The 230,686-nt window shown below is 46.5% G+C and carries 192 protein-coding genes, 4 tRNA genes, 3 rRNA genes, 3 riboswitches and 1 other annotated feature (2 of these 203 only partly in view); of the genes, 76 read left to right on the top strand and 123 right to left on the bottom strand.

Features of this window, described 5'->3' with window-relative positions:
• Together INR79_RS04160 and INR79_RS04155 are read right to left on the bottom strand one after the other, a co-directional pair.
• Nucleotides 1-7, bottom strand: partial view of a sigma-70 family RNA polymerase sigma factor gene (locus tag INR79_RS04160; protein ID WP_045961902.1) — the 5' end (the start) only. It extends 527 nt beyond the left edge of the window; the window shows 7 of its 534 coding nt (coding positions 1-7); the start codon lies at nt 5-7; its stop codon lies beyond the left edge, outside the window.
• 167 nt (nt 8-174) lie between these two features.
• The gene (locus INR79_RS04155) at nt 175-750 is read right to left on the bottom strand and encodes an LON peptidase substrate-binding domain-containing protein (RefSeq protein ID WP_022612838.1); all 576 of its coding nucleotides are present in this window, start codon (nt 748-750) and stop codon (nt 175-177) included.
• 378 nt (nt 751-1,128) lie between these two features.
• On the opposite strand from INR79_RS04155, the gene INR79_RS04150 reads away from it, so the two are divergent.
• The 3 genes from INR79_RS04150 to INR79_RS04140 all read left to right on the top strand — a co-directional run bounded on the left by INR79_RS04150 (nt 1,129) and on the right by INR79_RS04140 (nt 3,538).
• Nucleotides 1,129-1,902 (top strand): outer membrane protein OmpK, encoded by a 774-nt coding sequence (locus tag INR79_RS04150; RefSeq protein ID WP_004403006.1) that lies wholly within the window; start codon nt 1,129-1,131, stop codon nt 1,900-1,902.
• 149 nt (nt 1,903-2,051) lie between these two features.
• On the top strand, nt 2,052-2,945 hold the full coding sequence (gene panE / locus INR79_RS04145) for a 2-dehydropantoate 2-reductase (protein WP_223096125.1): 894 nt from the start codon (nt 2,052-2,054) through the stop codon (nt 2,943-2,945).
• Nucleotides 2,942-3,538 (top strand): DJ-1 family glyoxalase III, encoded by a 597-nt coding sequence (locus INR79_RS04140; protein WP_223096123.1) that lies wholly within the window; start codon nt 2,942-2,944, stop codon nt 3,536-3,538. The genes panE and INR79_RS04140 overlap by 4 nt, the downstream gene beginning before the upstream one ends.
• A 33-nt stretch (nt 3,539-3,571) precedes the next feature.
• Here INR79_RS04140 and csdE read toward each other — a convergent pair whose 3' ends face one another.
• The 4 genes from csdE to INR79_RS04120 form a co-directional block, all read right to left on the bottom strand.
• On the bottom strand, nt 3,572-4,000 hold the full coding sequence (gene csdE, locus INR79_RS04135; protein ID WP_004403000.1) for a cysteine desulfurase sulfur acceptor subunit CsdE: 429 nt from the start codon (nt 3,998-4,000) through the stop codon (nt 3,572-3,574).
• Between the two features lie 123 nt (nt 4,001-4,123).
• A complete protein-coding gene (gene tcdA, locus INR79_RS04130; protein WP_004402999.1) occupies nt 4,124-4,939 on the bottom strand; it encodes a tRNA cyclic N6-threonylcarbamoyladenosine(37) synthase TcdA in 816 nt (271 codons plus the stop codon).
• Between the two features lie 83 nt (nt 4,940-5,022).
• Nucleotides 5,023-6,126 (bottom strand): murein transglycosylase A, encoded by a 1,104-nt coding sequence (mltA, locus tag INR79_RS04125; RefSeq protein ID WP_045961763.1) that lies wholly within the window; start codon nt 6,124-6,126, stop codon nt 5,023-5,025.
• 70 nt (nt 6,127-6,196) lie between these two features.
• Nucleotides 6,197-6,631, bottom strand: coding sequence for a DUF2850 domain-containing protein (locus INR79_RS04120; RefSeq protein WP_004402997.1), 435 nt, complete (start codon nt 6,629-6,631; stop codon nt 6,197-6,199).
• Nucleotides 6,632-6,870: 239 nt separating this feature from the next.
• Between INR79_RS04120 and argA the strand changes: the two genes are divergently transcribed.
• Nucleotides 6,871-8,208 carry an amino-acid N-acetyltransferase gene (gene argA, locus INR79_RS04115; protein WP_022549847.1) on the top strand — a complete coding sequence of 446 codons (1,338 nt, stop codon included), beginning with the start codon at nt 6,871-6,873 and terminating at the stop codon, nt 8,206-8,208.
• A 326-nt stretch (nt 8,209-8,534) separates the two neighbouring features.
• Nucleotides 8,535-8,735: an exonuclease V subunit gamma gene (locus INR79_RS04110; protein WP_153286226.1), complete on the top strand. Its 201-nt coding sequence runs from the start codon at nt 8,535-8,537 to the stop codon at nt 8,733-8,735.
• Between the two features lie 56 nt (nt 8,736-8,791).
• Here INR79_RS04110 and recD read toward each other — a convergent pair whose 3' ends face one another.
• From recD to recC, 3 genes are all read right to left on the bottom strand, one after another.
• The gene (gene recD, locus INR79_RS04105) at nt 8,792-10,861 is read right to left on the bottom strand and encodes an exodeoxyribonuclease V subunit alpha (protein WP_223096121.1); all 2,070 of its coding nucleotides are present in this window, start codon (nt 10,859-10,861) and stop codon (nt 8,792-8,794) included.
• A complete protein-coding gene (gene recB, locus INR79_RS04100) occupies nt 10,848-14,477 on the bottom strand; it encodes an exodeoxyribonuclease V subunit beta (RefSeq protein ID WP_223096119.1) in 3,630 nt (1,209 codons plus the stop codon). Before recB ends, recD begins: the two co-directional genes overlap by 14 nt.
• Before the next feature lie 235 nt (nt 14,478-14,712).
• Nucleotides 14,713-18,174 (bottom strand): exodeoxyribonuclease V subunit gamma, encoded by a 3,462-nt coding sequence (gene recC, locus INR79_RS04095; RefSeq protein ID WP_223096117.1) that lies wholly within the window; start codon nt 18,172-18,174, stop codon nt 14,713-14,715.
• Nucleotides 18,175-18,654: 480 nt separating this feature from the next.
• On the opposite strand from recC, the gene INR79_RS04090 reads away from it, so the two are divergent.
• The gene (locus INR79_RS04090; RefSeq protein ID WP_223096115.1) at nt 18,655-19,533 is read left to right on the top strand and encodes an O-methyltransferase; all 879 of its coding nucleotides are present in this window, start codon (nt 18,655-18,657) and stop codon (nt 19,531-19,533) included.
• A 15-nt stretch (nt 19,534-19,548) separates the two neighbouring features.
• Here the strand turns inward: INR79_RS04090 and INR79_RS04085 are convergent, their stop codons facing one another.
• Nucleotides 19,549-20,523 carry a TDT family transporter gene (locus tag INR79_RS04085; RefSeq protein WP_223096112.1) on the bottom strand — a complete coding sequence of 325 codons (975 nt, stop codon included), beginning with the start codon at nt 20,521-20,523 and terminating at the stop codon, nt 19,549-19,551.
• Nucleotides 20,524-20,624: 101 nt separating this feature from the next.
• Between INR79_RS04085 and INR79_RS04080 the strand changes: the two genes are divergently transcribed.
• The 3 genes from INR79_RS04080 to dapD all read left to right on the top strand — a co-directional run bounded on the left by INR79_RS04080 (nt 20,625) and on the right by dapD (nt 23,182).
• On the top strand, nt 20,625-21,509 hold the full coding sequence (locus INR79_RS04080) for a LysR substrate-binding domain-containing protein (RefSeq protein WP_022549841.1): 885 nt from the start codon (nt 20,625-20,627) through the stop codon (nt 21,507-21,509).
• 102 nt (nt 21,510-21,611) lie between these two features.
• Nucleotides 21,612-21,923: a YebG family protein gene (locus tag INR79_RS04075; RefSeq protein WP_004408654.1), complete on the top strand. Its 312-nt coding sequence runs from the start codon at nt 21,612-21,614 to the stop codon at nt 21,921-21,923.
• A 227-nt stretch (nt 21,924-22,150) separates the two neighbouring features.
• The gene (gene dapD / locus INR79_RS04070) at nt 22,151-23,182 is read left to right on the top strand and encodes a 2,3,4,5-tetrahydropyridine-2,6-dicarboxylate N-succinyltransferase (RefSeq protein WP_223096110.1); all 1,032 of its coding nucleotides are present in this window, start codon (nt 22,151-22,153) and stop codon (nt 23,180-23,182) included.
• A gap of 62 nt (nt 23,183-23,244) precedes the next feature.
• Here dapD and INR79_RS04065 read toward each other — a convergent pair whose 3' ends face one another.
• The gene (locus INR79_RS04065) at nt 23,245-24,408 is read right to left on the bottom strand and encodes a MalY/PatB family protein (RefSeq protein WP_223096108.1); all 1,164 of its coding nucleotides are present in this window, start codon (nt 24,406-24,408) and stop codon (nt 23,245-23,247) included.
• Between the two features lie 115 nt (nt 24,409-24,523).
• Here INR79_RS04065 and INR79_RS04060 point away from each other — a divergent pair, with 115 nt between their 5' ends.
• On the top strand, nt 24,524-24,715 hold the full coding sequence (locus INR79_RS04060) for a YqaE/Pmp3 family membrane protein (RefSeq protein WP_004408661.1): 192 nt from the start codon (nt 24,524-24,526) through the stop codon (nt 24,713-24,715).
• On the opposite strand, the gene INR79_RS04055 is transcribed toward INR79_RS04060, so the two are convergent.
• Complete coding sequence (locus INR79_RS04055) at nt 24,712-25,392, bottom strand: DsbA family oxidoreductase (RefSeq protein ID WP_262415380.1); 681 nt, start codon at nt 25,390-25,392, stop codon at nt 24,712-24,714. The genes INR79_RS04060 and INR79_RS04055 overlap by 4 nt on opposite strands.
• 205 nt (nt 25,393-25,597) lie before the next feature.
• Here INR79_RS04055 and INR79_RS28105 point away from each other — a divergent pair, with 205 nt between their 5' ends.
• Together INR79_RS28105 and INR79_RS04045 are read left to right on the top strand one after the other, a co-directional pair.
• Complete coding sequence (locus INR79_RS28105; protein ID WP_262415379.1) at nt 25,598-26,455, top strand: hypothetical protein; 858 nt, start codon at nt 25,598-25,600, stop codon at nt 26,453-26,455.
• Nucleotides 26,448-27,164 (top strand): hypothetical protein, encoded by a 717-nt coding sequence (locus INR79_RS04045; RefSeq protein ID WP_223096107.1) that lies wholly within the window; start codon nt 26,448-26,450, stop codon nt 27,162-27,164. Before INR79_RS28105 ends, INR79_RS04045 begins: the two co-directional genes overlap by 8 nt.
• A gap of 54 nt (nt 27,165-27,218) precedes the next feature.
• Here INR79_RS04045 and INR79_RS04040 read toward each other — a convergent pair whose 3' ends face one another.
• The 5 genes from INR79_RS04040 to INR79_RS04020 all read right to left on the bottom strand — a co-directional run bounded on the left by INR79_RS04040 (nt 27,219) and on the right by INR79_RS04020 (nt 32,119).
• Nucleotides 27,219-27,908: an MOSC domain-containing protein gene (locus tag INR79_RS04040; RefSeq protein WP_223096105.1), complete on the bottom strand. Its 690-nt coding sequence runs from the start codon at nt 27,906-27,908 to the stop codon at nt 27,219-27,221.
• Nucleotides 27,909-27,996: 88 nt separating this feature from the next.
• The gene (locus INR79_RS04035; protein ID WP_223096103.1) at nt 27,997-30,474 is read right to left on the bottom strand and encodes a carboxypeptidase-like regulatory domain-containing protein; all 2,478 of its coding nucleotides are present in this window, start codon (nt 30,472-30,474) and stop codon (nt 27,997-27,999) included.
• Between the two features lie 15 nt (nt 30,475-30,489).
• Nucleotides 30,490-31,194: a molecular chaperone gene (locus tag INR79_RS04030; RefSeq protein WP_004408665.1), complete on the bottom strand. Its 705-nt coding sequence runs from the start codon at nt 31,192-31,194 to the stop codon at nt 30,490-30,492.
• A complete protein-coding gene (locus tag INR79_RS04025; RefSeq protein WP_004408666.1) occupies nt 31,191-31,622 on the bottom strand; it encodes a DUF4402 domain-containing protein in 432 nt (143 codons plus the stop codon). Before INR79_RS04025 ends, INR79_RS04030 begins: the two co-directional genes overlap by 4 nt.
• A 50-nt stretch (nt 31,623-31,672) precedes the next feature.
• Nucleotides 31,673-32,119 carry a DUF4402 domain-containing protein gene (locus INR79_RS04020; RefSeq protein ID WP_022591716.1) on the bottom strand — a complete coding sequence of 149 codons (447 nt, stop codon included), beginning with the start codon at nt 32,117-32,119 and terminating at the stop codon, nt 31,673-31,675.
• 1,052 nt (nt 32,120-33,171) lie between these two features.
• On the opposite strand from INR79_RS04020, the gene INR79_RS04015 reads away from it, so the two are divergent.
• The 9 genes from INR79_RS04015 (at nt 33,172) to INR79_RS03975 (ending at nt 43,135) form a co-directional block, all read left to right on the top strand.
• Complete coding sequence (locus tag INR79_RS04015) at nt 33,172-33,726, top strand: gamma-glutamylcyclotransferase family protein (protein ID WP_022591721.1); 555 nt, start codon at nt 33,172-33,174, stop codon at nt 33,724-33,726.
• A gap of 9 nt (nt 33,727-33,735) precedes the next feature.
• On the top strand, nt 33,736-34,872 hold the full coding sequence (locus INR79_RS04010) for a sugar diacid recognition domain-containing protein (protein ID WP_223096101.1): 1,137 nt from the start codon (nt 33,736-33,738) through the stop codon (nt 34,870-34,872).
• Nucleotides 34,873-35,092: 220 nt separating this feature from the next.
• Nucleotides 35,093-36,448 carry a GntP family permease gene (locus INR79_RS04005; protein ID WP_022591723.1) on the top strand — a complete coding sequence of 452 codons (1,356 nt, stop codon included), beginning with the start codon at nt 35,093-35,095 and terminating at the stop codon, nt 36,446-36,448.
• A gap of 24 nt (nt 36,449-36,472) precedes the next feature.
• Nucleotides 36,473-37,612 (top strand): glycerate kinase, encoded by a 1,140-nt coding sequence (locus INR79_RS04000; protein WP_223096099.1) that lies wholly within the window; start codon nt 36,473-36,475, stop codon nt 37,610-37,612.
• Between the two features lie 96 nt (nt 37,613-37,708).
• Nucleotides 37,709-38,101 carry a ribosome recycling factor family protein gene (locus tag INR79_RS03995; protein ID WP_223096097.1) on the top strand — a complete coding sequence of 131 codons (393 nt, stop codon included), beginning with the start codon at nt 37,709-37,711 and terminating at the stop codon, nt 38,099-38,101.
• Nucleotides 38,102-38,252: 151 nt separating this feature from the next.
• On the top strand, nt 38,253-39,740 hold the full coding sequence (locus INR79_RS03990) for a hypothetical protein (RefSeq protein WP_223096095.1): 1,488 nt from the start codon (nt 38,253-38,255) through the stop codon (nt 39,738-39,740).
• Nucleotides 39,741-39,825: 85 nt separating this feature from the next.
• Nucleotides 39,826-41,490 (top strand): asparagine synthase-related protein, encoded by a 1,665-nt coding sequence (locus INR79_RS03985; RefSeq protein WP_223096093.1) that lies wholly within the window; start codon nt 39,826-39,828, stop codon nt 41,488-41,490.
• Between the two features lie 115 nt (nt 41,491-41,605).
• Nucleotides 41,606-42,100 (top strand): magnesium transporter, encoded by a 495-nt coding sequence (locus INR79_RS03980; RefSeq protein WP_223096092.1) that lies wholly within the window; start codon nt 41,606-41,608, stop codon nt 42,098-42,100.
• A gap of 3 nt (nt 42,101-42,103) precedes the next feature.
• A complete protein-coding gene (locus tag INR79_RS03975) occupies nt 42,104-43,135 on the top strand; it encodes an HlyD family secretion protein (RefSeq protein ID WP_223096091.1) in 1,032 nt (343 codons plus the stop codon).
• 33 nt (nt 43,136-43,168) lie between these two features.
• Here INR79_RS03975 and INR79_RS03970 read toward each other — a convergent pair whose 3' ends face one another.
• Together INR79_RS03970 and INR79_RS03965 are read right to left on the bottom strand one after the other, a co-directional pair.
• Nucleotides 43,169-43,987, bottom strand: a complete 819-nt coding sequence (locus tag INR79_RS03970) for a LysR family transcriptional regulator (protein ID WP_262415399.1) — start codon at nt 43,985-43,987, stop codon at nt 43,169-43,171.
• A gap of 10 nt (nt 43,988-43,997) precedes the next feature.
• Nucleotides 43,998-44,924, bottom strand: a complete 927-nt coding sequence (locus INR79_RS03965; protein WP_223096090.1) for a LysR family transcriptional regulator — start codon at nt 44,922-44,924, stop codon at nt 43,998-44,000.
• A 123-nt stretch (nt 44,925-45,047) separates the two neighbouring features.
• Between INR79_RS03965 and chrA the strand changes: the two genes are divergently transcribed.
• Complete coding sequence (gene chrA / locus INR79_RS03960) at nt 45,048-46,196, top strand: chromate efflux transporter (RefSeq protein WP_223096089.1); 1,149 nt, start codon at nt 45,048-45,050, stop codon at nt 46,194-46,196.
• Between the two features lie 207 nt (nt 46,197-46,403).
• A complete protein-coding gene (locus tag INR79_RS03955) occupies nt 46,404-47,558 on the top strand; it encodes an HD domain-containing phosphohydrolase (RefSeq protein WP_004407032.1) in 1,155 nt (384 codons plus the stop codon).
• Here the strand turns inward: INR79_RS03955 and INR79_RS03950 are convergent.
• Both INR79_RS03950 and INR79_RS03945 read right to left on the bottom strand, forming a co-directional pair.
• Nucleotides 47,545-48,126 carry a hypothetical protein gene (locus INR79_RS03950; protein WP_223096088.1) on the bottom strand — a complete coding sequence of 194 codons (582 nt, stop codon included), beginning with the start codon at nt 48,124-48,126 and terminating at the stop codon, nt 47,545-47,547. The two genes, INR79_RS03955 and INR79_RS03950, sit on opposite strands and share 14 nt — an antisense overlap.
• Nucleotides 48,127-48,236: 110 nt before the next feature.
• Entirely contained in the window at nt 48,237-48,443 is a 207-nt protein-coding gene (locus INR79_RS03945) for a Flp family type IVb pilin (RefSeq protein WP_004407037.1), read from the bottom strand.
• A gap of 319 nt (nt 48,444-48,762) precedes the next feature.
• On the opposite strand from INR79_RS03945, the gene INR79_RS03940 reads away from it, so the two are divergent.
• Nucleotides 48,763-50,454 carry an AMP-binding protein gene (locus INR79_RS03940; protein ID WP_223096087.1) on the top strand — a complete coding sequence of 564 codons (1,692 nt, stop codon included), beginning with the start codon at nt 48,763-48,765 and terminating at the stop codon, nt 50,452-50,454.
• Between the two features lie 101 nt (nt 50,455-50,555).
• Here the strand turns inward: INR79_RS03940 and INR79_RS03935 are convergent, their stop codons facing one another.
• On the bottom strand, nt 50,556-50,747 hold the full coding sequence (locus INR79_RS03935) for a hypothetical protein (protein WP_004407040.1): 192 nt from the start codon (nt 50,745-50,747) through the stop codon (nt 50,556-50,558).
• Nucleotides 50,748-50,858: 111 nt separating this feature from the next.
• Here INR79_RS03935 and INR79_RS03930 point away from each other — a divergent pair, with 111 nt between their 5' ends.
• Nucleotides 50,859-51,770, top strand: coding sequence for a LysR substrate-binding domain-containing protein (locus INR79_RS03930; RefSeq protein ID WP_223096086.1), 912 nt, complete (start codon nt 50,859-50,861; stop codon nt 51,768-51,770).
• 122 nt (nt 51,771-51,892) lie between these two features.
• Here the strand turns inward: INR79_RS03930 and INR79_RS03925 are convergent, their stop codons facing one another.
• Complete coding sequence (locus INR79_RS03925) at nt 51,893-52,102, bottom strand: DUF1127 domain-containing protein (RefSeq protein ID WP_375342724.1); 210 nt, start codon at nt 52,100-52,102, stop codon at nt 51,893-51,895.
• Nucleotides 52,103-52,199: 97 nt separating this feature from the next.
• Between INR79_RS03925 and INR79_RS03920 the strand changes: the two genes are divergently transcribed.
• Complete coding sequence (locus INR79_RS03920) at nt 52,200-53,156, top strand: LysR substrate-binding domain-containing protein (RefSeq protein WP_223096085.1); 957 nt, start codon at nt 52,200-52,202, stop codon at nt 53,154-53,156.
• 22 nt (nt 53,157-53,178) lie between these two features.
• On the opposite strand, the gene INR79_RS03915 is transcribed toward INR79_RS03920, so the two are convergent.
• Entirely contained in the window at nt 53,179-53,730 is a 552-nt protein-coding gene (locus INR79_RS03915; RefSeq protein ID WP_223096084.1) for a TetR/AcrR family transcriptional regulator, read from the bottom strand.
• Nucleotides 53,731-53,815: 85 nt separating this feature from the next.
• Between INR79_RS03915 and INR79_RS03910 the strand changes: the two genes are divergently transcribed.
• Nucleotides 53,816-54,349 carry a dihydrofolate reductase family protein gene (locus INR79_RS03910; RefSeq protein WP_022600185.1) on the top strand — a complete coding sequence of 178 codons (534 nt, stop codon included), beginning with the start codon at nt 53,816-53,818 and terminating at the stop codon, nt 54,347-54,349.
• 81 nt (nt 54,350-54,430) lie between these two features.
• On the opposite strand, the gene fusA is transcribed toward INR79_RS03910, so the two are convergent.
• Nucleotides 54,431-56,518, bottom strand: a complete 2,088-nt coding sequence (fusA, locus tag INR79_RS03905) for an elongation factor G (protein WP_022549811.1) — start codon at nt 56,516-56,518, stop codon at nt 54,431-54,433.
• Nucleotides 56,519-56,715: 197 nt separating this feature from the next.
• Nucleotides 56,716-57,600 (bottom strand): HAD family hydrolase, encoded by an 885-nt coding sequence (locus INR79_RS03900; RefSeq protein ID WP_223096083.1) that lies wholly within the window; start codon nt 57,598-57,600, stop codon nt 56,716-56,718.
• A gap of 403 nt (nt 57,601-58,003) precedes the next feature.
• A riboswitch (cyclic di-GMP riboswitch) is annotated at nt 58,004-58,096 on the top strand.
• Nucleotides 58,097-58,151: 55 nt separating this feature from the next.
• Here INR79_RS03900 and INR79_RS03895 point away from each other — a divergent pair.
• The 4 genes from INR79_RS03895 (at nt 58,152) to INR79_RS03880 (ending at nt 66,091) form a co-directional block, all read left to right on the top strand.
• Nucleotides 58,152-59,654 (top strand): hypothetical protein, encoded by a 1,503-nt coding sequence (locus INR79_RS03895; protein WP_223096082.1) that lies wholly within the window; start codon nt 58,152-58,154, stop codon nt 59,652-59,654.
• Between the two features lie 196 nt (nt 59,655-59,850).
• Nucleotides 59,851-59,947: riboswitch (cyclic di-GMP riboswitch) on the top strand.
• Nucleotides 59,948-59,985: 38 nt separating this feature from the next.
• The gene (locus INR79_RS03890; protein WP_004407052.1) at nt 59,986-61,500 is read left to right on the top strand and encodes a hypothetical protein; all 1,515 of its coding nucleotides are present in this window, start codon (nt 59,986-59,988) and stop codon (nt 61,498-61,500) included.
• Nucleotides 61,501-61,668: 168 nt separating this feature from the next.
• Nucleotides 61,669-61,834, top strand: a riboswitch (cyclic di-GMP riboswitch).
• Between the two features lie 32 nt (nt 61,835-61,866).
• On the top strand, nt 61,867-63,345 hold the full coding sequence (locus INR79_RS03885) for a hypothetical protein (protein ID WP_223096080.1): 1,479 nt from the start codon (nt 61,867-61,869) through the stop codon (nt 63,343-63,345).
• Between the two features lie 421 nt (nt 63,346-63,766).
• The gene (locus INR79_RS03880; RefSeq protein WP_223096079.1) at nt 63,767-66,091 is read left to right on the top strand and encodes an Ig-like domain-containing protein; all 2,325 of its coding nucleotides are present in this window, start codon (nt 63,767-63,769) and stop codon (nt 66,089-66,091) included.
• Between the two features lie 87 nt (nt 66,092-66,178).
• Here INR79_RS03880 and radA read toward each other — a convergent pair whose 3' ends face one another.
• Entirely contained in the window at nt 66,179-67,558 is a 1,380-nt protein-coding gene (radA, locus tag INR79_RS03875; protein ID WP_022549805.1) for a DNA repair protein RadA, read from the bottom strand.
• A gap of 138 nt (nt 67,559-67,696) precedes the next feature.
• Here radA and INR79_RS03870 point away from each other — a divergent pair, with 138 nt between their 5' ends.
• The gene (locus tag INR79_RS03870) at nt 67,697-70,039 is read left to right on the top strand and encodes a PilZ domain-containing protein (protein ID WP_022549804.1); all 2,343 of its coding nucleotides are present in this window, start codon (nt 67,697-67,699) and stop codon (nt 70,037-70,039) included.
• Nucleotides 70,040-70,114: 75 nt separating this feature from the next.
• Here INR79_RS03870 and serB read toward each other — a convergent pair whose 3' ends face one another.
• Entirely contained in the window at nt 70,115-71,074 is a 960-nt protein-coding gene (serB, locus tag INR79_RS03865; RefSeq protein WP_004407060.1) for a phosphoserine phosphatase, read from the bottom strand.
• Between the two features lie 107 nt (nt 71,075-71,181).
• Between serB and INR79_RS03860 the strand changes: the two genes are divergently transcribed.
• On the top strand, nt 71,182-71,799 hold the full coding sequence (locus tag INR79_RS03860) for a YtjB family periplasmic protein (protein WP_004407062.1): 618 nt from the start codon (nt 71,182-71,184) through the stop codon (nt 71,797-71,799).
• A gap of 63 nt (nt 71,800-71,862) precedes the next feature.
• Here INR79_RS03860 and deoD read toward each other — a convergent pair whose 3' ends face one another.
• The 19 genes from deoD to INR79_RS03765 form a co-directional block, all read right to left on the bottom strand.
• Complete coding sequence (deoD, locus tag INR79_RS03855; RefSeq protein WP_004407064.1) at nt 71,863-72,579, bottom strand: purine-nucleoside phosphorylase; 717 nt, start codon at nt 72,577-72,579, stop codon at nt 71,863-71,865.
• Between the two features lie 155 nt (nt 72,580-72,734).
• On the bottom strand, nt 72,735-73,955 hold the full coding sequence (locus INR79_RS03850) for a phosphopentomutase (protein WP_223096078.1): 1,221 nt from the start codon (nt 73,953-73,955) through the stop codon (nt 72,735-72,737).
• Between the two features lie 20 nt (nt 73,956-73,975).
• Nucleotides 73,976-75,304: a thymidine phosphorylase gene (deoA, locus tag INR79_RS03845; RefSeq protein WP_223096077.1), complete on the bottom strand. Its 1,329-nt coding sequence runs from the start codon at nt 75,302-75,304 to the stop codon at nt 73,976-73,978.
• A 104-nt stretch (nt 75,305-75,408) separates the two neighbouring features.
• Nucleotides 75,409-76,185 carry a deoxyribose-phosphate aldolase gene (deoC, locus tag INR79_RS03840; protein WP_223096076.1) on the bottom strand — a complete coding sequence of 259 codons (777 nt, stop codon included), beginning with the start codon at nt 76,183-76,185 and terminating at the stop codon, nt 75,409-75,411.
• Nucleotides 76,186-76,606: 421 nt separating this feature from the next.
• Nucleotides 76,607-77,869, bottom strand: coding sequence for a NupC/NupG family nucleoside CNT transporter (locus INR79_RS03835; RefSeq protein ID WP_004407072.1), 1,263 nt, complete (start codon nt 77,867-77,869; stop codon nt 76,607-76,609).
• Between the two features lie 205 nt (nt 77,870-78,074).
• A complete protein-coding gene (locus tag INR79_RS03830; protein ID WP_223096075.1) occupies nt 78,075-78,851 on the bottom strand; it encodes a TatD family hydrolase in 777 nt (258 codons plus the stop codon).
• A 60-nt stretch (nt 78,852-78,911) separates the two neighbouring features.
• Entirely contained in the window at nt 78,912-80,471 is a 1,560-nt protein-coding gene (locus INR79_RS03825; RefSeq protein ID WP_223096074.1) for an FGGY-family carbohydrate kinase, read from the bottom strand.
• 17 nt (nt 80,472-80,488) lie between these two features.
• Nucleotides 80,489-81,523, bottom strand: a complete 1,035-nt coding sequence (locus tag INR79_RS03820; RefSeq protein WP_223096073.1) for a zinc-dependent alcohol dehydrogenase — start codon at nt 81,521-81,523, stop codon at nt 80,489-80,491.
• Nucleotides 81,524-81,550: 27 nt separating this feature from the next.
• Complete coding sequence (locus INR79_RS03815) at nt 81,551-83,116, bottom strand: FGGY-family carbohydrate kinase (protein ID WP_223096072.1); 1,566 nt, start codon at nt 83,114-83,116, stop codon at nt 81,551-81,553.
• 68 nt (nt 83,117-83,184) lie between these two features.
• Nucleotides 83,185-83,961 (bottom strand): SDR family NAD(P)-dependent oxidoreductase, encoded by a 777-nt coding sequence (locus INR79_RS03810; RefSeq protein ID WP_223096071.1) that lies wholly within the window; start codon nt 83,959-83,961, stop codon nt 83,185-83,187.
• A 34-nt stretch (nt 83,962-83,995) separates the two neighbouring features.
• Nucleotides 83,996-85,003 (bottom strand): ABC transporter permease, encoded by a 1,008-nt coding sequence (locus INR79_RS03805; RefSeq protein WP_004407083.1) that lies wholly within the window; start codon nt 85,001-85,003, stop codon nt 83,996-83,998.
• A 25-nt stretch (nt 85,004-85,028) separates the two neighbouring features.
• Nucleotides 85,029-86,021, bottom strand: coding sequence for an ABC transporter permease (locus INR79_RS03800; protein WP_223096070.1), 993 nt, complete (start codon nt 86,019-86,021; stop codon nt 85,029-85,031).
• Entirely contained in the window at nt 86,018-87,532 is a 1,515-nt protein-coding gene (locus INR79_RS03795; protein WP_223096069.1) for a sugar ABC transporter ATP-binding protein, read from the bottom strand. The genes INR79_RS03800 and INR79_RS03795 overlap by 4 nt, the downstream gene beginning before the upstream one ends.
• A gap of 12 nt (nt 87,533-87,544) precedes the next feature.
• Nucleotides 87,545-88,645 (bottom strand): sugar ABC transporter substrate-binding protein, encoded by a 1,101-nt coding sequence (locus INR79_RS03790; protein ID WP_223096067.1) that lies wholly within the window; start codon nt 88,643-88,645, stop codon nt 87,545-87,547.
• A gap of 130 nt (nt 88,646-88,775) precedes the next feature.
• On the bottom strand, nt 88,776-89,468 hold the full coding sequence (locus INR79_RS03785; protein ID WP_223096065.1) for an HAD-IA family hydrolase: 693 nt from the start codon (nt 89,466-89,468) through the stop codon (nt 88,776-88,778).
• Entirely contained in the window at nt 89,456-90,328 is an 873-nt protein-coding gene (locus INR79_RS03780) for a ketose-bisphosphate aldolase (protein WP_004407096.1), read from the bottom strand. Before INR79_RS03780 ends, INR79_RS03785 begins: the two co-directional genes overlap by 13 nt.
• Nucleotides 90,329-90,391: 63 nt before the next feature.
• A complete protein-coding gene (locus INR79_RS03775) occupies nt 90,392-91,558 on the bottom strand; it encodes a dihydrolipoamide acetyltransferase family protein (RefSeq protein WP_223096063.1) in 1,167 nt (388 codons plus the stop codon).
• A gap of 53 nt (nt 91,559-91,611) precedes the next feature.
• Complete coding sequence (locus INR79_RS03770; RefSeq protein WP_038142466.1) at nt 91,612-92,622, bottom strand: alpha-ketoacid dehydrogenase subunit beta; 1,011 nt, start codon at nt 92,620-92,622, stop codon at nt 91,612-91,614.
• A gap of 46 nt (nt 92,623-92,668) precedes the next feature.
• Complete coding sequence (locus tag INR79_RS03765) at nt 92,669-93,661, bottom strand: thiamine pyrophosphate-dependent dehydrogenase E1 component subunit alpha (protein WP_223096061.1); 993 nt, start codon at nt 93,659-93,661, stop codon at nt 92,669-92,671.
• A gap of 409 nt (nt 93,662-94,070) precedes the next feature.
• Between INR79_RS03765 and INR79_RS03760 the strand changes: the two genes are divergently transcribed.
• On the top strand, nt 94,071-94,961 hold the full coding sequence (locus tag INR79_RS03760) for a MurR/RpiR family transcriptional regulator (RefSeq protein WP_223096060.1): 891 nt from the start codon (nt 94,071-94,073) through the stop codon (nt 94,959-94,961).
• A gap of 113 nt (nt 94,962-95,074) precedes the next feature.
• Here INR79_RS03760 and prfC read toward each other — a convergent pair whose 3' ends face one another.
• The 6 genes from prfC to INR79_RS03730 all read right to left on the bottom strand — a co-directional run bounded on the left by prfC (nt 95,075) and on the right by INR79_RS03730 (nt 103,105).
• Nucleotides 95,075-96,664, bottom strand: a complete 1,590-nt coding sequence (gene prfC, locus INR79_RS03755; protein ID WP_022612131.1) for a peptide chain release factor 3 — start codon at nt 96,662-96,664, stop codon at nt 95,075-95,077.
• A gap of 511 nt (nt 96,665-97,175) precedes the next feature.
• Nucleotides 97,176-98,261 (bottom strand): ABC transporter ATP-binding protein, encoded by a 1,086-nt coding sequence (locus INR79_RS03750; RefSeq protein ID WP_223096059.1) that lies wholly within the window; start codon nt 98,259-98,261, stop codon nt 97,176-97,178.
• 43 nt (nt 98,262-98,304) lie between these two features.
• The gene (locus INR79_RS03745; protein WP_223096058.1) at nt 98,305-99,120 is read right to left on the bottom strand and encodes a carbohydrate ABC transporter permease; all 816 of its coding nucleotides are present in this window, start codon (nt 99,118-99,120) and stop codon (nt 98,305-98,307) included.
• Nucleotides 99,120-100,031 carry a carbohydrate ABC transporter permease gene (locus INR79_RS03740; RefSeq protein WP_223096057.1) on the bottom strand — a complete coding sequence of 304 codons (912 nt, stop codon included), beginning with the start codon at nt 100,029-100,031 and terminating at the stop codon, nt 99,120-99,122. Before INR79_RS03740 ends, INR79_RS03745 begins: the two co-directional genes overlap by 1 nt.
• A 64-nt stretch (nt 100,032-100,095) precedes the next feature.
• Nucleotides 100,096-101,355 (bottom strand): extracellular solute-binding protein, encoded by a 1,260-nt coding sequence (locus INR79_RS03735; protein WP_262415378.1) that lies wholly within the window; start codon nt 101,353-101,355, stop codon nt 100,096-100,098.
• A 724-nt stretch (nt 101,356-102,079) separates the two neighbouring features.
• Nucleotides 102,080-103,105, bottom strand: a complete 1,026-nt coding sequence (locus tag INR79_RS03730) for a substrate-binding domain-containing protein (RefSeq protein ID WP_223096056.1) — start codon at nt 103,103-103,105, stop codon at nt 102,080-102,082.
• Nucleotides 103,106-104,006: 901 nt separating this feature from the next.
• Between INR79_RS03730 and INR79_RS03725 the strand changes: the two genes are divergently transcribed.
• From INR79_RS03725 to INR79_RS03710, 4 genes are all read left to right on the top strand, one after another.
• Nucleotides 104,007-106,250: a glycoside hydrolase family 2 protein gene (locus INR79_RS03725; protein ID WP_223096055.1), complete on the top strand. Its 2,244-nt coding sequence runs from the start codon at nt 104,007-104,009 to the stop codon at nt 106,248-106,250.
• A 550-nt stretch (nt 106,251-106,800) separates the two neighbouring features.
• On the top strand, nt 106,801-109,116 hold the full coding sequence (locus INR79_RS03720) for a S8 family serine peptidase (protein ID WP_223096054.1): 2,316 nt from the start codon (nt 106,801-106,803) through the stop codon (nt 109,114-109,116).
• 1 nt (nt 109,117) lies between these two features.
• Entirely contained in the window at nt 109,118-109,525 is a 408-nt protein-coding gene (locus INR79_RS03715) for a hypothetical protein (protein ID WP_223096053.1), read from the top strand.
• An 80-nt stretch (nt 109,526-109,605) separates the two neighbouring features.
• Complete coding sequence (locus INR79_RS03710; protein ID WP_004407140.1) at nt 109,606-110,016, top strand: helix-turn-helix transcriptional regulator; 411 nt, start codon at nt 109,606-109,608, stop codon at nt 110,014-110,016.
• Between the two features lie 126 nt (nt 110,017-110,142).
• On the opposite strand, the gene INR79_RS03705 is transcribed toward INR79_RS03710, so the two are convergent.
• The 6 genes from INR79_RS03705 to INR79_RS03680 form a co-directional block, all read right to left on the bottom strand.
• Complete coding sequence (locus INR79_RS03705) at nt 110,143-110,673, bottom strand: DUF1566 domain-containing protein (protein WP_022607838.1); 531 nt, start codon at nt 110,671-110,673, stop codon at nt 110,143-110,145.
• Entirely contained in the window at nt 110,673-112,493 is a 1,821-nt protein-coding gene (locus INR79_RS03700; RefSeq protein ID WP_223096052.1) for a DUF1566 domain-containing protein, read from the bottom strand. The genes INR79_RS03705 and INR79_RS03700 overlap by 1 nt, the downstream gene beginning before the upstream one ends.
• A 210-nt stretch (nt 112,494-112,703) precedes the next feature.
• On the bottom strand, nt 112,704-114,767 hold the full coding sequence (locus tag INR79_RS03695) for a TonB-dependent receptor (protein WP_223096051.1): 2,064 nt from the start codon (nt 114,765-114,767) through the stop codon (nt 112,704-112,706).
• Nucleotides 114,768-114,824: 57 nt separating this feature from the next.
• Nucleotides 114,825-117,641 (bottom strand): carboxypeptidase-like regulatory domain-containing protein, encoded by a 2,817-nt coding sequence (locus tag INR79_RS03690; RefSeq protein WP_223096049.1) that lies wholly within the window; start codon nt 117,639-117,641, stop codon nt 114,825-114,827.
• 180 nt (nt 117,642-117,821) lie between these two features.
• Nucleotides 117,822-117,962 (bottom strand): DUF2256 domain-containing protein, encoded by a 141-nt coding sequence (locus tag INR79_RS03685; protein ID WP_004407152.1) that lies wholly within the window; start codon nt 117,960-117,962, stop codon nt 117,822-117,824.
• Between the two features lies 1 nt (nt 117,963).
• Nucleotides 117,964-119,292, bottom strand: coding sequence for a DASH family cryptochrome (locus INR79_RS03680; RefSeq protein ID WP_223096047.1), 1,329 nt, complete (start codon nt 119,290-119,292; stop codon nt 117,964-117,966).
• A 123-nt stretch (nt 119,293-119,415) separates the two neighbouring features.
• Here INR79_RS03680 and INR79_RS03675 point away from each other — a divergent pair, with 123 nt between their 5' ends.
• The 4 genes from INR79_RS03675 to INR79_RS03660 all read left to right on the top strand — a co-directional run bounded on the left by INR79_RS03675 (nt 119,416) and on the right by INR79_RS03660 (nt 124,591).
• Nucleotides 119,416-119,685 carry a TIGR03643 family protein gene (locus tag INR79_RS03675; protein ID WP_223096045.1) on the top strand — a complete coding sequence of 90 codons (270 nt, stop codon included), beginning with the start codon at nt 119,416-119,418 and terminating at the stop codon, nt 119,683-119,685.
• Nucleotides 119,686-119,747: 62 nt separating this feature from the next.
• A complete protein-coding gene (locus INR79_RS03670; protein ID WP_223096043.1) occupies nt 119,748-121,199 on the top strand; it encodes a cryptochrome/deoxyribodipyrimidine photo-lyase family protein in 1,452 nt (483 codons plus the stop codon).
• A gap of 211 nt (nt 121,200-121,410) precedes the next feature.
• Nucleotides 121,411-122,118, top strand: coding sequence for a substrate-binding periplasmic protein (locus INR79_RS03665; RefSeq protein WP_223096041.1), 708 nt, complete (start codon nt 121,411-121,413; stop codon nt 122,116-122,118).
• 28 nt (nt 122,119-122,146) lie between these two features.
• Entirely contained in the window at nt 122,147-124,591 is a 2,445-nt protein-coding gene (locus INR79_RS03660; protein ID WP_223096039.1) for a putative bifunctional diguanylate cyclase/phosphodiesterase, read from the top strand.
• Here the strand turns inward: INR79_RS03660 and rimI are convergent.
• The 5 genes from rimI to INR79_RS03635 form a co-directional block, all read right to left on the bottom strand.
• Nucleotides 124,588-125,040: a ribosomal protein S18-alanine N-acetyltransferase gene (rimI, locus tag INR79_RS03655; protein WP_223096037.1), complete on the bottom strand. Its 453-nt coding sequence runs from the start codon at nt 125,038-125,040 to the stop codon at nt 124,588-124,590. The two genes, INR79_RS03660 and rimI, sit on opposite strands and share 4 nt — an antisense overlap.
• Before the next feature lie 12 nt (nt 125,041-125,052).
• Nucleotides 125,053-125,445, bottom strand: a complete 393-nt coding sequence (locus tag INR79_RS03650; RefSeq protein WP_200766048.1) for a DNA polymerase III subunit psi — start codon at nt 125,443-125,445, stop codon at nt 125,053-125,055.
• Between the two features lie 75 nt (nt 125,446-125,520).
• Nucleotides 125,521-126,813, bottom strand: a complete 1,293-nt coding sequence (locus INR79_RS03645; protein WP_223096035.1) for a TRAP transporter large permease — start codon at nt 126,811-126,813, stop codon at nt 125,521-125,523.
• A gap of 11 nt (nt 126,814-126,824) precedes the next feature.
• On the bottom strand, nt 126,825-127,406 hold the full coding sequence (locus tag INR79_RS03640) for a TRAP transporter small permease (protein ID WP_223096033.1): 582 nt from the start codon (nt 127,404-127,406) through the stop codon (nt 126,825-126,827).
• Nucleotides 127,403-128,386, bottom strand: coding sequence for a TRAP transporter substrate-binding protein (locus INR79_RS03635; RefSeq protein WP_004407173.1), 984 nt, complete (start codon nt 128,384-128,386; stop codon nt 127,403-127,405). Before INR79_RS03635 ends, INR79_RS03640 begins: the two co-directional genes overlap by 4 nt.
• Before the next feature lie 191 nt (nt 128,387-128,577).
• On the opposite strand from INR79_RS03635, the gene INR79_RS03630 reads away from it, so the two are divergent.
• A complete protein-coding gene (locus tag INR79_RS03630) occupies nt 128,578-129,546 on the top strand; it encodes a LysR substrate-binding domain-containing protein (protein ID WP_223096031.1) in 969 nt (322 codons plus the stop codon).
• A 35-nt stretch (nt 129,547-129,581) separates the two neighbouring features.
• Here the strand turns inward: INR79_RS03630 and INR79_RS03625 are convergent, their stop codons facing one another.
• From INR79_RS03625 to INR79_RS03605, 5 genes are all read right to left on the bottom strand, one after another.
• Nucleotides 129,582-130,487, bottom strand: a complete 906-nt coding sequence (locus INR79_RS03625) for a D-2-hydroxyacid dehydrogenase (RefSeq protein ID WP_223096950.1) — start codon at nt 130,485-130,487, stop codon at nt 129,582-129,584.
• A 47-nt stretch (nt 130,488-130,534) separates the two neighbouring features.
• On the bottom strand, nt 130,535-131,449 hold the full coding sequence (gene ltnD, locus INR79_RS03620; RefSeq protein WP_223096952.1) for an L-threonate dehydrogenase: 915 nt from the start codon (nt 131,447-131,449) through the stop codon (nt 130,535-130,537).
• Between the two features lies 1 nt (nt 131,450).
• A complete protein-coding gene (locus INR79_RS03615) occupies nt 131,451-132,476 on the bottom strand; it encodes a transketolase family protein (protein WP_223096029.1) in 1,026 nt (341 codons plus the stop codon).
• The gene (locus tag INR79_RS03610) at nt 132,476-133,315 is read right to left on the bottom strand and encodes a transketolase (RefSeq protein WP_223096027.1); all 840 of its coding nucleotides are present in this window, start codon (nt 133,313-133,315) and stop codon (nt 132,476-132,478) included. The genes INR79_RS03615 and INR79_RS03610 overlap by 1 nt, the downstream gene beginning before the upstream one ends.
• A gap of 283 nt (nt 133,316-133,598) precedes the next feature.
• Nucleotides 133,599-133,901, bottom strand: coding sequence for a hypothetical protein (locus tag INR79_RS03605; protein ID WP_004407188.1), 303 nt, complete (start codon nt 133,899-133,901; stop codon nt 133,599-133,601).
• A gap of 305 nt (nt 133,902-134,206) precedes the next feature.
• On the opposite strand from INR79_RS03605, the gene INR79_RS03600 reads away from it, so the two are divergent.
• The 3 genes from INR79_RS03600 to INR79_RS03590 all read left to right on the top strand — a co-directional run bounded on the left by INR79_RS03600 (nt 134,207) and on the right by INR79_RS03590 (nt 137,571).
• On the top strand, nt 134,207-135,181 hold the full coding sequence (locus INR79_RS03600; protein ID WP_223096026.1) for a helix-turn-helix domain-containing protein: 975 nt from the start codon (nt 134,207-134,209) through the stop codon (nt 135,179-135,181).
• Nucleotides 135,182-135,287: 106 nt separating this feature from the next.
• Nucleotides 135,288-136,457 carry an MFS transporter gene (locus tag INR79_RS03595; RefSeq protein ID WP_223096025.1) on the top strand — a complete coding sequence of 390 codons (1,170 nt, stop codon included), beginning with the start codon at nt 135,288-135,290 and terminating at the stop codon, nt 136,455-136,457.
• A complete protein-coding gene (locus INR79_RS03590; protein ID WP_223096024.1) occupies nt 136,447-137,571 on the top strand; it encodes a class II histone deacetylase in 1,125 nt (374 codons plus the stop codon). Before INR79_RS03595 ends, INR79_RS03590 begins: the two co-directional genes overlap by 11 nt.
• 61 nt (nt 137,572-137,632) lie before the next feature.
• Here the strand turns inward: INR79_RS03590 and INR79_RS03585 are convergent, their stop codons facing one another.
• Both INR79_RS03585 and INR79_RS03580 read right to left on the bottom strand, forming a co-directional pair.
• Nucleotides 137,633-138,136, bottom strand: coding sequence for a GNAT family N-acetyltransferase (locus tag INR79_RS03585; RefSeq protein WP_223096023.1), 504 nt, complete (start codon nt 138,134-138,136; stop codon nt 137,633-137,635).
• Nucleotides 138,120-138,671 (bottom strand): SCP2 domain-containing protein, encoded by a 552-nt coding sequence (locus INR79_RS03580; RefSeq protein WP_399457665.1) that lies wholly within the window; start codon nt 138,669-138,671, stop codon nt 138,120-138,122. The genes INR79_RS03585 and INR79_RS03580 overlap by 17 nt, the downstream gene beginning before the upstream one ends.
• Before the next feature lie 171 nt (nt 138,672-138,842).
• Between INR79_RS03580 and INR79_RS03575 the strand changes: the two genes are divergently transcribed.
• From INR79_RS03575 to INR79_RS03565, 3 genes are all read left to right on the top strand, one after another.
• Nucleotides 138,843-140,879 carry a putative bifunctional diguanylate cyclase/phosphodiesterase gene (locus INR79_RS03575; protein ID WP_004407200.1) on the top strand — a complete coding sequence of 679 codons (2,037 nt, stop codon included), beginning with the start codon at nt 138,843-138,845 and terminating at the stop codon, nt 140,877-140,879.
• A gap of 107 nt (nt 140,880-140,986) precedes the next feature.
• Nucleotides 140,987-142,000, top strand: a complete 1,014-nt coding sequence (locus INR79_RS03570) for a peptidase U32 family protein (protein ID WP_022549753.1) — start codon at nt 140,987-140,989, stop codon at nt 141,998-142,000.
• 16 nt (nt 142,001-142,016) lie between these two features.
• The gene (locus INR79_RS03565) at nt 142,017-142,892 is read left to right on the top strand and encodes a U32 family peptidase (protein WP_223096022.1); all 876 of its coding nucleotides are present in this window, start codon (nt 142,017-142,019) and stop codon (nt 142,890-142,892) included.
• A gap of 130 nt (nt 142,893-143,022) precedes the next feature.
• On the opposite strand, the gene secF is transcribed toward INR79_RS03565, so the two are convergent.
• The 7 genes from secF to INR79_RS03530 form a co-directional block, all read right to left on the bottom strand.
• A complete protein-coding gene (secF, locus tag INR79_RS03560) occupies nt 143,023-143,970 on the bottom strand; it encodes a protein translocase subunit SecF (RefSeq protein ID WP_004407204.1) in 948 nt (315 codons plus the stop codon).
• A 9-nt stretch (nt 143,971-143,979) separates the two neighbouring features.
• A complete protein-coding gene (gene secD, locus INR79_RS03555; RefSeq protein ID WP_004407205.1) occupies nt 143,980-145,836 on the bottom strand; it encodes a protein translocase subunit SecD in 1,857 nt (618 codons plus the stop codon).
• Nucleotides 145,837-145,857: 21 nt separating this feature from the next.
• Nucleotides 145,858-146,190 (bottom strand): preprotein translocase subunit YajC, encoded by a 333-nt coding sequence (yajC, locus tag INR79_RS03550; RefSeq protein ID WP_004407206.1) that lies wholly within the window; start codon nt 146,188-146,190, stop codon nt 145,858-145,860.
• An 87-nt stretch (nt 146,191-146,277) separates the two neighbouring features.
• Nucleotides 146,278-147,408, bottom strand: coding sequence for a tRNA guanosine(34) transglycosylase Tgt (gene tgt, locus INR79_RS03545; RefSeq protein WP_004407209.1), 1,131 nt, complete (start codon nt 147,406-147,408; stop codon nt 146,278-146,280).
• Between the two features lie 188 nt (nt 147,409-147,596).
• On the bottom strand, nt 147,597-148,649 hold the full coding sequence (gene queA / locus INR79_RS03540; RefSeq protein ID WP_045961861.1) for a tRNA preQ1(34) S-adenosylmethionine ribosyltransferase-isomerase QueA: 1,053 nt from the start codon (nt 148,647-148,649) through the stop codon (nt 147,597-147,599).
• A gap of 175 nt (nt 148,650-148,824) precedes the next feature.
• Complete coding sequence (locus INR79_RS03535; RefSeq protein WP_045961862.1) at nt 148,825-150,000, bottom strand: S1 family peptidase; 1,176 nt, start codon at nt 149,998-150,000, stop codon at nt 148,825-148,827.
• A 182-nt stretch (nt 150,001-150,182) separates the two neighbouring features.
• Nucleotides 150,183-151,703 (bottom strand): alpha/beta hydrolase, encoded by a 1,521-nt coding sequence (locus tag INR79_RS03530; RefSeq protein WP_223096021.1) that lies wholly within the window; start codon nt 151,701-151,703, stop codon nt 150,183-150,185.
• A 317-nt stretch (nt 151,704-152,020) separates the two neighbouring features.
• Here INR79_RS03530 and INR79_RS03525 point away from each other — a divergent pair, with 317 nt between their 5' ends.
• From INR79_RS03525 to INR79_RS03515, 3 genes are all read left to right on the top strand, one after another.
• On the top strand, nt 152,021-152,464 hold the full coding sequence (locus tag INR79_RS03525; protein WP_223096020.1) for a CBS domain-containing protein: 444 nt from the start codon (nt 152,021-152,023) through the stop codon (nt 152,462-152,464).
• A 185-nt stretch (nt 152,465-152,649) separates the two neighbouring features.
• Entirely contained in the window at nt 152,650-153,174 is a 525-nt protein-coding gene (locus INR79_RS03520; RefSeq protein ID WP_223096019.1) for a PadR family transcriptional regulator, read from the top strand.
• A gap of 4 nt (nt 153,175-153,178) precedes the next feature.
• Nucleotides 153,179-154,174, top strand: coding sequence for a BtrH N-terminal domain-containing protein (locus tag INR79_RS03515; RefSeq protein ID WP_223096018.1), 996 nt, complete (start codon nt 153,179-153,181; stop codon nt 154,172-154,174).
• 6 nt (nt 154,175-154,180) lie between these two features.
• On the opposite strand, the gene INR79_RS03510 is transcribed toward INR79_RS03515, so the two are convergent.
• Complete coding sequence (locus INR79_RS03510) at nt 154,181-155,086, bottom strand: hydrogen peroxide-inducible genes activator (protein ID WP_004407235.1); 906 nt, start codon at nt 155,084-155,086, stop codon at nt 154,181-154,183.
• Between the two features lie 188 nt (nt 155,087-155,274).
• Between INR79_RS03510 and INR79_RS03505 the strand changes: the two genes are divergently transcribed.
• From INR79_RS03505 to INR79_RS03490, 4 genes are all read left to right on the top strand, one after another.
• A complete protein-coding gene (locus INR79_RS03505; protein ID WP_004407238.1) occupies nt 155,275-155,883 on the top strand; it encodes a peroxiredoxin C in 609 nt (202 codons plus the stop codon).
• Between the two features lie 217 nt (nt 155,884-156,100).
• Nucleotides 156,101-156,844, top strand: coding sequence for a copper homeostasis protein CutC (locus INR79_RS03500; protein ID WP_223096017.1), 744 nt, complete (start codon nt 156,101-156,103; stop codon nt 156,842-156,844).
• Between the two features lie 64 nt (nt 156,845-156,908).
• Nucleotides 156,909-157,832, top strand: a complete 924-nt coding sequence (locus INR79_RS03495; RefSeq protein WP_223096015.1) for a LysR family transcriptional regulator — start codon at nt 156,909-156,911, stop codon at nt 157,830-157,832.
• Between the two features lie 164 nt (nt 157,833-157,996).
• A complete protein-coding gene (locus INR79_RS03490; protein ID WP_052703960.1) occupies nt 157,997-158,683 on the top strand; it encodes a YadA C-terminal domain-containing protein in 687 nt (228 codons plus the stop codon).
• Between the two features lie 176 nt (nt 158,684-158,859).
• Here INR79_RS03490 and phoU read toward each other — a convergent pair whose 3' ends face one another.
• The 4 genes from phoU to INR79_RS03470 all read right to left on the bottom strand — a co-directional run bounded on the left by phoU (nt 158,860) and on the right by INR79_RS03470 (nt 164,305).
• Entirely contained in the window at nt 158,860-159,558 is a 699-nt protein-coding gene (gene phoU, locus INR79_RS03485) for a phosphate signaling complex protein PhoU (RefSeq protein WP_004407244.1), read from the bottom strand.
• 66 nt (nt 159,559-159,624) lie between these two features.
• Nucleotides 159,625-160,446 (bottom strand): phosphate ABC transporter ATP-binding protein PstB, encoded by an 822-nt coding sequence (pstB, locus tag INR79_RS03480; RefSeq protein WP_004407245.1) that lies wholly within the window; start codon nt 160,444-160,446, stop codon nt 159,625-159,627.
• Nucleotides 160,447-160,448: 2 nt separating this feature from the next.
• The gene (pstA, locus tag INR79_RS03475; protein WP_223096013.1) at nt 160,449-162,092 is read right to left on the bottom strand and encodes a phosphate ABC transporter permease PstA; all 1,644 of its coding nucleotides are present in this window, start codon (nt 162,090-162,092) and stop codon (nt 160,449-160,451) included.
• Nucleotides 162,093-162,115: 23 nt separating this feature from the next.
• A complete protein-coding gene (locus tag INR79_RS03470; RefSeq protein ID WP_223096011.1) occupies nt 162,116-164,305 on the bottom strand; it encodes an ABC transporter permease subunit in 2,190 nt (729 codons plus the stop codon).
• A 195-nt stretch (nt 164,306-164,500) separates the two neighbouring features.
• Here INR79_RS03470 and ppk1 point away from each other — a divergent pair, with 195 nt between their 5' ends.
• Together ppk1 and ppx are read left to right on the top strand one after the other, a co-directional pair.
• Nucleotides 164,501-166,594 carry a polyphosphate kinase 1 gene (ppk1, locus tag INR79_RS03465; RefSeq protein ID WP_223096009.1) on the top strand — a complete coding sequence of 698 codons (2,094 nt, stop codon included), beginning with the start codon at nt 164,501-164,503 and terminating at the stop codon, nt 166,592-166,594.
• The gene (gene ppx, locus INR79_RS03460) at nt 166,587-168,083 is read left to right on the top strand and encodes an exopolyphosphatase (RefSeq protein ID WP_045961874.1); all 1,497 of its coding nucleotides are present in this window, start codon (nt 166,587-166,589) and stop codon (nt 168,081-168,083) included. Before ppk1 ends, ppx begins: the two co-directional genes overlap by 8 nt.
• 85 nt (nt 168,084-168,168) lie before the next feature.
• Here ppx and INR79_RS03455 read toward each other — a convergent pair whose 3' ends face one another.
• Genes INR79_RS03455 through phoB form a run of 3 tightly spaced genes read right to left on the bottom strand, consistent with a single transcriptional unit; the run spans nt 168,169 to nt 171,131 of the window.
• On the bottom strand, nt 168,169-169,113 hold the full coding sequence (locus tag INR79_RS03455; protein WP_223096008.1) for a PstS family phosphate ABC transporter substrate-binding protein: 945 nt from the start codon (nt 169,111-169,113) through the stop codon (nt 168,169-168,171).
• Nucleotides 169,110-170,417, bottom strand: coding sequence for a phosphate regulon sensor histidine kinase PhoR (gene phoR / locus INR79_RS03450; RefSeq protein WP_223096007.1), 1,308 nt, complete (start codon nt 170,415-170,417; stop codon nt 169,110-169,112). The genes INR79_RS03455 and phoR overlap by 4 nt, the downstream gene beginning before the upstream one ends.
• A gap of 24 nt (nt 170,418-170,441) precedes the next feature.
• Nucleotides 170,442-171,131, bottom strand: a complete 690-nt coding sequence (gene phoB / locus INR79_RS03445) for a phosphate regulon transcriptional regulator PhoB (protein WP_004400020.1) — start codon at nt 171,129-171,131, stop codon at nt 170,442-170,444.
• 182 nt (nt 171,132-171,313) lie between these two features.
• On the opposite strand from phoB, the gene rdgC reads away from it, so the two are divergent.
• From rdgC to INR79_RS03430, 3 genes are all read left to right on the top strand, one after another.
• Entirely contained in the window at nt 171,314-172,225 is a 912-nt protein-coding gene (gene rdgC / locus INR79_RS03440; protein WP_223096006.1) for a recombination-associated protein RdgC, read from the top strand.
• 190 nt (nt 172,226-172,415) lie between these two features.
• On the top strand, nt 172,416-173,801 hold the full coding sequence (yegQ, locus tag INR79_RS03435) for a tRNA 5-hydroxyuridine modification protein YegQ (RefSeq protein ID WP_223096005.1): 1,386 nt from the start codon (nt 172,416-172,418) through the stop codon (nt 173,799-173,801).
• Nucleotides 173,802-173,804: 3 nt separating this feature from the next.
• Nucleotides 173,805-174,059: a YfhL family 4Fe-4S dicluster ferredoxin gene (locus INR79_RS03430; RefSeq protein WP_004400024.1), complete on the top strand. Its 255-nt coding sequence runs from the start codon at nt 173,805-173,807 to the stop codon at nt 174,057-174,059.
• 84 nt (nt 174,060-174,143) lie between these two features.
• Here INR79_RS03430 and INR79_RS03425 read toward each other — a convergent pair whose 3' ends face one another.
• From INR79_RS03425 to rluD, 17 genes are all read right to left on the bottom strand, one after another.
• Nucleotides 174,144-174,476: a DUF1904 domain-containing protein gene (locus INR79_RS03425; protein ID WP_223096004.1), complete on the bottom strand. Its 333-nt coding sequence runs from the start codon at nt 174,474-174,476 to the stop codon at nt 174,144-174,146.
• A gap of 66 nt (nt 174,477-174,542) precedes the next feature.
• Nucleotides 174,543-175,748, bottom strand: coding sequence for a tetratricopeptide repeat protein (locus INR79_RS03420; protein WP_223096003.1), 1,206 nt, complete (start codon nt 175,746-175,748; stop codon nt 174,543-174,545).
• Between the two features lie 2 nt (nt 175,749-175,750).
• Complete coding sequence (locus INR79_RS03415; protein ID WP_022549731.1) at nt 175,751-176,365, bottom strand: energy transducer TonB; 615 nt, start codon at nt 176,363-176,365, stop codon at nt 175,751-175,753.
• Between the two features lie 10 nt (nt 176,366-176,375).
• The gene (locus tag INR79_RS03410; RefSeq protein ID WP_004400028.1) at nt 176,376-176,783 is read right to left on the bottom strand and encodes an ExbD/TolR family protein; all 408 of its coding nucleotides are present in this window, start codon (nt 176,781-176,783) and stop codon (nt 176,376-176,378) included.
• A complete protein-coding gene (locus INR79_RS03405) occupies nt 176,780-177,325 on the bottom strand; it encodes a MotA/TolQ/ExbB proton channel family protein (protein ID WP_022549730.1) in 546 nt (181 codons plus the stop codon). Before INR79_RS03405 ends, INR79_RS03410 begins: the two co-directional genes overlap by 4 nt.
• Nucleotides 177,326-177,327: 2 nt before the next feature.
• Entirely contained in the window at nt 177,328-178,659 is a 1,332-nt protein-coding gene (locus INR79_RS03400) for a MotA/TolQ/ExbB proton channel family protein (RefSeq protein ID WP_223096002.1), read from the bottom strand.
• Nucleotide 178,660: 1 nt separating this feature from the next.
• Nucleotides 178,661-179,446, bottom strand: a complete 786-nt coding sequence (locus INR79_RS03395; RefSeq protein ID WP_022600297.1) for a DUF3450 domain-containing protein — start codon at nt 179,444-179,446, stop codon at nt 178,661-178,663.
• Nucleotides 179,447-179,868: 422 nt separating this feature from the next.
• A tRNA-Trp gene (locus INR79_RS03390) sits at nt 179,869-179,945 on the bottom strand.
• Nucleotides 179,946-179,981: 36 nt separating this feature from the next.
• Nucleotides 179,982-180,058, bottom strand: a tRNA-Asp gene (locus INR79_RS03385).
• Between the two features lie 44 nt (nt 180,059-180,102).
• Nucleotides 180,103-180,218, bottom strand: a 5S ribosomal RNA gene (gene rrf / locus INR79_RS03380).
• A gap of 94 nt (nt 180,219-180,312) precedes the next feature.
• A 23S ribosomal RNA gene (locus tag INR79_RS03375) occupies nt 180,313-183,198 on the bottom strand.
• Nucleotides 183,199-183,504: 306 nt separating this feature from the next.
• Nucleotides 183,505-183,580 (bottom strand) — tRNA-Ala (locus INR79_RS03370).
• Between the two features lie 41 nt (nt 183,581-183,621).
• Nucleotides 183,622-183,698 (bottom strand) — tRNA-Ile (locus tag INR79_RS03365).
• Nucleotides 183,699-183,800: 102 nt separating this feature from the next.
• Nucleotides 183,801-185,358: ribosomal RNA gene (locus INR79_RS03360) — 16S ribosomal RNA — on the bottom strand.
• The 16S, 23S and 5S rRNA genes sit together here with 4 tRNA genes alongside, the layout of an rRNA operon.
• Nucleotides 185,359-185,863: 505 nt before the next feature.
• Nucleotides 185,864-188,440 (bottom strand): ATP-dependent chaperone ClpB, encoded by a 2,577-nt coding sequence (gene clpB / locus INR79_RS03355; RefSeq protein WP_223096001.1) that lies wholly within the window; start codon nt 188,438-188,440, stop codon nt 185,864-185,866.
• A gap of 126 nt (nt 188,441-188,566) precedes the next feature.
• Entirely contained in the window at nt 188,567-189,292 is a 726-nt protein-coding gene (gene pgeF, locus INR79_RS03350) for a peptidoglycan editing factor PgeF (protein ID WP_223096000.1), read from the bottom strand.
• Between the two features lie 31 nt (nt 189,293-189,323).
• On the bottom strand, nt 189,324-190,298 hold the full coding sequence (rluD, locus tag INR79_RS03345; RefSeq protein WP_223095999.1) for a 23S rRNA pseudouridine(1911/1915/1917) synthase RluD: 975 nt from the start codon (nt 190,296-190,298) through the stop codon (nt 189,324-189,326).
• A 137-nt stretch (nt 190,299-190,435) separates the two neighbouring features.
• On the opposite strand from rluD, the gene INR79_RS03340 reads away from it, so the two are divergent.
• The 5 genes from INR79_RS03340 (at nt 190,436) to yjjX (ending at nt 196,437) form a co-directional block, all read left to right on the top strand.
• Nucleotides 190,436-191,161: an outer membrane protein assembly factor BamD gene (locus INR79_RS03340; RefSeq protein WP_004397955.1), complete on the top strand. Its 726-nt coding sequence runs from the start codon at nt 190,436-190,438 to the stop codon at nt 191,159-191,161.
• Between the two features lie 365 nt (nt 191,162-191,526).
• Nucleotides 191,527-191,859 carry a ribosome hibernation-promoting factor, HPF/YfiA family gene (hpf, locus tag INR79_RS03335; RefSeq protein ID WP_004397954.1) on the top strand — a complete coding sequence of 111 codons (333 nt, stop codon included), beginning with the start codon at nt 191,527-191,529 and terminating at the stop codon, nt 191,857-191,859.
• 113 nt (nt 191,860-191,972) lie between these two features.
• Nucleotides 191,973-192,096 (top strand) — a sequence feature (Phe leader region).
• 15 nt (nt 192,097-192,111) lie between these two features.
• Nucleotides 192,112-193,281 carry a prephenate dehydratase gene (gene pheA / locus INR79_RS03330; protein ID WP_022610289.1) on the top strand — a complete coding sequence of 390 codons (1,170 nt, stop codon included), beginning with the start codon at nt 192,112-192,114 and terminating at the stop codon, nt 193,279-193,281.
• Between the two features lie 281 nt (nt 193,282-193,562).
• The gene (locus INR79_RS03325) at nt 193,563-195,890 is read left to right on the top strand and encodes a putative bifunctional diguanylate cyclase/phosphodiesterase (protein ID WP_022594800.1); all 2,328 of its coding nucleotides are present in this window, start codon (nt 193,563-193,565) and stop codon (nt 195,888-195,890) included.
• A 19-nt stretch (nt 195,891-195,909) separates the two neighbouring features.
• On the top strand, nt 195,910-196,437 hold the full coding sequence (yjjX, locus tag INR79_RS03320) for an inosine/xanthosine triphosphatase (RefSeq protein ID WP_022549722.1): 528 nt from the start codon (nt 195,910-195,912) through the stop codon (nt 196,435-196,437).
• Between the two features lie 64 nt (nt 196,438-196,501).
• Here yjjX and trpR read toward each other — a convergent pair whose 3' ends face one another.
• On the bottom strand, nt 196,502-196,804 hold the full coding sequence (gene trpR, locus INR79_RS03315; RefSeq protein ID WP_004397943.1) for a trp operon repressor: 303 nt from the start codon (nt 196,802-196,804) through the stop codon (nt 196,502-196,504).
• Between the two features lie 104 nt (nt 196,805-196,908).
• Nucleotides 196,909-198,840, bottom strand: a complete 1,932-nt coding sequence (gene sltY, locus INR79_RS03310) for a murein transglycosylase (protein ID WP_223095998.1) — start codon at nt 198,838-198,840, stop codon at nt 196,909-196,911.
• Between the two features lie 435 nt (nt 198,841-199,275).
• Here sltY and ettA point away from each other — a divergent pair, with 435 nt between their 5' ends.
• The 3 genes from ettA (at nt 199,276) to INR79_RS03295 (ending at nt 202,541) form a co-directional block, all read left to right on the top strand.
• Nucleotides 199,276-200,943, top strand: a complete 1,668-nt coding sequence (ettA, locus tag INR79_RS03305) for an energy-dependent translational throttle protein EttA (protein ID WP_022549720.1) — start codon at nt 199,276-199,278, stop codon at nt 200,941-200,943.
• A 184-nt stretch (nt 200,944-201,127) separates the two neighbouring features.
• Nucleotides 201,128-201,496 (top strand): PilZ domain-containing protein, encoded by a 369-nt coding sequence (locus INR79_RS03300; RefSeq protein WP_004397938.1) that lies wholly within the window; start codon nt 201,128-201,130, stop codon nt 201,494-201,496.
• A gap of 10 nt (nt 201,497-201,506) precedes the next feature.
• Nucleotides 201,507-202,541 (top strand): M23 family metallopeptidase, encoded by a 1,035-nt coding sequence (locus INR79_RS03295; protein ID WP_223095997.1) that lies wholly within the window; start codon nt 201,507-201,509, stop codon nt 202,539-202,541.
• A gap of 62 nt (nt 202,542-202,603) precedes the next feature.
• On the opposite strand, the gene tyrA is transcribed toward INR79_RS03295, so the two are convergent.
• Together tyrA and INR79_RS03285 are read right to left on the bottom strand one after the other, a co-directional pair.
• Nucleotides 202,604-203,731, bottom strand: coding sequence for a bifunctional chorismate mutase/prephenate dehydrogenase (gene tyrA, locus INR79_RS03290; RefSeq protein WP_223095996.1), 1,128 nt, complete (start codon nt 203,729-203,731; stop codon nt 202,604-202,606).
• Nucleotides 203,732-203,743: 12 nt separating this feature from the next.
• Nucleotides 203,744-204,820 (bottom strand): 3-deoxy-7-phosphoheptulonate synthase, encoded by a 1,077-nt coding sequence (locus INR79_RS03285; protein ID WP_004397935.1) that lies wholly within the window; start codon nt 204,818-204,820, stop codon nt 203,744-203,746.
• A gap of 215 nt (nt 204,821-205,035) precedes the next feature.
• Here INR79_RS03285 and INR79_RS03280 point away from each other — a divergent pair, with 215 nt between their 5' ends.
• The gene (locus INR79_RS03280) at nt 205,036-206,718 is read left to right on the top strand and encodes a sensor histidine kinase (protein ID WP_223095995.1); all 1,683 of its coding nucleotides are present in this window, start codon (nt 205,036-205,038) and stop codon (nt 206,716-206,718) included.
• Nucleotides 206,712-207,434 (top strand): two-component system response regulator BtsR, encoded by a 723-nt coding sequence (gene btsR / locus INR79_RS03275; protein WP_022600131.1) that lies wholly within the window; start codon nt 206,712-206,714, stop codon nt 207,432-207,434. The genes INR79_RS03280 and btsR overlap by 7 nt, the downstream gene beginning before the upstream one ends.
• 48 nt (nt 207,435-207,482) lie before the next feature.
• Here btsR and nagZ read toward each other — a convergent pair whose 3' ends face one another.
• Entirely contained in the window at nt 207,483-208,469 is a 987-nt protein-coding gene (nagZ, locus tag INR79_RS03270) for a beta-N-acetylhexosaminidase (RefSeq protein WP_223095994.1), read from the bottom strand.
• Between the two features lie 115 nt (nt 208,470-208,584).
• Here nagZ and INR79_RS03265 point away from each other — a divergent pair, with 115 nt between their 5' ends.
• Both INR79_RS03265 and murQ read left to right on the top strand, forming a co-directional pair.
• The gene (locus INR79_RS03265) at nt 208,585-209,700 is read left to right on the top strand and encodes an anhydro-N-acetylmuramic acid kinase (protein WP_223095993.1); all 1,116 of its coding nucleotides are present in this window, start codon (nt 208,585-208,587) and stop codon (nt 209,698-209,700) included.
• 18 nt (nt 209,701-209,718) lie between these two features.
• Nucleotides 209,719-210,639, top strand: a complete 921-nt coding sequence (gene murQ, locus INR79_RS03260) for an N-acetylmuramic acid 6-phosphate etherase (RefSeq protein WP_223095992.1) — start codon at nt 209,719-209,721, stop codon at nt 210,637-210,639.
• 17 nt (nt 210,640-210,656) lie between these two features.
• Here murQ and INR79_RS03255 read toward each other — a convergent pair whose 3' ends face one another.
• Together INR79_RS03255 and INR79_RS03250 are read right to left on the bottom strand one after the other, a co-directional pair.
• On the bottom strand, nt 210,657-211,007 hold the full coding sequence (locus INR79_RS03255; protein WP_004397928.1) for a DUF2799 domain-containing protein: 351 nt from the start codon (nt 211,005-211,007) through the stop codon (nt 210,657-210,659).
• Between the two features lie 62 nt (nt 211,008-211,069).
• Nucleotides 211,070-212,155: a transporter substrate-binding protein gene (locus INR79_RS03250; RefSeq protein WP_223095991.1), complete on the bottom strand. Its 1,086-nt coding sequence runs from the start codon at nt 212,153-212,155 to the stop codon at nt 211,070-211,072.
• Nucleotides 212,156-212,584: 429 nt separating this feature from the next.
• Between INR79_RS03250 and INR79_RS03245 the strand changes: the two genes are divergently transcribed.
• Nucleotides 212,585-214,069, top strand: a complete 1,485-nt coding sequence (locus INR79_RS03245; protein WP_004397926.1) for a carbon starvation protein A — start codon at nt 212,585-212,587, stop codon at nt 214,067-214,069.
• A 48-nt stretch (nt 214,070-214,117) separates the two neighbouring features.
• Here INR79_RS03245 and INR79_RS03240 read toward each other — a convergent pair whose 3' ends face one another.
• The 7 genes from INR79_RS03240 to murJ form a co-directional block, all read right to left on the bottom strand.
• Nucleotides 214,118-216,430 (bottom strand): ATP-binding protein, encoded by a 2,313-nt coding sequence (locus INR79_RS03240; protein ID WP_223095990.1) that lies wholly within the window; start codon nt 216,428-216,430, stop codon nt 214,118-214,120.
• 141 nt (nt 216,431-216,571) lie between these two features.
• Nucleotides 216,572-217,525 (bottom strand): 4-hydroxy-3-methylbut-2-enyl diphosphate reductase, encoded by a 954-nt coding sequence (ispH, locus tag INR79_RS03235; RefSeq protein WP_223095988.1) that lies wholly within the window; start codon nt 217,523-217,525, stop codon nt 216,572-216,574.
• A 91-nt stretch (nt 217,526-217,616) separates the two neighbouring features.
• Nucleotides 217,617-218,048, bottom strand: a complete 432-nt coding sequence (gene fkpB, locus INR79_RS03230; protein WP_004397923.1) for an FKBP-type peptidyl-prolyl cis-trans isomerase — start codon at nt 218,046-218,048, stop codon at nt 217,617-217,619.
• A gap of 166 nt (nt 218,049-218,214) precedes the next feature.
• Nucleotides 218,215-218,730: a signal peptidase II gene (gene lspA, locus INR79_RS03225; protein ID WP_004397922.1), complete on the bottom strand. Its 516-nt coding sequence runs from the start codon at nt 218,728-218,730 to the stop codon at nt 218,215-218,217.
• Between the two features lie 14 nt (nt 218,731-218,744).
• Nucleotides 218,745-221,606: an isoleucine--tRNA ligase gene (ileS, locus tag INR79_RS03220; protein ID WP_223095986.1), complete on the bottom strand. Its 2,862-nt coding sequence runs from the start codon at nt 221,604-221,606 to the stop codon at nt 218,745-218,747.
• Nucleotides 221,607-221,670: 64 nt separating this feature from the next.
• Nucleotides 221,671-222,606 carry a bifunctional riboflavin kinase/FAD synthetase gene (gene ribF, locus INR79_RS03215; protein ID WP_223095985.1) on the bottom strand — a complete coding sequence of 312 codons (936 nt, stop codon included), beginning with the start codon at nt 222,604-222,606 and terminating at the stop codon, nt 221,671-221,673.
• Nucleotides 222,607-222,725: 119 nt separating this feature from the next.
• Nucleotides 222,726-224,285 (bottom strand): murein biosynthesis integral membrane protein MurJ, encoded by a 1,560-nt coding sequence (gene murJ, locus INR79_RS03210; RefSeq protein ID WP_022549706.1) that lies wholly within the window; start codon nt 224,283-224,285, stop codon nt 222,726-222,728.
• 248 nt (nt 224,286-224,533) lie between these two features.
• Between murJ and rpsT the strand changes: the two genes are divergently transcribed.
• Nucleotides 224,534-224,794, top strand: coding sequence for a 30S ribosomal protein S20 (rpsT, locus tag INR79_RS03205; RefSeq protein ID WP_004397918.1), 261 nt, complete (start codon nt 224,534-224,536; stop codon nt 224,792-224,794).
• 154 nt (nt 224,795-224,948) lie between these two features.
• Here the strand turns inward: rpsT and INR79_RS03200 are convergent, their stop codons facing one another.
• Together INR79_RS03200 and nhaR are read right to left on the bottom strand one after the other, a co-directional pair.
• Complete coding sequence (locus INR79_RS03200) at nt 224,949-225,245, bottom strand: ArsR/SmtB family transcription factor (protein ID WP_004397917.1); 297 nt, start codon at nt 225,243-225,245, stop codon at nt 224,949-224,951.
• A 127-nt stretch (nt 225,246-225,372) separates the two neighbouring features.
• Complete coding sequence (gene nhaR, locus INR79_RS03195; protein ID WP_004397914.1) at nt 225,373-226,263, bottom strand: transcriptional activator NhaR; 891 nt, start codon at nt 226,261-226,263, stop codon at nt 225,373-225,375.
• A gap of 398 nt (nt 226,264-226,661) precedes the next feature.
• Here nhaR and INR79_RS03190 point away from each other — a divergent pair, with 398 nt between their 5' ends.
• On the top strand, nt 226,662-227,807 hold the full coding sequence (locus INR79_RS03190; protein WP_038124790.1) for a Na/Pi symporter: 1,146 nt from the start codon (nt 226,662-226,664) through the stop codon (nt 227,805-227,807).
• 334 nt (nt 227,808-228,141) lie between these two features.
• On the opposite strand, the gene INR79_RS03185 is transcribed toward INR79_RS03190, so the two are convergent.
• The 4 genes in view from INR79_RS03185 to ptsP are tightly spaced (at most 49 nt apart) and all read right to left on the bottom strand, a layout consistent with a single transcriptional unit that may run on beyond the window.
• Nucleotides 228,142-228,993 carry a thymidylate synthase gene (locus tag INR79_RS03185; RefSeq protein ID WP_022593723.1) on the bottom strand — a complete coding sequence of 284 codons (852 nt, stop codon included), beginning with the start codon at nt 228,991-228,993 and terminating at the stop codon, nt 228,142-228,144.
• Nucleotides 228,994-229,001: 8 nt separating this feature from the next.
• Nucleotides 229,002-229,814, bottom strand: a complete 813-nt coding sequence (lgt, locus tag INR79_RS03180) for a prolipoprotein diacylglyceryl transferase (protein WP_022593725.1) — start codon at nt 229,812-229,814, stop codon at nt 229,002-229,004.
• A 49-nt stretch (nt 229,815-229,863) separates the two neighbouring features.
• Nucleotides 229,864-230,661 carry a sulfite exporter TauE/SafE family protein gene (locus tag INR79_RS03175; RefSeq protein ID WP_022549689.1) on the bottom strand — a complete coding sequence of 266 codons (798 nt, stop codon included), beginning with the start codon at nt 230,659-230,661 and terminating at the stop codon, nt 229,864-229,866.
• 8 nt (nt 230,662-230,669) lie between these two features.
• Nucleotides 230,670-230,686, bottom strand: partial view of a phosphoenolpyruvate--protein phosphotransferase gene (gene ptsP, locus INR79_RS03170; RefSeq protein ID WP_223095984.1) — the end only. Its footprint extends 2,233 nt past the window's final position; only the last 17 of its 2,250 coding nucleotides appear in the window; the start codon falls outside the window, past its right edge; the stop codon is at nt 230,670-230,672.

Raw genomic sequence — 230,686 nt, 5'->3', positions numbered from 1 at the left:
TAGCCATACAGGTAGACCAGTGTGCCCGATCTAACCCTGACGATTTGGTTTGTGTTCCGGAGCCTGCTTCTAGCGTCTTGCTCATGATCGTTCCTTACATCGAACTGGGTATATCCCTGATTGGATATTGTCCTTATTAAAGTGAGTATACGATGCAGCGGAAAAAAAGATCACTTATTTACTGTCTATGGCATCCGATAAAAAATCTAACGTGGCAATGCATGAATCTTGCGACACCAACAGATCGAATTTGGACTGATTGATAGGTAACAACTCGAGCCAGCGTTGACTCACCCATGTGGCATCATCAAAGAAGCACTGTTCGTAGAGCTTTTTCACTTGAGGAAACTGCTGATACACTTCCTGTAGTTGCTTGGCTACGTGCTCTGAACTCTCTCCGAAACTGTGAGTCTGCCAGTTTGGAAGGTGCTCAATTTCTCCCACTCTCAGACCATCATGTTCTGACCACACTCGTTTAACCCTGATACGCTGCTTACCGTACACAGTAATGCCCAATAAACCATCGTCTAGAGTTTCGAAATCGACGATTTCTACCAGAGTACCTATCTGAGAGATGTTATGTGGAGAAGCGTCGTTGCTGTCTGAGACCAAACAAATAACAAACCCCTCTCCGTTTTGACAACATTCTTTAACCAGACGTTTATATCTGGGCTCAAAAATCCTCAAGTTCATTTTGCCTTCTGGCAAAACAACCGAACTCAAGGGAAATATTTTAGTAATGAGTGACATGCTCGCTTCCTTATCTTTATGTTTTGGGTTTACGAGAACTTCCAATATCACGATCACCACTCTTTTCCATTTACCGCACAAATGCAGGCACCACGGATGTTTCAGCTAAGAAATATCTGCATTCCCAACTCTGTTGAAAGTAAGAACGAAAACGTTTTTCCCAAATTAACAATTTTGTCATTAAGAAAACGCTGATTAATATTGCACCTAATTGACAAAGTTAACAAATAAGATCAATTACATGATCAGAGTCACGAAATCGTTTTCTATTTTCATTTCTTTGCACTTCCAAATGAGAAGTAAATATATAGAATGCGCTGCATCGGATTTACAGATCATGGATTGAGATCGTTTCAATTCAACTAAGAGAGAAGAACCATGCGCAAGTCATTTTTAGCACTTAGCCTCGCGACAGCAGCGGTTGCTGTTCCAGCTCAAGCAGAATATCTATACGGATTCGGTGGCGTTTACCTTGATCACCAAAGCTGGGATCACGGACCACAGGCAATTGAAGGTGCTGCAAACCGCAACCAGTTTGTTCTGGGTATTGAAGGTGGTGCTGGTTTTAGCTGGGGTGAACTATACGGTTTCTACGATTACGAGAGCATCGAAAAGTCTGCAGAAGATCGCAAAGCATCTCTAAAAGGTCAGGCTCATGTTTATCTAGGTGAATCTGGCGCGAGTCTTTACGCGCAAGTGTACAACCACGATAACTCTGCACAAAGTGAGCAGAACCGTGTTCTGGGTGTTGGTTACACAAAACTGACTGGCGAAGACTGGTGGTTCAAACCTTGGGTAGGTGTTCATCAGGTAAATGCTTGGTCTAACTTTGGATCTGAGTTCCGTTACAACGGTAACAACGGTTACATGGCGGGCTGGTCTGCGGGCTACAACTTTGAAGCATTCGGTCAGAACTTTGCTTTAGTCAACTGGAACGAAATCGAATTTGATCGCGCAGAAGCTTACGCTGAAGACCAAGGCAGCAAAACCGGTCTGAACGGTGCAGCTATCCTTTTCTGGCACGTAACAGACAACTTCTCTACAGCTCTGACTTACCGTTACTTCCAGAACAAGCTGGGCGTGAAGAGCGAGTTTAACGACGGTCGTGATTACGGTGATGCTCTAATCTACCGCGTACAGTACAACTTCTAAATCGAAGTCCTGTAATTTAATAAGTGGCGCTTTTTAGCGCCATTTTTGTTCGAATATATATTCGAACTCAAAGAAACCCCGCCAGATATTGCATCTTTTCCTGCTCTCGCTATCCTTGCTGCAACTTTCTCTCTGTAAGGCATTTCAGTTTGAACATTACCATTCTTGGTCCTGGGGCTGTTGGTGCGTTGTGGGCAACGTCCCTGCACGATGCTGGGCATAATGTGTCTCTTTGGAGTCGCAGTTGCACTGCTGAAACACTGCACCTTGCCAAAGACAAACAGGCTCCTATCGAGTTTCGAAGCAACGACGATAACGATCTGGCAAACGCCGATCTCATCCTGATCACTGTCAAAGCCTGGCAGGTAGAAGAAGCAATTACCCCAATTCTGCCGAAACTGAACACCGACACCATTCTGCTATTTATGCACAATGGAATGGGGGCGGTTGACGCGATATCAGAGCGTATTAAAGATTTCCCTGTCGTGCTTGGCACCACAACGCAAGCCGCTTACAAGCCATCAGCGAATCAGGTTCAGCACACAGGTCACGGAGTGACTCAACTGGGTGGTATTAATGCCAAAGGCTGTCACTGTGACTTTTTAGCAGAAGTCCTCAATCACGCAATGCCAGAAGTAAGTTGGAACCCTGATATTCAACATGCCTTGTGGGACAAGCTCGCCATCAACTGTGCCATCAATCCATTGACCGCCATAGAACGGTGTTTGAACGGAGATCTGGCTCAGGAGCAATATCAGTCAACATTAGATGCCATAGTCAAAGAAGTGGCGGTTGTTATGAAGGCTGAGCAGCAAGAAGCGAACTATTCCGACCTTCGGGGCAAAGTCGATTTAGTCATAAATGCCACAGCGAAAAATCACTCTTCAATGCAACAAGATGTGTTTTATCAACGCAAGACTGAGATAGAATTTATAACGGGATACGTAGTCAGCAAAGCCAGACTGCACGGTATTCCGACCCCAGTAAACCAATCTTTACTGGATGAAATACAAAGAATCGAACAAAGCTGGAGTTCATCATGAGTTTTAAAGTACTGGTCCCGATCGCACCGGGCACAGAAGAAATGGAAGCGGTTACCATCATCGATATCATGGTGCGCGCTGGCTACGATGTGACGATTGCCAGCGTCGACCCTGAGGGCTCACTCACCATGAAAGCATCTCGAGGTGTTATTCTGACGGCGGACTGCAAATTAGTTGAAGTAGCGGATGAGCAGTTTGATGTGATCGCTTTACCAGGAGGCGTGCCCGGCTCAGAAACTTTCCGCGACAGTGTGCTTCTGATCGAGATGCTCAAGCAGCACATGTATGAAGGACGTTGGATGGCGGCAATATGTGCAGCTCCCGCCTTAGTCCTTCAAACACACGACTTGTACCCAGAAGCCATCATGACATGTCACCCTAGTTTTGAAAAACACATTCCAGAGGCACAGTGGCGAGTTAAGCGTGTTGTAACAGACGTTATACACAAGCTCATTACCAGCCAGGGGCCTGGCAGCGCATTGGAATTTGCGATGGAAATCGTCATTCGGCTTTCTGGTAAACCGCATGCCTGGAGTGTCGCTGAACCTATGATTCCGGTTCCACAACTTCATTTCCACGAAATGGGTAAGTAACGCCTAATCCATTTCAGGATAGAAAATAAAAGCTTAACGAGTAATGGTTTGAATGTGCTTAACAATGGCTTTCAGACCATTACCTCGGGAGGGGCTCAGGTGAGTAAACAAACCTGTCACTTCGAAGTAAGCGTCGATATCAAAACTCTGAATCTGCTCTGAGGTTTTGCCTTCGTAGGCAGCGAGCACTATCGCTATCAAACCACGTACAATTCGGGCATCAGAGTCGGCACAAAAATGCCACTGCTCACCCACCTTTTCTACGACAAACCAAACCTGGCTTTCACAACCAGAAATGGTCACAGTATCGGCTTTTAGGTCTTCCGGCATATCGGGCAGTTTCTTACCCCACTGAATGACCTGTCGGTAACGGTCTTCCCAGCTTTTAAAACCTTGCATGGTTTCAGCAATCTGCTCACTAGAAATGTCAGTACCAAATGGGGAAGAAGGGAAATTGCTCATTATTTTGATTAGGTTTTGAATATTAACTGGTAGGGATTATACCCACTTTCACCACCAGTTGCCCACGGATTACTGGCATAAAAAAGCCCAACATTTGTATCGGGCGACTTCAGATGGATTATCTTAAGACTTCTTCAGCCCGCGCTGAATCAGCTTCTCAACAACTCGCGATACGGCAACAAAGCCAAAGGTGGCGGTCACTACAGTTGCAGCACCAAAACCGCTGGCGCAGTCCATGCGTTTTGGTCCTTCCGCTGTCGATTTGGTGGCACACACACTGCCATCTGCTTGCGGGTACTTCAATTGTTCGGTTGAGAATACGCATTCAATACCAAACTTTCGCTGTGGATTCTTCGGGAAATTGTGGTGACGACGCAATGTGTCTTTGATTTTCTTTGCCAGTGGATCCTGAATGGTTTTGGTTAAGTCCGCGACCTGAATTTGCGTCGGATCTACCTGACCACCAGCACCGCCTGTCGTTACTACTTTGATTTTATTGCTGCGGCAGAACGCCAGCAAGGCAGCCTTTGCTTTGACACTGTCGATGGCATCCAGTACATAGTCAAAATCTTTGCTGATGTATTCTTTCAAGTTGTCCGGTGAGATAAAGTCGTCAATCAGATTAACCTTACATTCCGGGTTAATCAGCTTTACCCTCTCTGCCATCACTTCAATCTTGCTTTGACCAACCGTACCATTCAAGGCATGGATCTGACGGTTAATATTAGTGACACATACATCATCCATATCGATCAGGGTCAGCTCGCCGATCCCCGTTCTGGCTAATGCTTCTACCGCCCAAGAACCCACACCACCAATTCCAACGACACACACATGCGACGCCCTGAGGATCTCCACTTCGGAGTTTCCATATAACCGCCTTGTACCGCCAAATCGCTGATCGTACTGCTCGGATGCTGGAGGAAGGTTGTCTTGCATGATGTCGCCTTGTGCAAAATTGGGTTCAAAAAGAAAGAGTGCGATTTATACGCACTCTTCATCAAAAAGTCTAGCCTACACGTTTAATCGCGCTTTTCAGGTGGCAGTGCCCAAGGTGATTGCGTCGCGGATGCTTCTAAACCTAATTTCCAAACCCGACCAAAATGCTTGTAATGACCAGCCTGAGTTCCGGCTCTTGGTCCCATACCATGGTATAAGTCGAGATGGTTTTGTTTCACTGCACCGCCAGTATCCAAAACAATCAAAAGACGCAACTCATGCGCTCCACTGAATGTGCCATCGGCGTTCAAAAGCGGCACTTCTGCCAGAATGGGTGTGCCCATTGGAAAGAGTCTTCTGTCACCAGCGACCGAAGCCATAGGAAGCAGTGGGATGCCTGCCGTACCCGTTACTGGTGCTGCCTGTCTTGGTTCAAAGAAAACATAAGAGGTGTTTTGCTCAAGCAGTTCACGAACAACTTCTTCTTCCTGTGCGAGAACCCATTCTTTGATCGCTTTAAGAGACATTTTTTCTCGTGGAACCTGATTTCTCTCAATCAGCACCTTACCAATGCTGACGTATGGATGCCCGTTTTTCCCGCCATAGGCAAAGTATTCCAGAGTATCGTCGTCTTCAAAATGCACGAAACCACTGCCCTGCACTTCCATAATAAACGGGTCAATCATATTTGCCGCATAGCCAAGTTCAAGCCCCATTCCTTCAAGCGCACCACTGTTAATTTCGGCTCGTGTCGGGCATTGTTCTTCACAGGTAGGCATTTTGTAGACAGGGTATTTGAACGTGTCATTCGGCTGATGGCGCAATTCAATTACTGGAGAGAAGTAGCCGGTAAACAACACGTTGCCTTTGTCGTCACCACCACCAAGCTGCGCTGCCTGAATACCGTAATTAGCCAGTTCTTTTGGATCGCCACTGTTTAGTGTCCACGCCGATAGCTGCTCGTATAAAGGCTGGAAAGTTCGTGACATCGAAGGCGACTTCACGAGAACTTGCTCTGCCTGGGCGTTAAATGCCAGATAATTTCGAGGTTTGTTGGATTCGATTTGCTCGGTTTGATTGAGCGCAGAAGAGAATTCACCGTCGAGGTATTGTTGACCTCGCTCGGTTGGGGCGGCACAACCCACTAACGTTGCTACCGCACCAAAGCAAAGAAATTTTTTAAACACAAAAACATCCAGACATAAAGGTTTGTATCAGCATGGCAAAATATATCGCCATCAGCAATACACTCTCTGTCTAATTGCTTGGATTTAACACAACCGGCTGCGGATTAGTATTGAGGAAGATAGACTCGTAATGCTCCGGTTTAATGCGGCGCATTTTTTTGAATGTCTCTGAGATGATGATGAACTCATGCTTAGAGCCGCCACTGCTGAATTTGAGCTCATTGCCATTAAAACTGAAGTCCGATGCGATTAAGCGGCCGTCTCTGTACACCCCTTCCTGTTTAATGGTGTATGAGTCTCGCATATAGGGTGCGACATTCTGTTCGACCCAGTGTCCGTAGATGTGCTTTCGCAACTCTTTTTGCTCCGCATTGTACTGGTTAAGGACGTGATATAAGCCAACCCCAACCCCGACAACTAGCGTACCTAAGAGTAATCCCGCCTTCAGATAATAAGACATATCCTGACGACCTCCCTGCCAGAGCTTGCTCATTGCACTACTCATCACTTCTACTTCCTAAACAGTGTGTACAGATACCACGGCGAGCCCAAAAACTTTCACAGAAAGACCAACCAACGACGACATATTAGTCAGTCTAAACCATACCATACATATTTTACTCAACATATGGACTTTATTTGGCACAGTTCGAAAATTTTCATTGAACAAATCTCAAATAGGAGTCAATATACAAAAATAATTACTCATAAAATTAGCATATTTAGTCACGGACAGATTTTATAGTGAAAATAAGAAGCACAGCACTGGTAAAAGGATTCAGGCAATCCGCACCTTATGTCAATGCCCACCGTGGCAAAATCATGGTGGTCATGATCGGTGGTGAGGCATTTGAAGATCAGAACTTCGGTAACATAATTAGTGACATTGCCCTACTGCATAGTCTGGGGGTAAAAATTGTACTGGTTCATGGCGCACGACCTCAGATAAACCGCTTGCTGGACAAACAAGATCACCACACGCCATACCACAAAGGCATACGGGTGACAGACGAAGATGCACTCAGTGTCGCCATGCAAGCAGCAGGTCAGCTTCAACTCGCCATTACCGCCCGACTTTCTATGAGTTTAAACAATACCCCAATGGCAGGTACGCAACTTAATGTTGTGAGCGGAAATTTCATTGTTGCTCAACCTATTGGCGTAGATGATGGTATTGATTACTGCCACAGCGGGCGAATTCGCCGAATCGATACCGAAGGCATTTATCGGACTTTGCAGCAGGGTTCCATTGTGCTTCTTGGTCCTATCGGCTGCTCGGTTACTGGCGAAAGTTTTAACTTACTTTCTGAAGAAGTCGCCACACAGGTTGCCATCAAACTCAACGCCGACAAACTTATCGGATTCAGCTCAGAGCAGGGCATTATCGACGACAACGGCGACGTTATTGCTGAGCTGTTTCCTAAAGGTGCTCAAGAGATCCTTCAACAAAGATTGTCGAAAGAAGGTGACGAAAATGGACGTCGTGGTTCCATTCGCTTCCTGAAAGCTGCAATAGCCGCTTGCCGAGCTGGCGTGCCAAGAAGCCACTTAGTCAGTTATAAACTTGATGGCGCCATTTTGCAGGAATTGTTCTCGTTGGATGGTATCGGAACGCAAATCGTAATGGCCAGTGCGGAGCAGGTTCGAAGTGCTGACATTGATGACATCGGCGGTATCTTGGATTTGATTCGTCCACTTGAGGAACAGGGGATACTGGTTCGTCGCTCTCGCGAACAGCTTGAGCAAGAGATCCACCAGTTCACTATCATAGAAAAAGACGGAATGATCATCGGTTGCGCCGCGCTTTACCCTTATATTGAAGCTAAAACGGCTGAAATGGCGTGTGTTGCTATCCACCCAGATTATCGGGATGGCAACCGCGGAGTTCATCTGCTCAAGCACATCTACAATCAGGCTAAAACCCTAGGCTTAGAGAACTTATTTGTGCTTACTACAAGAAGTATCCATTGGTTCAGAGAGCAAGGATTCACCGAAGTTGGCATTGACGCGCTCCCGGGTGAAAAACAGGATTTATATAACTACCAAAGAAGATCGAAGATTTTACAGCTCAGAGTTGTTTAATAGAACCTCATACTAAAAAACTTCATTTATAAGCAACTGATTTATAATAGGTTGCTAAATTAACGATGAAATTGGTTAAATTTTGACTTTTCATCTGCAAAACTGCTGGTACAATCACCGCCGCTGGAGAGGGTCACCTTTTCCAGCGTTCAAATTCAGATGAGTGTTTCTTTACGAGTACAACGTCAGATCATTGAGAAACATTCACTGCCACACGGAGGTTCCCTCTAATTTAGGGTCAAATGCTAGGAAGCGAGAGTCCACAACTTGCGAGCATAAACTCAATGAGAACCATAATTTGCAACTCAGCCCAAAGCTTTTGGGATATGGCTGATAACCAATTTTTAGACGGCAGAGACGTTCATTGCGTGTTTCCAGTAAACAGCAGTATGAAGCGTTACATTATGTCGTATCAAAACCGCTGTAATATTAAGAACATTTCTTTTTCTGATGTCTTTAGCACCAAAATTGAAGAAGATGTTAGCACCAAAGATTTGTTCCGCTTTCTGGCTCTTAATGAAGCCTAATCGCGTTAAGATTTAAAATGCTTACCACGGACGGTGCCTTTCTCTACTTCACATACCTAACCCAATCGACTCGCTAACCCACTCGCTCTCAACGTTTTTACTTTCACTCCACGACTCATTACCGCACGATCCCCAAACAGATCTAATTGCTTCTTAGCACGCGTAATTCCGGTATAAATCAACTCGCGGGTAAGAATTGGGCTGTAATTGGGTGGCAACACCATGATCGTATGCTCGAACTCACTTCCCTGAGATTTGTGAATCGTCATCGCATATGCGGTTTCGTGTTCGGGAACTCGGCTTGGAAGTACGCCTTTCACCGTGCCATCCGGTAACTCAAAATATACCCTTAGTCTTGGCGTTTCTTCCGACTCGTCCAACATACACACGCCAATGTCACCGTTATACAGCCCTAAGCTGTGATCATTCCGAGTCACCATAACCGGACGTCCGGGATACCAAAGCTCATCCGTGGCAGGCAATTTTCCTTTCTTTCTCAAGAGTTGCTCAATGCGTGTATTTAACCCTGTTACACCAAAATCCCCTTCACGTATCGCGCAAAGCAATCGACATTGGGAAAACAGCTTCAAAACCTCTCTGGCTTTCAACGAAGGCGTTTCATCGTGGTTCAACGGTCTTGTGACAGCTTGGAGATAATTGTCGTAACCCTTGGCGGCCATATTTAACATCGTTTGGTAGACCGCTTTATCCAAGTCATGATGCGCGATGTCTTCAAACCCTTGGTTCCACACTTTTTCAACTTGGATCGGCTGCCCCGAATTTATGGCTTTCGCCAGTTGCCCAATGCCCGAACGAGCATCGAATCGATAGCTTTTTTGCAGCATACACAAGCAATCGACAATCGCTGGGGCTTGAGTGGATACGTGTTGTGCTATCGCCGAAAAACCAGTCAGTGCCGATATCTGCTGGCTTTGAGTCGCGCTCATATGTTGATCACTGAAATCACAGATGTCGCCCAGAACGGCCCCCGCCTCTACCGATGCGAGCTGGTCTTTATCGCCTAGCAGAATCAATCTTGCCTGCGGTGGCAAAGCTTGCACCAGTTTATGCATCATGGATAAGTCGACCATCGAGGCTTCATCGACCACCAGAATATCCAAATGAAGAGGGTTATCGCTGTGATGACGAAATTCTGCGCGCCCTGGAATTGCCCCCAGCAAGCGGTGAATGGTGCTGGACTCGGTAGGAATTCGCGCTCGGATTTCTGGTTCGACCGGCAGGGCATCAACCGCTTTACCAATCGATTCAGTCAAACGAGCCGCCGCCTTTCCGGTTGGCGCAACCAGTTTTATGGTGGGCTCTTCACCAATATCTGAACCTTGCTGAACCAACGCCGCCAAAAGTTTAGTCACTGTTGTAGTTTTACCAGTACCCGGTCCACCTGAAATCACCGCAAAGCGACGGGTCAATGCCACCGCTGCTGCCACTTTCTGCCAGTTCAAGCACGCCGACTGAGGCACCAAATCATTCAGAGCTTCCAAGTCGGTAACCTTATTCGCTTGGGTAATTACCTTATCTATCGCTTCCCAATTTAAGGAATTGGAATCCACCACATCCAAATGATCGCACACCCATTGTTGCCTCTGTACCTGCGAACTTTGATCGGCTTTTGTCACGGCACTGAATAGGTAGTGGTAACTGCGCGCAAACAGATGATCTAAAGTGGTTTTCAAGCGATTGATTTGATCGTTAGAAAGCGGGATCGGGCTCATCAGTTTTTTTAATGTCTGGCTAAGCGAGGTCTCATAGTGCCAATAGCGATGCAAATACAGATTCGCGCCATCAAGGATTAACGGTTTCGCCTCACCCGATTTTCCCACCAAAGAAGAAGCAAGCAATTCAGACTGCCAGTCAATACCCGAAAACTGGTTGCGAAGGGCTTCCGCTTGCTCACCATACAGCCCCAAACAGGTCACCAAATCGACTTTGTCCATTGGAATACAGATGTGCCCTTTGCCTAACTCAGCGCTGACCAACCCAGCCAGAAAAGGGATGTTCTCACCATTGTCTGGCTGCTGGGACGCAATAAACTGAGCAAACTGATAATCCAATTGCCTTACGATGCCTTGCTCGGTCAGTTGTTGTAATAATTTAAGCATCTGCATCTATCGCTTCTCCGTCGATAAGCTTGTCGAATTGTTCTAAGAAAGTTTGAGTCGGCTTGGCAGAAAATATGCCGTGTTCGGATTGCCCGTCAACACCACGGAGGAACAGGTAATAGACCCCACCAAAATGCTGATCGTAGTCGTAGTTGGCAAGGCGGCTTTTCAAGAAGCGGTGCAGAGCCAGTGCGTAGATCTGGTACTGTAAATCGTAGCGATGATCAGCCATGGCATTATTGAGGTTTTCGCCGTGATAGTCAGCGACGGTATCCCCAAGGTGGTTCGATTTCCAGTCCAATACGTAGTATTTACCCTGATGCTCAAACACCAAATCAATGAAGCCTTTGAGCATGCCTTTTAAGGTATGAAAGCCCAATTCTCCTGCTTGTTTAGATAAAGCATCGTGTTGGTGCGCCAACTGATTAAATGAAGGAGCGATCAATACATCAATCGGCAACAGAAATTCCATTTCCACCAACAACTGGCTTGGTAGCTTGCTGGAAAGGCGAAGCGATTCCCCATCCAAAGGCGTATTCAGCACTGTATCCACCAAGTGCTCCAACACGGGCTGCCATTCGGGTTCCAGTTGCTCCAGCTCTATTAGCTTCGAAATGATTTCTCGGTTGGTGTCACTGCCTGCTGGTTCGTTGAACACCACTTCTTCAAACAAGGTGTGTAAAAACGTACCGGGTTTGGCACCACGTGGGAAATTAAAAATACTGCGCTCCTGCTCTTCTAACAGGTGTTCGTCTTCTTCCGCAAATGAGTCAATATCAAAGCCCGCCACTTCGAAACTCGCATCGTGTGAACCGTGACCAGATTGCTTCACTAACCCAGAATAACTGCTGATACGCCAGAATCGGTCAATCTGCTGTTGCAGTTCATTCGCGGTGAGCGCTTGCGTTTCCTTAGCTGCTGCTGAATAGCCAGAATCTGGAAGTTCAGGGGGCGTCACTATATCCATGCAGTCAAACCCCGTCACCACTTGTGACAGACAAGATGCCAGCTCTTCGGGTAATTTAGCCTCGCCGTTTTGCACCAAATGCCCCATCGCACTTAAATGTAAGCCCGATGGTCCTTTGGTGGCTCGCCCTTTGCGTATCGGTGTCATACCAATAAAGCAGCCATAGACGGCGCGGGTCAGGGCTACGTAGATAAGACGAAGGTCTTCTGCTAAACGCTCTTTGTCTGCCAGAGCAATGGCGTCTGAATTATTGGTGATATCAAGGACTGTTTTATCCTGCTCTGCATCGTAATACTTGCCTTCACTGGCTTCGCGATAGCTGCTCACAAATGGCAGGAAAACCAAGTCGTATTCCAGGCCCTTGGATTTATGAATGGTGACGATTTGCACCAGATTTCTTTCGGATTCGAGGCGTTGAATCTGCTCATCGCTACCACCCGCCAAACCAGATTGCACATCGCTGATGGTGTCCGATAGCCAACGCAATAATCCATGATCGCTTTCCAAAGACAAACTCGCCTGCTGCAACAACTCACCAATGTGCAGCAAATCGGTGATCACTCGTTCACCTTCGTCTTCTTCCAGTAACCTCTCGGCAATGGCTCGCTTTGCCATCACGGAGCGAATCATGGGCATGACACCGCGCTGTTGCCACAGCTTGCGGTACTCCCGAAACTCGTTCACCGTGTTTTCCCACAGCATTTCGTCGTTATTCAGCGCGTCCAACTCTCGGGCATTCATCGCAAACAACGCCGACGCCAAGCACGCTCGCAGTGCTTTGTCCTGCTCTGGGGTCAGAACAGCTTGCAGTAGCCGCTGAACATCGGCGGCGACATGGCTGTCAAACACGCTGTCACGGTTCGACAGATACACACTGGCAATCCCTTGTTTTGCCAGAGCCTCTTTAATTCTCCGACCTTCCGCGCCCGTTCTCACCAAGACGGCAATATCGCCTGCCTGCACGGGATGCGACTGTCCGCCTTTTTCAAACCACGCTTGTTGGTTATCGGATGCGGTTAACACCGTCTGAATCTGGCTGGCGGTTGCCTCCGACATGACCGACAGGTAATCCCCTTTGGTCACTGGTTTGCCGGCTTCATCTTCATGAAGCCAGAACGTGACCGCTTTTTGTTGGTTGCCATGCAAAACCCAGTGACTACTTTGCGCCTTAGGGCTGAATTTAACAGGTAGGAAAGGAATGTCGTCGTCATACAAAAACGGGGCATCACAAAACTCAAACAACCGGTTGACCGATGTCACCACATCGGCACTCGAACGCCAGTTGGTGTCCAAGGTGTAGTGGTCGGTCACTTCATTTCGGGCTTTGATGTAAGTGAAAATATCGGCACCGCGAAACCCGTAGATTGCCTGCTTCGGGTCTCCAATCATAAAGAGCCCTTTCTCTGGCTGCCCGACATAAATCCGGCTAAAGATCTTGTATTGCAGCGGATCGGTATCCTGAAACTCGTCGATCATCGCGACGGGATACAGCGAGCGAATGCGCTCAGCCAGTAGATCCTCTTCGTCTAAATCTAATGCGGCAGAAAGTTGAGTCAGTAAGTCATCGAAAGAAAGCCAATTTTTTCTTTGCTTCGCCTTGGCGAGTAATACGCGACATTCTGAAATCGCATGCGCCAGAATTGGGTCTCGCAGCGAAACCGAATTAGTCAGAAACGCCTCTACAGCGTCAAAAACGGGATGGCAGGGTGGCGTCCCTTTCGGAGTTTTCTCGTTCAACGCTGCTTGGCTAAATCGCTCCAATTTGTCTGGAAAGGCGTAATCGACCGTTGGGCTCGCTGCCCAGGCATTCACCTGCTCAAGCCAGGTGGGCAGTGACTTTTTGGTGTAGCTGCGTTTGTTGATGTCGGAATTGGCGATCAGGTCATGGAAATCTGCTTGGGATTCAACCCACTTCGCTTTGAGCTCATCAATTCTGACCAGATTCTGCTGATGGAGATCGGCAATATTGGTAGACAGAGGGGCAACAGTAAGCTCAATGTTCGCACCAGTCAGATATCGAGAGACATCGGCAAGTAGCGCAGCAGGGGATGCCCAGATTTTGCAGATTTCCGCTGCCAGTTGAATCGGTAATGGGTAGAACTGTCTTCGCCAATAATCGGCTACCACCTGCGCTTTCAGTTGGGTTTCATCGGTCACAAACTCGTTATTAAAACGGCTGCCAGATTCAAAGGCATTTTGAGTCAGCATGCGTTGGCAAAAGCCATGAATCGTATAGATGGCGGCTTCGTCCATCTGGCGCTCAGCTTGAAGCAGGATCTTGGCGGCTTCTTTGTGATCAGAAATGGCATCCAACAAAGGGGCGATCACCGGGTCACTGCTGCGATTTTCTGGTGATGCATCCGCTCGGGAAAACGCCAGACGTGCATCATGGATACGCGCACGAATACGATCTCGAAGCTCAGCAGTCGCCGCTTCGGTAAAAGTCACTACCAGAATTTGATCGACGGTTAACGGACAAGGGTGTGAAGTGGCACCATTACCATGACCAAGAAGTAAACGAAGATACAAACCTGCAATGGTGAAAGTTTTACCGGTTCCCGCAGAGGCCTCAATGAGCCTAGCTCCGTGTAATGGGAAGTCCATCGGTGATAAAACCATCGCTTGCTGCAAATGGGTATCAGATTGGTGAGTCATAATTCGTCGATTCCGCCTAATAATTTGTGATCGAACACTTGTTTTGTAGCAATAAGTTGCTTTTAAAGATCAAAATAAAACAGGGTGAGATCTTCCTCACGGATAAGCCTAGAGCGCATGGGTACTATCCCCTCCACAGAATTAGTGGTCACCTCTGACCCTGTGGTCGCACAGCGAACACCCTACAAATTACAACGATTTGCTGGCGACCACCCTACACTTTCTCTTTTCTGTTTTACCTTTCTTCCGCATCATGAGTGGCTAACACTGCAGCTTGTAATACTAAACTCGCATTTAACCGGATCGCTTTTCCTAGATCGTCATCCCATGAAGACCAGATGCGTTGTATGTATCGGTCTGAACCTTCACCTGGGAACAAATAACCATCATTAAAAGCATCAGCCATTTTCTTGAACGCAGCTTCTTCATCATCAACCCACTCGCCCGCTTTATTGATGCATGCCTGAACACCTGCCAACGCGGTTTTGGGGAAGTAAGCCAGCGGCTGATTCATACCTTGATAAAACAGCCTCACCAGTTCTTGAAGCATCATCTTGGCTTGACTGGCATTGTCTTCAATTGAACCTGCCAGTGGTGAAATAACCCAATGCACCACGCCTTCTTTTTTGTCATAGCCAATGAGATGAGTTGGACTGCTTTGCCCCATGGCTGCCAAACAAAGGTGATCAATCCAGGCAGCTAACCAGTCCTGTGCACGAATTTTTCCGCTACGATAACGAAGTAAGCCAGACTGATAGCGCTGAGTTAGCCAGCCTGTAAGTTCACAAGGTTCTCCCTCTACACTCAGTTCAAGGCGAACTTCGCTGTCTTCCAACGGCTTTCCGGTTAACGGGTAAAGCACATTGACCATGGCGTCGGTCTGTTCCCGATTGGCAGCAAATTCGAGCTCGCCAAACGCTCCCACTGGCAATAAACCTTTGGCGCGTTGCTGCTCCATATAGCGATGCAATACGGGCTCTTCTGGCTCACCGTTTAAACGGCATTGGAGCAAAGTGTCGACCAGCTCGTCGCGCATCTTGTAGCTCTGCAATCCCCCCAAGGTAAACGGTTCGTCGTTTTCCATTGTTGCCGTCGGTGGTTCAAAGAAGACTTTCAGGCGACGATTAAAAAAGTACTGTACAGGCAGGCGCCAGAAGCGTTGGAGCTCAACAAGATCCAATTGATAAGGCGCCGTCATTTCAGTGAGGTAATCGTCCAATGGTTGCTCAAATGCCCCTGATCTTGCGCCGAGGCGATTTACGCTGGGCAGCCACTCTTTGGCGTAACTTTTGTCTTCTCCGCTAAATGCGTCTGGGCTGAACGGCACCATGGGGTGAATGTGAATGAGCGAGTCCAAAAGTTTGTCGCCTGAGGTATCCACCCCAAGAGACAGATCGTCTTCAAGACAGTAATTCTGGTGACAGTATTCGAGCAACTCAGAAACCAGCACAGAAGGCACTTTTTCTGTGTTGTCCTGAATGGATCGCCCGACATAACTGATATACAAAGACTGCTGCGCAGACAGTAAGGCTTCGAGGAACAGATAACGATCATCGTCACGGCGGGAACGGTCACCCGGTCTCGCTCTGTTGTTCATCAAGTCGAACCCTTCCGGCGGCATAGAACGCGGGTAAGCCCCGTCATTCATGCCAAGCAGACACACCAACTTAAACGGAATAGAACGCATCGGCATCAGGGTACAGAAGTTCACTTGCCCAGCCAGAAAACGCTGGCTGACTCGGGTGCCCGACAGTTTGTTGTGCAGGTATTGCTGCAATACCGTATGTGACAGTGTCTCTTGGTAGCCGGCATCGCTCAGTTGTTCAAGCAACTGCGACATCGTATCCCGAATCGACTTCAGTGCCATTTCTCCTTCCAGCTCCACGCTAAAGAAGGCGTCTAACATGTCGTTAATGATGCGATGCCAGTCCTGTGCGATTTGTGTGGCATTAAGCTGACGCTGGAATTGATTCAGGGTATCAACATAATGCGCCAGCTTCCCAGCCAGCTCTGCATCCATCCCCTGAACTTCATTGTAGGCGGCGATGGTGCGCTCACCCTCGAACAGACCCGCACTCTCTGGCATGGCGTAACCCAAGAGCATTCTCTGAATCCCAAACAGCCAAGTGTTTTGATTCAGTTGAGGCAGCTCAAACTGCCCAGCGGTTTGCTCGTCCAGCCCCCAGCGAACACCAATTTCTTCAATCCAGATTTTGGCGCGCTCGAACTGGTCTTCGTTTAACCCGAAACGCGCCATAATTGCGGGTACTTCAAGCAGCTCCAACATTTCAGAGGCTTGGAATCGGCTGTCTGGCAGCAGCATCAATTGCATGAAGGCATTCAGTACAGGGCTTTCTTCTTGTGCAGTTCGGTCTGAGATCGAATAGGGAATAAAGCGTTCACCTGGTGCGTTACCAAACACTGCCTGAATGGCTGGGCTGTACGCATTGATGTCCGCCACCATAACAATGATGTCGCGAGGTTTGAGGTTAGGATCGGCATCAAACATCGCGAGCAACTGGTCGTGTAGCACTTCCACTTCGCGCATCGGGCTATGGCAGGCGTGTACAGACAGAGACTTATCCCCTAGCTGAACCACTTGCTTGTGCTCGCTGGTCTCTAACTCGTCGTCTTTCTGATGTTCTTCTAAGTTAAGAATGTCTGCCTGAAGCTGATGCAGAATGCTGTCGCGGTCTACATCGACAAAGGCTTCCACTTCATGAGCTTCTAGTTGAGACAGCAAATACATGTTGTCTCGCCCTAGTTTTCCCATCGAAGCCAGTAGACTGTTGCCCACGACGTCGGTGTGCAGTTCATCAATCACATTATCTTCCACGTCGCCTTTGAGCTGCTCGGATACACCGTGTGCTTCTGAATGGTCTTGTTTCCACTCCACGTGCTTACGATGGCGAGCCGCCAGCTTGGCTAGGTACTTTCTGTCTCGCACTTCTCCCCAGTAGTATCGGCATGGGTTAGTGAACATCAGGTGGACATCAATGTGCTCGCCAAGTGCTTTAAGTGCGTCCATATAACGCGGAGGCAGTGATGAAATACCAAATACAAACAGGCGCTTTGGCAGCTCATCCAAATTTGGTGTTGTATGTGCCAGTGCGTCGATAAAGTGCTCGTAGAGGTTTGCCCTGTGATACGGCGACTGACCCAGCGACACGGTTTTGTCGTACAGCGCTTGCCATAAAATCGGCTGCCACGGGTGCTCTTCACCAATCTCAGATACCGCTTCACCGGACTCCCATGTGGCGATCCACTCAGGTCGATACACTAGATAGCCGTCAAAAATGTCGGCGATCTTTTCCGAAAGCTGGTAAAGCTTAGCGTGGTCTTCATCCCCTTCCAGATAACGGTTCAGCGCCGAGAAATCGGGCTTATCGAGCAGAGTTGGAAGAATGTCCATCAATTTCCACGTCATGGCTTCTTTGTTAAACGCACTGCGCGAAGGCACGTCTGGCAACACATGCGTAAAGCATTCCCAAATGAAAGTCGCTGGCAGGGGAAAATCGATGTTTGCTGCTACACCAAACTCTTTAGCCAGTTCCATTTTCAGCCATTGGGACATACCCGGGCTTTGTACCAGGATTTGTTCTGCTTCAAATGGGTTTTCTAATGGGGACAGTTTTATGAGCTCAACCAGCAAGGATTTAAGCAATTCAATCTGGTTGGAATGGTAGACAGTAAACACAAAGAGTCCGTCGGCGGTGTGGATATTAGTGCCTAGATTAGCATACAGGTTTGTTGTCGTAGAACTGAAAACGTCGCTCAGGCGTATTCCTGTCTGCCGTCGCACATTTTATGATCACAAGCTGCTATGAAACTAGAGTATTGCCAAACTTATGGAATATAAAAAACAGCTCAATTTTTCGACCATTTCCACATCATCAGACGCAAAATCGATGTGCTTTTCTGATGGATGAGATTTTGCATTTTTATGACGTGGCTCAGTTTGACTTCTAATGGAAGCATGGTGAAGTTTAGAACATGGTTGGGAGGAGATCTGCCGAAAGTATGCGCTGCAATTTTAATGTAAATCCAGATTAGGTTGGAACTGGGTTTATTCCCTCTACTTGTCTTGCGCATACCTTGTATTTTTTTATGCCTACTGCACTTGCTCATTTGCTGCAAACTTTGGGTAGGCATTGTTGTAAAAAGAAAAAGGTAAGATATGCCAAATCAAGTGGCAAGAGCCGTTAAAAAATGGATGAAATACCCAGTTCATCAGGTGAAGCGCTATCGTGCAAAATCGTCGCTCCAGTACCTCACGTCCCACAAACTGACTTCTGTCCAAGCCGTTGGAAATGCTCTTCACGATGCATTACACGATGTTGCTTCAGAACAGGAGTGTGAATTGATGGGTAGAATTGAACAAAGGAGAAACACTCTGCTCAATATGCATTCAGAAATCGTAGTCGTTGATTATGGTGCGGGTCGCCCCTCAGACCGACGTAGCCTCGAAGAAATGGACAAGGGGGTGAAGTCGTCATCGACCGTCAATAAAGTCTGCCGTTCAAGTAAGCCTGAGTTCTGGTGTTCTTTCTTGTTCAAGTTGATTCAAAACCTGCACCCTATCCGATGTGTTGAACTGGGCTCCTGTGTCGGCATATCCGCCAGCTATCAAGCCACAGCCCTTAGGTTAAACAACCAAGGCATGTTAGTAACGCTTGAAGGCTCACCGGAAGTGGCTGACATAGCCCGCCAGACTTTAAACCAGATGGAACTCGATAATACTTCGGTTATCACCGGACCTTTTCACACAACGCTTGAATCCGTTCTGGGTGATGCCAAACAGGTAGACTTTCTTTTTAATGATGGGCACCACGACCACGACGCTGTGATTCGGTACTTCAATATTGCGGTCCCCTATCTTTCTGATGAAGCCATGGTGGTGTTTGATGACATCAACTGGTCACCGGGGATGCGAAACGCTTGGGATAAGATAGAGAACGATCCACGTGTTGCCGTGTCGATTGACCTCCATGAAATTGGCATCGCGCTGGTTAGTGACAGAATCTCGGGAAAGGAAAAAATAAGAATCCCGCTATAAAAAAGCGGGATTCGATTAGTTCGTCACTTTGCTGCCCATGATAATGGTGGGCAGCACATGTCTGGCGTAACACCAGCTCACATAGAACACAACCGCACTCGCCACCAGCAGTTCAAATATTGCAAGATAACGCACCTGCTCAACGTACTGTTGCGCTACGGAGATACTTTCCAACCAGTCAGCCATTTTGAACAGCGCGGTTGCCCCAATCACCATGGGAAAGGTAAAAGCGGCGTAAGCAGGGCTGAACGGCAACCTTAACAGGTGGAAAAACGCGGCATAGATAACCACTGTCATAAGAATGGCAATACCGAAAAGTAACGCAACCAGTACAGGTGATGGATCCTGGGTTACCGTTAAGTACCCTGCAAGGGAAAGGCTGGCCGGTGCAGCCATAATGGCAATGGTGGGCTTAGCAGCATCTGGCACACTTTCGCAAAATACTAAGCGATAGATCATGGTTGGCAGCAGAATGGCATAGGTCACCAGACCAAAATTCAGAATTCCATCGGCAATGTATGCCAATTCAGGCGTGCCTGAAAAAGAAACATCCGCCACAATCAGACCAACAGGAGGAACAAACCAGCTTGGCACCATGTGGCTAAGCTGAAAGTCGCTGCTTCGGTGATAGATAAAGCTGACCAGAAAAGATACGTGAATTAACACCGCCATCATCCAGATTGCATCACCAAAACCGCGGTTCCACTGTCCAAAACTGTGTGAAATCACCATTAGCGCCATAGCAAACGTTGGCAATACGCTGCCCACAACTGGATGCGCCATATCTTGTTTAAGAAGGTGACCATGAGCCATAAATTTGATGGTCAAAACGATAAGCAACACACCCGCAATCACAGCACCAGTGATTTGCCCCATACCGTCGAGCGGTGCGACATTCTCCCAACTCCAGCCTAAACTGGCGATCCCCAAAGCAAGCCCGGCCATAGGTGTCGGAGCAAGAGCACTTTTGGTGGTCACTTTTTTGATCATGGCTGCTTATCTCTATTTAACTCAATAGCAACATAATAGACTTGCCAAGCATTTAATAATATCTGAATATATTTAAACCAGGGTTAAGTAAAACTGAACACATGAATATATCATTGAAACAGCTCAGAGTTTTTGTCGCCATTACGCAGGAAAAAACCATTACTGCCGCTGCGCAACAGCTTTACCTTTCAAAAGCTGCTGTCAGCATGTCCCTTGGAGAACTGGAAAAACAAGTTGGGCATGGGCTCTTTGACAGAGTTAATAACCGTTTGATTCTTAACAGAGAAGGGAAACGTCTGCTGCCTCTCGCCGATGAGATACTGCACCGCGCAAACGACATTGATGAACTGTTTCAGAGCGACCAACCTCTTCACGGCGAACTGCATATTGGTGCCAGTGACACCATCGGCAATCAGGTTGCCCCGTTTTTGCTGAGCGGCTTTCGCTCATTGACCAATCACAACCACCAGTCTCTGTTTATCTCCAATACCGCATCCATCTGCGAAAAGCTCGCGGACTACGAACTGGATATCGGCTTAATTGAAGGTAAAACTCAGCATCCTCAGCTCATCACTCAACCGTGGTGCCTGGATGAAATGTGCATCATTGCCAGCCCGAATCATGAGCTAGCCAAAAAGGATAATTTAGGTGTTCGTGACCTGGAATATACCCAGTGGCTGCTCCGGGAGTCAGGATCAGGTAGCCGGGAATTTTTCACCCAGAGAATCGCCCCAAGACTGGAATACTGGCAGGAAGCGTTTCAGCTTAACACCACAGAAGCCATCATCAACTGTACGGTCGCCAACCTGGGGCTGGCATGTCTGTCGCGCCGATCGGCTCAGTACGCTATCGATGATGGGCGGGTTGTGACTCTGGATTTACCTATCGATTTCCAGCGTAAATTCTGGATTCTGCTCCATAAAGAAAAGTACCAGAGCCCGTTACTCAAAACCTTCTTAGAGTTTTGTTCTCGCTGGCAGGCATAAGGGTTAATTAGCTCTCACTCCGACCTTACCGACTGGACACTTGAGCAAACAATCTGTATAAACAACCAGTAGATCAAATCTAAAGTTTAAAAGAGGATAACCATGGCTGTAATCGTCAAGTACGTGGTGGAGCGCAACGGAGAAGAAAAGATGACTTTTACCTCTAAAGCTGAAGCTGACGCTTATGACAAAATGTTGGACATGGCAGATGAGCTATTCAGCCTTCTGGCCGGCAGCAACCTAATTGAAGACGAAGAGAAGCAAGAAGAACTGTCTCTTTACTTGGCGAAAAATAAGGAAGAAGTCCTTTACGCTCTGGGTGCCAAAAAGCGTAAAGCGGCAGCACCTAAAAAGCCAAAAGCGGTTGAAAGCCCAAAAGAAGATGAAGCCGACTCTGCAGAGGACGCGGCTTAACCTTCCAACACAATGAGAAATTCATCACGCAAATAGTCAGCCCATCGCTGGCTATTTTCTTTTTAGCGATATTATATCTCTCATCGGACAGCGTATATCGTTTGGCAGACTATCCGGCTTTTGCCTCTTTCATCTCATAAGCTGGGTGAGTAGGATGCCTCTTAACAAGTTTCTGTTCGGTTTTGGAAATCCGGACAGCAAGAAATTTAACCAAGGAGATTTCACTCATGGCAACTTTTTCTCTGGCATTTGGTACAGCTACCAAAAACCGTGATGGCAAAATTATTGAAGCCTTTTTCCCTAACCCTGTATTGACCCCAAGCGATGCACTTGTAGCTGCGGTAGCTGGCGTTGCAGGTTACGAGCAAGGCAACCAGGCGATTGAAATCTCGGCAGCTCAAAGTGCTGAGCTGGCAACAACATTCGAAGCAAACGGTGACGTAGCCAACGCTTCTTTCGCAGCCAAAGCGGCAGAGTCTGAGCAACCACTTGTTTTGGTGATTCTTGCCACTGACGAAAAACCAAGTTCCGTTGCAGAAGGCTTCCTGAAACTGCAACTTATCTCTAACCGTCTGGTGAAGCCACACGGTACTGTACTAGACGGCATCTTTGGTCTGCTTCACAACATCGCGTGGACTAACGAAGGACCTATCGATCTTCCTGAGCTGGCTGATCGCCAAATCGAAGCGCGCCTTGCTGGTCGTAACCTGTCTGTCGATTGCGTAGACAAGTTCCCTAAAATGGTGGACTACGTGGTGCCGGCTGGTGTTCGTATCGCGGATACATCTCGCGTTCGTCTGGGTGCACATGTGGGTGAAGGCACAACCGTTATGCACGAAGGCTTCATCAACTTCAACGCGGGTACAGATGGCGTGAGCATGGTAGAAGGTCGTATTTCTGCTGGTGTTGTTGTAGGCAACGGCTCTGACATCGGTGGCGGTGCGTCTATCATGGGTACGCTTTCGGGCGGTGGTACTGTGGTTGTCTCTATCGGCGAGAACTCACTACTTGGTGCAAACGCAGGTCTTGGTTTCCCTCTAGGCGACCGTTGTACGGTTGAATCTGGTCTTTACGTAACAGCAGGTTCAAAAGTACGCATGCTGGACTCAGAAGGTAACGAAGTTGAAATCGTAAAAGCGCGTGACCTAGCGGGTAAACCAGATCTGCTGTTCCGCCGCAATTCAGTTACAGGCCAAATTGAGTGCCTGACCAACAAAACTGCCGTTGAACTAAACAGCGAGCTTCACAGCAACAACTGATTCAGGTTGTAAACCAAGATTGAAAAGACCAGCACAGCGCTGGTCTTTTTTATTGTCTAACCTTAGCTCTGCGTTAATCTTTCACAGGCTTGTTTTACCCTGTCTCTCGGGCAACCTAAATTAAGGCGAACATACCCACTCCCCCCCTCTCCGAACTCTGTCCCGACGGAAGGCAGCACTCCGATTTCAATGAATCGATTTCTAAGTTCGTCATCGCTTAAATTCAAATTCCGACAGTCTATCCAAGCCAGATAGCCAGATTGAGGAGTCGTCATTTGAAGCTGAGGTAAATGTTCTTTTAAGAACCGATCTAAATAGTCGAAGTTACCCTGAATATAGGCTTTCAGCTCTTCTAACCAATCCAGACCTGTCGAATAGGCGCTCTGTGTGGCTGTGATCGCCATAGAATCAAACAGATCGAGAAAACGTGTGGCTTTCATCTTCTCAAATGCTGCACGAACCTGAGGGTTGGGAATCATCATATTGGCGATGCGTAGTGACGCCAAACCAAAGGTTTTGGTTGCCGCAGATGCCACAATTAACTTGGAATGGAAGTATTCTTCCAGATTCAAAGCACTCCAACAACGTTGATATGGCAGTGCAAGATCTATCCATATTTCGTCGCTGATCAGCCAGACACCATATTGATGGCATAAACTGGCAATGGAACGCACTTCCTGTTCTGTCCAGATTCGTCCGACAGGGTTATGAGGATTACAGAGGATAAACGCCTTACAGCCATTTCTGAAACTCTGCTCAAGCGCTTCCAAATCTAAGTCATATTTGCCTGCGTTGTGTTTTAAGCGTACTTCTTCAACTTCTCTGCCCGCCATCTGAATTGCGAAGTTGAACTTACCGTATCCTGGCGACTGAACAGCGATTTTGTCGCTCGCCTCGGTAATCAGCTCGATGACCAACGCTACACCGGGCATGACACCACTGATTGGGGATATCCAATCCATGTTCAGTTCGAGTTCATGCTGCGACGCATACCATTCTTTGATTGTGGCAAAATAACTTGAAGGGATTTGGGTATACCCGAACACACCATGTTCGACTCTTTGCTGCAAAGCACTGGCAACGGTAGGCGGGATAGCGAAATCATAATCAGACACCCACATCGGAATGGCGTTTTCATCGTTCACTCCGAATTTCTGAAGGTTAGCGTCCCACTTGATGGCGCCCGTTCCGATTCGCTGATGTTGCTGATCAAACAGAGAAGACATGAACATTCCTTTGTATTGAGCTAGGGTCTTAAAGAAATCTCACCCTTAAGACTTTTTAAATCGAATTGCTGACGCAATAATAATGAGATGAACTAGATAAATAACGGAAATCAATATGCGTTTACTTTTAGCTTTACTGCTGCCTTGGTTGCAGTTTTTCACCATTGGCAGACCATTTAGCGGAATCATCTGCCTAATCCTTCAAATTACTCTTGTTGGCTGGATCCCAGCAGCAATTTGGTCAGTATATGCTTTGAGCCAATACAAAACGGACCAAAAGATAAAAGACGCAATGAGCGACAGTTAAACCTGCACTTCAGAGGCAATGTCTTTCATTGCCTCTACCAAAACATCGATTGGTTGAGCACCGCTGATTAGGTGTTGTTGATTCACCACTAAAGCTGGCACGGCGTGTACTCCAAGCGATAACCAGTGCACCTCGTCATCTTCCACGACTTTATTCCAATGCTCTGAAGCCGCAACTTGCTTTGCTTCGACTGGATCTAATCCGGCATTTTTCGCTGCTTCTGCCAACACATCGTGATCTTCAATGGCTTTATTTTCTGAGAAATACGCTTGAAACAGAGCCAGTTTCATCTCGGTTTGTTTACCGGACTCCGCTGCCCAGGCAACCAGCTTATGCGCATCGCGGGTGTTGTAGACATTCATGTCGTCAGAAAAATGAAAATCAAACCCCACTTCCTTGCCGAGCTTAGTCAGGTTGTCTCGCACCTGCACACTTTGCTCTGCTGTGGTGCCGTAACGTTTCATCAGATAATCACGTAAATTCACACCACCTTGATGGAGATCGAGGTTCAACTCAAACGGATGCCAGTGCACATCAACATCGATAGTGTCCGCAACCAGTGCCATCGCAAGCTCTAATCTTTTATAGCCGACAATGCACCACGGACAGGACACATCCGAGACTAAATCAATCCTAAGTTGTTGCTTACTCATCTCTGTTTTACCCATTTCACTCATTGCGCACTCGTATCTGTTTAATGTAACCGAGATTACGTCAAAATTCCTGATTCACTTCTATTTTCCGACATCCATGTAATTGACTTTTAAACCTATTACACAAAAACCCTAACCCTATCTGAAATCTTAACTTCATTATGCTGGCAATGTTGTCATTTATTTATACCAATGATTTATATAGTGAAATTTTTATGGAGATGAAGAAATGGCAATTAAAAAGTCGGTAGGCATAGGTGGCTTTAACAATAAACAAGATATTGAATGGGTACAAACTTCCCTAAACAAACTAAATACAGTAAATCCAGAATTAAAAATTGATGGGAAACTGGGAGTAGTACTCGAAAGATCAAAAACTGTCGCAGCCATTATGAAGTTTCAGAAGCAATCTGCCAATATGATCCGCCCCGACGGAAGGATAGATGTCAATGGTAAAACACATAGAAAAATCAAAGAGAAAGTAAACCTCAAAACAACTTCCGCTCCAAAACCTTTAACAGGCAACTTAAAGCAAATTCTTAGAACCAACCTCGAAAAATATGAGGGACGAGTAGCACATATGTACCTAGATACCAGAGGTTATGTTACTGTCGGGGTCGGTCATATGATGCCAAACAAACAAAAAGCGAAAGAACTTAAATTTGTTGTCGAGGTTTCTGGTGTACTAGCTACACCAGCAGAAATTGAATCAGAGTATGATCTCCTGAAAAAACAACCTTTTGGTAATATGTATGGCGCTCGTACTTTCAAAAAACATACAAAGCTAATTCTCAGTGATACTGAAATAAACAAGATCACCGATAAGCATATCAATAGCTTTGAAAAAGAGCTTGTCAGTATTTATGGAAACAATGAGTTTTATAGTTATCCAGATAAAGTCAAACTCGCTTTGTTTGACATGATTTTTAACTTAGGTATGACGAAACTCAAGAATCTCTTCACTAATTTCAATAAGCATATTAAAGCCAGAGACTTTAAAAAGGCAGCTTTAGAATGCAATCGGAAAGGAATATCATCCGAGCGCAATACATACGTCAAAGACCTACTGAGGAATAGTAATGGTTAAAAAGAGATTTATATCGCTAGCGGTTTTGGCGTGTGTATCGTCTCCTCTAGCGCTTGGATGCGAAGTATCCCCTACTTACTCAAATGTTTTAAGTTTGCTACCTGTGGACCAAAACATTGAGTTAATGAAAAAGAAAGATATCGAACAACTTCTAGCTACTCGTTGGGACTATTCGATGCCTTTGCTGAATGAAAAGCAAGCTGAATTTGAAGTGCATAGCTGCGCAGAGTTGTTATCTCATTATCAGAATTCAACCCCCCTAAGCCAGGCGGATAAACCTTGGGTTGATGCTGTTTATTTAAATTGTAAACTGGCAGAAGCCTCTTTATCGTTGACTTCTTCCGAGCAAACATTCGTTGCTGAACTTAAGCTAGATGATAAATTTCCTTCCATTGCCCCTTCAGATTTTCTATTGAGCATCTCTGATGAATCCCAAACAAAAGTGTCAGCCTCAAACAACTGGTCAGACGTAGCTAAAATTACTCAAGTCAACGTAATAGATTCAACTACTACTGAATTTAGGGACGATACGGGAAGCATTCAGCGATTGAGTGTCATTTGGAAAGGTGACTTTAATCAAGACGGTTTTGAAGATGCTTTAGTCTATGCGTCAAATTCTGTCGAAGGCGGCTCTTATCAAAGCCAGGTGGGTTATGTCATTACGAGAAAGTCAGCTGACGACACATATTCGATAATTGAGACTTTCTAAACTCTTAGCTAATATTTGCAAGAGCCTAGCTATCTAGGCTCCGTTCTGGTTAGGTTAGCTCGTACTACCAAACAACCGAAATGCCCAGTTTTCCACTGTGCCGGTTTCGATGCGTTTTTCAATCAGTGCACGCCATGAATCTACCAGTGGTACTTCAATCAGTGACTCCAGCTCTTTCTTATCAAGAATGCCTCTGTACACTGCACCCATAATGCGCGCGAGGCTAAAGTCAGGATGCGGTCGCTCAATCAGGAGAATGTCATCCCCTGCTCCAATTTCACCTTCCTCGATAACTCGGAAATACCAGCCTGTGCGCATGGTCATTTGCAGTCGGAGCGCCATATCTGGCTCTTCACAACGATCATTGAGTTTCCAGCAAGGCATTCTTCCCTGAGACACTTCCAGCAAAGTAGAACCAATTTTTATTTTGTCCCCGATGCAAATTTGGGATTCACTGATACCAGTGGAACTGAGGTTTTCACCAAAAGCACCAACCTGTTCAAAGATGAGCTTGTTTCCAAGTTCTTCACGCCACTTTGGGTAATGTTCCGACGGATACATGTGCAGCGCTTTTTCAATGCCGCCGTGGAAGCGAGGATCCCCTTGTTCATCGTTCGTGAAACCAAGCGAGTTTGCGTACAGGCGACCGGACTGTATTTTTTTGTCAATGGCGCTGACTGCCCCTCTGGAATAAGGCTGGGTTTTACCGGATAGAACAGACTCGACAGTTCCTATCTTTTTCATTGAACGACTCCATTTGAAAAGGTGGGAGCGTTACTTTAACAGTAACTCATCAGTTCAATAAAATTTTTATAAAGTACAACATGTTAATTTAAGGTTGATACACAACCTGAAGGACAGGCTTGGCACGTTTATGAAGTTTATAGACGACAAAATTCAGCCCGCTGATCCACTCTTCACTGAGAATACGAACCCGGTTTTCAATTTCGATTTCGTTATCTTCCAGCACAATTCGGTAGTTTCCGGGAACCAGATCTTCAATAAAGTAGAACCCATCTTGTTCTACTCTGGCGGAATAGGATTTGCCGCTTTCTTCATGAAAGAAATTCAGATACCATCCAGCGAAACTATCAGGTGCCGTCACAATCCCATCGACACCAAAGCTTTTATTTACCCGCACTTCTATGTGCGTCTTGCCGCCCTTCTCCGCATGAAAATAGATGGGGTTCTCTTCAGGCTTTAAGTTGAGGTCTAAGCTCGATTCATCCAAATGCAATTGCAAGTCTTCTCCATAACCGACATGGGTAAATCTGAAATACCCTTCTGAATCTGTGGTAGCGCGTTTGTTATTGACCTTGAGCTTCACATTGGGAACAGGCTGGTCGTGGCTGTCCAGTACCCTTCCTGTTAGTTCAGCATAAATAAATTCTTCCCATGGAAGTTGGGATGTTTTTGTAGCCTCGTCATCAGCGATTACTCGTCCACCCCATTTGGTTTCGAGTGCAACCGAAATGCTTTCATCAGTAAATGCCACTTCTCCAGACCAGTTCTGGCTGAACTCCCACCTCGCATTACCGGAATATCCAAGTTTCTGATTCGTCCATGTCGCTTGAGCACTGTAGGTGCTTTGAAGTGTTTGCCACCAACCGGAGAAAAAGCAGTTAGAACACAAATAACGATAACCGACTCTGTACCTTGGGCTGGCTTCATCGGCAAAAATAGAGCTGAGATTGACTGAGCCGTAGTCGTGAGTATGGATGGCGTATTTCAGCGAAAGCTCGTCGCGAATCAGGACAGGGGTTCTGCGATTTTTGAGTTCTAGGGTTAAGAACTGTGAAGAAGCGGTTTGAGCGCGAAGCTGTGGAATAACCGTCAGTTCATACTCATCGTAATTGGCATCCAGGTTGAAGCTGATGGGGCTGCCGAGATAACGGTATCGGACATTGTGTTCTCGCTTTAACGGGTCTTCACCCAACATATCGATATGATTGATATTGGCTTCCAGCTTATGGCTTTCTCCAACTGCCATCTCAAGCGTCATAGGCGCAATAGATTGTCTGGGTAACCATTCAAACTCAATTGACAGAAAATGCACCGGCAGCCAGCGCATTCCAAAGCCACCAGAATTATCTGTTTCACCTTTATACAAGCTACCCACAGCGGTCAGGGAATCGGTTAAGCCATAACTAATTTGACCTTTTCCGGTTTTATCATCGGTCAGTGATGCACCAATTTCTAAGTTCCATTGCCCCTGATTCAGCAAGGTTTCATCAATATCAGCGACTTTTATGGATTTACGCTCCACCACACCGGAACGCACCATTTCATGCAGTTCCACCTGATCACCTGCTGACAAAGGAAAATCAGAAATGCTGTAGCGACCAGAGGCATCAGACTTTACCGTTCCGCGATACACGTCGTTCACATACACATCGACGAAAGTATTCGGTAAGGTCTGCTCTTCAATCACCAGACTACCCGACTGAGTTTTTGGTTTGAGCCTGGAGTAATAGATACCATCTTCGTAGGTGTCGCTGTTGCTTGCGAGCCCAGAATCGAGCACCACGTGCCCCATTTGAAACTGATACCCTAGCGGAAATGGGCTGATTTCGAGTTGGTAGAAATCCACTTCTTCTGGCGTCTGAGTATCGTAAGACACTTCAAAGCTAGCGTCTTGATGAACAAGATAGGCATCAGTTCGAACGCTGTATTCAGGGTTAGCATCAGAGAAGTATTCAGCCCGACCTTTTACTCTCGCTGATGCACTGGTTACGGAGCTAGGCAATATACGAGGCTGCGCTTTCTGAGCTTCAAGTTCGTCCGCTTTTTGTTTGGCTATGGCGCGTCGCTGCGCCAGTTTTTTCTCCAGTTCCTGATAGGTGCTGTAGTGAAGTTTGACCTTCAGGCTGTATCTGTCGAGATTCCAGAGAATCGTAACCGGAAAGCAATCCACAAAGGAGCTCCAGTGCAGCCAGGCTTTTTCTTCGGAGTAGACAAGGTCTATGGTCAGGTCGCCATTGTTATCTGGCAAAGTACACTGTTTTTGTTCCAAATCCAGACGATAAGGTTTGTGCTGTTCTTTGACGTCTTTAGGCTGGTAAAACAGGCATATCTGGTTACGACAACCTCCTTCAAGTTGCAGCCACTGCTTGGCGAAGGTTTCCAGTTCTAAGTAAGGTTCCTCACTAACGTTTTGCATGACACGATAGAAACTGTCGTGCTCAAACGGCATAAAAAGCTCGACATACGCTTCAAAAACTTCGTCATTTTCTTCTTGCGCAAAAACGCAATTTGCCCACACACATGTGCAGGCAAAAATGAGAAACAGGGCATGACGAAAAATCATCATCAAGCGCGAGTCAGATTAGTTGCATGAGCCTATGATTTGGTCGTCCACAACAAACTGCGCACCTTTAGAATGAGTGACTGGTTTTTCCAGAGAGGAGTCTCGAACCAGAAATACGTTCTGTACCTGATTCCCTGCAACCAGTTTGCCTTTCAGCTGATAGTTTCCTTCATTAAACACTCGAACTGCATTGGGCTTACAATCCAGACGCACGCTGTGCTCCACCGCACCTTTTTGAGCGTATACAGGAATCATGGTGTTGATGATGAAGTCCAGATTCATGGTCATACCCTGAGCGTTTCCATCATCAAGGATTTTGTCATCTTTTAGCGGGATGGGTTGAAATAGCAGGTAGGTGCGGTATTCCCCTTCTTCATACTCAGCGGGAAGCCCCTGAATTCTAACCCTGACGGTTCTTCTCTGGTTTGGTTTCAGGTTGCCAATGATCGGCGGAGAAACCTTAACAAACTTGCTCAAATCTTCCTGAACTTCGATATCTTGTTCTAATCGCGTTTTTGATTTGTCGTTCCCGGCAAGAGCCGAACGATAAACAACCGACACTTTAACGCGCATAGGATCAGATGTGGTGTTTTCTATAAATAGCTTATGGGTAGACGCCTGCTCACCTTGAGCGACGATTCGGGTAGGTGCAATTTTTAACTGCGCATAACTCAGGTGGCTAAATCCGAGCAGGCAAACAAATAACAAGGAAAGAAACTTCATAAATACTTCACTGTAATTGGGACCACAACCGAAAAATGCCCCGATTGCGAACTGGATTTCACAACCGCTCTTGCGCCAATACAAAGCACTCCGGACTGCCCTTGTCCATCAAGCCGAATTCGACCTTTCTTATTCAGCCCACATCCATATTTAAAACGCTTAACAACCACCGTTTTACCGGTTTGCCCATTCAGCATTTTAAAATCTTTTCCATCGACTCTGACCTGTATTTTTTTATTCGGATCGCCAGAAATACGGAAAAGAAACACGCCGTTAGTGGACGTTGTTGGTTGTAAATACACAACGGTTTTAGCACCACCAACTGTGGGTTCAAAAACCATTGGCTCCAACTGTGTAATTGCCAGGGATGCGATAGCAAACTTCGCCATCCCAAGATACAGAAGGATGCCCCAAATCACGCGCGGCATAAGATTGATGCGAGAAAGAAGGCGGCATAAAGCCGCCCAAGATCGGTATCTTATTGGTAAGCTACCGTGATGTTCACTGTACCGTTGTAGGTACCAGCTACCAGAGTAGTTTCACTGGCGATATCTGCCACACCACCAATTTTCACTGTCGCAGTACCACCTGTTAGCGTTGGTGTCGCGTTGTCTACCGCAATACTGTTCACTGCGATGTCGTTACCACTTCCATCAGCCATTAGCGCAGTCGCATCAACAGTCACATCAACCACACTTCCGGTTTGACCGTTAATTGTGAACGCTGCAGCGCCTGCGTCTGTCGTAGCAACAGTGACGTTTGTGGTTGCATCAGTAAAGATTGAACCAAAATCTAAGTCCGCAGTTTTAGAAATAGAAACTGGCTCCAGTACAACAATACTGGAAGTAAAAGTGTCAGATGCGGCCATTACACCAGGTGCTACTGCAGCTAAAGAAATTAGCGCAAGCTTCTTCATGGATTTCATTTTAAATACCCCAAGTCCATTTATATTAAATAACCTTATTTTTATTAATACTTTTTTGTACTACTGAAAACCAGAAAAGTATCAGGCGTATTTAAAGATCAACTAATAAATAATTTCATAATATTTTTATTTTTGTCACTAATATTTGTGAGGCAGTTCAAAAATACGTACAACTCGATCAATATAAATAGTGTTTCTACCATAAAGAACATGTTGCATATTAAAAATTACACCATAAATATCAATCAATTAGATAGAGACAAAGTACCATAAAAAGCAGAATTCACTACAAAGAGAGACAGATCTAGAATAACTATCCACATAATTACAAATGTATGAATATCAATAAAACATTTAGTAACAATTCTACTATTTGAAACGAAGTGAATTATCCAAGGAATTAAAAAAGAATGAAAAAAGTAAACTTTAGTATTAGTTTATAAGACTCTACGCATAACCATCGAACAAAAGAGATATTAGCTTTAAAAATAAAAACTCCACTTTGAACCATAGAGAAAAGAAATTACTCCTAATATATCTTATCAAATAAATATATTAATAAAGACATGGCTCGCAAAATTCAAAGAGTCTAACTCCAAGATATAAATAGAAATTGCATTTAGTCCATTAAATTTATTTTTTACCTCATCATAGAATTGTATCAATCAAATAAATACAACATTATCTTAATCAGCTCACAAGCCATTACAGAGCAGGGGTTAAAGTACATTAAAATCCTGAATACACCTCAACAAGAAGTCCCCATTTAACTCACTTGGTTTTTGGTTTCAAAAAACTAGAACTCTACACTTCAGTCACTTTTGATTGTGAAACTTCCGAATTTTTCGAAAATTAAGCATTTCTGTCACACTTAACAGGTTGAGCTTATTAGGAAATCTTTCAATATGACGTGTCGATCTGTTTAATCCTATCGTCCGCAGAGCTTCCTAACCTTCACGGAAGAGGCTTAAAGTTCGGATTCGACGAATACCGGAGTTCATGAAATACTTATGTTTTGATGAGCAGTTAAATGAAATGGAATGACCTGACCTATGTACATATTCGGATACGGCAGTTTGATTAATCCGGAATCTCGTAAGCTAACAGGGCAAACGGGCGATGCTTTTCCTGCGATTGTGAATGGATTTGATCGCCATTGGAGCAAAGTGGATGGCAGTTATCAAATTTCACCGTTAGTGGTGACCAGCGGTAAGGGATCGGTTAACGGTGTTCTGATTGAGATTGATGACCAGGAGCTACTGGAGTTCGACAAACGAGAAGCAGGCTACCATCGTATCAAGGTTGCCGTTTCCCAGATTGAATCTGATACGGCTATTGATGCCAGTGCCGACGTCTGGATGTATGTGAAAGACGAAACGGCTTCCCCCTGTGTCAATGCTCCTATCATGCAAAGCTATGTCGACACGGTTCTGGCAGGTTGCTTGTCTATCTCTTCTCAGTTTGCTGAACGTTTTGTTCAGTCGACACTTGGCTGGCATCACCCTCTTGAAAATGATCGCCACCAGCCTAAATACGGCAGAATAGCGGGTGTAAAAGCGCACCATCTTTCCCTGATTGACGATCTTATTGCGTCGGTTCGTAATTAGGTAAACGTCATGATTTTAGAGCAGCAACTGGCCCAGCAAATTGTCGACCGCACTATGGCGATCATTGGTAACAACATCAATGTGATGAACCAGGCGGGCGTCATCATTGGCAGTGGTGATCCTCATCGTATAGGTCAGACCCATGATGGTGCTTTGCTGGCTTTAAAACATGGCGACACAGTCGAAATTACTCAACAAAGCTGCCAGTCGCTCAAAGGAGCCAAGCCCGGCATTAATATGCTGATGAAAAGCCAGCATGAAGTGATTGGAGTAGTAGGCATCACTGGGGATCCTGACTCCATCCGCAATTACGCGTCTCTGGTGAAGATGACGGCAGAAATGATCGTTGATCAGGCTGCCCTGATTGAGCAGCTTCAGTGGGATCGCAGACACAAAGAAGAATTTATCTCCGCCTGGATCACCAATTCTGTGCCAATAGCCGAACTGAAAGACTGGGCAGCGCGTTTAGACATTGATCTGGATATGCCAAGAGTCGCCGTCGTCATCGAACTTCATGCCAACAGTGCGCCCCTCAGCTTGAGTCAGACACGCCAAATCGTTGAACTGCTTGAATACCCGAAACGCGACAATTTGGTAGCCGTAACTTCGATGCGTGAAATCGTCGTATTGAAGCCCAGCCATAATCGACACGGCAAATGGGACAGTCAGCAGGAGAGTGTGCGTATCGACATTCTGTTGGATAGGCTACATAAACAGGGCATTCAGGATTTGGATATTGCATTGGGTGAATACTTCCCGAGTGTCGAAGATATTCACCTTTCTTACCAGAGCGCCAGACAAGTTTTGCAGTTTGGTCAGAAACATCATCCAGAGCACAATAAGTATCTGTTTGAAGAGATGCGCTTACCTGTCTTGTTGTCTCCTCTTGGTCATTTTTGGCAAGGTGACCAATTATGTAAATCAATCGTTAAGCTAAAAGAACAGGACAAAAGCGGACAACTTCTGAAAACGCTGTACGCATTATTTGAACATCAGGGAAATCAGAAGTCGTGCGCCGAAGCCTTATACATCCATAGAAACACGCTACGTTATCGGCTAGATAAAATCGAAAAGATTACCCGAATCTCTCCCAAAAACTTCACGGGTCTGGTCGAGCTTTATGTTGCAAGTCAGATCACAAAATAACACCAATTTTGTGCATTTGCACAAATTCCTTCCTTTTAATCAGCAAAAAATTTGTTACTCCTGTCTAAAGGATTTGGCTCAGAAACTGACGATAATATCCACACTCCCTGCCTCTGGCTAAATTGGGGAGCCATTTCCGAGACGCCTACAACTCGGAAAATGATAAAACCGTTCCTACCGCGAGCAGCAGTCGGAAATGGTAAAAATAAACGGAGTTATTATGAGTCTTATACTAATCCTGCTGGCTGTGATCGCGTTTATCGTTGTCGCAACCACCAAATTTAAAGTACACCCCTTCCTCGCCCTTCTGGTTGCAGCATTTCTGGCTGCCTTTGCCTATGGGCTCCCTGCGGACAGCATAGCTAAAACCATTGCGAGTGGCTTTGGCGGCATTCTTGGTTACATCGGTCTGGTCATTGTATTAGGTACCATTATCGGTGTTATTCTGGAAAAAAGTGGCGCTGCCATTACCATGGCCGACACCGTCATCAAAGTACTTGGCGACCGCTTCCCAACCTTAACCATGACGCTAATTGGCTACATCGTTTCTGTGCCAGTTTTCTGTGATTCCGGTTTCGTTATTCTCAACTCGTTGAAAGAGTCTTTGGCAAACCGCCTGAAAACCTCCAGCGTAGCCATGAGTGTGGCACTTGCCACCGGGCTCTACGCGACACATACCTTTGTACCGCCAACACCGGGACCAATCGCAGCTGCGGGTAACTTAGGGCTGGAATCCAACCTTGGTTTGGTTATCGCGGTCGGTATCTTTGTTGCTGGCGTGGCGGCTCTGGCTGGTATGTTATGGGCGAACCGATTTAAAGATGTTCAACCAGATGGTGAAGAAGCGCAATCCCCGGCTGATAACCAAGACTGGAAAGCACTAAAAGAATCTTACGGTACTCTGCCAACTGCTGGTCAGGCATTTGCCCCTATTTTTGTGCCGATTCTGATGATCTGTCTGGGCTCTGTCGCTCGCTTCCCAAGTAAACCTCTGGGCGAAGGCTTTCTGTTTGATGCGCTGAATTTCCTTGGGCAACCTCTGACGGCACTGGTGATTGGTCTTCTGTTAGCGGTTCGTCTGCTTAAGTCCGACAACAAAGCAAAAGAATTCAGTGAACGCATTAGCCAGGGCATTACTGCCGCTGCCCCTATCCTTCTGATTACAGGTGCAGGTGGTGCATTCGGTGCAGTATTGAAAGCCACTCCGCTCGGTGAATATCTGGGCACAACTTTGTCTGCTCTGGGTATTGGTATCCTGATGCCATTTATTGTCGCCGCGGCGCTGAAATCTGCTCAGGGTTCATCAACGGTTGCTCTGGTCACCACATCTGCATTAGTCGCGCCTTTGCTTGGTCAGCTTGGTCTGGATTCCGAAATGGGTCGCGTCCTGACGGTCATGGCGATTGGTGCAGGTGCAATGACGGTTTCTCACGCTAACGACAGCTTCTTCTGGGTAGTGTCTCAGTTTAGCCGTATGAGCGTAGGGCTCGCATACCGTGCACAAACTATGGCAACCTTGGTACAAGGCATTACCGCCATTGTACTGGTTTACATTCTTAGCCTTGTTCTACTGTAACTGTCACCAATTGAGGAGAGTGATATGAAAGTGGTTATCGCCCCAGATTCGTTTAAAGAGAGCTTAACCGCCAAAGAGGTGTGTCAGGCGATAGAATCTGGATTCCGCCGCGTATGGGCAGACAGTGAATTTGTGCATGTTCCCGTCGCCGATGGGGGCGAAGGAACAGTGCAGTCGCTCGTAGACGCGACCCAAGGAAAACTGGTTCACCTTGCGGTAACAGGCCCTCTGGGTAACTCTGTCGACGCGTTTTACGGCTTACTTGGCGATAACCAAACCGCCGTGATAGAAATGGCGGCGGCCAGTGGCCTTCACCATGTCTCGCTCTCTCAGCGTGACCCAAAGCTGACCACCTCATTCGGTACAGGTCAGCTTATTAATCATGCGCTTGAACACGGTGCACGAAAGCTAATCATAGGTTTGGGTGGCAGTGCGACCAACGATGGTGGTGTCGGCATGATGGCAGCTTTGGGCGCCAAATTCCTTAACCAGAACGGGCAGCCTATCGCCCTCAATGGCGGGGGGCTGAGTGAGCTTTCTCATATTGATCTTGGTGACCTCAACACCAAGCTCGCAGAGTGTGAAATTCTGGTGGCTTGTGATGTTGATAATCCTCTTTGTGGAACAAAAGGGGCTTCTGCAACATTTGGCCCACAGAAAGGAGCAACCGAAGCCGACATTCGTCTGCTAGACAATAACCTGAACCACTATGGTCAACTGATTCGCCAGCAACTCGGGCGAGACGTACTGAGCAAAGAAGGCGCAGGTGCAGCGGGCGGTATGGGAGCAGCTTTGCTGGCATTTACCGATGCCAAACTTCAGCCCGGTATTGATATCGTGTTAGAAACGGTCAACCTGAAAGACCAACTTCATGATGCCGATCTGGTGATAACTGGCGAAGGCAGAATTGACTGGCAGACAGCTCACGGCAAGACCCCAATGGGCGTCGCTGTGCTGGCCAAACAGTTTGATTTACCTGTAATAGCCTTAGCTGGTTGTGTGGGCGAGAACTACCAGGCGGCATATCAATGCGGTATTGATGCTGTATTTGCTGCCGTGCCCCGAGCATTGGATCTGTCCACCGCTTTTCAAGAGGCAGGAACAAACCTCACCAACCTGTCTGAAAACGTCGCACGCCTTTGGTCTGTTAACTTAGCAAAATAAGTTCGAACCAAAAAAAGTTCAAAAGCGCAGGAAACCCTGCGCTTTTTTTGTTTTGATTCATTGGTGTTTTCGTCTTTGACCATGCACAATTCCCCTATGAACGAAGAGAAACTGTTAATTCCCCTGCCGTCCCTGATTCATCGAATTGGTGGTGACAATGCCAAAGTAGCGAAAAGTCTGGCGACCAAGCACCAGTGCGAAATGAAGCGAGTCCGGCGTTCACGTAACTGGCAGGTTACAGGCACTCCAGACAACCTCTCCGCTTTGCTTGCCAATATCCAATCAATGGGCTCGGACACTTACCAGTTCGTTATCAAAAAAATGAACGAGAAGCTAAGCGCTTACTATGAAGTTCATGAACCCATTGAACAGCAATTGCATTCGCTTATCCTTCAAAACCCAAATATCACGCTATCGGAGTTGATGGAACGCACCAATTGTACCTTAGCCGAAGCACGGCTGGCTCGGTTTGAAGCAGACATCGTATAGATACACTGTTCATAAACACCTAAGTCTCCATTTATGCTATTGACAGCAATAACAATAAACTCAACACTGGTTTCATCCTTTCTATAACACCAAAAATATCCAATACGGCGAATCAAGCATTATCGTCTTTAGAAAATGCGAGGGAGCCGCAATGAGCACGAGTAAATGGAGTTTAGTTATCCATGATGTGGGCACGCATCATGCGAGAATTTGGGTAGGAACCTTGTACCAGTATCTCGCCAAACCTGAACAGTTTCACGTTAAAGTCTATGACAAGCCAATCACCTCACTGAACCGAGTCCCCATCTTTGAATACACCATCAATCAGGAAGAATGGGAGCGTCCTTTTCGAGCATTAAAACAACGGTTCTATAAGGTGGTAGAAGTTACGGGGCTTAACTCAAACCAAACCTACTACGTCGATTTCGTTCGTGGCACACGCCATGTGAATGCCAAAACCATTGATGAACATGTAGTGGAAACAGGGTCACTGCGCACGCTCCCCACATCACTGTCAGAAGAAGACCCGTTTGTTGTCATGATGGGAAGTTGTTACTTCAATGACGACGATGAAAAAGGGCAAGCAGCCAAGGCATACACTCACCTCTATTTTAATGGAGAACCTCAAGAAAAACCCCACGTGAAGTTTCTAACTGGGGATCAGGTGTATCTGGATATTGGTCTGGATTCGCTTTCTCCCGTGATCGGCGAGGTTCATCAACGAATAGCGGCAGATTACGCGGACACATGGCGTTCTAACCGTAAACTCTATCGCCATGGGGGTTGCTGGTTTTTAGCCGATGACCACGAATACTGGAATAATTACCCTTATGCTCAAGGCACCAATCCGTACTTATGGGCAATCACTTTTTCAAAAAAAGTCAAAGCAGCATGGACAAAAAGCGCCAGAGACGGCATTAAAAGAATTCAGCAAGTCGAACCTTTTCGCACCTTTGATGTGGGTGATGATCTGTCCTTTTGCTTTGTTGATCTAAGAAGCGACCGAGATAAACGCACTCCACCCAAATCCATGGTGACCAAACGAGTGTTCAAACAGCTTATCGACTGGGCAAAAAATCTAAACAAAATTGGCGTTCTGGTTTTACCCCAGCCACTGATTGTTGAAGCAGGGTCAGATTCCGACTATAACCTCGCGAATTATGAAGCCCAATACAAAGCACTATGGGAGGCACTTGCGCATTCAGGGAATGATATTGTTTGCCTCTCGGGTGATGTGCATTTTGGCCGGATAGCCAATGTCAAACTGGGAAACGGAAACGCCAAGCTGCATGAAATTATCTCTTCTCCTATGTCGAATATCACTCCTATAAACGGAGGAAAATATTCCGCAGCCACACCTCAAAAAATCAAGGAACTCCCTTCGTTTATTAGTGGAGACAACAAGGTTCACTACGACGGTGTCTGGTGCACCAGATCGGAAGTAGTCAGCAAATGGTACATGCTGGAAGACTACTATCAGACCAAAGAACACTTTATGACCCTGAGTTTTACGCGTTCCGCTGAAGGCAATGTTGAACTGGATGTGCAGGCTTGGTTGGTCAGAGATTGTGACCGAACAGGCAAGCCTAAAAAGCAGTTTTCAAATCGAGACCCCATCGTATTAAGTAAAAGGAGCTAAAACTCGTTCCACCAGCAACTGTTTCAAAGTTGGTACACATATTGAAATACCCCATGTAACGGCTCTCAAATGGATAGAGGTGATCATGGGCGTATTATTTTCGGTCTACAGCGACAAAAAATTCAACGAAGACCAGGCATTACTGGTGGAACAAGCGGTAAAGCTCATAGAAAGCTACGGTAAAAAAGAAGTCCGTTGCTTTCAAAATGATAAGGTACTTATTGCACAATGGGATTTTAACGCATACAAGCAAGCCGCCTGGCTGCAAAATGACACGCAGATTGCGTCACTGGTTGGTCACCCACTGATCAGTGACAACAGAACGGACGACTTACAGTGTTTAGCAGAAAGCCACTTACTCTCAAGCAACTTAAGCGAAAGCGAAGGGGCGTTCTGCTTCGTTAAATACACACTTCACAATCACCATCTGACCATTGCCACTGACCCTCTCGGGCTGCGACCATTTTTTGTGATGGAATACAAAGGGCTGAAAATTATCTCCAGTCGAGTCAGTGTGTTCAAAGAGTTAGGACTGGATCTTACAGCCAATGCAGATGCTCTGACTGAATACGCCACTCTGGGCTACTACCTTCTTGATCATACGCCTTATCTCGAAGTGACTTGCAGCTATCCGAGTGAAATCATCAGCCTCAAACCCGATGAAGAGCAACGAAGCCACTATTTTGACTGGGTTGAGCTGGCGAAACAGAATCTCACCATGAAGCAGGCGGTGTCGAATATCGACCGGGCTTTCAAACGCTGCTGCGACAAATACCTGTCTGTCGATCAGAATGTCATTTCCACATTATCTGGCGGGCTCGATTCCCGAACCATTGCCACGGAACTGAGAAGACGCAACGCCAATGTGAAAGCGTTCAATTTCTCTCGCCAGAAAACTCAGGATCTAGCCTGTGCTATTGCTTATGCTGAGCACCAGAGCATTGACCTCGACATCATAGAAGTGTCCGACACACAAAAAGCCAGCGTGGAAGACCGATTAGGCAAACATTGGCAAAGTGAGTTAAAAAATACCCCGACTAACATCGAACGCCCGCAGTTGTCCTGGTCTGGAAACGGCGGCAGTGTAGGAATTGGTCTGATTTACTACTCGGAGCCACTTTATCAGGCTGCACTCACTGGAGATCCGGAAATTCTGGTGGATGCTTATCTGGAGCAGCAATACGCCTATCTACCAGAGAGCATTGTGGAAGATGCTCAGCAGCTTCAGGACAACCTCAGAAAAAACATTCTCAAGTCACTGGAACCGCTTTCCGATCTTCCTCTGGAAAAAGCGTACCAATTGTTTTTGTTCCTGAATGATCAGCATCATCACCTGAGCATTCCATTCGAAGAGATCACCGCGTTCAAAATGGAATTCTGTCTGCCTATGTATTCGTGGAAGGTTCTGGCTGCGCCGCTGGGACTGCCCGTTGAAGAAGTCCGCAAACATAAGTTTTATCTGCAATGGTTGCATCATTCTTATCCGCAAGCCACTGAAGTTGCCTGGCAGGCGTACCCGGGGCACATCCCCTGCCCGCACCCCATGCCAGCCATCGACCAGTGGCAAATGGCTTCGGACAAACGCACCGCTGCCAGCGAGGTGATTGCGACGTGGAAAAAGGCATACCGATTTAAGTCGCACCAGCTACTGAAAAAATCACGCATCAGCATGCTTTGCATTCTTCATCTGCTGGGTCTGAAAAATGCGAGACCTCAACTCAACGTGGTCAATAAGCTGATTCACTGGTAATGGTTATGAGCCGAGGGTTCCCTCGGCTTTTCCTCTGGATGGAATTTCGTATATTCCATTTTTACATCCTGCCCTTGTTACGGTAACAACAAATGAAAAACACAAGGTCAGCGACATGTCTCGACGCAACACCCTATCGGGGCAGGGAACGCCATTAGTCAAGCTGGCAGGGACTGCTTTCAAAAGCCTTATAAAACTCACCATTGCCGCGGCGATTCTGTATTTCGCCTCTCTTAGCTTTTCCAAGTTAGGCACCATTCATGGCACCGAACTGCCTGAATCCTATTTCTCAGATGGTTACCCAAGCATTCTGGTGCTTCTGGATTCAGAATTTTTTATGGGGCTGATATTTTTCGTCACTCTCAGCATCGTTATCTATGTGATCTACCTGTTGTGGCAGTTACATGAAGTCGCGGTACACAAAGCCAAGGAAATGTCCTCAGCGCACACTCAAATTGTCTTTGCCCTGTCTCTGTGCGGTTTGTTTATTGATAAAGCGTGGTGGGTTCTCGCCATCATCATTGCTTTTACGCGTTGGGACATAGTGTCTGATGCTTTATCCGGCATTATCCGCAAGGGTCTTCAAATTTCCCGCCAGACTAAGGAGTAACTTATGAAAGAAATCATGCTCCCGTATATTTTGATTTGCTGGATTCTAGTGAAACTCAAAGTCATCACCTGGAACCTGAAAAATGCAGTGCTTATGGTCGGTAATGGCGCGTTTATCGCCTTCATGCTGTTTACTGCTCACCGTTTTTGGTCACCGGCAGATCTGACCGACAGCACCACGGTAAAAGCCCCACATGCGGTGTTAAGTCCCTTGATAGGACAAGAAGTGGAACAAGTGATGGTGACTCATAACCAGCAGGTAAAGGAAGGAGATCTGATTTATGTTTTGAAATCTGAAGATACGGATTCTCAGGTCAGAGGTTACGAAGCGCAAAAGCTGGCTGCCGAGGCAGAGATCGTCGCTTTAAAACATCAGATCAAGAACGATGAAAAGACATTAGATCGCTTAAAGAAACTGGATGATTTCGCTCAGGATTCACAGCGAGATGAGATTCGAACCCGAATTGATTCCAACAACGCGAAAGTGGCAGCGGTGTTTGCTCAAATTAAATCGATAGAGGCTCAGATAGCGACCGCCAAATGGCAGAATGATCGCCGAGAAATTCGTGCGCCGTTTGATGGGCAGATCTCCATTGCTAATCTGGCTGAAGGCACCCGTGTCGGTAACATGCACCTCTACAACACATCGAAAAAGTTTGTTGAAATGCGCATTGCCGATCAGACTTATCGCTACATTAAACCGGGACAGTTTGCCGAGTTCTATGTGGACGCGTATCCCGGAGAAATATTTCGTGGACGTGTGCACAGCGTAACGACGGGAACAGGTGAAGCGAGAGTTTCCGTGCTCAATGGCACTCAGCAGGTTCGCCGACACGTGAACAATAACTCAGGCACACATGGTCGGACTGTGGTGATTGAGTTTGAAGAACCTGAAGGCTACAACGTGCCAATTGGTGCTACAGGTTCAGGGTGGATCTCGGCAACCAAACCTCACGAGTCACTGGGCTTTATGGACATTATTGGCGCAGCAACTGTCAGGCTGAAAGCTTATAAAGCGTATTTGTCGGCAATGTAATTTCATGAACGCAGTGATTTTGAAGTCACTGCGTTATTTTTCTGCCCAACTTTTGGCTTTCTCAGCCAATACGGTTTCTACCAAAGACATCAGCCACTGAATTTTCGGGTGATTACGTCTGGACGCTTTCACGATAATAGCAATATCCAGCTCGATTGGCGTCAAATGGTCATGTGCGGCAAACGGCGCGTAACGAATGGTATAACAGTCATCCATTAACCTGTTCATCAGCTCGTAGTTATCAATCTGAATGGTTGGTTCAATCGAGGGGTCAATGGCGTGGAAATGGTGGGTGTACTCATTGATGCCAGACACCATAAACTTTACGTACTCTCCATCAGGGTTCCCATCAATGTACCCCGCCCCTTTGTGCAGTTTCTTCTGGTAAAACAGCTGAGACTTGTCACTCAGAATATGAACACCAAGATCCACGTCCTCTTCCGCAATCAAAGGCTCGCTGAGTTTCTGCCAGGTTCGCAGCTCTATGACCGCCTGTGTTTCTTTTCTAATGGCTTTGATCAACTCAGAACCACACGTCACCAGATAAGGCTCAACAATATGCAAAGTCACCTTATCCAGCCTAGTAGGGTCGAAAACTTCCGGATGCAGTGCCTGTTGTACCTGTTCCAGTGCAGTTTTGAGTTTAGGTTCGATTTCACAGGCATAACTGGTTGGAGAAAGCCCGTCACCACCACGAACAAAAAGTGGGTCACCCAGTTCCTCCCTAAGCTGCGCCAACACTTTGGACACGTACGACTGCGAACGCCCTAACTTGAGGGCAGCCTTCTGCGTGGAATGTGTTTGCATCAACGCCAGAAAGACAGGAACAAAGTTTAAATCGCTTAGCAAAATGAAATTCCTCTTATGCCTTGTTCTTTATTGTAATTTCTTCTTTTACCAATTCACGGAGCCATATGTTTTTGTCTCGGGTGTGCTGTCGTGATGGCCAAATCAAAGAAATGGCAAAGTCGTTCACATCAATGGGTGGCTTGGTCATCACCAGTTGGTCATCAAAGCCTTCAATTTGTGCCATTCGCTTGGGCACAATGGCAAGCAGCTTTCGCCGACGAAGCAATTGTCGAATGGTCAGGAAATTCCCTGCTGCTACCCGTACCTGACGACTTTCTCCCATCTGCTCCAGATGTTTATCGATACCCGTGACCAGTTCCCCGCCCGGGCTGACTAATGCATGGTCAATAGACAGATATTGCTCCAGTTTTAGCGCTTTGACCTTGCCAAACAGAGACTCATCAAACAGACACACATGTTCTTCGTCATAAAGGTGCTCACTTTGAAACCGTGCATCCAGATCAGGGAAACTTCCCACAACCACATCCAGCTTTTGCTCTTCGGTCAACCTTACATAATTACTTCGGTTGACGTTAACAAAACAGATCTGGCTTTCAGGAGCCTGCCTGGAGATAACATCAAACAGTACAGGCGCAAAGATAAACTCGGCGTAATCCGTTAGCCCGATGCGACAAACGCCCTGATACTCTTCTGGCAAAAACGTCTTAGGAGAAAGGAGCTCACCGGTGACCTGATCCAGAATACGCTCGACGGTTGATGCCAGCGAAATCGCCCGCTCGGTGGGCAACATGGTGTGCCCGTGTCTTTCGAACAGGGGGTCATCAAGCAGAGTTCTTAGACGAGCAAGGCTATGACTCATCGCAGACTGGCTGACGTGCAGCTGAGCAGCGGCAGCACTGACGCTCTGGCTTTCGAACAGAGCGGAAAATGCCACTAAGAGATTCAAATCAATGCTTTTCCAGTTGATGTCGTGTCGCATACCTACTCTAATCTCTAACCCATTTCATTCATATTCTATATTAAACCTATCAATTTGAGTCATTTTAAAGCTCTCCGTAGACTATGCCCAATAACCTTATTCCTTTATTTTTGGATTCAGCAGATGTTCTCGATTTTCAAAACCTTCTTTCTGCTAGGCTGGGTCAGCTTTGGTGGTCCTGCAGCTCACATTGGCTACTTTCGCAATACCTTTGTAGAAAAACTGAAATGGCTGAGTGAAGCCGAATACGCCCAAATCGTTGCACTTAGTCAGTTCCTTCCGGGACCGGGATCCAGCCAGGTAGGCTTTGCCCTAGGCTATCGAAAAGGCGGAATAACGGGCGCAATTGCGGCGTTTCTTGGTTTTACTCTCCCTTCCGTTATTCTGATGCTTTTGCTTGCTGTCCTTAGCAGTCAGTTGACGGATTCCAGTGTTTTTCAAAGCATCATTCATGGTTTGAAACTGTTAGCCGTTGTAGTCGTAGCAGACGCCACGATTGGCATGTATAAAAACTTCTGCCAACAAAAAGTTACCATCGCTTTGTGCGTCGCTACGGCTATGGCGCTATTACTCTTCCCCAATTTGTACACTCAGATGATCGTCTTGGTCGTCGCAGCTTTGGTGGGTCAGGCGCTACTTCGTGGGGATCAGGCAAATACTGAAAGTCGTGAACCGACTCAAATTCGCTGGCTGCCTTTGCTTCTGTTTGCCGCGCTTCTTTTTGGCTTACCTGTGTTGGGTAGGCTGGCTACGGAAATCCAACTGTTCAGCGATTTCTATCAGGCAGGCAGTCTGGTGTTTGGTGGCGGTCATGTGGTGCTGCCACTTCTGCAAAATATCGTCGGAGATCAGCTTAGCCAGGACGCATTCTTAACCGGATACGCCGCCGCACAGGCAGTGCCGGGACCAATGTTTACGTTTGCAACCTACATAGGTTACGAGCTATTGCCAGCCAGCCCGATTCTTGGTGCTCTGCTGGCAACTCTGGCAGTTTTCTTACCGGGCTTTTTGCTCTTGCTTACAGTGCTGAACAACTGGCAGGAGTTGGCGAGCCGACCGAAACTTTCTGGGGCAGTAGCCGGAGTGAATGCTTCCGTTGTCGGTCTGTTGCTTGCGGCTCTATACCAACCCGTGTTTACCAGCGCAGTGCTGTCAGGGGCTGATATGGCTGTGGTGGTGGCTGGTTTTTATCTACTCAAACAACGAAAGCTCCCAATTGTCGCTTTAGTCGCCTTCTTTATCGGTGCTGGTATGTTGCTTGGCATGCTTTGATTGAAATAAATATTAAGGGAAAACCGAGCTCGCATAGGCTCGGTTTTTTCTTTTCCTGAGCAGCCAAACTGGTGATTAAATTTTCAGCAACATTTCACTTTCTTGTCTAAACTTGATCGTTAGATATTCACTAAAGCTTATTGCAATTTTATTGATAATAAATATGTCATGAAGCTATAGGGAACCGGCATCAAGAGGAAAGCGGTTATGTTTATTCGGCAGCGTCAGTCGTTTCATTCTTTTCCAAGCCAGATGGCATCTCTCAATCAGCATTTGGAGCATGTTCACAACCAGATAAAAGACAAAGTGCCAGAAGTGGATCGGGTATCATTCACTCTTTACGATGCTCATCTGGACTTACTCAGAACGTATGCGGAAAGCGATACCGATGGCAATTCCCTGAGCCATCACGAATACCCATTTTCAGAGTGTCGATCTTTACAGGAATGCGCCAACAAAAACGTACATCGAGTGATCAACGATATTGCCGCCACGGTCAATTCAAACCGACACCACTCTCGCTGGTTGATTGAACAGGGGTATCATTCTTCGTTTACTGTTCCGACATATCACCATCAGCAGTTCATTGGTTTTATTAACTTCAACTCACATCAGAGCCATGTATTCAGCCCGGAAGTACAACGTGAGCTAATGCCCTTTTGCGAGCAAATCAATTACACCATCAACTCCGAGTACTCGTTAGTCCATTCCATTCTGACGTCTGCCGAGCTCACCCGAGACATCTACCCTGGGGCGCAAAGCGATTCCGATGAACATATTCTCAGAGTCAGCCTGTACGCCAAATTGATCGCACTCGAAGTGTCGGAGCTTTACCAACTGGACGATGAAACCATTGAGCACATCCACCTCTTTTCCCGTCTTCACGACATTGGGAAAATAGCGCTTCCTGACACCTTACTGCTCAAGCCGACAAAGCTGGATGAGAAGGAACGAAAAGTGATGGAAAACCATGTAGAGAAAGGGCTAACCATCGTTAATAAGATTCTGCAAAATCTTGGTTCTCCAGATCACCCTTGTATTCAGGTATTGAAAGACATCATGACCTACCATCATGAATTTCTTGATGGTAGCGGATACCCGTCTGGTGCGAGCCATGCAGATATACCTGTCTCTGCGCGAATCGTCACGGTTGCCAACATTTTCGATGCCTTAACGAGTCACAGACCTTACGCACAGGCGTGGTGTGTGACTTCTGCTTTGCTGGAACTGGAGAAAATGGTCGCTGAAGGTAAGTTAGACGGAAACTGCGTGAATGTGTTGCGCGATCACCAGGGTTACATTTCTCAGGTTCTGGAGCAGCACCCTGAACACGACCCAAGAGAAGGAATTACTCACCACTAGATCTGGTAAGTTTTTCTAAATCAATGCCATGCTTTGTGAAGTGTGCTTCCAGCTTTCTGGTGCGTACAATCGCTACGCTCAAGTGATTGAACATACCATCGTGTTTTTGCTGAAGAGCCAGTGAAGAAGGATTTTGGCTGACGACTTTCGCGATAAAATTCAAAACCCAGTCAGATTCTTGTGTTAATTCATCCTGTGTAAAAGGAAAAGTGACATAAGCAAGCAAATGGGGTTCTTCTGCCACACTCACTTCGCTACGGCTGACCAGATAATCTGCACATTGCTTGCTGATCCCCAGTGTTCGAATTTCTTCTGCCAGCCAATAATCAATCGTAGAAAAGTGATGAGATGAGCTGTATTTGTGACTCTCAAGAGCAATATTTTTCCCTTGATTAGCACCGCTTCCCAACCCAATGGTTTGATGGTAGTTGATAACAGGTGCGTTACAATTTGTAATGAGAGCATTGGAATGGCGTTCAAGATGATCGGAATAGACTGAACCTGTGAGAAATAAAAATAACGCAGTGCTTCCGATGAGGCATATTTTTTGTTGTTTAAAATGTGTCATAGAAATAATAAATCACCGAACACCAAAATATAGCTCGGCTGTAAGAAATCAGAGACGAAAATTTAAAACACAAAGTGTATGGTTATATTTTCAAAAAAGCCGCAACACTCTTATTCAGAGTAAGAAACCGCGCCCCCTTCTGAAATCGATGTAATGGCTTCTTCCAGAAAAACCTGCAAGTCTTTGTCGAAAATCGCGATAACAACGGCTGACAAAGCAACACCAATAATGGCGTACTCCACGGCAGTGACACCACGTTCGTTTTTCACAAACTTTCCAGCGTATATTCTGATGAAGTGGATAATCGCAGTAATCATCACGCTCTCCTTTTCTCTGCCAGAGAAAAATCTTCATATATTAAGGCTAGTTCGGAGCGTGTAGTTATTCAAACATGGAACTGCCTTATCTATAGAATTAAATATCGGTTATAAATAACTGCATGGTAATTAAAAGAAAAACAGGGGTTAGAAAATGTAAATATTGTTACTGACAATTAAATAAGAAATACATCTAAGTTTGAGATCTCAACGTGAACTAAAATTTGAAAGGCTTGGTTGACCACGGCTATACTAACAGACTAGTTTAACATCATGATAACAATTACAATTCATTATAAAAAAGACATGGAGTCATCTGATGGTTCAGCCTCAATCGACACAGAATGTGAAATGCTCTCTCACCCCTCCTAATGAACTGATCCTGAAATGGGCAGAGGAACGTCCTAACGACGTTTATCTCAAGCAAATTATCAATCGACAGTTTGTAGAATTTACTTACGCTGACGTTGCCGACAAAGCACTAAAACTCGTCTCTGCCTTGCAGGGTCTGGGCTTGAATCCCGGCGACAAAGTCGCGCTGATTTCCAAGAACTGCGCGGAATGGTTCATCACCGACCTGGCGTTAATGCTAGGTGATTACATCAGTGTGCCTATTTTCCCGACCGCAGGCAGCGATACGATTGAACACTGTATCACTCACAGTGGCAGTAAAGCGCTCATCGCAGGTAAGCTGGATGATTCAGCGGCGACCACAGAGGTCATCAACAAACTCAGTGATCTGATCACCATATCGCTGCCTTACGATTCAGCACCTGATTGCCAGCATGCATTCACTTCGCTGATTGAAAATCAATCGCCGAGTGAACTGAGACCAGAACACTACGACGATAAACTGATGTCTATTGTGTACACATCGGGTACATCTGGTTTGCCAAAAGGGGCGATGCTTACCTATGGTGCTTTCAACTGGTCAAGTCAGAAATTGATCGAGCACTTAGGAGTAGACAGCGACGGAAACGACCGCCTAATGTCTTATCTTCCTCTGGCGCATATTACCGAACGCGTCTATATCTTCGGTACTTCGATTCGTGAAGGTGTACAAACTGCCTTCCCTGAATCGTTAGATACCTTCATTGAAGACGTGAAAATGCAGCGTCCTACCCTGTTTATTTCAGTCCCACGCCTATGGACAGTGTTCCAGCAGCGCATTCAGGAAAAGCTGCCGCAGAAAAAGCTAAACATTCTGCTAAAAATCCCGTTCATCAATTCCTTAATTAAGAAAAAGCTGGCAGACGGGCTGGGCTTGAACGAAGCGCGTATTCTTGGTTGCGGGTCTGCTCCTGTATCCCCAGCACTCTTAGAATGGTATCGCTCGGTAGGTCTTAACATCACCGAAGCTTGGGGCATGACAGAGTCGTTTGCTTACAGCACGTTGAACTATCCGTTCCGTCCAGAAAAAATAGGAACCGTCGGTAATGCGGGTCCTGGAATTGAAATCAAAATCGCTGACGACGAAGAGATTTTGGTTCGCAGTAAAGGCATGTTTGCGGGCTATTACAAGAATGATGAAGCCACTCAGGAATCATTCAATGAAGACGGATGGCTTCATACGGGTGATATTGGTTCCCTAGACAGCGAAGGTTACCTGACCATCCAGGGGCGCAAGAAAGACACCTTCAAAACTGCAAAAGGGAAGTTCGTTGCGCCAGTCCCTATCGAGAAAAAACTGTTTGAATACAGTAAAGTCGAAATGATGTGTCTGATCGGTTCTGGTCTACCAGGTCCTATTCTGTTGGCTATTCCACACGCCTACCCTAACTTTGACCGAGCTCGCTATGAAAGACGTGCAGTCAAAGTTGTTGAACGCATGAATCAAACCTTAGAATCCCACGAACAAATTAAAGGGGTTCTTATGGTGAAAGAGCCATGGAGCATTGAAAATGGCGTTCTGACCCCGACCCTCAAAATAAAGCGACATGTGCTTGAGAAGAAGTACCACGACATAGGTGCTAACTGGCCCAAAGGGCAAATGGTTGTGTGGGAAGATTAATCTCATAGTCTGTTTAAATCTCTTAGAGAGCCCTAGTGGCTCTCTTTCTTTTTTATATAAACGCTGTTTACTAAATAACACTCTGTACTAATAACCTCTACTTATAGAAAGCGTATGTAATCCCGATTGGACTCTGGTTGAGTTTCCATACCCACATCTTTTTGCATGTGTGGTGACATTTTGGTTAGTAAGGCATATCTCTGCTTGTATCGCTTAGAGCCAAAGTTCCATGATAACTTGGTCTTGGGGAGTGTAATTTCGAAATCGAACCCCCAATGTAATGCTATTCTCATGACATTCTCCCCTTATTGACGCTTGTGACTTAGCTTTATTTACGGCTATTATGGAACCACTATGATCAATATTCGAACGACAATTTCTTACATCTAATATAAGTACACGTTATGGATCCCAGATTGCGACATTTATCCGGGCTGCGCTATTTCGAAGCCGCGGCTCGATTGAGTAGCTACAGCAAAGCAGCAGAAGAACTGTTTGTCAGTCAGGCAGCGGTTAGCCAGAAGATCCGCCAGCTTGAACAGGTTCTTGGCTGCAAGCTGTTTATCCGTCAGGGGCGGGAAATGGCGCTGACCGAAAAAGGAAAAACGCTCTACAAGCAGGTATCTAAAGGCTTTGAGAGTATTCTTACCGGGCTGAATCAAATCACCAATGAACCCGTAGATGGCGTGTTGTCTGTCAGTTCTCCCCCATCATTCGCATCGCGTTGGTTACTGCCAAGGTTGTGGAAATTCTCCATACGCCATCCTTCTATCCCCATCAGGGTCATGACAACCTGCAACGACATGGATTTGCGTCATGGAGATATTGATGTCGCAATCTGGCAAGGAGAAGAAATGGAAGATTCTGAAGGGCTGTTATGTGAACGCCTTTTGGAAGAACCAATCTATCCGTACTGCTCACCCGAACTGGCTGACTCGATGAAGTTCGACGATCCAAAACAGTTGCTGGATTGCTGGTTGATACATTACGAATCTAAATGTTTCCCTTGGGAAGATTGGTTTAAAATTTTAGACATAAAAATGAAGAAGTCGTCCATTCAATGGATGGAAGTCGGCACCTTTGACCTTGCCATGAACGCTGTCGCCGCCGGGCATGGCGCCTGTCTGGCAACCGAATGTTTAGCCAGCGATTACGTTGAACGCGGCATGCTGGTTCGCCCTTTTGATATTGGTATGACACCGGGGCTGACGTTTCACCTGTTTTCTGACCCAGACTCCCCCAGAAGGGAACGTATCAAGGCTTTTTCTGACTGGTTACATTCAGAAGTCGAAGCCACGCTGAATCCTATCGAATAAACGCAAGGCTAAAAAAGAAAAAACTCAGCATGAAAAACATGCTGAGTGCGCGACATTAAGATCGTTTTGTTAGCTCCTACGCCGACAACAAAACGGGATACAGGAAGGTCGCTAACTTGGAGTTAATCCCAGAATGGTCTACGAATTTCTTTGTTTGCCTGTTCTTTCGTAATACCAACGTCATCTAACAGGTGTTCTGGTATCTCAGCCAGTTGCCTGCGAGTGCGGTAATTTTGAAACCATCGCTTAATCAAAGAGAACGCTTTCTTTACTAAGCTGGTCGGTTTCTTAACCGCAACTCGTGCTGAATAAATCGCTGATGTCGTCATCATTTCCTCCTTGATTGTTATTAAGCTCGAGATCAATAATTAATCAAAATAGGTGCGTAGACAAACGATAGAAATTGACATTGAGTTAAGGAAAACTTAAGTGAAAGAAAAAATGCCGCCACTTCAAGGGCTCTACTACTTCTATATCGCTGGAGAAACAGGCAGTTTCAAGTCTGCTGCAGACCGCTTATTTGTTACCGCTGCTGCAGTTAGCCAACAGATCCGATTGCTAGAAGACTGGCTCGGCACAGAGCTTTTTATCCGACAGCACAGAAAGGTACACTTAACTCATGAAGGTGAGATGCTATTCAGGCAAGCTCAAAAAGGATTCGCGCATTTACAGGATGGAATTCGACAGATAAACCAGGATCCTGACCCGAATCGACTCTCCATTTCAACGCTCCCTTCCTTTGCACAGCATTGGCTGGTGCCACGCATTCGGCATTTTCGCGAAAAGCACCCAGAAATCGCCTTGTTGATTGAGCCCAAAAACGAACTGGTGACCTTTCAGGATTCCAGTGTTGATCTCTGTATTCGTTATGGCACTGGCAACTACAAAAACGTAGAAAGTATCTGGCTGATGGATGAAGTCGTATACCCCGTCTGTCACCCGCTCTATCAGAAAGAGCATCAAATTACTTCGATAGAAGATTTAAGCAAAGCAGACTTAATCGAAGATATGTGGCCAGATATGGACTGGCAGTTGTGGCAGGAAACTCTGGGTATAGAAGGCGGGAAGTCTACGCTGCAATACGATGGTTCGCATTTTGTCTTAGAAGGCGCTCTGTCGGTGCAGGGGGTGGCGCTGGTTAAGCACAGCCTGGCCTACCGATACTTGCAAGAAGGCAAACTGGTCAGAATCGGGAACGTCGGTTTGAAGCCAAGATTCAACTATTTCTTGTGCGCTCCTTCAGGCTATTTCAGACGGGAAAAAATCCAGACCTTTGCCACCTGGATACAACAGCAAGTTCAGGAGTTTTGTGGCTTAGGGCGTGAAGGGTTAACTGTCATTGAAACCGACTACTCTTTGAAATGGAACGGGAAAAAGAAATTCTGAGCCACGCTTTGTTCATTCATAGCTACTTTGACAAAGACCGACAATAGAAATCCAAAATACCATCGAGGCGATCAACGTTTAATTGCTCTCGATCTGAATTGCAATTGAGGGCTAATGCAAAACCATGAAGATAATCGACAAGCAGTTCTAACGCTGCTTGTTGCTCTCCTTCATCCAAAGAAAGCGGTTGAATAATTCGTTCAAATCGGGTGATGAACACTTCAGCAGGACCCGTTGATTTCATCGTTAGCAATGTTTGCAAAAGCCCGGAATACGTATCCAGCAAGGAAACATAGCTCCTGCACAAGAATTTCAACTCTTCTGTCCAATTTTGGTTGTCCTGAGGCTCGTATATGCCATCCACCAGCGAAATAGTGATTGCCTCTAAAAGAACATTCTTGTTTTTGAAGTAATGATAGATCGCCATTGCATCGACATCTAACTCACTGGCAAGCTTGCGAATACTCGGGATGGCACCTGTCGCTTTCATCAACTGTTTCGCCGTATCCAGAATGCGCTCTTTACTGAGCTGACTGCTCTTTGGCCTGCCTCTTTTTTTCACTTCTTTTTCCATTCTATTTTTTCTGGATTATTTCTACACTGTAGAATTATAATTAAACCTTCTCTGTAATCAAGTAACAAAGACGAGGGCAACATCCATGGCAAATATTGTTTTTATCGCCACCAGCATTGATGGTTACATCGCAGACAAAGAAGGTGGTCTTGATTGGTTGCACGCTGCACCCGTGCCGAATGACCTTGATACCGGCTTTAACGCCATCATGGAGCGAGTTGATGCATTGGTGATGGGAAGAAACACTCTGGATGTTGTTTTGGGGTTTGGAGTTGAATGGCCGTACAGCAAACCTGTTTATGTTCTTAGCAATACATTAACCAAGGTGCCAGAGGGCTACGAAGACAAAGTGTTTTTGGTGAATGGAGAGTTGAAAGAGATTGTCGAACAATTGAATCAGAAAGGCTTAAACGACCTGTATATAGACGGTGGGGCAACCATTCAGGGCTTTTTACAGCAAGATTTGATTGACGAGATGATCATAACCACCATACCTGTATTACTCGGTGGCGGTGCACCTTTGTTTGGTGATTTAAATACGCAGCAGGCTTTCAAGCTGGTAAAAAGCGAAACCTTTGCGGGCGCAATCAACCAGGTTCACTACCAGCGAAACCGCTAAGCTGTTTTTATAATAAATCCCACAGATAAACAAAAGCCCCGCCAAATTGGCGGGGCTTTCAATTACTTAGCTAGAAAAGAATTATTTGTTTTCTTTCTCTTCTTTCGCTTTAGCAATTACTTCTTCTGCAACGTTTTGTGGACATGCAGAGTAGTGTGCGAACTCCATAGAGAACTGACCACGACCAGAAGTAATTGTACGTAGGTGACCGATGTAACCAAACATTTCTGATAGAGGTACTTCAGCCTTGATACGTACGCCAGTAGTACCAGCTTGTTGGTCTTTGATCATACCACGACGACGGTTAAGGTCACCGATTACGTCACCAACGTTGTCTTCTGGAGTGAACACGTCAACGTTCATGATTGGCTCTAGAAGTTGAGCGCCAGCTTTTGGCATAGACTGACGGAATGCGCCTTTCGCTGCGATTTCAAATGCGATTGCAGATGAGTCAACTGCGTGGAAGCCACCGTCGAATAGCTCAACTTCAACGTCTAGAGTTGGGTAACCAGCTAGAACACCGTTTTCCATCATAGACTCGAAGCCTTTCTCTACTGCAGGCCAGAATTCCTTAGGAACGTTACCACCTACTACTGTAGAAGAGAACTTGAAGCCAGAACCAGTTTCACCTGGCTTGATGCGGTAGTCGATCTTACCGAACTGACCAGAACCACCAGACTGCTTCTTGTGCGTGTAGCTATCTTCAATTTCTTGAGTGATAGTTTCACGGTAAGCAACCTGAGGTTGACCAACGATTAGGTCTACACCGTAAGTACGCTTAAGGATATCAACCTTGATGTCTAGGTGAAGTTCACCCATACCTTTCAGGATTGTTTCACCTGAATCTTCATCAGTCTCAACCTGGAATGATGGATCTTCTGCAACCATCTTACCGATCGCGATACCCATCTTCTCGCTGCCGCCTTTATCTTTAGGCTGAACCGCGATAGAGATTACTGGTTCTGGGAAGATCATCGCTTCAAGCGTACATTCGTGCTTAGGATCACATAGAGTGTGACCAGTCTGAACGTTCTTCATACCAACAACAGCGATGATGTCACCCGCTTGTGCTTCAGTAAGCTCGTTACGCTCGTCCGCTTGCATTTCACACATACGGCCAATACGCTCAGTCTTACCAGTCGCTGAGTTAAGGATAGTGTCACCCTTCTTCAGACGACCAGAGTAGATACGGATAAACGTTAGTGCACCAAAACGGTCGTCCATGATCTTGAACGCTAGCGCTTTTAGTGGCTCGTCTGCATCAACAGTTGCTACGTCGCCAGTTGGCTCACCAGTTTCTGGATCAGTTAGAGGCTGAGGATCAACTTCTGTTGGAGCAGGTAGGTAATCTACAACTGCGTCTAGAACTAGCTGAACTCCCTTGTTCTTAAATGCAGAACCACAGAATGTTGGGAAGAATGCTAGGTCACGAGTACCTTTACGGATACAAGATTTTAGTTGCTCCAAAGTCGGCTCTTCGCCTTCCATGTAAGCTTCCATTAGGTCGTCGTCTTGCTCTACAGCAGTTTCAACTAGCTCTTCACGGTACTGTTCTACGTCGTCAACCATGTCAGCTGGAACGTCTTGTACTTCGTAGTTTTCTGGAAGACCAGAGTCATCCCAAACGTAAGCTTTACGAGTTAGTACGTCTACAACACCAACGAAATCGTCTTCACGACCGATAGGCAGAGTCATTACTAGTGGGTTAGCACCTAGAACGTTCTTCACTTGGTCAACAACGTTGAAGAAGTCTGCACCCATACGGTCTAGTTTGTTTACGAAGATCAGACGAGATACTTCTGAATCGTTCGCGTAACGCCAGTTAGTTTCTGACTGAGGCTCAACACCACCAGAACCACAGAATACACCGATACCACCGTCAAGAACTTTAAGAGAACGGTATACTTCAACTGTAAAGTCAACGTGTCCCGGAGTATCGATCACGTTTAGGCGGTGACCTTTCCACTCACAAGTTACAGCTGCAGACTGGATTGTAATACCACGCTCAGCTTCTTGCTCCATGAAGTCAGTTGTAGACTCACCGTCGTGTACTTCACCCGTTTTGTGGATTTTACCAGTAAGCTTTAGTATACGCTCAGTGGTGGTAGTTTTACCCGCATCAACGTGCGCGAAAATACCAATGTTTCTGTACTTTGATAAATCTGCCATTGTCTTACTCTGTTAATAGGATATAAAATGCGCGCAGAGTATATCACAATCAGCCAAGACTGATACCCTTGCGTGCATTTGAAGAAAAAAAACTTTTTAACACTATTTATAGATAAAAAATAGCGCTAGAAGTGATTTATTTTTATGAAGGTGCTTTGACCTTGATATTCCCTTAAGTGGGGACTCATTTCTCGAAATCAAGAGCGCGTAAGCGGCGGTTGATTTGCAAACACAATATGCCAGTCTTCCTTCATAGAAATACGAGAGAACATGCCCAGCTCATCCAAAGACGCCTGAGTACGTGCCCCAAATGGGTATACATATTCCCTCTCTTTGTCGTCATGGTCAACCAGATAACAAAGTGCCTCTTTATTATTAGCAGAAATCCACTCCAACAGTTCCAGATCGCCGTCTGAATTTCCCACCACTATCACAGGCTCTGCAGGGCAACGTTTCTGAACGGAGCGAATTTTCTCATCGTGGATGTTTAAGTTTAGGGCACGCCCCTGTGACGTACTGTACAAAACAGAGCCCAGAACCCGATCTGCCGGAATCCCAAACACCGCTTCAACCCATGGTCTGACAAATTCTTCAGAGCTGCCTGTGCACACATAGCAGGCGAATTGGTTTTGATGCAGTGCATCAATCCACTCTTTAACGGGCAGATAAATCATGTCCAGATAAGAATGACCATGTTCTGTATGTAACGCTGTGTCTAACCATTCCCCACACATCTGCTCAATCTCTGTGCTGGTGCTATTGGGGTAAGCAAGGTTAAACGCATCCAGTAACATTTTTCCTGAACCTGCGAACTGGCGCTGCGCACGGTTAACCGCATCAATGAGAACCTGTTTATCCGGCTCATCCAATTCAGTCTCGATGGCTTCCTTTAGTTTATCTATCACGAAAAAGAGCTCTGCGAAGTAAGGCTTTTCACACCACATCGTGCCGTCAAGGTCAAACACAGCAATTCGCTTCTCGACTGGTAAATAAAGAGGGGACTTTGGATCTGTCCATTTATTTAATGCGCTTAAACACTGAGGAAATGCGGTGTTTTCTTTCCAGTAACTGGGCTGTTTCAATGATGACTCCCTGCTTCATGGCAATAACTCATTTCAAGTTACTTCAAGTTAGAATATTCAGCGAATTATTCTGCTCAATTTACGGTCTTTATATGAATCAAGAACGCGAAAACCGACCATTCCTTGGCAGCAGATCACAAAAAATGGGCACTTTTTGACCATTAAACGGAATCTTAGTTCAAGAAAAGTATGTAATGCTTGCAATGACTTCATAGTTGATACCGCCGATATTTCCCCCAATATTTATCAAGGAAATTAGATAGATATATATGACACTTTTATTACCTAGTTAATACTTCGTAGTAAAGTACCAAAAAACCATCCTATTGGACTGAGTGCGAACTCATCAATTAACACTTTTATCATGTAGGAGATCTTGTCTGGTTAGCTTATTTTTTGCTCAACGCTCAAAAGGCAAACTTGCTTAAAAGCAGGGACGCAAAATGACAGTGCCACTGATTTTTGGAGAGGATTATTGGCAGGCTGCATTACAAGAGCAGATGTTGAAGCAAATCAACACCACTAAAATAAACAGACAAGGAACGAGCGTGATGACTAGACGAGTTCTTTTTACAGCCACTACGCTGGCTTTAACTACAGTATCTGCATTTGCAGTATCCGGGGAAACGTACACTCAAAACTTTAGCGGCTTCGCTGATCAAACAGATCGTGGTTCTTGGGGTACTATCACATTTACACCAGGTGAGCCTAGCCTCACTCCTTCAGATAAAGCGGCTTACACCAATGCCAGCGACGAACTTCTGTTTGAAGTGCGTTGGACCTGGAACACCATGCGTCGAATGCTTGGTAAGCCTGCATTTAACAAATTAAGAAAAGAAATTGGCGTTCAGAAGCTTCGCAAACTTATTGATGAGCAGTGTGAAGCACGAGTAGAAGTTGGTACTCAGCGTACTTACAACTATGGCGCCCCTTCCGTTGGTGGTTACGTAGCAGAGATGGATTCTGACATTTATCACTGTAATCGCAACAATCCAAAAATTACCGTAAATGGCGTTGTTTACCCACTTTCATATCCGCAGAAATCTTCAACTGTGAATATGCGCACTTTTGTACCAACAACTCCGGGTTCCAAATACACATTGACCATCAAATACCACAAGCGTAACTACAACTACAGTCGCTTTGGTATCAACGCAAACCAAGCTTATCGCAACATGAACGTCTGGGTTCGTGGTGCGCTGGAAGAAGCTTCGTTGGAAGGTTTTGGTGATATTGCGTTTACTGGGCAACGTGTCCGCTTACCTGCTAACCCAGCAGTCAGTGATGCAAACCAAGAAGACGGATTTAATGTTGCAACCATCAGCTTTACGGCTAACCGCTTCTACACGCCTGTTGCTCTGGCAGACAGCGGTCACCCAGATTCCTACGGTCTTCTGATTAACGAAATCCAGACCGAGGTTACCGAAGAAAATCCGTTCAAAGAAACATGTGAACTTTTCTTCCCACCAAACAGTGGCGGTTTGAAAAAGTGCCTGACTTCTGGTGGCGAAGAAACGCCTAGTATCCTGAGCTGTAATCTTGAAATTGATGAAACACTTGGCAACTTCAAGGTCAACAGAGAAGGTTACCGAATCGAAAGTGAGCCATGGCGTTACGATCCAAACAACCTGTTCCACGCGAAAAACTACTACAGTGTTGGCAAGGCCGGAATCTCAACCTTGAGATTGGCGAACAATGGTCAATTTTCTGGCTGTCCTATTTACGGCAAGACACTAAAATTAGAAGAGTTCACAGGCAATAACTGGGATTACGAGCGTTACGCGGAACAAGGATGGGTTCAGGTAAGACTGGCGTGTCTCGATGAGAACAATCTACGCGTGGCACGTTGGGAAACGCTTGAGACGGATCACCCTGATAACCTGCTTATCACGGCTAAGAAAATCGATAAAGTGTTTAACGACGACAACTATCAATCTTGCTTGCTCCGTGCTATCCGCTTTGTGGACAGAACTCACACCATTCCAGAAGACCAACCTGGATATGACGCAAACAGCGACGGCTACGAAATTCGTAACGTCCGCATCGAAGATTAGAAGTCTTAGGGTCTGAGTACCTTAGGTTGAACTGCATAACTCAATCTCCTCCAACCCCGGAGTTATGCAGTTCCTTTTCCTGATGTATATACCTCTTTGTTATACATGAGCGCTCTCTTATATAAGATATGAGTAGCATATTTGAGAATGCTGACGATCGTGCATTTTTTCTGAACGAAGATCATGTATTCTACCGCAACTCTTAGGGCAAACCCATTGAGAAGTGGGGGCGCAAAATGACAGTACCTAGTTTAACTTTAGGACGTTCAATTTAGGTAGGCTGCATTGCTGAGTGTTTTTACCGAGACAAAAACACAAAGGATTTAGAGTAATGAAACTGAAATTTTTAGTTGCAGGTTTAGTCACACTAGCAACCGCACAGGCTCAGGCATTTGTTCCAGCCTCTGTTATCGACAACAATCAATTACAACCTGAAGAATACGTTCAAGACTTCAAAAGCTATTCAAATCAGGTAGGTCACTACTGGGCGACTGTCGACCTTTCTCCAAACCAAACTCTCTCGCCAAGTAACAAAGCGGCGTATACAACAAGCAGTCAAAAAATCTTGTTCGAAGTTCGTTGGACTTGGAACACATTAAGAAAGATGCTTGGTGCCAGCCAGTTTGATGAGCTACGTAACAGCATTGGTGTTGATGAGATCCGCCGCTTGGTGGACAACGTTTGTGAAGCTCGCGCAGAAGTGGGCAAGCACAAAACATACAACTTCGGCAGCCCGCTTCCATGGTGGGAGCAGAAGAAACACTACCTGACTGAGCTAGACTCAGACACTTACCATTGTAAGAAACACAACCCAGCGATTTACGTTGGTGGTAAACGTTACGGATTGTCTTACCCACAAAACAATGCGTCTACTGTTAACCTGCGTACTTTCATTCCAACAACACCTGGGTCTGAGTACGAAGTAGAAATCCGTTACACAAAACGTAACTACCACAACAACGCAAGCAATGTATACCGTGACCTGGCTGTATGGGTTCGTGGTGACATTCTTTCTGCGAAACTGGATGGTGGTTCAAACGCCAGCTTTGATGGTCATCGTGTTAGCTTGCCAGCCGCTCCGTCTGCACATCGCGACAGCCACGGTTTCTACGTTGCACGCATCAAATTCAAAGCGGATCGTTTCCACACTGCCGTTGCTCTAGCGGATAAAGGTCTGCCTGATTCTTACGGTATTCTGGTGAACAAAGTACGTACTCACGTAACAAAAGTGAACCCGAACAAAGAACAGTGTGAACTGCTGTTCCCAGCTGGCAGCCCAGAGTTGCTTAACTGTCTGAACGGTGGTGAGCCTGCGCCAGAAGAAATCAGCTGTAACCTTGAAGTGGATGAGTCACTAGGCAACGTTGTGGTTGATAATGCTGGTTTCCGTCTGACTGCTGAACCTTGGCGTTACGACCCTGCCAACATTCTTCATCATAAGAATTTCTACGGTGTTGGTCGTGAAGGTATCATCACATTCAAGCTAGCGAATAACGGTAAGTTTGCAGGTTGTCCGATCAAAGACAAGCGTCTGACTCTGGATGAGTACACAGCAAACAACTGGGATTACGAGCGTTACGCTGAGCAAGGTCTGATCAAAGTGAAACTGTCTTGTGTTGAGAATGGTATCCGCGCAAGCCGTTGGGAAGTGGTTGAAACCGAACTGGAAAACAACTACCTGATCACTAACAAGAAGATCGACAAACTGTTTAACGACTCAGCTTACGACAACTGTCTGCTGACAGAAGTACGCTTTGTTGACCGTACTCACCTGATTCCTTCATCTCAGGCGGGATACGATGCAAACAGCGACGGTTTCGACATTCGTGCAATGAAGATCAACTAATCCTGTTTTAAAAAACAACTGCCTAAAGCGCCACTGGAATTCCAGTGGCGTTTTTTATTGGGTCTTACCTAAGCGACGACATATTTCTTATTAAGGAGAACGACTCTACGACTTTAAGACACCGAGTATATTAGCGATTTTTCTGATTTTAGGTGCGCTAACCTGACTTCGCTCTAAGGGCAAACTGGCTGTAAAGTCAGGGCGCAAAATGACAGTGCCTGATGGCAGTGGTCGCTGAGTTTAAGTCATTCAGCTGTGTTGATTTTTCACAATAAGTCGCGTTAACGCTCAATGGAAACATCAACAGTCCAATCAGGCAGGCTGCATTGCTGAGTGTTTTCAGTTTGAAACACAAGGAATAGAGTCATGATAAAAAAAACATTGGTCAGCTTAGGATTGGTCTCTTCCGTCTTAGCTTTACCAGTCACCGCAGATACATTAGATAAATACACCCAGCTGTTTAATACCTACCATAACCAGCTAGAGCACGGAACCTGGGGACTGGTCGACTTCACGCCATCGGGTCCTCAGCTTACGCCCGATAACCCTGCTGCATACACATCGGGTCGGACATTGTTGTTTGAACCACGCTGGACAAAGCGCACCATGCGCCATGTGCTTGGTCAGTCGGAATACCAGTATCTGGAAAGCACCATCGGGGAAGAAGAGGTACGCAGAAGGATAAACAATCACTGTGAAGCTCAGCTAGAAGTAGGAAGATCGAAAACCTATGGTCAGCAATACAAAGGCGGCGGCTTTCTGGCAGAGCTGGATTCAGACACCAGTCACTGCCCTCAAAACCGTAGGCTCAACGTAGGTGGCACCTACTACCCTCTGGACTTCAGCAACAACCAATCTGCGGTGAACATCCGCACCTTTGTGCCAACCGTACCGGGGGCAAAATATCGTCTGGTGTTCAAATACCAACGCCGCGCTTATACGCCGACTTCTCAGGCTAACAATTATCACCGAGATCTGGTCACTCACCTTAACGCAGACATCACCAGTGCTAAAGTCAATGATCACGGTGGTGTCGGAGTAAGTGGTCACCGTTTGCAATTCCCTATTCAGCTTAACGATTCCAACCTGATAAAAGGCTTCAACAAAGCCGTGGTTCATTTCACCGCAGATCGTTTTTACACACCGCTGGTCTTTCGTGACAAAGGGTTGCCAGACTCTTATGGCATGCTGCTAAAAGACGTCAAAGTGTTCCTGACAGAGCAAAACCCAAACAAACAACAGTGTGAGCTTCTCTACCCGCCGGGCAGCGCAGCTTTGCAAGATTGTCTGAATGGAGGCTCTACAGGTGTACCTTCAGAGATCAGTTGTAACCTGAACATTGATTCTCAATTGGGCAACTTTGTGGTTAATGAAGCGGGTGAGCGCATTGCCAGCGAACCTTGGCGTTATGACCCACAGAATGTTCTCAGCACTTCGGATTTCTATTCCGTAGGGAAAGGGGGCGTATCAACATTCAATATGTCGAACAACGGTCAGCTATCGGCTTGCCCTATATACAATAAACGCGTCAGATTGGAAGAATTTACCTCGAATAACTGGGACTACGAACGTTATGCCGAGCAAGGTTACGTGCACGCGAAACTCAACTGCTTAGCAGCCAACGGGACTCGTGAAACTAGCTGGGTAACGCTGGGCACTGAGCGGACCGACAATCTTCTGATCACTCAGGGCAAAATTGACCAGACGTTCAATGATGCTAAATATCAGAGTTGTTTTCTGCTTGCCTTCCAGTTTGAAGACCGCACACACATCATTCCGACCACTCAAGCTGGATACGATGAAAACAGCGACGGCTACGACATTCGTGCACTGACGCTCAACTAATTCAATCGGGAAAAACGCAAAGCAAACGCCACTGGATAACCAGTGGCGTTTTTTATTGGGTCTTACCTAAGCGACGTGAAATTTCTTATTAAGGAGAACCATTCCACGACTTTGAGACACGATGCATATTAGCGATTTTTATAAATTCAGGTGCGCTACTCTGATTTCGCTCTAAGAGCAAATTAACTGTGTTAGTGAATGATTCCAAAACCTATCGAGTGTGTGTATTCGCTGGCTTGCTTCGCGCGAAAGAAATCAATGCTAACACGACATTTCACAATCAACCTTTTTAAAAACTTAACTTAAGCAGTCCCAAGTTACACCGTTAGAAATTTGTTTATTAGCTACCCGCATAATCATGAACTCTCCCTTTGTAAGGCTTGATTGCCAGCCATTGGGAATTCAGAACAGGACTAGGATTATGGATATTTTTTCTATTGCACTCGGTTTACAGGTGCTTCACAAAGATTATGAAGTGAATGGTGTTCATATTGCGCCCGCACATCAGGGAGTAGAGGTGCAAGAGCTTATTCACATGTCGAGCTTAGCAGGAAGCGACGTGCTTCGTATTCCTCTGGATCTGACTTGGACGACACCAACTGGCGTGCCCCAATGGGTATTGGATCGGATAGAAGTTTATCTGCAGCAAGCGCAAAGCCGGGGAATCAAGGTGATTTTACAACCTGGGCAAACTCCCGTTGACCTGATTCGTAATGGAGGAACCAACGCTGATGCCCCGAACGTAAATAACATTCCCGAACTGGCGAACCGGTATGCCATCTATGTGAACGAAGTTTACCAAAACCTGCCGCAATACCGGGACACCATCGCTGGCTGGGAAGTCGGCAATGAACCCAACATGGGCTTTCAGGCGGAGGATGGTGGGTATGTTGTGACCGATAGTAATACACACAGATACTATGCCGTTTCACTGGCAAATGCCGCCCATTACGCCAATTACTTAGCTTACACTGCCAAAGCCATTGATGCGCTGCAACTTGGCTATGAGGTGAATGTAATAGGAGGAGGCATTGCCCACAACGACGTCCCCTACCTCAATACATACCTCAGTACACTTTCACAAAAACTTACCGAATTGGGGACGAGCGTAGACGGCATTTCTATCCACCCCTATACAACCTACATTCGCACTTTTACCAGCCCGGAATCTGGTCGCCCGACCGTATGGGTTGATGTTCCCGAGGCAGGTGCTCACGTCGCAAGCTGGGATTATCACTACAGTTTTCAGGGGGCTCTTTATAATGTGCAACGCATTATGCTGGAAAACGGGTTCGATCAGACCGACCTCTGGATAACCGAATTCGGTGTGCCCTCTTATCTGGGTTACAGGAATGCCGGTCCCGATGGCGAACTTGACCAGGCACGTTGGTTTGCAGAGGCATTTGGCGTGCTCGATAGCTGGGGGAACGAGCATCTGAAGGGTGTGATTGCTCACCATGTGCTGGATAGCCACACGTTTGAATACAATGCCCAGTTCAGCGCTTACGACAGCAATAAACCGAATGGCGATGTGAATCATGCAGAGAAATCATTTGGGCTGTTCCACAAGAAAAACGGCTCCTTCACTTCCAAGCCCGCAGGGTGGCTGATGGACTATATCTCCAACAATCGGACTTTCTACTACCACAACATCATTAGTGAGCGTGATAAAAGCGTGTTAGACGCCTCTCACTGGGGATCATACAGCGGAATCTTTAGCGGTTTTGTCATGCTGACTCATGATGGAAACGACACCGTCACGGGCTCCAACCATGATGACAGTATTTTTGGAGGCAGTGGTAATGATGTGATTTCCGGATTGAACGGGAACGATCGACTTTACGGTGGCTCCGGAGATGACGACATTCGTGGCGGAGGCGGTGCGAATGACATATACGGAAATGATGGTAACGACGAAATTCGAACCAGTCAGGGGCGGGTTGATGGAGGACGAGGCTTCGATACCTTATTTTTGTCTGCTAACCCTTCGAGCTATTCGATTACAGGTGACGCCATTGAGTTCACCATCTCGGGTTCAGGTCAGTCTATACGCGGTAGAGACGTTGAAAGAATCCAGTTTGCAAACAACTCTTTTGTCAATTTATCGAACGCCGACATCGGCAGAGGGAATGGGTTCATTTCCGCTCAGAGTGCCATTGATGCTCAGGATGATCCCAACAACAATGTGACCTACGGGCAGACCATTACTATTCCTGTATTAAACAACGATACAACCACACCAGATACGCGAATCACGCAAATCAACGGAATTGATATGCAGCCGGGATGGGCTACATGGGCAAACGGTGCCGGACTGGTTTACTTCCTGCACGACCAGACACTGGCGCTGGAAGCTTACGGCGAGGATTACAGTTTCACTTACACCATATCGGATGGGACTCAAACTGACGTTGCAACGGTCAGCGGTACCATTTACCCCGCCACTGCTCCGAACGCCGTCGATGACCCAAACCACAATGTCGCCTACGGTGCCAGAATCACTATTCCGGTTCTTGATAACGACAGTGACCCAAATGGAGACACGCTACAGATTACGCAAATAAATGGGATTGATATGCAGCCCGGCTGGCAGACATGGGCTAATGGTGCTGGATTGGTTTACGTTCGACACGACCATAAGTTGGAGCTGGAAGCGTACGGTGAAAATTACAGCTTCACCTACACAGTTTCTGATGGCACGGAAACTGATGTCGCGACAGTCAGCGGAACGATAAGCTCGCAGTAAATCGACAACTACATCAGTCGATTGCCTAAGATTAGTCGTAGACCAAAACAAATACGGGATTTCGTTATTAGAAATCCCGTTCATTCCCTATAGCTCGTCGAAAGCTTCGATGGCTTCTGAGAGCTTTTGGACACCATGTATCTGCATGCCCTTTATGCCCCCTTTTGGCATGTTTGCGGCAGGGACAATCGCTTTGGTGAATCCATGCTTAAAGGCTTCCATTAATCGCTCCTGACCACTTGGCACAGGGCGAATTTCCCCTGCCAGACCGACTTCCCCAAACACCACCACATCTTTTGGCAACGGGCGATCACGGAAGCTGGACAACAGCGCCATAAGCAACGCTAAGTCCGCACTGGTCTCTGTTACTTTTACGCCGCCCACCACATTCACAAAAACATCCTGATCGGCCATTTGCAAACCGCCATGTTTGTGTAAAACCGCCAAAAGCAAAGATAAACGGTTCTGCTCCAAACCCACTGCTACGCGTCGAGGGTTGGCAAGTTGGGAATAATCCACCAGCGCCTGAATTTCGACGAGTAGTGGTCGGGTCCCTTCCCACACCACCATCACTGAGCTGCCCGAGGTTTCTTCTTCACCGCGAGAAAGGAAAATCGCTGAAGGGTTGCTGACTTCTTTCAGCCCCTGCCCTGTCATCGCAAATACCCCCAGCTCATTCACCGCGCCAAAACGGTTTTTGTGGCTGCGCAAAGTACGGAAACGACTGTCTGTACCACCGTCCAGCAGCACCGAACAGTCGATAATGTGTTCCAGAACTTTAGGTCCCGCGAGCGTGCCATCTTTAGTTACGTGACCAACAATGAACACCGCGACGTTGTTTTGTTTAGCGTAGCGGGTCAGCGCGGTTGCGGATTCACGAACCTGAGCCACGCTGCCCGGCGAAGACTGTACGTCTGCAACGTGCATAACCTGAATAGAGTCGATCACCATGATGCGGGGTTGTTCTTTTTCCGCAATCTGGCAGATTTTGTCGACGTTGGTTTCCGACAGCATGCTGAGGTTGTCTTTCGGTAATCCAAGGCGGGAAGCACGCATCGCCACCTGCTGCAATGACTCTTCACCGGTGACATACAAGGTCGGCATCTGACCAGACAGCAAACACATGGTTTGTAAAAGAAGTGTTGATTTACCTGCCCCTGGGTTACCACCAATCAGAATGGCGGCTCCGGGCACAACACCGCCCCCAAGAACGCGGTCTAACTCTTTGAAACCGCTACTGAACCTTGGTACTTCCTGCAGGTCAATTTCGGAAAGTTTCTGAACCTTTGATTCGGTTGCAGAACCTGCATACCCTGATAAACGTTCGTTTCGAGCTACGGTTGGCGATGCGGCAAGACGAATTTCCGAGATGGTGTTCCATGCCCCACATGCACTGCACTGCCCTTGCCAGCGGGGGAAATCTGCACCACAATCATTACATACATATGCACGTTTTGCTTTCGCCATAGAACTTGCCGTCTCTCAATTATTTACAATAAAAATTTAACATTGGGGTCATATCTCTGGGTAGAAGAGTATAATTATTTTAAAGATAACGATTCCGTCGTCGATAACCCAATTAGGACAAGTACTTTAACAGAAACAATGGAACAAGCTGAAATACTCTCGCTGGTTGAACGTCTCATACCTGTGTATCGCTCCGATGATTTTGACCTCGTTCTGTCTCAAATGACTGAGGGAGAACACCCGTCTGTCAAAATCTTAGTCAAAATGGAGATGAAACGGGTCATGGCGCCGTGCACCAAAACCATCGATCTGCGAGGGCGAGTACAGGGAGAATGCCGTGAATACAAGCTGGATGGTCTGACCCATTGGCTCGACGACGTTGCGATTAATGCCTACCACAAAAAAGTGAAGCGTTACGGTGCCTATACAGAAGGTGTCTGGGAAGCGCTGATCAATACGCGAAATAACTTCCGGGTGATGAGCAAAAATCGCCCAAACATGACCTACAGCATCACCGATCCAGACAGCCCTTACGAAGCGGAAGCGATACGTTTGGGTTACGACCTGCGACGTCAGGAAAACCGGCTACGTATGTCCAGTCAGGTCGATATTCATCTAAAATCCGGACAGGAAATACATGGGGTCAGCGTTGACCTTTCCAGCTCTGGTGCAAAATTCAAAGTCCCCAGTGCGTTTGATTACAAGCTGGGAGAAGTGATTGAAGCGCGCTTTGTACAGCTCGCCAAAGAGACCAACAACCCAGAGCTGGAAGAAGCCATTGAATACCGTATTCTGGGAGTTGACGACTGTTTCGAAAACAACAGTGTAAAATGGCTGAGGTTGATGAAGCTGACGGAAACCGACGCGATTGCCCATGCCATAGAGTTGATGCTGAAAAACAGCAGCAAACGCGCCAAACACGACAATCAGGATCACATCCTTCGCGCCCGAACGCGAGGCTACGAGCATAGCTATCTAAAGCACACCAGTAATCTTCCCCTGTTTTTCTCGGGTACCGAGCTTCGTTATTCCTTGCTCACTGATGCCAATCAGGCACTGTGGAAGTACTGGCACGATGAACGAAATCAGCAGACCTTCGGGACACTGTTCAACCGTGAAAGAATGGCGCCGCTGACGCAGCCGGGCATGAGAAGCAGCAGTAATTTTATTTACTCATTCACTCATGACCATCAGGGCAAGCATCTGTTCTACAGCATGATGCTGCCAGAAGCCTCACGTGAACAACGTCAGCTTTTCTGGCATGTAGGAGCAAGGCGCGACAGTTGGCGTGTGTTCCGTTTGCACATGTTCGAGTTATCCAAAGATGAGATTTCTCACTTGCTTGATGTGGCACCTGAGATGTCGGAAACCATCAAGACTCTGACTCACACGGGTATTTTGCAGGAAGTGAGTGACGCGCAAACCAGCCACGACTATCTGCTGACTGAGAAACCCAGCATTCCTAGCTCTGAGTTAAACCGCTTCCGCCACTCACGTCAGGTAATGGGCGCACCTAATGGCATCTATTTTGATTCCAGCTCTCGTCGCTCTGAACCCAGATTCATGTTCGACTCACCCGTAGAGTTAGCCATTGGCACTAAAGATCCCATCAAAGGTAACACCGTAGACTTTTCCAGCCGTGGCTTAAACGTAAAACTCAGTGCTCCTTTGCAAGCCAAAGCGGGCGATGAAATTTGCGTAAACTTTATCGAGCTGCAACGTTACGACAGCGATGTCCCTTTGAGTGATGTGCCTTATACAGTTATCAAACTCAGCCCGGACTGTAAAAATGTGCATCTGTCGATCATTGAAAATGCCCAGACGACACGCTGCCTTAACTTTCTGAAGCGCCTGATTAATCACAATCAAGGCAAACTGATTGAAGACAACGAGCCTATTCCGTCTTCTGAACTACTGAGCACCATGCATCATCTGTTGCTGGGTCGCATGGTGTCTGTGCCTTTCTACATTGAAAAGAAAGATCGGATTCTTCAGCCGCGCGCGATTGGAGTCAACTTCCCACTGGATGAACTCACCAAGATTTTTCAGTCCCTTGGGCATGGTGGCAAGCTCTCAATGGAGCCGATTTTTAAGAACAGAACCAACACCTTACTTGCCACACCAATGCGTCCAATCGAGGGAGCGGAACCGACCTTCTACGAGCTGTACATTGCTGTAGTTCAGAAAGGTAATCAGATAGAAGAGATTCATACCCGGTTGCTGTCCGACTTTGAGTCGATCAAAGAAAGAATACGATTTGTGAAAAAAGCCAAGTCGGTAGGCGCGTTTTACGTTATTCGCATCTCTGGAATGCCCGTGTTTGATTCGCTTACCAATCTGCTGAATGAGGAATTGAGCAGCTTGGCAAAAGCCACTATCCATCACGCAAGGGCATTGGAGAAAGAGTTTACCAGCTTGATTGGGTACGGAGAGTTTACGGACATTACGGAAGAAATACTGATCCGGTTAGAATTGACTTAAGGTTGGTCAATCTCGCAATGTATATTTATAAAAAAACGGGCTTAAAAGCCCGTTTTTTTTCAACTAATTAAGAGCTTACCAAGCGATCTTCTGTTGCTTGATGAGGCTGGCACTTAAGATACAAAGCACGCCACCTAATCCACTGTAACGAACCGCGGTTTGTGCCTGCTGTTCTACTTTAGGTTTCGCGTGGTACGCCACCCCTAAACCAGCGGCATCCATCATCACCAAATCGTTAGCACCATCGCCGACTGCAACGGTGTTTTCTGGCTCAATCTCATACTGTTCTGCCAACTGGCGCAGGATGTCCGCTTTGGTTTGAGCCGATACGATATCGCCCAAAACCTTGCCTGTCAGTTTGCCATTTACAATCTCAAGCGTATTCGACTGGGCATGGTCCAGGTTGAGCGTCTCTTTCAAGTAGTCTGAGAAGTAGGTAAACCCACCAGATGCAATTGCCGTTTTCCAACCCAATGCCTGAAGGCTAGCCACGAATTCCTGCAAGTCTGGCATCATTGGCAGTTCACTACGCACTGACTCCAGTATGCTCTCATCCGCATCTTTCAGCGCGCCAACACGCTGTCTCAGGCTTTGTTCAAAATCCAGCTCGCCTTGCATTGCACGCTCAGTCACCTCTGATACCTGCTCTCCTACACCAGCAAGTTTGGCAATTTCATCGATACATTCAATCTGAATGGCAGTTGAGTCCATATCCATCACGACTAATCCCGGCTTACTGAGGTCAGGGACATCGGTCAGGCTGGCGTAATCCAAAGAAAGCGCTTGCAGAATGGTCTCGTGTTCTTTGGTAAGTTCACCGGACATCAGTGCCACTTCGTACTGCCCCACTTTCCATGTGGCGACAACGGCATTGTAGTAACCAGTAAAAAAGTCGATATCTTCAAAATGACTTGGCGACAAATAATTGGAAAAAACAATCCAGTTTGCGCGTTGTAGGTCGATTTTTGAAGAAAAGCGCGTTTCAGGAAGACGTTTTAGCAGTGTGATGTGTTTCTTTATAGGCAGTGTTTTCATTGCGTCCGTGGCAGAGTTGTCCTGTAGTGACCGTAAACTTACCCTATTGCAATTTAGAAACGCAAGCTTATGATCAATTTAAATCTTAACCAGTGGCAGACCTTTCGATGAGCAGTTCACTATTTTCATTCCGGGCTTTTCTGCGCATTATCGCCATGATAGTGCTGGCTTTGCTGTTTTTCTCTATGGTGCAAAACAGCGTAGTGATCAGTAAAGGCAACGAAGCCATTCAGGCTCGCCAGCTAGAAACGCTGACCAATGTTCTGGTCTCTCAGGCAGCGTTATCTGCCAGCGATATGCTGGTCAATCAAGATCAGGAAAACCTTCTCAAGCTGACTCAACAGCTTTCTAAAGATCGCCTGGTATTTGATGCCACTATTTATGATGCAGAAGGCGTTAAGCTGGCCGCAAGCAGCAACGCCAAACCAGTGCGTGAGATGCTTGGTCTCGATACCCCACTGGGAACGGCTGCAATTGGTCGTCAGCAACTGGTGGAGCCCATTTACAATGATGGTGCCATGATCGGATACATGCGAATTACGTTTGAAAAAGGACGAGTGACTGCGATTTCCGACCACCACTACCGCAACAGTGATCGTTTAATGTATTTGATGATTTTGATGAGTTTTGCCAGTGGCGTGCTGATCACCATTCTGTTCAGACGCCAGCGACGCAGCCGTAAGAAGGGAGAAAACCTGCTGCTGAAAAACGTTGCGTCCCAATAGAATTTTATATTCAACAAAAAGCCCCGCTATTGATGAGCGGGGCTTTCTTTTTAGAGCAGTTTCTTACTTGTCGCCAAGCAGAACTGAATCGAGTGCGATTTCGATCATTTCGTTGAACGTGGTTGCGCGTTCTTCAGACGTAGTTTGCTCACCCGTCTTGATGTGGTCAGACACAGTACAGATAGTCAGCGCTTTTGCGCCGTACTCTGCACATACGCCGTAGATACCAGCCGCTTCCATTTCTACACCTACAATGCCGTACTTATCCATTACGTCGAACATTTCTGGATCTGGCGTGTAGAACAGCTCTGCTGAGAACAGGTTACCCACTTTTACATCGATACCACGAGCTTTCGCTGCTTCTTCTGCGTTTTTCACCATTTGGTAATCAGCAATTGCCGCAAAGTCGTGACCTTTAAAGCGGATACGGTTTACTTTGGAATCAGTGCTGGCACCCATTCCGATAACAACGTCGCGTACTTTGATGTCTTCACTTACCGCACCACAGCTACCAACTCGGATGATTTTCTTCACACCGAAATCTTTGATTAGCTCAGTCGCGTAAATAGAGCATGATGGGATACCCATGCCGTGGCCCATAACAGAGATCTTGCGACCTTTGTAGGTGCCAGTGAAGCCAAACATATTGCGAACATCGCAGACTTGCTCAACGTTTTCCAAAAAGTTCTCTGCGATGTATTTAGCGCGTAGCGGATCGCCCGGCATCAAAACAACATCTGCAAATGCACCCATTTCAGCATTAATATGTGGAGTAGCCATTGAAATAGTCCTTGTAAATAAAATTGAGGGCAATCGCCCCAGTTTGCAGGCAAATTATGGTGGATAGCGTGATTACTTCAACCTATTTTGCCCGCTCACTAAAATTAACCGCTCCAAGCCTAAACCTCTGGAGCGAAAGCCTGATGAACCCAGGGTTACAGGAAGCTTTTCCCGTAATCCATCGGAGACGTACCAAAGTAGCTCGCGACCGACTGACCGATATCGGCAAACGTTTCTCGGAACCCTAGAGAACCTGCTGGCACTTTGCTTCCGTAAACCAGAACAGGGATGTGTTCTCGGGTGTGCTCCGTACCTGGCCAGGTAGGGTCGCAGCCGTGATCGGCCGTTATTATCAGCACATCGTCTTCTTGCAGAAGGTTAATCACTTCATTGATGCGGCTGTCGAAGTATTCCAGCGCTGTCGCATAACCCGCGACGTCACGGCGATGACCGTACACAGAGTCAAAGTCGACAAAGTTGGTGAACACAATGGTGTTATCACCGGCTTGCTGAATCTGTTCCAGCGTAGCTTCAAACAGTGCCGGAATACCTGTCGCTTTCACTTTTTTGCTGATACCACAGTTAGCGTAGATATCGGCAATCTTACCTATCGACACCACTTCGCCCTGTCTTTCATCAACCAGCTTTTGCAATACCGTTGGTGACGGCGGCTCTACAGACAGATCTCGACGATTCCCCGTACGCTCAAACTGCCCTTTGCCTGCCCCAACAAACGGTCGTGCGATAACACGTCCGATGTTGTAGTCTTCCATCTCTTCACGGGCGATTTGGCACAGTTCCAGCAAACGCTCTAAACCAAACGTTTCTTCATGACAGGCGATCTGAAACACAGAGTCAGCAGAGGTGTAGAAGATAGGCTTGCCCGTCTTCATATGTTCTTCGCCTAAGTCGTCCAGAACCTGAGTTCCGGACGCATGGCAGTTACCTAGAAAACCGTCGATTCCCGCTCGCTCAAGAATGCGATCCGTCAGTTCTTTCGGGAAGCTGTTTTCTTTGTCAGAAAAATAGCCCCAGTCAAACATCACAGGAACGCCTGCGATTTCCCAGTGCCCAGAAGGCGTGTCTTTGCCCGACGACAATTCAGCTGCATGAGCGTATGCCCCAACAACATCACTTTCCGACTCAAGGCCCGGTGCAAATGCACCAGTGGACTCTTTGTGCGCCAGAGCTAAGCCCAACTTCGATAAGTTAGGCAGAAACAAAGGTCCGTTTCGTTCAGAGGTATCAGCTAACCCTTTGGCACACTGCTCGGCGATGTGACCCAGAGTATCTGAACCTGCATCACCAAACTTGTCAGCATCCACAGTCGCGCCAATACCGAATGAATCTAAAACTAAAATAAATGCTCTTTTCATTGCTTTCTCCACCAGCGCCTTTACACGTCTTCTGCTCGAATCTGACGGTAAACGTCTGGTGTTTTCTGATACTCACCGCCAACAGCAATGGCGCTTTGCAGTGCTTCAGCGGCTTCATTCCACTGCTCTTCACTGCGGGCGTGAATCATCGCTAACGGAGTTTCGCTGTTGGCGACTTCACCAAGGCGAATAAACTGGTCAAAACCGACAGCGTAGTCGATAGAGTCCGTAGCCACGCGACGACCACCGCCCATAGCCACGACTGCCATACCGATGGCTCTGGTATCCATTGAGGAAACAACGCCACTCTCTTTGGCATAAACCGGTTTGATGATCTCGGCTTTTTCGAGGTAGTTGTCGTAGTTTTCAACGAAGTCGACAGGACCGCCTAAGCCAGCCACCATTTTGCCAAAGCATTCGGCTGCTTTCCCGTTATCCAGTACAGCTATCAACTTTTCGCGCGCATCTTCGGTATTGTCTGCAAGCTTGCCCAGTACCAACATTTCACTACACAGCGCTAAGGTGATCTCGAGCAAACGTGGGTTACGGTACTCTCCAGTCAGAAATTGCACCGCTTCACGCACTTCCACCGCGTTACCCGCAGAAGAAGCCAGCACCTGATTCATATCGGTGAGGATGGCGGTGGTTTTAGTGCCAGCACCGTTGGCTACCGCAACGATCGATTTCGCCAGTTCTTCCGACGCTTCGTACGTTGGCATAAAGGCACCAGAACCTACTTTTACGTCCATAACCAGTGAGTCCAGACCAGCTGCCAGCTTCTTAGACAGAATAGATGCGGTGATCAGGGAAATGTTATCAACGGTCGCCGTGATATCGCGGGTAGCGTAAACACGTTTATCAGCAGGAGCGAGGTCGCCTGTCTGACCGATAATTGCAACGCCCGCTTCTTTGGTCACATCACCAAACACTTCGTTGTTTGGCGTAATGTTGTAGCCCGGAATGGATTCCAGCTTATCCAGTGTGCCGCCAGTATGTCCCAGCCCACGACCGGAAATCATAGGCACAAACCCACCGCACGCCGCCACCATAGGACCAAGCATCAAGGACGTGACATCTCCCACACCACCGGTGGAGTGTTTATCGACAATAGGACCGCCAAAGTTCATGTGATCCCAATTGATGACCATGCCAGAATCTCGCATCGCACATGTCAGTGCGATTCGCTCAGGCATGCTCATTTCATTGAAGAAAATGGCCATCGCGAATGCCGCGATTTGTCCTTCAGACACTTCGCCTTTGGCAACGCCCTGGATAAAGAATTGAATTTCTTCCGCAGACAGCACTTCGCCGTCACGTTTTTTACGGATAATTTCTTGAGGTAAATACATTAGAACCTCCCACGCACCTTAATAGATGCAGAGCTGTGGTTGTAGAGTAAAGAGGTAAGGCAACAAGCTGAGTTCAGACAGCTTGTTGCATCAGACTTTTAGAATTAGTAGGCAGTAGGGTCTGCCGTCTCGTCTGTTACTTCTAATGTATTAAGTAGGTTAGTCAGCAGGCTTGATGCACCAAAGCGGTAGTGACGAGCATCTACCCAGTTGTCACCAAGGATTTCGTCTGCCATTGCCAGGTATGCCGCTGCATCTTCTGCAGTTCGAACACCACCTGCTGGCTTAAAGCCTACCGTTTCTGCTACGCTCATGTCGCGGATCACTTCCAGCATCATGCGAGCGTATTCAGGAGTGGCATTCACAGGCACTTTACCTGTAGATGTTTTGATGAAGTCTGCGCCCGCTTCGATACAAATCTGAGACGCTTTCTTAATGAGTGCTTCTTCTTTTAGTTCACCCGTTTCGATGATGACTTTAAGAAGGATATCGCCACATGCTTCTTTACACTGTTTCACCAGTTCGAAGCCCACTTTCTCGTCACCCGCGATCAGTGCGCGGTATGGGAAAACGACGTCAACTTCGTCTGCACCGTAAGCGACTGCAGCCTTGGTTTCCGCCACTGCAATCTCGATGTCGTCGTTGCCGTGTGGGAAGTTAGTTACGGTCGCAATGCGAACGTCTGGCGTACCTTGCTCACGAAGTGTCTTCTTAGCAATAGGAATAAAGCGAGGGTAAATACAGATGGCAGCAGTATTGCCAACCGCTGATTTTGCGTCGTGACACAGCGAGATGACTTTTGCATCTGTGTCATCGTCATTCAGCGTTGTCAGGTCCATAAGTTTAAGTGCACGTAGAGCAGCTGCTTTTAAATCGCTCATTTCTATCTCCGATCAGTTTATTCAATGATTAGATGGCTTACCCCTTGGCAATCCATCACAACATGAACGGACTTGGTTCCCTGAAGACTTGAACTCGTTATAAGTTCAATTGCTATCCTTGTCACCGCACAGTACCTATTTGGTCTATGGCACGACTCTAGTTTTTTCCTTTCATCGTGGCTAACGTTTTTACAAATCTGGTCTCTTTGCTTCCTGCAAAGGTCTGACCATTTGGTAATTTATACAATACGCATTATTTGTTCAAAACAATAGCATTCCGGTTGACGCAAACGGTTTGTATCTCAAAAAACTCAGTCCATTAATTACAAAAATTTTTCTCTTTAAAACAAAAAAACCCCGCAGCAATCTCTTGCTACGGGGTTGGTTTTCGTGGCGTCTATATAATCTTTCTCTTACTAACTTAGAAAGACAGGAACAGACCAGCGATTGTCGCTGCCATCAGGTTAGATAGCGTACCAGCGATTACCGCTTTCACCCCCATGCGTGCGATGTCGTGACGACGATTTGGCGCAAGGCTACCCAGACCACCTAGTAGGATCGCGATAGAAGAAAGGTTCGCGAAACCACACAGAGCAAACGAGATGATTGCTGTTGTCTTCTCAGACATTGGCAGACCTGTTTCTGCTACCACTTTCGCACCTTCACCGATGTAAGGAGTGAAGTTCAGGTAAGCAACGAATTCGTTCACAACGATCTTCTGACCGATGAAAGAACCCGCCAGTGTCGCTTCTTCCCATGGCACACCGATAACGAATGCAAGAGGAGCGAATACCCAGCCTAGAACAAGTTCCAGAGTCAGCTCAGGCATACCGAACCAACCACCAACGCCACCAAGAACGCCGTTGACTAGAGCAATAAGACCGATGAATGCCAATAGCATTGCACCTACGTTAAGTGCTAGCTGAAGACCTACAGATGCACCACCTGCCGCTGCATCGATAACGTTCGCTGGCTTATTGTCGCCACCGTCGATGTCTGCGTCGATGTCGTCTTTAGGCGCTTCAGTTTCAGGCATGATGATCTTAGCGAATAGTAGACCACCTGGTGCTGCCATGAATGATGCTGCAACTAGGTATTCTAGAGGTACACCCATAGATGCGTAACCTGCTAGTACACCACCCGCAACCGATGCCAGACCACCACACATTACTGCGAATAGTTCAGATTGAGTCATCTTAGGTACGAACGGACGAACAACAAGAGGCGCTTCCGTCTGACCTACGAAAATGTTAGCTGCTGCTGACATGGACTCCGCACGAGAAGTACCCAGTGCCTTCTGAAGTGCACCACCAAGAATCTTGATAACCCACTGCATAACACCGATGTAGTAAAGAACAGAGATCAACGCAGAGAAGAAGATCAGTGTTGGCAGTACTTGGAATGCGAAGATGAAGCCGATGCCGTCAACAGAGAAGTTAACCAGGCTACCGAACAGGAAACCTGTTCCGTCTTTACCGTAGTCGATAACGTTCTGAACACCTGCAGAGAATGCAGCCAGAAGGTCACGACCCCAAGGGATGTATAGAACAAAAGCACCAAGTGCAAATTGGATAGCAAAAGCGCCACCTACAGTTCTAAAATTAATTGCTTTGCGGTTGCCGGATAATAGTACTGCAATTCCTAGTAGTACTACGATACCGACGAGGCTCATAAACAGGCTCATAGTTTATGACTTCCTTATTAGTTATTTATTGGCGTGTTACAAATTGGCTCGTATTTGAAGCGTGGGCATTATAATCATCCCTCAATCAATAAAGTAATGGCATGGTCACAATTTGTAGTCTTATTCACTCTTGTATCATTAAATTATGTGATAATAGTCACGTTACGCAAACGTATACTTGCGGAACTTTCACAGAAGATAGCGATTAATCACAAATTCCGAACACTAAATTGCTTTTAGACCATAGCTGTGGCGCAATCGTTTGCTTTGGTCTTTTTTTGAGCTCAGAAAGACATTCCAGAATCTCAGGCAAAAATTTGGGGTGATTGGGTAAACCTTGATATCCATTCAATGGCATATCTGGCGCATCGGTTTCGAGCACCATGGCATCTATCGGTATTTGGGCGATGGTATTGCGCGTTTTTTGAGCTCTTGGGTAAGTAATCGTCCCGCCTACTCCAATCGCAAAGCCTAAATTGAGCCAGTCTTTGGCTTGCTGATAACTTCCACTGAATCCGTGAATCACGCCCCCTTGATCGAAACGCATTTTCTTTAGTGTAGAGGTCATCAGCTGATGAGATTTTCGCTGATGAAGCACCAAAGGCAACTTGTGCTTATTCGCCAGTTCTATCTGCCCTCTGAACAATGCTTCCTGTTTTGACTGAGTGTCATTTCCAGAATATAAATCCAGCCCACACTCTCCAACGGCAACGCATTTGCCTCCACGACGACTGAGCCTGTCATCGAGTAAATCGAGATGCGTATCAAGATGCTGGTCAATAAAATAAGGATGAAGCCCGAGTGAGAAATAGATTTCATCATGGCTTGAGGCAAGTTCGCTGACTTTATCCCAGTTCGATAATCCGACTGACGGGATCAGGATACGCGCCACACCCGATTGCTTAGCGATTGCTAACGCTTCATCGGTATTGGAAAAGGCATCAAAATCAAAATGACAGTGGGTATCAAAAAGTCGGGACATAATCTGGCTGCACCAATAAGGAGTTCAGAGCTTAGTTTATACCCGTGTGGTCACGAAGTGTTAAGTCCGATTAACAAGGCTGGATGTGATTTTGGCATTGACCTTAGAAAGTGCTTTCACTGAGTCGTGCAGATGCAGGTAGACGTTTTGATAGTAATCGTTGTAAACATCCACATTCTTGGCGTTGGGCTTAAAGCCGTGTTTGATGGAAACCATGCGTCGCGCTGCAGCTTTGCAATTAGAATATTCACCGCATCCAACCGCTGCACTAATGGCAGCCCCCAGCGCGGTGGTTTCTGACGTTTCCGGGATCAACAGGGTTTTGTTAAATACATCGGCAAAAATCTGGTTCCAGACGTCGCTCCTCGCAGAACCACCGTACATTTTGATCTGCTCAATATCGGTATTGGCCCCCGCTTCCATCAATTCGCCCTGCCTTCGCGACTCGTAAGCCAGCCCTTCCATGATCCCACGCACCACTTGCGGCTGACCATGTTCGGTATGAAGCCCAAACGCCATTCCCCGTGCATTCAAATCCCAATACGGTCCGTTTGCCCCCTGAAAATACGGCAGTATCATCATGCCCATATTGCCAACCGGGCTCTGTTCAGCGCTTCGGTACACGTCACTCCAGTCTGGGCAGGCTTCGTCCTTCCCGACATTGAGGCAAAAGTGATCGCGATACCATTTCATGAGTGCAGAGCCTCCACTGGGAATGTAATTTTCCATCACATAGTTGCCAGACGGGCTGATTTCGATGACGTAATCCTGCTTTGCCCGTGAAGGTACATTGTTCACCAACATTTCATTGGTACAGGAAGTGCCGCCATTGATGCCTATTTCTCCGGGCTCGGTGACGCCCGCACCAAGAATGCCGCAAGGTTGATCCCCTGCTGTTACGACCACAGGTATCCCTTGTGGAAGACCCGTTATCTGGCTGGCTTTCGCGGTGACAAAACCGGCGGTGCTGCATCCGGGTAAAATTGTATCAATCCAGATGTCTTGCCTAACCCCCAGCGAATCAATAATACCGCTCGCCCATTGCGCGCCGTGCTCAATATCCAAAGCTCCGGTCATTGTCGCTGCGCCGCTCAAAGTCACCAACTGGCTGGTCAGTTTATAAATCAGATAATCCTGTACCAGCATCAGTTTGTAGGTTCGCGAATACACGTCTGGCTCATGCCGCTTAAGCCACAGCGCCTTATAAAGCGTCCACTGACCGGGCGCATACCCGGTTTTTTCAAATATCTGCTGGGCACCTACCTCCTGCCCCGCAAATTCCGCTTCCTCACTGCATCGGATGTCATTCCACAAGATGGCATTTCTGAGCGGTCGAATATCAGAATCGACCGGAACAAAAGTAAACCTCTGATGGGTGATACCGATACCTGCGATCTTGCTGCCATCCACATCCGGGTGGCTCATCACTTCCAGACAACCGGCAATGAACGCATTCCACCAGTCGTCAGCGTTCTGCTCTACCCACCCCGGTCTTTGCATGATGAGAGGGTAGCCATGAGCACTTTCAGCAATGATTTTCCCCGACATAGAAAACACAATCACCTTGGTTGCACTGGTACTGCTATCAACACCTATCAGCAACTTTTCACTCTTGTCCATGCTACCCCCTCAAACTCTCAGAAAACGAACAGGTTTTTAACCGCTTGCAGGTTTTCTAGCTGCTGAAAAGCACTCTCAAAATCCTGCAATGAATAGGTCCCAGACATTAAGGGGGCAACATTGACTCGCTTCGAATCGAGCAAATCAATCGCGGTTTCCCAACTGCTCCAACTGGTGCTGTAGCTGCAAGATAAGGTCACCGAATTGTGCATCGCCAGATTCCACGGCACGGGTACTGAGTCCTTTCCGGTTAACCCTATGGCACAGATTCGACCATCCCGACGCACCAAATCGAACGCTTGATGAATTGCCGCTGGTGCGCCGCTGGCTTCCACGACCAGATCGGCACCTAGCCCATGTGTCCATTCCGCAACCTTCTGTTTGATGTCCACCTGCTGAACGCTTATTGCATCGTCCATGCCCATCTCTTTGGCGATTCTTAACCGAACATCAAGGTCGTTATCTGTTCCAGTCACCAGAACCTTTCTGGCTCCACTGGCTTTGGCTGCCGCAGCGGCAAGTAGCCCTATTGCGCCACAACCTAACACCACCACAACGTCGTTAGGCTCGACTTTGCTGCGCTCTAACACCGCTTTCACCCCTACGGCGAGCGGCTCTGCTAATGCGGCTTCTTCAAAAGACAACGAATCGGGTATTCGGTGCAATGAGGCGGCGGGCATGCAGATAAACTCTGAAAAACAGCCATCAATCTTATAGCCAATGGCTTTCTTATCCGGGCAAATTTCGACCTGTCCGTTTTTGCAATAGCGGCAATGTCCACACCCACCTTTATGGGGCTGAGACACAATGCGGTCTCCTTTCTGAAAGCCGGTGACCGCCTCTCCAACGGATACAATTTCTCCTGAGAATTCATGCCCCAGAGTGACTGGAGGGAAGTTGATGAAGGTGTCTTTTTTAATGTGCAGATCGGTTCCGCAAATACCTGCGGCTCTGACTTTGACCAACACTTCATCTGGCATTGGAGTAGGTTTCTGGACGTCAGATAACCTCAGGTTCCCGACTCCCGATTGGGTTTTCACTAGCGCTTTCATTCAGACCTCACGTCGATAAAAGGAAAGTTAAGAATCTGGTCGCTCCGCCATTTCGTGCATCAAAGGCATCATGGCGTCGTAGGTTCTTTCGTATAAGTCGAAATAGAACTGATAGTTCTGATGGGATTTCGGGTTAGGTTTGATGACCTTGGTAATGGTGACCATGTTGTCGGATGCCGAGACCAGATCGTCATAAAACCCTGCGGCTTTTGCGGCGCAAATGGCACTGCCCAAAACAGTAGCTTCGGTGAATTCCGGGATATGGATTTCCACATTGCTGACATCGGCATGAAGCTGCAGGCTGAACTCACTTTTTGAAAAGCCACCACCAAAATACATTGCGTTGATGTGCACACCGTTTTTTCTAAGCCGGGTGAGCATGCTTTCAGTCGCGTAGGCAATGGATTCGCAGATCGCCCGATACACATGGGCTTTGCCGTGTTTCAGAGTCAGCCCCCAGACCGCGCCCTGCACTTTATAGTCGGTATGTGGCGTGCGGTTCCCCTGCCAGTAATCCAGAACAATCAAACCTTCAGAACCAATCGGAATGCGTTTGGCTTCCTGAGTGAGCTTTTCCAGTTTGTCGGTGTCTTTTTCTGGTAATCCGGGGTTGTCGAACATGGCTTCGTGAATAAAGTTGTCGTTGTACCATTTGATGATGGAACCACTCGACACCTGACCACCTTCGTAAACCGTTAATCCGGGAATGACACAATCCGGATGAGGACCAAACACGCCTTTGATGGGAGTTTCGCTGTCAGACATGGGAAGAAATACGTGGGAGGAACCGGTAATCAGCGCCGCCTGATTTTTTCGGACTGCATTGAGCCCGAGCATACCGACATAAGCATCGCAGCCGCCCATGGCGATAATGGTATCTGGCGACAGCCCGGTTAGTGCCGCCACCTCAGCCGAAATATTGCCGACGGATTCTCCCATCGGCAGCACTCTTTCAGGGAATTTCTCAACAATATTCTCCAGCCCGATATGCTGATAGAAATCGTGCGGCCAGCCACCCGTACGAGGATTATAAAACCAGCGATGGGTAATATGGTTGATACTCAGCGCAGGCACACCACTGAGCTTCATGGTCAGAAAATCCACTTCTTCCATAAAGTAGCGAGACTGAGCGAAACGTTCTGGATCGTGTTCTTTCAGCCACAACAGCTTGGGCAGCATCATCTCTGAACTGACTCCGGCACTTGAGCGCTCCAGAGCAGGGTGACCAGTGCGGAAAATGTTTTCTGCCTGATCGCTGGCGCGAGCGTCCATCCATAAGATCGCGGGGCCAATAGACTCACCGTGCTCATCAACACAGACTACGGTACTTGCGGTTCCATCCACTGCAACAGCGCGGATCTGCGCAGGGCTGATGTCCGTTTCTTCAAACAATGCCCGAACAGAACCGACTAACGCATTCCACCAGTCTTCCGGGCTTTGTTCCGCCCATCCGGGACGGGGGAAATGAGTAGAGTAATCCTGATTTTTTAAGTACCGACAGTCCCCATCGGCGTTGAATACACCAATTCGCAAGCCACCTGTACCTGCATCAATGCCCATGACCAAAGGTTCTGTGATTTTGTCTGCGCTCATATCCATTTATTCCTTTAAAAAGATAACGTCTAACAAACGAAAGCGTAGGCTCTCTCGACCTAAAGCGTTTAGCGTCCACCCGAAGTAGAGATAAACTGCCCGGTGATGTAAGAAGATTCATCGCTCATCAGATACGCCGCCAGAGACGCCACATCTTCTGGTGTACCCAACCGGCCAATGGGTACGCTCTTTTCATATTTAGCGCGCACGGTCGAATAGTCTTCCCCGGTGGTTTCCACCCGAGACTCCAGTATTTCTTCAGTCATTCGAGATTCGATTCGGCTAGGGCAAATGGCATTCACATTGATGTTATGAGGTGCGAGCTCCAACGCCAGTGCCTGAGTTAAACCATTCAGACCGAACTTGGACGCGCTGTAAGCCACACGTCTTGGTCTGCCGAAAATCCCAGATTGAGATGAGATGTTGACGATTTTACCGTAAGCATTCTCCAGCATAGTTGGAATCACGGCACGTGTGACCAGAAACACCCCGGTCAGGTTTACGGAAAACACCTTCTCCCATTCGGCAAGCGAGATATCAACGAAGCTGCTTTCCTGCACTATCCCTGCACAGTTGATTAAGGTATCCACCTTGTGCTCTGAGACCCATCGACCGATGGATTCAGCTACCTGTTCTTCATTACAGATATCGAATGCCTGTAGGTGACAACGACCGCTTTCAGTTCCAATGAGCGTCTGAGTTTCTTCCAACCCCTGGCGGTTGATGTCGCATATCAGAACTGTTGCGCCATCCTTTGCCAGCTTAAGTGCACACGCTCGCCCGATACCATTTCCTGCTCCGGTTATGATGACCGTCCGACCGTCGAATCGACTCGTGTTTTGCATGTTTCACCGTCCCTATGATCTGTAGACCTTCCTGTTATTTTGACGAAAGCACCGACTTATCGGCTTCGTAGGGCTGTTTTTCCTTTGCCTTTAGTGCGTGAATGCGTCCTCCGCGGATCAGCACAAACACTCCAAGCAGCAACAGCCCCCCTTTCACCATATCCCTTTCGTAGTTTGCCCATCCTGACAAACCGGCTCCGTTGGTCAGCACAGTCAGAATCAATACCCCGATCAGCGTGCCCAATACGTTGGCTTTCCCTTGTCGAAAAGCCAGACTGCCCAAGAATATGGCGGTCAACCCGTCAATGAAGTAGGAATTACCGATACCGGGCTGACCAGACGACAGGCTCGCGGCGATAAAACACCCCGATAATGCCGCCATCACACCGGCAAACAGGAAGAGATACACATTCAGTTTTTTGACCGGGATACCCGCTTCATGCACCGCTTTATAATTGGACTCCTGAGCATAAATATAGTGTCCCAGCAGCAGTTTTTCCTGACACACCCATAGGACAAAGGCGATAAACAGGGCGAGAACCATGGTTGCCGGAAAAATGCCAAATGAAGCATTCACCAAGTCCCCCATGAATCCGGTGTCGTCAATTCGAAAAGATGCGCCTGCGCCAATGGCTTTCGCGATAGAGAGAGTCAGGCCACCCGTCGCTATCGTGGTCACCAGTGACGACAAGCGCAAATACCCAACTAACACACCATTAAGGATGCCAAACACCACGCCAACCATCAGACCCGCGACAATACTGATTCCCCATCCCATGCCCTGCTGAACCGACCAAGCTGTCACTACGTTTGAGAGCGCAGCTATGTTGGTAAAACTGACGTCCACTTCTCCAATCGAAAATATCCAGGTAACCCCGGCAAACATAATGAAAGAGATGCTCGCCGCCGCAAATATGGTGGTAATGTTCTGTGGCAGAAGGATGTTAGGTCTGACAAAAGCGAACCCAAACAGAAGCAAAAACAGCCCTATCAGTACCCCATATTTCATCAGCCAGGTGGTCATTCTTTTACTATTACTCATCGTAAAAACCTCATCTCTGTGAAATTCAGGCGTGGGTAACCTGATGGAATCCGGCTTTGATCCACCCTGTCACTTTGTCTCTGGTGTCCGGGCTAAACAGAATGCTGCCCACCAGCATCAGCATACTGGTCGCGCCATCGCTCCAGTAATAAGGAATGTTGATCAGAGTGAATCCATTCAGGACCATTGAAATCAACACCGTCCCTGCCAGCGTCGCCAGTACAGATGCCCTGCCGAAAAACGCAATTCCGATGAAAACCGACGCGAAAGCTGGCATTAAAAATCCATTACCCGCGATGGGTTCAGACTTGCCAGTTTCGGCAATCACTAACAAGGCAGAAAACAGCATCAGGGTTGAGCAAAGCACATAAGCAATACAGGTGTACTTGCGTACATTCACCCCGGAGTAAAACGCCGACTTCTCGTTATACCCGACTGCATAGAGGCTGTTTCCAAACCGCGAGCGATGAAGGTAAAACCACGACAGCGCGTACATAGCAACCAGAAGATAAGTTGAGTAGTTCAGCCCAAACCAGCGTCCATCGTTGATGTCGAGTAGCCCAGAAGTGAAGAAGTTGCGAAAAATAGACGGACCGCCACTGAACAGAAATGCCGCTCCGCCCGCGATTGACCCCACCGCGATGGTCGTGACTATGTCGGGCAGTTTCAGATAACTCACGGCATAACCGTTGATCACCCCAAATGCGATGCTCACCAGTAACCCGATGAAAATGGACAAGTAGAGGTCAATGCCTGCGGCGATGCCATACCCAATCGTCATCGCCACAAAAGAGATGATACCGGGGAAGGAGAGATCAAACTTTTTCAGAACCACCACAAACGTCAGCCCTAACGCCGCCAGCCCCGTGGCAGCTAAATGGCGCAAAATAGCCGTAATGTTTGAAGACGTGACGTATCTGGGCTCGACCATGTAGAACGCTAGGGTAATCGCTGCAACAATTACCAGATAAAGCCCGACGCGAATAAAAGCCGCTCTTTTGGCATTGGTCTTGGTCATGCTTTGCTCTCCCCAGATATACCCGCGATGAGGAGTTCATCCCGGCTGATATCACTCACCGGAGCGGAAACCTGCTCGCCTTTGTAGAGAGCAAACATTCGGTCTGACACCCCATGTACTTCATCACAATCCGACGACATCACTACCACGGCAGCGGTTTGAGAGAGCTTTCTCAGCAGTCGATAAATGGTGGCTCGCGCGCCGATGTCGACACCAATGGTAGGTTCGACAAACAGGTAAATTTCAGCTTCAGCGTATAAGCCTTTGCACATGACGATTTTCTGCTGATTGCCCCCACTAAAATGACTGGCGGCTTCGTCCAGCTCGACGGGGTGAAGCTCGGTCAGGCTGACCAGTTCCAGACTGTCTTCGTGGGTTTGTTCAGAATTCAATACCCCCAATCCAGACGAAGCTCGATCAAGATTGGCGAGAGAAATGTTGAACACCACATTTTCTTCCAGCACCAGTCCTTCTTTTAACCGGTCTCCGGGGAGTAAAAACAGTTTGTGATTCAGGGCATCTTGCGTGGTTTCAAATTCCACCTTTTCGCCGTGAATACGAATATTGCCGCCCCCTTTGATGCGAGCACCAAAAATCACTTTGGAGAGGTCTTCAATGCCAGATCCCACCAGCCCAAAGATCCCCAAAATCTCGCCTTTTCTGGCTTCAAAAGAGACATTACTGAATGAGTCGAAAGAGAGGTTTTCGACCTGAAGGTATGCGTCGCCGTTGCACGCTTCCTCCAGTTTAGGTGGAAACATGTTGGAGACCGATTTCCCCAACATGAGTTCGGCTATCGCCGCTGGAGAAAGGGCTTCCTGAGCCACATCATGACACCCGACATTTTTGCCGTTTCGAAATACAGTAAAGCGATCCGCAATCTGCTTCACCTCTTCCAGACGGTGAGTAATGTAGATGATGGATACGCCACTGGATTTCAGAATCGACATCAGCTCAAACAGATACTGCTTTTCTTTTTCCGTTAGTGTGGACGTTGGCTCATCCAGAATAAGCGCGGTGATTTTGTCGTTCACCATGGAGTGCAGAATGGCGGTGGCTTCCCTTTCAACCGGATTCATCTCGGCAATGGTTCTGTCCAGATTGACCGGGATGGGCAGTTTTTCCAGCAACTCATCGGCTCGACGCTTAAGGTCGTCACTGTTGAACAGTGAGAAAAGCCCGAAGCTGCTGTTTTCCCTGCCCAGAAAGATGTTTTCATAACCGGTGAAATCATCAATCATTTCGGGGTGTTGCTGCACAGAGACAATGCCCTGTTGCAGCGACGCGCTTGGGGTACCAAGCTGAACTTCCCGCCCTTCAATTTCTATCTGCCCGCCATCCTTCTGGTAAATACCGGAAAGGATCTTAATGAGCGTGGACTTCCCTGCCCCATTCATTCCGAGCAGTGCGTGGATTTCACCCTTCCTGAGTTCAAAATCCACATTATCAAGGGCAGTGACAGAACCGAATTTCTTGTCTATCCCTGACATCGAAATAACGTTGCTGTTCATAATGTTCTCCAGTTAAACGACGCGAACCCAGCCCAGCTCTTTCGCTCGACCCGGTCTGTCGTAGTCGGCGGCTTTTTCACCCAGCCCTTGCAGCGTTTCCTCGGTAGCTTTGTAGCAAGGCGTGATAACCAGGCGAGGAATGTTTCTTCCAGCAGCGTACTCATGGGCATAGAACACATTAGAGAACGCCATCTCGTAGAAACTTTGGGCACAGCTCATCTTGAAGGCAGAGCCGCCACTGATGTAACCAAACGACTGAGGACCACCATCAATACCCGTCAGGAAGATGTTTTTACGACCCGCCGCTCGCACTGCAAGTGCACCTTCAATGGCAGCACCATCCCAGGCACACCAGATGGCATCAATGTCATCTCGCGCCGTAAGCATGTTGTCGACCGCCTGACGCGGTGTGGTACTGGCATTAAAGTTAAATGCCCATTTGGCAACCACTTCAATACCGGGGTGTTCACGCAGTGCCCATTCCATACCAAGCGTACGCTGATCCCAGCTTTCGTTTTGTGGCAGGGTCACAATCGCGACTTTACCTTTACCGCCAAGCTGCTCCGCAAGCCACTCTGCGGTAAACCAACCCATGGCGTAGTTACTCGACATAGCCGTACTGTGAACTGCCACGCCCGGCACCTGACTATCGCCAGCAAAGACAGGGATACCTGCATCTATCGCGCGTTGTACCGCCGGGGCGATTGCCGCTGCATCAGCTGGCGTAATAAACAGCGCATCGGGTTTACTGGCAATGAAAGCATCGATGTTCTCTGTCTGCTTCTTCGGGTCAAAACCTGCGTCAGTAATGGTCAGTTCGCCCCCCAGCAACTCAACTGCATCTTTATACCCCTGATGCAACGCTGCCCCGGAGTCGAAAGCTGTCCAGCCCAGTGCCGCAGCGAATTTCAGTTTCTTGCCTGATGCCGCCATAGCTGGGCTGAAGGTCATCGGTCCCATAGTTGCAACGGCAAAGGCAGTCCCCATACTCAGTTGCATCATTCTTCGACGGGACAAACCAATCGGTGATAAATCGCTGTTGGATTCGTGTGTAATCTGCTCTGTATTTTGAGTATCAGATTCGCTGACACCCTTGTTGATGCGCTCTTTCATGTTCAATTCCTTATTCCAGTACCACTACGTCCTATAGTGTTGTTTCCGATCCTGCTCATACTCGGAAAAGTCCATGTGCCCATTTGGTGTGAAAGGCTGAATGCACAAATGAGCCCCGAAAGCTTTCTTCCTACCCTACTATCTGACGGCAGACGTTTAGGTCGACCTCAGAAAGGTTGTCCACAACTCGGTTTGCTCCGGTGAAATCCTCTTCAGCGGTGTAAAAAGATTTGGTCACCAGACAGTTCATACCTGCGCTTAACGCCGCTCGCATACCAATGTTGCTGTCCTCGACCACCAGACAACGATTCGGTGTTAGCTGCATCTTTTCTGCAGCCAATCGGTATACCGCCGGGTCTGGTTTTTTGGCTGACACCACATCCCCTGCAAACACCCGAATATTTTTGGCAATCTCGTCCCCGACGCAGGTTTTCACTACTGTTTTGACCGCATTTTCATTTGAGGTAGAACACACCGCCAACGGCACACCCTGCTCATACGCTTCTGTAATCAGGGCTTTGACCCCAGGTCTGGGGGCAAGCTCGCCGGAGTTAATCAGGTTCATAAAAATTGAAGTTTTTAGCTGATGAAGATTTTTGATCAGCTCGTCCCGGCTGAGAGCGGTTTCTGGCCATCCCACGGTATTGAAGTAGTAAGACATACGCTCTTTCCCACCCGCGACACTGAGCAGTTCTTCGTATCGGCTTTTCGACCAGTAATCGAGCAGCCCTTTCTCCTGAAACGCCTGATTAAACGCGACCCGATGTCCGTCGCATTCGGTGTCCACCAGAACGCCATCGCAATCAAATATCAATGCGTCCATGACTCTGCCCTTTGCTGAGAACCAAATTTTGACATCATCAGCTCCACGCCTTCTTTCAGTGTCTGGTATTGGGCTTCGATGTAAGGAATTGGCTCTTTAATGCCCGGTTTTTGCAGAGCAAGAGTGACAAACCCTTCGATAAACTGATGCTTGTGCATGGTTGAAATATTGACCTTAGCGCAGCCAGACTGGATGCAACGTTCAAACTGAGCATCGGCTAAACCCGTTCCGCCGTGCAGAGCGATAGGAATATCGATGTTCTCTGTAATGTTTTCCAGCAGGTCATAAGCTATGACAGGCTCACCTTTGTACTGCCCGTGTGCCGTGCCGATAGCTGGTGCGAACGCGGCCAGTTCCGGCATTTCCGCGCAGAACTGCAAACATTCCTGATAATCCGCCAGCATGGCATGCTCCTGTGATACCACTTTGTCGTCTTCTACCCCGCCAATGGCACCAAGTTCGGCTTCCAGCCCAACATTGGCGTCGGTTGCCAGCTTGTAGGCTTTGAGTGACATGGTCAGATTTTCTTCAAAAGGCATGTCGGAGCCATCGAACATCACCGATGTCCAACCCGCATCAATACAACGCTGAATGACTTCCAAATCGGCGCAGTGATCCAGATGCAATGCCACGGGCACATCCACGTTTTGCGCCAGACTTTTCACCCAGGACGCAATGGCGTCGTACCCCCATAAACGGATGGTTTTCACCGAAAGCTGAACAATGACTGGCGAATTCAGATCCTGAGCGGCAGTGATCACAGAGCGTGCGCTGTTGTAATCAATAATGTTGAAGGCAGCGATACCGTAACCGTCTCGCTTTGCATCCTGCAACATTGGCTTCATTGAGATTAAAGGCATAATCGATTCTCCTCAGAGAGTGTCTATTTTTAATGCCGAGTCACTTGTGCGCTTCGGCGTAATTCATACATTCATGTTGGTGATGCTTTCCTTAAGCTTCATCATAAATTCGGCGCCATATACACCATCGACTGCTCGATGATCCGCCGACAACGTCAGTACCATAAAGTCTCGCCATCCGAGTTCGTTATTAATGCAGCAAGCGCGTTTGTTGATCGCGCCTACACCAAGAATGGCGGTTTCGGGCGGGTTGATGATAGGGAGAAGTTCTACGTCCCATTTGCCCATATTTGAGATGGTGAAAGAGCCGCGGGCTTTGGATTTGATCACGCCGTTTCGCGCACTTTCTGCCAGAGAGCGAGAAGCCTGATTGATTTCTTTCAGGGATTTGCGGTCGGCATGGTCAATCACCGGAACCAGCAAACCTTCATCCACAGACACAGCCATGCCAATATGAACGTCTTCCAGCAATGTGCAGCGGTCTTCAAAGACATGAGAATTCAGTTTGCCGTAGTGTTTTAACTGACGAGAGACCGCGAAGATAACCAGATCGTTAATCGACACCTTGTCTTGGTTTGATTGGTTGTAGGCGTTTCGCTTCACCAGTAAATCCGTTACATCGACTTCGGTACGCAGATAAAAATGAGGCTTGGTCTGCTTCGACTCACTCATTCTGTCAGCAATCACCTGTCGGACTTTTGAATAAGGCTGGTCTCCATACTCTTTATCGGAACTCGGCTCGGCATCTGCGAGATCTCTTTCCAGAACAGCCCCTCCGGGACCGCTACCGTTCACCGCGGTTAAATCAATGTTTCGGTTGGCAGCCATTCTTCTCGCCAAGGGCGAAGCTCCCAACTGACCATGATTGACGGACTCCGTTGAGCTTTGAGGCTGCGCTTTGATTTCTGCACTGCTTTGAGCATCAGAAGTGTTATTCGCGGCGGGAACCGCTTCAGCCTGTGGCTCCGCTTGCTCCGGACTTTCCACTTCGTCAGGATCCCCGATATACATAATGGGCTCTAACACTGTGGTGGTATCACCTTCTTCATAAAGCAGTTCCAACACAACGCCTTCCTGATAGGTTTCTACCTCAAACGACGCCTTTTCAGATTCAACCACCGCCACAACGTCGCCCTTTTTAACGGTATCCCCAACCGCTACCATCCACTCTGTTAGCGTGCCTTCTTCCAGATCCTGACCAACCTGTGGCATCAATACCGGAGTCGCCATAATTTCACTTCCCTGTCTGCGCGCTAAGTTGCGCGATTCGTCCAATGTTCCTGTTAACCGGCTTCGCTCTGAACCGTGCTGTGCACCACTTTCAAAATGCCTTCTCGGATCTGTTCCTTCTGCGGAATCGATGCTTTTTCCAACTCCAGATTGAATGGGATTGGGGTATTCAGCCCGGCCACGATTTCTATCGGCGCATCGAGGTAATAAAACACCTTGTCCTGAATGATGGAGCAGATGTCTGACGCCACTCCACCGCGGCGTACTGCTTCCTGCACAATCACCACCCGATTGGTTTTCTTAACGGATTCAATGATGGTGTTTTCATCCAGCGGAACCAGAGTTCTTGGGTCGATGACTTCCACAGAAATGCCCTCTTTTGCCATCTCTTCCGCGACTTCCAGTGAACGAGGAATCATGTTCGACCAGGCAACCAAAGTGACGTCCGCCCCTTCGCGTTTCACATCCGCCTGTCCAAATTCGATTTCGTACTCTTCTTCAGGCACATCTCCTTTGGTCATGTAGAGATGCTTGTGCTCAATAAACATCACAGGGTTTGGCTGTCTGAGTGCGTGTTTCAGCAACCCTTTGGCGTCACGGGGTGTGGACGGCATGACCACGCGCAAACCGGGAATGTGATAGAAAAGGGCTTCCAGACTCTGTGAGTGTTGAGCGGCCACTCCGCCACCAGCGCCCCCCTGAGTTCTAAGCACAAACGGAACGTTTCCCGAACCGCCAGTCATAAGCCGGAACTTGGCTGCCTGATTGACGATCTGATCCATGCCTAACATGGCGAAATCGACATAAAGAATTTCTACAATCGGTCTCGCACCCGATATGGCAGCGCCAACGCCCACACCAATCATGCTGGCTTCTGAAATTGGCGTATCACGAACCCGTCGTTCACCGTATTTGGCAAGCAGCCCTTCGGTGACTTTGTATGAACCGCCTCGTTCCGCTATCCCTTCACCAATAATGAATACGTCGCTGTTTCTTGCCATTTCTTCGTCGAGAGCTTCTCGAAGCGCTTCCCGGTACATCATTTCTCTGCTAGCCAAAACCATCTCTCCTTTGATGTTTCATTCCTTTGAATCGGTTTGTCCGGTTCGCTTAATAGTCTTCAATCACCTGCTTAAACTCTTCCACACTGACCTGCGTACCGGCTAAGGCAAACGACAGTGCTTCTTCCAGTTCAGACTCAATCTGCTCTTCCAGTGCCGTTACCTGTTCTTCGGTGTAACCGCCCAGAGTTTTAAGGTTGTCGCGGGCTGAAATAACCGGATCTCGGTCTTTGTAATACTGGAGTTTGTTTTCAGGCATATAGGTGCCCGGATCATTCACGTGGTGCCCGGAATGACGATACGTTTTGGCTTCGATTAAGACGGGACCTTTGCCTGCACGACATAAATCGCAAGCCTCCGACACCCGTTCGTAAACCGCCAGTGGGTCGTTTCCGTCCACCAGATAACTGGGAACACCAATGCTTTCGCCCCGTCGATACAGCTCGGTTTGTCTTGTTGATTCTTCAATCGGCGTCGATACTGCGTACTGGTTGTTCTCGATGATGAGTACCACGTTGAGATTCCAGATAGCGGCAAGGTTTAGGGCTTCCAGAAATGTTCCGTTGTTTACCCCGCCATCGGAGGTAAACACTATGGTGACGGCATCGCTGTCTTTCACCTGATTGGCCAGTGCACTTCCTACACCAATAGGTGTCCCTGCACCCACGATGCCGTTAGCTCCCAGGTTGTTGGACTGAATGTCTGCAATGTGCATTGAGCCACCGTAGCCTTTGCAATACCCTTCTTTCTTTTGCAAAAGCTCTGAAAGCATGCGTTTCACATCCGCGCCCCAGGAAATACAGTGACCGTGCCCTCTGTGTGTAGAAGCGATGAAATCAATGCTTTGATCCGCCGCAGCACACGCCCCAGCAGCAATACCTTCCTGCCCTAAGTAAGGGTGAAAATACCCCCTTACGTGACCCTGTCGATAAAGCCTGATCCCTTCAGTTTCGAACAAGCGCGTTTTGTAGCAGCTTGTGAAAATTTTTTTCAAAGTCTCGCTGGAGACCTGTGTTTCCGCTTGTATTTTCGTCGCGTCCATGTCGTTACCCAACTCTTTACTTAAACCTGTTTTCCGTGGTGTTTTCTCAATATGGAACTGACTATAGATCGTACAATTTTAAATGTAAATAATTTCACACATTCCGAAAACCATACAATTACAATCACACAAACAGTATAAAATATAAGCAATTAGAGTCGATGCAAGCCATTTTTCATTTACTAAAAAGATTGCAAAAATAAATATAATTAATTGTTTTTATTAAATTAAATAACCAAACCCGAGAAAGATCACAATTTATGAAAATTATTTTACTGATTTATTTAAAAAGGCTGTGAGCTGGAAAATTGACTTACGGAAATTTCCGTAGGATTATGGATGTTAAAAATTACTTACATTTGTATTTTGTGTTTGAATAGCCCAATGACTGAATGAGAAGATGAACAGAATGGACAAGCAAGCAGGCACCGAACTGGTGGAACGGATCCACTCAAATTATGAAAAGTTGCGCAAATCGGAAAGGTTGGTCGCAGACTTTATATTGAGCCATTTAGGAAAAAGGCTTAACTACTCAATCACAGAGTTTGCAGACAAACTGGAAATCAGTGAAGCGACGATAAGCCGATTCACGCGTTCCATAGGCTATGCAGGTTATTCCGACCTGAAATTGTCGATGGCGGCAGCCAGTAGCATCGCTGAAGAAAATACCATTCCTAACATTCCCAGCGAGCTATCAGAAAAAGACTCATTGGTTGTCTTGAGCCAGAAACTGATGAATGCTTTGATCAACGGTTTGGGCACGACTCAGAAAAATCTGGACTATGAAAACCTTGAACATGCCGTTGATGCCATTCATAACGCCAGCAAAGTTGTGTTGGTTGGTGTGGGTGGCGCTGCAGAAGTATGTGATGAGGCGGTGCACTTACTACTGAAAATCGGTATTGATGCTGCCAGCTATTGCGATGGATACACCCAAACCATCGTCGCCTCTACTCTGCCTTCTGACGCGGTAATGATTGGGATCTCACACACTGGCGAAACGGAAACCGTTGCTAAGGCTCTGATTCAGGCAAAAAATAACGGTGCAAGCACCGTTGCCATTACTAGCGCAAAAGATTCTATCGTCGCACAAAGTGCTGATCACACCTTACTGACCTGGCACAACCTCAACCCGAGACAAGTTCCCCTATATGGCGACTTCCTTGAAGGGCGAGTCTGTCAGCTATACCTGATTGATCTGATTTATCTGGCATTGATGTTCCGCCGCGGTAAAGAAGCAAAAGTATCGTTAGAGCTGACCCGGGATGCCTTGGAAAAATACTATCAGGGTCAGTCGTGACGATTCACAATAAAAAACTCACTTTTTGGGAAGTACCTCCATGTGAACTAACACCTTTAAAACAAAAACGTCGCCCTAAAAGGCGACGTTTTTCGTTGGCTTCAAAAAACTAATTAGTGTTCGCGAGTAGCGCGGAAGTTGATATCCGGGAAACGCTCCTGAGCCAGATTCAGGTTCACCATGGTTGGGGCGATGTAACTCAGGTTGTCACCGCCATCCAAGGCCAGGTTGGTCTGGTTCTTACGCTGGAACTCATCCAGTTTCTTGTCGTCGTCACACTCTACCCAACGAGCCGTTGCAACGTTTACGCTCTCGTAAATCGCTTCAACGTTGTACTCAGATTTCAGGCGAGCCACAACCACATCAAACTGAAGCACACCAACCGCACCAACGATAAGGTCGTTGTTTTGTAGTGGACGGAATACCTGCACCGCACCTTCTTCAGAGAGCTGAACCAGACCTTTCAGAAGCTGCTTCTGCTTCAATGGATCTTTAAGGCGAATACGACGGAACAGCTCTGGCGCAAAGTTCGGGATGCCCGAGAACTTCAGCGCTTCACCTTGTGTAAAGGTATCACCAATCTGAATCGTACCGTGGTTGTGCAATCCGATGATGTCGCCCGCGTATGCGTTTTCTGCACGAGAACGGTCACCCGCCATAAAGGTCACGGCGTCTGAGATGCTCACTTGTTTGCCAAGACGAACGTGGTTCATCTTCATGCCTTGCTTGTAAGTCCCCGATACGATTCGCATAAAGGCAATGCGGTCACGGTGTTTCGGATCCATGTTTGCCTGAATCTTAAAGACGAAGCCAGAGAACTTTTCTTCCTGCGCTTCAACTTCACGCTCATTCGCCTGACGAGGAAGTGGCAGCGGAGCCCACTCGGTCAAGCCATCCAGCATGTGGTCAACACCAAAGTTACCCAATGCTGTGCCGAAGAACACAGGCGTTAACTCACCGCTCAGGAACAATTCGCGATCGAATTCGTGAGAAGCACCCACGACCAGTTCCAGCTCTTCACGAAGTTGTTCTGCCAGCTCAGCACCGACGGCTTCATCTAGCTCTGCGTTGTCCAGACCTTTGATGATGCGCTCTTCCTGAATGGTGTGACCCTGACCTGTTGAGTACAGAATCGTTTCGTCGCGGTGAATGTGGTAAACGCCTTTGAACTCTTTACCACAACCAATTGGCCAGGATACAGGAGCGCAAGCGATATTCAGTTCACTTTCCACTTCATCCAGCAATTCCATTGGATCGCGAATGTCGCGGTCCAGTTTGTTCATAAAAGTGACGATTGGCGTATCACGCAGACGGGTAACTTCCATCAACTTACGAGTACGATCCTCGACACCTTTCGCTGCGTCGATCACCATCAAACAGGAGTCAACGGCAGTCAGTGTACGGTAGGTATCTTCCGAGAAATCTTCGTGTCCCGGAGTATCGAGCAGGTTAACCAGACATTCGTTGTATGGGAACTGCATCACCGACGTGGTCACCGAGATACCACGTTCTTTTTCCATTTCCATCCAGTCGGATTTAGCGTGCTGGCTAGAGCCACGACCTTTTACTGTACCCGCAGACTGAATCGCGCGTCCGAACAAAAGAACCTTTTCTGTAATGGTGGTTTTACCCGCATCCGGGTGAGAGATGATGGCGAAGGTTCTGCGCTTCGACACTTCTTGAACAAAAGGAGAATTAGACATTTCAATAATCTTCTTACTGGTTTACCGCCTTGTGTAGGCAATAACACAAAAAACTGGGTGCACAACACGCCTGATAAGCCACATAAACTGGGGCTCGGGCACATATAGCGAGGAATAATCTGTCTTGTAGACGTTCAGGTTATTACATCGGTCTTATGATCAGGCGTGAGGAAATGGCGCAATTGTATGAGATCCACGCTCAGCTTTCCAGTTGGTTATCGAAAGAGCAAAAACAAGGCGAAGAGAACGCTGCCGAAAACCGGCTTTTCGAACATGAATAAGTCACATACCCAGGTGACTGCAAGGTGCAGGATTCAGAGCCTCATATTCTGTTTCAACTCAAACCTCTCCGTTTCAAAATCAGGAACGCAGCAGGATGAGCAGTCCTTTCCAAATTCTTTGACGATGAAGTGGGGCAGAATATGGGCTCTCAAGGGGGAGCTTTTACTTTCCAAAGCTCCGAAGAAGGGTTTCGTATTCAGGTCTCCGCCTACACTACTTATGAGCGTATTTACACATTCGAGATACAAATTCCATCGTGGAACAAATGACAGTCTGAAGAGTTGAATGTAAGAGTGAGCGTTTCACCTCTACGTACTTCTTTATCCCAAGGGAGATGGATGCGGCAATCATGATAACCGCCGAACTCTCCAAATAGGTAGGTACTGTTGCCAAGGCGCTCGACGGCATCAGTTTTAAATCGAACTTCGTTTTCTAATTCTTGATCAACATAGATATGCTCAGGTCGGATACCAAACAACGCTTCACTGCCAATATCTATAGCGTTTGAGTCTGCTTTAACAGTAATCTCCGATGCATTTGGCAACTGAATCAATACAGTATCTTGATTTTTGCTAATTACCTTCGCTGGAAGCATATTCATTTTTGGCGAACCAATAAAACCGGCAACGAAATCGTTAGCCGGTGATCGATATAACTCCAATGGAGAACCTACTTGTTCTATTCTACCGTCTCTTAATACAACAATTTTGTCCGCAAGTGTCATTGCCTCAACCTGATCATGCGTTACATAGATCATTGTCGATTTAAGCTCATCATGCAGTTTGGCAATTTGTAGCCGCATATCTACCCGAAGTTCCGCATCCAAGTTTGATAATGGCTCATCAAACAGAAACACTTTGGGGTTACGAATGATTGCACGACCTATTGCCACCCGTTGCCTTTGCCCACCAGAAAGTGCTTTGGGTTTGCGATTCATAAGGTGCTCTAATTGCAAAACCGAGGCAGCTCGATCAACACGCTCCTGAATTTCTTTCTTCGGAGTACCATTCATGCGGAGGGCAAACCCCATGTTCTGTTCGACACTCAGATGAGGATATAAAGCGTATGATTGGAATACCATCGCAATACCTCTTTCAGCGGGGTCTACGTGATTAACGATAGAATCATCTATTTCTAAAGTGCCCTCTGATATTTCTTCTAACCCAGCAATTAAGCGCAATAATGTTGACTTACCACAACCTGAAGGTCCAACAAATACAACGAACTCGCCTTTATTTATCGTCAAATCAACACCATGAATAACAGTGGATGTTGGATACTTTTTTACGACATTAGATAGTTTTATGTTTGCCATAACAGCATACTTCCCTTTTGTAAATTTTTATGTCCGTTGTAAATTACTTCACAGAGCCCGTCATTCCGGCTACAAACTGCTTTTGCATGACAAAGAAAACCAGCAGCGTAGGTATGGTCGCGATAAGAGTACCAAGCATAATTACTCCAAAATCTGGAAAGTAAGCAGAACCTAGAGAAGACAACAGCAGATTGATAACTTTCTTTTCAGGTGACTGCAGCACAATCAATGGCCATAAGAAATTATTCCAAGACCCCATAAATACAATGATAAATGCTGCTGCATAAGTGTTTTTCATAACAGGCATATAAATGTACAGAAATATTTTCCAGTCTTTAACGCCATCTACACGCGCAGCATCAATCAATTCTCTTGGAAAGGCCTTGGTACACTGCCTAAAGTAAAAGATGATAAATACGGCGCTTAACCCAGGCAAAATAACGGCTAGATGCGTATCGAGCATGTTGAATTTTGCCGTCATCGTAAATAAAGGGATCATCAACGCTGCAAAAGGGATCATCATTGTGAGTAGTAATAAGCTATATGCTTTGTCTCGACTTTTATTTCGATAAACTTCAAATCCATAACCAGCCATAGAACAAATAAGTAATGTGAAACCAGCGGTAAGAATTGCAATTTTCCCTGTATTCCAAAAAACAAGTAATAAGTCACCATGTTCGTTGAGCTTGGTGAAATTAATTAAAATTTGATCGCCAAAAGTCAGCTTCCCCTTATTAATATCATTAGTTGTATTCGTTGCAGAAACAATTAACCAATAAAATGGAAAAATAGATATAAATGCCATAAAAGACAAGAAGGTATACATGATAGTTTTTGAAATTGAAAATCGTAATTTCATTACTTTTCCCTCGCAATTCGGAATTGGAGCAGTGCTAATATTACGGTAAAGAATACAATGACATAAGATACGGTTGCCGCATAACCGAAGTTAGGAGAGTAAGTGAACAGCAGATTATAGATGTAAAGAGACAATGTTAATGTTTCATTACTCGGACCGCCAGCTGTAATATTCATCACTTCATCAAATAGCTGTAACGTTCCAATTGTTGACATAACTGTCGTAAATAATATAACTGGTTTTAAAAGAGGTATAGTAATGAAAAAGAATTGCTTGATTGGTGAAACACCATCTATTCTCGCAGCCTCATAAATTGATTTATCAATATTCTGAAGGGCTGCAAGGTAAAAAATCATATTATAACCAGCCCAGCGCCAAGTAATAGTAGTGATAATTGTTACTTTTGCCCAAAATGGATCTGTTAACCACGGAATAGGTTCTGAGATAATACTCATCGAAAATAAAAAATCATTCACAATTCCATCGTAGGCAAACATACTCTTAAAAAGCATTGAGCTAGCAACAAGTGAAGTTACACAAGGTAAAAAAATCGCCAGCCTAAAAAACGACCTGAACTTAAGTGTTTTAACGTTTAGGCAAGATGAAATAACCAAGGCCAAAAAAATCATCATAGGAACTTGGATAATTAGAAAGAAAAATGTATTCGAAAGAGCTTTGATGAAAAAAGGGTCGTTAAAAAGCCTTAATATATTTCCAAACCCCACAAATTCCTGAACAACCCCACGCCCAGAATGTAGAGACATCCAGAGTGAGTTGAGAATGGGATAAATCATAAATATTGCGGCAAGAGTGACTGAGGGTAAAACAAACGCCCAACCATTTATATTATAAAATCGATGAAAACTTTTCTTTGATTTTTTTATTTGGCCAGTACTGGCAAATGTGCCCATTTTTAGCTCCTAAAGCATTGTTGTTCTGATGGCACCCGAAAATGAGGTGCCAAACTTTAGCTAGTTATTGAAGTTGGAATTCAAGCTGCTTTTCAACTTGCTTAAGTGCGTCTTCAATTGGTCGACCATTAAAAATATCGGGCATGACAGATTTCAGTGCATCAGTAATTTCATAACTGTATGAGCCATAATCAACATCAGGAACCTCAAGCTGCCAGCCTGAAAAATCTCTGTATATTTTTTGCCCACTGAAATAGCTAATGCTCTTGTTGTAACCTTCACTCTCTGATGCAGGTATGTAGGTAGAGACGGCTCCACGTTCAACTAGCATTTGTGAATAAAAATCCAAATCAGAAGCGAATATTTTTTGAAGAAAGTCAATTGCGACTTTTTTGTTTGTAGACTCGTTAAGTACGAACCAACTTGAACCACCTAAATTTGAAGCGTTAACAGCCCCATCAACAGAGAGACGAGGTGTAGGAGCAATCGCCCATTTCCCATGTTGTGACTTTTCAGAAGTGACAGCTGGAACAAACCAGACACCTTTGACTGCAGTTGCAGCTAGACCTTGGTTTATTCCACTAACTAAGCCCCCCCAACCTGAAATCGGACGAGATACGTCACGACCAGACAACTGCTTAAAGTTCTCCATTGCGGTTATAAGAGCTTTGTTTCCAGCGATATTAAGAGAGCCGTCAGCGTTAGTAAACCACACACCGGCAGACTGCATCATAATGTTCACCAAACCTAAATCTTCAGGGTCTACCGAAAGCATAGCTACACCAGTTTTGGCTTTTACTTGTCTACCGATCTCAATGTATCGCTTCCAAGTGATATTCTGTAAGTCTTTTTCGGTAAAGCCAGCCTGCTCAAGCAGATCTTTTCGGTAAAAAAGACCAGTTACTCCGCTGTCAAATGGAACACCATAAAGCTCGTCCTTTTTACTGACCAGCAATGATTTGTATGGGGAAAACTTGTTTACGTCGATTGAATTGGTTAAGGGTTCAAAAGAACCAGGATAAGCACTGAGGTATAATTGCGCGTTGTAATCTTCAACAAGTACAATTTCCGGTAAACCTCTGTCTACCCCTGCTGCTAGCATCGTATGGAGCTTCTGTTCAAGGTCTAGTTTTGAATAACTTACAACGTTAATTGTCACATTTGGGTCTATATTCTTATAACGACTTGCTGCCTCTTCCATTATTGCGATATTAAAGTTTGGATCCCAAGCCCAAACAGTTATCTCATTTGCATTTGCCGTTAAAGTCGTTGTAATCAGGCTTAAACACAAAGCAGCTTCTTTTAAAATTTTATTTTGTAACACGTTAAAATCCTCTTTCCACGTAACATCGATTACAAAAAAGTAAACGTTATCATTTATTATTAATGAATATTGTATTACGAGTTTGTGATTAGAATCACCTAGGAGTTTAGTTTACTAATATTTAGTTAACAATGTGGCAACAATCACATTTACGTTTGGTTGGACAGGTACAACCAATCTAGGACCAAAAGAAAACGAAAAGAGAAATACATAAAAATCGTAACTTGCCTATTACCAATCATTTAAAGTATCGAGCAAAATAATCGCACTAAAATCTTACAGCCCACAAACAAAAAACATTTTATGCCATTGTTTAAATTGGATTTATATTCAAATACAAATTAGCAACCTCACTCTATCTTATTAAAACAGTCTTAATTGGCTGGTAAGAACTAACCGCAATTTTTCGCCTATCTCTTCAATGAAGCGATGATGTATACCTACAAGATTTAGGAAAGGGTAAACTGAGGGACTAGGAACCTCTGGTTCCGGAAATGTTTTTATGAACAAGCTGTTTACCATCAATTTAAATCAACTAAATCCTATCGATGAGAATTCTCTTCACCGTTTAAAGTTCAAAATTAACACAAGTATTGTAAACGTTTACAATTGATTCATTAAACATTCAGATACCCCGTATGTTTTGGGAGATGAGATCATACATTCTTTGCAAGTAAATAGCTGATATACAACAAGTAACTATGAGACTGGTTATTAATTGATGTCATTCAACAGATTTAAGGCTTTCTCGTTGGATAAATCTGTATCCAACGATTACCGTTTTTTCAATCTTTCTCCCTTCCATTCTTTCAAATAATAACGATATCGCAGCTTGCCCCATTTCCTCAGGATACAACTTGAGAGTTGAGAGAGGCGGAGACTGAACCTTGGCAACATCGATATCGTTAATCCCGACAACCCCAACCTCCTCAGGAACTTGAACACCTTTTTCATGGAGGGCACGTAAAATACCAATTGCAACAATATCATTGGCTGCCAGTATCACATCCGGTTTTTTCGTGGCTTCTAGTATACGAAAAGCCGCGTCGTAGCCCTCCTGGATGCTAAGGTGATTAATTTGTTCAAAATGACTATTGATTCCATCATTGAAACCTTCGACAGATTTAACTCCGATTTGAAGTTTGTCATCGTTTAAGTCAGTAAGTGCGATGTCTTTTGCACCCGAATTTATAATATTTGTGAAAAGTTCTCGCAGTGCAGCAGCTTTGTCGAATGTGATAACGTCAATTTGACTATCATTCGTCACAGGATCAATTAAGACAATGTTTTCATTAACCTTTCTAACCTCATTTATTTCATCCAGAGGTATGGGACCAACGGCAATCACACCATCACTACCAGTCACAACATTAGCGTCTACAGAGTTGTTGCCTCTAAAGGCATTTCTCAGAGAGACGAAATGTTTCATACAGGCTTGTTCGATGCCCATACGAATAGAGGTGTAGTAAGGGTCACTGATTTCATCATCTTGTGAAAGATAGTTAATAATTGTCAGAGATTTTTGGGAGAGAGAACCCGCAATGTTTTTGTTTTCGGATAACAAACTCAACGAGTTATTGAGTTTGACATTTCTCTGCCTAGGAGTTTTGTATCCGAGTTGACGAGCAGCATTGATGATACTCAAACGCTTTTCTTCAGAAATAGAAAATGACTCATCCCCGCTCAATACTCTGGATACTGTAGCGGACGAGACTCCAACCAGACGCATTATATCTTTTATTGTCGCCATAAGATCCCTCGTACTGTTTGGGCTAAGTTTACAATCGGGGAGAAATGACATTGAAGCGCGTATTGATAAAGACAATATCGAACACCAACGAACCTCGGTTTGCACGACAATACGCAAAACTTTGGGACTGTACGTACACCTTTAAAAATAGCGCTTCCAGCAAGATATTCAAATAGGCTGTCGATGAAATATACACTTGAATCACATAGAAACATGGTTATGTATTGATGATTGCCCCCTAGGCAAGTTTAGCTATCTATTTTTCATGGCTGTTCACTATAATTGCTCAATAAGAAACAGGGACAAAATTACATAATTTTGACTTCTTTGGTATTTTTCACCATAAAGAAAAACTCCATTAAATAAAAAATAGAATAATCATTGATAATCAATCATATATCAATGGGCTTGCTAAAAATTCCATGCCGATATTAAATACAAAATATTTAATCTTCAATAAAATATCGAATAGCTTCAGAAGCAATCGAGTTCGATCAATTTACCTGGTAAATATTTACTCTTTTAATGCTAGGAACATCTAATAAAAAACAATTATCTCATTACTCATATGACATCGATCACCATTATTTATTAATGGTGATTTTCATCATTACCGTAAATGCATCATCATCAGGTAAAGACGTAGGTTTATGGCTATTAAAAAACAACTCTTAGCAAATAAAACCGTTATAAAACAATCACAAATAGATTTAAACAAATAGAAAACAGATTATCCACCATATTGAGGGTGAATTGATTCCCCTTAAGAACTTTAACAGCGCTGTCAGAAAGATAAAGAAATACTCTGACAAATTAAACAGAAATCTGTGTTGGTGTTCCAGCGTAATATATAAAAACCGCCAACCACACTTTTCAATCTTTAACTTTGGAGAAGTAAACCGTGATAAATTCGACTATTCTAAATAGTGATTGGCTCTTTTGCGAAAACCACTATTGTGATTTGGATATCTCGAAAATTCCATCCGTAAAAACCGTTCAGATTCCTCATAGTTCGGTTGAACTGCCCATGAACTATTTTTCAGAAAAGAGTCTTCACCAAGATTTCACGTATCAACAAACACTTTCAATAACAGATAGTGATCTTTCAAAAACACAGTACTTGTATTTTGAAGGAGTAATGTGTGACGCGAAAGTGTATGTAAATGGGGAGCTTGCAGGTCTACACTCAGATGGTTATACACCATTTGAGGTTCTAATCACCCCGTACCTAAACCGTGGAGATAACCGCATTACGGTGACACTTTCAGGTAAGGAAAACCCATCAATCCCACCGTTTGGTGGTCAAATTGATTACCTATGTTTCCCTGGAATCTATCGAGATGTTTACTTGCGTACTTATTCAAGCTGCAGAGTTTTCAATGTTAAAGCAGAATCGTTAAACATCCTCACTTCACCAACGTTAAAACTGGACGTCTATCTTGAGTCTTTCCTCAACGAAGGAAGTTCTGGAACTCTTGACGTTATCATAAGTGACAAAAACGGCGAGGTTATTAAGCAAGTAGTGAAAGATGTCGGCAGATTTTATGGTGAATCTTTCTCCACCTTACTCATTAACGATTTGAAAGGAATTGTGCTTTGGGACATAGATAACCCTGAACTCTATAAGATTGAAGTACGCCTTATTGATGAACATTCGCGTGACACATTCGAATTCAGACACGGATTTAGGGATATCCAGTTTACAACAGAAGGTTTTTTTCTAAATGGCAAGCGTTTGAAGCTAATTGGTGCAAACCGCCACCAAAGTTATCCCTACATTGGCTATGCCATGGGGCAGTCCGGTCAGGAGTTGGATGCTGACATATTACGTTTTGAGTTTGGATTTAATACGGTCAGAACGTCGCACTATCCGCAGTCTCCGTATTTCCTCAACAGATGTGATGAAATTGGTCTGCTTGTTTTTGAGGAAATACCGGGCTGGCAGCATATAGGAGATAAAGACTGGCAAAGCAAAGCAGTTGATAACGTCAAAGCAATGATTCAACGAGACTGGAACCACCCTAGCATTATCTTGTGGGGTGTTCGTATCAATGAATCAGATGACAACTTCGACTTTTACGAAAAAACTAATCAGCAGGCCAAAGCACTTGATTCAACAAGACAAACAGGGGGAGTACGCTGCAGTATGAAGGGCGACTTCCAAGAGGATGTTTTTACCTTCAATGATTTTGTTTTAGGCGATACGAACGAGCCTCTACGTAAACCTTTTGATTCCCACGGTAAGGACTATGACATCCCTTATCTCGTTACGGAATACAACGGACATATGTATCCTACAAAACGAGTTGACAACGAAAACTGGCAGGTTGAACACGTAACCCGCCATTTAAGAGTCCTTAACGAAGCTCACTCAAATGACAATATTTCCGGAGTAATCACCTGGTGTTTATCTGACTACAACACGCACAAGGAATTCGGTAGCGGTGATATGATCTGCCATCACGGAGTCAGTGACGTTTTCCGCAATCCTAAATTCGCCGCGTATGTGTATTCAAGCCAAATCAATCCAAGTAAGAAAGCAGTGATGGAGCCGGTTTCGTATTGGACGGTTGGTGAGCGATGTGCTGCTGGTGTGCTTCCATTGATAATCCTCACTAACTGTGACTGCGTCGAGGTCACTCTTCAGAATGGTGTAAAAAGTAAATTTTACCCTGCGAAAGAGCAGTATCCACATTTGCCGTATCCACCTGTGATTATTGAGGCAGAGTCTGGTGATGACTTGTTTGGCAAATATTCTTGGGGTGGTGGCTGGCAAGATGTAACTTTTACCGGCTACTTTCAGGGCGAAGCCGTGTCCGAACGAAAGTTCAGTGCCTCAAAAATACCTTCTGATATAAAAATTAATGTTCAAAAATCTCAACTTAATGAGAACTGTCGCGACACTGCTAGGGTTCTTATTGAAGCCATTGATACGTCAGGAAACATTCTTCCCTACTTTTCTGATTTCTTAACACTTGAAGTTTCAGATAATCTTGAAGTTATCGGACCAAAGAAAATTATTCTCGAGGCAGGAACAACAGGGTTTTGGGTTGAGGCAAAGGATGCAGGTATGGCTGTGCTCGAAATCGAATCTCATAAATTTGGCAGAAGAGAAGTTGTCTTTAACGTTGTTGAGCAGAAATAATTTGTGTGGGTGTAAAAACCATCTAAAAAGGGCGTTCTACAACAGGTAACCCATAGCGCAGTTCCTTATCGAGGGACGGCGCTATTTTCTTTCATTTTTTACTTACACATAACCTCTTACTAAGTATTCAATTAGAGCTCCTACCATTTGTATTCTACTGGAGAACCAATCTAAAGCGCTCTTCTCCTGAATGACCGGTGATTAATGTTCAGAAATATTCATGGTTTGCTCTGAAATTTCACCTCTTTTCAAATATTAATAAGTCATCACACCATTTACAAAATGGCTTTTCTGTTTACCCATTTTACTTTATTGCGAGGACCATCAAACTTTACAATAGTGTTACAAACGTCACGAACGTGTCGACAAAATACCGCATAACACCCTCAAAAACGTCAATTTGACGGTTTCACGTCGCAATTGGATAAAAATGTCTCAAATGAAAGTTCTTGTTACACAAACTGTCGCATTCTGAAATCACATCCAAATGTAAATGATAGTTATTCCCATTAACATGTGTCCGATTTATTTGTTGATGTCAGAGGAACCAATGAAAATCGAACACAGGTACAGGAAAGCGACGTTAGCGCTAATGATTGCTTCAGCACTTGCTGGCTGTAATGACAGCGATAGCACGTCCAGTACAACAAAGAATACGGCCCCCGTTGCTGCCGCTAAAAACGCGGAAAAAAATGTGGTAGCACAAGATGTGCAGCACTGGAAAGCACACGGGCTGAACCGTTACTTGTCTGAGAATTTGTCAACTTGGTCGATCGAGCAAGAAGGCAAAGTACTGACAGCAACGGAAGGTGTTATCGAAACTCAGCATGGTCACGTTATCAAACGTGGTGATCAGCTTGTCTATGTGTCGCAAAGTGCACAGGCAGAAACGTTCACACTGAAGAACGATTCAGGCACTCAAACTGAAACAGTCACCATCAAAATTGACCAGGTATTGGGTGATCCACTGGCAGATCAACAATGGCATCTGCATAACACGGGTCAGATGGCTTATGCCCAGCCAGAAGGTATCGCGGAACTTTGGCACGACTACCTAATGAACAGCAAACTGCGTTATTCACGTGAACGAGCCGATGAAAAAATCGCAGAGCTACAAGCGCGCCCTGCCAGCGTTGCTGGTGAAGACATGAATGTGCCAGCCGCCTTTGCTTTGGGCGTAACAGGTAAAGACACCATTGTAGTAGTAGTAGACAGCGGTCTTGAGATCGCTCACGAAGATCTGGTCGACAACGTATTGCCAAACCGCTCTCTGAACTTCAAGCGTGCGGCGCATTCTCCTACAGATCCAACTTACACGGGAGTTAATGGCGATCACGGTACGTCAGTTGCCGGGCTGATTGCAGCTAAAGGCTGGAACAACCTTGGTGGTCGTGGCGTTGCGCCTGACGCCAGTCTGATTGGCATGAACTTCCTGGAGACTCAGTCTGATTCCGACAATATGATCGGTCATGGTATGACGGGAAGTGGTATTTCCGTCAAAGAACCTGTTGTGGCGTTCAACCGAAGCTACGGACGCGATTTGGTCTCTTTCCAAAGCTACGACGAAATTGATGCTGAAATGACCGCTCACACGGTTAACAACCTTCGCGATGGTAAAGGTGCGCTTAACGTTAAGTCTTCGGGGAACAGTTTTGTTTCATCTGGTTCTACTGGAGATTTCTGTCAACACACTGGCGCGATTGAGTACGGTCTGACCTGTACTAACTCTGCATTAGAATCCAACCTTTCTTTTGAGCACTACATTGCTATCGGTGCGGTAAATGCGGACGGTACTAAGTCGAGTTACTCCACAGCGGGCGCGAACATCTTTGTATCGGCTCCAGCTGGCGAAAACGGCGACTGGGAACCGGCGATGATCACTCCGGACCAGAGTACCTGTCTTCGTGGCTATGCAGGTAGGAACCGACTCGATGTTCTGGATAACTACGTATTTGAATACGCAATTGCACATGACCTTTACCCATTCAATGCAGGAAAGGAAGAAGACAACCTAACGTGCCACTACACCAACACGTTCAATGGTACGTCTTCGGCGGCACCAAACACATCTGGTGTGGTTGCACTGATTGCCTCTGCAAACCCGTCACTAAGCTGGCGTGATATTAAGCACGTTCTAGCCAGCACATCAGACAGAAATAACCCAGAAGATCCAACAGTTTCTATCCCGGCTGGTAACGGAAACTTTGTGGCTCACCTGGGCTGGATTGAGAATGGTGCGGGCTACCAATTCAACAACCATTACGGTTTCGGTCGCGTTAACGCGGGTGAAGCGGTGAAACTGGCTCTGGATTACAAGCAGCCACTACCAGCGCAGATCAAAACTGACTGGACTGTAGGTATTGCTCAAAATGCTGACGGTCAACCTGTCAATCCGATCACCATCCCTGATAACAACGCCAGCGGTGCTGAACTCATTGTCGAAGTCGCGGACAACGTCACCATCGAAAGCATGCAGTTTATGCTGGATATCTACAACGAGGAATTCATTAAAGACACCTACATCAACGGTAGACGCCAGTCTACAGCAGGTATTGACTTAGCCATTGAAGTCACGTCACCAGCCGGTACTAAGAGCATTCTTCTGAGTTCTCGTCAGGCCATTCTGGAACCCGTTCAGACGGCCCATAGCCCATTCCCTCTGTATGCAGACGGATACATCCTGAAAGATTCTCTGATTGCAGCAAACGCTTTCTACGGAGAAAACGCTAAAGGTAAGTGGAAACTTCGCTTCTTGGACACGTCGGGTAGCGGCATCAATGAAGCAAGTAACTTCCACTCTTCTTACTTCAATAACACGGTTAATTCGCTGGTCAAGAAGGCGAACCTAAGAGTCGTAGGTCACTAATATGAAAAATCTATTATTGCTTTCCGCTGTATTGGGTAGCTGGGGTGTATTTGCCCAAAACCCGGTTTACCAACTGCACCCGGATTTTGTACCAGCAGGGCACACTGAAACTGCTATCAACGATAAAACTCGACTGGTTGAAGGCACCCGTATTCTGAACACCCAGACTCAGGAAACCATTACGGTTACCGGAAAACTGTTGATTCTGGTGAAGGAAGAATCCGAACTTCGCCAGATCGCTCATGACTTCGGGTTGCTGCTTTCAAGCTATACCCCCGGCTCTAAGCTAGGAGTATTCACCGCTTCCAGGCAAGTGGATCTCAATGAGCTACAGGCTCGTCTCACCCGAGACGAGCGAGTCCGAAAGGTTCGAATAGAAACCGATGAAAAGCGCTTTATCGCGCACTAATTGAAACATCTAAAGTGGCAAGTCCTAGCGGGCTTGCCCTTTTGCATAAACGTATAACAATAAAAATTTGGAGTACCGACATGGAAATGAACACGCCTGAAGCTCAACAATGGAAAGAGCGGATCGATAGCATTCTGAATGACGCTATTTCATCTGGCGAGAAGATCCATATGCCTTGGCTGGTTGAACAGCTCGCTTATCCAAATCGGAAAAAACTCGAACGCGATTTTCGTCGTTATCTGGATACGACGTATTGCGAATACCTAAATAAAATGAGACTTCATATCGCCAGCAGGATGCTGTGTCACGAGAACGTATCGGTAAAGGCTGTTGCTTTGTCTAGTGGTTACCAAAACCCCGCGACGTTTTGCAACGCATTTAAGCGCGTCTTTGGCACCGGACCTTCTCAATACAGGACGGAAATGATTGAACACTTCCACCAATACGGCTGCCCTTATGCTAACGGGATTTGCAAGAAAAAACTGAATTAACCGAATCACAAATCACGTTACACGCAAAACAGACTCTACACTTTACTGGCTTAAGTTGGCTGCCAGTATTTTGTGTTACCTATAAAAAACCCTCGCATTGCTGCGAGGGTTTCTTTTTGACTCTGATTATTGTACTGGTACTACTTCCCGAACGAACAAGACTCGGCTACCGGGCCCGTTGTTTCGATTGACCGCTCCAATATCTCCAATATTGTCAACTTGCCAAATGAGACTCTGATAATATTGAGCGGGTGTAGAGCTCCAAAGCTTCGCTTTTTCATGAATACTTGGGAATACCGTTGTATTCACCGCTGGGCGAGAACAGCCGACCTCTACAATAGAAACCAACTCTTTAATGTTAGGTAATCGCCAGTCAGAATAACCAGCATAAGTCGAGGCTTCTGCGCTCTCTAGTGCTTCAAACCACTTATGGTGAACATCACCCACTTTGACACAGTCAGAAGTCGTGTTGTCCCACTCTTTGCCCAGAGTGCAACGCGTCCACATCAAGTTGGTCATGTTATCAACGGCAGTGCCATCAGCACCCAGAGTGAATCGGTTAGCCGTTGCGGTAGCTTCCAGGTTCTCCTGGTATTCACACGCGCCTGCAGCCGCAGAAATCATTAACGCCACTGGCGCAATCCATTTCAGGTTCATTACTGTGCTCCTCCTGCATTCTGCTCTGGCTGCGCAACTAAACGGATGTAGTTACGATCATCTTTGAACTGGTTTGGCAGACCTTCATAGAAATGGAAAACTTTGACAATATTCCCAACGTACGAAGGGTATTGGTACTGGCCACGAGTTGCCTGAGAAGTCCAGTAGGTCCCATCTTTGGTATCTGGGAAGAAATCCGTATCAATCATTGCGGTATTCTTTTCAGCACCAAAATCCACAATAGAAATTAACTGATAGAAGGTGGGTAATGACCAGGTGTTAATGCCGCAGTAACCAGCGGCATTTGTTGCTTCAACGTAAGCCTTAGTATCGCAGTCAGAACCTGAACAGTAACCGCCATTCTGAAGCCCTTCGTTACCGCCATTTCGCGTTGGATCCGGGTTATACCAAGTGTAGGTATTGGTGTTGTCATGCAAACCGGTTTTGTCGCTCTTGACCTGCCAGATAAGTCCAGTGTGGTTATCTTTCACACAATCCCATTCTGTTGCGGATACCGGTAGAGCATTCCCTTCGTTGTCCAGCTTAGAGAAATCAAACCCTGCTCGACCACTGCCAACTTTTGCCAGCCTGCCTTCTTTTGCAAGCACGTCACGACCGAAGTGACCATCCTGATTTGCAGGAATGGATAAGCCTTCGTCATCTGTCAGCAAGGTGCAGTCAACACGGTTATTGTCTTTAAATTCAACAGGACCGCCGCCCGGAATAGGTGCAACAATGATGTCTGAAGCATCGTTTGCACACAGATTAGCCCCGGTATCGTTCAGTATTAAGTCACCTTCAGGCGCTGGGCGATCGGTCGGCTCTACTGTCAGGGTAAACTCCGCCGAAGCACTGCGACCGAACGCATCCGTTGCTGTTGCTCGAATGGCGATATCTGCAATCGTGTTTGAGTAAGGAACAACGGCTGTTGCTTGTGGGGTTTCGGTGTCTTTCAACCACACCGCTGGTCCCACACCGACCTGCTCCCATTTGTAAGTCAGTGTTGCAGGATCTGCATAACTGGTCACAACAAGCGGCATCGCAATCTCAACACCACCAGGGTGATTACCCAGTGCAGATGCTGCTACTTCTGGAGGTAGCGGGCGCACAGTGACAAGCTGTGTCTCTGTAGACACAAAACCTTCATTATCCGTCGCAGATAACTTGAACGTCAGTTCCACTGGCGGATTGTGCCCGATATTTGGTGTCGCAAAGGTCGCTTTACCAGTCTCACCAACGATCAGCTCAACCGTTGGTTCTTCACCGACAATCACCTGCTCCCATGCCAGAGATACGACTTCACCATCATCGGTCGCCGACCCAACCAGTTCAAAGTTGTGCCCACCATCAACTTCCCCATTCTGAGAAACCACAACCGTTGGTTTCGCACCAAATGGGTAAACAGTAACGGCCACTTCCTGCTTCACTGCCGAGTTATGTCCGTCATTGACACTGACTTCAAAAACAAGCGTTTCTTCTTGCTGCACATCCGGCGCTTCAAAGTTCAGTGTGTCATTGACTTTAGTAAGTGGCACAGCAGGACCACTTTTTTGTCCCCAGCGAATGTCCAGTTTGTCATCTTCCGCATCCTTGGCTTCAACACGGATACTGACGATCGAACCTTCGCTTTGGCGTTCGGGTGCCGAAATCGCAAGTGTTGGTGGCACGTTTACTGGTTGTTTGGTTGATGTCGGTGGCGTAACCGGGGTATCGGGTACCGCTGAAGAAGACGAGTCACCGCCCCCACATCCCACCAGTGCGGTACTGACAGCCAGAGCAATCGAGGTCGATTTGAACTGTGGCCAGTATCTGAAAGTCATGCTTCTATCCTCAAGCAACTAAAAAATCCACCTTAATTTACGTGAATCCACTTAGATGTTAATGAGAATCAATTTCATTATTGGAATTTCGATTTCATATTAAGACAGAAGAGTTATATCTTTTATATTCAGTATGTTATGCGAAATTTACATATGAACTGAGAGGACTATTATTCGCACCCAGAAGGACTGGGTGCGAGGAGAGTTATGCTAGTAAGACAAAGTCAGGTTAGCGAAATATGAACGACCTAAACCATCAAGAGCACCATAAGGTTCATGGTAAACCTTGTTGGTCAGGTTACGAACACCCGCATTCAGTTTTGCCGCTTTATAGCTGAAACCAAAGTACAGGTTGTAGAGATCAAATGCATCGAAACCATCCACTTGCTTAACCTCTGGTTTGTCTGTCACCCATCTGGCATTAAGTTTGATCCAGGGGCGAAAATCGGGATTATCAAACCGATAGGTAGCTTCGGTCATTAACTCCCAAGGCCTGGATTGGTGCCCGACAAAAGGATCTTCAGAAGACATCTCGTTGTAAGACAGGTTACCCAGAATTTCGAACTGACGAGACAGCTTGTGATGCGCTAATAACTCAGCTCCTTTGTTAGTGACATTTTTGGCGTTGTAGAACTCGATGTGTGTTTCGAAAAAGTCGCGCTCCTGATTGTTAAAGTCCCCCGTTAACGGGTCACATTTACCTAGCTGGATACACAGTTCTAAAGCTGCCTGATTCTTAATTGCTCTTTTTTCTTTTGTATTGATAAAAGATGAGAAATCATTCTGGAAGATCGCTGCAGACACAAATAAGTTGTCGCTCAGATATTTCCACGCCAGTTCATAGTTATCAGCACTTTCTGCTTCACAGTTATCGAAACACCCTCTGAAGTGATCAAACGCAACGCGTTCGTAAACACTCGGTTGGCGATGAGTTTTCGCGTAGTTAACCGTCACATTCTGATTGGGTGTGAGCGAGTAAACCGCACCCAACGAATAGGTTGGTGTTGAGTCTGTCTGCTCTGGCAAACATCCAAGTAACCCTTCTAACTGACAGCGAAGTTCTTTGTTTTCACCTTTTCGAAAAGTCTTATTGATTTTCCAGTGATTGAAACGGATACCCGGCGTAACGGTCAGGTCACCGAAGTACCAGTTTGACGACCAGAATGCCGCGTAATAATCCTGCGAGGCACTGACTTTATTGTCTGCCGTATCTTTGATCAGCTCTCCGCCAAAGATATGGTCTCCCCCCAGCCAGTTAAGCTCGGCACGAAGACCAAAAGTGTCGCTCGTTAAGGTGTTTTCCACCGTATTGGTCACCGAATTGATTTCACTTCGGTTGTACGAAACAATCAGGTTTTCAAAGCGATAAAGTTGAGGCAGCCGATAGGTCACACTGATGCTGTCGCGTTTTAGTTCATCCGTTCTTAATACACTAGCGCTAGAGCCATGAGTGAAATTAATGTCTTCACCCTGATAGTTGGCATAAGAAGCATCTACACGACCAAGCTGTCCGCCATCGTAAAATACATTCAACGCTGCGGCTTTGTCTTTGTATCCAAGATCGAGAATCTGGTTATCCCCTTCCCTCTCCTGAATCAGATTACTGTCTTCTAACGTTTTATCTAGCTTGCCTTTGTCAGCAACTTTGTAACCTTTGGCGACGTTTTTGCTACCAGACAATCGCAACCCAAAACCGTTGTATGCCGTTGAAACACCCGCATGTTGCGATGTTTTGTTGTACCCCTCGTCATAACCAAACTTAAGCTGTCCCTTAAGATGATCTTCAGTGTTGTCCTGCAAAGTATTGATGTTAACAATACCCCCGGAAGCACCCGGATCATAAATGACAGCCGGGCTACCTTTGATGACTTCAATGGACTCCACGGTGTTAATGTCGTTCAGGTTTCCTTCTCCACCCCCATTGTGCGTCATACCCTGATTCGAGATTTTCACCCCATCAACCACATAAAGGACCCGCTCTCCGGATAATCCGCGGATGCTGACCTGTTTGGAAAATGCCCCCTGATCGGTTACCCGAACATTAGACACGCTGCGCAGTGCATCCTTAATATCACCAGCGGATTTCTCATCCAACTCTTGTCTGCCGATGTACTCAGAAGAAAAACTTTGCTCAAACACTTCTGTGTTTTTGGTCCACGCATCATCGTTTGGAACTGCGGTTCCCACAACGGTTACCTTCTCGACAGGCTCGTCGCTGTTCGCCAGAACAGTAGGAGGCACAGACAATAAAAAAAGTGGAATTACATACTTCATTTATTCAATCCAAGAGAAAAGCCTCCCGAGGGAGGCTAGATAATTAGGGTTAGTGACTTAGTAGTACAGCCAGGATGCAAATGGGAGTTGGTCGATGGTGTCTACACTGCCAGGATTGTCTGCCTGCCCCGCCACCATAAACCACTGGTGTCGACCAGGATCTACTCGTAATCCGAAGGCTGTTCCCAGCCCGGCAATAGGTAAACCAGATCCGGCACCAAGTACTGACTGGACAGGCGCTCCCGGAGCATGTTCAGCAATATTGGTGTCAATGACAGTATCGGTTGTCAGGTTTTTAAGCTCACCAGTTACAGCGTCCCAAGCCAGAACTTGCCCTTCTATGCGTCCGTCGTCGTAGCGAGCAGACAAGGTAAAGTAGCTTCGGCCAACCGTTTCAGACACTTTTTTCTGAGTTTCTGTATTGAAGCCGTATAAGGTGTATTGATGGCCAACACCCCATCCGCCTGGCTGTTTCAGGATGTTGACGTAAAGTACGCCATTGATGCTGAAAGGAGGTAAACGGCGTGCAACAAAGTATTTAATATTTCGCTTACTGGCGAGAAGACCATCCATCGCTTTACTGCCATTCGATGAATCGAATACGTAGCCGTAATCTAGGTTGAAACAACCAAATCCACGATCTGGCGTACAGGAACCACCACCCGGAATACCGTCGTAACTTGCAATTTCAAGGTATACACGACCATGCTCGGCGGTAATCAGGTTGATATGTCCACCAATGGCTTCACCGTATGAGTTGTTCCCTTGATCAATACCATCACCGGTATCAAATAGTTTTACCGCCTCAGTACCAGTAAACTTCACTACCTGACCATTCTTGTGCATATTGAGCGCCATCGCATATGGCGTACCTTTGAAAATGGTGTCGATCGGTGTGTCGATGTCTAGATCGTAGTTGATCGCAGCAAACGCATTATCTCCCTGCTGAAGACGAGTTGTAATACCTGACAAAGCAGTAAAGTTATTTAGGATTACACCAGCGCCGTGACCATCTGAACTGATGAGATGGTGCTCAGAATCAAACTCAGCTGGGTAAGTTGCACCTGTAACTTCGGTAAAGGTTTCAGTGACCTTGTCTAAAGCATAGAACTTGTTGCTGCCATGCTTAGTAAAGTATACGTGTGTGTTATTGGTGGCCGTGTGGTAAAAATCACCATCAGCTATTGGACGACAGTTCTCCAAATGCGTATCGCACATTTTTAGGTAACGTCTATCGTCATGACCTGAAGGATAGGTAGATGCGGTATGCGGAGCTTCATGGCTTACCAGTACTTTGTCTGTCTTACCTTGGTCGTTAGTCAGAATGGTCAGCGGGCGACCTGTCGTTGCCTTACCATCAGACAATCTGACCGTCAGTTCGGCATGTAACTTGTCCTTAGACAACTCACCACGAAGTGGATCCGCCAAAGATTCAAATGCCGTTACCTGAACATAAGAGTTAAACTTATCATTCAGATTATCCACCACACGGAAGGACTTTCCGACCACATTTACGCGGTCTGTTATCGCAGCAGGAATCATGCTTGAGTCGAAAATGGTCCAGTCTTGAGAAGGTCTATTAACGTCATAAGACAAAAGTGCGTTATCAAACGAGAATTGGTACTCGTAATCTTTCCCCATATAGTCTTTTGCGGTGCGGGTTTCCTGATGAGTATCAGGATCAAGAACGATGCCATAAGCGCGAGAATGGAAGACTGTTTTTCCGCCTTGTCGCTCGCCGTTGAAGATAAATGCGCGGTTACCCGTTATCACATTGGTTTTCACAACACTTTGCGTATTATTGTCGGTGTTATGAACGATAAGCTGTTTGTTGTTGGTGACTGAATTAGGCACCGTGTAATACATCAGGCTCAAGTTGTTGTTTGCAGTGGTGTCTGTATCCAGAGATATAAATGGAAACTTCGTCACATCAAACGTTTCTTTACTCAAACTCGATAACGTCAAACGCTTTTCACTAGGATCTATACCGAACTTTATAGAAGCCAATATTTCTTCTGGCTGAAGTGTGACTCTGCTATTTGCTACAGCAAGAGATAAGAAGTGTTCAACAAGTGCGGTAATATTTCTTTCTACAACTTCTGGCAGTGGAGAAGCTGGGTCAATCGTGATATTTGCAATATCTAAAATCGTAGAGCGAATGTTGGCTTTAATGAAAGTCGTCACAAGTTCGCTGTTTGCGGTCTCAATGCCTTGATATACGCTTTCCAACTTGTGTTTAGTTGCTTCCCTGTCTTTTAAAATCACATCCAGATCAGACAGTGACAGACCAGAAACTTCATCCAGACCCGCCACAATTTGTGAATACGGCACTCCGGATTTCAGAAGTAATGTGATTTTGAATGCGAGTTTCTGCAGCTCGGATTTACTTGCCGGATCCAGTAGCAGTTCTGCGTTACCTAGCTTGTTTATTAGACTTTGGAGTTCACCAGCTTCGAGCGTGCTGCCAAGAAGTGTTGTTAATGGAGAAACCACCAGCTTGGAATTATCAGCAAATGCCTTGATAGGTGCTGATAATTTAATCCCTTTGAACGACAACCCGGTTTGTGTGTCTTTACCTTCTGTAGCAGAAAGGTACAGTTCATTTGGGTTAAGAGAACCATCGAATTCCAGAGCAAAACGACCAACCTGATTCGTCGTCGCTGTTGCCAGTGCAACACCCGACTGATTAAACAGGGTCACTTTTGCATTGGCAATTGCTGGGTCAGAAACCACACCGGCAACCGACTGTTTTGGTCCGGTAGTTGAATCGACGGAATTGTCGGAATTGTCGGAGCCTGAACCACATCCGGTCAGGGCAAGGGAAGAACCTAATATCGCAGAAGATATAAGCGTTCGGCTGAGGACTTTGTCCATGAAATTTTCCTTCCTGTTGTCGCGGAAGGGACTTTCTACATCAAATGATAATAAATCTCATTTTTATTGATTTTGTTTTTAGACAGCCAGTCACCGAGAAATAACGTTAGCCCTTGTACGGTCTTGTCTCACTTATTCTGAATTAAATCACCCATGCAGGACACTAACTGGTATGAACTGTTATCGATTTTTTTGTCGCCTGCACCGATGGGAACAATACTTCACTTCATCCCAGTTTTTCTCCCACTTTTTTCGCCATGTAAAGGGTCGCTGGCATGTCAGGCAGATTTTTTCTGCCAGATACGGTTTCTTATGAGTCATATCATGAATTCACAGAAGGCACGATCGGCCAGTCGACATAATCTACCGATTCTCCACTCAGCTCTGTGCCTGCCTCTCCATTCCAGCGATGAATGAATTCTCGGTTTGGATCGTACATTAAAGTCTGTTTTTCCAGATTGAATTGTCGGTTACCACGAGGGTCCGCTCCTACCCCCGCCAAGTATTGCCAGTTCCCCCAGTTTGAAGCCACATCGTAATCCACTAATTGTTGTTCAAAATAAGCAGCGCCATAGCGCCAGTCCAGTTGCAACTCATGTACCAGACAACTGGCAACCAACTGACGACCGCGGTTGGACATATAGCCAGTGTCGTTAAGTTGCTTCATGCAGGCATTCACTATCGGGTAAGGTGTTTCTCCCTGACACCATTGCTTAAATCGGCTGGGGTAAAACGTGGTCAAAGGCTTTTGACCACGAATGCCCTCAAAGCGGAAAAGATGAGCACCATGTTTGTGGGCATACCACTGGAAGTATTCTCGCCACAGAAGTTCAAACTCTATCCAGTAGGTCGAATCGTTTGCTCCGCTGGTCGATTCATATTGCTTGAGTAACCACAGCACACGATTAGGGGATAGTGATCCATTGGCAAGCCATGGGGAAAACTTTGTAGACGAAGACCAGTCGTCCAGAGCATTACGAGTCTCTTTGTAGCGGCTTGCGTTATCGGTAGAAAAATAGCTATCCAAATGACGCAGTGCCGATTTACACCCTCCGGAGAACGCTTCCGAGCCAGTATTCGTTTCCAACTGAGTTTTCCATTCCGAACTGTTGGCACACAAAGGCTCAGGCCACGAAGCTGGGGGAAGCATTGGGGCGACGAGCCGTCGCTTCTCTTTCTCGACCAGTTTTCTAAATTTGGAAAAGGTTTCCGGCAGGTCGTTCAAATCAAATGGCAAGGTTTCGGGATCAAACAGAGTGTGGCTGTGCGATGCATTTAGAACCACATCAGGGCGCTGCGAGACTCTGCTAAAAAATGCCTTTTCGTATAGCCCCGCATTCACACTGTGGTGCACCCGATGAACCGAATACTGCTGATAGAGGCGGCAAAACAGATCGTCCGGATTTTCCAGATACACATGCAGGTGTTGACCATGAACTCGGAGTGTTTCGTCCAGTTCAGCCAGAGATTGCAATAAGAAACTCAGCCGTTTCTCTCCGATGGGTTTTGTACTGTACCTACCTGGTTTTAGGGAACGGGGGTCAAGGCAATACAGACAGTGTAAGGTGTTTTCCGTCTGCAAAGCCCGAATCAGAGCGGGGTTATCTTCTATTCTCAGGTCGTTAGTAAACCAATACACAGCATTCGACATAATTCTTTTAAACCAATGTGACTGTTTATTTGATTTACGTATTTTCGCCCTCTGCGGATTGGCTCGGTGATCGAAATTTCTTTGCTGACCGTAACCAATTTGATTTTAAGCCCCGAGAAACGAATGAAACCAATCCATACTCTCAACGCATTAAACGAGGCAGACTCCTCCAGACTCATCGAGATGGCATGGGAAGACAGGACCACCTTCGACGTCATCTTTAAAACCTACGACATCAATGAGAAACAGTTGATCGCGTTTATGCGGCGAAACCTCCAAGCCTCTTCTTTCCGTTTGTGGAGAAAGCGAGTCTCCGGCAGGAAAACCAAACATCAAAAACTGCGTTCACCTGATATCACCCGTGCCTATTGCCCCACGCAATACAAACGCTAACACAATGATCTTCTTAGCTTATCGCTGCGTAGAAACAGAACGGTTTTCTGAGGGGTGAAGAAATGTCTGCCATCAATTTAGTCTGGTTCAAAAGAGATTTGCGCCTGAACGACCACGCACCGATAGCCGATGCCATTCAATCAGGGTTGCCTACCTGTTTTCTTTACGTGTTTGAACCCATTTTGCTTAACGACCCGCATTACGATGAAAGGCACTGGCGATTTGTCTGGCAGAGCATTAAAGACATTAACCAACAGCTCGCTCAATATGACGGTAAAGTCGAAGTAGCGTTCGGCAACGTACTGGATGTTTTTCGGAATATCCATAAACAGCACCCCATAGCAGGTTTGTATTCCCATGAAGAAGTCGGAATAAGTCGGACTTTTGAACGAGACAGATACGTCGCGAAATGGTGTCAGTCTCTCGCCATTCCATGGCACGAAACACCCTACGCTGGAGTAATTCGCGCAGCCTCACACAGAGATGACTGGGATAAAAACTGGCAGAAAGTGATGAGAGCGCCACTTATCGCACCCGAATATCAACGTTGGGTTCCGGTGACACTGACCGCCACAAGCGCTCACATTCCTGAAAGCTGGAAAAAGCCAGTGGATGATATGCAGGCTGGTGGACCAAGTGCGGCAAACGCAGTGATGGATTCGTTTTACGAGTCTCGGGGAAAGCAGTATCACCGACACATTTCCAAACCTGAGCTCGCACAACAGAGCTGTTCCCGCCTTTCACCCTATCTTGCATGGGGCAATCTCAGCTTACGTCAGGCTTATCAGCATTTGCTTGCCCACTGGAATACCACCGGGTGGAGACGGGCATTAAGCGCTTTGGCTTCTCGCTTTCACTGGCACTGCCACTTCATTCAGAAATTTGAAAGCGAGTCTCAGATGGAATTTCGCCCCGTTAACCGAGGGTATGAACTATTTCCCTACCGAGAAGACAGCGAAACCGAACATCACCTGCTTCGGTGGCAACAAGGAAATACGGGTTACCCAATGGTAGATGCCTGCATGCGTTGCCTGACCCAGACGGGTTATCTCAATTTTCGAATGCGTTCGATGCTGGTCAGCTTCCTCTGCCATCACCTGAATATCGACTGGAAAACAGGGGTTCATCACCTTGCCCGGTTATTTCTAGATTTTGAACCCGGGATTCATTACCCCCAGTTTCAGATGCAGGCTGGCATTACGGGCACGAACACCATAAGAATCTACAACCCGGTAAAACAATCTCAGGAACACGATCCGGAAGGCTCTTTTATTCGCCAATGGGTTCCCGAACTCGCCCCGCTCCCTAATGAACTCATTCATACCCCATGGATACTTACACCAATGGAAGAACTCATGTATGGGGTGTCACTCCCTAAAGATTATCCGTTCCCCGTGATTGATATTGAACAGACCGGCAGACAGGCAAGAGAAAGGCTTTGGGGCTTTCGTAATCACCCTGCCGTTCAGGCAGAAAAGTCCCGAATATTGCGCAGACACGTCAGGAGCAATTGAAGTTCGACGAAGAGTCTTATTTTTGAGCTTTTTAATAAATGAGAAAAGTAGTAAGAGCACTTCATACTAAGATAATAGGTTTGGCAAAGATCTTCCTGAGTACTATTTTGTAAAAGATTTAGGGTATTTGTGATATTTATCATTCACATATGTTGTAAACACTCTAAAATCTAAACTTCACGCTTCTATAACAATCAGGAAGAAAGACATCATGCTCAAGGACCAGTTGCGAGTTTTTTTCTTCGTGATGTTTTTTTCATTACCTGTTATTTCCAAAGAACTTTCTCTGGCTGCCATTCATTATCCGCCGTATACCGTTGTCAGCAAACACGGTGAAATAAACGGCACTGACGCCCAGTTGGTCAGAGAAGTGTTTGCCATGCAAAACACCCGCGCTCACATACTGAATCCCCCTTGGTCCAGGGCACTAAAGAGCGTAGAGCATGGGAAAATCGATGGCTTAGTGAGCTGTACAAAAAACAACTATAGAGCTAAGTATATGTTGTTCTCGCAACCCATCAATGAAATCAATAACGGGCTCATCGTCAAGAACGACTCTAATATTTCCCCACCTAAAAGCATTGAAGATCTACGCGGGTTAAAACTCATCGCGATCCACAAATGGAACACTCAGACCGAGCTAAATAATCATGGTATTGCCCATGCTCAGGCCAACTCCATTCCTCAGGCACTGGATATGCTTTTGATGCGAAACTTCGATGCGATTTACAGCGGTACTGAGAGCATTACGTATTTTGCCAAACAAGCTCAACTCGGCAATAAGCTGAAAGTCGTATTGTTTGAAGAAAGACCACCCATCACACTGCATATGTGTTTGGGAAAAAAGACGCGAAATGCAGAATCTATTATGACGAGATTTAATCAGGATCTCGCACAATACAATAAAAACAAAAAATAAGAACACCAATAACGTCAAGGAAGAAGATTTGCAGCATCAGTCTAGAAAGTCACTCGCCACCCGCCAGACAAAAACCGTTTTTCTGGTTGCCGTAGCTTTGGGGCTGTTGTTCAGCTTTTATCAAATCGTGCTCGACTTTCACCGCGAGCGCGAAAAGATCGTTGCCAAATACAATTTAAAGCTGGAACAAAACTACGAAAATGCCAGCCAAGCGGCCTATCACGTGAGCTCTTTGCTGGCTCGACAGGTTGCTGACAGCATTATGGATGACAAAGCCATTCGGCACGTCATCATCACCGATGACTTTAATGACATTCTGGCGGAAGAATCCCGCACCTTTCATAAACAAAGCCAATTAAATCTTGCTCTGGCTGAGTGGTTGTTCGCTCAGGAGCGAGTTTATACCATGGAGCTGCACCAACCCGGAACTCAGCAGGCTGTGGGTATTCTTAGCTTTACCGTGAACGGAATTGCCTCTGCCAGTGGTTTTCTTGAACGCGCCAAATCTCTGTTGATGTTCGACCTGCTACGTAACGTGATTCTAGCCAGCATCTTAATGGTCTTCTTCTACAAAAAACTGTCCAAACCACTGACCGACCTGACTTACTGGGTGCGTTCTTTACAGTTTCAGGGCGCTCAGCAAAAACTCCCGGGGGCGCTTCGCAACGACGAACTCGGTCAGCTCGCGCAGTCTTTCGAGATCATGTGGAATGAACGAGAGCTGGTCACTTCGCAGCTGAATGAAAATATTGAAGCACTGGAGAAGAGCGAGCACTTTGCCAGTACTATCATGGACAACTCCAGTGATGCTCTTCTGCTAATAAACCGTGAAGGAAAAATCACTCACGTTAATCTGAACGCTTGTTTTTTGCTGGGCTATGACCGGGAAGAACTGCTTAACTCACCTGCGGTAACCATCAGTGTGAGCTATTCGGTCGACTATCTGGACTTCAAGGTTAAACAGACTTCTGATACCCAACCCACGCTATTCGAAGCCATCCACAGAAAAAAAGAAGGGGAAACCTTCCCTGTAGAAGCCACCGCTATTGAGCTGACCATGAACGACGCTCAAATGTTTCTGGTTCAGGCCCGTGACATTTCTCGCCGTAAACAAGCAGAAGTGCAAATTCACAATCTGGCGTATTACGACGGATTAACTGGCTTACCCAACCGAAAGCACCTACTCGACAGGCTGGATGAATCTCTGAATAAATCGTATCGGACCAGTGAGTCCGGTGCGTTGCTGTACCTTGACCTCGACAGGTTCAAAACCATTAACGACTCTCTTGGTCACGCCATTGGGGATCAACTGCTTCAAGCTGTTTCACTGAGAATGCAGAAACTGCTCGACCCGATTCATCTGTTTGCCAGAATCGGTGGGGATGAATTTGCGATTTTGATGCCGAATGTCACCTTAACGCAGGCAGAACTGCACGCCAAAGACATACTGTCTCTCGCCAGTTCTCCGTATGTGGTGGAGTCTCACCACCTGTATTGCAGTATCAGCGTGGGGATCACCACCTTTCCAGATCCAGACACCAGCGCACTGGAATTGCTTCGTCAGGCTGACACCGCACTGTATCGCGCTAAATCCGCGGGCAGTAATACTTACAAAGTCTACGAGCCAGAAATGCGTAAGCTGGTGGACTCTTTTCTGTCGATTGAAAAAGGCCTGCACGAGGCACTCAATCAGAATCAGTTCGAACTTTTCTACCAGCCTCAGGTAAACCGTAACGGCGAGCTTGTTGGCGCGGAAGCACTCATTCGCTGGAACCATCCGGAACAGGGAATCGTGCCGCCGGATACCTTTATGTCGATAGCGGAAGAAACCGGGCAAATTATCCCTATGGGAGCCTGGATTCTGGAACAGGCTTGCCTGCAAATGGCACACTGGAAAGAGAACGATATTGTACCGGAGAGCTTCAACCGGCTTGCGATAAACATCAGCCCGTTGCAGTTTTCTCAGGCAAACTTCGTTGAAGACGTAACAGGTGCAGTTGAACGCTCGGGCATATCCCCACAGGATATCGAGCTTGAGCTGACCGAAAATATGCTTTTGAAGAACATTGATACCTGTGTAGTCAAAATGGCACAACTGAAACAGCGTGGATTTAAGATCGCCATTGATGATTTCGGCACGGGTTATTCATCTCTGAAGTACCTGAAAAGGCTGTCACTGGATGTACTGAAAATCGACCGATCTTTCGTAACGGAACTGCATCTGAATCAGAATGATACGGCAATTGTGGACTCCATCATTTTGATGTCGGAGCGTCTGGGACTGGAAGTCATAGCGGAAGGTGTGGAAGATCCAGAAGAACTAAAAGCACTGACTTCATTGGGCTGTGAGCAGTTTCAGGGGTATTTCTTTGATAAGCCGTTAGACGCACAGGGGATGGAAGAGAGGATGCGAAATCCGCAATATAAAGACCGCATCCAGAAAGAGCTTAAACCTTCTAAAAAGAACGCTTAAAACGACAAAAACAGATAGCTCATGATGATGGCGTCTTCTTTGCCTGTTGCTGTCGGGTAGTAATTGATGCGTCTGTCGACTTCATTGAAGCCTTCAGACTCGTACAAAGCGAAAGCGCCTTGATTACTTTCCCGAACTTCCAGCCAGGCGCTTTCTGCCTTCATCGCTTCGCATTGTTCTAAAAAAGCGTTCAGTAACACTCTGCCAAAGCCCTTTCCCTGATGCTCTGGGGCAACCGCGATATTCAGTAATGTCACTTCCCCAACGACGTGTTGAGCGTAAAAATACCCCACCAGAACTCCGTCAACCAGCAGAGCGTGGTGACAAGCACCACGCGAATTGAGGTCGCGAATCATGGACTCTTTCCATGGGTGGGAATGTGCAGTTTGTTCGATTGCCCACACCGAGTCTAAATGCTCGGCTTGAAGTGGCACTATGTTTTGATTCATAAGGTTGGGGTTTTATTCATAAGATTTGATTTGCTTCCAGAGTGCCCGTTTGTGTTCTGTCTCCGATTCAACCAAAGACAGCGCCGGAGAGTGCAATACCTTCACATCTTCAAGCTCAGAAGGTGGACACTGACAGAACCACACCCATTCAACGTGAGTTAACTCGACTCGATTCAGATGCTCTGGCGAAAGAAAAAACGCGTCATCAATGGTGAGACTAAAGCTGCCCAACACCTTGGTAAGAAACGCAACTTCTTCTTGATTGGGCTGAACAGGAGAAAGCAGGAGTAAACGGCACTGCTCAGGTAGCGCAACAGTGGCAACGCTCACACCTTCCAGCCTTTCAGGATGGCGAAGCTGCCATTGATCAATTTGCATTTCTTGAAGGAAAGAAGCGTTACTCATAAAACAGGCACAGGTTGATTTGATTTATGCGCTGATAGTATCAAATCCACCTGTGCTCGTCATGATGTGGAATGTTTAAAGAACCCAAGAAGTCAGCCCTGGTACAAAGCTGACCAACGCCAATACGAGTAAAGCGACGAGATAGAATGGCAACAGATGAACAACCACTTTGCCCATCGGCACCCGCTCTATGGCGACAGAGACAAACAGCGTGGTCCCGACCGGTGGCGTGTATAAACCAATCGTCAGGTTCACCACCATCATCACTCCGAGCTGTATGGGCTCCAGACCGATTTTAGCGGCTACTGTCATAAAGATAGGCGCAAGCAGCAAGACAGCGGCAGGTAAATCAAGGAACGTACCTATCAGAATCATGAGCAGGTTCATGCCTAGAATGATCGCCCAGGGCGATTGCAGAGTACTGAGCATCCAATTAGCCAGATTCTCTGGCACACTTTCGAAAGACATGATCCACTGAAGGACGCTCGACCCCATAATGACCAGCATAATTACCCCGGTCATCATACCCGTGGTTAGCACGCATCGCAGCAGCACATCCAGCGTTAGGTCTCGGTAGATTAATGTACCAACGATTAACGCATACACCACGGCAAATACACTGATTTCCGTTGGCGTGACCACGCCACCACGTGCCAGAATCACCACCAAAATTGGCATCATTAACGCCGGAATCGCTTTCACCCAGTTACTCTTATTGCGAACGACTTTGCCATCAATGGTCATGCGCTGCCCATCCTCTTCCAGAGGTGAACGAGGGAGGTTTCTTACCTGAGCGACAGCAAAACAAATCAGGAAAATCAGAACCGTCAGCATCACTCCGGGTACAATGCCCGCCAGAAACAGTTTAGGGATCGACGTTTCCGTGACTAAGCCATATAAAATCAAAGGAATGGATGGTGGAATCAGTACTGAAATCGTGGATGAAGAAGCGTTGACCGCTGCCGAGAAGCCTTGTGGGTAGCCTTGTTTCTTCTGAACAGGAATCAGCGCATTACCCATAGCCGATGCATCTGCCACTGCGCTTCCGGATACGCCGCCAAAAAACAGTGAACCAAGTACGCTCACCTGTGACAGACCGCCTTTCATGCCGCCCACCAGCATTTTAGAAAACTTGATCAGGTACTCACCAAATCGACCAGACATCATGATATCGCCCGCCAAGATGAAAAACGGGATCGCCAGCATTGGGAAACTGGACGTCGGTTGATACAAATTTAGGATGGCTTCGAACAAATAAAGAGGCTCGTCGAGCATCATAGTCAGCCCGCTTGCCAAAAGCAGCGCATGTGCGACGGGGGTCGCAAGTAACAACAGACAAACAAACGCAATGGCAGCCGTTGAAGACATAATTCACTTCCTTATGAAATATCCGTACTTTCGAAATTCAAATCACTGTCGACAAGAATGCGATAAAACGTCGTCAGTGCAGTCAGCCCTATCAATGTATAACCAACCAAAAGAGCGAGGTAACTCCAGGACTGAGCAACACCCAGCGAGGTGAATGCGACATCACCAGCGGCAAATGCCATGCCTCCTTCAAACTCACCAAAGCCTAAATAGACATACCCGACCGTAATACACCCAACCAAAATAAGCTGTTGGACGATAAGCGTCATAACCTTCGCGACTCTGGGAGAACAGACGGTCAAAATAAATGATACGCCGATGTGTCTGCCATGTTGCGCCGCCAGCACTGCGCCCGCCATGATGAACCAGGGAAACACCAGTTGAATGATTTCTACCGACCAGTTCAGGCTGGAGTCTGTGGCGTACCTCAGTACGGCGTTGAAAAATGTAGGAGCCAGCATCACCACAAAGGACACCCACAAGGTCAACGCACACAAGTATCGAATCAGAGTATCCACTTTTTGAACAACGGGGCTTAACCACCCCGAACAAGGAGGCGCTGTAAGCAGCGCCTTTACTTCAGATTGTTTCACTTACTAACCTCAGCATCCGCAGCGGCTTTCTGAATTTGCGGTACAATATCGCCAATCTTCTGCTCCCACTTGGTGTACACACCTTTGGTTGCATCTTTGAAAGCCTGAGTATCTACTTCATTTAGCTTAGCGCCTTCTGCCGTAAGTGTTTGTTCCAGTCTTGCATCATCAATCAGGAACGAACCACGGTTGTACCAGGTGGCGGCATTCATCGCGTTCTGGATCATGGCTTTGTCATCCGCGCTCAGCTTATCCCACCACTTTTTCGAAGCCAGAATCGGCGCCATTTCATATTTGTGGTTGGATTTAGCGATGTAAGGCGTCAGCTCATGAAGCTTAGAAGAGTAGATATTCGCAAGTGGGTTTTCCTGCCCTTCAAATACACCAGATTGCAGAGCCGCAGGTAATTCAGAGAACGCCAGTGGTGCTGGGTTGGCACCTAAAGCAGTAAACGCATCAATCGTTACCTGACTTTGTGGCGTACGGATTTTCATGCCTTTAATGTCGTCGGGATGCTTGATGGCTTTTTTCACGTGGGTGATTTTACGAATACCGTTATCCCACCAAGCCAGTACGATGTAGCCTTTTTTCTCAAGCTTCTCGGCAATTCGCTCACCGATAGGACCGTCCAGAACTTCCCAGGCCTGAGGCAGGCTAGAGAACAGGTAAGGCAAACCAAATGCACTCAGCTCCGGCACAATTTCAGCCACAGGACCATCCGAGTTCACCGTGATTTGCATGGTCCCCAGACGAACAGATTTCAGCATTTGGCGGTCATCTCCGAGTGTGGCGGAGTGGGCAACTTTCACGTTGTATTTGCCGCGTGACGCCTGATGCAGCAAGTCTCCAAACATTTGTGCACTGGTTACACGTGGGTTCCCCGGTTTACCGTTAGTACCGATAACGATGTCGTCTGCCTGAACATAGCCACTGATCGCTACGCTGCAAGCCATTGCAAGTCCTAAAATCTTGGATTTCATAATAATTTCCTTATTCATGAGCGCCACAGGCGGTTTCTTTATCACGAGAAAACTCTCGGTATTGCACTGTTTATTACACCCCTGCACCCATGCCTTATCAACATCAATATATTAACCATATATTAACTTATACTTAACATTTTTACCTTTTTCATCCAGAATCAGTTAAGAAATTCTTAAAAGAGATGGGTATGTCGAGACACTTAAACATGAATGCTGTGATGTATTTCGAAGCCGTCGCCCGGCATTCGCGTGTGAATCTGGCGGCTGAAGAACTGCAGGTTTCCCCTTCAGCAGTGAGCCAGCAAATAAAAACCTTGGAAGAGCAAATGGGCGTGATGCTGTTTCGCCGGGTCAAGAAACGTCTGATTCTGACGGAACAGGGAGAACGCTTTTACCACGCAGCTTCCGGGTCGATTCGAATGATCAAAGATGCTCAGATACGGCTGACTAACCAGCGGGAATACCAACGCCTGATGATCCGCGTTTCCGCCAGTTTCGGAGTTCGATGGCTCAGCAAAAGGCTGTCGCACTACGTGCAGTCGAATCCCGATATGGATTTGCACATTGATGCGACCTCTGAGCTGACGGACTTCGACAAAGAAAAAGTCGATCTAGAGATTCGCTATGGTCTTGCTCCGCCCCCAACGCTTTACAGTCAGTCGTTAATTACAGATCGCGTATTGCCGATGTGCAGCCCTGAGTTTGCGCAGAAAAATCAAGGGGAATCGCCGAGTGAGCTACTCGCGAGCAGCAGCCTGATCCACACAGTGAAGGCGGAAGTAACATGGCGAAATTGGCTGCAGGCGAAAAAAATCGCCGATGTTGATGACCTTCACGGATTGCGATTTGATCGTTCTTCCATGTCCTTACAAGCTGCCAAAGACGGGTTGGGCGTGGTACTGGAAACCGCAACTCTGGCAATGGAAGAGTTAAAGTCCGGTACTCTGGTTCCACTGTTTCCCGACCTCGGCACCCTGGACTTTGAAACCTACTGGCTGATTTGTCCGGCTCGCTACCTCAATCACACCTCAGTGAAACGCTTCGTCCAGTGGATAGAGTCCGAAGCCAACCAGCATGAATCCGAAAAACAAAGCATACTGACGACACTTGGGGTCACTGGCTCTGCTCCTTTTCAGCCTGAAGTAATATCAAGCTAAACCGGAGCAGAGAGAGTTGTGGGAGTTGAGGAAACTTAAATTTCATTCCCCGTAGAACGACCTTCGACATGTCCTTCGATGTTATCGATAACCTGTCGCCACACCTCCTGCATCGCTGCCAGAGATGCCCAGGCTGTATGCGGTGTCACTATCACATTGGGCAATGAGGCAATTTCGAAGATAGGGTGATCGTTGCGAGGCGGTTCCTGAGTCAGAACGTCCAAGCCGACAGCGGCAATCTGCTTGTCTTTGATCGCTTTCACCAACGCCGACTCATTAATCAGCCCTCCACGTGACGCATTGACCAAGATCGCCGACGGTTTCATCCATGTCAGCTCCTTTTCGCTGATCATATCCCGTGTATTTGGTGTTAACGGCGAATGCAGAGAAATCACATCACTGGTTTCAATGACTTCCCCAAATGGCAGATAGCCTTCCCTGCACATTTCCGACCCTTTGCGTTCAGCAAACACCACTTCCATGCCCATCGCACGACCGATTTTTGCCACAGCTTGTCCTATCGCACCAGAGCCAATAATGCCAAGTCTTGAGTTCGCCAAATCCTGAATATCATGGTTAAAAAAGCAAAACTGCTCGCTCTTTTGCCATTCGCCATCAATCACATCCTGACGGTATCCGACCAAGCTGCGTCTCAGAGCCAGAATCAGTGAAAAAGTGTGCTCGGGAACGGTATTCACAGCATAACCACGAACATTGGCAACCGTGATGCCTCGGGCTTTACAGGCATCAAGGTCAATCACGTCGTAGCCCGTTGCTGCCACCGCCACCATTTTTAAACCGGGAAGCTGCGCAAGAGTTTCTTCACGAATGGGCACTTTATTGGTCACAACAATATCGGCGTCGGCTAAGCGCTCAACAACCTGATCCTGACGCGATTTTCCATACTCAACCCACTGGTGCTCAAAGCTGGGTTTGGTCATTTCAACGCCGGGTCCTATGGTGTCCCGATCAAGAAATACGATGCGTTTCAAGACTTCACCTCCGAGTTTTGAGCCGAATTGAGCGAATGGTCCATCAAGGCTTCATACACTTTCACCACAGCAGAATCGTCGAGCTTGCCATGCCCCATCCCCGAAGCGGCCACCAGCATTTGATGTGCAGCAGAACTCAATGGCAGAGCCGCCTGAAGATCTTTTCCGGTTTGCAGCACCAAATCCAAGTCTTTGACAAAAATGTCCACCATGGAGCGAGGTGTGAAGTCTTCGTCCAGCATGTGAGGCACACGGTCACTGAACATCCAGCTGTTCCCCGCTGACGTCGACACAATATCAAACAAGGTTTTTACATCGCACCCCGCTTTCGCCCCTAGGGCAATCAGCTCTGCCGCAGTCACGAGATGCACGCCAGCCGCCAGTTGATGCACCACTTTGTAGGTGGAGGCCATTCCGGGATCAATACCAAGTTGATGCACTTTTTTGCTGATGGCATTTAACACACCATCTGCCTGCTGGAATGCGTGCTCACACCCTGATGCCATGACGGTTAATGTGCCTGAGTCTGCCCCCACTTTTCCGCCAGATACTGGCGCATCTAATAACACCAGATTGTAAGAGGTGAGCTGAGCCGCTATTTTGCGAGTGTCGGATGGCGAGACTGTAGAGCACAGCATCACCACCCCATTTTTTGCCATGTTTTTGGCTGCGCCCTGAGCAAACAGGACTTCTTCTGCCTGAACCGCATTCACCACCATCAGCACCAACAGATCGCAATACTCAGCAGCGTCGGACACAGAAGAACAGGGAGAGCCTCCGATAGACTGAAAGCGCGTGAGTGCGTCGGAAGACACATCATATCCACGCAATGCAATACCGCTGCCGATAATGTTGCGTGCCATGCCTTGTCCCATGGAGCCAAGCCCGATTAATGAAACCTGTGCCGTCATATCAGTCACCTAACCAGTCCTTGACCTGCGAAACAACTCGCAAAACCGACAAGCCATACTGATCATGCAGGCTTGGCAAAGCCCCCGCATCCAGAAAAGCATCTGGCAATGCGATTTGGCGGCATGGAGCGTGAATGCCATTGAGCAGTAATTCACTCATCACGGCTTCACCTAAACCACCGACCCGGCTGTGATTTTCTGCGATCACCACCAATCGCCCGGATTTACTGGCTTCGCGCTTAATGGTTTCAACATCCAACGGCTTAATGGTTGGCACATGCAATACGCCACAGGAAACGTTGTCTTGTTTCAATTGTTTGGCCGCTTCCAGAACACGCATGGTCATCAGCCCGGTCGAAATAAAGAGCACATCACTCCCATCAATAATGGTTTTGGCTTTGCCCAGCTCAAACTGGTAACCGTATTCACTGAGGACATCCGGCACCTGCCCGCGTAGCAAACGCATGTAAACCGGACCCTGATATTCGGCGATGGCATGGGTCGCCTGCTGAATTTCAGTGGCATCACAAGGATCCACAATGGTCAGATTTGGCAGACCACGGAATATCGCAATGTCTTCTGTTGCCTGATGGCTTGGACCGTATCCTGTCGTCAGCCCCGGCAGCGCACAGACGATTTTCACGTTCAGCGATTCTTCCGCAATCGCCATGCAGATAAAGTCGTAAGCTCGGCGTGAAGCAAATACGGCATAGGTCGTGGCAAAAGGTGTAAATCCTTCCCTCGCAAGCCCCGCCGCCGCGGAAATCATCACCTGCTCTGCCATGCCCATCTGGTAGAAACGGTCTGGGTTTTCTTTGGCAAAAACATGCAGATCGGTATATTTGGACAGATCCGCTGTCAGCCCGACAATTTTGTCATTATTTTTCGCCACCTCATTCAGAGCATGGCCAAATGGCGCAGCGATGGTTGGCATACCTTCCGCCGCCAGCGACGCTATCATCGCCGAGGTGCGTTGCCTTTCACCAGCAGGTGCAGGTGTTCTTGGTTCATACTTGGACTTTCTCATTATGATCTCCCTGCATCCAAAATCTCGATGGCTTTATCCCACTCATCTGCTTCCACACGCAGGAAATGATTCCTTTCTCGTTGCTCCAAAAACGGCACACCTTTGGCCATTTTGGTATTGCAGATAATCACTCTGGGCTGTGCAGCATCCAGATTGCGCGCAGTATCGAACGCTTTGATCACTTCAGAAAGATCGTTGCCATCAATACGCTGAACATGCCAGCCAAATGCGCGCCACTTGTCATCAAGAGGCTCGGAGCAAAGCATGTCCTGAGACGGACCATCAGCCTGCTGGTTGTTAAAATCGACCACCGCGATAATATTGTCGAGTTTATGATGCGATGCGGACATGGCAGCCTCCCAGGTGGAGCCTTCCCCAAGTTCCCCGTCGGACAGGAGGTTGTAGATAAACGACTCGGACTGTTTTCGTTTCAAGCCAAGCGCTGCCCCTACCGCAATGCCTAGCCCATGTCCGAGTGACCCGCCTGTTATTTCCATTCCGGGTGTGTACGCTGCCATGCCCGACATCGGCATTCGGCTGTCATCACATCCATACGTTTCCAGCTCATTTTCTGGAAGAATATCGGCTTCAATCATCGCCGCATAAAGCGCAATGGCGTAGTGACCGATAGACAGATAAAGTCGGTCTCTTCCTTCCCATTCTGGGTTATCTGCCTGATAGTTGAGCGCGTGGAAATAACACACTGCCAACACATCGGAAAAGCCCAGCGCCTGCGCAATGTAACCTTGCCCCTGTACCTGCCCCATTCGGAGCGCATTGCGCCGAATCTTGTAGGCACGATGCTCTAACGCTTGAATATCTGCTTGTTTAGATTCCATTTTTTCGTTGTCCTTACTTTGAATACAAAGCTAACGGCTGGAATACGCCCTGTGCGATTTGCCACTGAACACTCAGCGCTCGCTTCCTCACAGGCAACTTGTTAATAAACCGTTAACATTGCATTTATCTTTGCGTATCGAAGAATGGGAAAAAAGCTAAGAAAAGTGACCAGTTGTTTAGAATTTCTAAACTAAATCAGAGACAGAAAAAGGAAGCTTGCTGAAAAATGGGCATAAAAAAGGAGCACCGAAGTGCTCCAAACATAGAGAATAAATGACGTTGTTAGAGATCGCGCATCAGGATTTCGAACTCTTCTGTTGCATCATCAATGCATTCCTGAAGAACTCGTGCGTCACGGTGGCAAAGTGGTAGCCGCCACGTTTTGCCCGTTCTTGCGTTGGGAGTTTGCCCAACCAATTCCGTAACATTTCCTTTACGTTCGAATCGCAATGAATCAAATTCAGTTTTCAGGCTCTGGTGGCTTTCTTTAATTTCTACTGCCACCGTACCAATCGGGTTAACTTCAATGTGTGCCTTGGAATGAGACACATCGTTCAGAGCACAATCTAAATGTCTAGCCAGCATAGAAACCTCTCCCTATTTCCCAATCAAACCGTTCACAACCGCTAAAACAGTATAGTCAATAGACTGAGCTTGAGAGAGAAGATTGAGGAAAATTTCACTTAAAGTGAATAAGAAATTGATTACTATCAAATTAAATCTTGAAAAAAATTTGAGCTCCGAACGCACAGAAAGCCATGCTAAATAAGCGAGAAAAGGCATCCTGCATTTGAACGATAGTGTGCAATTTTCTTACGTGCTAGTGTAAACAAAATGTTAAACAAACTTTCTGACTAAACATCGAAAATTGTCTGGATAAGGAGTCAAAAATGGCGAGCAATTCTGAGTTAAAAGATTGTCATCTTACCGCCTTTAGTGAAACGCTCCTTGCGATCTACGATATCGCTCGTCACTCCAGTCTGGAGGATTTCCAGCGTAACGTTTTGGAAGAGATTGAACTGCATTTGCCGCATTCCAGCGCCTGGTGGGGAAGAGCCTCCATTCATAATGACGGACCTCACCTGCACAGTACTCATCTAAAAAACCTGACCGACGCATACCTGACAGAATGGAAAGCGATGCGTGAAAATGACATCACGGTTGAGCGAGTGTTCGACGCTCCGGGAAAAGCCATTATCATTGATTTTTCTGACGATGAAACTCCAGCAGAGCTCAAGCAGCTAGGGAGAAATCATCATATTGATCAATTACTTTGTGTTATCGCGATTGATCCCGTTACTCAGCTTTGTGATCACCTGGCTCTGTACCGACAACGTCATGAACCGGATTTCACTCAACAGGATATTGCGCTTCTTAGTAACCTGATGCCTCATCTTGTTTCTGCAATGGCAACCAATCAGCTTCGGACTTTGTACAACCTTCGTGAATCCGTCAATCCTCAGAGAGTGGCGTTCGCCATTTGCGATAACAAAGGTATTCTGCAAATGTCTGAGCCTTCCTTCACTCAGCTTATATTGCAGGAAATTCCAGACTGGAAAGGTCCGCAGTTACCTCAGGAGTGGTGTCAGTCTGAATTCTCTGGTCAACACATCTCAATCAGCCTTGATCGCATAGGCGGGCTCTTATTGCTTCAAGCCAGACTAAGAGATCAGGCAGACCATTTGTCCAGCCGGGAAATGAGTGTTGCCAGACTAATGAATGAAGGCATGACTTACAAAATGATCGCCAGAGAACTCGACATCGCACCCAACACAGTTCGGCATCATATCCGTTCTATGTATCAAAAACTCAATGTGCATAACAAAGCAGAATTAGTGCGACTGATGCAATCGTCTCTGCATTAAACGCATTCCACGCAAGAATACCTAAATCAACAAAACACAAATCATAGCAACGCCTTTGGCTTGCTAAGGGTTCGTGCACTCTGAAATCAGCAAAAACGACAACGCTATGAGAAACACAAGTTCCGCCCCAGATGAAATTCGCATGGTTACCGCTCTGGTGATCATTGCCGCTTTCATGCCAACGATATTGATGGTTGCCCCTGCAATCGCAGCTCAGTTGGCGCAAGAATATCAGTTAGGTCCTGCCCAAATCGGCAGTGTGATTTCCTCCGAACTGGCGGGAATGAGCCTCGCTACTTTGCCAGCCTGGTATTGGCTGCACAGGTTTAGCTGGTCAAATCTGGTTCGAGTCTGGATAGCTGTATTTGTCTTATGTAACGTCATCAGCGGGTGGATGAGCAGTGCTGAAAGCCTGATGGCAATGAGGTTTGCGAGTGGGCTGGCGGGCGGTTCGCTAATGATCATTTGCCTGTCGGCGGCATCTCACACCCAAAACCCAGACCGGGTTTACGGATTGTGGGTGCTCGGGCAACTTGTCGTCGGTGCCATTGGGCTGGCTTTCTTACCGGGATTGTTTGAAAGCTATGGTCTTAAGGTGGGCTACTGGATATTGGCAGCCATTGTGTTGTGCTGTTTGCCCCTGAGCCATCGATTTGTGACAAGCAGCCAGCAGAAAGAAGAAGCTTCCGGACAAAAGCTGGGGACGCTGGCGCTTGCAGGACTCGCTGCCGTGCTTCTTTTCTACGTGAGTCTGAATGGCGTGTGGACGTTTTCAGGTATGTTCGCTGAGCGGTTGTCTCTGTCTGCGGAACGAACTGGTGACATTCTGGCAATTGCCACGATTTTCGGAATTGCTGGCGCTTTGTGCGCCTCCTGGGTTGGTGACCGCTGGGGGCGCTTTCTTCCTTTGTTTGCCGGGTTTGGCATGATGATCGCTGGAACCTACCTGCTCAGGCAACAAAGTGAGCTCATATATTCTAACGCCACTTTTCTTTTCAAGTTCGCCTGGACTCTTGCCCTGCCCTTTATCTTAGCCACGCTTGCCAGAATCGATCATCAAGGACAACTGATGAACAGTACCAATTTGGTGATTGGCGGAGGGCTGGCAATAGGACCTTTGATATTTGGACACATGCTTGAAGCAGGTGTAACCATCGACCAGTTGATTATTGTTGCCTGCATTACCGCGCTCATTTCTTTCTTACTTTTGGTTTTTGTCCAAAACGCCACTCACTCTTCTTCTCAACCTATCAAAGGAGCCCAACATGAGCAGTAAAACCGGATTTCTCTATGACGAACGCTGTTTCTGGCATACCGCTGGTGAGCATGCACTGATTCTTCCTATTGGCGACTGGGTGCAACCAATGGCTGCAGGCGGTCATGCCGAGTCTCCCGAAACAAAGCGACGCTTTAAAAATCTGTTAGAAGCTTCTGGGCTATCGTCGCACTTAGCAATGAGCAGCGCCCCACCCGCATCTGAGGCACAGCTTCTTAAAGTTCATCCAGAGCACTACCTGAATGAATTTAAATCGCTCAGTGACCAGAAAGGGGGCGAGCTTGGTCTGTACGCCCCATTTGGCAAGGGGAGCTATGAGATTGCCAGCCAATCGGCAGGATTAGCGTGTTCAGCCGTAGACAGGGTAATGCGAGGTGAATGGAAAAACGCCTATTCCCTTTCGCGACCACCAGGTCACCACTGCTTAGCCGATAAAGCTATGGGCTTTTGCCTGCTTGCCAACATCGCCGTTGCAGCGGAACACGCGATATCTGAATACGGAGTAAATCGCATAGCGGTTATTGACTGGGATGTTCACCACGGGAACGGCACACAAGATATTTTCTATTCGCGTTCCGATGTGCTGACGATATCTATCCATCAGCAAGGCTGCTTTCCACCAGGTTACAGCGGTGTGGAAGATACAGGGTCAGGTAATGGGCAAGGAAAGAACATCAACGTTCCGCTGATGCCGGGTGGTGGTCACCAAAGTTATCTGGATGCCATGGAAAACATCGTGATTCCGGCGCTTCATGCGTATCAGCCTGAACTGATTTTTGTTGCATCCGGTTACGATGCTAGTGGTGTCGACCCACTAGCCAGAATGCTGGCGCACAGCGATACGTATCGTCAAATGACGAAAATGACGATGGAGGTTGCGAATCAACACTGCGAGAACAGGTTGATTGTGGTTCACGAAGGCGGCTATTCAGAAGCGTATGTGCCATTTTGCGGGCTCGCCGTCATGGAAGCAATGACCGATATAAGAACAGGCGTTGAAGACCCGTTACTGGATTTAATTTGTGCTCAGCAACCCGACCAAGACTTCGTTCAGCTCCAACGCGAGAAGATTCTAGCTATGTCGGAGCGTTTCGACTTACTAAAACACACCTAGCGTCTTGTACATCAATGAAAAAGGGAGCCAATCGGCTCCCTTCTGAATGATTCTGATGCTTTTACAATTCTGAAAACTCTTGGCTGTAAAAGATTTTTCCCGACTTCCCGTCTAATTCGCCTTCCCTCAGTTCCTGAATTTGGAAAGCGCCTTCCGGTAACTCCCACTGAGTGTCCATGCCATATTTAGCTGCACTTTCAAAACCAAAGCGACCGTAAAACTCAGGCTCACCAAGCACGACACATACTGGGTATCCCAGCTCTGCCAGAGAAGACAAGCCTTCTTTAATTAACTCCGAAGCAATTCCCTGACCGCGGTACTCTTCTTTAACCGCCAGTGGAGCCAGTCCCTGCCAGTTGAAATCTTGCTGATCCAGAGTAACCGGGCTAAACAGAATGTAACCCACAACTTCACCTTCATCACTGCATGCCACCAGCGATAGCGTTCTTTGTCCATTTTCCATCAGACGGCTAACCAGCTCTGCTTCAGCGTGAGTCGGAAACGCTTGTTTAATCAGTTGTTGGATTGGCAGAATGTCTGCCGGTGCTTCAGTTCGAATAAGCATTCATCACCTCTTTGTTGTCGGGCGGTGATTGTAGCCCTTTTTGTACAAAGTCGGCTAATTGATTTAGCAAAGTGTTAAGTGGTTTCGGCAACGCATCCAAATCCACACTGTCCATTAAGTTTTTTACTTCCAAACCGAGCTCGGTGTCACCCTCGATTTTCAATCTGCGCTGGAAAAACAGGGTATCAGGGTCTTCTTTTCTTCCGGCAATGAGAACCAAATCATTCAGGCAACCACTGAAACTTACATCTTGGCACTCAGAGTCTCGTTTTACGACCAGCGCATCATTGTTATAGCTGATAAACCATTGAAGCCCCAAATCCGTCACTTCAACTTTCAGCCATTTGTCTTGTAAAAATTCAAAATCGCCGTCTTCCAGCGCTTCTTGGAAGACTTGTTTTAAGCCTTCTAGCATCGCCTTGTTTTGTAGTGTTTCAGGTAAGAATTGGACTGGAGATCTCAAAATGGAAGCAGCGTTATGCACTAACTTGGTGCGCAATAGGTTAAACACGATAATATCTCTCTGAAATGCCATATCCATGCAATAGTAGAGCAATGTTTGTCTCGAATTTATGTTATGTATCAAAAAAAGCTCAGCTAGGCCTTGGATCGCTTTAACATCTCGTATATCAAGGTTATAGTTAACTTATCGACCCGCACCCGTAGGTGTTCGCTTTACCTCCCCCGGAGACTCGGTAACAGATTGATGCCAACAGAACAATTACAACACTGGTTTTCAAAACTCACTGATCACAGTCCGTTTTTCTTTGCCATTTTGGACAGGCAACACAATTACCGCATGGTGAATGCCCGATATTGTGAAATTGCAGGCTTAGAAAGCGATGAATTGGTTGGCATGCGAGACACGCAAGTGCTTGGCGAAGCCTTTTACCGCAATCTGAAACCGTACTACGAACGCGCATTTGAAGGGGAATCGGTGGAAGCCGAAATCACTTTGAATGACCACAGTTTGGAAACCAGTCTTCACTTCAGTCTTTCTCCGGTTATCGGTGATCACACGGTCGAATACATTGCATTTCATGCGATAGATACCTCTGAAAAACAAATACTTGTACGTTCTTTAGAAGAATCTGAAAACAAATTTTCAAAGCTGACAGAACTGCTTCCTAACGGGCTTTTGTTAGTTGAAGATGGCTGCATCATTTCCGCCAATGCTTCGGCAGCGCGTTTGCTTGGTTTTAACTCTTCTACCGAATTGTTGGGTGAAGAACTAAGCCGATTGTTTATTGATGAAAAAACCAAGCGTACCTTTGGCAATCAACTCGTCAACATGGTGGCTGAAACTCACCTGACCTGTTTAACGGGTGCCCGTTGCGGCATTGAAAGACGCGTTTCATTACAGGCAGAGCTCACCAGCTTACTAGGAAACCAATCTCATATTGTATTGGTACAGGGGCTGGATGAAGCGGCAAATGACTCCTCCATCGGTCAGAACGAAACGCATATCGATTCACTGACCAAGCTCTACAACCGCTTTGGTTTCACTAAACGTTTAGAGCAATTTATTCAAAACGAAACGCCATTAGTGATGCTGTATCTGGACATTGATAACTTCAAAAACATCAATGACTCCCTCGGTCATCACATTGGCGACAAAGTCATCAAAGAAGTTTCTTCCCGTTTACAACGTCTTCTGCCAGTGCAAGCGGTACTCGGTCATTTAGGGGGAGATGAATTTGGCATCATCCTTCCTGAACCAGACCACAACCGCACAGTAGATCAACTTGCGGAACGCATTATCTCTCTGATTAACCAGCCTTTTGACCTTCACCACTTTAGTAAGCGTTTAGCCTGCTCAATTGGTAGCGTGTGCTACCCAGGAGACGGGCATGATGCGCGTATTTTGCTGCAAAACGCCGATACCGCGATGTACGAAGCGAAGGACAGAGGTCGCAACCGCTTAATCAAATTCAACGACCAGATGAACAAAGAAGCGCGCATGCGTCTGTGGCTGGAAATTGAATTGCAAAAAGCGCTGCAACAGAACGGTTTGGAAGTCTGGTATCAACCTAAAGTAAACGCGCGTGATTTCAGCATCAATGGCGCAGAAGCACTGGTTCGCTGGAAACACCCGGTTGAGGGTTACATCAGCCCGGGCGCATTCATTCCAGTCGCTGAAAAGGCTGGCTTGATTGAACACTTGGGTCGTGTGGTGATGCGCGAAGTATTCTCAACGGTTAAGCGTTGGAAAATGCAGGGTATTTTACCCGGTCGAGTGGCGATCAACCTTTCCCCTGAACAGTTTGGTAACCCTAAGCTTATCGACTACATGGAAAAGCTGCTTAGCACTACGGAACTTGATCCAAGCTGCATTACGTTCGAGCTGACAGAAAGTGCCGTGATGAGTGACAGTGACCACACACTGCAAATGCTTAACGCCATCAAAAATCTTGGCTTTGCCCTTTCTATTGATGACTTTGGTACGGGTTACTCCTCTTTGTCTTATCTTGCCCGATTCCCATTGGACGAATTGAAAATAGACCGAGCCTTCATTACCGATTTAGACACGCTGCCAAAACAGCTTACCGTAATTGAAAATATCATTAATCTCGGCAAGTCTCTGAACCTGGTTGTGGTAGCGGAAGGTGTCGAAACCACTCAGCAGGCAACTTTGCTTTCTAATCTGAACTGTCACTCCATTCAGGGTTACCACTTCTACCGTCCATTACCAAAACAAGACATCGAAGAATTGCTGGTTCAGAACCGCCGACACAAGAATTGATATCTCCCAAGCGAATCTGAGTAAAAACTGCCTTATATCAAATCCCGTCCTGCCAAAGCTTTTAAAATGCTCGATTACTAACAATTAAAATCAAAGGTAACGAGCGTATGGAACTGCTATGCCCTGCTGGCAATTTACCCGCTCTGAAAACCGCCATCGACTGTGGTGCCGATGCGGTTTATATCGGGTTCAAAGACGACACCAACGCCCGACATTTCGCTGGTCTGAATTTCACTGGAAAAAAACTGGATAAAGCCGTGCAGTATGTGCACGACAATCACAAAAAGATTCATGTCGCGCTAAACACTTTCGCTCACCCTAATGGGTTTGAAAGGTGGACAACGGCTGTTGATACTGCCGCTCAACTCGGAGTTGATGCACTGATCGTGGCGGATATTGCAGTGCTCGACTACGCGGCTTCTAAATATCCGCACCTGGAACTTCACCTGTCCGTTCAGGCGTCGGCGACCAATGTGGCGTCCATCGATTTTTATCATAAAAACTTCAATGTGAAGCGGGTGGTCTTGCCTCGCGTTCTGTCCATTCATCAGGTCAAACAACTGGCTCGTAATATGACCAGTGATGTCGAACTGGAAGTGTTCGCTTTTGGCAGCCTTTGCATTATGGCGGAAGGTCGTTGCTATCTGTCTTCTTACATGACGGGGGAATCTCCAAATACGGTGGGAGCCTGTTCACCTGCCAAATTTGTCCGCTGGCAGGAAACCGAGAAAGGTCTGGAGTCACGCTTAAATGACATCCTGATTGACCGTTATGGTGAAGGTGAAAATGCCGGGTATCCGACATTATGCAAAGGCAGGTTTGATGCGGAAATCGATGGCGAGCACAAGCGCTACCATGCACTTGAAGAACCAACCAGCCTGAATACTCTTTCATTGATTCCAGAGCTGTTTGCCGCGAATGTATCTTCCGTCAAGATTGAAGGACGCCAGAGAAGCCCTGCGTATGTCGAGCAAGTTACCCGAACCTGGCGCGCTGCCATCGATCGCTATCAAGCCTCTCCTGATTTATACCGAGTAGAAGAATCATGGGACGCGGCGTTAGCAAACGTATCTGAAGGCACCCAAACAACTTTGGGCGCTTACCATCGAAAATGGCAGTAAGCAGGAATCAACAACAATGAAATATGCTCTAGGTCCCCTGCTGTATTTCTGGCAGAAGGATGACGTCGAAAGTTTTTATCACCAAGCCCAGTCTAGTCAGGCGGACATCGTTTATCTTGGTGAGAGTGTCTGCTCCAAGCGCAGGCTGGTAAAAATGAAAGACTGGCTGGAAATGGCCAAAGACCTTGCTGGCTCAGGAAAGCAGGTAGTGTTGTCGACCATGGCACTGTTGGAAGCGCCTAGCGAAGTCAATATCATGAAAAAATACGTCGACAATGGTGATTTTGCGATTGAAGCGAATGACGTATCTGCCATTCAGTTGGCATCGGAGAAAGGCGTTCCTTTTATTGTCGGTCCCGCTATCAACGCATACAACGCGCACACTCTGAAACTGTTTCTTAAACAAGGGATGATTCGCTGGTGTATGCCCGTGGAACTGTCTCGAGACTGGCTGAACAATGTCCTTCAGCAATCAGAGCAACTCGGTATTCGCAATCAGTTTGAAGTGGAGGTGTTTGGTCACGGGTATCTTCCCCTCGCCTATTCCGCAAGATGCTTCACGGCAAGAGCGGAAAACCGCCCCAAAGATGAATGCGAGACCTGTTGTATCCGATACCCGAACGGATTAAAAGTCAGTAGTCAGGAAGGGCAAGAAGTCTTTACATTAAATGGCATTCAGACTCAATCAGGCTACTGCTACAACCTGATAAACGATCTGGCTGGCATGCAAAATCTGGTCGACGTGGTTCGCCTTAGTCCGCTTGGTATGGAATCACTCAAGGTCATCGAACAATTCAAAAATAATGAAGATGGCACACAACCTGTGTCGCTTAATAACCGAGACTGCAACGGCTACTGGCATCAAATCGCTGGTTTGAATACTGTTAGCTAAAATCTATATCCCTCAAAACGGAAAAGGTCTGATTTCGAGAAACATCGAAATCAGACCTTTTTACAAAATCAGTAATAAACTGTTTACCGATTCTGAACCGAAATCAGCCCAGAATCGGATGGAAAGCGCTTTAAGGCAGCTCTTCCAGTTCTTCGCCTTCTTTTTCTATTTGCGGTGGCATTAAGTGCTCGCGAGTGATGCCAAGCTTGAGTGCCAGTGCCGATGCAACGTAGATAGAAGAATACGTACCAACGGTAATACCCAGTAGAAGTGCTGTTGCAAATCCGTGGATCATTGCACCACCTTGTGTGAACAGGGCGATAACCACAAACAACGTTGTACCAGAGGTGATCAAAGTACGGCTTAGTGTTTGAGTTACGGAGTTGTTCATCACTTCAGCAGGCTCACCTTTACGCATTTTGCGGAAGTTTTCACGGATACGGTCGAATACAACAATGGTGTCGTTCAACGAGTACCCGACTACGGTGAGCAAGGCGGCGACAATGGTTAGGTCTACTTCGATTTGTAAGAAGGAGAACACACCTAAGGTGATGATGACATCGTGTGCCAGTGCCAATACCGCACCAGCAGCCAGACGCCACTCGAATCGAATCGATACGTAGATCAGAATACAGATCAACGCCGTCAGAATTGCCAGACCACCCGCTTCGGTAAGCTCGTCACCAACGTTAGGACCAACAAATTCGATACGACGCATTTCCAGGTTTTCACCTGTGCCTTCTTTAATGGCATCCAGAATCTGATTGCCCAGCGTTTCACCTTTTACGTCATCACGTGGGCGAAGGCGAACCATTACGTCACGAGATGAACCAAAGTTCTGCACAGTGGCATCACCAAAGCCTTTCGCTTCAAGTGCCGCACGTACTTCTTCAAGGTTTGCAGGTTGCTCAAAGCCGACTTCGATCAGCGTACCGCCAGTGAAGTCTAAGCCCCAGTTCAACCCTTTACTTGCCAGAGTACCAATTGCACCGATGATCAAAACTACTGAAAGGAAAAATGCCCCTTTCGACCAACGCATGAAGTCGATCGTTTTTTCCGTTTTCAATATCTGAAACATGATAATTCCTTAGATCGACAACTTGTTGATTCGCTTACCACCGTAAAGCAGGTTCACGACACAACGTGTACCAATAATGGCAGTAAACATGGAGGTCAGAATACCGATAGACAGCGTAACGGCGAAACCTTTGATAGCACCTGTACCAACAGCAAATAGGATAATTGCTGTAATCAGAGTGGTGATGTTGGCATCGGCAATGGTACTGAATGCGTTCGCATAACCCTGATGAATCGCTTGCTGAGGGTTACGACCATCTCGCAATTCTTCACGGATACGCTCAAAGATCAGTACGTTAGCATCCACCGCCATACCAACCGTCAGTACGATACCTGCGATACCCGGTAGCGTCATGGTTGCGCCAGGGATCATCGACATCACACCAATGATAAGGATGATGTTGGCAATCAGAGCCAGGTTGGCAAACACACCAAACTTACGGTAGTAAACCAGACAGAACAGCATTACAGCGACTAAGCCGAAGATACATGCCTGAATACCCATATCGATGTTTTGCTGACCCATTGATGGACCAATTGTACGCTCTTCTACAATAGAGATAGGCGCAATCAGCGCACCTGCGCGAAGTAACAACGCCAAGTTGTGTGCTTCGGCAGCAGAATCGATACCGGTGATTCGGAAGCTACGACCCAGAGCAGTCTGGATAGTTGCCTGGTTGATGACTTCTTCGTGCTTATCCAGAATGACTTTGCCTTCTGGAGTACGGCGACCACTGTCTTTGTATTCAGCAAATACGGTAGCCATCAGCTTGCCCACGTTCTTCTTAGAGAAGCTGGACATCTTGCTGCCGCCTTCGCTGTCCAGGTTAATGTTAACCTGTGGACGACCATATTCATCAGCGCTGGAGCTTGCATCAGTAATGCTTGAACCACCAAGAATGATGCGTTTTTTCAGAACAACAGGTCTGCCATCACGATCAAACTTGATTTCACTGCCTGCTGGCGCACGACCACGTGCAGCGGCTGCAAGGTCAGCTTTGTCATCGACTTCACGGAATTCAAGCGTTGCGGTCGCACCCAGAATTTCTTTAGCACGTGCCGTGTCTTGAACACCCGGTAATTCAACCACGATGCGGCTTGCGCCCTGACGCTGAACCAATGGCTCAGCAACACCCAGTTCGTTTACACGGTTACGAAGAATAGTGATGTTCTGTTCAACGGCGTAGTTGCGGATTTCCTGCAAACGCTCTTCAGTAAAGGTCGCACGAAGGGAGAAGCGACTGCTTGTACTGGTATCAATGAAAATCATGTCCTGATGCGTTCGTTTAAGAAGACGCTCAGCCTGTTCTAACTGTTCTTCATCTCGCAGAACAATTTCAACAGCTTCATTGCCAGATTTTCGAATTGCACGATAACGAATACGTTCTTCACGAAGCTCACTACGGAAAGCTTCTTCTTGCTGACCGACCAGCTTTTCCATCGCTGCGTCCATATCCACTTCCATCAGGAAATGAACACCACCACGCAGGTCCAGACCCAGCTTCATTGGAGTCGCTCCAATGGCATCCAACCATTCTGGAGTCGCTGGTGCCAGGTTCAGTGCCACGATGGCATCTTTGCCTAGCTCAGAGTTGATCGCGTCACGCGCACTGATTTGAGTATCGGTATCTAAAAAGCGAACAAGAATGGAACCATCTTCAAGCGCGATGGATTTCTTAGGGAGATTTTCTTTTTCAAGAACTTCGGTAACAGCATCCAGCGTTGACATATCGACTGAGGCACCACGTGCCCCAGTAATTTGAATAGCCGGATCTTCACCATAAATGTTTGGAAGTGCATACAATGCGCTGACGAGGATGACGAGCACCACCATCAGATACTTCCACAATGGATAACGGTTTAACACAGCGAGGATCCTTTAGCTGTTTTATAGAGATTTCAGTGTACCCTTTGGCAGCACAGCGGTAACAAAGTCTTTCTTGATGGTTACTTCGTTATTGTCGTTCAGTGCAATCGAGATGTAGTCGTTGTCTTCAGAGATTTTAGAAATCTTACCAACCAGACCGCCATTCGTTAGCACTTCATCACCTTTCTGCATACCAGCCATCAGGTTCTTGTGCTCTTTTGCACGTTTGGCTTGCGGGCGGTAAATCATGAAGTAGAAAATCACCGCAAACATACCCAACATGATGATCATTTCAAAACCACCACCTTGTGGAGCACCCTCACCCGCGGCGTGTGCAACAGAAATTAAACTCATTGAGAAACATCCTCTATATTATTTTATTTAGTAGTCAATAAATTGGGACACACTGCCTGGCTTTCAAGAGCCAGGCAGCACGAACAACTATTTATTTAACGGTGGCACTTCGCGATTGCGACGTGCGTAAAATTCTTCAACAAACTGGTCGAAGCGATCTTCATCGATAGCGTTTCGAATACTCTCCATTACGCGTTGGTAGTAACGCAGGTTATGGATAGTATTCAGCCTTGCACCCAGAATCTCATTACAGCGATCTAAATGGTGCAGGTATGCCTTTGAATAATTTTTGCAAGTGTAACAGTCACACTCAGGATCCAAAGGTGTTGTATCCGTTTTATGTTTCGCATTACGGATCTTGATCACACCACCAGTGACAAACAAGTGTCCGTTACGCGCATTTCGTGTAGGCATCACACAGTCGAACATGTCGATACCACGGCGTACGCCTTCCACTAAATCCTCTGGTTTACCAACGCCCATCAGGTATCTAGGCTTATCTATCGGTAATTGAGGGCAAGTATGTTCAAGCACTCGGTGCATGTCTTCTTTTGGTTCACCTACCGCCAAACCACCAACAGCATAACCGTCGAAGCCGATGTCCGTCAGCCCTTTAACGGAGACATCACGCAGGTCTTCGTAAACGCCGCCCTGAACAATACCAAACAGTGAGTTCGGGTTTTCCAGCTTATCGAAGTGATCACGGCTGCGCTGTGCCCAGCGTAATGACATCTCCATCGACTTCTTAGCTTCGTCATGAGTCGCTGGGTATGGCGTACATTCGTCGAAAATCATCACGACATCTGAACCCAAATCTTTTTGAATCTCCATGGACTTTTCTGCATCCATGAAGATCTTGTCACCGTTTACCGGGTTACGGAAATGCACCCCTTCTTCAGTAATCTTGCGAATATCACCCAGGCTGAATACCTGAAAACCGCCTGAATCGGTAAGAATAGGACCGTGCCAGTTCATGAAATCGTGCAGGTCACCATGCATTTTCATTACTTCCTGACCAGGGCGAAGCCATAAGTGGAAAGTGTTACCAAGCAGGATTTCAGCACCGGTTCCTTTCACTTCTTCCGGTGTCATCCCTTTCACAGTACCGTAGGTACCCACTGGCATGAATGCCGGGGTTTGTACTGAGCCGCGTTCAAAGGTCAGTTGACCACGACGAGCATTGCCATTTGTTTTTTTTAGTTCGTACTTAAGTTTCACGAAGCCTCCAATACGCCAGAGAAACAATCTGACTATTTACTTACTGTGCGCCAATCAGCTTTAGCTGGTCGCGCTCCTTCATACTCTATGGACGGAGTATGACAGGATTATCCTTTCCTAATGAATTTCACTGGCTCCTTGAGTGAAACAAACGGGAGTATATCGAAATACTCCCGTTGAATGTCTGATTAGCCACGCTTTTTGGAAATAAACATCGCATCGCCGTAACTAAAGAAGCGATATTTTTCTTTCACAGCATGCTCGTAAGCTTTCATTACGTTGTCGTAGCCAGCAAAGGCACTTACCAACATGATGAGAGTGGATTCAGGTAAGTGGAAATTAGTAATAAGACAATCCACCAACTGGTATTCGTAACCCGGGTAAATGAAAATTTCCGTGTCACCAAAGAAAGGCGCGAGTTCTGTTCCTTTCTTGATGGACTCTTGAGCTGCACTTTCTAGTGAGCGAACCGATGTTGTCCCAACCGCGACAATGCGCCCACCACGTGCTTTGGTTGCAGAAATGGCATCCACCACTTCCTGCGGTACCTCTACATACTCCGCATGCATATGGTGGTCATTGATGTTCTCTACGCGAACAGGCTGGAAGGTTCCTGCGCCGACATGCAAAGTAACATACGCAAATTCGACGCCTTTTGCTTTGATTTGTTCCAGTAATTCTTCATCAAAATGCAAACCAGCAGTTGGCGCAGCAACAGCCCCCGGTTTTTCGTTGTAAACCGTCTGGTACCGCTCTTTATCTGCATCTTCATCCGGGCGGTCAATGTATGGTGGCAATGGCATGTGCCCGATATCGTTTAGGATATCCAGCACATTTTTCTCGGACTTGAACTTGATCTCGAACAGAGCGTCATGGCGAGCCACCATTTCTGCCAGATATTCGTCATTTTCACCCAAATACAATTCTGTACCTGGCTTTGGCGGTTTAGAGCAGCGAACGTGCGCAAGAATGCTGTGTTCGTCCAGTACACGCTCAACCAACGCTTCGAGTTTACCTCCCGATGCCTTGCGACCAAACATGCGTGCCGGAATCACACGGGTATTATTGAATACCAATAAGTCGCCTGGCTGTACCTGTTCAAGTACATTTTTGAAAGTGCCATCGGTGACTTGTCCGCTGTTTCCGTCGAGTTGAAGCAGTCGGCTAGCCGTACGTTCAGGCTGAGGGTAACGAGCAATAAGCTCATCTGGAAGTTCGAAGTGAAAATCGGATACTTGCATTGCTTTTGGTCTTTATAAAAATGACTGAGAATTACGCAGGACAGGTAGTATAGGCGTGATAAAGTCAATAGCAAGCTTTGCGCAGTGCTTTATTGTAAACGGGCGTATCCCGTCATTGACAGTGCGTTGATTGGTCGATGAAAAACGCCACTCCCGAGAGTGGCGTTATGAAGAGTTATTTTCGGCGAATCCAGCCAAGAAGACCGATTGCCATCAGGAACCACAACCCTGGAGCAGAAGCCCCGTCCGGCTGTTTAAAATTGCAATTTGCTGTAGAGATGCTGTTGTTGCATTTCGATTCTTTGTCTGCCTGTTCTTCCGCTTCAATCACAATGTTGGGTTTAGTAACGGCACTACCCGGCAGGCTTGTGGCATTGACGTAGCCGTAGATCCAAGAATAGTAGGTGCTGACTTTCGAGTAAAACGCAGGCTTGGTGAACGCCCCACATGTTGGCGTAACGAACGGTCCGCCACTCACTATGCCGACCTGAACATCGTCACCGTTGTTTTTCTTCGCCATCAGCGGACCACCGCTATCACCTTTACAGGTATCATTGCCGTAAACAGTACCTACATCTTCATCCAGCGTGAATTTTTGTGTTGGAAGGGTACAAATCTTGGTTTGGTTAGCGCCTGAATCAATAATAAAGGCAAGCTCTGGAATGGTGAGCAGTCTGACAAAACACTCCGCCGTTGGGTAAAACGCCAGGCGGGTTGTTAACAGCTCATCCGTACGCTTGCTGGCACTTGGATCGGTATATCCCCATCCAAATGCATCGGTATTGGATGGTCGGTTATTATTGTTTGTTGTGTTTTCGGGCGTCTGAGCATCTTCCCATTCTTTATTTAAACGAGTTTCTATTTCACTCATTTCTGCAGAAGATGCCAGTTTAACTGGTGTAACATCGGCAACAGGTAGTTGAAGACGAATCAAAGCAACATCATTGTCCAGCGCCAGGCGCTCCACTATACTGCTTCCATCCGATTTTTTGATGATTTTTGCTGCATCGCTGTATTGCGGGTGCACAACAACATGGCTCGCCATGTAAAAATCACGCGCTACAGCCCCTTTCAAAGATTTGGATCGGACCGTAACTGTAATGTCGCTGGGGTGGCTGACTTTATATTGCCCGTTATCCAGTGGAAAAACGACACAGTGGGCAGCGGTCAGAACCCAATGTTCAGCCACTAATGTACCACCACAAAACGGCATTTCTGCCATGTCACCCGAGCGAATCGAAACACGGTTTCCCGATGTCGCATCGGCTACCACTGTACCTTCAACTATGGCAGACGCACTTGTGCTTAATAAACCAGACGCTATAGCCATACTTGCTAGAATTTTTTTCATGTTTATGCCTTGAACTAACCTTTCTGGCCACAGTGTGAAAGATTCATTTTGTGCAAAGAACCATCAAAAAATACTTATGCGAGACGTGACATATAATCGCTTGTTTATAAAAAGAAAAATTTTCACAAAACCGCTTTATGAGTCGCAAAAATGCCCTCCTTTGGAGGGCATTGAAGATTGGTCTATTTCAACCATTCAATCATGTCTGTCAGAGTCTGCCTTGCTGCCGTAACACCTACCTCTCCACCAACATCACAAAGTCCGTTACCACAGGTATCAAAGTGATGACCTGCTTTCTCCAGCAAGTGCAGCTCACTGCCATTTGCACACTGAATCACTTCTCTTTGATCAACAAATTGCAAATTGGCTTTCTGCGCTGGTCCGTTCTCAATATCTCCACTTACTGCGTTACATAGTCTCAATGCCTGACTCACCGACACAATTTCATCCGCCATCCCATGTGTAATGAACATTGCTGGTGTGTTTTGAGGATCCGCTTCGACAGCTTGCAGCAGGCTGTTTTTCGTGATGATTGGCTCTGAACCCGTTAATTCATCCCAATGAGTCTTGCCCGTTAGCGTTGTAATCATCCAGCCAATGTAGTTACAGTCCAGCGTATTTTTATCTGCCGAGTCACATCGAGAAAGATACTCGTGGTTCTGAACTTCTTTCAACTGATGCGCGAAATCGGGAACCGGGAACATTGGCGCAATTTTCTCAATCACGCCAGGGAATTGCTGAGCAAGCCATACAGACATATGACCACCAGCAGACTGCCCCATGACCCGGACAGATTTATCACTCTGGGTGAATTTGTAATTGTTTGCCTGAACCCATCGAAACGCGTCTTTAATATCCTGTTTACTGTCTTCAATGGTGACACCATTACACGCAGGTCCCGCATCTCCAAGCTCGCCAGCAATTCGGTAAAACGGCATGTAAACCACAAAACCAGCTTTGGTAAAGTGAGCAATCTGAGTTTCAGCAGAACGACCTGTTTCAAGCCTTTGTAGCCATCCACCACCGTGAATCATCACAAGAGGCGTACCATTTTGCAGATCTGCATTTTTATACACGCGCATTTCCAGATGACACGCTCCACGATCACCATAAGTGGTTTTGTAGGTATTGCGTTGCAATAAAGGAAGTTCAGTAAGATCGTGATCAAGCGTTGAAATTGGGAGTGCGGCGTGATGACCTGGCATCCACGCATCCTGAACGTAGTTTAAATTCTGACTGTTACCGTAATTTTCACCCCGGTAATCAAAGTCTCTGACACAGTAATTTACCGCAGCTTCATTCTTGTACTCCAAACCGTTCTGACATTGGCTGTCAGAGTAGTACCAGTCTCGACCTGCATTTGCAGCATCAACTGTCAGACACTGACCATGTCTTTGGTACAACTTAGGCAAAAATTCAGGTCCATTTTGAGCGTACACCGCGCGAAAACAGTACGCTGCGTTCTGTTTCAGGTACTCAAGTTCGGGGTTATTTTCAGGGTTCTGAAGTAGCTCCTGCAAACGAGCATCATGGTGTTTCAGGTATCCCATACTGGCATCCCAATGCTTTCCTGGTGCTGTCGGTTGTCCAGACAGGTAAAGGTTAAGCAGTACATCAGGCAGTTGAGGTTCTTGTTCATTAGCGTAGGCAGGTAAGCTGCTGACGAGCACTGAGAGTGCCGCCAGTGAGAGTATCTTTTTCATGTCAGTCCTTCATTGTTATTGGGAAAGGTATTCCTTGAATCCATTTATTGGTATTGAATACGTGCTTTGTAGCACGTAGCCCTACCCCTTCAGAGTCTGATTTATCCCGAAGAATGCATCGAAGCACTGATACAAAAATATGCGATCAACTGCATGAAATTAATTGGGCTAATTGATAGTTTTGTTCGGTAAATTGATCCCGATTATCCCTCCCCGATTCTTTTGAAAAATTAACCTAAAATAGAGATTCACCTCCCAGTTCATATGCAGATTCCTACCTATATTGAAGGTAGGAAGACAATAAGCAGGAGGTCGAGATGATCAAAATTGAAGATATGATGACTCGCAACCCTCATACTCTTTTGCGGTCTCATTCCCTACTAAATGCCAAAAACCTAATGGCAGAACATGATATTCGACATGTTCCGATAATCGATACCGACGCCAGACTTTTAGGCGTTGTTTCCCAACGTGATGTGCTTGCCGCTCAGGAATCGGTACTGACCCAAAAAGCCACATCAGATTCCTACACACTGACAACACCGTTAGACAAAGTGATGGCGACAAATGTCATAACGGTCGCCCCTAAAGCTGGCTTAAAAGAAAGTGCCATTTACATGCAAAAACACAAAATAGGATGCTTGCCTGTTGTAGAGCAAGGCATCTTGGTCGGTATCATTACCGATACGGATTTTGTAGGCATTGCCATTAACTTGCTGGAAATTGAGGAAGAAACAGAGCCAGAAGCAGCAGACTTTTAAGTGCTCTCTTATACCTAGGAGCTGTTGACCTTAAACAACCTGCGCTGACACATCGTCAGCGCTCTTATCTACTTCACTTCTTACAAATGAAACAATAAATCTCTATTTAAATATTTCACTAGTGTTATATTTAAATAGTGTATTAGTGATAGATTACGTGTTTTATGATTTCCAATGCAGAGCTGATGCTCCTACATCTTTTAGAAAGTGAAGGTTCAATGTCCGGCTATGAGATAAACCGGCTAGTTGAACAACGTGGTTTTCGTGAGTGGGCGGATGTAGGCATGACTTCCATTTACGTCAGCTTAAACAAGCTACTGAAAAAGGAATACGTCAGCTTTCAACTGGATACCAGCAAGAAAGGTAAAGGACCGATTCCAAAGATTTATTCACTGGAAGTGCCCGGTATTCGAACCTTAACCGACGAAGTGTATTCAGCGGTAACTACAGTTTCTCAGCAAAAATCACGATTCAGGTTGGGGCTGGCAGCCATATCCCTGTTCGCCCCCGAAGCCAGAATGGAACTATTAAATTCGAGAAAATCGGCATTGGAATCGCATTTATATCGCCTTCAAAGCGAGATATACCCTCAGCAAGGAGGCGATTCTCTTCCATTAGAAGCACGTTGGCAGTTTCAATATTCATTCGACTCTCTGCAAATGGAAATCGCATTCGCAGATAAACTATTACGTGATTTGAGCGAGGCTTGATCCCATGGCTATTCTCACCCCTTTTGAATCTTTTGATGGCGTTCACTGTGAAACCAATGCGATAGGCAATTTATTGAAGCACATTGATATTGAGCTCTCTGAACCTATGCTTTTCGGGCTTGGAGAAGGGCTTGGGTACATATACTGGAATATGAAAGGCATGGATTTTCCTTTCATTGGTGGTCGTACTAAACCCGCTGAAATCACTCAACGACTTGCGAAAAACCTCGATTTGAATGTCGAGTTTAAAGAGACTGGTTCAACCCAAAAAGCGTGGAAGAATGTCCAACAAGCATTAGAGTCGGGCTCTGCGGTTGGATTACAACTGGACTGTTATCACCTCGACTACTTTGGTGCCAAAGTCCATTTTGCTGGTCATTTCGCTGCCATGTATGGCTTTGATGATGACTTCGCTTACATGATAGATACTCAGCCCAAGCACGGGAAAGTGAAGTGTACGTTAAGCAATTTAGAAAAAGCGCGAAACGAAAAGGGACCCATGTCGGCGAAAAATCGCATGTTCACAATTTCTGCCAGTGATAAGCCACTGAAGATTGACGAAGCGCTACGAGTCGCGATTACCAACAACGCCAATACGCATCTTTCACCTCCGATCAAAAACTTTGGTTATCAGGGCATATTAAAGACCAGCCATGAGTTAAAAAAATGGTTCAGGCAGAGTGACAACCTGGAATATGAATTCACAACAACCGCCATGTTGATGGAAAAAGCTGGCACTGGTGGGGCTATCTTCCGAAACCTCTATCGTGATTTTTTACTGGAAGCTTATGAAAGGACTGGTATTGCTGCTATCAAAGACGCGCACAATGCCTTTAAAAGCATCGCTGAAAACTGGACAGAAGTTGCGTATCACATTGACAACGCAGGAAGAGGGAAAGATGAGCACCACTTGCTGAAAGCTTGTTCTTTACTCGAACAGCTTTCAGACATGGAATTCCGCGTAATGAATAATTTGAAAGATGCGTTTAAGGGAGATTGACTGGTTCTAAAGCATTTCAGACACAAGATCTGCCAGAACATGGAAGCTTTCCAGACGTGAGGAACTTGGTCGCCAGACAAGCCCAATATCTCTATACGCATGCTGACCTGGCGGCTCAATCACAACAAGGTTCTGGTTCTCAAGCAAACCATGTTCAATCGCCATTTGAGGAATAAAAGTGGTACCCAAACCATTGGCAACCATTTGAACCAATGTATGCAAACTGGTCGCGGTAAACGGATTGATTTTCTCTTTCTTGGTTAACTTACACGCAGACACAGCGTGCTCAGTCAGGCAGTGTTCATTCTCAAGCAAAAACACAAACTCATCGGGCAATTCATCGTAACGAATAGGAACGCGAATGTTGGAGGCTTGATTGGCGCTGATGACCATTCTAAATGGGTCTTTTCCGACAATTTTACTTTCCATTCCGCCAATATCGACTGGCAGAGCAAGTATCAATACATCCAACTCGCCATGTCGAAGGGCAGTAAGCAGATTGGAGGTGGTATCTTCACGTAATAAAAGATGGAGTTGCGGATAGCGCTGATTCACTTCCTGAACCAGATCACTCAGTAGAAAAGGCGCGATGGTCGGAATACACCCAACTCTGAGCTGCCCTTGCATTGACTCCCCCTGACACAAGCTGCCCAGTTCAACTAAGTCTTGCCCTTTGGCTAAAAGCTCTCGCCCTTGTTGCACAACTTTGTCACCGACTGGCGTAAAAACCAGCGGGCTCTTTTTGTCTTTCTTTTCATACAGTGGGCAACCAATCAACTCTTCAAGGTTTTGAATCCCTTTACTCAGCGTTGATTGGCTTACAAAACACTTCTCTGCTGCTTCACCGAAATGTCGGGTTTCAAAGAGTGTAATCAGGTAATGCAGCTGCTTTAAACTTGGCCACTTATTCATATGATATGTTTACGTTTTTATGAGAGTTTTATGAATTGATTACGAAATGAGCTCATCGTTTTTTTCGATTAACTTAATCTATTTATTTCGCTTTTTTCTATCCTACTTTATGTACTATAGTTTGTCTCGTTGAAACATGGAGCCAATTCACAATGGTTGGCAAATAACTCTATTTTAGGAGCAAAAAAATGGTACTAGTAGGTCGTCAAGCCCCGGATTTTACTGCTGCAGCTGTTCTAGGTAATGGTGAAATCGTTGAAAACTTCAACTTTGCAGAATTCACAAAAGGTAAGAAAGCAGTAGTATTCTTCTACCCTCTAGACTTCACATTCGTTTGCCCATCTGAGCTAATCGCTTTTGATAAGCGTTTCGAAGACTTCCAAGCGAAAGGCGTTGAAGTAATTGGTGTATCTATCGATTCTCAATTCTCTCACAACGCATGGCGTAACACTGCTATTGAAGATGGCGGTATCGGTCAAGTTAAATACCCTCTAATCGCTGACGTTAAGCACGAAATCTGTAAAGCTTACGACGTTGAGCACCCAGAAGCTGGCGTTGCTTTCCGTGGTTCTTTCCTAATCGATGCTGAAGGCGTTGTTCGTCACCAAGTAGTGAACGATCTTCCTCTAGGTCGTAACATCGACGAAATGCTACGTATGGTTGACGCACTGAACTTCCACGAGAAAAACGGTGAAGTTTGCCCGGCACAGTGGGAAGAAGGTAAATCTGGTATGGACGCATCTCCAAAAGGTGTTGCAGCATACCTGTCTGAGCACACTTCAGACCTAGAAAAGTAATTGCCACTTAACCTCACCAAGCTCAACGGTGAGTGTGGCTGGAAAATATAGCAAATAGCAATCAGCCAAATATAAAGTCGTAGTTAGCCTAATTTAAGCCCAGAGTGAGAACTCTGGGCTTTATTTTTTATGGTCATGAGCCCCAACTCACATCCTCAATATTTTGATTTGGCTATGCTAAAAATTCCAATCCTTAGCTATAGGTGCCTCTTCACTTATGACCTACCAACTTGAAGTCTGTATCGACAACCTGGAATCTCTTCAAAACGCTTTAGAAGGCGGAGCCACCCGAATTGAACTTTGCTCGTCGTTATCCCTTGGAGGCTTAACACCCAGTGCAGGACTTATGAAACAAGCTTCTCGCCTGTCGAGTGTTCCTGTATATGCCATGATTCGCCCCAGACAGGGGGACTTCTTATTTAACGAAGCTGACGTTGAATGTATGTTGGATGACATCGAAATGGCAAAAGATGCAGGTATGGATGGCATAGTGATAGGAGCATTAACCGCCGATGGTCAGATCGATACGGAGACGTGTGAAAAACTCGTCTCTGCAGCAGACCGAATGGGCATCACCTTCCACCGTGCAATTGACCAGTGTCGAGACGTGGAACAAGCTATTGAACGCATTATCGAACTAGGATGCGAGCGAGTATTAACGTCCGGACAGGCTAAAGACGCATTGTCAGGTATTGATATGCTTCGAAAGATGAGAGACTTAGCCGGAGACAAGTTAAGCATCATGGTTGGTGCTGGTGTGAATGCTCAAAACGTCAGTCAAATTCTCGATGAAACTGGCTCGTCTGAGGTTCACCTTTCAGGCAAATCCAGCCGTAAAAGCCATATGGAGTTCATCTCCAGCGCAGCGCAGATGGGAAGTGAAGAGGTCGACGATTTCGCTATCCCCGTTACCAGTATCGACGCGATACGTGCCGTATCGGAAGTACTACAATCGCGTTAGCCCTTTAATTTCTTGATTCGGCTGATACTATGAAGCCCATGCAACGGTAAGGGCAGCGTTAGACATGGCAAAAGATTTATTCGCGTCTCTGGATCTCAATCTATTAAGAACTTTCCTGATATTGTCTCAGGAACTGAATATGCGCAAAGCGTCAGAGAGGCTTTTCGTTTCTCAACCCGCGATTAGTCAGGCACTTCAGAAGCTGCGTAACCATTTTGATGACGAACTGTTTGTAAAAAGTCGCAATGGCATGAAAGCAACGGCGTTTGCAGAAGAGCTGGCTGAGCGCATCACGCCACACCTAGATGGGCTGGCGAACGCAGTTAACCTTTCGCATGAGTTCAATCCTCGCGAACTTGACCACACCATAAAAATTGCGCTGTCTTCTCCTGTTTTGTTTTCAGTCGCAGGAAAGCTGTATCAAAAACTCAATGAAGAAGCCCCGAATGCCGATATCCAATTTCTAAACTGGGGTAAAAACACCTGTCAGGAAATAGAAAAAGGCGAAGTTCTTTTTGGGGTGAACTATCAAGATATAAAAACGTCCAAGACCATTTACTCACGGCATCTAGCGGACACAAAAGCAGTGCTTTTAGTTCGAAAAGAGCATCCTTTAAAAGCTTCAACAGTGACTCCGGAAGAAGCCGTCCAATATCCGCTTGCGTCATTGATCATTCCTGACGTCAGCGATAATGAAGCCGCATCATCGAGAATTCTTAAGACTCGAGGTCTAAAGCACCATATTGCCTTCAGAAGCGAGTTCCCCTTTGCAGTTATCGATGTGGTCAGAAACACCGACATGTGCTTTCCATCTATTTCTCTTTTTCCGGTCGAGGAATACCCGTACCTTCGCGCTATTGAAATCGATATCGAGGACAAACACTTATATGGCTACCCTTTAGAGGGCTACTATCACCTAAAGAACCGCAACAACCCAATTGTTAACTGGCTGCAGGAGTGCCTGAAAACATTATTGTCAGAACGATAACCCACTTATTTAATAAGCAATACTTATTATCACAATAACACCTAGTGATTAGTGATAAGATTTAGAACTCTTTAAGATTCATCCCATAGGAAAGACAACGACATACAAATGTCGCCAAGCAGGATGCTGATGACCTTTCACATGAATTTTAAGAGAGTTACATTATGAAAAAGACGATTCTGACCATCACTATTTCTGCCCTTTTCCCAGCAGTTGCCTTCGCAAGCCCTAGCCACTTGCCAGAGGTTGACTTGCCAAACAACGGAATTGAACTGCCTGTAGACAGACCTCAGCCAGCGGATCCTGATTTCGGTATTCAAGTTCCGGTACACCTACCTGGCGATGAACCTTCTTTACCAGAAGTGGACAATACACCTGAGCGACCACATCCAGACACGTCGCCGGATCGCCCAGAGCCAGCCGACCCAGATTTTGGTGTCGCAGTGCCTGAGCAGCCACCAATAGATAATTCTCCAGAACGACCTCAGCCAGATTTCGGTGACACGCCAGACTGGGGAGTGCCAGCTATCGGAGTGGGTGACTTAGAAGTTGCTTTCAACGAACTTGCTCAGGAGATGAACGAAAGATTTGATGAACAATCTGAGCAGATTCATGGTATTCGCGCTGGCTTGCACGCCGTAACCAATGCTCGTCCTTTTGTTACAACAGGTGAGTTTGCGATGGGGGCTGGTGTTGGATTCTCTGGAAGTAAAGAAGCAGTAGCGTTGGGTGGAGCTTACGGTTTGTCTGACAGAGTCAGCATTTCAGGCACCTTCCACTACGAGTCATCAGGCAAACATTCTTCATCAGAAGTAGCAGGCGGAGTCGGCGTTCAATTCAAGTTTAACTGATTTATTTTGTAGCCTGGCTCGGAGGGGAGCCAGGTTTTATTTTTCTGTCTTTTGTGCTGTGACACGTTTGAGTATTTTACCTTTGGTAGCTCTCGCCTCTGCCCTTCCAGAGGTTCTTTTTATTCTTCCCTACCCTCAGAACTCAGCTTGCCAAGATCACTTAACCCGAGATCGGATTACTTAATAATATCGTCGATATCCTGTTCACTCAGATGACGAACGTCTTTACCTTTCACAAAGTAAATAATGTATTCACAGATATTCTGGCAGCGGTCACCAATTCGCTCGATAGCCCGAGCTGACCACATCACCTGAAGCACAGCAGGAATGCAGCGAGGATCTTCCATCATGTAGGTCATCAACTGGCGAATGACCGCCTCATACTCGGCGTCCAGTTTGTCATCCAGCTTGTAAACTTCTGCCGCTGAATCCACGTCCATTCGGGCAAAGGCATCCAACACCTGATGGAGCATGCTGATTGCCTGACGGCTTAACGGCTCAAGAGAAACCTGCCAGGTTCTTTCTTTGCTCGATTCGGATTCCAGCGCGACACGGGCAATGCGGGTTGCGACATCACCAATGCGTTCAAGGTCGGTAATGGTTTTGATGATCGCCATAATCAAACGCAGGTCTTTGGCGGTGGGTTGGCGCTTGGCGATGATGCGGGTGCACGCTTCATCTATTGCCACTTCCATGGAGTTCACTTTGTGGTCATCTTTTACCACTTTTCTCGCCAGCTCCAGGTCTTGTTTGTGCAGCGCCTGCATTGCAAACGACAACTGCTGCTCGACCAAACCTCCCATGGTTAAAACGTGGGTACGGATGGACTCAAGCTCAACGTTAAACTGACCGGATATGTGGCGACCAAACTGCATAGGTGTATGAATTCCTTTCTTGAATGACGTGTTTCAATTTTACGGCGAAAAGTGGGCAACCACCAATTAGCCGTAGCGACCTGTGATGTAGTCTTCGGTTTGCTTTTTAATTGGCGATGTAAAGATAGAATCTGTATCGCCATATTCCACCAGCTTACCCTGATGAATAAACGCGGTGTGATCACTGACTCGCGCTGCTTGTTGCATGTTATGAGTAACAATCACGACGGTGTATTTGGTTTTCAACTCGTTGATCAGCTCTTCAATGGTCAGAGTCGAAATAGGGTCAAGTGCAGACGTAGGTTCATCGAGAAGGAGAACTTCAGGCTCGATAGCAATCGCGCGCGCAATTACCAGTCTTTGTTGCTGGCCACCGGACAAACCAAACGCATTTTCGTGCAGCCGGTCTTTAACTTCATCCCACAATGCAGCCGCGGTAAGGGCCTGCTCAACGGCATCATCCAGAGTCCGGCTATTGCTGATACCCTGAAGCCTCAAACCATAAACTACGTTCTCGTAAATGGATTTAGGGAACGGGTTAGGTCTTTGAAAGACCATTCCCACACGGCGGCGTAAAGTCGGGACATCCACCTGCGGATCATAGATGTTTTTGCCATGCAGCCTCACCTTGCCATTTACCGCGCAACCTTCGACAAGGTCATTCATTCGGTTAATGCAACGCAGCAAGGTCGATTTACCGCAGCCAGACGGTCCAATGAAAGCGGTGACCTGCCCCTTAGGGATGTTCATGGTGATATCAAACAGAGCCTGCTGGGTTTGCTGATAGAACAAGTTTAAAGACTCGATAGAAATGGCGGTTTGCTCCGGAGTCAGGTTGTTTACATCCAGAATATTCTCGTAACCAAATGTCGAGTTGATTGAAAGCATGTTTAATCTTGTCCTAAGGTGCGATATTTCTCGCGTAAGTTGTTACGTATACCAATAGCGGTTAAGTTTAGCCCGACAATCACCGTTACCAGCAGGAATGAAGTGGCGTAAACCAATGGTCTGGCAGCTTCAATATTTGGAGACTGAAAACCGACATCGTAAATATGAAATCCAAGATGCATGAACTTGCGATCCAGATGGATAAACGGAAACTCACCATCAATCGGTAAACTTGGCGCCAGCTTCACTACGCCCACCAGCATAAGGGGAGCAACTTCCCCGGCAGCTCTCGCTACCGCCAGAATCAGTCCAGTCATTATCGCTGGGCTTGCCATAGGTAAAACGATACGCCACAAAGTTTCAAACTGGGTAGCCCCCAACGCAAGAGACCCTTGTCTTACCGAGCCGGGAATTCGAGCCAACCCTTCTTCAGTTGCGACTATCACCACTGGCAGTGTTAACAACGCTAATGTTAATGCAGACCACAACAGACCGGGTGTACCAAATGTCGGAGAAGGGAGTTTTTCTGAATAGAACAAGCTATCTATCGAACCACCAATGCTGTAGACAAAGAAGCCAAGCCCAAATACACCATAAACAATGGATGGAACGCCCGCCAAGTTTATCACGGCAATACGAATCGTTCTGGTCAGAGCGTTGTTTTTGGCGTATTCATTCAGATAAATAGCTGCAATTACACCTAATGGCATGACGACTATCGACATGACGATCACAAGAAAAACTGTACCAAAAATAGCGGGGAAAACTCCCCCTTCTGAGTTGCCCTCTCGCGGATCTTCTGTCAGGAACTTTTTGACCTGCCCCAGCCAGTGAACAAACTTGTCAATCACTGACATATCATTTGGATACCAAACGTCTAAAATGTCTGTCAGTGGCAGTTTCACCTGAGTGCCATTCATGTCTTCGACAATCAGTGTTTCACCAACAAACTGATTTCTGAGCGTAGTCAGTTTTTCTTCAAGGTGAGTTAAGTGCGAATCGATGCTCTGCATTCTGGCAGCGAGCTCCGCCGCTTTTTCATCGTCCAGTGTGCCGTTGAGCTCGAATTTTTTCTTCTCCAGACGCAGCTTTTCCAACTGAAGGTTGTAGTACCTGAGCTGAGAGTGAGTCAGCGACGCCACTTTACTGCGCACATCCTCAACGGCTGAAATGCCTTGTTCTAAGAAAGACTCAACAGACTGATTGGTAAACAGCTTGCTTTCAAAACCGACTGGGCGCCCATAGAAGTCTCCTTCCTGACTGCGCTCTATCACTGCCCAGCCAGCAGGTTTAACTGGCTCACTCAGTTCAAAATCGAACACAGAAATGAAATCGAGTGTGTTTCGGTCTCGGTTGGCAATTTTTATGCTCAACCTTTCAACGGTATCTTGTTCATCAGCCAATAACTCTGCCTGAGCAGAGTACTGACTCAACCGCTCGACTGACATCGACTCACGCTGATACAACTGACCAATCAACTTCTGACCGTTTGGCGTACTCCACTCGTACAGAGGTGCGGGCCAGAAGTAACTTAACCCCTTCCAGCCAATCAATAACAGCACCGATAACACAGAAACCAGACTGACGCTGACTGCACCAGCCGTTAGCCATATCCATGGGGCTCCTGATTTAAACCAATTTGACACCAAAATCTCTCTTAAACGCGCCTTTAAAGTGCGCTGTATTTGTCCCTCAATCGCTGTCTTACCCATTCAGCCAGAGAGTTAACAAAGAACGTAAACATAAACAGAATCAATGCCGCTAAGAATAGCAATCGGTAGTGGGAACTGCCCACATCCGATTCCGGCATTTCTATCGCAATGGTCGCGGACAAACTGCGCAACCCTTCAAAAATATTCCAGTCCATGACAGGGGTGTTACCCGTTGCCATCAGAACAATCATGGTTTCGCCTACCGCTCGCCCAAGCCCCATCATGACCGCTGAAAATATGCCTGGGCTTGCCGTCAGTAAGACCACGTAAATCAGCGTTTGCCATTTGGTGGCTCCTAACGCCAATGAGCCATCCGACAAATGTTTGGGTACAGAAAATATCGCATCTTCCGCGATGGTGAAGATGGTCGGGATAACGGCAAATCCCATAGCCAAACCGACAACCAGTGCATTTCGCTGATCATAATCGATCCCAATATTCGCCAGATAAACACGCACATCGCCACCAAACAATGCACGTTCTAAGTCATGGCTGAATGAAATGATCACCAGTGAAAGCGCCAGTAGTGCGGGAATCAATATCAGCCCATGCCAGCCGCTCGGCACTCGGTCTAACCATTTCGCAGGCAAATTATGCCAAATCCAGCCAATCAATATTGTCGAAGCAGGGAGCAGTATTATTAAAGCAATGGTCGATGGCAAATGTGTTTCAATGACAGGAGCCAGCCAGAGCCCCGCTAAGAATCCAATGATAACCGTTGGCAACGCTTCCATTATTTCGATGGCCGGCTTTACGACTTTGCGCATCGGTGCAGACATAAAGTAAGCGGTATAAATCGCTCCAAGAACGGCAATAGGAACGGCAAATAACATGGCAAAAAACGCTGCTTTCAACGTGCCAAATGCAATGGGTACCAGACTGAACTTGGCTTCAAAATCATCGCTGCCCGAGGTGGACTGCCAGACATACTGAGGTTCTGGATAGCCTTCATACCAAACCGATTGCCACAAGGCAGACAAAGAAATTTCCGGGTATTCGTTATCAACAGTAAATACCTGTAGTGAGCGTTCACCCACCGTAAGCAGTCTGTCCTCGTTGCTGGAAACAGCCGCTATCACTGGCGCTTGCTTCAACAACAATTGTGTCAAGGTACGCTCTTCACTGGTGGTGTAAAAGCTGTCAACCTGCCCTCTATCAGAGAAAACGTAAAACCCTTTTCTGTAGTATTCCGGGACAATTAATGAAGTAGAATCAGGTAGCGAGAATTCGCGGATGTAGGAAAGGGTTCTCTGGCGTTCTTTCAACACATCAAACCATTGGGAGACCGTATCGTTCTGGTGATGAACCAATAATGATTGCGCCCCCGCTAGTAGAGTCATGCTTTTTGCTATCGCACGTTCATCGCCTTGCGTGATGTCCACCACTTCCCGAACCACAAACCCTTGATTGTGCTTCCACACCATGACGACGAGATCATTCTCAGACAACAGGAATAACTGCCTGCCATCTGGCGTCATATTCATGCCAATCAGGTCTTCAAAAGGTCCCTGAATCACCTTACTGGTGTATAAACCGTCAAACTCCTGCCACGTAACCAGCTGCTTTTGCTCATTCACAAAAGCAAATGTGGCACTTTCATTACTGATAGCAAACGCAAATTGCTGGACACTCAATGGTGCTGCTGCCAAATTCTCTGGCATCCGATATTCGCGTGACTCTACCCTTGGAGAAATACTTCTTCCCTGACCATTAAATTGCACCGCAAAACTGGGCTTAACCGACTGAATTTCGCCATCTGAATTCAAAAACGCAAACCAACCAGAACTTGCTGGCATTCTGGCGTGCGCTAAAGGAGAAGTTTGGATTGAGCGCGACTGCTCGGTAATACCACTTTTCAGGTCTACATAAGTCAGCGTGCCTGATTCAGAAAGCACGTACCCAAGCTGACCGTAGTCATCAACACCTGAAGCAAACGTCTGGCTTGGAGCATCAAAAGGAACTGAGGAGATTTGTTCAATTTTCGCGGAGGAAAAAACAGGCAGAACCATGAGTAAAAGATAGAAAAATATCAATAACAGGGCGACTAATACACTGATGCCACCAGCTTTCACTACGTATCGCATAAAACGGTTTTTTATCAACCGTTTACGATCACGTTCTTTTAATGAAAATTCGGTGTGGAGCATCTCTTTGTTCTACCTTTTTATAGTCAATGCCATAATATGTCGATTGGATGACAAAAATATTACAGAAATCCGATAAATCCTTGAAATCTGCTAAATCGCGCCTAATGCAATTGTATGCTGAAATAAAAATGTCATAAAAACATTTTACTTTCATTGAGTTCATTCTCAACACGACGTCAACGTTGGAACAGTACTATGAGTGCGGAAAAACTGTATATAGAAAAGGAACTTAGCTGGCTTTCGTTCAACGAGCGTGTCCTTCAGGAAGCCGCAGACAAAACGGTACCTTTAATAGAACGGGTACGCTTTCTTGGGATCTTCTCCAACAATTTGGATGAATTCTACAAAGTCCGTTTTGCTGACGTTAAACGCCGAATTCTCATCAACCAGGAGCGCGGCGGCAACGACAACTCGCGCCACCTGCTCAGCAAAATGCAGTCGAAAGCCCTCAAGCTTAATCAAGACTTTGATGAACTGTACAACGAACTGATTCTCGAAATGGCGCGCCGCCGGATTTTCTTAGTCAATGAAACTCAACTGAATGAACATCAGGAAAAATGGATTCGAAAGTATTTCCTCAAAGACGTTCTTCCGCACATCACTCCGCTTCTGATTACTGAAGAAATCGATGTCCTACAGTTTTTAAAAGATGAATACTCCTATTTAAGCGTCGAAATGAAGCGGGATGAATCTTCCCTTTATGCTTTGTTAGAAATCCCAACCGACATTCTTCCGCGCTTTGTGATGGTGCCTGAGCAGAAAGGAAAACGCCGCAAAACCATAATCCTGCTCGATAACATCATTCGCTTTTGTCTGGACGACATATTCCGAGGATTTTTTGAATATCAGGAACTGAACTGCTATGCGATGAAGATGACGCGAGATGCAGAGTACGACCTAAGCCACGAGCTTGAACACAGCTTGCTGGAACAAATGTCTGAAGGCTTGAGTCAGCGCCTGACCGCAATGCCAGTGCGATTTGTTTATCAGAGAGACATGCCAGAAGAGATGCTGAGCATCTTGTGTAAGAAGCTGCAAATGTCCAGCTTCGACAGCCTTATTCCTGGCGGACGCTACCATAATTTCAGAGACTTTATCGGTTTCCCGAACGTAGGGCGAGAGTATTTAGAAAACAAAACGTTACCACCACTCCGTTGTACGGATTTCGACCGCTTCCCTAACGCATTTGAAGCCATTCGCGCTCAGGATATTTTACTCTACTACCCTTACCATACGTTTGACCACATGACTGAGCTGGTCAGGCAAGCCTCCTTCGACCCGAAAGTGCTGTCCATCAAAATCAATATCTATCGGGTAGCCAAGAATTCCAAGCTTATGAACTCGCTGATCGATGCGGTTCATAACGGCAAACAAGTTACGGTAGTGGTAGAACTTCAGGCTCGCTTTGATGAGGAAGCCAATATTGAATGGTCTCGGGTGCTCACCGAAGCTGGTGTACACGTGGTGTTTGGTGCGCCGGGCTTGAAGATTCACTCCAAGCTTTTGCTCATTAGTCGCCGGGAAGGTGAAGACATCACCCGTTATGCTCACATCGGCACAGGCAATTTCCACGAGAAGACAGCCCGAATTTACACCGACTTTTCTTTGCTTACGGCGCAAAAAGAAATCACCAATGAAGTTCGCAACGTTTTTGGCTACATAGAAAACCCTTATCGTCCGGTGAAATTTACAGAACTGATTGTGTCGCCGCGAAACTCTCGCCAGCAACTTTATCGCCTGATCGATGGTGAGATTGCTAATGCCAAAATGGGCAAAAAAGCGAGCATCACCCTAAAGGTAAACAATCTGGTCGATAAAGGTTTAGTCAATAAACTCTATGGCGCAAACAACGCAGGTGTGAGCATTCGAATGGTCATACGAGGTATGTGTTCGCTGGTTCCGGGAATAGAAGGGGTTAGTGAAAACATTAAGATCATTAGCATTGTCGATAGGTTTCTGGAGCACCCGAGAGTATTCATCACCGAAAATGATGGCGATCCTTTGGTATATATTTCATCGGCAGACTGGATGACCCGAAATATTGATCATCGCATTGAGGTTGCAGCCCCAGTTCAGGACCCAAGGCTGAAACAAAGAATTATCGATATAGTGAATATTCATTTTACCGATACGGTGAAAGCACGGTGGTTCGATAAAGAAATGAGTAATGCCTACGTACCGCGCGGAAATAAGAGAAAAGTCCGCTCACAAATTGCTATTTATGAATATTTGAAGCACATTGAAAAACAGGAAAGGAAAAAATGGCAATCAACAATAAGTCATGACTGAGATTGAATCACGCGATATCGCAGCAATAGACCTTGGCTCCAATAGTTTTCATATGGTCGTCGCCAAGGTTGTCGGGCAAGACCTGCAAATAGTCAGCCGACACAAACAAAGAGTACGACTGGCATCTGGCTTAGATAGCCTTAACAACCTTGACAACAGCGCCATCCAACGAGGATTAGACTGCCTCAAAATCTTCGCGGAACGTTTGCAGGGGTTTGAACCAGAAAACGTTCGGATAGCCGCAACTCACACACTTCGGCAAGCTAATAACGCTCACATTTTCATTCAGCGAGCGGCTGAAATACTCCCTTTTCCCATTGAAGTGATCTCTGGCCTTGAAGAAGGACGCCTTATCTATACCGGCGTCGCCCATACTCAACCTGAATCGGAAACCAAGCTGGTTATTGATATTGGCGGTGGCAGTACAGAGATGATCATCGGAACCGGGTTTGAACCTAAGATGATCAACAGTAAGCGAATGGGTTGCGTGAGCTTTACCGACAAATATTTTGCAAACGGTAAGCTAAATCGGAAGAACTTCAACAAGGCTGAAATCGCGGTCGAACAGCGGCTAGAGTCTCTAACCAACAAATACATAAAACACGGATGGGACGTTGCCATTGGCTCTTCTGGCACCACAAAAGCGATCCGTGAAGTACTGATTAATATGGGCTTTGAAGATGGCATCATCACCCTTAAACGCCTACAAAAGCTGATTGATGAGCTGCTTCAGTTTGAGCAAATTGATGATGTGTCGCTGCCCGGTCTGACTGAAGAGCGGCAACCCGTCTTTGCAGCTGGCGTGGTTATCTTAGAAGGTATTTTCAAAGCGCTGTCCATAGACAAACTTCACTTCTCTCCGGGCGCTTTGCGTGAAGGCTTGCTATATGAGATGGAAGAGCGTTTCGAGCGCAGTGACATTCGAATGCGTACGACTGAAAACCTCGCCCGCAAGCATTTAGTGGATCTGGAGCACGCAGATAAGGTGCGCAAACAAGCCCGAAAATTTCTCGAGCAGTTAGCTCCCGATTTAGGCATTAAGAAGTCTAGCGAGTTGTTTGACCTTCTGGAATGGAGCGCCATGCTTCATGAAGTCGGTCTCAGCATTAGCTATCAGGGGTTTCATCGCCACTCCGAGTACATTCTGAAAAACACCAATATGCCAGGGTTCAATCAGGAACAACAACTGGTGTTGGCTTCATTGGCTCGCTTTCAAAGAAAAGCGCTTAAGCTTCATGAACTGCCGGAATTTGCACTCTTCAAAACCAAACATATCTTGCCACTTATTCGAATTATGCGCTTAGCTGTTCTCATTAATGGGCAGCGCAATGAAACGCCATTACCTGACATTCAAATACAGGTGAATGACGATACGTGGACATTGAGCTGTGATGAGGAAAACTGGCTAGAGGACAACAAACTCCTTGAGGCAGACTTAGAGTTAGAAAGAGACATATGGAAAACGGCAGACTGGACATTGAAGTTCTGACGGTTTCAGGTTCAAAAACGCCGAGTGGTTAGTGTCTGTTGACCTTAGACTCGGCGTTTTTCTATTTCATACTGGGGTTTTGACTCTAAAGCCCGACTTTCTCTAATTCCTGCTCAGCCATTTCTGGGGAGATTGGAACATAGCCATCCTTAGAAACCAAAGCCTGCCCTTCTTCTGAAAAAATGAAGCGAATGAATTCTGCTTCCAATGGGCTGAGCGGCTTAGTAGGGTGTTTATTCACGTAAACGTAGAGAAAACGAGATAAGGGGTAGATACCAGACAAAATATTGCTTCGGCTGGCAGAGATGTATTCTCCACCGTTTCCTGAAATCGGTAACAATCGAACACCGGATACCAAATACCCTACACCAGAGTAACCAATGGTATTGATTGAAGATGCGACGGACTGAACAACAGACGCACTACCGGGCTGTTCATTCACATTGCGTTTGAAGTCACCGCCACACAAAGCATTTTGCTTAAAGTATCCGTACGTTCCAGAAACCGAGTTTCGCCCAAACAATTGTAGCCTTCGCTTTGCCCAGTCTTGCTCAATACCCAACTGCTTCCAGTTCTCTATGGATTCATTTGAACCACAACGAAGGGTAGAAGAAAAGATACTGTCTATCTGCGTGAAATTCAGCCCTTCAATAGGGTTGTCTTTATGGACAAAGATTCCGATAGCATCAATCGCGACTCTCAGTGCCGTTGGTTTGTAACCATGCTGACGCTCAAACGCTTCTTCCTCTCGCGCCCGCATCGGACGGCTCATAGGACCAAACTGTGCCGTTTCTTCCACCAGAGCAGGCGTTGCCGTAGAGGAACCTGACGCCTGAACCTGAACGTTTATGTTGGGGTAAATGTCGTTAAACTCTTCAACCCAGAGCGTCATCATGCTGGCTAGCGTATCCGACCCTACAGACGAAAGGTTGCCCGAGATACCATTGACCTTTTGGTAGGGTTCGAGTTTTTCCTCGGCTTGAGCAAATGGCATGAAGAGCCCAAATAAAACGAATATCAGAAGCTTCATAGTCTAGACTCTACCGACAGCCTTTTAGGCAGAACGAACGAGAAGCAACTGCCTTTGCCTACTTCACTATGAATGTTCAGATGTGAATCGTGATGGCTTAAGGCGTGTTTCACGATGGCCAGCCCTAATCCGCTGCCACCTGTTTCACGAGAACGCGCTTTGTCTACCCGATAGAATCGTTCAGTCAGTCGATGGATATGTTGCGGTTCGATACCATCACCTGTGTCTGCCACTTTCAATTCCGGACCTTCCAAAGTTTGATGCCAGAGTACGGACACCTCTGCGCCCGGAGGGGTGTACTTCACTGCGTTGTAAACCAGATTAGAAATGGCACTGCGAAGCTGATCTTCATCGCCATACACATGGAGCTTGTCATCCACTTCAAATTTAAATACATGCCCATCTTCACCGCTGAGCGTGGTTGCCTCTTTCTCTAACACTTCCAGCATACCGGGCACATTGACTACTTCATCCAGTTCGTGCATTGGTGCAGCTTCAATTTTGGATAGAGTCAGTAATTGGTTAACCAAGCTATTCATTCTGTTGAGTTGCTCGGTCATCACTCCGTGCGCTTTACCCCACATCGGACCCACCAGCATCTCAGGATCCTGAGTCATTTCCAGATAACCCTGAAGCACGGTCATTGGTGTGCGCAGCTCATGGGAAACATTGGCAAAGAAATTACGACGCATACCCTCTAGCTGCTTAACCTGAGAAACATCGCGTACCACCATCAGGTGCTCACCTTCGGTGTAAGGCACAATACGAAGCTCCAGAATACGCTCCACATTAAGCGGAGAACGCATTTCTAAAGGTTCTGAAAAATCTTGTTTATTGAGATATTTGATGAAATCTGGGGTTCGGATCAGATTCGAAATAGGCTGTCCAGAATCGTCCGGCCAACGGAATCCCAAAAGGTGCTGAGCTAACTTGTTACACCAGACAATGTTGCCTTCACCACGAAATACAACAACCGCATCGGGTAAGGATTCCGCACCATTTCGGAAACGGCGAATCAGGTTGGTCAACTCTTTGCGTTTTTTTCGCTGACGTTGCTGAATGCGGTAAATGCCGTTGAATAACGACTCCCACATTCCTGTACCAGCAGGAGGAGTGAGCCTCTTATCATCCCAGAGCCAGGTCGACAGTCTTACCTGGTTATGTAACTGCCACCCAAGCTGAATCGCCGTGGCTGCTAACAGCAACCACGGCATGTATCCAAATATCCACCCTATCACTACCCAAGGGAGGTAAAAAAAAGCCAGCGACCAGGCTAGCTTTTTCCAGGTTAACCTTTCTACCATTCGCTCTCCACGTGTCTTTTGACCTTATGCTCTTGTAGAGAATCGATAACCCGCGCCACGCACGGTCTGTACTAATTTGTCGTGACCCGCACCTTCTAACGCCTTTCGCAAGCGACGAATGTGAACATCTACTGTGCGGTCTTCTACATAAACGTTGGTTCCCCAAACATTATTTAGAAGCTGTTCCCGGCTGTAAACACGTTCTTGGTGGGTCATAAAGAAATGCAGCATCTTGAATTCGGTTGGTCCCATATCCAACGCCTGTTCATTGGCAGTGACTCGGTGAGAAACCGGGTCTAACTTCAGACCTTGAACATCGATTACGTCTTCTAAGGCAGTTGGAGTGACGCGGCGAATAACCGCTTTCAGGCGAGCGATAAGCTCCTTTGGGGAGAAAGGCTTGGTGATGTAATCATCCGCACCGACCTCCAGACCACGAACTTTGTCTTCCTCTTCACCGCGAGCGGTAAGCATCACGACTGGAATATTCTTGGTCAGCTCTTCACGTTTCAGATGCTTGATAAAGTTAATGCCAGAACCGCCTGGCAGCATCCAATCCAGTAAAATCAGATCTGGGTAGGGTTCGCAAAGTTTGCTGATAGCAGTATCGTAATCTTCTGCTTCGACAGCTTGGTAACCTTTTTGCTCAAGTACGAAACACAACATCTCTCTGATAGGTGCTTCATCTTCAACAACCAGAATCCTTCTAGACATAATTGAATTACCTTTAAATTTAATCAACGTCATGCATTATCGTGATTAATTATGACACTTTTGTGACCCTTGAAAACAAATTTTCACATAAGTTTCATTGTGCAATTTCCAGTTTCGTTCAGGACAAACTCGGAAAAATCCCCTATCATCAGCCCCCTAAACAGAATAAGACGAGAATGGATATGTGGTTTAAAAACTGCCTGGTATATCGCTTTAATCGCGATATCGAATTTAACGCCGAAAAATTAGAAGAACAGTTGCAAGAGTTTCGCTTCACACCGTGTGGCAGCCAGGACAAACAAAAGTTTGGCTGGACGACAGCCATGGGCAGACACGGCGATATGATGACCCACGTGTCTGACAATCAGATCCTTATCTGTGCCAAAAAAGAAGAAAAGATGCTGCCCGCTTCTGTCATTAAAGAATCGCTCAATGCCAAAGTTGAAGCAATGGAAGCCGAAGAAGGTCGCCCTCTTAAAAAGAAAGAGAAGGACACGCTAAAAGAAGACATCATCATCGATCTTCTTCCGCGAGCGTTCAGCCGCAGTAATGTCACGTTTGTACTGATTATGCCTAAAGATGGCTTTATCCTTGTCGACGCAAGCAGCTACAAAAAAGCAGAAGATGTGCTGGCATTACTGCGTAAAACCATGGGCAGTTTGCCCGTTATTCCAGCCATTCCAGAGCAGGCGGTTGAATCCACCATGACTGAATGGGTGAAAACATCGAACACCGCGACAGGATTCACTATGCTAGATGAAGCAGAACTAAAATCCGTACTGGAAGATGGCGGTGTGATTCGCTGTAAGAAGCAAGAATTGTCCGCAGATGAAATCCTGTCTCACATTGAGGCCAACAAGCTGGTGACCAAGCTTGCACTGAACTGGGAAGACAGAATCGAGTTCATTCTCGCCGATGATGGCAGTATCAAGCGCCTGAAATTCAGTGATGAACTCAAAGACCAGAACGAAGACATTCCAAGAGAAGATCAGGCGGCACGATTCGATGCAGACTTCTCATTAATGTGCGGCGAATTCAGTGCTTTCCTTCCATCACTTTATAACGCTTTGGGCGGTTTGCCACATAGTGATTAACTTTCAATGAATAGGCACCAAATGGTGCCTATTGTCTATTCTGAAGAACAATCCCGACTTTCTTACCTGCTAACTGCCTTATCCCTAATATTTATACTGGTAAGAACCTTCCAGAAAGCGTAAAATTTGCGCCCTCCGATGCCACTGGGTGGCATCGGTCTGACTTGAAATCAGAAATAGAGAAGAAGCAATGTTCAAACCAGAATTACTGTCGCCGGCAGGAAGCCTTAAAAATATGCGTTACGCATTTGCCTATGGAGCCGATGCGGTATATGCCGGTCAACCCCGTTACAGCCTTCGTGTTCGTAACAATGAATTCAATCATGAGAACCTGAAAATAGGCATCGACGAAGCCCATGCTCAAGGCAAAAAGCTTTATGTCGTCTGCAACATTCAGCCTCACAACTCTAAGCTCAAAACCTTTATCCGCGATTTAAAGCCTGTAGTAGAGATGAATCCCGATGCCCTTATCATGTCGGATCCAGGTCTTATCATGATGGTACGTGAAGCGTTTCCTGACATGCCAATCCATCTGTCGGTTCAGGCTAATGCGGTAAACTGGGCAACGGTAAAATTCTGGGCAGCGAATGGCGTTGAACGCGTGATTGTATCTCGTGAGTTGTCGTTAGAAGAAATTGAAGAAATTCGTGAACATTGCCCTGAAACAGAATTAGAAGTCTTCGTTCATGGTGCATTATGCATGGCATATTCCGGACGCTGCCTGCTGTCTGGCTACATGAACAAACGTGATCCTAACCAAGGCACCTGTACTAATGCGTGCCGATGGGAATACAACGTAGAGCAAGGAAAAGAAGACGAATCTGGTCAGATCGTAGAAAAATTTGACCCTACAGAAGCGCAAAGCATTGAAGTGCAGGACGAACGCCCGGACAACACTCTAGGCCTAGGTAAGCCAACGGATGAAGTGGTTCTTTTATCTGAAAGCCATCGTCCGGAGGAAAAAATGGCGGCATTCGAAGATGAACACGGCACCTACATCATGAACTCGAAAGATTTACGTGCGGTTCAGCATGTCGAAAGATTGACTAAAATGGGTGTGCACTCACTGAAAATCGAAGGTCGTACTAAGTCTTTCTACTACTGTGCGCGCACCGCTCAGGTATACCGCAAAGCTATCGATGACGCCGTCGCGGGCAAGCCGTTCGACGAAACACTGATGGGCACATTGGAAAGTCTTGCTCACCGCGGCTATACAGAGGGTTTCCTTCGCAGGCACACTCACGATCGATACCAAAATTATGACTACGGATACTCAGTCTCTGATTCTCAGCAATTTGTGGGAGAGTTTACGGGTAAGCGTCGTGGCGATCTGGCTGAAGTCGAAGTGAAGAATAAATTTGTACTCGGCGATACGTTAGAGCTAATGACACCGCAAGGAAACGTTACCTTCACGCTCGAAGCGATGGAAAACCGTAAATCCCAAGCTGTTGATGACGCCAAAGGTAATGGGCACTTCGTATTTATTCCGGTTCCGGAAGAAGTGGACCTGGACTATGCACTGCTTATGCGTAATCTAAACTCAGGACAAGATACCCGTAACCCAACAGGTAAGTAAGCAATGGCGTTGCTGATTAAAGACAGCTGCATCAACTGCGATATGTGTGACCCGGAATGCCCGAATGGTGCTATTTCCATGGGTGACAGTATTTACGAGATCGACCCTGACTTGTGTACTGAATGCAAAGGGCACTATGAAAAGCCGACGTGTCAGTCCGTTTGCCCAATCACTAAATGTATCGTGGTAGACCCCAATCATGTCGAAACGGATGAGCAGTTACTTGAAAAGTTTGTCATCATTCAAGGATTGGCTTAACCGCTATTGAAACAAACTAAATAATAAAAAAATAGCCCGGATTTAACCGGGTTATTTTTTGTGACCATTAAATAAAATAAACGCTTAATAGTGCTCTGCGTTGTCGTAATATTCATTTGACTTCAATGCTGTAAATATCACCGCAACATCCACATCACTTCCAACAACTTGACGCAGATGTTCAGTAACGACTTTAGCCACTTTGTCTTGCGTTTCCTGACCACGATCGAACCATAAAATTTCTACAAATGGGTAGGCGGGTTCAACTTTGCCACTGTGGAAGAAAGTTGAGTAGATGTATTCGAAGGTAAAATCTTCGTTTGGGCAATCCATTAGAGGTTGTAGGCCGTCTAACAAGACTTCGGAAAGTGTTTGTACAGTTTGTGGCTCTACAGCTCGAAAACGCAAATGCGGCATGACATGCTTCCTATTATTAATTTGGTAGAAAGCATATCACGGTTCTATTCATGAGTTATCAGATTGTTATGAAGAAACCTTGTTACTGAGATAACTGATCCAACCCTTGGCGGAATCGGAAGGAATTTTTTCATTCAGCCTTTTGGCTTCTGCTAAGGCATCTTGGAATCGGTTTAATTTGTACAATAAACGAATCTTTGCCAGAGAAAAGTCGCGTCTATCTGCGTAAGGTCTCGCTTTATCTATAATCCCAATTGCCTGTTGGTAACGAGATTGCTGAATCAGCAATTGCGCTAGTCGCCAGTGGTACTTCGGATTTATTTTCGAAACCGTCTGCCATGCACTGATGGCATTATCCCACTCTTTGGCCACTTGCCAGTAATTCGCCTGCATCCTCAAGTTTTTTTCACTCTTCGACTTTGGATACTTAGCAAACATTTCTTTTAGTATTCGAGCGGCTTTCTCAGGCATTCTATGTTGCCCGTAGAGCTGTGCCATCACGATGTATTCATTTATGGTGAAATGAATCCCCTGATGCTTACTTAAAGCGTAAGTTTCGAGCGCGCTTTGCTGTTTCCCTTGCTGCAATTGTGTCGAGACTAATTGTTGCCACCAAGACTTTTGATTCGGTTCGAATCGGAGTATTCGATTCACCGTTTTCTCTGCGTCTTTCCATCTCTCTAACTGAAGCTCAGAAACGACTCGAATCTTAAGTGCTTGTAATGTTTCACGCGAGTTGCTCGGCTTGTACTGCTTAATTCGAGCAAGTGAAGACTTCCAGTTTTGCTGCTGGTAGTACGCCATAGACATTCTGAGCTGAATGGCATTTTTATCTTTTATTAACTGTTTTTTTACGTTGTTATCTGACGCTGGATAGTCCGTTTTCAACAACACCAGATAATGCGGTATGGCTTGTTTAAATTTTTGCTCTGAGAACAAAATATCAGCCAACATTTGACGTGTCTTCCACTGGTCTACAGGTTGCAAAGCATTCACTTTTACAGACACATCCAGTGACTTTATTGCTTTAGCCGCATTTTCAGATTGCCAGTAATATACACCCAGAATTCGCTTGGTGAATGCTTTGTCGTAATCAGATTTTAAGGACATACCTTCCAGAAGAACAATAGCTTCATTAAGCTTGTCCTCCTGTTGAAGTTCGCTGGCCTGATGCAGTTTTTTACCGGCATAATTAGAGAGCTTACTGGCTTGAACACTAAGGCTCGAGAACAGTAAACAGGTTCCTAATGTCACTGCAAGAATGCGTTTCATACCTATTTGCTCATCTTAAATTCAATTTTCACACGCTGATCAAGTTGCTTGACGGCTTTCCCACCCTCGAGCTTAGGTTGATATTTCCAACGTTTCAGGGCGTTCATTGCCTCACGTACAAAAATTTTGTTCGGGTGGACTTCAACCAAATTGATGTCTTCTGGTCGTCCTTGTTCGTCAATGGTAAAACTCAGGACAACATAACCTTCCATTCTGCGCTTTTGAGCTCTAGGCGGATATCTAGGCTCAACCCGATATAAAGGTAGGGCTTGCTGATCCTGACCGATTCCATCCAAAGAAGGCATAGATACCGCGACACCTAAATTAGCCAGAGCCAGTTTGGGGGCGGTTAATGTTTGAGGAACCTGTGCCTTTGCTACATTCGGTGTAGAAGTTGGTAAAGGTTTAGGTTGGTCAGGCAACTTAGGCGGCTCGGGAAGCTCTCTCTGACGTCTTTGAACATTAGCCTCCGGCTCCTGCATAACGAGATCAAACATAACCGAAGGTTTGGATTCCTCTAGCTTTCCGTTTTGGCTGCTGACCATCCATGCCATAAAGTAAAAAAGCGATGCTGAAACGATGAAAGCAACAGGTAATGCGAGAAACAGTCTTTTCATGACTTCGAACTTACCTTTTCTCTTCTGTCGCCAAAGCAATTTTATCGACACCCGCTCCTTTGGCGGCATCCATCACTTCCACAACCGTGCCGTTATAAGAGTGCTTATCAGCCTGAATCACTAAACTTGCGTCGGGCTTATCTAAAAGAAGCGTTTCCAGCGCAGCCTGAACTCTTTCAACATCGACTCGACGTTTATCGATAAAGACGTCGTTGGATGCCGTAATAGCGATAAAAATACCCGCATCTTTCTGACTGCTGGCGTGCGCTGCCTGTGGTCGATTGACTTCAACCCCAGACTCTTTTACAAACGAACTGGTTACAATGAAGAAGATCAGCATGATGAACACGATGTCCAACATGGACGTTAAGTCGACCGTGGCTTCTTCTTTTGCTTTAGCGGGACGAACCAATCTCATTCGCCACTCCTTAATTGTTGTTCAAGTTTTAATGCTTTTTTGTTTGCCATCTTAACCAAACGCGAATGGGCAAACATCCCTGCTAATGCGGCTACCATGCCGGCCATTGTTGGCAATGTAGCCATCGAAATGCCCGAAGCCATAAGTTTTGGCTCACTGCTGCCCGCTAGAGCCATAAGATCAAAAACGGCGATCATCCCGGTAACGGTTCCTAACAAGCCGAGCATGGGGCATAAGCTCACTAATGCTTTGATGAAATCCAAATGCTGATTCAACTGGAGCGTGGCCTTATGCATAACACCATCTTTATGAGCTAATGCGTACCAAGACTCATGTTCAACACGTTCATTCCAATCCTGAATCCACTTCTGCTTTTGTTTGCCAAAACTGAAACTGAGAAACAAAACGCGTTCGATGATCAGTAACCAACATAGGAATACAACGCCCGCCAGCCACCACAGAACCTGACCACCTCTTGCCATAAATTCAGCAAGGGTGTTGACTTCGGTTTGGTGATAAACGAGTGCTAGGTTCTCAATCATACCTATGCTGCCTCGGCTAGCGTCTCTGATTCTGCACGTTGGGCAACTAGGCTTACACCTTGTTTCTCTAATGTGCCTTTAATCGCTTCAGCGCGGCTAGAAAGAATGTTATGTGCCAGCAGTAATGGCATTGCGGCTACCAACCCCATGACGGTCGTGACAAGTGCCATAGAAATACCACCGGCCATCACTTTGGGGTCACTATTGCCGAATTGGGTAATGACTTGGAATGTTTCGATCATCCCCGTCACGGTACCCAGTAAGCCAAGCATTGGTGCCAGCGCAGCCATCAACTTAAGCATTGACAACCCACGCTCCAGACCATGTTGCTCATCCAGAATACGCTCCAATAGCCGCAGCTCAATAGAGTCAATCGACTGTTGCTTGTCACTTTCAAAAGCCTGAAGGATACGCCCCATAGGGTTGTTACCCGGTTGCTCAGGCTTCTTCAATTGACTAGAAATCTTGGCTTGAATAATAAGAAGAACAATGCCTCGATAGAGCGCAATAATTAGGCCTGATGCTAGTAAAGCAATAATAATTTTACCGACAACGCCACCTTGCTCAATGCGTTGCCACAAGTTGGGCTGATTGGCATACTGCTCAAGTAACAAGCCACGGGTAGGATCAAGCAAAACATCTGAACCTTGAGTCACTTGGGAAGCCACAGTCGAGTTCTTTGGAAGCGCTTGGTACTGAGTAGCAAACTGGTTTTGTGAGTCCCACTTAAGATGACCAAACTTGGAAACTAGTGCCATATCACCCACTTGGACCGCTGTTTCCTGAGATTGGCTACCATCTCCATTAACAAATGGCACTTTGACTTCAGAAATATAACCACTGGCTGAAATCTTGTATTCGACCGCTTTCCAAAACCCTTCAAGCATATTGAGCGATGGCAAAGCTTCCGTACTTATCACTCGCTCAATCAGAGCGAGCTCTTCAGAAGCATCAGGAATAAAGGAGTTCTGATAGTCTTGCTTCACCTCTTTCGCCGATTGTCTGACAACACCAAACAATTCGCCTAAGCTGCCTGTTTCAATCTGGAGCTGTTTTTCCTTTTCAGAAAGCAGCCGCTCGTTTTCACTGAACTGCTCACTTAAGCTTTGGTTTTCTTTTTCCAAAGCAGCCAGCGTTTTTTCAAGCTGTGATTTTTTCTTGGCAAGTGCTGCTTTCTGTTCCTTGGTAAGTTGTACCCTCTCAGCACTGTTAGCACGCTCAGCTTGATACACCTTATTCGCAGTATTATCGATCTGAGATAAGCTTTGCTCCGCATTAACTGATAATGTCACTGACAGTGATGCAATCGCTAGGGCATTAAATAAGTGCTTCATATTACAGCTCCTTCTCAGACGTAGTGATAGACAGAGGTAATGTCACCACAGAAGGTGCCTGCTGTTTTGCAGCCATCGCAAATGCTTTATTGATTTCTATACCCTTTTCTTTTGGAAGTTCTTCCCACGTTTTATTTTGTTGTCTCCACACCCAGTATTTTTGGTTGTCGAGACTACGGGAAACCAAGCTAACCCGACCAAAGTAGAGTTGCTCGACCTGACGAATCCCATCGTTGAGTTCGATTTCTGCCGGATAAGCGCCAAGCTTTGTTCCGTAATCAATCTCGATTTGGTACGCCTCTAGGATCCTACGGTATTTTTCTGCTTCGGCTACATCAGCCCTTCCCATAAGAAGTTTGATATCGTCCAGACGTTTTTGGCGGGCTTCATGTCGAAGGGGAACATCGCTAGTCAGTACAGACTCAAGCCCATCAATCATTCGGTACATTAGCGGTACAATGCCCTGACGAGTATCTTCAATGTCTTTTAACTGCTGTTCAAGGCTATCCAATTCAGTGTTCTGACTTGTTACTAGTTTGCGAAGATGATTTCTATAAAGCGTTAGGTTTTCAATCTGAGTTTCCAACTGCTCTATTTCCGATTGCAAGGTAAACGATGCTTCAACATTGGCATCAACATTTGCCTGAGCCTTTTGCATAGTCTTGTTGGTTTTTTTCTCAATTGCTCTGGCTTTATCTAGATCATCAGCCAGCGATGTAGTGGAAACACTCATAGCAGCAATAGTGACTGCCAAAGCTTTAACCCCTTTAGAAACGATATCTTTCATTAGTAACTCTTAGACGAATCCATGTCGTCTACCACATATGATATGAATGGATAACAATTCCAAGCTCACAGCAATTTCCTGAACAGGTCATTGAGTTTAAGAATTGGTGTATAACAATAAGGCGATTATTAAATCAAAGATGGGAATAATTTTCATTAACTTTCTAAAGTTTTACATTTGACAGATTTGTAAAGATAACTTCCAGAGATATGGACAGTTTTTCATAAGTCAGTATGAACACTAAGTTTTGGGGAATGGAGAAGTATCTAGAAAAACTTCTGATGTGTTTTTATCTAAGACTCACTAGATTACAAAAGTGACTAAACGACAAAGATTGGCTGATATCGTCTATTGTCAGAAGGGAAGTATACAAAAGCAATAGATGCAAAAAAGCCCCAGCATTTCTGCTGAGGCTTTCTGTATGGCAGGGGTGGAGAGATTCGAACTCCCAACACGCGGATTTGGAATCCGCTGCTCTGCCAATTGGAGCTACACCCCTGTAGTTCGATTTTAAAGAGTCGACACTCTGAATAAATGGCGGAGTGGACGGGACTCGAACCCGCGACCCCCGGCGTGACAGGCCGGTATTCTAACCAACTGAACTACCACTCCGCAGTGGAAGACCTGCTTATCATAAGCAGATGTTCAAATATAAAGCCTGGCGATGTCCTACTCTCACATGGGGAAACCCCACACTACCATCGGCGCTATTGCGTTTCACTTCTGAGTTCGGCATGGAATCAGGTGGGTCCACAACGCTATGGTCGCCAAGCAAATTCTTTAATTCGGAAAGCTGTTTTTTTAAGTTCTAGTTCTTACACATTCAATGTTCTTATCTGAGTCCATCAAAACCCCTTGGGTGTTGTATGGTTAAGCCTCACGGGCAATTAGTACAGGTTAGCTCAACGCCTCACAACGCTTACACACCCTGCCTATCAACGTTCTGGTCTCGAACAACCCTTCAGGATACTTAAAGTATCAGGGAAGACTCATCTCAGGGCTCGCTTCCCGCTTAGATGCTTTCAGCGGTTATCGATTCCGAACTTAGCTACCGGGCAATGCCATTGGCATGACAACCCGAACACCAGAGGTTCGTCCACTCCGGTCCTCTCGTACTAGGAGCAGCCCCCTTCAATCTTCCAACGCCCACGGCAGATAGGGACCGAACTGTCTCACGACGTTCTAAACCCAGCTCGCGTACCACTTTAAATGGCGAACAGCCATACCCTTGGGACCGACTTCAGCCCCAGGATGTGATGAGCCGACATCGAGGTGCCAAACACCGCCGTCGATATGAACTCTTGGGCGGTATCAGCCTGTTATCCCCGGAGTACCTTTTATCCGTTGAGCGATGGCCCTTCCATTCAGAACCACCGGATCACTATGACCTGCTTTCGCACCTGCTCGAATTGTCATTCTCGCAGTCAAGCGGGCTTATGCCATTGCACTAACCACACGATGTCCAACCGTGTTTAGCCCACCTTCGTGCTCCTCCGTTACTCTTTGGGAGGAGACCGCCCCAGTCAAACTACCCACCAGGCACTGTCCTCACTCCCGATAAGGGAGCCAAGTTAGAACATCAAAGCTACAAGGGTGGTATTTCAAGGACGGCTCCACGCAATCTGGCGACTGCGTTTCAAAGCCTCCCACCTATCCTACACATGTAGGTTCAATGTTCAGTGCCAAGCTGTAGTAAAGGTTCACGGGGTCTTTCCGTCTAGCCGCGGGTACACTGCATCTTCACAGCGATTTCAATTTCACTGAGTCTCGGGTGGAGACAGCGTGGCCATCATTACGCCATTCGTGCAGGTCGGAACTTACCCGACAAGGAATTTCGCTACCTTAGGACCGTTATAGTTACGGCCGCCGTTTACCGGGGCTTCGATCAAGAGCTTCGTCCGAAGACTAACCCCATCAATTAACCTTCCGGCACCGGGCAGGCGTCACACCGTATACGTCATCTTACGATTTTGCACAGTGCTGTGTTTTTAATAAACAGTTGCAGCCACCTGGTATCTGCGACTCTCGTCAGCTCCATCCGCAAGGGACTTCACCGATAAGAGCGTACCTTCTCCCGAAGTTACGGTACCATTTTGCCTAGTTCCTTCACCCGAGTTCTCTCAAGCGCCTTGGTATTCTCTACCCGACCACCTGTGTCGGTTTGGGGTACGATTCCTTACAATCTGAAGCTTAGAGGCTTTTCCTGGAAGCATGGCATCAATGACTTCATCACCGTAGTGACTCGACATCGTGTCTCAGCCTTAAAGAGAGCCGGATTTACCTAACTCTCAAGCCTACGCACTTGAACCTGGACAACCGTCGCCAGGCCCACCTAGCCTTCTCCGTCCCCCCATCGCAATTGTAAGAAGTACGGGAATATTAACCCGTTTCCCATCGACTACGCTTTTCAGCCTCGCCTTAGGGGTCGACTTACCCTGCCCCGATTAACGTTGGACAGGAACCCTTGGTCTTCCGGCGAGGGAGTTTTTCACTCCCTTTATCGTTACTCATGTCAGCATTCGCACTTCTGATACCTCCAGCAGCCCTTACGAACCACCTTCAACGGCTTACAGAACGCTCCCCTACCCCGCATACAAAGTATGCAGCCGCAGCTTCGGTGTATTGCTTAGCCCCGTTACATCTTCCGCGCAGGCCGACTCGACCAGTGAGCTATTACGCTTTCTTTAAATGATGGCTGCTTCTAAGCCAACATCCTGGCTGTCTGAGCCTTCCCACATCGTTTCCCACTTAGCAATACTTTGGGACCTTAGCTGGCGGTCTGGGTTGTTTCCCTCTCCACGACGGACGTTAGCACCCGCCGTGTGTCTCCCGGATAGTACTTACTGGTATTCGGAGTTTGCAAAGGGTTGGTAAGTCGGGATGACCCCCTAGCCTTAACAGTGCTCTACCCCCAGTAGTATTCGTCCGAGGCGCTACCTAAATAGCTTTCGGGGAGAACCAGCTATCTCCAGGTTTGATTGGCCTTTCACCCCTAGCCACAAGTCATCCGCTAATTTTTCAACATTAGTCGGTTCGGTCCTCCAGTTGATGTTACTCAACCTTCAACCTGCCCATGGCTAGATCACCTGGTTTCGGGTCTATATCCAGAGACTGAGCGCCCAGTTAAGACTCGGTTTCCCTACGGCTCCCCTAGATGGTTAACCTTGCCACTGAATATAAGTCGCTGACCCATTATACAAAAGGTACGCAGTCACCCCGAAGGGCTCCTACTGCTTGTACGTACACGGTTTCAGGTTCTATTTCACTCCCCTCACAGGGGTTCTTTTCGCCTTTCCCTCACGGTACTGGTTCACTATCGGTCAGTCAGTAGTATTTAGCCTTGGAGGATGGTCCCCCCATATTCAGACAGGATATCACGTGTCCCGCCTTACTCGATTTCACTTGAAATGCGCTGTCGGTTACGGGGCTATCACCCTGTATCGCGCTCCTTTCCAGAAGCTTCACCTGACGCATAAAAAGCTTAAGGGCTAATCCAATTTCGCTCGCCGCTACTTTCGGAATCTCGGTTGATTTCTCTTCCTTCGGGTACTTAGATGTTTCAGTTCCCCGAGTTCGCTTCACTGAGCTATGTATTCACTCAGCAATACTTACTTATGTAAGTGGGTTTCCCCATTCGGAAATCCCAGACTCAAATGACTCTTACTGTCTTATCTGGGCTTATCGCAAGTTAGTACGTCCTTCATCGCCTCTGACTGCCAAGGCATCCACCGTGTACGCTTAGTCACTTAACCATACAACCCCAAGAGGTTTCTGTATGTTCAAACAACCAAGGTTTGTGTCTCTCATTATTGAATGAGCGAGAGACATTCGATTTTGCCGGACTCAAATATAAACATCGCATGGATGTTTCCAAGAACACTTGAATGTGTGTTGGTACCTAAAACACAGTTTTAGGATTTGAGAACTTTTAATTTGAATAACAACGCTTATCCGTAGATAAGGGGATTGTTGTTATTCGTCAGCTTTCCAAATTGTTAAAGAGCATGATTCGTTAAGAACCATTTTTAAATATTCTGTATCAAGAAAATACTTAAAGATGGTGGAGCTAAGCAGGATCGAACTGCTGACCTCCTGCGTGCAAGGCAGGCGCTCTCCCAGCTGAGCTATAGCCCCATAAAGATCCAATGTCTGACCCGCTATCTTTGGGAAGATAGTGGTGGGTCTGAGTGGACTTGAACCACCGACCTCCCGCTTATCAGGCGAGCGCTCTAACCAGCTGAGCTACAGACCCAACATTGCTCTTAACGTTATAAACCGTATCAATCTGTGTGAACACTCATCGCGACTTATTCGTCTTCACTTTAAAAAGTAAAAACAAACTATCCGTATCGTATAAGGAGGTGATCCAGCCCCAGGTTCCCCTAGGGCTACCTTGTTACGACTTCACCCCAGTCATGAACCACAAAGTGGCAAGCGTCCTCCCGAAGGTTAAACTACCTGCTTCTTTTGCAGCCCACTCCCATGGTGTGACGGGCGGTGTGTACAAGGCCCGGGAACGTATTCACCGTGGCATTCTGATCCACGATTACTAGCGATTCCGACTTCATGGAGTCGAGTTGCAGACTCCAATCCGGACTACGACGCACTTTTTGGGATTCGCTCACTCTCGCAAGTTGGCCGCCCTCTGTATGCGCCATTGTAGCACGTGTGTAGCCCTACTCGTAAGGGCCATGATGACTTGACGTCGTCCCCACCTTCCTCCGGTTTATCACCGGCAGTCTCCCTGGAGTTCCCACCCGAAGTGCTGGCAAACAAGGATAAGGGTTGCGCTCGTTGCGGGACTTAACCCAACATTTCACAACACGAGCTGACGACAGCCATGCAGCACCTGTCTCATAGTTCCCGAAGGCACCAAAGCATCTCTGCTAAGTTCTATGGATGTCAAGAGTAGGTAAGGTTCTTCGCGTTGCATCGAATTAAACCACATGCTCCACCGCTTGTGCGGGCCCCCGTCAATTCATTTGAGTTTTAATCTTGCGACCGTACTCCCCAGGCGGTCTACTTAACGCGTTAGCTCCGAAAGCCACGGCTCAAGGCCACAACCTCCAAGTAGACATCGTTTACGGCGTGGACTACCAGGGTATCTAATCCTGTTTGCTCCCCACGCTTTCGCATCTGAGTGTCAGTATCTGTCCAGGGGGCCGCCTTCGCCACCGGTATTCCTTCAGATCTCTACGCATTTCACCGCTACACCTGAAATTCTACCCCCCTCTACAGTACTCTAGCCTGCCAGTTTCAAATGCAGTTCCGAGGTTGAGCCCCGGGCTTTCACATCTGACTTAACAAACCACCTGCATGCGCTTTACGCCCAGTAATTCCGATTAACGCTCGCACCCTCCGTATTACCGCGGCTGCTGGCACGGAGTTAGCCGGTGCTTCTTCTGCAGCTAACGTCAAAATGCGCATCTATTAAATACACACCCTTCCTCACTGCTGAAAGTGCTTTACAACCCGAAGGCCTTCTTCACACACGCGGCATGGCTGCATCAGGCTTGCGCCCATTGTGCAATATTCCCCACTGCTGCCTCCCGTAGGAGTCTGGACCGTGTCTCAGTTCCAGTGTGGCTGATCATCCTCTCAGACCAGCTAGGGATCGTCGCCTTGGTGAGCCTTTACCTCACCAACTAGCTAATCCCACCTGGGCATATCCTGACGCGAGAGGCCCGAAGGTCCCCCTCTTTGAGCCGAAGCTATTATGCGGTATTAGCCATCGTTTCCAATGGTTATCCCCCACATCAGGGCAATTTCCCAGGCATTACTCACCCGTCCGCCGCTCGACGCCGTTGTCGTTGTCGTTCCCCGAAGGATCAGACAACTCGTTTCCGCTCGACTTGCATGTGTTAGGCCTGCCGCCAGCGTTCAATCTGAGCCATGATCAAACTCTTCAATTTAAGATTTGGTCGGCTCAATGAATACTGAACATTACATAAAGTAATGTTTGAATTGACTGTGCTCTTATTGGTTTTCACTTTTGAAAAAGTAAAACAAAACAGCTCAAGGCTGCTTCCCAATTCGAATGGTCACTCAGTTCATTGAAACCTAAATTGATACCGAAGTATCTATTTGGATTATCATCAACGAGTGCCCACACAGATTGATAGGTCTATATTGTTAAAGAACTTGGCTTTTCGAGAAGTTTTTCTCTCAAAGCGGACGGACATTTTAGCCAGTTAAGTTGTTGTGTCAAACACTTTTTTCAACTCAGTTAATTTGCCCTGTTATCGCGATTAATCCGTGACAACGAGGCGGCATTATAGGGACTTCGTTTAATGGCGCAACCCCAAATTTGAAAAAAGTTCATGCCGAGCGTTTGATTGCTCAGAATTACATCAAAGCGCGCTGCAAATAAGCAAAAAGAGGGATAAATCCCTCTTTTACTAATCACACTTTTCGAATCTAAGCTTGGTGGGCAATGATTCTGTCCTTATTCACTAATAGCTGGACTTTCTTATCTGGATTCACCTTTCCAGCGAGAATTGCTTTAGCTAGTGGGTTTTCGACACTCTGCTGAATCGCTCTCTTAAGAGGTCTCGCACCATAAACCGGGTCAAAGCCGACTTCTGAAATAAGATCCAACGCTTTCTCCGACACTTCTAACTCATATCCCTTTTCAGCCATTCGGTTGCCTAAACGAGTGAGCTGTATAGAAGCAATCGACTTGATATGCTCTTTACCCAGAGGATGGAACACCACACTTTCATCAACACGATTTAAGAATTCAGGTGTGAAGTGCTTGCTGACCACTTCCATTACTTCTTCTTTCATTCCATCGTAATCCAAGGTCGCGAAGTTCTCCTGAATACGAGAGGAACCAAGATTCGATGTCATGATTACTACGGTATTGCGGAAATCGACAGTTCTTCCCTGTCCATCCGTTAGTCGACCGTCGTCGAGAACCTGAAGCAGGATATTAAATACATCTGGATGTGCTTTTTCGACTTCGTCCAGAAGAATCACGGAATAAGGCTTACGGCGAACGGCTTCTGTTAAATAGCCACCTTCTTCATAACCGACATAACCAGGAGGCGCGCCCACCAATCTTGCAACCGAGTGTTTTTCCATAAATTCCGACATATCGATACGTACCATCGCATCTTCACTGTCGAACATGAAACTTGCCAAGGTTTTGCAAAGTTCGGTTTTACCCACACCAGTCGGACCTAAGAACAAGAAGGAACCGATCGGCTTATTTGGGTCCGATAAACCTGCACGACTGCGTCGAATGGCATTGGACACCACTTCAACGGCTTCTTGCTGACCAATCACACGTTTATGAAGCACTTCTTCCATTCGAAGTAACTTCTCTTTTTCCGCTTCCAACATTTTGGATACCGGAATCCCTGTTTGCTTGGAGAGCACTTCTGCAATTTCAGCGTCTGACACTTTGTTCTTCAACAGCGTCATTTCTTGCATTTCCGCTTGGGTTGCCAGATCTAGCTGCTTCTCTAGCTCAGGAATACGTCCGTATTGCAACTCGGACATACGGTTCAAGTCACCAGCTCGGCGAGCAAAGTCCATATCCATGCGCGCTTGTTCTAACTCACTCTTTATATGTTGAGTACCAGAAAGCGCTGCTTTTTCTGCCTTCCAGATTTCTTCAAGCTCAGAGTAATCTCGTTCTTTTTCTTCCAGTTCTGAATTCAGGGCTTTTAAGCGCTTTGAGCTGGCATCATCGTGTTCATTGACCAGTGCTTGCTGCTCTATCTTAAGCTGGATGATTTTTCGTTCCAGCTTATCCAATGACTCAGGCTTGGAATCTATTTGCATTCGAATACTTGAAGCTGCTTCATCAATCAAATCGATCGCTTTGTCAGGCAGCTGTCGATCCGATACATAGCGGTGTGACAAACTTGCTGCGGCAACAATAGCTGGATCGATAATTTCCACGTGGTGGTGCAATTCGTATCTTTCTTTTAACCCACGAAGAATGGCAACTGTGTCTTCCACCGACGGTTCGTCCACCAGCACTTTTTGGAAACGACGTTCAAGTGCGGGATCTTTTTCGATGTATTGGCGGTATTCATCCAGAGTAGTCGCACCCACGCAATGCAGTTCTCCGCGAGCCAATGCAGGCTTCAACATATTTCCTGCATCCATAGAGCCTTCACCTTTTCCTGCCCCTACCATGGTATGCAGTTCATCGATGAAAAGAATGATATTGCCTTCTTCTTTGGAAAGTTCGTTGAGAACCGACTTCAGCCTTTCTTCAAATTCACCACGATATTTGGCACCGGCAACTAGAGAGCCCATGTCCAGAGACAAAACCCTACGTCCGCGAAGCCCTTCTGGAACTTCATTATTGATGATGCGCTGAGCAAGCCCTTCAACAATGGCCGTTTTACCGACACCAGGTTCACCGATAATTACTGGGTTATTCTTGGTACGGCGCTGAAGGACCTGTATGGTTCGACGAATCTCATCGTCTCGACCAATTACCGGGTCTAGCTTGCCCTGTTCCGCACGTTCAGTCAGATCAATGGTAAATTTTTCGAGCGCTTGGCGTTTATCTTCGGCGTGAGGATCTTCTACTTTCTGACCTCCACGCACTTTTTCAATTGCCCCCGAGATTTTTTGCTCGGTTAAGCCCAGCTCTTTCAAAAGGATCCCTAAAGGGCCTTTGTCTTCGATAGCTGCGAGAAGGAAAATTTCAGAGGAGATATAGGCGTCTTGCCGCTTCTGTGCCACTTTGTCGCACATGTTGAAGAGCGTACCCATTCCCGATGACAGTTGAACGTCACCACCAATTCCACTGACTTTGGGTAGGCGATCCATCATTTCGCTTAACTTTGAGCGAAGCTGAACCACATCCACATTTAGCATAGTTAACAGTGGACGAATGGTACTGCCATCCTGATTAAGTAGTGACACCATAAGATGAACAGGCTCGATGTACTGATGATCGCGACCGAGTGCTAAGGATTGTGCGTCAGAAATAGCAACCTGGAATTTGCTGGTAAAACGATCGAGACGCATAACAACCTCCAACCTTTTATTGTTCTTTAACTAGGTTAGGAGATAGGTACGCCATTCGACAATTTCAAGGGGGCAAACTAAGTAAGTGGATGCACATCCATTCCTTAGCTAAATAAGAGAGGTTTTTTATTCAAGCCAGATAAAACTAGCCATTCGACCAGTAATACCATCGCGACGATAGGAGTAAAAATATTGAGGGTCGCTGTAAGTACAAAGTTCAGATTTAAAGATTCGTGAAACGCCTTCTTTATTTAACCTTTGTGTTGCCAGTAAGTTCATGTCCGCAAACCACTTACCTTCTAGCTCTCCTGCAGAAAAAGCATCAACCGCTTGAGGTAGTACATCGCTAAACGCGGTTCGAACATCTTCACCTACTTCAAAGGCATTTTGCCCGATTGCGGGTCCCAGCCACGCCATCACATTGCCAGAGAAATGCGATAACGCTTCTTCTAGAATGCCATCTGCCAATCCGCGCCAACCAGCATGAACTGCAGCAACTTGTGTTCCTTGGGTGTCTGTTAATAGAACAGGTAAGCAATCGGCTGTCATGGCTGAGCATACGATACCAGATTGATTGGTGACTGCACCGTCGCTATCTAGGATGTTATCGGTGGGTTCCACTAAATTTACGATTCGAGTGGAATGGGTCTGATTCAACCAAACAGGAGCCGTTGGCATCGATGCCTTTGATATAAGCCGACTTCGATTTTCGTCGACCAAGCGCTCATCATCTCCCACATGAGTACCTAGGTTAAGCCCTCGGTAAGGTGAAGACGATGCACCGCCGATGCGGGTCGAGCTCACGGCTTTGACGTTTGAAGGGGCATCCCAGTTTGGATAAATCAGTTCCATGCTTTTAGTCTCTTACTACTATCAATTCTTACTAATAGTCGTCTAGAGGATTCTCTTTAGTATCTATGCGCAGTGCTTCCGCCATTGCGACCATGTCATCAGGAACGGGAGCATGGAATTCCAGCTCTTCACCTGTCACCGGGTGAGCGAATCGAAGCATCACTGCGTGCAGCGCCTGTCTGTCAAAAGCACGGATCATCTCCGTTAACTCTTCAGATGCACCTTTTGGAATTCGCGCACGACCGCCATATGGCGTGTCCCCGAGAAGTGGGTGCTGAAGATAAGACATGTGCACACGAATCTGGTGAGTACGACCTGTTTCAAGACGAAGTCGAATACGCGTATGTTCACGGAAATGTTCCGCAACGCGGTAATGGGTTACCGCCGGTTTACCCAATTCGTTCACTGCCATTAAGGTACGTTTTGTTGAGTGGCGACCAATTGGCTTTTCAATCATACCGCCAGCAGTCATGCGACCAATGGCAATTGCCTCGTACTCTCGCGTGATATTACGTTTTTGCAGTTCACGAACTAGACGAGTCTGGGCAGGAACCGTTTTCGCAACCACCATCAGACCCGTGGTGTCTTTATCAAGACGGTGCACAATACCAGCACGAGGCACTTCCGCGATGTCTGGGAAATGGTGCAGCAATGCATTTAAAACCGTGCCATCAGGCGTACCCGCCCCTGGGTGAACGACAAAGTCTCTCGGTTTATTGATGACTAAGATGTCGTCATCTTCATAAACGATATTCAGAGGAATGTCTTGCGCTTCCCAGCGCTCTTCATCTTCTAACTCTGCGTGGAGAATGATTTCCTCGCCGCCCATCACCTTCAAACGAGGTTTGGTGACAACTTCGCCATCCACTTGAATCTTTCCTTCTTTCAGCCATTCCTTAAGTCGAGAACGAGAAAAATCGGAGAAGAGTTCTGCAACCGCCTGGTCTAAACGCTGACCTAATTGGTTGTCTTTTACTGTACTTGTTAATTCAATCTGCTGAGCCATATCGAACTTTTTTAAAAACCGTGAGACTAATACCCACTAGTATGGATAAAATAATAGAATTGCGTCATTGTATCCGTTAACAGAAAAGAAAGTAACGGACACTAAGAAATATTTACTGTAAGGAACGAAGTGCGGACATGAAAAAGCATACATTGTCGGGCTTATTGGCTTTAGGGCTTCTGGTTGGATGCTCTAGCAGCAAAGAGGTTGTGCCTGATGTGCCACCAGCAGAATTGTACTCTGATGCGAAAGTATCGCTTCAAACAGGTAACTGGCGGACCGCAATAGACAAACTGGAAGCACTGGATTCACGCTACCCGTTTGGACCTTACTCAGAGCAAGTACAGCTAGATTTGATCTATGCGTACTATAAAAACAACGATCTGGCTTTAGGGCTGGCGACTATCGCTCGTTTTACCCGTTTAAATCCAACTCATGAAAAATCAGATTGGGTTTTGTACATGCGCGGTTTAACTCACATGGCGCAGGATCGGAACTTCATGCACGATATATTCAACGTAGATCGTTCTGACCGAGATCCTGAACCGGTAAAGTCGGCATTCACAGATTTCAAACGTTTATTGCAACGTTATCCGAACAGCCCATATGCAGAAGATGCGCAGCAGCGTATGTTTGCGCTTAAAAACCGTTTGGCAGAATACGATTTAGCAACAGCGGACTTTTATCTGCGTCGAGAAGCGTGGATCGCCGCCATCAACCGTTGTCAGGAATTGCAGAAGACCTTCCCCGATACAGAAGCTGCACGTAAATCTTTGCTTATTCAGTTAGAGGCGTACAAGATGCTGGGGCTGCAAGATGCGATTGACCGTACACAGCAACTCATCGAATTGAACCCTGTTTAGGGAAGCACAATTTTAGAAAGCAGCTTCGGCTGCTTTTTTTGTATTCACTGGAAATTAAGCACAAGATTATAAGGTGACATACATCACAAAAGAACTTAGAGTAAAGATTAATCAGGTAGGTTTTGAGAATCGTACTGAGCCCCTAAAAATAGAGTATTTTTAGCGTGCTGACTCTTACCAATCTACTCACTTTTCTCTGTTCAACAAGCATTTTTTTCAGAATTTAATCAGCCTTTTGCCTGAGATCACATTCGTATTCGAAGTTGAATTTCCTCAAACAGAAATTGATCTTAATCACATTCTTTTCGAGCCCAATAAGTAATCTGGAGTTAACCCATGAGGGACGAAACAGAGGAAAAACAAATATGAAAGTAAACATCACTGGTAAAAACATCGACATCACCTCTGCCATCCGTAATCACATTGAGGGTAAATTTAAAAAACTAGAGAAGTGGCAAGTTGAATTCATTGGTTGCCAGGCAACCATCAGCGAAGAGCCAAATAAGCAGAAGAAGATTGAAGCCGTTATTTCAGTACCAAAAGGTCAACTTATTGCTTCTGCAACGCACGAAGATCTGTACATCGCAGTCAATGAAGTAGAACAAAAACTAGAGAGACAACTGAATAAACTGCGCCATAAACCAGACGCAAGGCGTGCAAGCCATTCGAATAAGCCTGAATTGGAAGAGGCAGAATAAACCCAACTTAGATTCATGAAGAAGTGGCACCAATAGGTGCCACTTTTTTTACTTGACGATAGATAGCCGCTTTGCTTATTGTGTATAAACACTCACCAATGAAAAGTATTTATGCGTTCAACTAACCTGTTCTTTTTTGACTTCTTTTTTATCTCCTAGCATTGGGGGCAGAAGTCGTTTACTGAAAGAAAAGTCAAAAACGAACAGAAAGCCTCCCAAACGGGAGGCTTTTTTAATAAGGATAATAATCAAATGACAGACAGATTAGACGCTATCAGATTACGTCTTAACCAACTGGATGACCAACTTCTTAAGCTGCTTTCGGAAAGACGTGAACTCAGCATTGAAGTGGCAAAGAGCAAAGTCGAAACTTCAAAGCCCGTGCGAGACGCGAAACGTGAGCAACAACTGCTGGTCAAGCTTATCAATAACGGCAAAGACAAATATCAATTGGATGCACCCTACATCACCAAAATTTTTCACACCATTATTGAAGATTCGGTGCTCCTTCAGCAGGCATACTTGCAGAATCTACTTAACCCAAGTGAAAGCCGTAAGCCTTTAGCCCGCGTCGCATTCTTAGGGTCAAAAGGTTCATATTCACACCTCGCCAGTCATCAGTATTTCAGCCGTAAAAATACTGAGTTGATTGAGCTTAATTGCGAACACTTCAAAGAAGTGGCGTCCACGGTAGAGTCTGGTCACGCGGACTACGGTGTATTACCAATTGAAAACACCAGTTCGGGTTCCATCAATGAAGTCTACGACTTACTGCAACACACGACTCTTTATATCGTTGGTGAACTTACTCTGCCAATTGAGCACTGTCTTGTGGCGACTTCTGATGTTCGACTGGAAGACATTAAAACCCTGTATTCGCACCCGCAACCACATCAGCAATGCAGTGAATTTTTATCCAGAATGAAAGGCGTTGCACTTGAATCTTGTGTCAGTACTGCCGATGCCATGCAGAAAGTAAAAGAGTTGGATCGCAAAGACGTCGCAGCAATAGGCAACGCATCAAGTGGCAAGCTATATGGGCTACAGCCAATTCAGGGAAACATTGCAAATCAAACCGAAAACCACACTCGCTTTATCGTCGTTGCGCGTAAACCCGTGGAAGTTTCGACTCAAATTCCTGCGAAAACAACGTTGATTATGTCTACTTCTCAAAAAGCTGGCTCTCTGGTTGAAAGCTTATTGGTACTTCAACGCTACGGCATCAACATGACCAAGTTGGAATCTCGCCCAATCATGGGTAACCCGTGGGAAGAAATGTTTTATGTCGATTTAGAAGCGCACCTTGATTCCGATGAAATGGACAGCGCCATCACAGAGTTGATCAAGTTGACCACTCATCTGAAAGTGCTGGGTTGCTATCCAATTGAAAATGTCGAAGCCACTCAGGTTTCTCTGGGTTAATTGTAAAACTGAACCCATTTAACACCCTAAATTCTATGTAATTTCACTTTCGCTCACTCTTTTCATATAAGAGTGAGCTTACTTCCATTTGCACGCATATTCCGCGAATAACGCCCCCAAATTCTTAAAGTTAAGTCATTTCTCACACTACAAAGCCAGTAAATTAAGGTAAGTTGCTCCTAAAATTCAGCGTCCGCATTGCGTGAAAACCCAACCTTATTCAGCGCGCATTACCTCAGTTTGGGTAGGTCGTATTCATTGATGAAACGTAAAAATAAAGAATGAAGTTAAGCAAACGAACCTTACTCTTAATAATTCCCGTCGTTGTACTCAGTGCCGCAATATCAAGTTATATCATTTACCTCGGGCAGCACACGGCATTAATCAAGCTTGAGAAAAGCTCCATCCAGCTCAATATGGAGAAGCTTGCCAGCCATTATTCAAGAGCCGCCAACTTTCTCAATAGTTATACCTACACACTCAGCCACAGTGATGTACTTCGAAGCTTTTTCAACGACACCCACAACCCCTATCGAGAATTCGAACTCAGCCGAAGCCTGCACCAGACCCTTACCGACCTCACTGTACACAATGGGAATTTTGCTGCGTTAGGCATCTTGGATAATCAGTTTCGCACTACCTATTACGTTGAAAATCAGGTCGACCCCTATTCCTGGCTGGATAAAAAGATTGCCTCTTTTGTAAAGCAAGGCGTTCAAAATGGAATATGGTCTCAGACAGAGTACCTATTCAACAAGGAAGCGGGGGGAGTATTAGTAAAGTATGATATATACAACAGACAGACATTTTCCTCAGCAAAACAAGCCATTATCCCTGAAAACTTCTTTGTCGTTGTTGCCATGATAGAAACCACGGAATACGACAACTTAAGGCACGCACTGGAAAGAGAGCACCTGACTGTACTGACATACGCACCAGAACCCCCGACACACACTCGAGAGCTCACTCACAGCGTCCAGCTCTCTCCAACTCGATGGGCAACGCTAGACCCTTCCAGCTTCGTTGTAGAAAACAAACTCGGTGAAATCCTCTTCAAACTGCTTATCGCTTTTAGCATGTCCTCTTTCATCACCGTTTCTTTGCTCATCCTGCTTTTCTATCGCTACGTTATTTTCCCTATTACCCGATTAGCCAAGCAGCTCAGGGAAGTTGAAAATCGCCAGCGTGCAAACATTCAACGTCTGGACACTGACGACGAAATTGGTCATCTATCTCATAAGTTTTATGAGATGTATCAGAGCCTGGCAGACAACTATCAGAAGACCAAACAGCTGGCTGAGATGGATCAGCTTACCAAACTCGCTAACCGACGTTATTTCCAATCTCAGGTGGCGAAAGCCTTGGCACTTACGCAGGATACCGATGAAGAAGAAAAGCACTGTATCCTCTATATCGATCTCGATAACTTCAAGTTTGTGAACGACAAATACGGTCACAAGATCGGTGATGCACTGCTGGTGCAGTTTGCTAAGAACTTAAACCAGCTGGAAGAACGAATGGCCACCAAGCATCAGGTCAGAATTCTGTCCTCTCGGCTGTCGGGCGATGAGTTTGCCGTTTATATTTCAGGCTCGGAACTGGAAACCTCCATCATCCATCATTTCTGCCAGAGCATACTTCAGCCATTGCAGTCTGGTTTTATTTCTCCGGTTGGAACATTCCCCATTACTGTGAGTATTGGTGTTGCCACTTACCCTATGGACGGGGACAACATCGAACACCTGCTTTCTAATGCTGATACCGCTATGTACCAGGCTAAACGAGCAGGTAAGAATCAATACACCTTCTACTCCAAAGCACTTGATAAAGAAGTTCAGCGCATTAGCAGTATTGAGCGCGCATTGCGCCGAGCGGATTATCAAGACGAGTTTTCTTTGGTGTATATGCCGTATATGAATTCTAGTGGCACCAAAGTGGTGGGGGTCGAAGCCTTGTTGAGGTGGAACTCTCAAAAACTAGGAACAGTAGAGCCATCTGAATTCATACCCTTGGCAGAACAGACGGGCCTTTTTGAAACTATAGATCGCTGGGTTATTGAAAAAGCCTTTTCCAACTTCCATCAGATACAAAGCTTGTTTGAACAACCAGTTCAGCTTTCCGTTAACTTGTCTTCTGCCGAGCTGGACTCCTGCCAGCTTGCCACGTTCATTGAACAGAAAGCTCAGCAATACCAAATCCCTTATCATCAGGTTGATTTTGAAATCACTGAGACCTTTGCAGCAGAAAGTCAGGGCTACCCACTGCTTCATGAGCTTTCCTCTCAAGGATTTGAACTGGCAATCGACGACTTTGGCTCAGGCTACACGTCTTTTACCCAGTTAGTTCAGTATCCGGTTCAGAAAATTAAATTCGATCGCGGTTTCCTGCTGGCTATGCTGGAGTCCAATAAGCAGCATATAATCAAGCCTTTGATAGAACTTTGCCATTCGCAAAATATCTCTGTCACTGCGGAAGGTGTTGAAAGCCAGCAAATGCATACCTGGCTTCTTCAAAGCGGATGCGATTATATGCAGGGATACTATTTCGGTCAGCCGATGTCTCTTGACCAGTTAAAGGGATGGAAAGCAGACCTATATGCGTCTGGCTAGAAGCATGGAATAACTAAAAATGAAAAAAGTCGTCGTCGCCTCTTTGAACCCAGCAAAAATCAACGCTGTAAAAAGTGCGTTTGCGGAAGCGCTGCCAGAAGAACATTTCGAATTCGAAGGAATCTCTGTTCCCAGCGAAGTTGCCGATCAACCCATGTCGAATCAGGAGACCAAAACAGGCGCGCTGAACCGGGTCAAGAATGCAAGAGATGCTCAGCCTAACGCGCATTTTTACGTAGGGTTAGAAGCGGGTAACGAAGGTAATGACACCTTTGCCTGGATGGTGATTGAATCTGGAAATAAGCGTGGGGAGTCTCGTTCATCTAGCCTTCCGCTCCCCCCAAAAGTTGTGGAACAGGTGCATGCTGGAAAAGAACTCGGGGATGTCATGGATAGCACTTTCGGAACGGATAACATCAAACAAAAAGGCGGGGCGATCAGCTTGCTCACTGGTAATGTACTGACCCGAAGCTCGGTCTATCATCAGGCATTAATTCTGGCGCTGATCCCATTCATCAATCCTGAGCTTTTCCCTGACAATATATAGCTTTCTGTATATTGCTTCCCGTGAAAAACAAAAGGCAGCATCTGCTGCCTGATATATGTAACGTTTAGCTTTTCACTTCTTTCAGTAAGTTTTCTAACGACGCTTTTTCTTTGTCTGACTTGTTTTTCAGTTCGTTAGAACCGCGGGTGATGGTTGCGATACCGACCCCTAACATTTGGCTAATTTGCCGTTGAGACAGTTCACCTTTTAACAGCTCATTAAAGATATTCACTCGGGCTTGAATGGCTTCTCTTTCATCAGGAGTCATTAACATGGTCAACAACATGCCATGTTTATCTTCTTCCGTTGCTCTCGCAACCAAATCAATAACGTCCTGCCACTCCTGATACTCTGGCTCTGGTGACATAAATTTCTCTCAGTGACTTTTTCCTCACCATTTTATACTCAAGTGGCTAGAAGGTGCAGTAAAGAAGCACAAATTTTATTGCGCTTCAATGCTTCTTGCTGCCCTTAGTATCGCTCTTCCTTTTCATTCTTAGTGAGGAAATCGCCTTTCGTGCCACTTAAGAAACGGTAATACGATTCAAACATTAAGATATTCTGAACATACCCGCGGGTTTCTTTGAATGGGATTGCTTCAATAAAGGCAAAAACATCCAGTTTCTGTGCGCTGTTTTCTCTCCAGCGTTTTACGCGGTGAGGCCCTGCGTTATATGCAGCAAACGCGTAGATACGGTTGCCGTCGTATTGGTCGAGCAGGTAGCTCAAATACTGGCTGCCGATTTCGATATTCTTCTTCACATCATGAAGTTCTTTTGGCGTTTTGTAAGGAATACCAAACTTTCTGGCGGTGTATTTTGCTGTAGCAGGCATAATTTGCATGATGCCTCGTGCCCCAACAGGAGAACGAGCCTGTACATCCAGCGCACTTTCCTGGCGTGCCAGAGACATTAGGGTAATGGGCTCTATGTTGTACTTGTCGCCATAAAACTCAAACCACCAGCGGTGAGCGATCGGGAAGCGCAGATGAATTTCATCCCATACTTTTGCTGCAATAGAAGCTTTTACAGTTAAATGAGACCACTTCTGGTTGGAAGCGTAATGAGCCAGTGCTTTTTTCTCCTGTGCAGAGGAACGCTGCAACAACCACTGCCACTCACTTTTTGCAGCAGCAATTTTATCTAAAGCGATCAACTCATGTACTCTGTCCAACGTCGCCTGATGTTGAGTTACCAAAGCGGAGTCTGGCTCACTCTTGCTGATGTCGTATTTGATTGGTGTACCCAAGGTTTGAGCAGCCACCACACTGTAGAAATGGCGCTTACCAAGCAAGGATTCTAAACGTTGCTCACCCGAAGCAGTTTCGCCCAACTCAATCTCAGAGCGAGCCAGCCAATACTGCCAGCGTAATCCAGACTTTTTATCGTCTGGTAACTTAGCTATCCAATTTTTTACACCTTTCCAGTCTGCATGTTGCAACGCTAAGCGCACTCTTCTCTCAATCAGGGCAATATTGCTGGACTTGGCAATGGTTTTGTCGCGCCACGCGATGAGTTCTTCTGAATCGGTATTGATTAATCTGAACGCGGTGTAATCCGCAAGTTGTTGTCTCTGCTCAGACGTCAGTTTCTGCCCAGACACAACCAGATTGAGCTGCTTAACCGCTTCCTCGGCATTGGCTCTCGCCAGCTTTCGGTAGCCATGCCAGGCAAGCTTTTGATTTCTTGGAGTAACATAGGACTTCTTAGCGAAGCGTCCTATCTCTTGTGGAGCACGGTAAAGTTTGGCAATTTTCTCCGCTTCTGCTTTGGCTTTTTTGCTTTCAGGCAGCTTCTTCAAATAGGTCAGCATGCGCCCTTTTCGCGCTTCGTACGCCAGCACCATTCGGTCTAAAACTTTGTCGTCGGTTCTTAGCCCTGCTTTTTGCCAGGCTTCAAACAAATCATCACAAGCTGAAGAAACACTGCTACCGCTCAGCCATAGAGACTCAGCACCCTTTAAAGCCTGATTCTTATCGCCATGAATCAACTGAGAGTAGTAGTAATAACACTGATAGGTTTCACCACGCGGTTTGGTTGTCTGGTAGCGAAAAATGGTTTCCCAGTCTTTTTCTTTTGCCAGACCATCCAGGTAGGAAGCGCGAATGCGCTTTGAAAAAGGTAGAGTGTAATGCTGCTTTTGAAAATAACTGACTTCTTCAATGCTTCGTTTGCCAATATCGACTAGGAAAGCCCGATAGTCGGTATAGGGAGTGAGCACATAGTCAGCGATGTCTGGTCTTATCGATTGGTATTCTTCCACTTTTCTTGCATCAAGTAACGACTGAGCCTGAGCGTACTTCAGCCGCTTCTGTATCAACGTATCTGAGTTTTCTGCTACTACAGAAAAGGCAGAGAAAATGCCCAGATACGCTACACATATCCGTTTGGAAATGTTTCGCATGAATACCTGTCCTTTTGAATGCTTTGCCTGGGGATTAGGTTCTGACGACCTAGCTTATCCATGGCAATCTTAATACGACTTTATGAACAAAGTTTTATAGTGATACTTTATATTCAGGTCAGAGACAACCTGACTGTTCAGAATAATTTTAGGTTTGTTTTTCCCTTGTTGAGAACAAATTCGGCGTATTGTTATGAAAGCACCGAAAAACAAGGGTATACCACTAGACTTCTATCTAAACAGCCAGTTCCGGAAAAGTCCTATCTATTCTGTAAAATTTCTTTTCCCATCCCAAATGCCAGACACGCTTTGCCCCATTAACGCTGGTAAGCGCACAAATTGACAAACAAAGCATCGCCTTCGCAACCTAGCATCTTGAGGTTACTTGGGTATAAAATACAGCCCTAAATTTTTGAACGACAGGAAAGATCGGCAATGGCTGAATACGTATATACCATGTCGCGGGTGAGCAAGATTGTGCCACCTAAGCGTCAAATTCTTAAAGACATCTCTTTAAGCTTCTTCCCAGGAGCTAAAATCGGTGTTTTGGGTCTGAACGGTGCTGGTAAATCTACGCTTCTACGCATCATGGCTGGTATCGATACCGATATTGATGGTGAAGCACGCCCACAACCTGGTCTTAACGTAGGCTATCTTCCACAGGAACCTGTACTGGACGAATCGAAAACAGTACGCGAAGTGGTTGAAGAAGCCGTTGCTGACGTTGCTGACGCGCTAAAACGTCTGGATGCGGTTTACGCGGCATACGCGGAAGAAGGCGCAGACTTTGATGCACTGGCGAAAGAACAAGGCGAACTGGAAGCGTTGATCCAGGCGAAAGACGGTCACAACCTTGAAAACTCACTAGAGCGTGCCGCGAACGCGCTTCGTCTTCCTGAGTGGGATCAGAAAATCGAGCACCTGTCCGGTGGTGAGCGTCGCCGTGTGGCCATCTGTCGTCTGCTTCTTGAGAAGCCAGATATGCTGCTTCTCGACGAACCAACCAACCACCTGGATGCAGAATCTGTAGCTTGGCTGGAACGTTTCCTAGTCGATTACACAGGAACTGTTGTGGCAATTACCCACGACCGTTACTTCCTTGACAACGCAGCAGGCTGGATCTTAGAACTTGACCGTGGTGAAGGTATCCCATGGGAAGGTAACTACACCTCTTGGCTAGAGCAAAAAGATGCTCGCCTAAAGCAAGAAGCAGCTCAAGAAAAAGCGCGCCAGAAAACCATTGAGAAAGAGCTGGAGTGGGTTCGTCAAAACCCGAAAGGTCGTCAGGCGAAATCCAAAGCACGTATGGCTCGTTTTGAAGAACTGCAAAGCGGCGATCACCAGAAGCGTAACGAAACTAACGAGCTCTTCATTCCGCCAGGTGAGCGTCTGGGTGACAAGGTTATTGAAGTTAACAACCTTACAAAATCATTCGGCGATCGCGTTCTGATTGATGATCTGTCGTTCAGCGTTCCTAAGGGTGCCATCGTTGGTATCATCGGTGCGAACGGTGCAGGTAAATCTACCCTGTTTAAGATGTTGAGTGGTTCAGAGCAGCCGGATTCTGGTTCTATCGAACTGGGCGATACAGTCAGCCTTGCTTCTGTTGAGCAGTTCCGTGACAGCATGAACGACAGCAAAACCGTATTCCAGGAAATTTCTGAAGGTTCTGACATCATCAAGATCAACAACTTCGAAATTCCTGCGCGTGCTTACTGTTCTCGCTTTAACTTCAAAGGCGTTGACCAGCAAAAAATCATTGGCGAGCTGTCTGGTGGTGAGCGCAACCGTGTCCACCTTGCGAAACTGCTTAAAGCAGGCGGTAACGTATTGCTACTCGATGAACCGACCAACGACCTGGACGTAGAAACTCTTCGTGCATTGGAAGAAGCGCTACTTGAATTCCCAGGCTGTGCCATGGTTATCTCGCACGACCGTTGGTTCCTGGACCGTATCGCTACTCACATTCTTGATTACCGCGACGAAGGTCAGGTGAACTTCTACGAAGGCAACTATACTGAGTATACAGAGTGGTTGAAACAAACGCTTGGCGCTCAGGCTGCAGAGCCTCATCGAATCAAGTACAAACGTATCGCTAAGTAAAAAAGCGGCACGTTTTCAAGCAAAAGACCGCCCAGGCGGTCTTTTCTTATATGTACGAAATGAATCAAGAAGCACTGAACTGGATTTCTTAGGCGTCACAAATTTAACCGACTCTTTTCCTATTTGCTCCGCAGAAGGAGTACCATAGGGCAAAATTTAAGCATTTATCCGAAGAGAGCAAACTATGATTGAACGCCGTCGATTTTCTCGTGTTGTCTACCAAGCGCCTGCCAGACTCATACAAGGCGACTTGTCCCTAAACAGCGAAATCCGAGACCTGTCACTGCATGGACTTTTGCTTTCTAGCACGCCAGATACCCATCAGCTCAGTCAGAACACGATGTTAGACGTCGACATCGAGTTACCTGAAAGTGACATTGTGATATCATTAGAGGCTGAAATTGTGGAGCTGAACGACCAGTTCATGCGAGTAAGTATCCACCATATTGATATTGACAGCATCAGTCACCTGAAACGATTGGTTGAACTGAATGTTGGTGATGAAGCCCTTTTGCATAGAGAATTAGAGCAGCTATCTGATTTAGGTGCTTAACAAGCAATAAATGTCTCGAAAAATACAGATATCTATCCCGACTTCGTCTGGGGTACAGCATTTTTTTGTGGGAAGAAAAGCGACAGCCGGTATTCTTCTTTCACTGTTTGCCCTTCCAAGTTTCCTGGGCACATCCATCTACCAGTACCTTTCTGCAAAAGACCATGCAGAGAGTTCACTTGCGCGAGCGGAGCAAAGCTTCGTTCACGCGCAGACTCAGATTGATTACCTTGACCAGAAAAGCGATCAGTTTAAGGCGCTTTACGAAGCGCAGATAAGTGCCAACCACTCTTTAACTCAAGAGCTGGAAGAGAAGAAAGGCGAGATTCTGACATTGGGTAAACGTGTCAACGATGTTGAATCTGTCCTTGGTATTACACAGGAAACGTCTGTGGTTGATTATGCTGAGCTTTCACTGGAGCAACGGATTGACGCGGCTGCCATTGACTCGGCTGTACGCGCGACCATGTTCCGACTGCTTCCAAACGACAGCCCGGTGATCTATCAGCGTATTTCTTCAAGCTACGGTTACCGTAAGAACCCGATTACTGGAAAACGCCATCGTCATCTAGGTATCGACTTAACCTGTCAGCGCGGGGAGCAAGTGCTTGCCCCAGCGGACGGTGTGGTAGAACTGCGTCGACCAAGCAGAGAAGGCTACGGTAACTTGTTGAAACTTCGTCACGCTTTTGGCTTTATGACGTCTTATGCGCACTTGCAGAGTTTTAAAGTTCGCAGCGGTCAGTTCGTGAAAAAAGGCGATGTGGTTGCAACCTGTGGTAACTCTGGCAATTCGACCGGCCCTCACCTGCATTACGAAGTGCGTTTCTTGGGCAGAACATTAAATCCTAAGCACTTTATGGACTGGACCCCAGACAGCTTTGATACCTTGTTTGAGAAAGAACGAAGCATCAAATGGGCATCACTGGTGGATGTGATGAGTAACGTCGTCAAATTGCAGGTTCTGTTAACGCAGAACCCAAGTAAAGAACCTGACTCCGTGGATACCGTTAAAAACGCAACAGAAAAGGAAGTGGTCAATTAAACCCGACTGCATTGAAAAACAAAACGGCTCCAGAAGGAGCCGTTTTTCATTTTGTCTGTTGCTTAACCGCGGTGAATGGCGTCATTGGCTTGCTTAAGCAGCTTCTGACTTTCTTCCATAAATTGCTGGGAATAATCCCCAAACCAGTCACCAACCTTTTCAAAGCTCTCAACAAAGGCTGTTTTGTCGGCTTTTTCCAACATTTCCAAAGCACTGCCAAAACTTTGATGGAAGCGTTTGATCATCTCAATATTGTCTTCTGAGGATAAAATGATGTCTGCGTACAGGTTAGGGTCCTGAGCAAACAAACGCCCGACCATCGCCAGCTCCAGCCGGTAAATAGGGGAACTGAGTTGAAGCAAATTATCGATATTTGGGTTTTCGCCACTTAGGTGCAAACCATAAGCAAACGAAGTAAAGTGGCGCAGAGCCTGGATCAGGGTCATACCATGATCGTGTTCTTGGGCTTCACACTTACACAGGCTCGCGCCCCAAATCTCAATTTGTTTCAACAGCCAGTGGTAAGAGTCTTCACCGCGACCATCGCAGAACACCACTACTTGCTTCGCCAGGCTTGGTACATCCGGACCAAACATAGGATGAAGACCAACTACCGGACCTTGATGAGTATCCATCATGGCTGCCAGAGGCTTGGCTTTAATCGAGGTCAAATCACAAAGAATGCAGTTTTCAGGAAGATTACCCAGCTTTGCGATGACACTTTCTGTCAGATGAATCGGCACCGTCACAACAACCAGTCCCGCTCCATCCAGTATTTCATCGGCACGTTCCCAATCCTGACTCCCCAACACTTTTACGTTGTAGCCTGATAACCGGAACATGCGACCAAACAAACCACCAAGCTGACCATGACCGCCGACAATCACAACCGAACCCAGATCTGGGTTAAGGCACTTGAATCCTGAATCTTTTTCGCTGGTATATGATTCGCGCATGGTGCGACGCAAGATGTCCTCGATCAGTTGAGGTGGTACGCCTTGCTTTTCCGCTTCTTCGCGTCTTGAAGCCAGCATTGCGGCTTCACGCTCGGGGACATAAATGGGTAGCCCGTGCTCACTCTTTACTTCCCCGACTTTTTCTACCAGTGCTAGCCTTTGGGCTAGCAGATCGACCATTTGTTTATCCACCTGGTCGATTTGATCTCTCAATTCATTCAGTTCAACTGCCATTCAGCTTTTACCTTATTGGTCTTTTATTCTGTCTTCTAAAAATGGCACCAGCTCTTGGTGTGCATGTGTTAATAGTGCCTCAGTTGTGTCCCAATTGATACACGCATCGGTGATAGAAACCCCGTACGCCATCTGATCTACAGGAATATCTGACGCCTGATTGCCTTCATTGATGTGGCTCTCAATCATCAGACCGATGATCGACTTGTTTCCTTCACGGATTTGATGAATTACATCTTCTGCAACCAAAGGCTGACGGCTGAAGTCCTTACGGGAATTAGCGTGGCTGCAATCGACCATCAGTGCGGCGTCCAGCCCTGACTTCGCCATTTCTTCTTCACATTCAGCAACAGAGACTGAGTCGTAGTTAGTCTGCTTACCACCACGCAAAATGACATGACCATGAGGGTTACCTTGCGTGGTCAGTAGTGCAACCTGACCTTCGCGGTTTATCCCCATAAAGCGGTGACCAGAGGAAGCCGCCTGCATCGCATTAATGGCGGTTGCCAGGCTGCCATCCGTACCGTTTTTAAAGCCAACTGGCATAGACAGACCACTCGCCATTTCACGGTGAGTCTGAGATTCAGTGGTACGCGCACCAATCGCAGCCCAACTGAACGTATCCGCTAAGTATTGCGGGCTGATAGGGTCCAGTGCTTCGGTTGCCAGTGGAATTTCCATTTCAGCCAAATCGACCAGAAGCTGACGAGCTACGTGCAGACCGTGCTCAATATCAAACGTCCCATTCAAATGCGGGTCGTTGATCAAACCTTTCCAGCCAACCGTCGTTCTTGGCTTTTCAAAGTAAACTCTCATCACGATGTATAGCTGATCATTCAATTTCTCAGACAGGGCTTTCAGGCGTTTGGCGTATTCTTTAGCTGCATCAATGTCGTGAATGGAACATGGTCCACATACCACTAGCAAGCGATGATCTTTTTTATCCAGAATGTTCGCAATTTCCTGACGAGACTGTTGAATGAATCGTCGTGCATTTTCGCTGAGTGGGATTTTCTCTTTCAGTGCGTTTGGTGTGATAAGAACCTGTTCGTCGCTGATGTGTATATTACTTAATTCGCTTTTTTGCATTTCCATTACCTGTAAACTTAAAATTACACCCACTTCAATCAGCGAGCTATACATCCAATAACGAACAAAATAACAGCTAAAAAAAGTATTTCAAGCGTAAACTTAAAAAAACATTTGCTGTAAATATAAATTTACACACCATGTAAACACGGTTCTTTTCCTACTTCGCAAGAATATCGATTAAAATAGCGGAAAACCCTCCTTCAGGAATGGCTATGGATTTAATTTTGTCTTTGCTTCAGCAAATGTGCGTGTACCTTGTCTTAGCCTATATGCTGAGCAAAACACCCATCTTTTTGCCTTTGCTTAATATTTCTTCCAGCTTAAGCCACAAACTCAGCTGTTACGTCCTTTTTTCGTTGTTCTGCATTATGGGCACTTATTTCGGTCTTCAGATCAACGATGCCATCGCCAACACCCGTGCCATTGGAGCCGTTATGGGCGGGCTGTTTGGCGGACCTGTTGTCGGGTTTGCAGTTGGATTAACTGGGGGTCTGCACCGGTATTCGCTCGGTGGATTCACCGATCTTGCCTGCGCGATTTCGACCACTGCCGAGGGGCTTATTGGCGGATTACTCCACAGCTACTATGTTCGACGGGGCAAAACCAGCCAGCTGTTTAATCCTATCGTGGTGTTCTCTGTGACCTTATTTGCCGAAATCGTTCAGATGGCGATCATTCTGGCAGTCGCGAAACCTTTCGATCAGGCTTACCAGTTAGTGAGCGCCATTGCAGCACCAATGATCATCGCAAACTCAGTGGGTGCCATGCTGTTCATGAGTATCCTTCAAGACAGAAAAACCATCTTTGAGAAGTACTCAGCCGCCTTTTCCCGAAGAGCTCTAACAATTGCCGAACGATCGGTGGGTATTCTTAGTTCAGGGTTCAATGCAGACAACGCAAACAAAATTGCCCGCATTGTGTATGAAGAGACGAATGTGGGCGCAGTTTCGATAACCGATAAAGACAAAATTCTGGCTTTTGTCGGGATTGGAGACGACCACCATAAACCGAACACCCCTATTTCATCCAAAAGCACCATTGATGCAATTCAAAATAATAAAATCATTTACTTAGATGGCACCACACGCCCCTACCAATGCTCAATTTCCAACGACTGCAAATTGGGTTCAGCATTGATTATTCCGCTAAAAGCGGGAGAAGATGTGATAGGTACCATCAAGCTATATGAACCAAAGAGAAAGCTGTTTTCAACCATAAACATGTCGATGGCAGAAGGCATAGCTCAACTGCTTTCCAGTCAGGTCTTGTATGGGGATTACCAAGAACAGCAGACCCTGCTGACACAAGCTGAAATCAAGTTATTGCACGCTCAGGTAAACCCTCACTTTCTGTTCAATGCGCTGAATACCATCAGTGCCATCACCCGAAGAGACCCTGACAAAGCAAGAGAGCTCATCCAGCATCTTTCTCGCTTTTTCCGTAGCAACTTAAAACAGAACATTGAGACCGTCAGGCTAAAAGAAGAACTCGATCATGTGAATGCCTACCTGACGATCGAAAAAGCACGGTTCAGCGACCGGCTCGAAGTCGAATGGGCAATAGACGATGCCTTACTCGAAAGAATCATCCCAAGTTTTACCCTACAGCCTCTTGTCGAAAATGCTATCAAACATGGTATTTCTCAGCTATTGGAAAATGGTAAAGTCCGGATATACAGCCAGTTTGCCGACAACCACTACTCCATTGTAGTGGAGGATAATGCGGGGTTGTATACCACTCCAGAGCATGGACACTCTGGTCTGGGGCTAGACATCGTCAACAAAAGACTGACCAATCAGTTGGGTAAGTCATCCGCATTGAAGATTGACTGTCTGCCACACGAATACACTCGAATGAGTTTTACACTACCGAATACAGAGACACACGAATGCTGACCGCGATTGTCATAGATGACGAATTATTCGCCAGAGAAGAGCTAACGGAACTGCTCCTGGAAACACAAAAAATCGAAATTATCGATCAGGCGTCCAATGCGATTGAAGGATTGAAAAAGATCCACAGCCTGAAACCCGATGTGGTCTTCCTCGATATCCATATGCCACAGGTCAGCGGCATCGAGCTGCTCTCAATGCTCGACCCAGATACTATGCCTAATGTTGTATTTGTCACTGCTTACGACCAGTACGCAATTCAGGCGTTTGAAGAGAATGCTTTTGATTATTTGCTCAAGCCAGTCGAACAGAAACGGCTTGAGAAGTGTGTTGCCAGACTGGTAAAAACGGCTGAACTCAAACAGCCCGTAGATTACTCTCCAATGATCAAAGATAAGCTGGAGCAGGTGCCTTGTGTTGGGCACAATCGGATTGTCATTTTTCCTATCGCAGAGGTGGAATTTGCTTTCACCGACATATCGGGGGTTCAGGTAAAAACCGCTGAGCAGACCGCCACCAGCCAGTTAACCTTGAAAATTCTGGAGCAGAAAACACCGCTGCTTCGCTGCCATCGTCAGTATCTGGTCAACACTCAGGCGATTCGAGAAATTAAACTGTTAGAGCATGGACTTGCTGAAATAATCACTCACAGCGGGAAACCCGTTCCGGTGAGCAGACGATACCTAAAAAGTCTTAAAGAAACGTTAGGGATCCAATAGAAAACTGCCGTGGAATAATGATACACGGCAGTAGTATATGGGGAGTAGTTAGCTTTCTAACATCCGTTTCATGGCTTCAGATGCTTGCTTCCACTCGTGACTCAATCGCAAATCTGCTAACGAAAAACTCTGCTTTTTCAGCAAATGGAGAGCATTAGGGACTTCCGAAATCGGCAGATTATCCAATGCGCTCACGGTGTAGTCCCGATTATTGCACATCAGTAGCATGTCGCATCCCGCATCAAGAGACTGCTTTGCACGTTCAGCAGGCGTTCCCATTACTCCTGCACCTTCCATACTTAAATCATCAGAAAAGACGATTCCCTGAAAACCAAGCTGCTCCCTTAACACCTTTTTAAGCCAGTAAGCGCTTCCGCTGGCTGGCTCGGGATCGTATTCAGGGAAAATAACATGGGCAGGCATCATGGCATCAATCACACCTGCATCGATATGCGCTTTGAATATCGCCATATCCTGTTCAAAAATGGAGTCGCGCTCATCAATCGCCGTCTCATGGTGCGTATCAGTAATAACGCCGCCATGCCCCGGGAAATGTTTGCCTGTGGTCGCCATTCCTACCGCTTTCATACCTTTCATATAAGCCTGGCTGTGACTCAGTATGGTTTCTTTATCTTCACCAAACGCTCGGTTACCAATAGCTTTGCAATCGTGCCCTTTGTCTAGAACAGGAGCGAAGCTCAAATCGACATCATGAGCAATCAGCTCGGCTGCCATGAGCCAGCCAGCCTGCTCCGCCAGTTCAAGACCTTGGTTATGTTTGGCAAAATCCTGCGCGGGAGGAATAAGGCTAAAACCCTCTTTGAACCTCTGAACTCGTCCCCCTTCCTGATCGACACCAATCAGTATGGGGCGCTTGGCAGCTTTGCGGATACTGGCATTCAACGCGAGAAGCTGTTCATTGTCGTGATAGTTTCGCGCAAATAAGATGACTCCACCCACTGTCGGATGCTGCAAAATCTCTTTGTCTTCTGCATCTAACTCATAGCCTGCAACATCTATCCAGAGTGGTCCCATAAGTATGCCTCTTGTTATCCCGAGTTAAGGTTAATATATTGATATTCAAACGATCGCTTTATTATTACAGATATTGAATCGTGGAGTCAGTCAATTTCACGTTAGGGAGAGCTACGTGGCAAATCAAAACGAATACTACATTGGCGTCATGTCGGGAACGAGTCTGGATGGCGTTGACGTTGCGCTGGTAGAAATCTCAGAAAGTGACATCACGCTTATTGATAGCTACGTACATCCAATGCCACCAGAGGTAAAACAGCGAGTCCTCTCGGTATGCGAAGGGCAAACCACCAGCGTGAAAGCGATTGGGGAACTCGACCACGATTTGGGTAAGCTGTTTGCTAAAAGTGTGAATACGTTTATCGAGGCTAAAGAACTCTCCTCAGAAAGCATCCGAGCGGTTGGTTGCCACGGTCAAACCTTGTTTCATCAGCCAGATACCACTCCCCGATTCACCATGCAGCTTGGTGACGCAAACCTCATCGCAGTAGAGACCGGGATTGATACCGTGGCTGATTTCCGTCGAAAAGACATGGCATTAGGTGGTCAAGGTGCTCCGCTGGTTCCTGCTTTTCATCGCTGGCTGTTTGGCAGTGGCGACTCTACAACGGTTATCCTGAATATTGGCGGCATTGCAAATATCTCTGTATTGCACCCAACTCACCCCACAGTTGGCTACGACACAGGCCCCGGGAATATGTTGATGGACGCCTGGTGCTTCAAACATACGCATTCACCATACGATAAAGACGGTCAACTTGCCCGTTCCGGAAAGGTGGTACCAGTCCTTCTCAACCAGTTTTTAAATGAAGCCTATTTTGAGTTACCTTCCCCCAAAAGCACGGGACGCGAGCTATTCAATGTAAACTGGTTGGCACAGTTTGAGTCCGTAAATAACCACACCATTGAAGACATTCAGGCAACGTTACTTGAGTTAACCGCAGTCAGTATCGCCCAGGAGGTAGAAAAACACATATCAGGTTCCGCTCCTACCTTACTGGTATGCGGTGGTGGTGCAATGAACCCCGCCCTAATGGAGCGACTGGGTACATTACTTCCTGATTGGACAGTAGCGGACACCAAAGATCGCGGTATCGACAGTGAGTTCATGGAAGCCATGGCTTTTGCTTGGCTGGCTCATAGACGTATTCATGGATTGCCAAGCAACCTTCCTGAAGTCACAGGAGCAAGCAAGCCCGCTTCTTTGGGTGTAATATATCCTTCAAACTAAAGCTCATAAGGCAACATCATGGCTAACGACGCATTACTTTCTGCTTTGGCGCATTTGGTCTCTGAAGGTCGAAACCCAGAAACCATGGACATCGATTTACTCTCCTCTCTGGATATCGTCAAAAAGCTTAATCATCAGGATAAACAGGTCCCTGCTGCGATTGAAAAGGAACTGCCTCAGATTGCTACAGCAGTAGACCGAATTGCTGAAGCTTTTCAAAAGAGTGGAAGGCTGATTTACATTGGTGCGGGGACCAGTGGTCGGTTAGGTGTTCTGGATGCGTCTGAATGCCCGCCTACCTTTGGGGTTTCTGATCAGATGGTGATTGGTTTGATAGCTGGCGGAAAAGACGCGATGTTCAAAGCCAAAGAAGGGGCAGAAGACAGCCAAGCTTTTGGTCAGCAAGACCTGGAAAAAATCTCGCTCAGTTCAAATGATGTGGTTGTCGGAATCGCTGCAAGCGGAAGAACGCCTTATGTGATTGGAGGTCTGGAATACGCCAATCACATTGGAGCTTACAGCATTGCACTGTCCTGCAACCCAGAGTCCCCGATCGCACAATGTGCCAAACTGGCAATCAGCCCTGTTGTGGGTCCCGAAGCACTGACAGGCTCTACCCGCCTGAAGTCTGGCACCGCTCAAAAGCTAGTACTCAATATGCTGACGACTGCCAGCATGATCCGAATAGGTAAGAGCTATCAAAACCTGATGGTGGATGTGAAAGCCAGTAATGAAAAATTGATTGCAAGAGCCGTACGTATTGTCGTTCAGGCAACGGAATGCAGTAAAGAAGACGCGAAAACCATGTTAATTGAGACTCAGTATGATGTGAAACTGGCTATTCTGATGATATTAACGGGAATGGATTTAAGCAGCGCAAAAGCACAACTATCAAAACAGCAGGGATTCTTGAGAAAAGCCGTTCAGGATCTGGTTTAGGTTTTATTTGGGGAAGGCTATTCGCCATTCCCCGATCTTTGATTCCAGCCTCTTTGCCACTCCATTCGGAATTTCTGCGCATCTGGCATTCCCTCGCACACACCTTCATAAAAGCTGCCAGACAAGCCAATTTGATACGCAAATGCCGGGTTACAATACTCCTGAACACCAACCAGGTAACCCTGATCGTAATCGGCGTGATTGACCTGCCCATATTCCGCTAGATCCTGAAAAGAACGTTGGGTCTGCCCTTTCACACCATCGCGGTAACCGATCGAATACCAATCACTGTCACCCGATAAGAATTCGCTGCCGGAACAGCCGACCAGCAAGAGTCCCATCACTAAAGCCACTAATCGTTGTTTCATCGCCATACCTGATCGTTATATTGAATTATCAGTGTACGATGAAACGCCTGATTTTGCCTGATTTATTCCAGTACGAGTCGATTGGATTTTGCAATATGAGCCGGACGCATTGAGATATCGGAAGAAGCTTGAATTAAAGTCACATTGTCGCCACTCAATTCCGCCAGATACGTAGGTAACTCAATGCGTTGTTCGATTACCGAAACGGAGTCGCCAAAAGGCGTCGGTAGATGAACTTCACCTAGAGCCCGACGAACGGCACCTGGCTCTGTCGATTTAGCAAGGTTGACCGCATACCCAAAGGCCAGAACAGACAGGTAGGATGAAACAAAGCCGCCTGATACGTAAACTTTAGACAGATCGCGATATACCCGTTGAGTAAATAACGGGTTAACAGGCTCGAAGAAGCAACTCGCATTGAGTACGCGAATCTTGTCCAGTTTGCCCAGTGCCACGGATTCGCTGCGGCTCATGTGTGAGCAGAGTACTGTGAGTGAGCGTCCATCCCAGTCTCTGTTCAGCTCAGTCAAAAAGGCGTAACTCGCCTCCCCCATCAAGTGATTCACAACGAAGTCGGGTCGGTGAGTCAACAATGAACGAATGGTGTAGTGGAAAGTACGGCAACCTTCACGGTAGTAGTTGTCAAAGGTAAGAGTCCCACCGCCAGTTTTGACATACGAGGTCGTCATCTCACTGAGTTCCCACCCAAGCTGGTCATTCGGGCTTACGATGGCACACTTTGTCCCTTCTTCCTGAAAGGCGTATTCGAGAAGTGGCAACAAGTAACTGTCTGGGGATGCGCCAAATTCAACCAGTGAATCGAAGTGTTGCTGTTTGCCAGATAAAGCGGAAGACCAGAGCAGAGCTGAATCGCCTTCCATCGATTCCAACACACGTAATCGGGAATCGATAGTCGTGGTTCCGAAAAGGTGTTCAATGCCCTGCTTTTGTAGCTGACGAGCATGATTAATGTAGGTATTTTTCTGACCAAACGGATCTTTGTGTACGGCTCCGAGCTTGAAGTCGAAATGTGGATTTGCATTAACCTGAGCAATGCCGAACTGAGTACCGATTAATGTCTGGTAACTGACTTTTCTATACTGGCTTTGGCTGGAATAAAGCACGCCTACGGGAATGGTATTCATCATTCTCCCCCTACACAAATATCCATCTCATCAAGCCATGACGTTTTGTAGTTGGGCTAAATCTCGTGCTTTCGCATTCAATTTATTAATTAGCTCATTTTCTTTTTATTTATGCTCATATCTAGCCGAGCCGTAGAGAAAACTCAAGGCTGGTTACAATTGCTTCACCTCGTAAATTCTCAATATAGAGACAGATTTTATAGCAACATATTTCTTATTTTCATGAGGTTATGACAAAGCCACTTTCTCTTCACAAGCCATATTCTCAGCTCTGCGACTTATCTGTTTTTGTATTTTTGTTCAAACCACTTATTTCTGATAACTGCCACTTAACTTGCTATTCCACCACTCACGACCAAGCAGAATGAAGTGGACATGAGGGAAGCGTACTATCCAGTCTGAAAGGTTAAAACAAGACACGGGGCGTGAAATATGTTGTGGTTTCTCATGTGTGTCGCTGCACTGATTGGCGGCTACTTTATTTATGGGACGTTTGTAGAGAAGGTATTCGGAATTAAAGAAAACCGACAGACACCCGCTTACTCAAAACAAGACGGCGTGGACTATGTTCCTATGTCGAACAAAAAAGTGTATCTGGTTCAGCTACTGAACATTGCTGGCGTGGGACCTATTTTTGGTCCAATCATGGGGGCATTGTATGGTCCTGCGGCCATGTTGTGGATCGTGCTGGGTTGTATCTTCGCAGGTGCCGTGCACGACTACTTCTCTGGCATGCTTTCTGTACGCAACGGCGGAGCATCAGTACCAAGCATCACAGGTCGCTACCTGGGTAATGGCGCAAAACACTTTATGAATATATTTGCCATTATTCTTCTGCTGCTTGTTGGTGTGGTGTTTGTTTCCGCTCCCGCTGGCATGATTACGAACCTCATCAATGACCAGACGGACTTCTCCGTTACTATGACTAGCATGGTAGTGATCATTTTTGCTTACTACATCATCGCAACCGTTGTTCCTGTCGACAAAATCATTGGTCGCTTCTACCCAGTATTTGGAGCACTGCTTATCTTTATGTCGGTTGGTCTGATTTCTGCCATTGCTCTATCTGATGAGCATACGGTTATGGGTGGTTTTGAAGTCACGGACATGTTCACTAACATGAATCCTAATGACTTGCCTCTGTGGCCAGCACTGTTTATCACCATCGCATGTGGTGCTATCTCTGGCTTCCACGCTACGCAGTCTCCTCTGATGGCCCGCTGCATGCAAAACGAAAAGAACGGTCGCTTCATCTTCTTCGGTGCGATGATCGGTGAAGGTGTCATTGCACTTATCTGGTGTGCACTGGCTCTGTCTTTCTTCGGCTCGGTGGATTCCTTATCTGAAGCCATTGCAAATGGTGGTCCGGGTAACGTTGTGTACAGCGCTTCGTTTGGTCTGCTTGGTGTATTTGGTGGTGTTCTGGCATTCCTGGGCGTGGTGATTCTTCCAATCACTTCTGGTGATACTGCGTTCCGCTCTAGCCGCCTGATTCTGGCTGAATACTTCAACATGGAGCAGAAGACACTGCGCAACCGCTTATTGATGGCTGTTCCACTGTTTGTTCTTGGCGGTATTCTGACTCAGGTTGATTTCGGTGTTATCTGGCGCTACTTCGGATTTGCAAACCAGTCGACAGCAACCATGATGCTATGGACAGCTTCTGCATACCTGCTACGTCACAACAAACTGCATTGGATTACCACTGTCCCTGCTATCTTTATGACAACGGTATGTGTGAGCTTTATCATGAGTAATAGCCAGCTTGGTTTTGGTTTGCCGATGAACGTCTCTACGGTGGGTGGCATTGTGACAGCACTGCTGATTACCGCATACGTTATTAAGACATCAAAAGGGAAAGGAGAAACGGAACTGGCAGACGAAGAAACACCTTCTTCAACAGCCAAGACCGCTTAACAAACTTATCCTAACATGAATTTTAAAAGGGCTCTCAGAGCCCTTTTTTCATCCACATTCTTCCGCGATAAGACATAACTCATCAAGCCACTGATGGGTAAGCTCGAACAGTTGATTAATCTGTTGGTCATCCATTTTTTTCTGCTTAGCCACCAGATCCGCCAGCACTACCATGCCAGACAAGGCAACTTTCTCGAACAGACTACTGAGTACCTTCGCACTTGCTGTTATGTTTTCCAAATCCTGATTTTGTTGCGCTGTATTCAGATCCGTCACCGCTGATAACGCCTCTTCAATCACATTGTTAATAAACACTGGCATCACGTCGTAAGCGACAGCGTTTTTGCGCATAATGAGATTGATGTCTACGGTATCGGTGTCTGCATGTGTGTTAGCGCTTTCAGTTTGCTTGTAGATAATCCCATTCGGGAACAGCTTTTCCGCGTAACTGCTTAACGTCTCGTGCAGCTCCCTCTCTACCACTGGTTTGGCAATCAGATTATCGACCCCTGCCTGTTTCATCTTGTCTCGAGTCTCTTTAAACAAATCAGCGGTGCAGCCAAGAATCAACGTGTTCTTATTGAGTGAGTCCTGACGAATCAGGTACGTTGCCTCAATGCCATCTTTCACTGGCATGTGGTTGTCCATCAGTATCAGATTGAAGGTCTTGGTTTTTGTCAGCTCATAAGCCAGTTCGCCATTCTCAATGCACTCGGTTACAAACCCGCATTGCTTGAGCATAGACTGGAGCACCATGGCATTAAGTCGGTTGTCTTCAACAATCAGCGCTGTGAGTCCGTTGTAATTGAGTGGTCGGGTATCTTGCACAACCGCAAGCTGAGGCTCTGCAAGTGCCAATGGCATGGTAACGGTAAAACAGCTCCCCATTTCGAGCTCGCTGGCTACTTTTATGTCTCCACCCATTTGTTTCACCAGCCGGAAGACAATAGATAATCCAAGCCCTGTACCACCGTATTTTCGAGTGGTAGAACTGTCAGCCTGTTCGAACGGATTAAATAAGCGTTTGAGTGTTTCTACGCTCATACCGATTCCGGTATCTTTGATAGAAACCGTCAGAACCGTTTTTTCACCTTCAATTTGCTCTTCAACTTTCAGTTCTATAAAGCCTTTTTCGGTAAACTTAATGGCGTTGTTCAACAAGTTAAACATCACCTGACGAACACGCGCTTTGTCGGAGTTCACCCAGCGGTCTGGAGCAACTTTGTTATCAATGTAGAGATCGACACCTTTTTCTTCCGCTAACGACTGGTAGATACTGCTGACCGACCCCATCAGATGAGTAAAAGCAAAAGGATGATTATCAAGCTCGAACTTTCCCTGCTCTATCTTGGAAAAATCCAGGATCTCGTTAAGCAGCGTCATCATGTGCTCACCTGACTCATGGAGGTTTTGCAGATGACTTCGCTGACTGTCACTCAAGTCCGTTTTTTGAAGTAACTGCGCAATTCCCAATACACCGTTCATGGGTGTTCGGATTTCATGGGACACCACCGCAAGAAATTCTGTTTTTGATCTGCTCGACTGCTCAGCCCGATCTTTTTCGCACCTTAAAAGCTCGATGATTTTTTCAAGGTTACCTGCGATCTCATTCAGTTCATCTCCTTCCCAGGAAAGCGTTTCGTTTTGAGCGGGCTCATGGTGGTAGACACTCTTTTGTAGCTTTTCGCTGTATTGGGCAAACTGTTTCAATCGGCGGGTCAGGGTTCGGTAGAGCCAGGTCATACATACAATGGAAACCAAAAAAATCACGATAGTCGCTATCACGACTTTCCATCGCATTTCAGAAAACAGCGCATTTACCTTAGTCAGTTGTTCCCCTTCGCGATCCTTAGCGGTATGTTCCAGATTATTGAGCGCATGAATCGCGGGTTCATCATCGACTCTAGCCTGATCATCAATTTGATCTATGGTCAGACTTTGATGATATTCCACGGGTAATTGGAAGAGTTTACTTTGGTATTCGGTGATAACGCGATCGACCGCTTCAAGAGCGTGCTTTTCAGAAATAGTTAGGTTCAGTGTTTTGTATTCAGCAATGACCAATTTTGCCTGTTTAAAGCGTTCTAAAGAGGCATCGCGATCTTTGTTTTTTCCACGTAGTACGTAGTTTTTGAATTGATGAATCGCCCCGTCATACCCTAACTGATACCGAAGCTGCTGAAGCAAGTTGATGCGTGAAGACACTTCTTCACGATATTCCGTATTTGCCTGTTGATAGGCACTGAGTGAGGAAATGGATATCCATGTAAAAACTGACACCACCGCCAGTATAAAAACAGTGATTAGCCAGAGCTTTCTTTTGATCGAGCTGTTAGCGGAAAACCACGAATTGAACTGCATTCCGTTTCCAACCTCCCTGTTTTATTGGTTTGATGATCGGTGCAACATGCTTGTTATCAAGATCATTCCTATTACTCTACTTTAAAAATAGTAAAGCCCCGAAGGTTTCGGGGCTTTATTTGTTGATTTAGTCGTGATTTTTCAGACTTCTCGTACCTGTAACTCGCGCGGCACTTCGAAAAACATATTCTCTTCGCGTCCAAGAACTTCTTCCACATCGTTCGCACCGAGTTCTTTAATGCGATCAAGAATTTGGTTTACCAACTCTTCTGGCGCTGATGCTCCTGCGGTTACCCCAACGAGTGAGGCATTCTCAAACCAATGCTCTTCAATTGCCTCTGGGCAGTCAATCAGGTGACCCGGCGTGCCCAGCTTTTCAGCCAGCTCTTTCAGGCGAGTAGAATTCGAGGAATTTTTTGAACCGACGACCACCAGCACATCAACCTGAGTAGCCAGAATGCGCACTGCATCCTGACGGTTTTGCGTGGCATAGCAAATGTCGTCTTTACGAGGTCCCTGAATTTCCGGGAAAACACGACGCAGTTCTTCAATAACGTCTGCCGTTTCATCTACAGACAGCGTCGTCTGGCTTACATAGTGGAAGTTGGTTGGATCTTTCACTACCAGCTTTTCAACATCCTCTGGGGTCTCCACCAGATACATGCCGCCGGTGTCACTATCATACTGCCCCATGGTGCCTTCAACTTCAGGGTGACCTGCGTGACCAATCAGAACCACTTCCATATTGCGTCGGCTGGCACGTGCCACTTCCATATGCACTTTCGTTACCAATGGGCAAGTCGCATCAAACACCGTTAACTTGCGGCGTTTGGCTTCTTTTCTTACTGCTTGTGATACGCCATGAGCAGAGAAAATCACAATGTTATCGTCTGGCACTTCATGCAGCTCTTCAACAAAGATAGCACCACGTTGCTTCAAACCCTCAACCACAAAGCGGTTGTGCACAACTTCATGGCGCACATAGATTGGTGGTTGATACATTTCCAGCGCCCTTTCAACGATGCTGATGGCGCGGTCAACCCCGGCACAAAAGCCGCGAGGGTTTGCTAACAGTATTTTCATTTCATTGCTCATAGTACTATCGTTTTTATGGCGCGTAGTTTACCGTCATCCCTATTGCCGCTCAAGCAAACAGCAGTCAAGGGATAGAGGGATTTGTTACCGCTTATTCCACACCTAAGATTTCAACTTCGAAAATCACATCTTGCCCTGCAAGAGGATGGTTAAAATCGACGGTTACTGAATCCCCTGAAATATCAGTGATAATACCTGGGATTTCCATGCCATCTTTTCCGGAAAACGCCATGATGGTGCCCACTTCGACTTTTTCTTCGCCGATAAATCGGGCTCTGTCCATATGGTGAATATTATCTGGATTTGGCTGACCAAACGCATCGTCTGCCGCCAGTTCAATGCTTTTGTTTTCGCCCTCTACCAAGCCCAGCAGTGCTTTCTCAAAATTTTCACTCAGGCTTCCATCACCCATGGCAAACTTAGCTGGCTTGCCCATGCTGTGAGTGCTGTCGGCCACAGAGCCGTCGTTCAACTTAATGGTAAAATGGAGCGTTACAGCCGAATCATTAGTAATTGTTGTCACAGAGGGTTGTCCTTAATTGTGTTATTGGGCTTTGGCTTTAATACGGACTGCAATGGTGCTGGGTGCATTACTTAAAAAATAGCGCACGGTCCAATTTTTTAGCCTTTATATTAAAAAGCGCCGTCCGAATCAACGGACAGCGCTTAGGGTTATTCGATTTAAGCCATCATGACTGAGCAGGTTCTTCTGGCTTTTTACGGAATCCATCAAGGATTATCATTGCTGCACCAAGTACTATTCCAGAGTCAGCTAGATTGAATGCAGGCCAATGGTAGTCACCCCAGAAAAAGTCTAGATAATCGACCACATAGCCATGTACAAGGCGATCAAAAACATTCCCTAATGCTCCACCAATGATCATGGCATAAGCGATGTTATTCCACTTTTCTGAACTTGGCAGTTTGCTCATCCAGTGTATTAACACACCAGAAACAACAAACGCAATTGCGGTGAAAAACCAGCGTTGCCAGCCAGCTTGATCACTTAGAAAACTAAATGCCGCTCCGTAGTTGTGAACATACAGCAGGTTAAAGAATGGCAATATCTCAATGCGATTTGCCCAACCGTACCCCATGTTTTCCATCACCACGAACTTGATGCCGATGTCCGCAATAAAGACGAGCACCGCCAGCCAAAGCCAGCGGACTCCTGATTGTTTTAGCGATACCGCTTGTTCACTCATATTCAATCCAATTATTAAGCGAACTTACGAACTTCACCGTCACCATCAACGTTTGACACGCAGCGACCACAAATCTTTTCGTGACCTTTAATTGTGCCTACGTCTGGAGAATGGTGCCAACAACGATCACATTTCGGGTCTTCAGAAGCTTTCACTTCCACAAACAAACCTTCAACGTCGGTTGACTGAGCAGATTCAGGTTTCTCTGCCAGCGCTCGAACCGTTGCCTTAGAGATCAGAAGTACGAAACGCAGTTCATCTTCCAATTTGTTCATTTTGGCAGCCAATGCATCTTCCGCGTAAAGTGTTACCTCTGCCTGAAGTGCACCACCAATCACTTTCTCATTACGAGCAGATTCCAGTTGCTTGTTCACAGCATCACGGATTTGTTGGATTTCAGTCCAGAATTCGTTGCTTAGCTCTTCACCTTCAGCCAGACCAAACAGACCATCGAACCACTCATCAGCAAATACAAACTTGCCACGCTCGCCTGGCATCTGGTTCCAGATTTCATCCGCTGTGAACGACATGATAGGTGCCATCCAGCGAACCAGAGCTTCTACGATGTAGTACAGCGCCGTTTGACAGCTGCGTTGTGCGTGTCCGCCACGTTTCGCGGTGTACTGACGATCTTTGATGATGTCTAGGTAGAAAGAACCCATCTCGATGGAGCAGAACTGCATCAGACGCTGCATAACCGCGTGCGTGTTGTACTCGTCGTATGCTTTGATGATCTCTTCTTGTGCAGCAAGTGCGCGACCTACAGCCCAGCGATCCAATGCCACCATTTCATCTGCTGGCACAATGTCTGTTTCTGGGTTGAAACCGCTCAGGTTTGCCAGGAAGAAGCGAGAGGTATTACGAATACGACGGTATGCGTCCGCACTTCGCTTAAGGATTTCATCAGATACCGCAACTTCGCCAGTGTAATCCGTAGAAGCCACCCATAGACGCAGGATATCTGCACCAAGTTTGTTGGTCACATCTTTCGGTGCAACAACGTTACCGATGGACTTAGACATCTTGCGACCGTGACCGTCTACCACGAAGCCATGCGTCAGAACTTGCTTGTATGGCGCTTCGCCTTTCATCGCAATGGATGAAATCAGCGATGACTGGAACCACCCACGGTGTTGGTCAGAACCTTCTAGATACAAGTCAGCGCTGTTGCCCCTTTCTTCACTAGGGAACAAGTATTCTTCACGAGAATCAACCACTGAGAAGTGAGTAACACCAGAATCGAACCATACATCTAGCGTATCCAACACTTTCTCGTATTTGTCTGCTTCTTCACCCAGAAGCTCAGCAGAATCTACGTCCCACCATGCCTGAATGCCTTTCTGCTCAACAAGCTGAGCAACCTTTTCGATCAACTCTAGAGAGTTAGGGTGCAGTTCAGCGGTTTCTTTATGAACGAACAGAGCAATTGGCACGCCCCACGTGCGCTGACGTGAGATACACCATTCAGGACGACCTTCAATCATCCCTTCAATACGGCTTTGACCCCACTCAGGCATCCACTGAACACCTTTGATGGCTTCCAGTGCTTTGGCACGCAGACCCGCCTGATCCATCGACACAAACCACTGTGGTGTCGCACGGAAGATGATTGGGGTCTTGTGACGCCAGCAATGGGGATAGCTGTGTTCGTAAGCGTGGTGATGCAGCAATGCGCCTCTTTCTCTCAGCACTTCAACCACAGCATCGTTAGCTTTAAATACGTGTTGACCAGCGAACAGTTCCGTATCTGGCAGATACACACCGTTAGAACCTACTGGGTTTGCAACTTCCAAGCCGTATTTCTGACCTACTGCAAAGTCTTCCTGACCGTGACCTGGCGCTGTATGAACCACACCAGTACCGGATTCTGTTGTGACGTGATCACCAAGAATAGCTGGAACAGAGAAATCGTAGAACGGGTGGTTGAACTGAGTCAGCTCCAGATCCGCACCTTTCGCGAAACCAAGGTTGTGGAAGTTTTCAATGCCAGCACGATCCATGACGTCTTTCGCCAGCTCAGAAGCCACGATGATACGCTCAGCCTTGTTTTCAGATGAGTCATCGCCTTCTGTTTGGATTAGCACATACTCAAGATCGTCACGCAAACATACAGCACGGTTCGCAGGCAGCGTCCACGGTGTAGTTGTCCAGATAACGATGGAGATATCGCCCTGCCCTTCATGACCTTCGGTCAAGTTGAACTTAGACAGCAGCGCGGCTTCATCAGCAGCTTTGAATCGTACATCGATTGAAGGAGATACTTTATCTTTGTATTCCACTTCAGCTTCAGCCAATGCGCTTCCACAATCGGTACACCAATGAACGGGCTTAAAGCCTTTCAGCAGGTGACCCTGGTCAGCAATCTTACCTAGCGCACGGATGATGTTGGCTTCAGTTGCGAAGTCCATTGTGCGGTAAGGTTTGTCCCACTCACCAAGAATACCAAGGCGTTTGAAGCTCTCTTTCTGACCTTCAACCTGGCCTTGTGCGTATTGGCGACATTTATCACGGAACTCAGCCGCAGTAACTTTTTGACCTGGCTTACCAACCTTTTTCTCTACCATCAATTCAATAGGTAGACCGTGGCAGTCCCAGCCAGGAATGTAAGGTGCGTCAAAACCTGAAAGTGTTTTGGATTTAATAATAATGTCTTTAAGAATCTTGTTCAGTGCGTGACCAATGTGAATATCACCGTTCGCATATGGAGGACCATCGTGCAAAACAAATGACTTCTTGCCTTTTTTGGCTTTACGGATTTCTCCGTACAGATCTTCTTTGTACCAACGCTTAAGCATTTCTGGCTCGCGATTAGCCAGATTGCCGCGCATCGGAAACCCTGTTTCAGGTAAGTTCAGGGTATCTTTATACTCACTCATCGATTCTTAATTCCGTTATGTTGGGCGAAAGTTAGACATTATGCTAAGTGGTGGACTAAACCACTTAACCATTAAGCTGATGCAGCCACACCCTTGCTGCCTCAGCATCCAATTCAATTTGCGCTGTTAACGCATCAAGAGAGTCGAATTTTTTCTCGTCTCTCAGTTTATGAAGCAATGATACTTCCAGTTGTTTACCGTACAAGTTTGAATTGAAATCAAACAAATGCACTTCAAGTTGTTGTCTCACACCATTGACCGTGGGGCGCTGACCGATATTTGCCACGCCTCCATATGCTTTGCCGTCAATGCCATGGACTTCAACAACGTACACACCAGATACAGGTGATACACAACGTTTTAGCGGGATATTCGCCGTTGGGAACCCAATGGTTCGACCAAGTTTTCTCCCGTGTGATACCCGACCATTAATGCTATATGGTCGACCGAGCATCTCTTCTGCACTGGAAAAATCATCGTTCGCCAGAGCTTCGCGAATTGCGGTGCTGCTGACACGAAGTTTGTTCATTTTGAAGCTTTGAGTGCTAACAACATCAAAACCGAACTCTTTTCCTGCTTTTTCCAGCATCTCAAAGTTGCCAGTACGATTTTTTCCAAAGCTAAAGTCGTCCCCCACAACAAGGAACTTTACGTTCAGTTTTTCAACCAGAAGATCTTTAACAAAGCATTCAGCGGTCAGGCTGGAAAAGCCAGCATTAAAATTCACACAGATTAGTCGTTCGATGTTTAATTTTTTTAGCTGAACGACTTTATCACGCAAGCGAGTCAGCCTTGCCGGCGCTTTATGCCTGGCAAAGAATTCCATAGGTTGAGGTTCAAATGTCATGACCATGGTAGGCAATCCCATCTTACGAGCTTGCTCAGATACTTGTTTCAGCACTTGCTGATGCCCCAAATGGACACCATCAAAATTACCAATGGTCAAAACGCACCCTTTATGTCGGGGCTGAATATTGTGTATACCTCGGATTAACTCCATGAAATCTCTAGCTTAGGCTCACTTGCCGTTGTTCTTTTAATTTATTGTGCACGAAACCGACGGATTATATACCCAAATAGCAATAAGATGCGAGTTTCGCTCCTAAAATAATCTACTCATTAAGATAAGGCTTTTAAGTGGCGAATTCTTACACCTAACACCACGACCGAAATCAGATAAACCAACGCTCCGGCACCTATCATCATAGCGAGCTGCAGACAACGGTAACCAAAGCTCCAGGTCAACCACGTGTCCATTGATGGATTTAACCACAGCACCGCAGTGACCATAGCACCACCAGCAAGGATAAGTTTCAAAGAGAACAGAATGGTTTCTTTAGTGATACGGTATACCTTTTGACGGTGCAACCCACGATACAAAAGCCCCATATTAACTAGAGCGGAAAGCGCTGTGGCAATAGCCAAGCCAACATAGCCATAAAACCACGCGAAAATCGCGTTAAATACCATGTTCGATACCATTGCAATGATGCCGTATTTGACGGGTGTTTTGGTGTCCTGACGGGAGTAATACCCAGGAGCCAATACCTTGATCAGCATAAAATTCAATAAGCCTGAGGCGTAGGCAATCAACGACATAGACGCAAACTCTACATCTTGAGGAGTGAACTCACCTCGCATGAAAAGCACCATCAGCATCGGCTTTGATAAGACGATCAACCCCAACATAGCGGGAACACCAAGCAAGAGCACCATTCGAACGCCCCAGTCCATGGTATGCGCAAACCCATCGCTCTGCGCATCCACATGCTTTCGGGAAAGAGCGGGTAATATCACTGTTGCAATAGCAATCCCAAACAAACCCAATGGAAACTCGAGCAACCGGTCAGAATAGTAGAGCCAACTGATGGAACCTGTGGCAAGAAAACTGGCAATGAAAGTATCAAACAGTAAGTTTATCTGGCTGACAGACACTCCAAAAAGTGCGGGAATCATCAGGGTACGGATTTTCACTACCCCAGGGTCACGCCATCCCCATTTCGGCTTAACCAACATTCCCTCTTTTATAAGGAATGGGATTTGAAAGAGAAACTGCACCAAACCGCCTAGGAATACGCCTATAGCTAAACCCACTTCAGGTTGCTCTAGCCTCGGAGAGATAACCAGTGCGGAGCCAATGATCATGATGTTGAGGAAAACAGGCGTAAAAGAAGACACCGCAAACTTTCCGATGGTGTTCAGTATTGCGCCAGAAAGAGCCACAAAAGTGATGAACCACAAATAGGGGAAAGTGATTTTTAGTAGAAAGCTGGCAAGTTCGAATTTATCGGAAGAAGGTCCTCCGTTCAGCCAGTCCAGAAACCAGCCGAATCCGAACAGAGCCGTAATGACACCGGAGCCTAATACTCCAATGAATGTCACCAGAGTAACGATTACCCCGAGAGTACCGGACGCTCTGGCGATCAGTTCTCGGGTTTTGTCTTTATCACCACTGGCATGATATTCCGTCAGAACAGGGACAAACGCCTGAGAAAAAGCACCTTCTGCAAAAAGTCGACGTAAAAAATTGGGAATCTTATTTGCAAAGAAGAAGACATCTGCGCTGGCTCCTGCTCCCATCAAATTGGCTACGACCACATCCCTTACCAATCCCAGTATTCTGGAAATAAAAGTCATCATACTGACGATCAAGCCAGACTTGAGCAGCTTTTTACTCACAAATGTCCCCTAAGAAATACAATAGAATATCCGCCGCCTCCGATTAGTTTGGCTGGCAGACATATTTATTAGCAATGGTATAAAAATGCTGTTAGAATCCACGCCATCTTAACCGCGATGACCTTCTATTCCAAAGATTGTTTGGATGAGGCGGGTTTTTGCACAAATCATTTGACATTTAGGCGCAAATAGGGGATATTCCTCGCCCTTAAATTGTCACCGAACTAAAGTTTTTGGGAGTTAGACCCTTGGCAAACAGTAAATCTGCTAAGAAGCGCGCTATCCAAGCTGAAAAACGTCGTCAGCACAATGCTAGCCGTCGTTCTATGATGCGCACTTACATGAAGAAAACTATCGCAGCTATCGAAGCTGGCGATAAAGAAGCTGCAACTGCTGCATTCACTGCAGTTACACCGATCCTAGACCGCATGGCGACTAAAGGTCTTATTCATAAGAATAAAGCTGCTCGTCATAAGTCTCGCTTCGCAGCAGCAATCAAAGCTCTTTAATTCGAGTTTAGAATTGCGAAAAAAACCGGCTTCTGCCGGTTTTTTTATATCTTAAATTTGCCTGATGCGTTAACAACGCTCTCTCACAACCAAGTTGCTATACAACCAAGGCCTCAGCACAACATAGTTGCTTAACAAAATTTAAGTTAGGTTTTTAATCTTCACAGTACAAAGAGTGAAGCAGCTTGATCATTTGCTGCACCTCAGAACTGCTCAAAGAGTAGTAAACCGTCTGGGCTTCCTTTCTTGTTTGCACCAGACCATCTCTTCTAAGCCAGGCTAAGTGTTGAGACAGCGCCGATTGGCTCAATTCTAAGTGAGAACAAAGTTCTCCGACGGAAAGTTCGTTGTTGTGTAACATACACAAAATTTGCAAGCGTCTTTCATTCGCCATCGCTTTCAAGAGGACGACAGCTTGAGCAGATTTCTGCTCCATTTCCTGTAAGTTCATTCAGCAGCCTCCATGGGCTATAAACGTAAGTTACTGCATCTTCAACTTGTTATTTGTGTTATGTCAGTTGAAGTCCTTATTCAAATAAATGTTATTACAACAATGTGAAGTAATACAATGAAATCTGTTAATAGAAGAGCTGAATGAAATCAGCATCACAAAGATTTTTCACTGTAGGGTGTTGAATCATCCTCTCAGCGAATATAACAAAGTATTCTTCCTTCAGCTCATTAATCTCTCCAACCAGATGCAATGAAACGTCATCTCCCACCTCAGATTTGTACAAACTAGGAGCCAGAAAGAGTGCGTCTTTATGATCTTGAGCGAATGCTTTCATTAAAGCCACGTCATCAAACTCTCCGAGAACATTTGGTTGAATACCTTGTCTGTCAAACCATTGCATGACTTTTCGCCCCATGGAAGTACGGCTGCCGGGAAGCAACAGCTTTCGGTTTTCGAATACTGATGGGAAGGTTTCATTCTCTAACGGTTTGGAACTGAAAAAGCTCATTCGGCACTCTCCCAGTTTTTTACTGTAGAGTCCGGGGCTCTGGCTTGAATCTACTGGGCAGTCAGACAAAATCATATCCAGCTTGTGCTGGGAGAGCTGTTCAAGAAGCAATTCATGTGTCGATTCAAAGCAGCGCAAATGGATACTGTTATCAGCGGGCACGGTTGTCATCAATATTCGGCTGACTAATCGCTTAGACAAAGCATCCGCCACACCGACATCAAACAGAATATTAGAACGCTGACTGTAATTTACGATATCTAACATTTCGTAGCTGAGTCCAAACATCCGGTCAGCGTATTTGAAAACCAGCTGTCCCAATTCGGTTGGTTCTACACTGCGTCCATTTCGCTTAGTGAGCTTGCCATCCATTCTTTCTTCTAGAGCTTTTATTTGCCCTGTGACAGTCTGCGGCGTAAGAAAAAGTGCATCCGCAGCCTTTGTTACTGATCCTTGCTTGCATACCATCCAAAAATAGTAGAGATGGTTGTAATTTAAGTGAGACATGCTTTGTTATCCGTCAAATCCTTAGGCATATGATACAACGCATCACAATAAGACACTATATTTTCGGTATTTCCGATGAATAAAATTAAAAATATCGAATAAAACCGAACACAGTCATGACTTTTATGACACTGTCATAAAGAGAAAATGTGACAAATTGCAAATATCCACAAATTTTCGCAATAGAACCCTATTATTAACCCTATCAAGTAAAGTTTTTAATTTATTTAAATCAACATCTTACACGAACCATAATTCCACTTTATCGGTTGCGTAGAAAAAATAGCAAAAAATGCATTCTTAAACCTAAATGTCATATAACTGCAATATTTCATCTCTAGTATCGCCCTCAGATTCACTAACCGACCAAATGAGAACGGTCAACGGAGAAAAATATGATAAACCAAGCTACTTCAACAGCAGCGCCACAATCGGGTTCCGCTCGCTGGCTACGCTGGGCTAACTTGGCTTTCATGCTTTACCTACTATTACTTGCAGTATCTATGGTAGGAAGTGGTTTTAAGTGGGCTACTGGAGAACACGCTAAAACTCTTTTCGAATTTGCTTCTCACCCGGTTGCAGGCTTAATGATTGGTCTTGTCGCAACTGCCTTGATTCAGTCATCGAGTACTGTTACGTCTATTATTGTCGGTCTTGTTGCTGGCGGTCTTCCTGTCGCAACAGCGATCCCTATGATCATGGGTGCCAACATTGGTACTACCGTGACTAATACCCTAGTAAGCTTGGGTCACGTTCGTTGCAAAGACGAATTCAAACGCGCTTTCGCTAGTGCAACTATTCACGATTTCTTCAACCTGCTCGCAGTCATTATCTTCCTACCACTGGAAATGATGTTCGGCATTCTGGAAAAAGTCTCTCACTGGCTGATTTCTCCAATGCTGGCTACTGGTGACATGAGTATCAAAGGGTTTAACTTCATCAAACCAATTACCAAACCTGTTGTAAGTGCAATTAAAGAGCCGCTAGCAACCTTTGGTGATGTCGCTGGTGGTGTTACTCTGATCCTGCTTGGTATCGCAACCATCTTTGTTGCTATCACAGTGATGGGTAAACTCATGAAGAGCCTGATGGTTGGTCGTGCTCGTGAAATCCTGAAAAACGCTATCGGTCGTGGTCCTCTTCACGGTATCGCTTCTGGTTCTGTTGTGACTGTATTGGTTCAGTCTTCTTCAACAACAACTAGCCTGATGGTTCCACTAGTAGGTTCTGGTGTACTGAAAGTTCGCGATGTTTACCCATTCACTCTGGGCGCTAACATCGGTACATGTATCACGGCTCTGCTGGCTGCTACAGCGGTATCTGGTGAATTCGCGGTCTTCGCATTGCAAATCGCTTTGGTACACCTGGTGTTTAACCTGATGGCGACCATTTTCATCTACGGCATTCCATTCCTGAGAGAGCTGCCAATCAAAGGTGCAGACCTAATCTCGGACATGGCGATGAAAAACAAAGCGGTTGTTGTGGGTTACTTGCTGGCGGTGTTCATCATCATGCCAGGCACGATTCTGGCACTGACTGCCTAAGCTTGAGATTTAAAAATTCAATCCCCAGCATTCTCTGAATGCTGGGGATTTTTATTGTATCTAATATCAATTGCAGCAAGTGATTGGTATACCCTGAGCTCAGGTTTATCGAGACTATCGGTTTGCTAGGTTGTTTCTTTCGCATGAAATTGGCTTTCGATCAAGACATAGATTTGAAGATAGAGTGGTATTGAGTCGAAAAATGGGGCTATACCAACGTGTAATGCGTCGAACGCACTGATAGTTAATCTGTACACACTTTGCATACAAAAACGCCACTCTGTGCTTTAGAGTGGCGCTTTAGCGTATTCGACTACTAATCTGAGAACGAATACTAAACCGAGAACGGATACTTAATTGCGTCGTGGCACTGGTAACCAACCACTTCAAAATCGTCCATGGTTACCCAAGTTTCCAAATCTTCCAGAGATTTGATGTCTGGATTGATTCTAAACTCTGGAGCAGGGAAAGGTTCGCGCTTAAGCTGAACGTCGCGCATCAGTTCTAACTGATCTTCATAGATATGAGCGTTAACAATCTTGTGGTAAGCCTGACCCGGTTTCTTGCCCGTGATCTGCGCCATTAGCGCTAAGAAAACGTAGACCTGAACCATGTTGAAGTTCAACCCTAATGGTACGTCACAAGAACGCTGGGTGCTGTTCAGGTATAGGGTGTCACCCAACAAAGAGAAATGATGGCTGTACATACAAGGGCGTAAACACCCCATATGGAATTCGCCCGGATTGTAGAAGTTGAGTATCTCACCGCGGTCATCAACACCTTTAGAGAGATCATCAACAATTTTTCTGAGTTGGTCGATGTGTCCGCCATCCGGCTTAGCCCAGGCACGCCCCTGAACACCATAAACACGACCCATGTCGTCTTCACCCTTTCGGTACGGGTTGTTCAACCACGCTTCGTTCAGGTTGGCGTTTGCATCCCAGGTTTTGGTGCCAAGTTTTCGAAAGTCTTCTGCGTTGTCATATCCACGAATGTAACCCAGTAGCTCTGCTACTGCGGCTTTCCAGAAGCTTTTACGCGTAGTCACTAATGGAAATTCATTCGCGGCAACGTCATAAGTAAGATCGGCGTTAATTACCGTAAGGCAACGTTTACCTGTACGTTCATTTTCAATCCACACACCGTCATCGACGATGTGCTGACACAAGTCTAAATACTGTTTCACTGTCGACCTTAAATTTTTGATTTAACAGGTTGTTTGTTTGCGCTGTAAGCCCAGCCTATCAGCACTGCTCCACCAATCACCATTGGCAGTGACAAAATTTGTCCCATTGAGATCCAATCGCCGTAGAGCCCTAAGTGCGCATCCGGCTCGCGGAAATACTCCACAATGAATCGGAATGCGCCATAGCCTAGCAGAAACAGCCCAGCGACGCTGCCGGCCGGGCGCGGCTTCTTAATAAACCAGTTGAGAATGAAGAATAAGACCACACCTTCAAGCACAAACTCATATAACTGAGAAGGGTGTCGAGGCAGGTATCCACCGCTTGGGAACAATACAGCCCAAGGTACGTCAGTAACACGTCCCCAAAGCTCATCATTCATAAAGTTACCCAAACGCCCCATTCCCAACCCAAATGGCACTAGTGGAGCAATAAAATCTGCAACGCTGAAGAATGTGCGTCCATTTCGACGGGCATACCATGCCATCGCGGCGATAACGCCCAGAAGACCACCGTGGAAAGACATTCCTCCGGTCCAGATTTTAAAGAGGTAAAGTGGGTCGCTTAAGAGAACATCGAAATTGTAGAAAAAAACATAACCAATACGCCCACCAAGCACGACACCTAAAAAGCCAGCAAATAACAAATCCGAGACATTGTCACGCGTCCAACCACTGTTTGGCATATCAGCACGACGGTTGGCGAGCCATAGCGCGAACACAAAGCCGACAAGGTACATCAAGCCATACCAGCGCAGGGCAAGAGGTCCTATAGAAAAGATAACAGGATCAATTTGAGGAAAGGTTATAAACCCTTGGTTCATGTTTAAATCTCTTTAAATGTGATGAATCTGATGCCGAATTTGAGTCGAATTAAAACGGCAACAGCATTTTTCCAGCGACGAACAGTAAGAATACCGCAAAGATTTTCTTCAATACTGCGGTAGGAAGTCGGGTTGCCAGTTTGGCTCCCACGCGAGTCGTTAACACGGATGTCGCAGCAATACCAAATAGTGCAGGCAAGTATACATAACCAATACTGTACTCTGGAAGCCCGCTGGCATCCAAACCGTGTACAACAAACCCTGTCATACCAGCAATGGCAATAAATGATCCGCATACCGAAGACGAACCAATCGCTTTACGCATTTCCACGCCATGACGGCTAAGAAACGGAACCGTTAACGAACCACCACCGATACCCGCTAGACTGGAAGTGACCCCAATAAGACCACCGTAACCCAAAGTGGTTCCGGCAGCAGGCATAGGGCGACTGTTTGAAGATTTTAGAGACATCAGCATTTGAATGGCGAGCCCCAAGACGATGATACCAAACACTTTAATCAGGTACTGAGTTGGAATCGCTTCAGCGATGAAAGAACCAGCTAACCCACCAACGACGACACCAGGCATAAGCCATTTAACAACGAACATATCGACGTTGCCTAGCCTAAGGTGATTAAAAGCAGAAGAACCGGAAGTCAGAATGATGGTGGCCAGAGATGTAGCCAGTGCGATGTGCATAACGAGATTGGTAGAAATTCCTGCAGCTGGGAGCAGCCAAAGCAACGCGGGCACAACCACTAAGCCTCCACCAATTCCCAATAAGCCTGCCAAGACCCCAACCACACTTCCCAGTATCAGGAATTGAATTATCAGCTCTATGTTCAAGTTTACCTCTATTTATTACCCGCCC

It is taken from the genome of Vibrio sp. SCSIO 43132, from assembly GCF_019904195.1.
Classification (GTDB): domain Bacteria; phylum Pseudomonadota; class Gammaproteobacteria; order Enterobacterales; family Vibrionaceae; genus Vibrio; species Vibrio nigripulchritudo.
Note: the sequence above shows the minus strand (reverse complement) of the source record. Positions and strands in the feature narration are given on the sequence as shown.

Coding starts and splice junctions, on each gene's coding strand:
- INR79_RS04155 (WP_022612838.1), bottom strand. CDS start 750: ATGTCACTCATTACTAAAATATTTCCCTTGAGTTCGGTTGTTTTGCCA.
- INR79_RS04150 (WP_004403006.1), top strand. CDS start 1,129: ATGCGCAAGTCATTTTTAGCACTTAGCCTCGCGACAGCAGCGGTTGCT.
- INR79_RS04140 (WP_223096123.1), top strand. CDS start 2,942: ATGAGTTTTAAAGTACTGGTCCCGATCGCACCGGGCACAGAAGAAATG.
- csdE (WP_004403000.1), bottom strand. CDS start 4,000: ATGAGCAATTTCCCTTCTTCCCCATTTGGTACTGACATTTCTAGTGAG.
- tcdA (WP_004402999.1), bottom strand. CDS start 4,939: ATGCAAGACAACCTTCCTCCAGCATCCGAGCAGTACGATCAGCGATTT.
- INR79_RS04120 (WP_004402997.1), bottom strand. CDS start 6,631: ATGAGTAGTGCAATGAGCAAGCTCTGGCAGGGAGGTCGTCAGGATATG.
- INR79_RS04110 (WP_153286226.1), top strand. CDS start 8,535: ATGGCTGATAACCAATTTTTAGACGGCAGAGACGTTCATTGCGTGTTT.
- recD (WP_223096121.1), bottom strand. CDS start 10,861: ATGCAGATGCTTAAATTATTACAACAACTGACCGAGCAAGGCATCGTA.
- recB (WP_223096119.1), bottom strand. CDS start 14,477: ATGACTCACCAATCTGATACCCATTTGCAGCAAGCGATGGTTTTATCA.
- INR79_RS04090 (WP_223096115.1), top strand. CDS start 18,655: ATGCCAAATCAAGTGGCAAGAGCCGTTAAAAAATGGATGAAATACCCA.
- INR79_RS04085 (WP_223096112.1), bottom strand. CDS start 20,523: ATGATCAAAAAAGTGACCACCAAAAGTGCTCTTGCTCCGACACCTATG.
- INR79_RS04080 (WP_022549841.1), top strand. CDS start 20,625: ATGAATATATCATTGAAACAGCTCAGAGTTTTTGTCGCCATTACGCAG.
- INR79_RS04075 (WP_004408654.1), top strand. CDS start 21,612: ATGGCTGTAATCGTCAAGTACGTGGTGGAGCGCAACGGAGAAGAAAAG.
- dapD (WP_223096110.1), top strand. CDS start 22,151: ATGGCAACTTTTTCTCTGGCATTTGGTACAGCTACCAAAAACCGTGAT.
- INR79_RS04065 (WP_223096108.1), bottom strand. CDS start 24,408: ATGTCTTCTCTGTTTGATCAGCAACATCAGCGAATCGGAACGGGCGCC.
- INR79_RS04060 (WP_004408661.1), top strand. CDS start 24,524: ATGCGTTTACTTTTAGCTTTACTGCTGCCTTGGTTGCAGTTTTTCACC.
- INR79_RS04055 (WP_262415380.1), bottom strand. CDS start 25,392: ATGAGTGAAATGGGTAAAACAGAGATGAGTAAGCAACAACTTAGGATT.
- INR79_RS28105 (WP_262415379.1), top strand. CDS start 25,598: ATGGCAATTAAAAAGTCGGTAGGCATAGGTGGCTTTAACAATAAACAA.
- INR79_RS04045 (WP_223096107.1), top strand. CDS start 26,448: ATGGTTAAAAAGAGATTTATATCGCTAGCGGTTTTGGCGTGTGTATCG.
- INR79_RS04040 (WP_223096105.1), bottom strand. CDS start 27,908: ATGAAAAAGATAGGAACTGTCGAGTCTGTTCTATCCGGTAAAACCCAG.
- INR79_RS04035 (WP_223096103.1), bottom strand. CDS start 30,474: ATGATGATTTTTCGTCATGCCCTGTTTCTCATTTTTGCCTGCACATGT.
- INR79_RS04030 (WP_004408665.1), bottom strand. CDS start 31,194: ATGAAGTTTCTTTCCTTGTTATTTGTTTGCCTGCTCGGATTTAGCCAC.
- INR79_RS04025 (WP_004408666.1), bottom strand. CDS start 31,622: ATGCCGCGCGTGATTTGGGGCATCCTTCTGTATCTTGGGATGGCGAAG.
- INR79_RS04020 (WP_022591716.1), bottom strand. CDS start 32,119: ATGAAATCCATGAAGAAGCTTGCGCTAATTTCTTTAGCTGCAGTAGCA.
- INR79_RS04015 (WP_022591721.1), top strand. CDS start 33,172: ATGTACATATTCGGATACGGCAGTTTGATTAATCCGGAATCTCGTAAG.
- INR79_RS04010 (WP_223096101.1), top strand. CDS start 33,736: ATGATTTTAGAGCAGCAACTGGCCCAGCAAATTGTCGACCGCACTATG.
- INR79_RS04005 (WP_022591723.1), top strand. CDS start 35,093: ATGAGTCTTATACTAATCCTGCTGGCTGTGATCGCGTTTATCGTTGTC.
- INR79_RS04000 (WP_223096099.1), top strand. CDS start 36,473: ATGAAAGTGGTTATCGCCCCAGATTCGTTTAAAGAGAGCTTAACCGCC.
- INR79_RS03995 (WP_223096097.1), top strand. CDS start 37,709: ATGAACGAAGAGAAACTGTTAATTCCCCTGCCGTCCCTGATTCATCGA.
- INR79_RS03990 (WP_223096095.1), top strand. CDS start 38,253: ATGAGCACGAGTAAATGGAGTTTAGTTATCCATGATGTGGGCACGCAT.
- INR79_RS03985 (WP_223096093.1), top strand. CDS start 39,826: ATGGGCGTATTATTTTCGGTCTACAGCGACAAAAAATTCAACGAAGAC.
- INR79_RS03980 (WP_223096092.1), top strand. CDS start 41,606: ATGTCTCGACGCAACACCCTATCGGGGCAGGGAACGCCATTAGTCAAG.
- INR79_RS03975 (WP_223096091.1), top strand. CDS start 42,104: ATGAAAGAAATCATGCTCCCGTATATTTTGATTTGCTGGATTCTAGTG.
- INR79_RS03965 (WP_223096090.1), bottom strand. CDS start 44,924: ATGCGACACGACATCAACTGGAAAAGCATTGATTTGAATCTCTTAGTG.
- chrA (WP_223096089.1), top strand. CDS start 45,048: ATGTTCTCGATTTTCAAAACCTTCTTTCTGCTAGGCTGGGTCAGCTTT.
- INR79_RS03955 (WP_004407032.1), top strand. CDS start 46,404: ATGTTTATTCGGCAGCGTCAGTCGTTTCATTCTTTTCCAAGCCAGATG.
- INR79_RS03950 (WP_223096088.1), bottom strand. CDS start 48,126: ATGACACATTTTAAACAACAAAAAATATGCCTCATCGGAAGCACTGCG.
- INR79_RS03945 (WP_004407037.1), bottom strand. CDS start 48,443: ATGATTACTGCGATTATCCACTTCATCAGAATATACGCTGGAAAGTTT.
- INR79_RS03940 (WP_223096087.1), top strand. CDS start 48,763: ATGGTTCAGCCTCAATCGACACAGAATGTGAAATGCTCTCTCACCCCT.
- INR79_RS03935 (WP_004407040.1), bottom strand. CDS start 50,747: ATGAGAATAGCATTACATTGGGGGTTCGATTTCGAAATTACACTCCCC.
- INR79_RS03930 (WP_223096086.1), top strand. CDS start 50,859: ATGGATCCCAGATTGCGACATTTATCCGGGCTGCGCTATTTCGAAGCC.
- INR79_RS03925 (WP_375342724.1), bottom strand. CDS start 52,102: ATGATGACGACATCAGCGATTTATTCAGCACGAGTTGCGGTTAAGAAA.
- INR79_RS03915 (WP_223096084.1), bottom strand. CDS start 53,730: ATGGAAAAAGAAGTGAAAAAAAGAGGCAGGCCAAAGAGCAGTCAGCTC.
- INR79_RS03910 (WP_022600185.1), top strand. CDS start 53,816: ATGGCAAATATTGTTTTTATCGCCACCAGCATTGATGGTTACATCGCA.
- fusA (WP_022549811.1), bottom strand. CDS start 56,518: ATGGCAGATTTATCAAAGTACAGAAACATTGGTATTTTCGCGCACGTT.
- INR79_RS03895 (WP_223096082.1), top strand. CDS start 58,152: ATGACTAGACGAGTTCTTTTTACAGCCACTACGCTGGCTTTAACTACA.
- INR79_RS03890 (WP_004407052.1), top strand. CDS start 59,986: ATGAAACTGAAATTTTTAGTTGCAGGTTTAGTCACACTAGCAACCGCA.
- INR79_RS03885 (WP_223096080.1), top strand. CDS start 61,867: ATGATAAAAAAAACATTGGTCAGCTTAGGATTGGTCTCTTCCGTCTTA.
- INR79_RS03880 (WP_223096079.1), top strand. CDS start 63,767: ATGGATATTTTTTCTATTGCACTCGGTTTACAGGTGCTTCACAAAGAT.
- radA (WP_022549805.1), bottom strand. CDS start 67,558: ATGGCGAAAGCAAAACGTGCATATGTATGTAATGATTGTGGTGCAGAT.
- INR79_RS03870 (WP_022549804.1), top strand. CDS start 67,697: ATGGAACAAGCTGAAATACTCTCGCTGGTTGAACGTCTCATACCTGTG.
- serB (WP_004407060.1), bottom strand. CDS start 71,074: ATGAAAACACTGCCTATAAAGAAACACATCACACTGCTAAAACGTCTT.
- INR79_RS03860 (WP_004407062.1), top strand. CDS start 71,182: ATGAGCAGTTCACTATTTTCATTCCGGGCTTTTCTGCGCATTATCGCC.
- deoD (WP_004407064.1), bottom strand. CDS start 72,579: ATGGCTACTCCACATATTAATGCTGAAATGGGTGCATTTGCAGATGTT.
- INR79_RS03850 (WP_223096078.1), bottom strand. CDS start 73,955: ATGAAAAGAGCATTTATTTTAGTTTTAGATTCATTCGGTATTGGCGCG.
- deoA (WP_223096077.1), bottom strand. CDS start 75,304: ATGTATTTACCTCAAGAAATTATCCGTAAAAAACGTGACGGCGAAGTG.
- deoC (WP_223096076.1), bottom strand. CDS start 76,185: ATGAGCGATTTAAAAGCAGCTGCTCTACGTGCACTTAAACTTATGGAC.
- INR79_RS03835 (WP_004407072.1), bottom strand. CDS start 77,869: ATGAGCCTGTTTATGAGCCTCGTCGGTATCGTAGTACTACTAGGAATT.
- INR79_RS03830 (WP_223096075.1), bottom strand. CDS start 78,851: ATGTCCCGACTTTTTGATACCCACTGTCATTTTGATTTTGATGCCTTT.
- INR79_RS03825 (WP_223096074.1), bottom strand. CDS start 80,471: ATGGACAAGAGTGAAAAGTTGCTGATAGGTGTTGATAGCAGTACCAGT.
- INR79_RS03820 (WP_223096073.1), bottom strand. CDS start 81,523: ATGAAAGCGCTAGTGAAAACCCAATCGGGAGTCGGGAACCTGAGGTTA.
- INR79_RS03815 (WP_223096072.1), bottom strand. CDS start 83,116: ATGAGCGCAGACAAAATCACAGAACCTTTGGTCATGGGCATTGATGCA.
- INR79_RS03810 (WP_223096071.1), bottom strand. CDS start 83,961: ATGCAAAACACGAGTCGATTCGACGGTCGGACGGTCATCATAACCGGA.
- INR79_RS03805 (WP_004407083.1), bottom strand. CDS start 85,003: ATGAGTAATAGTAAAAGAATGACCACCTGGCTGATGAAATATGGGGTA.
- INR79_RS03800 (WP_223096070.1), bottom strand. CDS start 86,021: ATGACCAAGACCAATGCCAAAAGAGCGGCTTTTATTCGCGTCGGGCTT.
- INR79_RS03795 (WP_223096069.1), bottom strand. CDS start 87,532: ATGAACAGCAACGTTATTTCGATGTCAGGGATAGACAAGAAATTCGGT.
- INR79_RS03790 (WP_223096067.1), bottom strand. CDS start 88,645: ATGAAAGAGCGCATCAACAAGGGTGTCAGCGAATCTGATACTCAAAAT.
- INR79_RS03785 (WP_223096065.1), bottom strand. CDS start 89,468: ATGGACGCATTGATATTTGATTGCGATGGCGTTCTGGTGGACACCGAA.
- INR79_RS03780 (WP_004407096.1), bottom strand. CDS start 90,328: ATGCCTTTAATCTCAATGAAGCCAATGTTGCAGGATGCAAAGCGAGAC.
- INR79_RS03775 (WP_223096063.1), bottom strand. CDS start 91,558: ATGGCGACTCCGGTATTGATGCCACAGGTTGGTCAGGATCTGGAAGAA.
- INR79_RS03770 (WP_038142466.1), bottom strand. CDS start 92,622: ATGGTTTTGGCTAGCAGAGAAATGATGTACCGGGAAGCGCTTCGAGAA.
- INR79_RS03765 (WP_223096061.1), bottom strand. CDS start 93,661: ATGGACGCGACGAAAATACAAGCGGAAACACAGGTCTCCAGCGAGACT.
- INR79_RS03760 (WP_223096060.1), top strand. CDS start 94,071: ATGGACAAGCAAGCAGGCACCGAACTGGTGGAACGGATCCACTCAAAT.
- prfC (WP_022612131.1), bottom strand. CDS start 96,664: ATGTCTAATTCTCCTTTTGTTCAAGAAGTGTCGAAGCGCAGAACCTTC.
- INR79_RS03750 (WP_223096059.1), bottom strand. CDS start 98,261: ATGGCAAACATAAAACTATCTAATGTCGTAAAAAAGTATCCAACATCC.
- INR79_RS03745 (WP_223096058.1), bottom strand. CDS start 99,120: ATGAAATTACGATTTTCAATTTCAAAAACTATCATGTATACCTTCTTG.
- INR79_RS03740 (WP_223096057.1), bottom strand. CDS start 100,031: ATGGGCACATTTGCCAGTACTGGCCAAATAAAAAAATCAAAGAAAAGT.
- INR79_RS03730 (WP_223096056.1), bottom strand. CDS start 103,105: ATGGCGACAATAAAAGATATAATGCGTCTGGTTGGAGTCTCGTCCGCT.
- INR79_RS03720 (WP_223096054.1), top strand. CDS start 106,801: ATGAAAATCGAACACAGGTACAGGAAAGCGACGTTAGCGCTAATGATT.
- INR79_RS03715 (WP_223096053.1), top strand. CDS start 109,118: ATGAAAAATCTATTATTGCTTTCCGCTGTATTGGGTAGCTGGGGTGTA.
- INR79_RS03710 (WP_004407140.1), top strand. CDS start 109,606: ATGGAAATGAACACGCCTGAAGCTCAACAATGGAAAGAGCGGATCGAT.
- INR79_RS03705 (WP_022607838.1), bottom strand. CDS start 110,673: ATGAACCTGAAATGGATTGCGCCAGTGGCGTTAATGATTTCTGCGGCT.
- INR79_RS03700 (WP_223096052.1), bottom strand. CDS start 112,493: ATGACTTTCAGATACTGGCCACAGTTCAAATCGACCTCGATTGCTCTG.
- INR79_RS03695 (WP_223096051.1), bottom strand. CDS start 114,767: ATGAAGTATGTAATTCCACTTTTTTTATTGTCTGTGCCTCCTACTGTT.
- INR79_RS03690 (WP_223096049.1), bottom strand. CDS start 117,641: ATGGACAAAGTCCTCAGCCGAACGCTTATATCTTCTGCGATATTAGGT.
- INR79_RS03685 (WP_004407152.1), bottom strand. CDS start 117,962: ATGACTCATAAGAAACCGTATCTGGCAGAAAAAATCTGCCTGACATGC.
- INR79_RS03680 (WP_223096047.1), bottom strand. CDS start 119,292: ATGTCGAATGCTGTGTATTGGTTTACTAACGACCTGAGAATAGAAGAT.
- INR79_RS03675 (WP_223096045.1), top strand. CDS start 119,416: ATGAAACCAATCCATACTCTCAACGCATTAAACGAGGCAGACTCCTCC.
- INR79_RS03670 (WP_223096043.1), top strand. CDS start 119,748: ATGTCTGCCATCAATTTAGTCTGGTTCAAAAGAGATTTGCGCCTGAAC.
- INR79_RS03665 (WP_223096041.1), top strand. CDS start 121,411: ATGCTCAAGGACCAGTTGCGAGTTTTTTTCTTCGTGATGTTTTTTTCA.
- rimI (WP_223096037.1), bottom strand. CDS start 125,040: ATGAATCAAAACATAGTGCCACTTCAAGCCGAGCATTTAGACTCGGTG.
- INR79_RS03650 (WP_200766048.1), bottom strand. CDS start 125,445: ATGAGTAACGCTTCTTTCCTTCAAGAAATGCAAATTGATCAATGGCAG.
- INR79_RS03645 (WP_223096035.1), bottom strand. CDS start 126,813: ATGTCTTCAACGGCTGCCATTGCGTTTGTTTGTCTGTTGTTACTTGCG.
- INR79_RS03635 (WP_004407173.1), bottom strand. CDS start 128,386: ATGAAATCCAAGATTTTAGGACTTGCAATGGCTTGCAGCGTAGCGATC.
- INR79_RS03630 (WP_223096031.1), top strand. CDS start 128,578: ATGTCGAGACACTTAAACATGAATGCTGTGATGTATTTCGAAGCCGTC.
- INR79_RS03625 (WP_223096950.1), bottom strand. CDS start 130,487: ATGACCAAACCCAGCTTTGAGCACCAGTGGGTTGAGTATGGAAAATCG.
- ltnD (WP_223096952.1), bottom strand. CDS start 131,449: ATGACGGCACAGGTTTCATTAATCGGGCTTGGCTCCATGGGACAAGGC.
- INR79_RS03615 (WP_223096029.1), bottom strand. CDS start 132,476: ATGAGAAAGTCCAAGTATGAACCAAGAACACCTGCACCTGCTGGTGAA.
- INR79_RS03610 (WP_223096027.1), bottom strand. CDS start 133,315: ATGGAATCTAAACAAGCAGATATTCAAGCGTTAGAGCATCGTGCCTAC.
- INR79_RS03605 (WP_004407188.1), bottom strand. CDS start 133,901: ATGCTGGCTAGACATTTAGATTGTGCTCTGAACGATGTGTCTCATTCC.
- INR79_RS03600 (WP_223096026.1), top strand. CDS start 134,207: ATGGCGAGCAATTCTGAGTTAAAAGATTGTCATCTTACCGCCTTTAGT.
- INR79_RS03595 (WP_223096025.1), top strand. CDS start 135,288: ATGAGAAACACAAGTTCCGCCCCAGATGAAATTCGCATGGTTACCGCT.
- INR79_RS03590 (WP_223096024.1), top strand. CDS start 136,447: ATGAGCAGTAAAACCGGATTTCTCTATGACGAACGCTGTTTCTGGCAT.
- INR79_RS03585 (WP_223096023.1), bottom strand. CDS start 138,136: ATGCTTATTCGAACTGAAGCACCGGCAGACATTCTGCCAATCCAACAA.
- INR79_RS03580 (WP_399457665.1), bottom strand. CDS start 138,671: ATGGCATTTCAGAGAGATATTATCGTGTTTAACCTATTGCGCACCAAG.
- INR79_RS03575 (WP_004407200.1), top strand. CDS start 138,843: ATGCCAACAGAACAATTACAACACTGGTTTTCAAAACTCACTGATCAC.
- INR79_RS03570 (WP_022549753.1), top strand. CDS start 140,987: ATGGAACTGCTATGCCCTGCTGGCAATTTACCCGCTCTGAAAACCGCC.
- INR79_RS03565 (WP_223096022.1), top strand. CDS start 142,017: ATGAAATATGCTCTAGGTCCCCTGCTGTATTTCTGGCAGAAGGATGAC.
- secF (WP_004407204.1), bottom strand. CDS start 143,970: ATGTTTCAGATATTGAAAACGGAAAAAACGATCGACTTCATGCGTTGG.
- yajC (WP_004407206.1), bottom strand. CDS start 146,190: ATGAGTTTAATTTCTGTTGCACACGCCGCGGGTGAGGGTGCTCCACAA.
- queA (WP_045961861.1), bottom strand. CDS start 148,649: ATGCAAGTATCCGATTTTCACTTCGAACTTCCAGATGAGCTTATTGCT.
- INR79_RS03535 (WP_045961862.1), bottom strand. CDS start 150,000: ATGAAAAAAATTCTAGCAAGTATGGCTATAGCGTCTGGTTTATTAAGC.
- INR79_RS03530 (WP_223096021.1), bottom strand. CDS start 151,703: ATGAAAAAGATACTCTCACTGGCGGCACTCTCAGTGCTCGTCAGCAGC.
- INR79_RS03525 (WP_223096020.1), top strand. CDS start 152,021: ATGATCAAAATTGAAGATATGATGACTCGCAACCCTCATACTCTTTTG.
- INR79_RS03520 (WP_223096019.1), top strand. CDS start 152,650: ATGCTCCTACATCTTTTAGAAAGTGAAGGTTCAATGTCCGGCTATGAG.
- INR79_RS03515 (WP_223096018.1), top strand. CDS start 153,179: ATGGCTATTCTCACCCCTTTTGAATCTTTTGATGGCGTTCACTGTGAA.
- INR79_RS03510 (WP_004407235.1), bottom strand. CDS start 155,086: ATGAATAAGTGGCCAAGTTTAAAGCAGCTGCATTACCTGATTACACTC.
- INR79_RS03505 (WP_004407238.1), top strand. CDS start 155,275: ATGGTACTAGTAGGTCGTCAAGCCCCGGATTTTACTGCTGCAGCTGTT.
- INR79_RS03500 (WP_223096017.1), top strand. CDS start 156,101: ATGACCTACCAACTTGAAGTCTGTATCGACAACCTGGAATCTCTTCAA.
- INR79_RS03495 (WP_223096015.1), top strand. CDS start 156,909: ATGGCAAAAGATTTATTCGCGTCTCTGGATCTCAATCTATTAAGAACT.
- INR79_RS03490 (WP_052703960.1), top strand. CDS start 157,997: ATGAAAAAGACGATTCTGACCATCACTATTTCTGCCCTTTTCCCAGCA.
- phoU (WP_004407244.1), bottom strand. CDS start 159,558: ATGCAGTTTGGTCGCCACATATCCGGTCAGTTTAACGTTGAGCTTGAG.
- pstB (WP_004407245.1), bottom strand. CDS start 160,446: ATGCTTTCAATCAACTCGACATTTGGTTACGAGAATATTCTGGATGTA.
- INR79_RS03470 (WP_223096011.1), bottom strand. CDS start 164,305: ATGCTCCACACCGAATTTTCATTAAAAGAACGTGATCGTAAACGGTTG.
- ppk1 (WP_223096009.1), top strand. CDS start 164,501: ATGAGTGCGGAAAAACTGTATATAGAAAAGGAACTTAGCTGGCTTTCG.
- ppx (WP_045961874.1), top strand. CDS start 166,587: ATGACTGAGATTGAATCACGCGATATCGCAGCAATAGACCTTGGCTCC.
- INR79_RS03455 (WP_223096008.1), bottom strand. CDS start 169,113: ATGAAGCTTCTGATATTCGTTTTATTTGGGCTCTTCATGCCATTTGCT.
- phoR (WP_223096007.1), bottom strand. CDS start 170,417: ATGGTAGAAAGGTTAACCTGGAAAAAGCTAGCCTGGTCGCTGGCTTTT.
- phoB (WP_004400020.1), bottom strand. CDS start 171,131: ATGTCTAGAAGGATTCTGGTTGTTGAAGATGAAGCACCTATCAGAGAG.
- rdgC (WP_223096006.1), top strand. CDS start 171,314: ATGTGGTTTAAAAACTGCCTGGTATATCGCTTTAATCGCGATATCGAA.
- yegQ (WP_223096005.1), top strand. CDS start 172,416: ATGTTCAAACCAGAATTACTGTCGCCGGCAGGAAGCCTTAAAAATATG.
- INR79_RS03430 (WP_004400024.1), top strand. CDS start 173,805: ATGGCGTTGCTGATTAAAGACAGCTGCATCAACTGCGATATGTGTGAC.
- INR79_RS03425 (WP_223096004.1), bottom strand. CDS start 174,476: ATGCCGCATTTGCGTTTTCGAGCTGTAGAGCCACAAACTGTACAAACA.
- INR79_RS03420 (WP_223096003.1), bottom strand. CDS start 175,748: ATGAAACGCATTCTTGCAGTGACATTAGGAACCTGTTTACTGTTCTCG.
- INR79_RS03415 (WP_022549731.1), bottom strand. CDS start 176,365: ATGAAAAGACTGTTTCTCGCATTACCTGTTGCTTTCATCGTTTCAGCA.
- INR79_RS03410 (WP_004400028.1), bottom strand. CDS start 176,783: ATGAGATTGGTTCGTCCCGCTAAAGCAAAAGAAGAAGCCACGGTCGAC.
- INR79_RS03405 (WP_022549730.1), bottom strand. CDS start 177,325: ATGATTGAGAACCTAGCACTCGTTTATCACCAAACCGAAGTCAACACC.
- INR79_RS03400 (WP_223096002.1), bottom strand. CDS start 178,659: ATGAAGCACTTATTTAATGCCCTAGCGATTGCATCACTGTCAGTGACA.
- INR79_RS03395 (WP_022600297.1), bottom strand. CDS start 179,446: ATGAAAGATATCGTTTCTAAAGGGGTTAAAGCTTTGGCAGTCACTATT.
- clpB (WP_223096001.1), bottom strand. CDS start 188,440: ATGCGTCTCGATCGTTTTACCAGCAAATTCCAGGTTGCTATTTCTGAC.
- pgeF (WP_223096000.1), bottom strand. CDS start 189,292: ATGGAACTGATTTATCCAAACTGGGATGCCCCTTCAAACGTCAAAGCC.
- rluD (WP_223095999.1), bottom strand. CDS start 190,298: ATGGCTCAGCAGATTGAATTAACAAGTACAGTAAAAGACAACCAATTA.
- INR79_RS03340 (WP_004397955.1), top strand. CDS start 190,436: ATGAAAAAGCATACATTGTCGGGCTTATTGGCTTTAGGGCTTCTGGTT.
- hpf (WP_004397954.1), top strand. CDS start 191,527: ATGAAAGTAAACATCACTGGTAAAAACATCGACATCACCTCTGCCATC.
- pheA (WP_022610289.1), top strand. CDS start 192,112: ATGACAGACAGATTAGACGCTATCAGATTACGTCTTAACCAACTGGAT.
- INR79_RS03325 (WP_022594800.1), top strand. CDS start 193,563: ATGAAGTTAAGCAAACGAACCTTACTCTTAATAATTCCCGTCGTTGTA.
- yjjX (WP_022549722.1), top strand. CDS start 195,910: ATGAAAAAAGTCGTCGTCGCCTCTTTGAACCCAGCAAAAATCAACGCT.
- trpR (WP_004397943.1), bottom strand. CDS start 196,804: ATGTCACCAGAGCCAGAGTATCAGGAGTGGCAGGACGTTATTGATTTG.
- sltY (WP_223095998.1), bottom strand. CDS start 198,840: ATGCGAAACATTTCCAAACGGATATGTGTAGCGTATCTGGGCATTTTC.
- ettA (WP_022549720.1), top strand. CDS start 199,276: ATGGCTGAATACGTATATACCATGTCGCGGGTGAGCAAGATTGTGCCA.
- INR79_RS03300 (WP_004397938.1), top strand. CDS start 201,128: ATGATTGAACGCCGTCGATTTTCTCGTGTTGTCTACCAAGCGCCTGCC.
- INR79_RS03295 (WP_223095997.1), top strand. CDS start 201,507: ATGTCTCGAAAAATACAGATATCTATCCCGACTTCGTCTGGGGTACAG.
- tyrA (WP_223095996.1), bottom strand. CDS start 203,731: ATGGCAGTTGAACTGAATGAATTGAGAGATCAAATCGACCAGGTGGAT.
- INR79_RS03285 (WP_004397935.1), bottom strand. CDS start 204,820: ATGCAAAAAAGCGAATTAAGTAATATACACATCAGCGACGAACAGGTT.
- INR79_RS03280 (WP_223095995.1), top strand. CDS start 205,036: ATGGATTTAATTTTGTCTTTGCTTCAGCAAATGTGCGTGTACCTTGTC.
- btsR (WP_022600131.1), top strand. CDS start 206,712: ATGCTGACCGCGATTGTCATAGATGACGAATTATTCGCCAGAGAAGAG.
- nagZ (WP_223095994.1), bottom strand. CDS start 208,469: ATGGGACCACTCTGGATAGATGTTGCAGGCTATGAGTTAGATGCAGAA.
- murQ (WP_223095992.1), top strand. CDS start 209,719: ATGGCTAACGACGCATTACTTTCTGCTTTGGCGCATTTGGTCTCTGAA.
- INR79_RS03255 (WP_004397928.1), bottom strand. CDS start 211,007: ATGAAACAACGATTAGTGGCTTTAGTGATGGGACTCTTGCTGGTCGGC.
- INR79_RS03250 (WP_223095991.1), bottom strand. CDS start 212,155: ATGATGAATACCATTCCCGTAGGCGTGCTTTATTCCAGCCAAAGCCAG.
- INR79_RS03245 (WP_004397926.1), top strand. CDS start 212,585: ATGTTGTGGTTTCTCATGTGTGTCGCTGCACTGATTGGCGGCTACTTT.
- INR79_RS03240 (WP_223095990.1), bottom strand. CDS start 216,430: ATGCAGTTCAATTCGTGGTTTTCCGCTAACAGCTCGATCAAAAGAAAG.
- ispH (WP_223095988.1), bottom strand. CDS start 217,525: ATGAGCAATGAAATGAAAATACTGTTAGCAAACCCTCGCGGCTTTTGT.
- lspA (WP_004397922.1), bottom strand. CDS start 218,730: ATGAGTGAACAAGCGGTATCGCTAAAACAATCAGGAGTCCGCTGGCTT.
- ileS (WP_223095986.1), bottom strand. CDS start 221,606: ATGAGTGAGTATAAAGATACCCTGAACTTACCTGAAACAGGGTTTCCG.
- ribF (WP_223095985.1), bottom strand. CDS start 222,606: ATGGAGTTAATCCGAGGTATACACAATATTCAGCCCCGACATAAAGGG.
- INR79_RS03200 (WP_004397917.1), bottom strand. CDS start 225,245: ATGAACTTACAGGAAATGGAGCAGAAATCTGCTCAAGCTGTCGTCCTC.
- nhaR (WP_004397914.1), bottom strand. CDS start 226,263: ATGTCTCACTTAAATTACAACCATCTCTACTATTTTTGGATGGTATGC.
- lgt (WP_022593725.1), bottom strand. CDS start 229,814: ATGAACCAAGGGTTTATAACCTTTCCTCAAATTGATCCTGTTATCTTT.